This is a genomic window from Amycolatopsis sp. TRM77291 (assembly GCF_054166285.1).
Genome location: NZ_JBSZHF010000001.1, coordinates 6,182,808 through 6,347,353 on the forward strand (window position 1 = coordinate 6,182,808; position 164,546 = coordinate 6,347,353).

Sequence of the window (164,546 nt, forward strand, 5' to 3'; positions counted from 1 at the left end):
CCCGGCGCCTCCGGCCGCCCCACCCCCGGCACAGCAGCCCGTGCCGCCCGCTCAGCAGGCGCCGCCTCCGGCCCAAGCCCCGGCGCCCGCTCCGGCTCCCGCACCCGCACCTTCGCCGACGGACCCGGCGCGTCCGTCGATGTCGGCATCGACCCCGCCCGGTGGGGTCCAGCTCAGGCCCGGTGTGCCGGCCAACCTGCCGATCACCGTGCGCAACGACGGTGGGGCGAAGTCCGAGCCCGTGGCGGTTTCCCTGGATCTGCCGAACGGGGTGCGGGCCGTTCCCGCCGCCGGTGGCGGCGCGGTCGGCGCCGACGGCTTCCGGCGGCAGGCGCCCGCCACGATCGCGGTGAGCTGCCCCGGCGGCACGGGCACGGTGACCTGCCGGACCGGTACCGGCCTCGAACCGGGCCAGTCCGCGGTGCTGACGTTCCGGCTGCTCGCCGACGAAACGGCCAAGGACGGCAGCGTGGTCCGAGGATCGGTGACGGCGGGCGCGCAGATCAACGTCCGGGTCGAGGTGCAGGTCAAGGTGCCGGCACCACCGAAACCCCCGGAGCCGCGGGACGACCTCACCCTGACGGCCAGGAGCGTCGGCCTGTCCGGGTTCCCCTGGAACCGCAACCCGCTGCTGAACATCAGCGTGAAGAACACGGGCGAGACGACGAAGCCGGTGACGATCACGCTCGATCACCGCATTCTCTACTCGTCGAGCTTCTCCGGCATCCGTTGCACACCGACCGGCGAAGGTGCGTCGTGCACTTCGCGAGGCGCGCTGGCTCCGGGGCGCCAGGCGAACCTGATGGTGACGCTGAAGGGCCGTCCGCCGGCGCATGTCCCGGTGACGGTGAACGCCACCCTCGGCGCTGCCAAGGCGAAGCCGGTCGAGGTCTACTTCGACTGCTGGCACCACTGGTGTGACGACGACGCGCTCCTTCCGTCGACCACGGTGCCTTCGCTGCCTTCGGTCACCTCGAAGCCTTCGGGCGCTCCGGACACGACGAAGCCCGGGCGACCGGGGTGGCCCGTTCCGACGAAGAAGCCTCTGACGTCCGTGTCGCCTTCGGCGCCTGCACAGCGGGAGCCGTCCCAGCCGGCGGAGACGACCACGACCACGAGCGCGCCGCCGCAGCCCGGCAAGTCCAAGCCGTCCACGCGGCCCAACGGAGTGGTCGACCGCATTTTCCAGTAGCGTCGCCCGCATGCGGGGGAGCATCGCGAACTGCTGCGGTTCGCACTGGTCGGCGGCGCGAGCTTCGTCATCACGATGACGATCACCTACGGGCTCAAGTTCACCGTGCTCACCGATAAGCCGGTCACCGCGCTGGTCATCGGCGTATTGGTGGCGACCGTGTTCTCGTACGTCGCGAATCGTGAATGGTCCTTTCGCAGCCGCGGCGGGCGTGAGCGAGCCCACGAAGCGGCGCTCTTCTTCCTGCTCAGCGCGATCGCGCTCGGCCTCAACGCGCTTCCACAGCTGGTTTCGCGGTACGTGTTCAAGCTGGAGCAGCCGTATGTCGGGCTGCTGACCCAGGAGATCGCCGACTTCGTCAGCGGCGTGATCGTCGGCACCCTGCTCGGCACGGCTTTCCGCTGGTGGTCGTTCAAGAAGTGGGTCTTCCCTGAGGCGGACGCCCGGCCGCGGCTGCTGCGAGGTGGCGGGCGGGAGATTTCCGACATTCCCGACGATTCCGCCGCCTGATCCGCCCGCCGGGCGGTAGCAAAGGTCCCTTGCTCTCTTTCCGCAGGCGCGGCGTGTCGCGAAAGCCACTTTCGGGACATCAGACGTCGCGAAAGTGGCGTCGCGAAAGCCACTTTCGGGACATCAGACGTCGCGAAAGTGGCTTTCGCGACACGAGCGCAGGGCAAGGGCCGACCCAGGCCAAGAACCGCTGACTCACGACCCCCACCGAACCGCCCAAAGCGTCATATATCGCGCTGTCCATCCCCTGCCGACCCGTTCGGCGGGCGCCGCGAATTAGACTGATCCGGTGACCGTGGTCGAATCCGTCCTCTCCAGGACGCCCGAGCCGCTCCGATCCGTGCTGATCAAGCACCGTGAGCTGTTGAAGTTCGCGATCGTGGGCGGCACGACGTTCCTGGTCGACAACGGCGTCTGGTACCTGCTGAAACTCAGCGTGCTGGAGTCGAAGCCGACCACGGCGAAGGCCATCGCGATCATCGTCGCGACGATCGTGTCCTACATCCTCAACCGCGAGTGGTCCTTCCGGACCCGCGGCGGCCGCGAACGGCATCACGAAGCGGCGCTCTTCTTCGTGATCAGCGGCATCGCCGTGGTGGTCAACCTGATTCCGCTCTACACGTCGCGCTACATCTTCGACCTCGAAGTGCCGCACGTGACGCGGTTGGTCCAGGAGCTGGCGGACTTCACCAGCGGGTCGATCATCGGCATGCTGCTGGCGATGTTCTTCCGCTTCTGGGGATTCAAGAAGTGGGTCTTCCCGGATGAGCTGGGCAAACGCCGCCGGGACAGCGACGAGCCGGACGACGACGTCGTTCCCCTGCGCTAAGTACTTGTCACAAGACATGTGATTGTCTAAGGTCATCCATGTCAACGTTCCTTCACTGATGACGCCGGCCGGGTTCGTACGGTCGAGCGGGACGAATCCGAGGTGATCGCCAAGCGCGAAGAGGACCGCATCCGGTTCGGATGACGGTTGAGCCTTTTCCCGTCTTGGCGGGGATCCGGGGCTGCTTTCGAGCACTGCCCCGCGTCCCTCGCGTTCCCTCGTTTCTTCCAGTGAATGGATCTCTTCCTTGAGCACCGCTCTCGGCGCGCCGCCGCGCGCCCGAAACACCCTTGCCCTCGTCGGGCTCTTCGCCGCCGTCTTCCTGGCGATGCTCGACGCCCAGGTCGTCGCGACCGCGCTGCCGCGCATGGTCGGTGAGCTCGGCGGCGCCGCGTCGTTCGCCTGGGTCACCACCGCCTACCTGCTCGCGGGCAGCGTCAGCGCGCCCGTCCACGGAAAACTCGGCGACCTCTTCGGCCGCAAGCGCGTCGTGCTCGCCGCGATCGCGCTGTTCGTCCTCGGCTCCCTCGCCTGCGCGCTCGCGCCGACGATGCCGCTGCTGATCGCCGCCCGCGTACTTCAGGGCATCGGCTCCGGCGGCCTGTTCGTCGCCGTCGCCGCGATCATCGGCGAACTGTTCCCGGGACGCGAAGGCGCCCGCTACTTCGCCTGGTTCTCGATCTGCTTCGCCGGGTCCTCGCTCGCGGGCCCTGTCGTCGGCGGCGTCCTGACCGACGTCGTGGGCTGGCGGTCGATCTTCGGCCTCAACGTGCCGATCGGGCTGGCCGCGTTCGGTGTCGTCGCGCGCTACCTGCGCCTCGAACGACGCCGGACGACCGCGCCGTTCGACCTCGCGGGCATCGTCGTCCTCTCCGGCGCGATCGTCGGCCTGACCCTGGCGACGCCGCTGTCGGCCTCGATCGGCGCGGTGCTGCTCGTCGCGTTCCTGCTCATCGAACGCCGGGCTGCCGAACCGGTGATCCCGCTGCGGCTGTTCCGCTCCAGGATGTTCAGCCTGAGCGTGCTGGCCAGCGCGGCCGCCGGGTTCGTCTTCCTGGGTTCGGTCAACTATCTGGCGCTTTTCCTGCAGACCGCGGGCGGCGCCGGGCCTTCGGAAGCCGGACTCCTGCTGCTGCCCATGACGCTCGCGGTCGCCGCGTCGTCGATGGTCGCGGGCAGGGTCATCGCCAAGACCGGCGCCTATCGCTGGGCACCGATCCTCAGCATGGTCCTCGGCCTCGCCGCCGCGCTCGCGATGTCCACAATGGACGAAACGACGCCATTGCCGATCGTCGTCGCCTATCTCGTCGTGTTCGGCGCGGCGGCCGGGCTCAACATGCAGGTGCTTTCCATGGCGGCGCAGCAGAACGCCGCCAGGACCGATCTCGGCGCGGTTTCGGCGACCGTCGGTTTCCTGCGATCCCTCGGCACCACGGCCGGGCTGACCGTTTTCGGCGCGGTGTTCACGAACGCCTTCACCGACGACAGTCCCGCCGCTTACTCGTCCGCGCTGAACGGCGTGTTCTGGGTGATGGTCCCCGCCCTGGCCGTCGGCCTCGCCGCATCCCTCTTCCTGCCGCGCGTTTCGTTGCGGCACAACAACTAAGGAGTCTTCCGATGATTCTCGTCCTCGGTTCCACCGGCAAAATCGGCCGCGAGCTCGTCCCCGCGCTGCTGGACAGGGGCGCTCGCGTGCGTGCCCTGACGCGCGACCCCGCCCGCGCCCGGATCGATCCGCGCGCCGAGGTCGCCGCCGGTGATCTCGACGCCTTCGACCCCGCGCTGCTCGACGGTGCCGACCGCGTGTTCGTGCTGACCTCCGGGCACGGCTCGGACCCGCTCGCCCAGGAGCGGGCCGTGCTCGAGGCCGCCACCGGCGTCTCGCACGTCGTCAAGCTCTCCACGACCGGCGTCCACTTCGGACAGACCGACCCCATCTCCCTCGTGCACGCCGAGGCCGAACGAGCCGTCCGCGAAGCCGGGCCGGACTGGACGATCCTGCGTCCCGGCACGTTCATGGACAACCGGTTCGCGTGGCTGCACGCCGTGCGCGATGACGGGGTGGTCCGCGTAACCGAAGGCGATCCTGCGTCCGCGCTGGTGCACGTCCGCGACATCGCCGAAGTCGCCGCGACCGTGTTGACCACCGATGGGCACGCGGGCAGGACGTACCCGATCACCGGCGGCGAAGCGCTCACGACGCGGCGGCAGGTCGAGATCCTCGGCGAGGCGCTCGGGCGGCCGCTGACGTACGTCGAAGAGCCCGAAGCCGCTTCGCGGGCGAGGATGCTCGGGTACGGCTGGCCCGCTTCGGCGGTTGATGGGCTCTTCGAGCTCAAGCGGCAGTCGGCCGGCAACGAGGAGATCGTGTTCGACACCGTTCGCGAGCTGCTGGGGCGGGAGCCGCTGACGTTCGCGGACTGGGCTCGGGAGCACGCCGCCGCGTTCGCCTGACCTGCGTAAAGGGAGCAAGGGACCTTTGCTACCGCCTGGCTCCGGCCGGTCCGTGAAGGCCTCCTTACCTACCTTCAGGGTAGGCAAGGAGGCCTTCACGGACTTGAGACCCGAACTTGCGCCGAAAGGGTTAATGGGTTGGGCGAGCCACCGCGATTACGCGATACTCATCAGGCGTTTAATTTCCGCCGGTCCGCTGTCCGGACCACGCGTTGTCCACCGAGCGGCCCTCTCGCTAACGTGCCGCGTCGGGGAGACAGGGGGGAACCGTATGAACGAACGCCTTCGTGTGCTCGTGGTCGACGACCATCCGCTGTTCCGGTTCGGGGTCTGCACGCTGCTCGCCAACGAACCGCTGGTCGACGTGGTCGGCGAAGCCGCGAGTGGCGCGCACGCGATCAGCGCGGCGAGCGCGCTCCGGCCCGATGTCGTGGTCATGGACCTGCATCTGCCCGATATCAGCGGCGCCGAAGCGACCCGGCACATCGTCGCCGAACGGCCGGACGTCGGTGTGCTCATGCTGACCATGGCGGACGAGAGTGAATCCGTGTTCTCGGCGATGCGGGCCGGAGCCCGCGGATATCTGCTGAAGGACGCGGAGCCCGACGAAATCATCCGCGCCGTTCACGCCGTCGCGAGGCGCGAAGCGATCTTCGGGCCGGACATCGCGACGCGCGTTCTCGGCTTCTTCAACCACGCGCAGCCGAGCACGGACACGGTGTTCCCGGAACTCACCGTCCGCGAGAGAGAGGTCCTCTCCCTCATCGCGGGCGGGCACAGCAACACCGCCATCGCCAGCACTCTCTGTCTCAGCCCGAAAACCGTGCGGAACCATATTTCGAATGTCTTCAGCAAGCTCCACGTCGCGGATCGCGCCGAAGCGATCGTCCGTGCCCGCGAAGCGGGGTTGGGCCGGTGAAAAAGCGACCCCGATAAGGGCGGCTTTTCGGGCAATTCCGGGACCGGAGTCCCATGCGCTCGGGACACCTCGCCCGGCAGGGTGAGTAGCGCGAGGGGTGGGACCCTCGCACCGTTCGAGGGGAATGGGAATCACATGTTCGAACCGAACAGGACACCGGTGGTCGTCCGCGCCACCGATCCGATTTTGCACAACGGCGTCTGCATGACGCTCCGCTCCCGTGACGACGTCTGGCTGGTGGACGGGGAGACCGCCGACCCGACCATGGTGGCCCTCCTGGTCACCGACCGCCTCGACGAGGCCATGACGCAACTGCTGTCCGCGCTGCACCACCAAGGATTCACCCGCATCGTGCTCATCGCGGGTGAAGTCGACGACAACGAGATCCTCAGCGCCATCGAACACGGTGTCTGCGCGGTCGCCCGCCGGTCCGAAGCGGGCGCCGACGTCCTGGTCCGGCTGATCAAGGCGGCCGCGGCCGGGGAAGGCGCGCTGCCGCCCGACCTGCTCGGCAGGCTGCTGCACCGGGTCTCGCGGCTGCAACGCCAGGTGCTGCAGCCGCGCGGCCTGCATTTCGGCGGCATGAGCAGCCGGGAGACCGAGGTGCTCAAGCTGGTCGCGTCGGGGTTCTCGACACAGGAGATCGCGGACCAGCTTTGCTATTCGCAGCGCACGGTGAAGAGCATCCTGCACGACGTGACCAACCGGTTCCAGCTCCGGAACCGCTCGCACGCGGTGGCCTACGCACTGCGTGAGGGATTGATCTGACCCCGTGATCAGCCAGGTCGACGAGGCGCTGTGCCTGCTCATCGCGCCCCATCTGCCGGAGGGGACGGTGGTCCGGCTGGATCCGCCGAAACCCACTTGGCAGACCGAGACGCGGGTGTCGAGCGTCGATCTGTTCCTCTTCGCCCTGCACGGCGCCGGCCCGGAAACCGGCGCCGTGCGGGGGCAGCGGTGCGAACTGTCCTATTTGGTCACCGCGCAGGCGGACAAGGTCCGGGACGAGCACACCCTGCTCGACCGCTCGCTGCGGATCCTGCTCGGGACGGAGTTCCTCATGGTCGGCGACCAGCAGGCGCGGATGGCGCTCGGGCGAACCGATCCGACCGGGCTGTGGGCGGGCCTCGGCCTGCCCGCCCGTGCGGCGTTCGTCGTCACGGTCACGGCGGAGTACCGAGACTGAGCACCGACGACCGCCGCAGGACCACCCCGCCGATGGACGACAGCTGTCCGCCGAAGAGCTCGCACCATTCGGCGGCCGTCTCGGGCAGGCCGCATTCACCGGCCCGCTTCGCCCATCCCGCCCGGACTTCGAGGCGGTAGCCGAGGATGCCGGTCAGGGTCAGCCCGTTCCGGCTGGCTCCGACGCCGCACATGCCCCGGTAGAGCCGGGCGTCCGGCGGCCGGAATTCGGCGCTCTGCTGGACGAACCGGTGTCCCGCCACCCCGGTCACGGTCGCGACCGGAGTGTCGATCCCGCTGACGAACAGCCCTTTCGACAACAGATCCAAGGCTTCCGCCTCCATCCGCTCCACCACACCGGGCGGGCGGCGGCACGCGTACAGCGCACCGTCGAAGGACAACCCCACGGTGACCCTCACCTTGCCGATCTCCAGGGTCGCCGCGGCCACCGGACTCACCGGCGGGTGGTACCGGAACGCCGTCGCACGCACCCCTCGAAGGTAGGTCGGCGCGCTTCCGGGGGCTTGCCCGATCGGGACGTCCTTGGGGAGGTCTTAGCGCGGGACCCGCTCGGCAGGCCAGCGCACCTCGGCCACGTCGCCCGGCCGGGGCACCTTCAGGAAGAGGCTGAACACCGCGGGCTGCTTGCTCGACAGCTCCAGCCTGCCGCCGTCTGCCTCGATGAGCGCGCGGGCGAGCGCGAGCCCGACACCGGTCGACCCGCCGCCGGAGAAACCGCGTTCGAAGATATGCGGCGCGAGCTCGTCGGGCACACCCATTCCGGTGTCGGCGACCTCGATGACGACGGTGCCTTCCGTGTCGCCTCGCCGAGCGGCGAGCGTGACCGTTCCCGCGCCGTGGCGCAGCGCGTTGTCGAGCAGGACGCCGACGACCTCGCGCAACCGGCCCGGCGTCGCCCTGGCCCTCAGCCCGTCTGTGACGCGGATCCGCAGATGCCTTCCTTCGGCGCGAAGCAACTGTCGCCACTCTTCGGAGACTTCGGGAAGCACTTCCTGCAGGTTCACCGGTTCGGCGCCGACCTCGCGTGCCGCCCGTGCGGCGGCCAGCAGTTCGTCGAGGGCCTCGGCGAGCCGGTCGGCCTGTTCCTGCGCGGCCTTCGCCTCATCGACGACGTCCTGATCGGAGTGGATGGTGAGCGGTTCCAGCCGCAGCTGCAACGCGGTCAGCCTGCTCCGCAGCTGGTGGGAAACGTCGCCGACGAGCTGTCGTTCCCGCTGGACGAGCTGCGCGAGCGCCGAACCGGACGCGTCGAGCGCCTCGGCGACCATGTCGAGTTCACCGACGCCGTAGCGTTTGGGATCCGGCCGGAAATCGCCGCCGCCGAGTTTGACCGCGCGATCCGCGACGTGTCTCAGTGGTTTCGCGAGCCTTCGCGCGGTCACCGTCGCGACCACCGTGCCGGTGCCCACCGACAGCACGACCAGCAGCACCACCAGCAGGGTGACCTGGGTCTGGCGCGTGCGCATCGGCCCGGCGGGCACGGCCAGCTCGACCTCGCCGTGCAACGCGATCGGCGCCTTCTCGGACACCACGTCGGAGCCCGGGTCGGAGCCGTACCGTTTTTCGATCTGTCCCTGGGCGCGGACGGTCAGCAGCCCGCCCTGCGGGACGCCCACGCGGACCAGGTCGAGGTTGATCGGCTGGCCGACGGCGATCTCGTTGTCCAGCGTCGCCGCGATCCCGCGTGCCGAAGAGGCCAGATTCTCCCGGTTGAGGTTCTCGACCAGCTGCCACGCGGTGATCCCCAGCGGGATGCCCAGCACCGCCGCGGTGACCGCGACGGCGAGCAGGATCGCCAGGAGGATGCGGCGGCGCATGCTATTCCGCGTTGAAGCGGAAGCCGACGCCGCGGACCGTGGCGATCCGCCGTTCGCCGTCGCCGTTCCCGCCGGGTTTGCCCGACCGGCCCGCGGCTTCGTCGGCCGCGATGGCGAGCTTCCGCCTGAGCCACGACATGTGCATGTCGAGTGTCTTCGAGGTCTTCGATTCGAGGTCGTTCCACACCTCGGCGAGGATCTCGTCGCGGCTGACCACCTGGCCCGCGCGGCTCATCAGTACGCGGAGCAGCTCGAATTCCTTGTTCGCCAGCTGCACCTCGTGCAGGTCCACGGTGACCATCCGGGCGCCGAGGTCCATCCGCACTCCCCCGGCTTCGAGCACGTCGGGCGCCCGGCGGCGGAGCAGGGCCCGGATACGGGCCAGCAGTTCGGCCAGCCGGAACGGCTTGGCGACATAGTCGTCGGCGCCGGCGTCGAGCCCGACCACGAAGTCGACCTCGTCGGTGCGCGCGGTGAGCATCAGCACCGGCACCTCGGTGCCGCTGGCGCGCAGGCGGCGGCACACCTCGAGCCCGTCCATCCCGGGCAGTCCGAGATCGAGGACCAGCAGGTCCACCCGGTCGCTCTCGGTCGCGTCGAGGGCGGCGGGCCCGTCGCCGACGACCCGCACGTCGTACCCCTCCCGCTGGAGTGCGCGGGAAAGCGGATCGGCGATGGCCGGGTCGTCCTCGGCGAGTAGCACCATGCTCACCTGGCCAACTCTACGACTGCCGGGCGTGAAACCATCGTCACCGTGCCTGGCTACGAGAATGATCTGGAACTCGCCACCCGGCTGGCCGACGCCGCCGACGCCATCACCACCGCCCGGTTCCGCGCGCTCGACCTCGCGGTGGAACGCAAACCCGACCGGACACCGGTCACCGACGCGGACACCGCCGTCGAGGACGCCATCCGCGCGATCCTCGCCACGGACCGGCCGGACGACGCGGTGCTCGGCGAGGAACGCGGCGGCACCGCGGCGACCGGCCGCGCCTGGGTGCTCGACCCGATCGACGGGACCAAGAACTTCCTGCGCGGGGTCCCGGTCTGGGCGACGCTGATCGCGCTGGTCGAAGACGGCACGCCCGTGGTGGGCATGATCAGCGCGCCGCTGCTCGGCCGCCGCTGGTGGGCCGCCGACGGCGACGGCGCCTGGATGAGCGACTCCGCCGGGGCACGCCGCATCTCGGTGTCGAAGGTCGCCTCGCTCGAAGACGCGTATCTGTCCACAACGGACCTGAACTCGTGGGTGGAGTACCACTCCCGCGAGAAGTACCTCGATCTCGTCAACGCCTGCTGGGAAAGCCGCGCGTTCGGCGATTTCTGGCACCACTGCCTGGTCGCCGAGGGCGCGCTCGACGTCACCGCGGAATGCATCGTGAACCCGTGGGACGTCGCCGCGGCGCAGGTGCTGATCACCGAAGCCGGTGGCCGGTTCAGCGACCTGAACGGCGAAGCGCGCTACGACAACGGCTCGGCGCTTTCGACGAACGGCCTGCTGCACGACGAGGTCTTGGCGATCCTGAAGCGCTGACCGCTCGGGCGTCGGGGTGTGTCGCGAAAGCCACTTTCGGGACATCAGGCGTCGCGAAAGTGGCTTTCGCGACACGGCCACCATATCACGCCACNGGGGGGGGGGGGGGGGGGCCGGCGGGCGCGGGGGGCCCGGCGCCCCGCCCCCCCCCCCCCCCCCCCCCCCCCCCCCCCCCCCCCCCCCCCCCCCCCCCCCCCCCCCCCCCCACACCGGGGCTGCCGGGCTGGCTGGGAAGGGTGCCAGGGGCAGCGAGTTGCGAAAGTGGCTTTCGCAACTCCCCTAGGGTCAACGGGTCACTGCGCCCCAGGCAGCAGGCCGACGGCACCGCGCGCGACCTGCGACCAGGCCAGACGTCCGAAAAGGTAGTGGCAGGCGACCTGCTCGCTGGTGAACCGGGCCCAGTCGTACCGGTTGCCCTGCTCGCGCCAGAAGACCTCCCAGGCCGCTTCGGCGCCTTCCTCCTCGGTGCGCATGAGGCACCACGCGTTGTCCGCCTCCGCGCCGACCGACACCACCTCGGGCGGCACACCCAACGCGGCCAGCCACCGCAGGATCGTCCCCGTGTTCACCGAACCTCCCCCGTGACGTCCGCCAGGAAGCCCAGCGTGACGAGTTCATCGGCGCCCAGCACCGTGCGGAAGCACACCCCGCCGCCGGGCTGGCCGAACCATCCCGCGGTCACCGAGCGCCAGACCGGCAGTGCCCGCGCGACGCGGTAACGCCGGTACGAGGTGACCTGATCGGGTGGCAGCGAACGCATCGAAAACAAGGTCGCGTCCTCGGCGAACACCCGGCCGTGCTGATCCCCGAAGCGGTCGAGATGGGTGCCCACCTCGAGCATCACCGGCCTCGCCGGAACGGCGTCGTCCGGCCACAGGTAACCCGTCTCAGTCACGAAACGCGCTTTCCAGTCCTCTTCGGACATTCCGCCCCACGGATCGTGGCCCCTGGTCAACTCCGCCGGGGGCGCGACGCCCGGAGCCGTCGGCGAGCGCCGGAAACCGCTGCTGACGTGGGACAACGCGTCCAGGTCGTCGAGCACGTCCGCCTCAGGATGGTCCTGCGGGCCGGAACCGCCGTCGGGGAGCGGCAACTGGCGCGCGGGTTTCGCCATCGCCACCGGCAGATGCCCGATGGGGAACATGTGCACGAGGAACAGCGCGATCACGCTCTCCCGCTCGGTCCGCAAGGCCCCCATCGGAGGTGGAGCGGCGGGCTGGGGCGGAAACGGCACGCGCAGCGGCGCCACCGCGGGCGGCCACGGCGAAGGCGCGTACGGCGCGCGCGCCCCGTGCGGCGGGGTCGGGGCGTCGTACTCGGCAGGCAGCCGGATCGGGCCCGTGCCGGCCTCGCTCGGATCGGTCACCGCACCTCCCCCAAGGAATCGGACCCCACCGGTGATCGGGGGAGGCAGCGGACAGGACGCGTCACGACCTTAGCGCCGACCGTCGTTCTCGTCGGCGAATACCCGCAAGCGCATCAAAGCCCGCGCGGGGCGCGGCCGCCGTCCGCGAGTCCGGCGAACCTCATCCGGCGAGCGCGTTGACCACCCGGGACGGGCTAGGCCTGCCCAGCTTCCCGGCCATCCACTTGCTCGTCGCCACCAGCGCGTCGAGATCGACACCGGTTTCGACGCCGAGACCGTCGAGCATCCACACCAGGTCTTCGGTGGCGAGGTTCCCGGTGGCCGATTCGGCGTACGGGCAACCGCCGAGCCCGCCGGCCGAGGAGTCCACAGTGGACACACCGCAGCGAAGGGCGGCGAGCGTGTTCGCCAGCGCCTGGCCGTAGGTGTCGTGGAAATGGACGGCCAGGGTGCCGACGTCGGCGAACTGCCCGATCAGCGCCTCGACCTGACCCGCGGTGGCGACGCCGATGGTGTCGCCGAGCGAGAGCTGCGAGCAGCCGAGGTCGAGGAGCCGTTTACCCACCCCGGCGACCTGCGCGGCCGGGACGGCACCCTCCCACGGATCACCGAAGCACATCGACACGTATCCGCGGACGTCGAGGCCTTCGGCGCGCGCCCTGGTGACGACCGGCTCGAACATCGCGAACTGGTCGTCCACCGTCGAGTTGAGGTTCTTCTTGGCGAAGGTTTCGGTGGCGCTGGCGAAGATCGCGATATGCGAGACCCCGGCCTCCAGCGCCCTGTCCAGCCCGCGCTCGTTCGGGACGAGCACCGGATACCGGACGCCTTCGCGCTTTTCCAGCCCCGCCAAGAGTTGCTCGGCGTCGGCCAGCTGCGGCACCCACTTCGGGCTCACGAAACTGGTCGCCTCGAGCGTGGTCAGCCCGGCGGCGGCGAGTTTGTCCAGGAACTCCAGTTTGACCTCGACCGGGACGATCGACTTCTCGTTCTGGAGACCGTCACGCGGGCCGACCTCCCAGATCGTCACCCGCTCCGGCAGCGCGGCGGCCGACGGGACGCGGTCGGGCAGCCCCAGCTCTCGCGTGCCCATCAGCGGCGCCGGTTTCCGCGCGGCGGGTGCCCCTGCGGCGGAAGCGGCTCGGTCTGCTGCGGCGCACCCGGCGCGAAGTCGTCGTACGGGTTGTCGTTGACTTCGCGGTAGATGACCGTGTGCACCCGCTCGACCTTGGGGATGTCGTCGAACTTCAGCGGTTCGTCCGAAGCGGACTCGATCACCAGCGTGCCGCAGCCGAACACGCGGTCCAGCAGCCCGTGCTCGAACTGGACGCTGTTGATCCGCGACAGCGGGATGTCGATCCCGGTCCGCTTAAGCACACCTTCACGGGCGATCAGCCGGTCCGTGGTCACGATGAAATGCGTCGTGCGCCAGCGGACGAACGGCGCCAGGAAGAGCCACACGACGAGACCGAGCCCGACCGCGGCGATCGCGATCTCGGAGATCAGGTCCCACGGGGCCGTCGCGTCCTTCGCGACGACGGCCAGCCAAATGCCCACGCCGAGCGTCACGATCAGCGCGAGGAACGGGAAGATCAGCATCTTGAAATGCGGGTGACTGTGCACCACGACGTGCTCGTTTTCGCTGAGCAAATCGTCCGGATAGGCCACGACGGACGCTCCCAAAGTGTGTTCGGCGCTGGTGAGCTCACCGTACCGGCGAACGGTCCCCGCGGAAGAGGAGACGCCGGAAATCGAGACGCACGGATCAGGCCTTGGCGGGCCGCACGTGGACGACGTCGCCGGCGAACACCGTGTACCGCTCACCACCCGGAACGTCGACCTGGAGCTGGCCCGCGGGATCGATGTCGGCGGCGCGCCCGGTCAGCGCCGAGCCGTCGGGCAACTGGACCTCGACGTCCTGGCCCAGCGTGGCGCAGTACCGCCGGTAGTCCCCGAGCAGCCCGGCCTCGGCGAGCGACCCGCCGGCGAGCCGCCAGCGGCGTTCGAGCTCGTCGAAACCGGTGAGCAGCCGCGAGGCGATCTCGGCGCGATCGGTCTCGGTCGCGCCCTGCTCGGCCAGCGAGGTCGCGGGCAAGCCGCCGGGCCCGGCGGGGACGTTCTCGCCGAGCGGCAGCACGTTCAGGCCGATGCCGAGGATCACGGTGGTCTCGTCACCGGCGACGGCCTCGGCCAGGATGCCCGCGCATTTGGCGCGCTCGGGGCCGGCGAGGACGTCGTTCGGCCACTTGAGGACGGCGTCGACGCCGATGCCCGCGGCGACCTCCCGCACCGCGAGGCCCGCGACCACGGAAAGTGAACCCAAATTGGCGAACGGGACGCCGCCGGGACGCAGCAGGACACTGACGTAGAGGCCCGATCCCTTCGGCGAGGCCCACTGCCGCGCGCGGCGGCCGACCCCGGCCGTCTGCTCTTCGGCGATCAGCACGGTGCGGTCTCCGGCGCCCTTCGTGGCGGCTTCCCGCAGGTCGGCGTTGGTGGACCCGGTGCTCTCCACGACCTGGATCGCGGCGTACCGGCCGGACAGCGTGGCACTCAGGCGCCCGGCGTCGAGCGCTCCCGTCTCACTCATTCGTCCAGAATATGAGAGTCCCCCTAACGTGCAAGGCGTTCGCTCGTTACGCAGAGGTGGTCTCCAATAACCTGGACGGCGTGACTGAGCCCGACCCGGCCCCGAGCGCGCCCGAAACCAGCCGGAAGAAGTCGTGGGCGCACGGCGTGGCGATGCGTGGCCTGGTCGCCCTCCCCCTGGTCGCGGGGCTCGCGACGGCGGGCTGGCTGCTCGCGGGCGGCAACGATCCCGTGCCGGCGGACGGGCGCCAGCCGATCGCCGTTCCCGCCGCCAAGCAGGATCCGGCCACCGTCGGCGGCGGTGCCGGTCCATCGGTGCTCGAAGTCAGCGCGCCGGTGAAGGCGCAGGAGACGCCGAAGGGCGCCCGGCCGCTCGAAGAGTGGGCCGGCAAGCTCGCCGGGGCGCTCGACATCCCGGCGAAGTCGCTCATGGGGTACGCCAACGGCGAACTGGCGCTGCGCGGCGAGCAGCCGAACTGTCACCTGTCCTGGGTAACCCTCGCCGGGATCGGCGCGGCGAGCTCGAACCACGGACGCGGCGGCGACAACCCCCTCGGCCTTTCGGCGCAGCAGTGGAAGAAGCACGGCGCGTCGATCCCCGGTATCGCGAAACCCGCGATCACCGATCCCGACTCCGCGTCGGTCGCCGCCGGCCGCGCCCTGTGTGCCTCCGGGGCCGACCTCGGCGGCGGCAACGGCTGGTGGAAGGCCATCGCCGGCTACCAGGGCGGCAAGGGCAACGACGCCGAACTGTTCCGCCAGCGCGTGCTGGGCAACGCCCAGCTGTACGCGACCCTGTCCCTCGACCCGGCCCGTGCCGGCAGCCCCGCCGTGAAGGCGACCCGGTTCGCCCTCGGCCAGCTGGGCCTTCCGTACGTGTGGGGCGGCAACGGCCCCGAGGCGGGCGCGGCGGGCTTCGACTGCTCCGGTCTGACCAAGAAGTCCTACGACGAAGCCGGGATCTCGCTCCCGCGGACCGCGGACAGCCAGTTCCGGGCGCTGCCGCAGGTGTCCGGCGAGCCGAAACTCGGCGACCTCGTGTTCTACGGGAACCCGGCGACGCGGATCCACCATGTCGGGCTGTACCTCGGGAACGGGCTGATGATCAACGCGCCCACCCAGGGCCAGGCGATCCAGATCCACACGTATCACTCGAAGGGCGACGACTACACCGGCGCGGGGCGGCCCGCGAATTAGGCCGCGCCGAACGCCATGTCGGAAAACCGCCAGCCACGCCGGTGATCCTTTCGTAGCGTCCGGACATGCGCATTCGACACCGTGACCGGGAGCCCCGGGTACACGCCGACGCCTACGTGGCACCGACCGCGACCCTCATCGGCGACGTGGAAGTGGCCGCCCACGCACGTGTCCTGTCGGGCGCCGTACTGGACGCCGAAGGCTCACGGGTGACGGTCGGCGAATACAGCATCATCGGCGAGCACGCCGTGCTCCGCGCGTCCGCGGTGGCCGGACCGCAACCGGTCGACGTCGGCGATCACGTACTCGTCGGCCCGCACGCGACCCTGCTGGGGTGCACGGTCGGCCGGTGCTCCTACCTGGCGACAGCGGTGACCGTGCTGCAGACCGCGCGGCTCGGCGAGGGCACCACCGTCGCGGTCGGCGCCCTGGTACACGCGCGCACCAAGACCCCGGCCGAGTACTTCGTGCCACCCTTCACGGTCGCGCTGGGCGACCCGGTCCGGCTGCTCGCCGCCGGCGACCCGGCCTTGCCCGACGCCATCCGCGAAGTGGGCTTCGCCGAAACAGCGTTCGGGGCCACGGCGACATGGACCGACCGGATCCGGCGCGCCGAACACGCCACCGAAACCCGCTCGGCCGAGTTCGGTGCCCACCGGGACGACGTCGTGCTCTGACCTCAACCGGCCAAGCCACCCTTGGGCCCCGGCACCGGCGGTTACCGTGGCGCCCATGCGTTCGATCGAGTTCCGCAGGATCTCCACGAGACCGGCCGAGCGGGAAACGTCGCTTCAGTTCCTGATCGACGGCGTTTCGTTCCTGGAGCTCGTGCGCGAAGCCGAACTTCCCGGCGCGCTCGCGGAACAGAAGGAGAGCATCGAGGAATGCCCGTCGGAGCCCGCACCCCTGCTCGCCGGGGATTACGCTCCCTCGACGAGGCTTTCCGCCGAGCATCTCCTCGGCGGGGCGCCGGATCGCGTTCCGCACGGCGTCGAAGACGACGAGCACCTCCTGCTGGGGTGCACTTGCGGTATCGACGACTGCTGGGCGTTGGTGGCGAAGATCGTGGCCGCCGAGGACACGGTGACCTGGTCGGCTCTGCGTAATACGTACCGCGACTGGGATTACGGCGGCATCGGTGATCTGACGTTCTCGCGACAGGACTACGAGAGGTCGCTTCGCGTCGCGTTCGGCGCCGGGTAGCGCTCGTAAGGCCAGCGCAGCCGGTGGACGGCGGGCATCGGCATGTCCCGGGAGAACGGCCAGCCGATCCCCGGCCGGACCCCGGCCAGCAGGCGGGACACGAAGGTCCCGTGACTGCCCACCAGCACGACACCGCCGTCATGCTCCTCCGCGAGCCGATCGACGGCGGCCATCGCGCGCGCCGTCAGCTGCCGCAGGCTCTCCGCGCCCGGACGCGCGAAATCCGGATCCGCCCAGCATCGCTCGTAGTGCGCGGCGTAGTCCGGTGTCGGCTCCAAGCCCGAGTCCCACTCACGTAGTTCCCAGCGTGTCGCGACTTCGAGCCCGGCCCGCTTGGCCACGGGCTCGACCGTCGCGACCGCTCGCCGGTACGGACTCGACACGACCGCCGTCGGGTTCATCGCGGCGAGTTCGTGCGCGAGCAGTTCCGCGGCGGCGACGCCGGCCGCGGTCAATGGCCGCTCCGGATCGTCGGGCCTCCCCGGTGATGGCGGAACGGACTCGGCGTGCCGGACCAGGACGACCTCGCAGCTCACGCCCGCTCGGCCAGCCACTCGAGCGCGGCCTCCCCGTGACGGAGCACCGAGACGTGCCCGTCCTCGGGAAAGACGCGCGCCTCGGCCGTCGCACACTGCCGGGCCAGCCATTCGCCGTGCGCGGGCGGCACGATCCGATCCGCGCCACCGTGCAGGTGCAGGACCGGCGCCCGGACGTCGGACGGCGCGAACCCCCAAGGGGCGACGTACGCGAGGTCGTCGTCGATCAGCCCGCCGGGCCCGCCCTCGACCGCGGGACCGACCACGTCGAGCACCCACTTCCAGTCGCCCGCCAAGGCCGCGTGATCCGCCGGGGTGAACATCTCGGCGTCGTATTCGGCGGTCGCCTCGTACCGCTCCTTTTCCGCCCGGCCCGCCGCGGCCGCCCTCAACGAGGCGGCTCCCGCCGCGCCCATCCCCGCGAACCAGTCCAGCCCTTCGGCGTCGTACGGAGCCGGACTCGCGACGCAGACCAGCGCCGACACCCGTTCCGGCGCCAGGGCCGCGCAGGCGAGAGCGTGCGGTCCGCCGCCGGAATGCCCGAAGACCGCGAATCGCTCGATCTCCAGGGCGTCGGCGATCTTTTCGGCGTCCGACGCCGCCGACGCGACATCCCGGCCGGGCCGCGGCGAAGAACCGCCGTAACCGGGCCGGTCGTAGGAGACCCACCGCAGCCCGAGCCGCTCGGCGGCCGCGAACAGCGGGACCGGCGGGGCGCCGATGTTCGGGGTGCCGTGGTGCCAGAAGACCACCGGTCCGGCCCCGCCGGTGTCGTACGTGTGAAGCGTGGTCCCGTCCCCCAGGTCCACGTCGGACTCGCTCACCATGGCCCGAGCGTAGGGCACCCTGGAGCCATGTCCCGCTATCACGAGATCAAGCACCGCGTGGCGACGACCTTTCAGCGCCACGTCGGCAACCCGATCCTCGGCCGCCTGCCGTCCCAGCCCGTCCTGGAGACCACCGGCCGCAGCTCCGGGCTGCCGCGGAGCACGCCGATCGGTGGCCGCCGGGTGGGCCGCTCGTTCTGGATCGTCTCGGAGTTCGGCGAGAAGTCGCAGTACGTCCGCAACATCCAGGCCGATCCGCGGGTCCGGCTCCGGCTCAAGGGGCGGTGGCACACCGGCACGGCGCGCCTGCTCCCCGACGACGACGCCCGCGCCCGGCTGAAGACCCTGCCCACGGTCAACAGCGCCGCCGTGCGGGCGATCGGCACGAACCTCCTCACCATCCGGATCGATCTCGACGACTGAACGTTTGCCTTGACGCCAAGGGCAAGGTTTACGCTCGGTTCCATGCGGATCGGCGAACTCGCCGCGCGTACCGGAACCACCACCCGCGCGCTGCGTTTCTATGAGTCACAAGGGCTTCTCGACGCACGGCGCGCGTCGAACGGCTACCGGGAGTACGACGAGGACGACTACCGGCTGGTGAACGAGATCCTGACCCTGCAAGCGGTCGGGCTCAGCCTCGAAGACACCAGGCCGTTCGTCGAGTGCCTGCGCGCCGGGCACGAGACCGGTGACTCGTGCGCCGATTCGATCGAGGTCTACCAACGCAAACTCGCCGAGGTGGACGCCTGTCTGGCCCGGCTCAACGACGTGCGGGAAAGCCTGCTGACGAAGCTGGCGGGTGCGCTGAAAACGCCGCCGGGGCCGTGCGTCGTCGTGCCGCGAAACGAGGAGGCCTGAATGTCCCTTTCCGTCGTCACCGACGCAACCTTCCAAGAGCTCGTCCTGGATCAGGACACGCCCGTCCTGGTGGACTTCTGGGCGCAATGGTGCCCGCCCTGCCACATGATCGCGCCGGTGCTCGAGCAGATCGCCGAAGAGCGGGCGGACGCGCTGCTCATCCGCAAGCTCAACTCCGACGAAAACCCGCTCACGGCACGGAATTATCAGGTCATGTCGCTGCCGACGCTGATCCTTTTCCGTGGCGGGAGTCCAGTGTGGACGACCGTCGGGGCCCGGCCGAAGGCCAAGCTGCTGGCCGACCTGGACGCCGCTCTGCAGCCCGCCCTCTCGTGAGTGGTGAGGGTTAAGGCAGCCGTGTCGGCGTTGCGAAAGCCACTTTCGCAACCTCGGCGCCTCCCGGTGCCCCCGCGGCATGTCGCGAAAGCCACTTTCGCGACGTCTGATGTCCCGAAAGTGGCTTTCGCGACACGAGCACCGGAGCCGACGCACCGCTGAAGTAATTGTGTTGCGCCGCGCCCCGTCCGTTCGCATCCTTCTCCCATGACTTCGACCCGCGCCTTCCTGAACCCGTCCTCCGTCGTCCGACGGGTGCGGGTGCAGCAGCAGGCCGGGTCCTGGCGGAGGCCGACTCCAGTCCGACCGTGAGCGCCGCGCTCGTCGCGGGCCTGCTCGCCGGGTACGGCATCGCCATCCCGGTGGGCGCGGTCGCGACCTATCTCGTGGTGCTGACGGCGAGATCGGGCCTCAAGATCGGCGCGTACGCCGCCCTCGGCGTAGCCACGGCCGACGGGTTGTACGCGCTGGCCGCGGTTCTCGGCGGCGGCGGGCTCATCCCCGTCATCGAACCGATCGCCGTACCGCTGCGCTGGGCGTCGGTGGTGGTCCTGCTCGCGCTGGCCGTCCACATTGGACTCAGCGGGATCCGGAACTTCCGCGACTCCGCGAAAGCCGAGGTGACGCAGCCGGTCACGATCGGGCCGGTGAAGGCCTACGTGAGCCTGCTCGGGATCACGCTGCTGAACCCGACGACGGTGGTCTACTTCGCGGCACTCGTACTCGGCAGCGAGGACATGGCCGCGGCGAGCGGAGCGGAACACGTGGTCTTCGTGGCCGCGGCGTTCGCGGCGTCGGTCAGCTGGCAACTGTTCCTCGCGGGCGGCGGCGCCGTGCTCGGCAAGGCGTTGACCGGACGCCGCGGGCGGCTGGTGACCGCGCTGGCGTCGAGCGCGCTCATCACCGTGCTCGGGCTGCGACTGCTCTGGTGAGAAACGGTCGCGAATCGAGGACCGTGGTTGTCCGCGTCGGCTGCGAGGCTGTGCCCATGACCGAAACCAAGGAACGCCTCGCCGACCTCCACACCTACCTCGCCTACCGCGACGCCCCCAAGGCCCTGCGCTGGCTCGAACGCGCCTTCGGCTTCGAGACCGTCGTGGAATACGCCGACGACAGGGGCCTGATCCTGCACTCCGAACTGCGGCTCGGCGAAGTCAGGATCATCGTGTTCAGCGCGGAGGAGGACTACGACCGCCCAGCACGCAAGGGCGAAACCGTCGGACACGGTCTGTACGTGAGCCTTCCGACCCAGGAAGCCGTGGATGCCGTGTTCGCCTCCGCCCTCGAAGCCGGCGCGACGTCGGTCTGGAAACCGGAAGACACCGAATGGGGCAACTACCGCTGCCGCGTCGACGACCTCGAAGGCTACGAATGGACTTTCGGCACGTACGTCCCCGGCGAACCGCAAAGCTAGAGCAGCCGCGCGAACCACTCGCGGGTGCGGCGGATCAGGTCCAGCTGGTGATCACGGCCGCGGATCGAATGCCCTTCACCGGGATACACGACGAGGTCGTGTTCGACGCCGAAGTGGCGTAGCGCGCGGTGAAAGAATTCCGCCTGGGACAACGGGACGTTCGTGTCGTCCGCACCGTGCACGATCAGTACGGGGGTCTCGATCTTCGACGCATAGGAGATCGGGCTGAGCTGATCGTGCCGGTGCGGGCCAGTCCCTTCCCAGCCGATACTCCCGGAATGCGCGGATTCCACCAGCGGCCCGAGTTCACCGGTCGCGGCGAGCATTCCCCAGTCACAGATCCCGGCCACCATCAGCGCCGCCTTGAACCGGCGGGTCTGCCCGACCGCCCAGGCCGTCATATATCCGCCGTGACTCCCGCCCGCGATCCCGAGCCGCTCCGGATCGGCCACTCCTTCGGCGACGAGGAGATCGATCCCGGTCTCGAGATCACTCCATTCCTCCAGGCCCACCCGTCCCGCGACGGAAGCGGCGAATTCGTGTCCATGACCTTGCCCTCCACGGGGATTCGGCAGGAAGACGGCGTGTCCCGCCGAGGCCAGCCATTGCGCCGACGGGTACCAGCCCAGCATGAAGCCGTCCGCGTGCCGGTCATACGGTCCGCCGTGAACCCGTGTGACCAGCGAGAAAGGTCCGTCTGCCCGAGTCTTTCCCGGCGGCAGAACGAGCAGGCCGTCCAACGCGAGGCCGTCGGACGCCTTGTAGGACAAACGTTCCTGGGAGCCCCACGAAATCCCCGCGAACTGCGGCGCCGTTTCACTCACCTGTTTCAGCGGACCGTCGATGGGGCCACAGTGGACATCCTTGGGCCGATACGCGGTGCTCAGCACGGTGACCACGATTTCGCCGTTCGAGGCCAGCGCATCGGCATGCCCGCGCCAGAACGCCACCTCGCCGTCACCGAGCCGATGGAGGGCCGTGTCGAGGCCGTCGGCCACGAGCACCAGAGGAGCACCGGAATCGACCTGCGCGAGCTTGTCCGGGCAAGCCGATTCCGGTGTCAGGTTGCGATGTTCCCCTGTCTCCACAGGAACGTCGAAGACCGCCCTGCCGCCCACCACTTCCGGATTCCCGAGGTACGCGACGTGCCAGCCGCCCTCGTCCCGCCACCAAACCGGGGAGGTGGCTTCGAACGCCGCCTGGCCTAGCTCACGACGTTCACCCGTTTCCAGGTCCAGCAAGGAAAGCCGGGGTTCGAGACCACCGGAATCGAGTTCGGGCGTCGGCCAGGTGACGACGGCGAGCGCACCGTCGTCCTGACGTCGGGCCACGTCGACCACGTGGTCCTCGACCAGCGTCGTGATCTCACCGGTTCGCGGGTCGAAGCTCCGCAGCCGTGCCGGACGGAGACTCTCGCTCCAGACCCGGATTTCCGCGGCGGGCGTCTCGTCTTCGGCGATGAACACGATCCGCTCGCGCATCGGCAGGAACGCGGTGATCTCACTCCGCCAGGCGAACAGCGGCCCGTCCTCCGTGTGAATCAGCCCGTCGCGGAGGAAGTGGAGAGAATCCGATGACCACCGAGGTGAGGAACCTTCAGCCACCTTTCGCGGCTTCTCGCCGCCGTCCACAGCGGCGACCCAGACCTCGGGGACGCCCTTCGCGATGGTCGAGACCTGGTAGGCGATCCACCGCCCGTCCGGGGAGAGCGCGGGGTTCGACGGGACACGGCTGTCGACGATCAGCTCAGCGGTCAGCATGCGTTCATACTGCCGACAACGCCTTCCCCAGCGCATCGAGCCAGTCGGCCGTGCCCTGTTCCCGCCACGCCGGCTCTTCGTGGCCGTCGAGGAAGGTGCCCTGCTCGGTCAACGTCAGCCGGGTGCCGCCCTCCTCGGCTTCGAGCAGGATCGTCGTGACCGACACCGTCGCCAGGACGTCGTCCGCGGAGAGCCTTCCCGCGTAGACGATCCGCTCGTTTTCCGCGATGTCCTCGTAGCGGGCTTCGAAGACCGGCCGCTTGCCGTCGCCGGGGCCGCTGATGACCTCGCGGCCGCCGACCCGGAAGTCCAGGGAGTGCCCGCCGCCGGGCACGGTGATCCAACCGGCCTTCGCGGCCGGATCCGACCAGGCGGCGAAAACGCGTTCCGGCGGCACGGGGTAGACGCGCTCGAGGGTGAAAGTGGCGTGTTTGACGGTCATGGCCTTTTCCCTTCGTCGGTGTCCAGAAAGCCGCCAAGGCGATCGAGCCGGTGTTCCCAGCCGGTGCGCTGCCCGCCGAGCCAGTCCTCGGCCATCCGCAGCCCCTCCGGTTCGAGGTGGCAGGTGCGGACGCGCCCCGCCTTCTCCGACCGGACGAGCCCGGCGGATTCCAACACCTGGAGGTGCTGCATCACGGCGGGCAGCGACATCGACAACGGCTGTGCGAGCTCCCCCACCGAGGCGGGTCCCCGGGTGAGGCGCTCGATCATTTCGCGGCGCGTCCCGTCGGACAGCGCCTTGAACACCTGGTCCATGCGTTGGTTAGGCACATGCTTAACTATCCGCCCGGGCCGGACGATAGTCAAGTAAGTACTTAACTTTCTAGTCTTCCGCCGTCATGCCTTCGACGAGCAGCCACTGCGACGCGAGATACGAAGTCAGCACGAAGGTTTCGAGGTTGGCCCGCACCCGCTCGCTGGTGACGAAGTTGCGGCGGATCAGGATCGCCAGATCCGACGCGGAGAACAGCAGCGCGCCGGCCGCGATCCAGGTGCGGCGGTCACCCGACGGGACCACCATCCCGCCCGAGACCTTGGCCTTCGGCGCCAGTACCGGGTCGGCCGCGAGGGTCGACGTCGTGCTCAGCAGGCCTCCGTAGACCGAAAGCACCGAAGAGACCGGAGAGGGCTTCGGCAACGCCATCGCGACCGCGGCCGCCGCCCACGCCGCCAGCCTGGGCGGCGCCGTCGCCGCGCGCGGGCGAGCACCGCGGCGCCACAACAGCGCGGAATACAGCACCTGCATGACACCGAACGACGTCGCACCCCTGATCAGCTGGCCGTCCTCGTCGGACCTGCCCATGAAGTGGTCGCCCGCGCCCGCCGCGATCAACGCGGTGACGAGCAGGCCCTTCTCCCCCGGCGCGAGCCCCCGCGCACGCGCGACCCTGGCGGCGAGCACCGGGACCGCGGCCGGTTTGGTCGCGAGTTGCAGCTTCCGATTACCTGTCCGCGCGGAGTACACCGTGCCGATCGCGGCACCGGCGAACAACACCCGTTCGGCGAGTTTGAGGGCCTTCACAACCACCTCCGGAACTTATCTCCGGGTAAGTTACCAGGCGGTCAGCTGATTTCAGACGGCTTCGCGGAAGGTGTTCCGATAAGCGCTCGGCGAGACCCCCAACGCCGCCTGCAGATGCTGGCGCAGCGACGCGGCGGTACCGAAACCCGCTTCGGTGGCGACCTTGTCCACCGGCAGATCGGTCTCTTCGAGCAGTTGACGGGCGCGTTCGATCCGCTGCTGGGTCAGCCACTGCAAGGCCGAAATCCCGACCTCGTCGCGGAACCGACGCGTGAACGTCCTCGTGCTCATCGCCTCTTTCGCCGCGAGCTCGCGCAACGTCAACGGCCGGTCGAGATTCTCGAGCGCCCAAGCCCGCGCGGCCGCCGTCGAGGAGGACTGCGGCTCCGGCACCGGCCGCCGGATGAACTGCGCCTGCCCGCCCTCGCGGTGCGGCGAGACGACCGTTCCGCGCGCGACCTCGTTCGCGATCGCGGCACCGTGGTCGCAGCGGATCATGTGCAGGCAGAGGTCGATGCCGGACGCGACGCCCGCCGCGGTCAGGACGTTCCCGTCGTCGGTGTAGAGCACGTTGGGATCGAGGTCGACCTTCGGGAACTTCGCCTGGAAGTCCAGCGCCGATCGCCAGTGCGTGGTCGCCTTCCGGCCGTCGAGCAGGCCGGCGGCGGCGAGCACGAAGGCACCCGTGCAGATCGACGCGATCCTGGCTTCCGGCCGGATCAGTTCCAGCGCCCGCGCGAGCGGCTCGGTGAGGTCATGCCCCGACGGTTCGTATTCGGTGGACGACGCCGGGATGACCACGGTGTCGGCCTCGGCCAGCACCTCCGGCCCGTGCGCGACCGAGATCGTGACGTCGGCGTCGGTCCGGACCTGGCCCGGCTCCGGCGTGCAGGTGACGACCTCGTAGAGCGGCTCGCCGTCGGCGGATTTGGCCGTGCCGAACAGGCGGGTGACGATGCCGAGCTCCATCACCAGCATTCCGTGGCGGACCAGCACGGCGACCCGATGACGGCCGGGATGCGTGAAAGAGCTCATGGCTCGATTCTTGCACATGTTGTCCATCGGGCCACTCGTCCCGGCCGGGAGAACGCGCGACGGTGGGGCCATGAACGTGCTGTGGATCTCCGCTCATCCGGAACCCCGTTCCCTCAGCGGCTCGCTGCGCGACGAAGGGTTGCGCACCCTCCGGGCGCAGGGCGCCGACGTCCGGGAATCCGATCTGTACGCGATGAAGTGGAAGGCCGTGGTCGACGCCGACGACTTCGGCCGGGCCGCTTCCCCGGACCGGCTCATCGTCGGTTCGACGTCGAAGAACGCCTTCGAGACCGGCGAACTCGGCGAGGACATCCGCGCCGAGCACGGAAAACTGGCGTGGGCGGACACCGTGATCGTCCAGTTCCCGCTGTGGTGGTACGGAATGCCCGCCATCCTCAAGGGCTGGTTCGACCGCGTCTTCGTCAAGGGTTTCGCTTACGGCGTCCAGCGTCCCGACGGCCGGACGGCTCGCTACGGCGAGGGAGCGCTGGCCGGGAAACGTGCCATGGTCGTGCTGACCGCGGGCGCGCCGGAGGCCACGATCGGCCCGCGCGGGGTGAACGGCGAAATCGGCGACCTGCTGTTCCCGTTGCAGCACGGGACGCTCTGGTACGCGGGCATGTCCGTCCTTCCCCCGCTGACGATCTGCGGCGCCGACCGCGTCTCGCCCGAACACTACGAAGCCGCCGCCGAGGCGCTGCGCGAACGGCTGCGGACACTGTCCACTCAGGAACCGATTCCGTTCCGCCACCAGAACGGGGGCGATTACGACGACGATCTGGTCCTGCGTCCGGAACTCGCGCCGGGGCGCGGCGGGATCGGCGTCCATCTGTCCCGCTGATCTCCACCCAGGGGATGACCTCCGCCGGACGGACGCGCACGCACCGTCCGTCCGGTTAAGTTCGCCGTATGAAACAGCCGTCGGCGCTCCCCCAACGGGTGGCGTACACGATCGACGCGCTCCTCGCGCTGGTGCTCGTCGTGGCCGTCGGCGGGAACCTGGCGGCGCGGACCTGGACGTTCCTCGTCGCCATCCCGATGTGGCTCGCCTGGGCGACGGTGGCCGCCAGCGGGATCGCGATCGCGCTGCGGCGCCATCGGCCCCTGGTCGCGTACGGCCTCGGCCTCGGCAGCCTGGTCCCCGCCCTGCTCGCCGGCAACGGGCTGGGCCCGGCCGCGCTCCTGGCCACCGCGTGCGCCCTGTACACGGTGGCGCTGGAACATCCGCGCGCCCGCTCGCTGATCGCGATGGGTCTCGGCCTGGTCGTCGTCATGATCTTCGAGTTCCTGCGGCTCGGGCCGAACACGATCGCGTCGACGGCCTTCGCGGGCGGCGGCGTGGCGGGCTCGTGGGCACTGGGCTGGATGACACGGCAACGGCGCGCGAATCTGGCCCAGCTCGCGGAAACCCAGGCCGATCAGGCGGTTTCCGACGAACGGCTGCGGATCGCGCGCGAGATGCACGACGTCGTCGCGCACAGCATGAGCCTGATCGCGGTCAAGGCTGCCGTCGGCAACCACGTCGCACGGGAACAGCCCGAAGAAGCCCGCGAAGCGTTGCGGGTCATCGAACTCACCAGCCGCGAGACGCTCGTCGAACTCCGGCGGATGCTCGGCGTCCTCCGTTCCGGTGACGGGACGCCCGAGGCCGCGCTCGGCCCCGCGCCGAAACTCGCCGATCTGCGGACCTTGGCCGAACGCGCCGGACAGGCCGGGGTGCGGGTGGAGCTGTCCGGCGAGGCGGTGGACGACCTGCCCGAAGGTGTCGCGCTTTCGGTCTACCGCATCACGCAGGAGGCGGTGACCAACGTCGTGAAGCACGCGGGACCGTCGGCCTGCCGGGTCACGATCACCGAAGGCCCCGGCGAGGTCAGCGTCGAGATCGTCGACGACGGGCGCGGCGAGGTCTCGCCGCCCGCCGCGGGCGGGCACGGCTTGATCGGCATGCGCGAACGCGTCGCCGTCTACGGTGGTGACTTCGAAGCGGGCCCGCTGCCCGCCGGGGGATTCCGGGTGTTCGCGCGGTTGCCGTACGCCGCCAAGGAAGTGGGGACACGATGATCCGCGTACTGATCGCCGACGACCAGGCGTTGCTGCGGGGCAGCTTCCGCGTGCTCGTCGACAGCGCGCCGGACCTCGAAGTCGTCGGGGAGGCGAGCGACGGCGCGGAGGCCGCGGAACTCGCCGAGAAGGAACGCCCCGACGTCGTGCTGATGGACGTCCGCATGCCCGAACTGGACGGGATCGAAGCGACCCGGCGGATCTGCGCGTCGCCCACCACCGAAGGCGTCCACGTGCTGATGCTGACCACGTTCGACCTCGACGCCTACGTCTATTCGGCCCTGCGCGCGGGCGCGAGCGGATTCCTGCTGAAGGACACCCCGCCCGCCGAACTGCTGAGCGCGATCCGGGTCGTCGCGGCGGGCGAAGGACTGCTCGCGCCTTCGATCACGCGAAGGCTCATCGCCGAGTTCGCCCGGCTGCCCGACCCCGGTCAGCGCGTCGCGGCTTCGCTGGACAACATCACCACGCGCGAACGCGAGGTCCTGAGCCTGATCGCGCGCGGCTTGTCGAACGACGAGATCGCCGGGGCCCTGCATCTCGGACTGGCGACCGTGAAGACGCATATCGGCCACCTCCTGCACAAACTCGCGGCGCGGGACCGGGCGCAGCTGGTGATCGCGGCGTACGAATCGGGGCTGGTGCGCGCCTCCGTCCAGTGACGTCCACTCGCTCGCGCCAAGCCCCACGGACGTGTCGCGAAAGCCACTTTCGGGACATCAGACGTCGCGAAAGTGGCTTTCGCGACGCGTCCGGCTGGTGTCGCGCGAGTCGGGTGGGTCGTGAAGGCCTCCTTGCCTACCTTCAAGGTAGGGAAGGAGGCCTTCACGGACATCGACCCGGGCGGCACGNTTCGGGACATCAGACGTCGCGAAAGTGGCTTTCGCGACACCCCACACCGGCCCTGCCCCCAACGGACCGGTCGGTAACGGACGTTGCCTACGCCACACGCGAAGTGACCGTCGAGTAGCTAGGCTGCGCTTTCATGAGCAGTGCGACGGAGCCGCTCGGGACGCCGCCCGAGGACGAACCGGACATCCACACCACGGCCGGCAAGCTGGCCGACCTGTACCGCCGGTATGACGAGGCGGTCCACGCGGGTTCCGCGAGGGCGGTGGAGAGCCAGCACGCCAAGGGCAAGAAGACCGCCCGCGAGCGGATCGACCTGCTCCTGGACGAGGGCTCCTTCGTCGAACTCGACGAGCTCGCGAAGCACCGCTCGGTGAACTTCGGCCAGGAGAAGAACCGGCCCTACGGCGACGGCGTCGTCACCGGCTACGGCACCGTCGACGGACGTCCGGTGTGCGTGTTCAGCCAGGACGTCACGGTCTTCGGCGGTTCACTCGGTGAGGTGTACGGCGAGAAGATCGTCAAGGTGATGGACCTGGCGATCAAGACCGGCCGCCCGATCATCGGCATCAACGAGGGCGGCGGCGCGCGGATCCAGGAAGGCGTCGTCTCGCTCGGGCTGTACGGCGAGATCTTCAACCGCAACGTCAAGGCGTCCGGCGTCATCCCGCAGATCTCGCTGATCATGGGCGCCAACGCGGGCGGGCACGTCTACTCCCCCGCGCTGACCGACTTCGTGGTGATGGTCGACAAGACCTCGCACATGTTCATCACCGGTCCCGACGTCGTGAAGACCGTGACGGGTGAAGAGGTCTCCTTCGAGGAACTCGGCGGCGGGCGCACGCACAACACCCGTTCGGGCAACGCGCACTACCTCGGTTCCGACGACGAGGACGCGATCGCCTACGTCAAGGAACTGCTCTCGTTCCTCCCGGCGAACAACCTGTCCGAGGCGCCGCTCTTCGAGACCGGCTCCGCGCCCGGCGGATTCTTCGACGACGTCACCGAGTCCGACCGCGAACTCGACACGCTGATCCCGGACTCGCCGAACCAGCCGTACGACATGCACGAGGTCATCACCCGCATCGTCGACGACGGCGACTTCCTCGAGGTGCACGAGCTGTTCGCGCCCAACATCCTGGTCGGCTTCGGCCGGGTGGACGGGCGCAGCGTCGGCATCGTGGCGAACCAGCCGACCCAGTTCGCCGGCTGCCTCGACATCGACGCGTCCGAGAAGGCCGCGCGGTTCGTGCGCACCTGCGACGCGTTCAACATCCCGGTGCTGACCTTCGTCGACGTCCCCGGCTTCCTGCCCGGCACCGACCAGGAGTGGAACGGCATCATCCGGCGCGGCGCGAAGCTGATCTACGCCTACGCCGAAGCGACCGTCCCGCTCGTCACCGTCATCACCCGCAAGGCGTACGGCGGCGCGTACGACGTCATGGGTTCGAAGCACCTCGGCGCGGACATCAACCTGGCCTGGCCGACGGCGCAGGTCGCGGTCATGGGCGCGCAGGGCGCGGCGAACATCGTGCACCGCAAGACCCTCGCCGCGGCCGCCGCCGACGGCAAGGACGTCGACGCGCTGCGCGCCGAGCTGATCCAGGAGTACGAGGACACGCTCCTGAACCCGTACGCGGCGGCCGAGCGCGGCTACGTCGACTCGGTGATCGTGCCCGCGCACACCCGCGGCCACATCGCGAAGGCGCTCTCGCTGCTCCAAGGCAAACGGGAGACGCTGCCGCCCAAGAAGCACGGGAACATCCCGCTGTGACCGCGCCCGAAACCCCGCTGCTGCGCGTCGTCCGGGGCAACCCGGACGACGCCGAGCTCGCCGCGCTGACCGCCGTCGTCGCGGCGGCGGCCGGCGCGCGGGCGCCGGAACCGGCCCCGAAACGGGATTCCTGGTGGGCGGACAAGGCCTCGCTCGTACGGGCGCCGCTCGCGCCCGGCGAAGGGGCTTGGCGGGCTTCGGCGCTGCCTCGCTGAAAGCGGCTCCGCGGGCTATCGTGACGGATCCGCCGACCGCGATCGCCCACCGGAAAGCCGTGCGTGACGAACCAGGACCAGCTCTCCACCGAATTGCGCCGTCTGCGCAAAGCCGCCGGGTTGACCGGTACCGAAGCGGCCAGGCTCACCGGCCTCAGTCAGTCGAAGGTCTCGCGGGTCGAAACCGGCGCGTTCATGCCGACCGAGGACCAGGTCGTCGCGCTGTGCCGCGTCTACGGCGCGCCCGCGAAGGTCCGGCGGGCGCTCGTCGCGATCACGCGGGACCTCCGTGAAGAAGCGTCGTCCGCCCGCGTCGTCCTCCAGCGCGGTGCCTGGCGGATGCAGCAGCGCATCGGCAAGATCGAGACGGCGTCCGCCCGCATCCGGAGTTTCCAGCCGACCATCGTGTTCGGCCTGCTCCAGACCCGCGACTACATCACCGCACTGTTCGGTGATTCGCTGCCTGACGGCGAGCGCGACCAGACGGTGGAGGCCAGGCTGGAGCGCCAGCGGATCCTCGACTCGAACCGTGAGTTCCACTTCGTGCTCACCGAAGGCGCCCTGCGCTGGAACATGGGCGGCGCGGCGACGATGCTGGCCCAGCTCGATCACCTCGTCGAGGTGTCCCGGCGCGGCCGGGTGCGCCTGGGCGTGATCCCGTGGACCACCCCGGTTTCGGTCCCGGTCCTCCACGGTTTCGACATCTACGACTCGCGCGCGGTGCTCCTCGGCACCCAGACGGCAACGGCGCTCGTCACGGACGAACGCGAAGTGGCCGACTACGAGGAGAACTTCGCCGAAGTCGAGCACTACGCGACCTACGGCGATGTCGCCTGCTCTCATCTGACGCGGATCGCCGCCGACTACCGACAGCTCGCGGCCGATTCACTTCGGTGACCTAAGACCCTTTGCGTTATGCACTCCGAGAGTGCATCGTGAGTAAAGCAGCTGTCGGTGAAGGCGCCTTTTCGTGCGCCGAACGCGATCACCGAAGCCGTTCACCGACCAGCGGGCGCAGATCACCCGATCTCGCCAACCTTGCTGCCGCGCAACCCGTCTACTTGCCGAAACAGTCACTGGGGAAAGGGACCTCCGATGACCACCTGGCACGAGAACATGACCGGCTGGCACAAGTCGACCTACACGCACTGGGAAGAGAACGCCTGCGTCGAGGTCGGCGCCGCGCCCGGCCTGGTCGGGATCCGGGACACCAAGCAGTGGGCGATGCCGGACGAGATCCGGCCGATCCTGGTGCTCCCGGCCGAGTCCTTCGCCGCGCTCCTCGAGCACCTCGGACGATGAACGACGTCGCCGAGCCGTACATGGTCCACGATCCGCGGGAGATGGCGGGCCAGCTGATCAACGGCAACTGGATCGTCGCGCGGTGGGAGCACCTCGGCGAGGACGAGGACCTCGACCACTGGACGGCCGTCCTGCGGAGCCACTGCGAGGAACTCGACGTCGACCCGTACGTCATCAACATCCCGAGGAAGAGCCTGACGATCGTCTTCAACGGCGCGCTCCCCGCGCCGACGTTCGAACAGCTCGAGAAGTCGATCGCGGCCATCGAGTACCACCGCTTCGTCGAACGCGAAATCGGGCCGAGACCCCTGACCTCGTGAGTGGTAAGGACGGTTAGAACCGTCCTTACCACTCACGAGGCCTACCGGCGGTATCGCAGGCCGTAGCCGTACGGGTACAGCGCCTTCTTGCCGTCACCGACGTTCACCGGTTCCTGCGCCGCGCTGGCCGGCCAGCTGAACGTCAGCTTCCCGGTCGGGTTGTAGTCGCCGTAAAGGACATCGGCGACACCGGCGCCTTCGCTGCCCGGCAGCCAGGCGGCGAGGAGCCCGTCGAACCGCGGCAGCTGCGCGGCGATGTCGAGCGGCCGCCCCGACACGGTCACCACGACGACCGGGACTCCGGACGCCTTCAGTTTGGCGATCGTGGCGAGGTCTTCCGCGTCGAGCCCGAAGCCGTTCGGCCGGTCTCCCTGTCCTTCCGCGTACGGCGTTTCGCCCACCACGGCGAGGGCGACCCGGTAGCTGCCGTCGATTCCGTTACCCGCACGGTCATAGGTCACCGTGGTTCCCTTCCCCGCCCCCGACTTGATGCCGTCGAGGATGGTCGTACCCGGGATCACCGGGCCGCTCTGCCCTTGCCAGGTGAGCGTCCAGCCACCCGCCTGGTTGCCGATGTCGTGCGCGTTCTTGCCCGCGACGAAGATCTTGTTGTTCTTCTTCGCCAGTGGCAGCACACCGTCGTTCTTCAGCAGCACCTGGGATTCGCGGACGGCCTGCCGGGCCAGTTCACGATGTTCCTTGCTGCCGAACGTCTTCTGGAGCGAACGGTCGGTATACGGGTGTTCGAACAGGCCGAGCTTGAACTTCTCCGTCAGGATGCGGCGGTTCGCGTCGTCGATCCGGTCGCGCGAAACACGGCCCGCTTCGACCTCCGCCTTGAGATAGGAGATGAACTGCGGCGCGTCCCACGGGACCATGAACATGTCGATACCCGCGTTGACCGAGAGCCGCACCTCTTCGGGGGTGAAGCCTTCCTTGCCGTCGATCTGGTTGATCGCGTTGTAGTCCGAGATCACCAGGCCGGAGAACCGCAGTTCCCGCTTGAGGACGTCGGTGATGAGGTACTTGTGGGCGTGCATGCGCACACCTTGGAAGCTGGAGAACGAGATCATCACCGAGCCGACGCCGCGGTCGATCGCCTCGCGGAACGGCGGCAGGTGGATCTGGCGCAGTTCTCGTTCGCTGATCTCGACATTCCCCTGGTCGACGCCGTTCGTCGTGCCGCCGTCGCCGACGTAGTGTTTCGCCGTCGCGAGCACCGATCCCGGTTTTTCGCCGAGCCTGCGCCCTTGCAGGCCGGTGATGGCCGACGCGTTCGCGATGGCGTCGCGCGGGGATTCGCCGAAGGATTCGTAGGTCCGGCCCCAGCGATCGTCACGGGCGACGCACAGGCACGGCGAAAAGTCCCACTGCGGACCGGTTCCCGCGACTTCCAGCGCCGTCGCGCGGCCGATCTTCTCGACCAGGCGCGGATTGTTGGCCGCACCGAGGCCGATGTTGTGCGGGAAGATCGTGGCGCCGTAGACGTTGTTGTGCCCGTGCACCGCGTCGACGCCGTAGAGCGTGGGAATGCCGAGCGGCGTCGAGATCGCCGCCTTCTGGTACGAGTCGACCATGTCGGCCCACCCGTTCGGTGTGTTGCTCTCCGGCACCGAACCGCCGCCGGAGAGCAGGGACCCCAGTTTCAGCGCGGCGGCCTGTTCGGGGGTGACCGCGCCGCGTTCGGCCTGGGTCATCTGGCCGATCTTGTCGTCGAGACTCATCCGCTTGAGCAGGTCGTTCACCCGCGCGGACGTCGAAGCGTGGGGATTCTTGTAGATCGGTCCAGGGGCGGCCGATGCCACCGGGGCCAGGGCCGAACCGGCGAGGAGCAGTCCTGCGAGCACTGTGGTTTGCGTCGTGCGAAGTGATCTTCTGACGCGGAGGCGGGACGACATTGGTTCCTCCGTAGCTCGAACAATCCATATGTTGCGCGCCACAACAAACTAGCTCCACGTTCGGGTGTCCCAGGTCACAATTAGGCAACAGCGGGCCGTCGAGTACCTTTCGTCAGGTGCGTTTCGTCCTCGCTTCCCAGTCCCCCGCCCGCCTCGGCGTCCTGCGTTCCGCCGGCTTCGACCCGAGCGTCGTCGTGTCCGGCGTCGACGAGGACGCCGTCGCCGCGTCCCTGACCGATCCGGCTCCCGAAGAGCTGGTCCGCGCGCTCGCCGCCGCCAAGGCCGAAGCGGTTTTCGAGGCGCTCGGCGGCCACGGTGACATGGTCATCGTGGGCTGCGATTCGATGCTGTCGATCAACGGCGAAATGGTCGGGAAACCGATCACGCCGGAGGCCGCGCGCGAACGGTGGGCGGCGATGGCGGGCAAAACCGGAGAACTCCTGACCGGCCACGCGATCATCCGCGTCGAAAACGGCGTGAAAACGAAAGAAACGTCCGGAACCGAAGGCACCACTGTTCGCTTCGGCACACCTTCGCAAGAAGAGATCGAGGCGTACATCGCGTCCGGGGAGCCGCTTCAGGTGGCGGGCGGATTCACCCTCGACGGGCTCGGCGGCTGGTTCATCGAGGGAATCGACGGCGATTTCTCGAGCGTCATCGGGATCAGCCTGCCGCTGACCCGGCGTTTGCTGGCCGAGGTCGGCGTGAGCGTCATCGACCTGTGGACGCGTCCCGCATCCTGAGACGACTCCCACACGAACGGGTGATCCGGAAGAGTCCTGCCTCGCCGAACGTTCTTCACGTTCGGGAAATCAGGAAACCTTCACGCACCGGAGTCGCCCCGTGTCTTTCATTCGGACCTATACAAGGCCAAAGGTCTTCGCGGCGGCGGTCCTCGGCTCGCTCGTCGTGGGCGCCCTGCTCGGCGTGCTCGCCAGGACGACCGAGGCGAGCTGGCTGACCGACCTGCTCGACCAGATCGGCACCATCTTCACGACGCTGCTGCAGATCGCGGTGATCCCGCTGGTCTTCACGGCGATCGTGGTCGGCATCAACAGCCTGCGCAATCTCGGCGGCGGTAAGAAGGCCGCGCGGCTGGGCGGCAAGACCGTCCTGTGGTTCGCGATCACGTCGTTCATCGCGTCGCTGATCGGCATCGCCGTCGCCAAGCTGTTCAACCCGGGCAGCGGCGGTCTCGGCGAGGGCGTGGCCGCGACGGCGAAGAACGCGGACAAGGCCGCCAAGAGCACCGAGAACTGGGGCTCCTGGAGCGCTTTCGTCGAAGGCCTGCTGCCCAAGAACTTCTTCACCGCCTTCACCGAGGGCGAGACGCTGCAGGTGCTGTTCCTCGCCGTGCTCATCGGCGCGGCCGCCTACAGCCTCGGCGACAAGGCCAAGCCGTTCGTCGACTTCACCACCAGCGTCTTCGAGATCATCCAGCGCTACCTCGGCTGGATCGTCCGGCTCGCCCCGATCGGCATCATCGGCCTGATCGGCGCCGCGGTCTCGAACTACGGTGACGCCCTGTTCCGGCCGCTGTTGTCCACCACTCTCGCGGTGTACGTCGGCTGCTTGCTGGTCCTGTTCGTGGTCTACCCGATCCTGCTGCAGTTCGTGGCGAAGGTCAGCCCGCTGAAGTTCTTCTCGAAGGCGGGCACGGCGATCCAGTTCGCGTTCGCTTCGCAGTCTTCGGCCGCGACGCTGCCCCTCACCCGGCAGTCCGCCGTGAACCTGGGCGTCCAGCCCGCGTACGCCGCCTTCGCGACTCCGCTGGGCAGCGCCACGAAGATGGACGGCTGCGCCGCGGTGTTCCCCGCCATCGGCGCCATCTTCATCGCGAACCTTTCCGGTGTCTCGCTGAACTTCTGGCAGTACATCGGGATCGTCGTGGTCGCCGTGCTCGGCGCGCTGGCCACCGCGGGCACCACCGGCTGGCTGACCGCGCTGACCCTGACCACCGCGTTCATCGGGCTCGACGCGCAGCAGGTGGCGCTCGGGATCGCGCTGATCTACTCGGTGAACCCGATCATGGACATGATGCGGACCGCGACCAACGTCGCGGGCCAGATCGTCGTACCGGTGGTCGTCGCCCGGGGCGAAGGCCTGCTGGACGATGACGTGCTCAACTCGCCTACGGACCCTTCGCCTACTGCCGACGGCGAAGCGGCTACTTCCGCGAAGGAGCCTGCCACCGCGGGCGCGTGACGCTTTTGCCGGTCCTCGCAGGTGGGGCGGCGACTGTGTGGAAATAGGGACACTCAACGTCCCTATTTCCACACACCCCCTCCTCCCGCAGAAGTGGTAGCAAAGGTCCCTTGCTCCCCCCTCAGGGGCAGGCCCGCAGATCCGCCCTCGTCAGCCGCACATCCGGCCATCCCCGAAGCTCCGACGGCGCGGTGTACCGGCGCGTGCAGCCCACCGAGCCGCGCGCGACGTCGTAGACCTCCGCGAGCACCGGCGCCGCCTGGCACCGCGCCGAGCCGGACTGCGCGCCCGGGCATTCGTGCCGCACGACGATGACGTCCGCGATCCCGTCGGCGGTCACGTCGTTCAGGGCGACCGTCCCGGCGTCGGAGAAATAGGGCTTCCCGGTGTCCCGCCAGATCCCGCCGCGCGCGACGAACAACTCGCCGGCCGAGCCGCCGCCCACTTCGCCGCGCACCAGGCACACCGGCGTCGCACCGTCGACGCAGCGCAAAGAATCGCCCTTGAGGGTGACCCCCATGTCGTTGAGCATCAGCGGGTACATGGTGTCCGCCCCGATCCGGACCACCCCCTCTTTGCCCGCTTCGTCGGCCAGCAGCACGACGGGCAGCCCGCCGACGGTCATCGCGCTGATCTCCCGGCAGGCCGCGGCACCGCAGTTGACGCCGGGCGCGCTCGGGGCACCGTCGGACACGGGAGGCACGCCGGGGTCGCCGGCGGGCGCCGGAGCGGCGGGCCGGAGCAGGACGACGGTCACGATCACGCCCGCCGTCACCACCACCGCCAGCAGCGCGGTGAGCAGCACGGATCGCGGCGCCCCCGCTTCCTGAGTCCGCATATCCGAGAGCGTAAGTGATCTAGCGCAGAGTGCACGTCTATGTTGTTCCTGTGACGAACCCCGCACTGCCCAGCGCTCTGTTCCTCCCGACGGCGAAAAAGCCGAAGGACTTCACGAGCGCGGAGATCGAACTCCGCGCGACCAAGGACGGCCGGATGGCGCTGATCGCCTTCAGTTCCGTGCAGCGGCTGGTCGAGTGCTGCGGTCCGCATCAGCCGTGGGCGCTGGTCAAATCCGAGCACCTCGGGCGGGTCCACCAGGCCCAGCCGTACGACCTGATCGTGCTCGATTCCGACCTTCCAGAAGAACTGCGGCACCGATCGGCGCTGGTATAAACGAAGGTCACTGGGTGGCCTTGCTCTCACTAATCGGGGCGGGAACTTCCGTAAACTGCTGCGGAGCCGCATCGGGGCGGCCCGACGTGCGAACGCAGGAGGTACGGCGTGACCGAGCAGGCCGGCACAGGTGGTCCGGTGACCAAGATCCTGATCGCGAACCGCGGGGAGATCGCGGTACGGGTGATCAGGGCGGCGAAGGACGCCGGGCTGACCAGCGTGGCCGTCTACGCCGACCCTGATCGCGACGCACCGCACGTCCGTCTCGCGGACGAGGCCTTCGCCCTCGGCGGCACCACCGCGGCCGAGAGCTACCTCGTCTTCGACAAGCTGCTCGACGCCGCCAAGCGGTCGGGCGCGGACTCGGTCCACCCCGGTTACGGGTTCCTCTCCGAGAACGCGGACTTCGCCCAGGCCGTGATCGACGCCGGACTGACCTGGATCGGGCCGAGCCCGCAGGCCATCCGCGACCTCGGCGACAAGGTCACCGCGCGCCACATCGCGCTGCGCGCCGGTGCCCCGCTCGTGCCCGGCACGAAGGACCCCGTCGCGAACGCCGACGAGATCGTCGCTTTCGCCGACGAGCACGGCCTGCCGGTCGCGATCAAGGCGGCGTTCGGCGGCGGCGGCCGCGGGCTGAAGGTCGCCCGCACCCGCGAGGAGATCCCCGAGCTCTTCGAATCCGCGACGCGCGAGGCGGTCTCCGCCTTCGGCCGCGGCGAATGCTTCGTCGAGCGCTACCTGGACAAGCCGCGTCACGTCGAGGCCCAGGTCCTCGCCGACCAGCACGGCAACGCCATCGTGGTCGGCACCCGCGACTGTTCGCTGCAGCGCCGCCACCAGAAGCTGGTCGAGGAGGCGCCCGCGCCGTACCTGACCGACGAGCAGCGCAAGCGCATCCACGAATCCGCGAAGGCGATCTGCAAGGAAGCCGGCTACTACGGCGCCGGGACCGTCGAGTACCTCGTCGCCGTCGACGGCACGATCTCGTTCCTCGAGGTCAACACGCGACTCCAGGTCGAGCACCCGGTGTCCGAGGAGACCACGGGCCTCGACCTCGTGCGCGAGATGTTCCGCATCGCGCGCGGCGAGAAGCTGCGCATCACCGAGGACCCGGAACCCCGCGGCCACTCGATCGAGTTCCGCATCAACGGTGAGGACGCCGGCCGCGGCTTCCTGCCCGCGCCCGGCACCGTGACGAAGTTCGTCGCGCCGAGCGGCCCCGGCGTCCGCGTCGACTCGGGTGTCGAGTCCGGCAGCGTGATCGGCGGCCAGTTCGACTCGATGCTCGCGAAGCTGATCGTCACCGGCTCGGACCGGCAGAACGCGCTCGAGCGCAGCCGCCGCGCGCTGGCCGAGATGGTCGCCGACGGCATGGCGACGGTCCTGCCGTTCCACCGCGTGATCGTGGAAGACCCGGCCTTCGTCGGCGACGAGAACGGGTTCAGCGTGCACACCCGCTGGATCGAGACCGAGTTCGAGAACACCATCGAGCCGTTCGTGGCACCGGAAGCCGCCGAGGCCGAGGAGCCGCCCCGGCAGAACGTCGTCGTCGAGGTCGGCGGCCGCCGTCTCGAAGTGTCGCTTCCCGGCGGTTTCTCGCTCGACGCCGGCGGTGGCGGCGGGACGGCTGTGAAGGCCAAGCCGCGCAAGCGCGCGGGCGGCACCAAGGCGGCGGTGAGCGGCGACGCGGTCACCGCGCCGATGCAGGGCACCATCGTCAAGGTCGCCGTCGAGGAGGGCCAGCAGGTCGAGGCGGGCGAGCTGGTCGTCGTGCTCGAAGCCATGAAGATGGAGAACCCGGTCACCGCGCACAAGGCGGGCACGGTCACCGGCCTTTCGGTCGAGGTCGGTGCCGCGGTGACGCAGGGCACCCAGCTGTTCGAGCTCAAAGACTGACGAATGTCGTGGTTGACGGGACCTCGCCCGGCCTATTCTCGAAAGGGTGAGCGAGGTTCCGTCTCCGCGGCTGCGGATCAGTGATCAGGATCGCGAGTCCGCGCTGACCGCGCTCGGCGAGCACATGAGCGTCGGCAGGATCGACATCGACGAGTTCGGCGAGCGGTCCGCCCGGGTCACCACCGCCAAGACGCGCGGCGAGCTGTCCGAGATCTTCGCGGACCTGCCCGAACCGCATCCACGCTACGACACGCCCGGGACCGCACCGGAGAAACCGGCATCACCGTGGGCGGGTATCTCCCCGCTACAGCGCGTCATGGGCGCGCTCCTGCCGATCCTGTTCATCGCCACCATCGCGGTCATCATCACCACCGGCATCACCTGGTGGTTCATCCTCGTCCCGATCGGGATCAGCGCCGTCGGCGAGGGCATCTGGGGCAAGGGCTGGGAGAACTCCCACAAGAAGCTCGGGAAGCAGCGCCGACGGGAACTCGACGGCTGATCCGGCCGTAGACTCGGGACGTGAGTGCCGAGAGACCGGACATGCGGCTGAGCGACGCCGAACGCCAAGACGCGCTCGAAGCGCTGGAAGAGCACGTCCGCACCGGCAGACTCGACCTCGACGAGTTCGGCTCGCGGTCGGCGAAGGTCAGTGCGGCGAGGATGGTCAGCGACCTCGAACCGCTGTTCACGGACCTGCCCTCGCCCCGGCCGAGCGCGCTGCTCCCCCTGCCTCCGATGCCCGGTGTCGCGCAGGCGTCCGCGAAGAACGAGGTCCAGCCGTCGAAATGGCTGACGGCCAGTGCCGTGCCGATCGCCGCCGCGGTCGCGATCGCGCTGTTCTTCTTCACCCGTGGGACTTTCCTGGTGTTCCTGCTGCCGCTGGCGGTCGCGCTGATCATGAGCCGCCGCCGCTGATCCCGGAGGCCTCACCGCCGAGCGTCGGAGGAGCGTCATGGCCGCCGCTGGTGGCGCGGCCGCCGGAACTCGACGGCACCGCCCGCCGGAGCGGGGGAAGTCTCAACGCCGGTCAGCGCTCAGCGGCCCGTGGCCCGGCGAACCTTGATCTCCGGCCGGGGTGGTTACCCTCGAAGGGTGGAACCGGTGGAGATCAACGCGGGCGAGTACTACCTGCGGCAACTGCGGGCGGACAAGGCCCTCGACGACCGCCCGGCGCTGGTCGCGGCCTTCGCCGACCCGACGCACCGCAAGTACGTGCTGAACTACCGATTGCGGGACCTCGACGAGGCGACCGAGTACGTCGCGCTGCGCGCCGCCCAATGGGCGGGTGACGAGCGCTGTTCCTGGGCGGTGGCCGAGCCGACGACCGGGGATCTGCTGGGCGAGGTCGGCCTCCGGGATCTCGATCTCGACGCCGGATACGCGGAGGCCTCGGTCTGGGTGCGCGCGGCGTCGCGGGGCAAGGGGATCGCGAGCACCGCGCTCAACGCGGCCCTGCGCTTCGGTTTCGGCGGGCTCGGCCTGCGCGAGGTCAGCTACCGCTACGAGGAGACCAACGAGGTGTCCGCATCGGTCGCCCGCAAATGCGGGTTCACCCTGGTCGGGCCCGAACTCGACCCGGCCCCGACCGGGGAACGCCTCATCCGCTGGCGCCGCACCGCCTGACCCCCTTACGCATTTCGTCCTCTGGATGCGGTAGTTCGGATCACCAACTACCGCATCCAGAGGACGAAATGCGGGAAGTCAGAAGGGGTAGGTGGGCGGCGGGTTCCGGACGGTCACCCAGCGGGTCTCGGTGAACGCCTCGATGTTCGCCGCCGCGCCGCCGAAACGGCTTCCGGTGCCCGAAGCGGCGACGCCGCCGAAGGGGCTGTTCGCCTCATCGCTGACCGTCTGGTCGTTGATGTGCACGATGCCGGTCGGGACTCGGTCGGCGAGCTCCAGTCCTTTGAGGACATCGCGCGTGACGATCCCCAGCGAGAGCCCGTACTCGCTCGCCGTCGCGAGGCGGACGGCCTCCTCCGCGTCGGAGAACCGCACGACCGGCGCGACCGGGCCGAAGATCTCCTCGGCGACGGCGGGCGCCGTCGGCGGCACGTCCGCGAGCACCGTCGCGGCGTAGAACAGCCGGTCGTACTCGGCGCCGGCGGCGACCCGCGCCCCCGCCGTGACGCTGGCCGTGACCAGCTCATGGATCTTGTCCCGCTGCCCGGCGTCGATGATCGGCCCGAGCGCGACCTCCTCCCGAGCCGGGTCGCCCACCCGCAACGCGGCCGCTTTCGCCGCCAGCCGCTCGACGAAATCGTCGTAGAGCCGCTCGTGCACCAGGTGCCGCCCGGTGGTCATGCAGATCTGGCCCTGGTGGAAGAAGGAGCCGAACGCGGCGACTCCGGCGGCTTCGTCGACGTCCGCGTCGTCGAGCACGATGAGCGCGGAGTTCCCGCCCAGCTCCAGATGTGCCCGCTTCAGGTGCTTCCCGGCGAGTTCGCCGACCTTGCGCCCGGCGCCGGTCGACCCGGTGAACGAGATGACCCGGACCGCCGGATGCGTCACCAGCGTCTCGCCGACGTCGGCGCCACCCGGCAGCATCTGCAGCACTCCCGGCGGCAGGCCTGCTTCCTCGAAGATCCGCGCGAGGACGACGCCACCGGTGACGGCGGTGCGCGGGTCCGGCTTCAGGATGACCGCGTTCCCCAGCGCGAGCGCCGGGGCGACCGAGCGGATGCCGAGGATGATCGGCATGTTGAACGGCGAGATCACCGTGACCACACCGGCCGGGACGCGGCGCGCCATCGAAAGGCGCGGCTCTTCGCTCGGCAGGAGTTCGCCGTACGGGCGTCCGGGCAGAGCCGCCGCTTCGTAGCATTCCTGCTCCGCGACGTGCAGCGAGAAGCCCGCGACACCCGGCACGGCGCCGACCTCACGGACGTTCCACCAGCTGATCTCGTCGGCGTGCTCGGACCACAGCCGCGCGGCTTCGCGCAGGACCGCGGCCCGCTGGACGTGCGAGGTCGCCGCCCAGGCCCGCTGCGCCTCGGCCGCCGTTTCCGCCGCTTTCGCGGCGTCTTCGGCCGAGGCGATCCCCACGCTTCCCAGCACCGCTCCGGTCGCGGGCTCCGTGACGTCGCGGATGCCACCGGTCCCGGGCACCCAGGAACCTCCGGCGAAGATCCGGTCCGTCCACGTCGCCGAGTCGAGAAACACCACAAGGCCGCCTTCCGTCTCTGGGACGGCCGACGCTATGCCAGATTCACCGGATCAGGCAACGATCCTTGCGCGCGTGGCACACCACGCGGCAGGGACGATCAACTCACCGGTTCGATGATCCCCGACCGCGCTTCCGGCGCGGCCGAGCGCAACGCGTCGGCGGCCTCGTCGCTCGGCTGCGACTGGGACTCCCGTTCCGCGTCGACCCGCGCCTTGTACACCTCGACTTCGCGGTTCTCCTCGTCCTTCGACCAGCCGAGCACCTCGCCCACCAGCGTGGCGACCTGCGCGGCGCAGTCGACGCCGCGGTGCGCGTACTCGATCGAGATCCGCGTCCGGCGCGCGAGCACGTCTTCCAGGTGAAGCGCGCCCTCGTGGCTGGCCGCGTAGACGACCTCGACACCGAGGTAGTCCGGAGCGTGCTCCAGCGGCTTCAGCAACTCTGGCCGTCCTTCGCCGAGCGCGAGGACCTCGTGCACCATCGAGCCGTACCGGTCGAGCAGATGGCGCACGCGGTACGGGTGCAGCCCGTGCTCGCTCGCCAGGTGGTCGGCCTGATTGACCAGCGCGTGGTAGCCGTCGGCGCCCAGCAGCGGCACCTTGTCCGTGATGGACGACTGCGGCCTGCCGGGAAGATCGACGGCCGCGGCGTCGACGGCGTCGGCCGCCATCACCCGGTACGTCGTGTACTTGCCGCCCGCGATCGCGACCAGTCCCGGCGCGACACGCGCGACCGCGTGCTCACGCGAAAGCTTCGACGTCTCTTCGCTTTCCCCCGCGAGCAAAGGCCGGAGACCCGCGTAGACGCCCTCGATGTCGTCGTGCGTCAGCGGTGTCGCGAGCACGGTGTTGACGTGTTCGAGGAGGTAGTCGATGTCGTGCTTCGTCGCGGCGGGATGCGCGAGGTCGAGGTTCCAGTCGGTGTCGGTGGTCCCGACGATCCAGTGGTTGCGCCACGGGATGACGAACAGCACGGACTTCTCGGTGCGCAGGATCATGCCCGATTCCGAGACGATCCGGTCGCGCGGGACGACGATGTGCACGCCCTTGCTCGCCCGCACCCGGAACCGGCCGCGGCCGCCGGAAAGGCGCTGCAGCTCGTCGGTCCACACGCCGGTGCAGTTGACCACCGCGGAGGCGTGGATCTCGGTCTCACGGCCGTCCTCGACGTCACGCACACGGACCCCGGAAATCCGGTCCGCCTCGCGGAGGAAACCGACCACCTGGGTGGAGGTGCGCACCACGGCGCCGTAGTGCGCGGCGGTGCGGGCGACGGTCATCGTGTGGCGCGCGTCGTCGGCTTGCGCGTCGTAGTAACGGATCCCGCCGATCAACGCGGACCGCTTCAGCGCCGGGACCATCCGCAGCGCGCCGGCGCGGCTCAGGTGTTTCTGGCCGGGCACCGACCGCGCCCCGCCCATCGTGTCGTACATCAGCAGGCCGGCCGCGGTGTACGGGCGCTCCCAGACCCGGTGGGTCAGCGGGTAAAGGAAGCTGACCGGCTTCACCAGATGCGGGGCGATCGTCGTCAGCATCAGCTCGCGTTCCCGCAGAGCCTCCCGCACCAGGCCGAACTCCAGCTGTTCGAGGTAACGGAGCCCGCCGTGGAAGAGCTTGCTGGACCGGCTCGACGTGCCCGAGGCGAGGTCGCGCGCTTCGACGAGGGCGACCCGAAGGCCGCGTGTCGCGGCGTCGAGCGCCGTGCCCGCCCCGACCACGCCGCCGCCGATGACGACGAGGTCGAACTTGTCCTCACCCAGCCGCTGCCAAGACTCTTCCCGCTTGAGCGGTCCCAGCCTGGCGGGGCTGTTTTCGGCTTCGCGCTGAGAGCTTGCCACGTGACATTCCTCCTTGGTGCCGCTGTGACTCCAGCATCGCACGATCGGCCGCGACCGGTCCGTTATGCGGGTGACACGTGTGGCGTAACCCTCGTCGATCTTGGAAGGATTGGTTCCCAAGACGCCTGGAAGGAACAAATACGCGACGGTAACGTGCCACGGACGTGGGTCGGCAAGGGCGCCGTAGCACACCGTGTTCGACCCTGCGCGGAATGTCCAAAGTGGAGGTCAAGCGGTGAGTGCAGGAGCCATATTCGTCTGGGAACTGCTGGGAACGGCGGTCCTTATCCTGTTGGGTAACGGCGTGGTCGCCAACCACGTGTTGCGCAAGAACAACGGCCACAACGGCGGCGTCGTGATGATCACCTTCGGGTGGGCGTTCGCGGTCTTCGCCGGTGCCAGCATCGCCGCGCCGAGCGGCGCGCACCTGAACCCCGCGGTGACACTGGGCCTCGCCATCGCGGACAAGACGAAGTGGGCCGACGTCCCGATCTACTTCGCCGGTCAGATGGTCGGCGCGATCCTCGGCGCCGTGCTCTGCTGGGCCGCCTACAAACTGCAGTTCGACGACCACCCGCAGCGCGACGAAACGCTCGGCATCTTCTCGACCGCGCCGCAGATCCCGAACAAGGCGTGGAACCTCGTCACCGAGATCATCGGCACCTTCGTGCTGGTCGCGTGGATCCTGCTCAGCCCGGTCTACGCCAACGCCACGGGTGAGGGCGGCACCCCGAACTTCGGCAACTCCGCGCTCGGCTACGCGGGTGTAGCGTTCGTCGTGCTGGTCATCGGCCAGTCCCTCGGTGGCCCGACCGGTTACGCCATCAACCCGGCCCGAGACCTCGGCCCCCGCATCGCGTACGCGTTCCTGCTGCCCATCAAGAACAAGGCCAACCCGAACTGGGGCTACTCCTGGGTCCCGGTCGCCGGCCCGCTGGTCGGCGGTGCCCTGGCCGCCCTGCTGTTCCTCGCCGTCCACAACCTCACCTGAGACTGGAGTTTTCGATGACTTCGTACGTAGCCGCGATCGACCAGGGCACCACGTCGACCCGCTGCATGATCTTCGACCACTCCGGCCGGGTGGTCGCCGTCGACCAGCGGGAACACGAGCAGATCTTCCCGAAGGCGGGCTGGGTCGAGCACAACGCCGAGGAGATCTGGGAGAACACGCGGGCCGTCGCCGCGGGCGCGCTCGCCAAGGGCGACCTGGTCGCGAGCGACATCGTCGCGGTCGGCATCACCAACCAGCGCGAGACCACGCTGGTCTGGGACCGCACCACCGGCAAGCCGGTGTACAACGCGATCGTCTGGCAGGACACCCGCACCGACAAGATCGTCTCCGACCTGGGCGCGCTCGGCGGCGGGCAGGAGCGCTACCGCGCGAAGGTGGGCCTGCCGCTGGCGACCTACTTCTCCGGCCCGAAGATCAAGTGGATCCTCGACAACGTCGACGGTGCCCGCGCGAAGGCCGAAGCCGGTGACCTGATCTTCGGCAACATGGACACCTGGGTGCTGTGGAACATGACCGGCGGGGTCGACGGCGGCGTGCACGTCACCGACCCGACCAACGCGTCGCGGACCATGCTGATGGACCTCGACACGCTGACCTGGGACAGCGAGATCGCCGAGGAGATGACGATCCCGCTGTCGATGCTCCCGGAGATCCGATCGTCCTCGGAGACCTACGGCAAGGTCCGGGAGAAGGGCGCGCTGGCCGGGGTCCCGATCTCGGGCATCCTCGGCGACCAGCAGGCGGCGACCTTCGGGCAGGCATGCCTCTCGCCGGGTGAAGCCAAGAACACCTACGGCACCGGCAACTTCATGCTGCTCAACACCGGCACCGAGAAGGTCATGTCGGACAACGGGCTGCTCACCACGGTCTGCTACAAGATCGGCTCGAACGACACGGTGTACGCGCTCGAAGGCTCGATCGCGGTCACCGGTTCGCTCGTGCAGTGGCTGCGGGACAACCTGGGCCTGATCGGTTCGGCCGCCGAGGTCGAGCAGCACGCCCGCACCGTCGAGGACAACGGCGGCGCGTACTTCGTGCCGGCGTTCTCGGGTCTTTTCGCGCCGTACTGGCGTTCCGACGCCCGCGGCGCGATCGTCGGCCTCACCCGGTTCGTCAACAAGGGGCACATCGCGCGGGCGGTCCTGGAGGCGACGGCCTTCCAGTCGCGCGAGGTGATCGACGCGATGAACGCCGACTCCGGTGTCCCGCTGAAGTCGCTGAAGGTCGACGGCGGCATGGTCGTCAACGAGCTGCTCATGCAGTTCCAGGCCGACATCCTCGGCGTGCCCGTGATCCGGCCGGTGGTCAACGAAACCACCGCGCTCGGCGCCGCCTACGCGGCCGGTCTCGCGGTGGGGTTCTGGGAGAGCGAAGACGACATCCGCAACAACTGGGCGCAGGACAAGCAGTGGGACCCGTCGATGGACGAGGCTCGCCGCGAGTCCGAGTACCGGAACTGGAAGAAGGCGGTCACGAAGACCTTCGACTGGGTCGACGAAGACTGACCTGACGTCTGTCCGTGAAGGCCTCCTTGAGAGACCCTGCGTCTCTCAAGGAGGACTTCACGGACTTGGCGCATTCAGAGGACTAAACGCGGTCAGCCGAAGGCTCCGCCGCCGGTTTGCGGAGCACCCGCGGGCGTGACCTTCACCTGGGGCGGCTTGCCCGGTGTGCCGCACGGCTTCGTCAACGCGGCCGGGGCGACCCGTGCCGAACTCGACGACGGGGGTTCACTGCTCGACGGCGGCCGGCTGCTCGACGGCGGCTTGGTGGGCGTGGTCGTCTTCGGCGGCGGGCAGGCGATCTCGAACTCGGCGGTCGCCGTCCCACTGGCGCCGGGACGGCCCGGCCGGCCCTCACAACGGAAACTCGCCTTGAACTTGCCGCTCTTCGCCGCGGCTTTCCCGTACCCGGCATGGTTTCCCGAGCCCGGGCGTCCGCCGAGCGTGACCGGACCGGTCAGGCCCGCCGACGTCACGGCGGTGAACGTGCCGAAGCAAGTGGCGCTGAATCGCAGCTCCTCCCCCGGCAGGACCTTCACCGGGCGGACCGACAGTTCCGGCGGCGGCGCGGTAGCCGACGCCGGAGGAGCGAGGAGCACTCCCGCCGTCATCGCGAGCAGACCGGCGCTCGCGACGATTCCCTTCATTCCCATGATCTTTCTCCCTCGATGCGAGCCCTCGCATCGAGAACACCATCGGGAAGGGGAATCGGTTGCCTTCAGCGCGCGAGCAACCGGGCGAAAACGATGATGTTGTCGAGATAATTGCGCGACGCCTTGTCGAAGACCCCGCCGCAGGTGATGAGCCGCAGTTCAGGCTCGGCGGTGTCGCCGTAGACGGCGTCGGTGGGGAACTTGTCCTTCGCCACCCGCTCGACCTTCGTCACCGCGAACTCCGCCGTCGTGCCGTCCTTGCGAGCGACCGAAACCCTGTCGCCGGGCGCCATTTCCTTCAGTCGGAAGAAGATGCCCTTCTGCTGGTTCCCGTCGACGTGCCCGAGGATCACCGACGGCCCGACCTCCCCCGGGGTCGGCCCGTGCACGTACCAGCCCGCCTGCAACGGCTGGGTGATCGGCGGTACCTCGATGGTGTTGTCCGCGTTGAGCCCGAGCGGGATCAGGCTGGACTTCGCCTCGATCTTCGGCACGTCGATCGACACGGGATCGGCCTTCGGCATCCCGGCGGACGTTTCCGGCTCGACACTCGGCCCCACCGAGGCCTGCCCCGCACTCACCGGAGGTGCGGCTGTCTCCCTTGGACCGGACAAGACGATCGCCAGTGTCGCCAGGACGGCCACCAGGACGGCCACGAGCACCAGCGGTGCCCGTCGCCACCATTTCGCTGTCATGTCCACCTCCCGCGGCACGCCACTCCTGACAAACGCCGCGCCCGGCCGGATGGTTGCCCCGGCCGGGTCACGAAGTCAGGACGCCATGCTGCCGTCGCCCGCGTGAGCGGCACCGGAAGGCACCGTGCTCACCTGGCGGGGAGGAACGGTGAACGTTGCCGTATAAGACTTTCCGTTGCAGTCGACGGTCAGCGGATAGCTACCGGGCGCCGTGCCGTCTTTGAGCTCCACCTCGGCACTGACGTTCGCCGGGACCCCGATGAGCGGCCCGTAGTCGTACTTCCCGATGCTCAGCACCGGCGAAGAGAACGTCGTCGACGCCGGCGCCTTCAGCCCGTCGCCGCCGGGGCAGCGCGCCAGCGCCACGTTGGAGTCGCCGTGGACGTACTTGTTGACGAGCCCGAGTTCGTACGCGGTGTCGTCGTTGAGCTGCACCGTGACCCCGGGGTCCGGCTCGGGTTGCTGAGCGAAACCGGCCGACGACCCCGCCAGCACCGTCGCACCGATCGCCACCACTCCGGCGAGCACCCTGCGAATCACGGAAAACCCCTAGCTGTCAACGAAACACCGACACGCGCTAGACGCGGGCGCCCCCGCGCGGGTTGCTTCGCCGGACGCGATCAGTCCAAGTCGTCGTGGCGCATCAACTGGCGGCCCGCCTCGGTGATCGATCCCGACAGCGACGGGTACACCGAAAATGTCAGTGCCAGATGTTCCACTGTGAGCTGGTTCTGGACGGCGAGCGCGATGGGAAGGATGAGCTCGCTCGCCGTCGGCGCCACGACCACCCCACCGACGACCACGCCGGTGGCGGGGCGGCAGAACAGCTTCACGAAACCGCGTCGCAGGCCTTCCATCTTCGCGCGGGCGTTCGTCGCGAGCGGGAGCATGATGGTGCGGGCGGGCACCTCACCCGAGTCGATCGCCTGCTGGCTGATGCCGACGGTCGCGATCTCGGGGTGGGTGAACACGTTGGCGGCGACGGTCTTGAGCTTGATCGGCGCGACACCCTCACCGAGCGCGTGCCACATCGCGATGCGGCCCTGCATGCTGGCCACGGAAGCGAGCATGAGCACCCCGGTGCAGTCGCCGGCGGCGTAGATGCCGGGCGCGCTGGTGCGGGAAACGCGGTCGACGCCGATGAAGCCGCCGGGGCCGGGCTCGATGCCGACCTTCTCCAGGCCGATGTCGGTGGTGTTGGGCACCGAACCGACGGTCATCAGCGCGTGGCTGGCTTCGATCACGCGGCCGTCGGAGAGGTGGATCTCGACGCCCTTTTCGGTGCGCTCGACCTTGTCGGCGCGGGCCTGCTTGACGACCGTGGTGCCGCGCTGCGAGAAGACCTCTTCGAGCACGGCGGCGGCGTCGGCGTCCTCGTGCGGGAGCACGCGGTCGCGGCTGGACACGACGGTGACCTTGACGCCCATCTCGGTGTAGGCCGAGGCGAACTCGGCGCCGGTGACACCCGAACCGATGACGGCCAGGTGCTCGGGCAGCTCGCGCAGGTCGTAGAGCTGGCGCCAGTCGAGGATGCGCTCGCCGTCCGGCACGGCGCCGGGCAGCACGCGCGGGGTGGCGCCGGTCGAGATGAGGACGACGTCGGCGTCGAGCACCTCGGTCGAGCCGTCGGGGGCGGTAACGGCGACCTTGTGCGTGGCGAGCCCGGCCTCTTCGTCGTCGAACCGGGCCTGGCCGATGACGACGCGGACGCCCTCGCGCTGGACGCGGGCGCGGATGTCGGCGGACTGCGCGAGCGCGAGGCCCTTCACCCGGCCGTGGACGGTCGGCAGGTCGACGCTGGTGTCGGCCATGTCGGTGTTGATGCCGAGCTCGCGGAGGTCGTGCATGTTCGCCAGCGCGCCGGAGGAGGCGATGAACGTCTTCGACGGGACACAGTCGTAGAGCACGCACGCGCCGCCCAGGCCGTCGCGCTCGACGATGGTGACGTCGGCTCCGTGCTGGGCCGCGACCAGTGCCGCTTCGTAACCGGCGGGGCCTCCGCCCATGATCACGATCTTGGTCACTGGTCTCCTCCTCGCAGCGGTGTCTGTGACTGCGTTTACCGTACGCGGGCGACCGTTGGGCGGATTGAGTGGCCGGACACGGCATGTACGTCCAGCCGGGTGACCGGTGGGTCGCTAGGCTGTGGCCGTGCCGTTGTATGCCGCGTATGGATCCAATATGGAGCCCTCCCAGATGCTGGAGCGCGCTCCCCACTCGCCCATGGCCGGCACCGGCTGGCTGGAGGGCTGGAGGCTGACCTTCGGGGGCGAAGACCTCGGCTGGGAAGGCGCGCTGGCGACCATCGTCGAAGACCCGGCTTCCCGGGTCTTCGTGGTGCTGTACGACGTCACCTCGCTGGACGAACCCAACCTCGACCGCTGGGAAGGCGGCGAGCTGGGCATCCACTCCAAGATCCGGCTCCGCGTGCAGACCATGGACGGCTCCGTGCTGGCGTGGCTGTACGTCCTGGACGCCTACGAGGGCGGCCTCCCGTCCGCGCGCTACCTCGGCGTGCTGGCCGACGCGGCCGAGGCCGCGGGTGCCCCCGCCGACTACGTCGACGCCCTCCGCACCCGCCCCTGCCAAGGCATCTCCGGCTGACCCGCGAGTTACGCCCCCAATCACGCGAGTTACGCCTCTGATCACGCGAGTCGCGCCGTACGACGCTCGAACGCTCCGCGTAACTCCCCCAGCAACCGCCGCGGATCCCGCAGATCGGCCGCTGTCGCACGGATCGTGATCCACCCGCGCGCCGCCATCCGGGCGTCCCGCTCCGCGTCGTAGTCCTTCCTGCCCTCATGTGCCGCGTAGCCGTCGTACTCCAGGGCGATACGCAACTCAGGCCACGCCAGGTCGAGCACGTACAGCTTTCGCCCATCGATGGTGGCCACCTCGTACTGGGCGACCGGAACCGGCAGTCCGGCCTCCACGACGATCAAGCGAAGAATGCTCTCCGACGGCGATTCGGCCTCGCCCGTCGCGTGCGCGAGGAGCATCTGTGCCCTGTGGATACCTCGCCGGTCCCGGCGGTCGAGGATGCGATCCCGGACGTTGGCGCGCAGGACTCCCCGGTGGTCTGGCGCGAGGTTGCGCAGCGCCTCTTCGAGCGCGGCGAACGCTGTTCGCTTGTCGCCGTCGCAGAGGTGGTCGGCCAGCGCACGGTCCAACGAGAACACGGGGAGCCCGTCCAGTTCGAGCACATCGGCCGGGTGGAATTCCGCCCGGTGCACCACCAGCCCAGGCCTCGATTGGACTCGTCTCGAGTAGGGAACGGTCAGGTGGACGACCGTGCTGTCGGCAGCCGAAATCCCATGCAGGGCAAGAGAAGTAGCGCCGGAAAGCACGGCGGGTGGTCCGACCGCGAGCAGTGCCGCCTGTGCCAGAGTCGGCAACTTGAGCAGATCTGCCGCGTGGACTATCACGCCTCGCCAAGGCTGAGCCAGCACACCACGCTCAAGCCCTTCGACGACGGCACGTCGCCCCAAGATCTTGTCGGCCTCACTACGCAAGACCGCCCCATGTAGTCCTCCCCAATTGGTCACATCTTCGAGAATCGGCGACGGGATCAGTCTTGGGAAGGGCGCGTTTCCCGGGCTGTGGATAACTCGCCCAGGCTGTGGACAACTCTGTGCACGGGTGTTCGGGTCCGACAGGACCGAACACCCGTGCACAGGGACGTAACTCGCGTGATTGGGGCCGTAACTCGCGTGATTGGAGGCGTAACTCAGGCCAGGGTGGCCAGGGCGGTGTGGACCAGCGTGCGGACACCGCACAGCAGCGAACGCTCGTCGAGGGTGAAGGTCGGGCGGTGGATGTCGGCCATCGGGCCTTCACCGGACCAGACGCCGAGGCGCGCGAAGGCGCCCTGGACGTGCTCCAGGTACCACCCGAAGTCCTCGCCACCGGACGACTGCTCGGTCCCGGCCACGGCGGTCTCGCCCAGTGCGGCCTCGACGCCGGCCCGCATCAGCGCGTGCGACTCCGGATCGGAGACGACCGGCGGCACGCCGCGGCGGTAGTCGAGCGAGAACCCGACCCCGGTCGGCGCGAGCAGCGACTCCACCGAAGCCGCGACGAGCGGCTCCAGCATCGTCCAGACCTCGTGGTCCGCGGTGCGGAGCGTGCCGCGGAGCACCCCGTCCTGCGGGACGGCGTTGGCGGCCTGCCCGGCGTGCACCGCGCCCCAGACCAGCACGGTCCCGGATCGCGGGTCGACACGGCGCGAGAGCACCGCGGGCAGCGACGTGATCACGGTGCCCAGCGCGTGCACCAGGTCCGCGGTCAGGTGCGGCCGCGAGGTGTGCCCGCCCGGCGAGGTGAGCCGCAGCTCGATGAGGTCGGCGGCCGAGGTCAACGCGCCTTCGCGCAGGCCGACCTTGCCGACCTCGAGCCGCGGATCGCAGTGCAGCCCGTAGATCCGCTCGACGCCTTCCATCGCGCCCGCGGCGATCATGTCCAGCGCGCCGCCGGGCATGACCTCCTCGGCGGGCTGGAAGATCAGCCGCACACGGCCGGGCAGCTCCGGCGCGCCGGCCAGCGCCCGCGCCGCGCCCAGCAGGATCGCGGTGTGCGCGTCGTGCCCGCACATATGCGCGGCGCCCTCGGTCTTGGAGGCGTACGGGAGCCCCGTGGCCTCGGTCAGCGGCAGGGCGTCCATGTCGGCGCGCAGCGCGACGCAGCGGTCGCCGCTGCCGATGTCGCAGACCACGCCGGTGCCCGTGGGGAGCACCCATGGCTTGAGCCCGACCGAGCGGAGCAGGGACATGACCATTTCGGTCGTGGCGAACTCGTGGCGGGAGAGCTCCGGGTGCGCGTGGATGTGACGGCGCCACGCGACGACGTCGGTGGCGTTCGCACGGAGCCAGTCGTCGAGCCAGAAGGGGCCGCGTCCGGCACCAAGGTCATGCACAGGTGCCATGCTGACGCCGGCCTCGGAAATCAGCGCGGTGGACGCCTCTATAGGGGCAACGACGCGACCCTCGGGGTCGCCTGGAATGTCCGGACGTGAATCGAGCACCGTCACGCCGCACCTCCTCCCGCGACACTGTCACCTTCGTCTACCACCGTACGAGTGGTCGCTGAAGGCACGCTGGGTGCCGTTCGATCTGTGATACGCATTTGCGATAGATCGTGCACCATGCAGATGACAAGCCGCTCGTCGAGTGATCGAGGCGGAGACGGCCGGTAGTGGATCTGCGATGAACGGCTGCGAGAGTTCGGCCCGGGCTAAGCGGAGAGTCCTTCTACTTACCGGTAGCGGTTCAGGACTTCTTCTTCTTGGAACGCGCGCGCCTGCCGAGGATCACCAGACCGAGCAGGATGGCCGCGGCGACGCCCGCGATGATCTTCCGCTTGGTCTCCTGGCTGTTGGCCTTGTCGGTCTCGGCGGGGTCGAGCACCGGCCCCGGAGGCGCCTGAGACGGCACCTCGTGCACGCCCGCGGCCTGCGCGATCACCGGCGCGGATGCCTGGATCTCCGAGAACGGCGCAGCCTGCGCGACAGGCGCGCAGACGACCAGCCCGGCGGCGACGAGCCCGGCAAGCTGCCCGAGACGAGACCTTTTCGGCATGACTCCCTTTCGACGGCGTGGCGCGAACCCGATTCTGCACTCTGCCGGGTTCCGGCGTCAGCCGCCACGCGGAGGACCGGAGAACGCCTCCAGAATCCGTTGCGCGGCCAGCGTCGGCGTCAGCTCACCGTCCCGGACCGCCCGTTCGACGTCCGGAACGACCGCTCGCACGTCCGGATGCGACGCGAGCCGTCCGAGTAGCTGCTCGCGGACCATCGACCAGGTCCACTCCACCTGCTGCCGCCGTCGCCGTTCGTCCAGTTCACCCGAAGCGGTCAAGACGTCGCGGTGGCGGCCGATTTCGGCCCAAACCTCGTCGAGGCCGACGTCGGTGAGCGCGCTGCAGGTCAGCACCGGGGGCGTCCACTCGGCGTCCCGTCCGTAGATCATCCGAAGCGCGCCGGCGAGCTCGCGGGCCGCGCGTTTCGCGTCGCGTTCGTGGTCGCCGTCGGCCTTGTTGACCGCGATGACGTCCGCCAGTTCGAGGACACCCTTCTTGATGCCCTGCAGCTGGTCGCCGGTGCGGGCGAGGGTCAGGAACAGGAAGTGGTCGACCATGTTCGCCACGGTCACCTCGGACTGCCCGACCCCGACGGTCTCGACCAGCACGATGTCGTATCCGGCCGCTTCCATCAGCACGATCGTCTCGCGGGTCGCCCGCGCGACGCCGCCGAGCGTGCCCGAAGTCGGCGAAGGACGGATGAACGCCTTCGGATCCACCGCGAGGCGGGCCATCCGGGTCTTGTCGCCCAGGATCGAGCCGCCGGTCCGCGTCGACGAAGGGTCGACGGCCAGCACGGCGACCTTGTGCCCGGCCCCGGTCAGATCCGTGCCGAGCTGGTCGATGAAGGTCGACTTGCCGACACCGGGGACGCCGGTGATGCCGACGCGCCGCGCGCCGCCCGCGTGCGGGAGCAGTTCGACCAGCAGTTCCTGCGCCTGCGCCCGGTGGTCCTCCCGGTTGGACTCGACGAGCGTGATCGCCCGGGACAGCAGGCCGCGGTCACCCGCGAGGACGCCTTTGGCGAGCGCCCCGACGTCGATCTTGCGCGGCAAGGTTCAGGACTCCTGGGCGGTCAGCTGTCCGATGAGGTCGATCGCCGCTTCGGCGATCACCGTGCCGGGCCCGAAGATCGCCGCCGCGCCCGCCGCGCGCAGTTCTTCGTAGTCCTGCGGCGGGATGACGCCACCGACCACGACGATGATGTCCTCGCGGCCTTGTTCGGCGAGCTCGGCGCGCAGCGCGGGGACCAGCGAAAGGTGCCCGGCCGCCAGCGACGAGACGCCGATGACGTGCACGTCCGCCTCGATCGCCTGCCGCGCGACCTCGCCGGGGGTGGAGAACAGCGGGCCGACGTCGACGTCGAAGCCGATGTCGGCGAAGCCGGTCGCGATCACCTTCTGGCCGCGGTCGTGGCCGTCCTGGCCCATCTTCGCGACCAGGATCCGGGGACGGCGGCCTTCCTCCTCGGCGAACTTCTCGACCAGTTCGCGCGCCTGCTCGACGTTTTCGGCCTTACCGACCTCCTCGCGGTACACACCGGAGATGGTACGAATCTGGCCGGAGTGGCGCCCCCAGATCTTCTCCAGCGAGTCGGAGATCTCGCCGACGGTGGCCTTCGCCCTGGCGGCGTCGATGGCCAGCGCGAGCAGGTTCCCGTCGGATTCGGCGCCCGCCGTGAGCCGCCGCAACGCGTCCTGCGTGGCGTCCTCGTCGCGCTCTTCGCGCAGCCGCCGCAACTTCTCCAGCTGCTGCGCCCGCACGCCGGCGTTGTCCACTTTGAGCACGTCGATCTGCTCGTCGTCGGTGACCTGGTACTTGTTGACGCCGATCACCGGCTGGCGGCCGGAGTCGATCCGCGCCTGCGTCCGCGCCGCCGCCTCTTCGATGCGCAGCTTCGGAATACCGGCGTCGATCGCCTTCGCCATCCCGCCCGCCTGCTCGACCTCGGTGATGTGGCCCCACGCCTTGCGCGCGAGGTCGTAGGTCAGCTTCTCGACGAACGCGCTGCCGCCCCACGGGTCGATCACGCGCGTGGTGCCGGACTCCTGTTGCAGCAGCAGCTGCGTGTTCCGCGCGATGCGCGCGGAGAAGTCGGTCGGCAGCGCCAGCGCCTCGTCGAGGGCGTTGGTGTGCAAGGACTGCGTGTGCCCCTGGGTCGCCGCCATCGCCTCGACACAGGTGCGGACGACGTTGTTGTAGACGTCCTGCGCGGTCAGCGACCAGCCCGACGTCTGCGAGTGGGTCCGCAGGCTCAAAGACTTGGAGCTCTTGGGCTCGAAACCCTTCACCAGCTTCGCCCACAGGAGTCGTGCCGCGCGGAGTTTCGCGACCTCCATGAAGAAGTTCATCCCGATCGCCCAGAAGAAGGACAGCCGGGGCGCGAACTTGTCGACGTCCAGCCCGGCTTCCACTCCGGCGCGGATGTACTCGACGCCGTCCGCGAGCGTGTACGCCAGCTCCAGGTCGGCGGTCGCCCCCGCCTCCTGCATGTGGTAGCCGGAGATGGAGATCGAGTTGTACTTCGGCATGTTCCGCGAGGTGAACGAGAAGATGTCCGAGATGATCCGCATCGACGGCTGCGGCGGGTAGATGTAGGTGTTGCGGACCATGAACTCCTTGAGGATGTCGTTCTGGATGGTCCCGGCCAGTTTGTCCGGCGTGACACCCTGTTCCTCGGCCGCGACGACGTACAGCGCCAGCACCGGCAGGACGGCGCCGTTCATGGTCATCGAAACGCTCATCTTGTCGAGCGGGATGCCGTCGAAGAGCTGGCGCATGTCGTAGATCGAGTCGATCGCGACGCCCGCCATGCCGACGTCACCGGCGACGCGCGGGTGGTCGGAGTCGTAGCCGCGGTGCGTCGCGAGGTCGAAGGCGACCGAAAGGCCCTTCTGCCCGGCGGCGAGATTCCGGCGGTAGAAGGCGTTCGACTCCTCGGCGGTGGAGAAACCCGCGTACTGGCGGATGGTCCACGGCTGGTTGACGTACATCGTCGGGTACGGGCCGCGCAGATACGGCGCGATACCCGGATACGTGCCGAGGAAGTCCACTCCGGACAGATCGTCGGCGGTGTAGACCGGCTTGACGCCGATGCCTTCGGGCGTCTCCCAGGCGAGGGCGTCGGGCCCCTTGCCGGTGGCGGCGTGCAGCGCTTCGGTCCACTGAGGACGGCCGGCGGGCTCAGGGCCGCCCAGCTCGATTCCGGCGAAGTTCGGGATGGTCATCACTGCACTCCGAGCTCGGTCAACGTGCCGGTCAGGATTTCCAGGGCGTCGCAACCCGTGTACAGGTAGCCCGTGACGTCCGGGTGGTCGCCGGGTTTCCCGGCGAGCAGCACTGACGTGGCACCGGCCTCCTTCAGTGCCTTCGCGACGCTGTCGGCTTCCTCCGCGTAAGAGGTGTTGCTTCCGCAGAGGCAGGCGATCTTCGTTCCACTGGCCCGGAATTCCGCGATGACGTCCTCTGGCGCGCCGGGGTTCACGGCCTCGATCCCGCCCGCCTGGAACAGGTTCGCCGCGAAACTCGCCCGCGCGGTGTGCGCCGCGACCGGGCCGAGCGTGGCGAGGAAGACGCGAGGACGGCTCGGCTGTGCATCCGCCCGGTCCCGCAGGGCCTCGAACGCTTCGGCGTACCGATGCCGGGGCAGGCCGCCGCCCGGCAGGTCTTCGACGGCGTCGCGGACGACGGTTTTCTCCGTCAGGTTGGGGAATTCGCTGACGCCGGTGATCGGATCACGCCGGGTCGCGAGGCGCTTCGACCGCTTCTCCCAGGTCTCGGCGAGCCGTGCGGCGAGCGCGCCGGAGGCCAGTTCGGCCTCGATCCCGCCCGCCGCCTCGATGGCGGTGAACTCGCGCCACGCGGCCTTGGCCAGGTCTTCGGTGAGGTTCTCGACGTACCAGGAGCCGCCCGCCGGGTCGATGACACCGGCCAGTTTGGACTCCTCAAGCAGTACCGCGTGCGTGTTGCGCGCGATCCGCGCCGAGAACGCGTCCGGCTGGCCGATCGCGGCGTCGAACGGCAGCACGGTGATCGCGTCCGCGCCGCCGACCCCGGCACCGAAACAGGCGAGCGTGGTCCGCAGCATGTTCACCCACGGATCGCGCTGGGTCAGCATCGCGGGCGAGGTGACCGCGTGCTGCCGCATGCCGGACGCCTTGCCGCCGGAAACCTCGGTGACGCGCGCCCACAGCCGCCGCGCGGCACGGAACTTGGCGATCGTGAGGAACTGGTCGGCCGTTGCAGCGAGCCGGAATTCGATCTGCGCGGCCGCGGTGTCGACGTCCAGCCCCGCTTCGGTGAGCGCCCGCAGGTACGCGACACCCGCGGCGATGGTCGCGCCGAGTTCCTGCGCATCCGAGCCGCCCGCCTCGTGGAACGGCAAGCCGTCGGCGACGATCGTCCGCACCTTCGGGTGACTGACGGCGACCCGCGCCGCCAGTTCCGCGGCGGGGGCGAGCGGACGCGCCGAACCGGTGCGCGCGGCCGACCCGATCGGGTCGGCGCCGAGGGTCGCGGTGACCGCGCTCGCCGGGATCTCGCGTTCGGCGAAAAGGGCGAACAACTCGTTCGCGGCGGCTTCGTACTCGTCACCCGCGTCGAGGACGACGGGCGCGAGGTCGACGTAGACCTCGTTCAGCGCGTCGCCCAGATCGGCGACGGGGACGCCGGTCGCGCCGGCGCGCAGCCAGATGGAGCTGACGCCGCCTTCGAGATCGGCGAGGATCGCGGCGTTCGTGGCCTTGGCGTCACGGCGCGCGTACCGGGCGCGGACGTCCCAGCCGGTCGTCACCGCGCCCTCGGGCCGGGCGCTTCTCACGAACGGCGGAAGACCGGGGAAACCCGTCCCGTCGACGGCGTCTTCGGCGGTGTAGAGCGGCTGGATCTCCAGGCCGTCGTACGTCCGGGTGACGAGCTTGCTTTCGGGCAGGCCGTCGAACGACTCGTCGATGGCGCCGCTCTTGCGCAGCACGCCGGCCACGAGTTCCCGCCACTGGTCCCGGCTCGCTTCCGGGAACTCCGCCGCGAGCTCCAGCTCCTCGGGCGCGTCGGGCTCGCCGCGGGTCGGCACTGACTCCGTCTCGGCCACTTCCGTCATAGCCACCGATGCTAACGGCCCACAAGTGGCGTCACCTGTGACGCTAGTCGCGCCGAGGGGGTGGCCTGTTCACTCCGACAGGGCACGGCGCATGGGTCCGTCACACGGGCATACGACACAATTGGGCCGTGCCGTCCGACACCCCCGAGCCCAGCGAGAGTCCCGGCGACGAGAAGCGAGTGGTCGCCGGCCGATACCGGTTGCGCTCGGTCATCGGATCAGGGTCGATGGGCACGGTCTGGTCGGCCTACGACGAGTTCCTGCACCGTCCCGTCGCGGTCAAGGAGGTCCGCCTCCCGCCCGGCGTCCCGGCCTCGCAGGCCGACGAACTGCGCGAACGGACCCTGCGTGAAGCCCGCGCGATCGCCGTCCTGAGCCACCCGAACGTGATCATCCTGCACGACGTCGCGCGCGAGAACGACGAGCCGTTCGTGGTCATGGAGCTGCTGCCGTCGCGCAGCCTCGCGCATATCCTGCGCGACCACGGGCCGCTGACGGTGGAGCAGGCGGCGGCGGTCGGTATCGCGGTGGCGTCCGCGCTCGAAGCCGCGCACGCCGCCGGCATCACCCACCGTGACGTCAAACCGGGCAACGTCCTCGTCGCGGGTGACGGCCGCATCAAGCTCACCGACTTCGGCATCGCGCGCAACGTCTCCGAAGCCACCATGACCAGGACCGGGATGATGCTGGGCTCGCCCGCCTACATCGCGCCCGAGGTCGCGTCCGGCGGCGCCGTCGTCCCCGCCGCCGACCTGTGGGGTCTCGGCGCGACGCTGTTCGCCGCCATCGAGGGCTCGCCGCCCTACGACGCCGACGGCGACCCGCTCGAAACGGTCGGCAAGGTCGTCAACGGGAAGGTGCCGAAGCCCGGCCCCGGCCCGCTGGCCGACGTGATCGGCGCGCTCATGAAGAAGGAGCCGTCGAAGCGGATCACCCTGCGCGAGGTGCGGCGACGGCTGTATCCGTTGCAGGCCAAGACGCTCATCGACCTCTTCCCCGCCGAGCTGTTCCACACGCCCGACGGCAAGAAGACCACCGCGCACCTCGACGCGACCGACACCCAGGTGATCAAGCCGGTCGCGCCGGAAAAGCCGGGCGAGGGCACGAGTTCCGAACTCGCCGCCGACCCTGGCCCGCTGCCGTTCCTGAACCAGCCCGCGCCGGCGCCTCCCGTCGAACTCGCGCCGATGCCGACCGTCACGCCGACGCCGCCTCGCCCGCCTGGCCGGTCCACCGTGGCCACGGTGGTGCTGGCGCTCGCGTCGGTCGTCCTCTTCCTGCTGGCCGCGGGCGGCGGATTCGTGCTGGCCAGGGCCGTCGGCGGACAGGATCTGCGGCCACCGGAGAAGGTGCAGCAGGGCGACACGATCGTCACTCAGCCGCCGCCGAAACTGATCACGCAGCAGGGTGACGCCAGCACGGTGAACGGCCTCAAGGGCGGCCGGTTCAGCATCGGTGTCCCGGAGGGCTGGCTGAAGTTCGTCGCGCCGCACGTCACGCGAGGGGTGCCGAGCACCGTGGTCCAGTACGTCTCGCCGGACGGCCGCCAGGTCATCCGGGTCGAGCGGCTGACCGGTTTCCTGGCCGACAGCCCGCCGCCCGCCTACTTCAGCTGGCTGAAGAGCCAGCATCCGGAGATCGCCCCGATCGGCGACCCCGTCACCGTGCCCGGCCGGGGCGACGACAGCCAGCGGTACACCTACCGGACGACCGAGCGCGCCGCCGGGAGCCGCGACGCCGTGAACGAGAGCATCACGCGCACGACGTACATGGACCTGTTCGCCGGCGGCACCGATCTGTGGATCCTCTCGGTGACGTCGCCGATCGAGCAGGAGAACTCGGCGAAGACCGGGATCTTCGAGCCGGTGGCGCTGTCGTTCATCGTCGACGGCTGAAGTACGCCTTCGAGGCACGCTGCTGTGCCAGCCTCCGCAACACCGAGAGCAGCCTGTCCCCGAGAAGCGTCTCCACGACGGCGATCTCGATGATCTGCTCCAGCGACTCGAGCCCGGCGATCGCTTCGAAGTCCAGTTCGGCGGTCCGGTCGGCGATCTCGGCGTAGTCGTCGAGGTGGTCGAGGTACCAGCCGTGCCCGACCTCGCGGATCGTGCACAGGACGCCGACCAGGGCCTGGATGACCAGGTCGTCCTCTTTGCAGGGCCAGCCGCGGCGCTCGGTGAGGTCCCGGACCGTCGCGAGCGCCCATTCGCGGGCTTCGTCGTCGGCGACCTGGCGCGGGGGCGTGATGCTCTGCTGGGCGATGCCGAGGATGTGGTGGGGGCTGGCTTCCCCGGCGTCGACCGCGGCGAGCACCTCTCCGACCGTCGCGAGCGACAGGCCGCCGACCTCCATCAGCGCCCTGATCAGCTTGATCCGCTGGACGTGGCCCTCGCCGTACTTCGCCTGGTTGGGGCTGGTCCGCTCCCCCGGCGGGAGCAGCCCTTCCCGCAGGTAGTACTTGATCGTGGCGACCGGGAGCCCGGCTTTTTCGCTCAGTTCGGCCATCCGCACGCGTGCGTTCTCCGATCTCGGGGACGGTTCCAGGGGCATCCCTGAAGATTTCTCAGGGTGGATAGCTTAGGTTCCCATAACGGAGAGTTTGACTATCCATTCTGGGAGGGACCCATGACCATCTTGACCGATCTCCGCGAGAGAACCCGCACCTGGCACCGCGGTTCGTATCGCCTGGCCCAGGCCTTCGCCGTGATCACCGTGCTGTGCGTGCTGGCCATGCTGATCGACCAGCGGACGCTGAACGGCGCGCCGCTCTGGGCGAAACTGTTCAAATTCGCCCTCTCCGCGGCGCTGTACTTCTTCACCTGGAGCTGGCTCGTCTCGCTCCTGCCGAAGTTCCGGCGGACCGCGTACTGGCTGACGAACGTCCTCGTCGTGTGCTTCACCATCGAGTACGCGCTGATGGCGGTCCAGACCGTTCGCGTCCGCGCGAGTCACTTCAACAACGAGACCCCGCTGGACGCCACGATCTTCGCCGTCATGGCCGGGACGATCGCCGTGCTGTGGGTGGTCAACCTCGTGCTGACGATCGCCGTCCTGTTCCTCCGGCTCCCCGATCGGGCGACGGCGTGGGCGGCCAAGATCGGCGCGATCCTCGGCGTGCTCGGGCTCTCGCTGGCCACGCTGATGACCAGCCCGACCCCGGACCAGCAGGCCATGCTCGACGCGACCGGCCAGTCCGCGATGGTCGGCGCGCATACCGTCGGGCTTCCCGACGGCGGCCCCGGCCTGCCGATCCTCGGCTGGAGCACGGTCGGCGGCGACCTGCGGATCCCGCATTTCCTCGGCCTGCACGGGCTTCAGGTCCTCCCCTTGCTCGCGCTCGCCCTCGGCGTCCTGGCGGCGCGCTACCCGCGGCTTCGCGACGACGTCCTCAGGCTGCGGCTGGTGGTGATCTCCGGCGTCGGCTACGCGGGCCTTCTGGCCCTGCTCACGTGGCAGGCGCTGCGCGGCCAGTCGATCGTCGCCCCCGACTCGCGGACACTGACCGCCTTCGCCCTGCTCGTGGCGGGAGTCGCCTTTAGCGGGCTAATCGCGATCGGGCGGCCGGCGCGGGAACTGGAGGCATCGTCGCGATGAGCACCGAGACGCTGTTCACCTGGACCTTCCCGCTGGCGGCGCCGTTCTGGCTGCTGATGATCTTCCTGCCGGGCTGGTCGTGGACCCGCCGGATCATGGCCTCGCCCTGGACGCCGCTGCTGCCGTTGATCCCGTACTTCGTGCTCGCCATCGCGCATCTCGGCGAACTCTGGGCAGCGGTCAGCAGGCCCGACCTCGACGTGCTCAGCGCGTTCACCGGCACGCCGTACGGGGCGGCCACGATCTGGGCCCATCTGATCGCCTTCGACCTGTTCATCGCCCGCTGGATGTACCTCGAATCCCGCGAGCACCGGATCCACCCGCTGGTGACCGGCCCGATCCTGGCGCTCACGATCTTCCTGTCCCCGTTCGGCCTGGTGGCGTTCCTGCTCGTCAGAACCGTCCGGATACGCTCGTCGCATGAGTGAGAACGAGGTCGCGGCGGCCGCCGCCATCGCCGAACGCACCGGCGTCGAGAAGCACGACATCGCCGTCGTGCTGGGTTCGGGCTGGCGCCCGGCGGCGGACGTCATCGGTGAGCCGGAAGCGGAGATCCCGCTGGGCGAACTGCCCGGATTCGTCGCGCCGGGCGCGGTCGGGCACGGGGGCACCGTCCGGTCGGTCCGCGTCGGCGAGAAGCGCGCGCTGATCCTGCTGGGCCGCACGCATTTCTACGAGGGCAAGGGGATCGACCCGGTCGTGCACAACGTGCGCACCGCCGCGGCGGCGGGCGCCAGGACGGTGCTGCTGACCAACGCCGCGGGCGGCCTGCGCGAGGGCTTCCGGGTCGGGCAGCCGGTGCTGATCTCCGACCACCTGAACCTGACCGCGCGCTCGCCGATCGTCGGCGCGAACTTCGTCGACCTGACGGATCTGTACGCGAAGCGGCTGCGCGACCTCGCCCGCGAGATCGACCCTTCGCTGGAAGAAGGGGTCTACGCGGGACTGACCGGGCCGCATTTCGAGACGCCGGCGGAGATCCACATGCTGCGGACGCTCGGCGCCGACCTCGTCGGCATGTCGACGGTGCTGGAGGCCATCGCCGCCCGCGCCGCCGGGGTCGAGGTGTTCGGGCTTTCGCTGGTGACCAACCTGGCGGCCGGGATGACCGGGGAACCGCTGAACCACGAAGAGGTCCTGGAGGCGGGACGCCAGTCCGCCACCCGCATGGGCACCCTGCTCAAGGAACTCGTCGCCCGCGCCTGACAACCCTTTGCGCGTGAAGGCCCCCTTCCCTCGGCTGAGCCGAGGGAAGGGGGCCTTCACGCGCTTCTCAGCCGGCGAACTCGGGAAGCCGCTGGGCGACCTCCGCGGGTGACGGCATCGCGGCGACCTCATCGGAGAGTTTCCGCGCCGCGCCGAGGACCGTTTCGTCGGTNGCCCCCTTCCCTCGGCTGAGCCGAGGGAAGGGGGCCTTCACGCGCTTCTCAGCCGGCGAACTCGGGAAGCCGCTGGGCGACCTCCGCGGGTGACGGCATCGCGGCGACCTCATCGGAGAGTTTCCGCGCCGCGCCGAGGACCGTTTCGTCGGTGAGCAGCTTTCGCGCCTGCTCGAAGATGACGTCCTCGACGGCGTCACCACCGAGCAACCGCGCGCCGACACCGGCCGCGACCACGGCTTCCGCGTTCGTGAACTGGTCCGCGCCCTGCGGCAGCACCAGCTGCGGCAACCCGGCGCCGAAGGCCCCCATCGTCGTCCCGCTGCCGCCGTGGTGGACCACGAGGTCGACGTGCGGCAGGAGGTCGACCTGCGGCACCCACGCCTCGACGCGGACGTTGCCGGGCACTTCACCCAGCTGCTCCGGCTGCACCGTCGGCCCCGCCGCGACGATGACGTCGGCGTCGATCCGCGCCAGCCCGCCGATGGCCCGCTTCAACACGTCCTCGTCACCGAAAGCGGTACCGAGGGTGAGATAGATCAGCGGGCGGCTCGTGTCCCGCCCCGCCACGCCCGCCGGCAGGTCTCCCGGCTCCGCCCAGCCGACGGGACGCAACGGGATCCTGTTCGCTTTCGCCAGGAAATCGGGCGCCTGCACCGATTCCGGGCAGATGTCGACGACCGGGTCGCCGAAGGACGGCAGGGTCACACCCTCGAAACCGACTTCCGCCGCGAATTCCGCGAGACGGCCATTGATGACGTCCATGACCTCGTCCGGCGAGAACCGGCCGAAACCGTGCCCGATCGCGGGGATTCCGGCGAGCCGGGCGGCGATGGCGCCCCCGGCGTTGCCGCTTTCGTAGACGACGAGATCGGGGCGGTGCCGTTCCAGCACCGGCGCGAGATCGGCGACGAACCGCTGCGGCAGCACGTTCCCGAAAACCTGCCCGATGACCGGATAGAAGGACTCGGGTGGGGCGTCCTTGGCACGGGGCTGGGCGTCGGGGCCGAAGAACGAGGCGAACGCCTCGCGCATGCCGAATCCGGCGCTTTCCGCGGCCAGCCCGGCCTTTTCGACCACCGGGAGCATGTCGTCACCCGTGGCGAACAGGACGTCGTGCCCGGCGTCGCGAGCGGCGACGGCGAGCGGTAGTAGGGGATAGAGATGACCATGACTCACCAGAGAAGTGAAGATCAATCGCACCCTCCCCAACGTACCCGTAGGCTGACTCGGTGACGACTTCCTTGACTTCGGAGCTGCGGGATCGGGCGTTCCGCTGGATCGCCGACGACCCGGACGACGATTCCCGCGTCGAGCTGCAGAACATCCTCGCGCGCGCGATGGGCGGCGAAGCCGGTGCGGCGGACGAACTCGCGGACCGGATGGCGGGCCCGCTCGAATTCGGCACCGCCGGGCTGCGCGGCCCGGTGCGCGCGGGCCCCAACGGGATGAACGTCGCGGTCGTCACCCGGACCACGGCCGGGGTCGCGGCCTGGCTGGCCGCGCAAGGACATTCGGGTGGGGTCGTGGTGGTCGGCCGCGACGCGCGGCACGGTTCGGAGGCCTTCGCCAAGGCCGCCGCCGAAGTGCTGACGGCCGCCGGGTTCGCGGTGAAGACGCTGCCCGGCCCGCTGCCCACCCCGGTGCTCGCGTTCGCCGTGCTGGAACTCGGCGCGGTCGCGGGCATCCAGATCACCGCGTCGCACAATCCCCCGGCCGACAACGGTTACAAGCTTTACGACGCGTCCGGCGGACAGATCGTCCCGCCCTCGGACGGTCTCATCGAGCAGGCCATCGAAGCCGCTCCCCCGGCGATCAGCGTGCCCCGCGAGCCGGGCGCCGAGGTGCTGGGCGACGAACTCCTGGACGCGTACCTCGCGAAGGTCGCGCTTCTGCCGCGTGGCCCGGAGCGCGAGGTCAAGATCGCCGCGACGGCGTTGCACGGCGTCGGCGCGGACACCCTGCGCGCCGCTTTCGAACGCGCCGGTTTCGGCGACCTCCACCTGGTGGCCGAGCAGTCCGCACCCGATCCCGACTTCCCGACGGTCGCCTTCCCGAATCCGGAGGAACCGGGCGCGACGGACCTTTTGCTGGCGCTGGCGTCCGAAGTGGACGCGGAGCTGGCGATCGCGCTCGACCCCGACGCCGATCGCTGCGCGCTGGGTGTGCGCGAGCGGGACGGTTCGTGGCGGATGCTGCGCGGCGACGAAACCGGTGTCCTCCTCGGCTGGCATGTCCTGTCCACTGTGGATAGTGCGGATCCGCTGGTGGCCACGACGATCGTGTCGTCGTCGATGCTCGGCGAAATCGCGAAGGAATCCGGGGCGCGCTACGCGGAGACCCTGACCGGGTTCAAATGGCTGGTCCGCGCGGGCGAAGGGCTCGTCTTCGCCTACGAAGAAGCCCTCGGTCTCTGCGTGAACCCCGGCTTCGTACGCGACAAGGACGGCATCGCCGCCGCCGTGTTCGCCGCGTCGTTGACCGCTTCCCTGCGGGCGGCGGGCCGCGGGCCACTGGACGTCCTCGACGAACTGTCCGTGAAGCACGGGGTGCACGTGACGGATCAGGTCTCGTTGCGGGTCACCGATCTGTCGGTGCGGGAGCGGCTGATGGCCGGCCTGCGCGCCACTCCCCCGGGGTCATTGGGCGGCACCGACGTAACGATGGAGGACCTCCTGCCCGACGCCGACGTCCTCCGCCTGACCGGCGAGGGCCTGCGCGTCGTGATCAGGCCGTCCGGGACCGAGCCGAAGCTGAAGGCGTACCTGCAGATCAAGGAGCCGGTCTCCGGTGATCTCGCCGAGGCGCGCGCCGCCGCGGACGCGCGGCTGTCCGCGCTGCGAACCGACATCGAGTCCCGGCTGGCCTGACATGCCGAAGCTGCTGATCGTCCACCACACGCCGTCGCCCTCGACGCAGGCGATGTTCGAAGCCGTGCTTTCCGGCGCGAACCATCCGGACATCGAGGGCGTCGAGGTCGTGCGCCGCGCGGCGCTGGGCGCGACCGTGCCCGACGTCCTGGAGGCCGACGGTTACCTGCTCGGCACCCCGGCGAATCTGGGTTACATGTCCGGCGCGCTGAAGCATTTCTTCGACACGGCCTATTACCCGTGCCTGGATTCCACGCGGGGACGGCCGTTCGGGTTCTTCGTGCACGGCAACAACGACACGTCCGGCACCGTGCGCGGGATCGAGGCCATCACGACCGGACTCGGGTGGGAGAGCGCGGCTTCCCCGGTGCTCGTCACCGGCGAACCGGGCAAAGCGGATTTGGAAGCCTGTTTCGAACTGGGCGGCACCTTGGCCGCCACCCTGATGCCCTGACGCGTTTCGTCCTCTGAATGCGGTAGTTGGCGATACGAACGACCGCATTCAGAGGACGAAATGCGGGGAAAAAGTAAGGGGCCTGTCACCGGAAGCCCTGGGGGTCGACCTCCGGCAACAGGCCTAGACCAAGGGTTCGCCGTGAAGGCGATCGACCTTGGCCGCCTCAGCGTACTACATCCGGCACGATCTTGTGCACCCACCGGGAACAACGGCTCTCACTCCGGCGTCCGTACACCCCCAGGGCACGGATTCCGGAGCGAGAGACCGGACACGGCACGAAACCGCTTGACAACTGTAAACCACTGCATACATGTGCTGTCAACAGCTGCGGACAGGCTGTATCGCGTTACACTCCCACTACGGAACGGGACCAGTGAACGGATGGGGGGTCATGTCGCCGTACCAGACCTTCGCCCAGAAACTGAGCGCGCTGATCGATTCGGCGCGCGCGAACGAAGGCGCCCCGCACAGCTATCGCGAGCTGTCCGCGGCGATCGATCGCGCCGGCGGGCCCACCATGTCGCCCGCGTACCTCCAGCAGCTCGCCACGGGTAAACGCGTCAATCCGAAGATCCACTACGTCGAGGCGCTGGCGAAACTGTTCGGCGTTCCGATCACCTACTTCTTCGAAGACCAGGAAGCTCAGCCCGTCGGAGAGGCGAAGCTCATGGCCATGCGCGCACAGGAGCTTTCCCCGCAGGGCCGTCGCCAGGTGATGGACCTGCTGGAGCTCGTCGAGCGATACGAACGGGCCGAGCGCGACCAGCCGGACGAAAGCCGATGAAGGAACGCGAGCTCCGCAAACGCTGTCGCAAGATGCTGAACAAGCTCGACATCGAGCCGCCGCTCGACGTCGGCGTGCTCTGCGAGCGGCTCGGCGAACAGCGTGGCAGGCCGATCCGGTTGATGCCGTATCCGCTGGAGGTCCCCGGCCCGTTCGGCTGCTGGATCGCCACCGGTTCGGCGGACTACATCTTCTTCCAGCAGGAGACCACGAAGTCCCACCAGGATCACATCATCCTGCACGAACTCGGGCATATGCTCGCCGATCACCATCCCGGCGGCGACGCCGAACCCGCCGACTTCCTGCGCGGCCCCGCCACCGGGCTCGACGGCGACGCGGTACACCGCGCTTTACGCCGCACCTCCTACGATGAGGCGCACGAATGGGAAGCCGAGACCGTGGCGACCATCATCCTCGAATGGGCGTCGGTCTTGAACTACACGATTCCCCGTCGCGCCGACGACGATGACGTCCGCCGTGTCCAAGGCGCGCTGGGCGACCATCAAGGGTGGCTGTGACCTCACTGTTCTCCCCTATCAACGTCGTGGCGATGGTGCTGTTCGCGACCGCGCTCGCCTGGCGGATCTACCAGACGTACCGGGCGCCGCGGCTGCTGCCGAACTGGGCGATCACCATCACGATCGTCTGCGTGGCCGGCTCCTTCCTCGCCCAGCAGAAGGTGATCGTCGGCTGGCTCGACGGCCTGGCCGGCAAGGGCACGGGCCGCCTGGTCAACAACGTCATGCTCGCCATCGGGGTGTGCGCGCTGCTGATCGTCTTCCTCGGGTCCGCGCTGGGCCCGCGCCGCCCGAAGCGCGTCCTGTTCGAACTGATCCCGCTGTCCGGCGCGATCGTGCTGATGCTGGTCGCCATGTCCCTCACCCCGCCGGAGGTGCGCGGGCTCGCGCTGAGCCCGAAGCTCGTGCACATCCCCGGCGTGGCGCTGTTCTACCTGGGCGCCGGGATCTACCTGATCTACGGCCTCTGCGCCTGCGCCTGGTGGATCTTCCGCTACATCCGCACCGCGGACCGGCATCTGAAGACCGGGCTGAAACTCAGCGCCGCCGGGCTGATCTGCCTTTCCGTGGGCAGTGTGTTCCGCGCGCTCTACATCGTGATCGCGTGGGCGTTCGGGCCGTCGATCCCGCTGCTGCTCACCATCGCCGTCCCGCTGGTACTCCTCGGGATCGTGCTCTTCCTGGCCGGGATCACCTACCCCGGCGCCCGCGCGCGGTTCGCCGCGCTGCGGCGCCGCCGTCAGCACCGGCGTCACCACGACGAGCTCACCCCGTTGTGGACCGCGCTGGCCGGGATCTACCCGAACATCGTGCTCCGGACCACGCCACAAGGCAGGTGGGAGCGGTGGCGCCCGCGTACGGTCCACCGCCGGTACTACCGCCGCGTGATCGAGATCCGGGACGGGCTCGTGCAGCTGAGCCCTTATCTGGAAACGGATCTCACCGCGCTCGCCGCCGACGACCCGCGGGCGGCGGCGGAGGCGCTGAAGACGGCGATCGCCAGGCAGACCGCCGGTGAGGAGACCGACGGGCGGGCGAAACTCGTGCTCCCGGGCGGCGCTTCCGACATCGAATCCGACGTCCGGCCGCTGCTGGCCCTGTCCGCCGCCGTTTCCAGGAGCGAGGCATGACCGCGCAACTGCTGCTGACGGCCGGCCGCGTCCTGCCGCGCCCGAGCACGCCGGTCGAAGACGGCGCCGTTCTCGTCGAGGGCGGCCGGATCCTCGCGGCAGGCCCCCGCGCCGAAGTCGTGGCCCGGTCGTCGCCGGACGCCGAACGGCTCGACTTTCCCGGTGCGACTTTGCTGCCCGGCCTGTTCAACGCCCACGTGCACCTGACTTTCGACGCCTCCCGCGAGATGCTGCCGAACTTCCTGGCGAGCGGCGACGACGCCCTCCGCGCGGGCGCCAAGGAGCGGCTGGGACAGCTGCTGCGCAGCGGCGTCACGACGGTGCGGGATCTCGGCGATCGTGACGCGCTGGGCGCTCGGGTCCGAGCGGAACTCGAAGCCGAAGGCGCCGCCGCTCCGCGCCTGCTGACCGCCGGATCGCCCCTGACCGTCCTCAAAGGACACTGCCATTTCTTCGGCGGCGAGGTCGACGGCGACGACGCGATCCGGGCCGTGATCGACGCCAACGCGGCCGCCGGCGCGGACGTGATCAAGGTGATGGCCAGCGGCGGCCAGATCACCGAGGGCGGCGCGGACATGTGGGAATCGCAGTTCGACGTCCGGGCGCTGCGCCTGATCGTCGAGCACGCGGCGCGCCACGGGCTCCCGGTCGCGGCGCACGCCCACGGCTCCGACGCGATCGAGGCGTCGGTCGAGGCGGGTGTCCGCACGATCGAGCACTGCACCTGGATGACCGGGCCCCAGCGCCAGGACCGGCGCGAGGGCGTCGCCAAGCGTATGGCGGCCGAGGGCATCGCGGCGTGTTCGACGAGCAGCCGCAACTGGCGGATGCTGGCCGAGCGCATGGGCGATGAACTCGCGAAGACCGTCTACGGACGGCTGTCCTGGCTGGAGGAACTGGGCGTCCCGCTGCTGGCGGGGACGGACGCCGGGCTGCCCGGGTCGGTCTTCGACGATCCCGTCGGCGCACTCGAACTCTACGAATGGCTCGGTTTCGGCAGGCGCCGGATCCTCGAGATCGCGACCGAGGACTCCGCCGCCGGGCTCGGCCTCTCCGACGTCACCGGGCGGCTCGTCCCCGGCCTGAGCGCTGACGTCCTGGTGGTCGACGGCGATCCGCTCGCCGATCTTTCCGCGCTCCGGAACGTTCGTCTGGTCCTTTCGCGCGGAGTGGTGGCGAGCGGCTCGGCTTGATCGAGTCCGGCCTACTCGGCGCCGACGGGTGGCTCGTGGACAAGACGTGTCGCGAAAGCCACTTTCGCGACGCCTGATGTCCCGAAAGTGGCTTTCGCGACNCGCGGACATCGCCTACGTCCGGGAGCGCGTCGCCTCCGCCTGAGGCCACGACCACCCGGCGGAAGCGGGACTCAGGCGTTGAGCGCGGGCCGCCGCCCAGCGTGTCGCGAAAGCCACTTTCGCGACGCCTGATGTCCCGAAAGTGGCTTTCGCGACACCAGCACCGCGGCCGCGGGGACACAGGGGACCCCCGCGTCCGATGCGGCGAAAGTCCCTTTCACCTCGCCCGGCAGCGTCTTGACGGCAAGAGAACCTGAATCGCCGCTCACGACCAACCCGACCGCTCCCGAAAGTGGGACGACAACTTTGGTGACAGCGTTTTAAAACAGTGTTACCGTTGGCCTCCCCTGCGGCGAAAGGAACAACCATGGAAGGTCCCATCAGGCTCTTCACCGTCATCGCGCTCGTTTCACTGCCCACGGTGATGTATGGCGGCTACGCGCTGATGGGTGTCCTGCGTGACCGGAAACTGACCGAACACCAGCGCGGGATGTTCCGCGCCGGCCACGCGCACGCCGGCGTCCTGCTGGTTCTCGCCCTGGTCGCGCTGCAGATCCTCGGGCAGACCGGGCTCCCGGGCACCGCGCTGTGGATCGTCTGCTTCCTGCTGCTGTTCGGCGTGCTCGCCCAGTCCGGCGGCTTCTTCCTGCACCTGGCACCGGGCAAGGGCAAGCTCGGCGGGCGGGTCACCAGTGCCGGTGCGGTGCTGCTCGGAGCGGCGATCCTGACCACCGCGTACGGCGTCGCCTTCGCTGGTTAAGCTTGTTGACGTGCCTGAATACCTGCCGACAGCCCCCGCCAAGGGGACCCGCGACTTCCTGCCCGCCGAGATGTCCGTCCGGACGCAGGTGTTCGGCCATCTCTACGACGTGCTCGAACTCCGGGGTTTCCTCCGCTACGACGGGCCGATCCTCGAACCCGCCGAGATCTACGAGCGGAAGTCCGGGCAGGAGATCGCGGACCAGCAGCTGTACACGCTGACCACCAAGGGCGGCGAGCGGCTGGCGCTGCGCCCGGAGATGACGCCGTCGGTCGCCAGGATGATCGCGGGCAACGCCAAATCGCTGCAGTTCCCGGTGCGCTGGTACAGCCACCCGAACTGCCACCGCTACGAGCGGCCGCAGCGCGGCCGGGTCCGCGAGCACTGGCAGATCAACGCGGACATCTTCGGTTCGGACAGCGCGAACTGTGAGATCGAGATCTTCGAGCTGATCCACGACATGATGAGCGCGCTCGGCGCGACGCCGGACATGTTCCAGGTGCGCGCCAACGACCGGAACCTGCTCTCTTCGGCGCTCACCGACATCGTCGGCGTGACCGCGGAGCAGCTGCCGCAGGTGTTCACCCTGGTGGACCGCTGGGAGAAGTCGGACCGCACCAAGCTGAGCGACACCGCGACCGAGATCGGGCTGACGGACAAGCAGTTCGAGAAGCTGACCGAGATCCTGACCTCCGGCGCGGCCCTGCTCGACGAGCTGCCGGAGCAGGTCAAGGAGAACTCGAACCTGGTCAAGGTGCTGAACAGCGGCGCCGCGGACCTGATCACGTTCGATCCGATGATCGTGCGCGGGCTGGCGTACTACACGTCGACCGTGTTCGAGGTCTTCGACACCTCTCCGGAGAACCGTCGCGCCCTCTTCGGCGGCGGCCGGTACAGCGACCTGGCGTCGTTGTTCACCTCGCAGCAGATCCCCGGGATCGGCTTCGGCATGGGCGACGTCACGCTGATCGATTTCCTCGACACGCACGGCCTCACCCCGAAGCCGCGCAGCGAGGTCGACGTCGTGGTGATCCCGGTGATCGAAGAGCTCACCGACGCCTCGCGCGAGGTCGCCGGGCGGCTCCGGAAGGCCGGGCTGCGCACGTCCACGCCCGTCGAGCTCCGCAAGCTGGGCAAGGAGCTCACCCGGGCGGACAAGGCCGGGGCGCGTGCCGTGGTGATCGTCGGCCAGGAAGACTGGGACGCCGGAAACGTGACCGTCCGCGGGCTCGCCACCCGCGAACAGCAGACCGTGGCCGTCGACAGTGTCGTCGACGCGGTCACGTCTTTGCTCTGACAACGAAAAAGCCGGCGCCCCGCGAACGGGGCGCCGGCTTTGTCGTGTTCAGCGGGACAGCATGCGCATGGCCGCTTCGGGGTAGCGCTCCCCCGCGACCGCGTCGGCCGGGACCGCCGCTTCGATCGCGGCGATGTCCTCGGCGGTCAGCTTCAGGCCGACAGACGCCACGTTCTCTTCGAGGTACTTGCGGCGCTTGGTGCCCGGGATCGGCACGACGTCGTCACCCTGCGCCTGCACCCAAGCCAGCGCGAGTTGCCCGGCGGTGACGCCCTTCTGCTCGGCCAGCGCGCGCAACACCTCGACGATCGCCATGTTGCGCTCGAAGTTGCCCTCGGCGAAACGCGGCTGGGTCGTCTGACGGAAGTCACCTTCCGCGAAGTCCTCTTTGGACTTGAAGCGGCCGGTGAGGAAGCCGCGGCCCAGCGGGGAATACGGCACCAGCCCGATGCCGAGCTCACGGCAGACCGGGACGACCTCGTTCTCGATGTCGCGCGACCACAGCGACCATTCCGTCTGCACCGCCGTCACCGGATGCACGGCGTGCGCCCGCCGGATGGTGTCCGGACCGGCCTCGGACAGGCCGATGTGCCGGATCTTCCCCTGCTCGACCAGCGAGGACAGGGCGCCCGCGGTCTCCTCGATCGGCACGTCCGGGTCGACGCGGTGCTGGTAGTAGAGGTCGATGTGGTCGACGTTCAACCGGCGAAGCGAAGCCTCGACCTGTTGGCGCACATAGAATTCGTCGCCTCGGATCCCGCGCTTCGATGGATCCGCCTCGTCGCGCACGATGCCGAACTTGGTCGCCAGCACGACCTGGTCCCGCTTGCCCGCCAGCGCGCGGCCGACCAATTCCTCGTTGCGGCCGAAGCCGTACATGTCGGCGGTGTCGATGAGGGTGACGCCCAGTTCGATCGCGCGGTGGATCGTCGCGATCGATTCGGTGTCGTCGCCCTGGCCGTAGAACTCGCTCATGCCCATGCAGCCGAGCCCCTGCGCGCCGACTTCCAGCGTGCCGAGCCTGCGGGTGGGCAGGGTGGAACCCGTCATGATCTCTCTCGCAATTCTGTGGGGGTTTACTTACCGGCGGCGCGGGCGAGCCGCTCCGGGTAACGCTCACCGGCGAACGCCTCGGCGGGCGCGGCCTTTTCGATGGCCTCGATGTCCACTTCGGACAGTTTCAGCTCCGCCGCGGCGGCGTTCTCTTCCAGGTACTTGCGGCGCTTGGTACCCGGGATCGGCACGACGTCGTCACCCTGCGCCTGCACCCAAGCCAGCGCCAGCTGCCCCGCGGTGACGCCCTTCTGCTCGGCCAGCGCCCGCAACGCCTCGACGATCGCCATGTTGCGCTCGAAGTTGCCCTCGGCGAACCGGGGCAGGCCGCGGCGCAGGTCGTCCGCCGGAAGGTCCTTCACCGACGTCACGCCGCCGGTGAGGAAACCGCGGCCCAGCGGCGAAAACGGCACGATGCCGATGCCGAGCTCGCGAACGGTCGAGAGGATCTCGCCTTCGATGCCGCGAGTCCACAGGGACCACTCGCTCTGCAGCGCCGTCACCGGGTGGACGGCGTGGGCGCGCCGGATCGTCTCGGCGCTGGCCTCGGAGATCCCGGCGTAGCGGATCTTGCCCTCTTGGACCAGCTCCGCGAGCGCGCCCCAGGTCTCCTCGACCGGCGTGTCCGGGTCGACCCGGTGCTGGTAGTACAGGTCGATGTGGTCGACGTTCAGCCGCCGAAGGGACTCTTCGCAGCTCTGCTTGACGTACGCCGCGTCGCCGCGCGCGGACATCCCGCCGTCCTGATCCCAGACGATGCCGAACTTGGTCGCAAGGACGACCTGGTCCCGCTTGCCCGCGATCGCGCGGCCGACGAGCTCTTCGTTCGCTCCAGCGCCGTAGATGTTCGCGGTGTCGATCAGGGTCACCCCCAGCTCGAGCGCGCGGTGGACGGTGGCGATCGACTCCGTGTCGTCGTCGCGGACGCCGTAGGCCTGGCTCATCCCCATGCAGCCGAGCCCCTGGGCCCCGACCTCCAGGCCGCCGAGCCTCCTGGTGCTGATCACGCTGAAATTCCCTCCACGGTGGCTCCGGTGCCGAGCACCTTGCGTTCCACCTGGTCGTAGTGGTCGATCTTGTAGTCGAGGATGTCGAGGCAGGTCTGCAGCTCGGCGATCCGGTCGGCGACCGATTTGCGCTGGTCGACGAGGATCGCCTTACGCCTGCCCGCGCTCGCCGCCCCGTGGTGGCGCAGGGAGGCGTACTCCCGCATCCGCTTGATGGGCATGCCGGTCAGGCGGAGCTTGGTCAGGAACGCCAGCCACCCGAGGTCGTCATCGCTGTAGGCGCGGCGCCCGGCCGCGTCCCGCGCCGGGGGCTCGACGAGTTTGATGCGCTCGTAGTACCGGAGAGTGTCGATGGACAGTCCGCTACGTCGCGCGGCTTCCGCTATCGAGTAGCTCATGCGAACGACACTACGACCTGGAGTGCGCTCCAGGTCAACTCCGAATCCGAGCGATCGATAACAGCGTTGCGATACTCTCCGCGCATGCCCCGTCCCAGGACGCACGACGAGAACCTCCGGCTGAAACTGCTGGACCGCGCCGGTGAGCTCATCTCGGCCGACGGCCCCAAGGCGCTGAGCCTCCGCAAACTGGCCGCCGACGTCGGCACGTCCACCACCGCGGTCTATTCACTCTTCGGCGGGAAAACGGACCTCGTCAGCGCCCTGTTCACCGAGGGCTTCCGCCGCTTCGGCCGCCGGATGGCCGGGGTCACGCTGAGCGGCGACCCGGTCGAGGACCTGGTGCGGCTCGGCGTCGCGTACCGGGAAAGCGCGCTGGCCGACCCGCATCTCTACGCGATCATGTTCACGAAGTCGGTGCCGGGTTTCGAACCGGCGGAGGAGATGTCCGAGCGAGCCCGCGCCACGATGGCGCCGCTGGAGGGCACGATCCGCAAGGCCGTCGCCGACGGCGTCTTCCTCGACGTGCCGCCCGAGGTCGTGACGGTGGCCTGCTGGGGATTCGTGCACGGGCTCGTGTCGCTGGAGCTGAACGGGAACCTTCCGGAGCAGTACACCGTGAGCACGGCTTACGAGACCGCGCTGCGGGTGAACGCCTCCGGCTGGCTGCGCCGGTGACCCGCGTTTAGCGGGCTAATCGCGATCTGTGCGCCCTGGGCTGGCGGGCAAGTCCGTGAAGGCCTCCTTGCCTACCTTCAGGGTAGGGAGGGAGGCCTTCACTACGTCGTCACCTCGGCGGCCGGGCGCCGGATCGCGTTTAGCCCGCTAAACGCAGGTCCGCCCGGCCACGCCCAAGTACATGAAGGCCCCCATCCTTGCGCCTAGCTCCGTGAAGGCCCCCTTCATGTACTGCCCGCGCACCCCAAGCAGGCCGGATCGCGTTTAGCCCGCTAAACGCAGGTCAGTAGAGCGGCAGGGTGCCCTCGTGGAGGGTCTTCCCTTCGCCATCGAGGACGACCACGCCCACCTGCCCATTCGGGTCCATCGCCCCGGGGAGCTCCGGTCGCCAGACCGCGAAGGTCCCGTCGGTGACCGTCGCGTCGACCTTCTTGCCCGCACCGAAATCGAGCTTCACCGTGGTCGCGGTCCGCGGCACGATCCCGATGAACGGATTCTTCGCGCTGCCAGCCCCGCCCTGCTCGGAGCCGCCGAGCGTTTCGGTCGAAAGTTTGCGCACCGGCCGCCGCTCGGTGGTCTGGTCGGAGAAGAGGCGGTAGTACTCGCTCGTTCCGTCGCGATACCCGAGCCCGCCCTGGCAGACGGCGAACCTGTCGCCGAGCCGGGCGACGACCACCTTGACGTCATCGCCTTCGAGCAGCGTCCCGGTCTCGTACACATCGACGTCGGGCAGCGGTTCGGTCGCTCCCTCCACGCAGGTCTGGAAGAACTGCCCCGCCGGTGTGCCCCGGTCCGGCACCACGGGCGGGACGCGATCGATCTCCGTCACAGCCGGTTCGGGCGCGGGCCGAAGGGCGTGCGGCGCGACAGTGACACCGTTGCCCGGCTCTCCCGTGTACGGCCCGACCGAGTACGTGGTCCGCGAAGGTTTGGACTGCGAGAGCAGCACGAACAGGTTCCCGTTCCGGAAGATCGATACCTCGGACGAGGCCGTCGAATCGGCGGTCCGGCTGAAGACCTCCATCTTTTCCCAGCCAGGGTCGGCCACCCCGGCGACCGTTCCGGCGCGGCTCGTCAGCAGTGCCGCGGCCTTGGTGCCCGTGGCATAGGACGGGGCGGCGTCCGGATCGGACACCGTCGCCGTGATCGACGTGGTTTCACAGAAGAAGGTCTTGCCGCCCGCGCGCACCGCGACGACCGTCACGGACGTCCAGGAAGGGGCGACGGTGAATTGCGGCACCCACTCGTCACGTGCGGGGAAGCTCGCGGCCCTGCCCCGGGTCTGGAGCGCCGCCCAGCATCGGTTCATCGCCTCCTCCGCCTTCGGCCGGTCGAGGGAGAAGTCAGGGTTCGCGACGACGGGACCCTGCCCGTCCGGTTCCCGGATGAGCACCGTCGTGACCAGGGCGCCGGCCAGGACCAGGACCACGGCGGCCGCGGCGGCGACGATCGGCCATCGCCGCCGTTCGGGTTTTCCCATCCCCTCCCGCAGGGACATCCGCAGGTTGTCCAGCACTTCCGGAGGGAGTTCGCGCCTGCCGGGCAGGCCGAGGTCGTCGGTCATTTCTCCTCCAGGGCGGCCCGCAGCTGCGTACGGGCCCGCGAGATGTGGGCGCGAACGGTCACCTCGGCGACGCCGAGCAGTTCGGCGGCGTCGGCGAAGGAGAGATCGCCGAGCAGGCAGAGTTCGACGGCTTGCCGCTGCGATTTCGGCAGCTTCGCGACCAAGGCGAGCACCTGCCGAAGGCGGTCTTCGCCGTCGAGCTGGTCGACGACGCTGTCGGCGTGGTCGGACACCGACCGCGGCTCCGGCAGGCGCCGGACGAGCCGGAGCCGCCGCCCGGTGCTGCGGTGTTCGCTGCGCGCGAGGTTGCCCACGACGGTGTACAGCCAGGGCAACGCGCTTTCGCGGATGAGGGTGATGTCCGCCCGGCGCCGCCAGGCGGTGAGAAACGTCGTCGACGTCAGGTCTTCGGCCGACGCCCACGACCCGGTGAGCCGGTAGGCGTGGTTCCACACCGGCTGGACATGCCGTTCGAACAGCTCGGTGAACGCCGCGTGGTCACCGCCCGCGGCCGCCCGCCAAAGCTCCGTGTCGCTCCTGTCGGGAGGAGGTTCGCAAGAGTCCACCGGCACCCCCACCGTTCCGGTCACTGTTCTGGTCACATCCGTCAGTGACCGGCAACGGGGGAGTTGTTGCGAACCGGCCGGATCGCGTTTAGCGGGCTAAACGCGATCCGGCGGCGTCAGACGGCCCCGTACTGCCGGTCCCCCGCGTCACCGAGACCCGGCACGATGAACCCGGAGTCGTTCAGCCGCTCGTCGATGCTCGCGGTCACCACCCGCAGCGGCAGGCCGGCCTTCTTCAGATGCTCGATGCCTTCGGGGGCCGCCAGCGCGCAGATCGCGGTGACGTCGGTGGCGCCGCGATCGGTGAGCAGCCGGATCGTGTACTCCATCGACCCGCCGGTCGCCAGCATCGGATCGAGCACCATCACCGGCCGGTCGGCGAGCGATTCGGGCAGCGACTCGAGATACGGCGTCGGCTTGAGCGTCTCCTCGTCGCGCGCGAGGCCGACGAAACCCATTTGGGCGTCCGGGATCAGCTTGTGCGCCTGGTCCGCCATCCCGAGCCCGGCCCGCAGCACCGGCACGAGCAGCGGCGGGCTCGCCAGCGCGTAGCCGTCGGTCCGCGCCACCGGGGTGTGGATCCGCTCGATCCGCACGGGGATGTCGCGGGTGGCTTCGTAAACCAGCATGACGGTCAGTTCGTGCAGCGCCGCGCGGAAGGCGGCGCTGTCGGTGCGCGCGTCGCGCATGGTGGAGAGCCTGGCCTTGGCCAGCGGGTGATCAACGACGTGCACATCCATGCCGGTCAATTTAGCCCGTCACGCCTGCCGCGCGAACCAGCCGACCCAGCGGCGCTGCCAGGGCGTCTCCACCGAACGCTTGTCGTGGTTGGCCCGCGCCCACGCCACCGCCTCGTCCGCGCTCAGCCCCGAAAGGGTGGCGAGACAGGACAGCACCGTCCCGGTCCGCCCCACTCCGCCGTAACAGGCGACCTCGACGCCCTCGCCCGCCGCCGCCCGGGTGTGCAGGTCGACGATCCGGCGCCGCGCGTCCGCCCAGTCCGTCGGCAGGAGGAAGTCGGGCCAGCGGATCCACGCCCGTTCCCAGTCCATTTTGTGATCGTGCTTCCGGCGCAGCTTCGCGCCGCCCAAATACAGTCCGAAATCCGGCGAGGGCCCGTCTGGCCAGGGCCGACCCAGGCCCCGTCCGCGCACCTTGATCCCGTCCGGCAGCTCGACGGCGCCGGGTAGTGAGTTCCCCATCACCGGAGGATGCCACTGTCGACCAGAAGATGGACGCTTGGCCTTCTCCTCGGCGCTAGGCTCCTCCAGGTGAGTGAAGAGCCGGCCCTGCCGGGCCCCGAACAGATGCGCATCTCCGACGCCGACCGCGAGCAGGTCGCGCAGGTGCTGCACGCGGCGATGTCCGAAGGGCGCATCACCATCAACGAGCTGGAAGAACGGCTCACCGTCGTCTACGCGGCCAAGACCGTCGGAGACCTCAAACCGGTCACCGCGGATCTGCCGCAGCATTCGCGGTCGGCGATCGAGCCGGCGACCTCGCGCGCACTGGGCCTGCCCGACGACCGGATCGGCGGGCATCCGGGCTCCGGCGCCTCGATCGCCGTCATGTCGGGCGCGTCGCGCAAGGGCAGCTGGGTGGTCCCGCCGCAGCACAACAGTTTCGCGTTCTGGGGCGGCGCCGAGCTCGATCTGCGGCACGCGCGGTTCGCCGAGAAGCATTCGACGATCACCGCGGTGGCGATCATGGGCGGGATCGACATCATCGTGCCCGACGACATCAACGTGGACGTCACCGGAATCGGCTTCATGGGCGCCTTCGAACTGGAGGATCGTGCCGGGACTCCCCCGGCGCCGCCGACGGCGCCCACCGTGAAGGTCACCGGCCTGGCATTCTGGGGTGGGGTCGTCGTGAAGCGGAAGCCACGCAAGAAGGACGTGCCTGGAATCGAAGGCTGAACACACACTGGGGGGATGGTCCGATGCGCCGAAGTTTCGTCGCGATCGTTTGTGCCGCAACGCTTTCTGTCACCGCCTTCCCGGCGGTGGCCGCCGAGGACGCCGATCCGCGCCAGACCGCGATGGACGCGGCCGTCGCCGCGGGCATCCCCGGCATGGTCGCCGTCTCCGACGGATTCCGCGGCGTGAGCGGCGTCGCGGACATCGACCGGCCGGGCAAGCCCGACGCGTCGGGCCGCTGGCGGATCGCGAGTGTGTCGAAGGTGTTCGTCGCGACGCTGGTCCTGCAGCTCGTGGCGGAAAAGCGCGTCGGGCTGGACGAGCCCGTGCGGCGCTACCTGCCTGGACTGCTGCCGTATCCGGAGCCGATCACCGTCCGCCAGCTGCTGCAGCACACCAGCGGCCTCCCGCGCGACCTGCTCCCCGAGGACACTTGGTCGTCGCCCGCGGAGGTCGACACCGAACGCTTCGAGCACTTCGACAGCGACGACATGATCCGCCTGAGCGTGTCGAAGCAGCCGCTCCAGTTCAAACCCGGAACGGGCTGGGCGTACTCGAACACCGGCTACAACGTCCTCGGCCTGCTGGTCGAGAAGGTCACCCGGAAGCCGCTGGAACGCGCGCTCGCCGAGCGCGTCACCGGGCCGCTGCACCTGCGCGACACCTCGCTCCCCCGCGACTTCCCGTTCCTGCTCCGCCCGGCAGCCCGCGGCTACGAGCAGCTGTACGACGCGCCGCGCGGCCTCACCGACGTCACCACCTACAACTACTCGCGCTACTTCGGCGCGGGCGGCATGGTGTCTTCGGCCAAGGACCTCAACCGCTTCTTCGAGGCGTTGCTCGGCGGGCGCCTGCTGCCCGCCGATCTGGTGGCCGAGATGAGGAAGACGGTCCCGGTGGGCGGTGGCATGGAGTACGGCCTCGGCCTGATGAAGCTGAACCTCAAGGCCGCGGGTGCCTGCGCCGAGGAGATCTCGATCTGGGGCCACGGCGGCGACCTGCCCGGCTTCGCCACCCTCAGCTTCCACGACGACTCCGGCAAGAACATCTCCACGCTGGCCACCGTGGACCTCACCGCGTCGCCGGAAGCCGCGCTCAAGCGTCAGCTGCCGATGATCTCCGAGTTCTGCTCGCCACTGCCCTCGACCAGGGCGGTCGCCCAGGCCCCGGTGCCCAGCCTGTAGGCCGCTTACACTCACCCGTATGACAGCTACGACCAGCTCGTCAGCGGCGACGGCCACCCCGTCGCCGCTGGCGGACGCGACTCGCGACGAGGCGAGCCTGCGCCGGTTCCTGCACGGGCTGCCTGGTGTCGACCAGGTCGGCGTCGAGCAGCGGGCCGCCGGACTCGGCACGCGCAGCATCAAGAAGGCCGCCAAGCTCTGGGCGATCGACACCGCCATATCGATGGTCGACCTGACGACCCTCGAAGGCGCCGACACCCGGGGCAAGGTCCGCGCGCTCGCCGCGAAGGCGATGCGGCCGGATCCGGAGCGCCCGGACACCCCGCGGGTCGCGGCCGTGTGCGTGTACCCGGACATGGTCGAGACGGCTGTCGAGGCGCTTCGCGGCACCGGCATCCACGTCGCGAGTGTGGCCACCGGCTTCCCGGCAGGCCGCACGAGCCGCGAGATCAAGCTGGCCGACACCAAGATCGCCGTCGACGCCGGCGCCGCCGAAATCGACATGGTGATCGACCGCGGCGCGTTCCTGGAAGGCCGGTACCTGGAGGTCTTCGAGGAGATCCAGGCGATCAAGGCCGCCTGTGGCAGCGCTCACCTCAAGGTGATCCTCGAAACCGGTGAGCTCGCCACCTACGACAACGTCCGCCGCGCGTCCTGGCTCGCGCTGCTGGCGGGCGGCGACTTCATCAAGACCTCCACCGGCAAGGTCTCGCCCGCCGCGACGCTGCCGGTCACCCACGTGATGCTGCAGGCCGTCCGCGACTGGTTCGTCCAGACCGGTGAACTGCGCGGCGTCAAACCGGCCGGTGGCATCCGGACGACCAAGGACGCGATCAAGTACCTGGTCGCGGTGCACGAGGTCGCCGGCGAGCAGTGGCTGAACCCGGATCTGTTCCGGTTCGGGGCGTCCAGCCTGCTCAACGACCTCCTGCTGCAGCGCCGCACCCAGGCCGACGGCCACTACAGCGGTCCCGACTACGTGACGGTGGACTGATCCATGGGCATCTTCGAGTACGCGCCCGCGCCCGAATCGCGCGACCTCGCGAACCTCAAACCGCATTACCGGCCGTTCGTGAACGGCGAATTCGTCGACGGCTCGGGTGAGCCGCTCAAGACGATCAACCCGGCCACCGAAGAGGTGCTCGCCGAGGTCGGCACCGCGTCGGTGTCCGATGTGGACAGTGCGGTGAAGGCCGCACGCAAGGCGTACGACAACGTCTGGTCCAAGATGCCGGGCTCCGAACGCGCCAAGTACCTGTTCCGCATCGCGCGCCTGATCCAGGAACGGTCGCGGGAGCTGGCCGTGCTGGAAAGTCTCGACAACGGCAAGCCGATCAAGGAATCGCGTGATTCCGACGTGCCGACGGCCGCCGCGCACTTCTTCTACCACGCCGGCTGGGCCGACAAGCTCGACTACGCCGGCTACGGCCCGAACCCGAAGCCGCTCGGTGTCGCGGGCCAGGTCATCCCGTGGAACTTCCCGCTGCTGATGCTGGCCTGGAAGATCGCGCCCGCGCTGGCCACCGGCAACACCGTGGTGCTCAAGCCCGCGGAGACCACGCCGCTGACCGCGCTCGTGTTCGCGGAGATCTGCCAGCAGGCCGAACTCCCGCCCGGCGTGGTGAACATCCTGCCCGGCGCCGGGGACATCGGCGCCGCGCTCGTGGGCCACGGCGACGTGAACAAGGTCGCCTTCACCGGATCGACCGAGGTCGGCAAGGCCATCCAGCGCCAGATCGCGGGCACCGCGAAGAAGCTGACGCTGGAACTGGGCGGCAAGGCGGCGAATGTCGTCTTCGATGACGCGCCGCTGGACCAGGCCGTCGAGGGGATCGTCAACGGGATCTTCTTCAACCAGGGCCACGTGTGCTGCGCGGGCTCGCGCCTGCTGGTGCAGGAGTCCATCGCCGAAGAGCTGCTCGAGAAGCTGCGTTACCGCGTCTCGACGCTGCGGCTGGGCGACCCGCTGGACAAGAACACCGACATCGGCGCGATCAACTCCGCCGAGCAGCTCGCGAAGATCAAGGGGCTCGTGGAGTCCGGCGACGCCGAGGGCGCTCAGCGCTGGACCAGCCCGTGCCCGGTGCCGGAACGTGGTTTCTTCTTCGCTCCCACCGTGTTCTCCGACGTTCAGCAGTCGATGCGCATCGCCCGCGAGGAGATCTTCGGGCCGGTGCTTTCGGTGCTGACCTTCCGCACTCCGGACGAGGCCGTCACCAAGGCGAACAACACGCCGTACGGGCTTTCGGCCGGAATCTGGACCGAGAAGGGTTCGCGCATTCTCTGGATGGCGAACCAGCTCCGCGCCGGCGTCGTCTGGGCCAACACGTTCAACCGCTTCGATCCCGCCGCGCCGTTCGGCGGTTACCAGGAGTCGGGTTTCGGCCGCGAAGGCGGACGCACCGGACTGGAGGCCTACCTCGATGTCTGACCGTATTTCGGTGGCGAAGACCTACAAGCTCTACATCGGCGGCAAGTTCCCCCGCTCGGAATCCGGCCGCGTGTACCCGGTCACCGACACCAAGGGCAAGTTCCTGGCGAACGCCTCGCACGCGTCCCGCAAGGACGTCCGTGACGCGGTTTCCGCCGCCCGCAAGGCTTTCGGCGGCTGGTCGGCGGCGACCGCGTACAACCGCGGCCAGGTGCTGTACCGGGTGGCGGAGATGCTGGAAGGCCGCCGCGAACAGTTCGTCGCCGAGGTTTCGGCGTCCGAAGGCGTCGCGGCGAAGAAGGCTCAGTCCATTGTGGACGCGTCGATCGACCGCTGGGTCTGGTACGCGGGCTGGACGGACAAGATCGCGACCGTGCTCGGCGGGGCCAACCCGGTCGCGGGCCCGTACTTCTCCTTCACCGTGCCGGAACCGACCGGCGTCGTGGGTGTGCTGGCGCCGCAGCAGTCGTCGCTGCTGGGCCTGGTGAGCGTGCTGGCCCCGGTGCTGGCGACCGGCTCGACCGCGGTGGTCGTCTCCAGCGCGGACCGGCCGCTGCCCGCGATCACGCTTTCGGAGGTCCTGGCGACGTCCGACCTGCCCGGCGGGGTCGCGAACATCCTGACCGGCCGCGCGTCGGAGCTGGGCTCGTGGCTCGCGTCGCACGGGGACGTCAACGCCCTCGACCCGACCGGTGCCGATCCGTCCGCGCGGGCGGACTTGGCGCGGGAAGCCGCGGGGACCGTGAAGCGGGTCCTGACCGTTCCGGACGCCGAGCCGGACTGGACCGCCGACGCCGACATCTCGCGGCTGCGGCGGTACCTGGAGGCGAAGACGGTCTGGCATCCGCTGGGCGTCTGACCCACCCCTTTCGGACAGTTGGACACCTGAAGTCCGTGAAGGCCTCCTTCCCTACTTTGAGGGTAGGGAAGGAGGCCTTCACGGCGTCGGATCGCGCCGGGTCGCGCCGATGTCGCGAAAGCCACTTTCGGGACATCAGACGTCGCGAAAGTGGCTTTCGCGACATGGCTCGACGACCGCCCGGCGTTGCGAAAGTGGCTTTCGCAACCACCTTCGCCGCATCACCGGCCGGCCAAGACCTCACGGATCCAGATCGGCCCCGGTCAGCGCCCGCCCCGGCAGCGGCTCGTTCGTGCCGACGGCCCGCAGGCCGTCGATCATGATCCCGATGCAGCGCCTCGTCGCCATCCGCGCGACCTCCTCGCCCTTGCCCGGCATCTGCCGCAGCAACGTCGCGAACAGGATCGCGACGTCACCAGTGGCGACATCCGGGCGGAGCCTGCCCTCCGCCTGCGCGCCCCGGACGAAAGCGTCCATCACCAGCAGCAACTCGTCACGCAGCGCCTTGATCGCGGGATCACTCTTCAGGATCGCCAGCGCCCGCGGCGACACCATCGCGAGCTGGATGCTCAGCTGCAGCTCCATCGACTGGTGCAGCAGCCGGATCAGCGCCTCCCAGTCAGACGCCTCCTGATCCCTCGCGGCCTTCGCGTCCCTCAGGACCCGGTCGAAGTTGTCGACGGCGACCGCCCGGATCAGCGCGTCGCGGTCCGGGAAGCGCCGGTACAGCGTGCCGACGCCGACACCGGCCGAGCGCGCGATCTCCTCCATCGGGACCTCGGCGCCTTGGGCGGCGAAGATGGCTCTCGCGGCGGCCAGGATCTGATCCCGGTTCCGGCGCGCGTCCGCGCGCAAACGGGTCTCGGGGTCGGCTGTCATGATCCTCGCCTCTCGAAGGGTCCTTCAGGGCCGTGATTCTCGCACGTAAGGGCGTGCCCTTCACGCCTCCCGGGAAACCACCCCTTCGCGAGTGGACGACCCGCCTCCGCTTGAGTACCTTGGTGACATAAGCGGAATAAATCCATCCGCATACGTTTTTGGGGCCCCCTGTCCGATTTCGCCCGAACCCACCCGACATCTGGGGAAGGACAACCCGATGACCGACGTCGAGGAAACCACCGCGACCTTGCCACTGGCCCGGAAATGCCCGTTTTCGCCGCCGCCCGAATACGAACGGCTTCGCCGGGAAAGTCCGGTTTCCCGGGTCGGTCTCCCTTCCGGGCAAACGGCTTGGGCGCTCACCCGGCTCGAAGACATCCGCGAAATGCTGAGCAGCCCGCATTTCAGTTCCGACCGGCAGAGTCCGTCGTTCCCGCTGATGGTCGCGCGGCAGATCCGCCGCGAGGACAAGCCGTTCCGCCCGTCCCTCATCGCGATGGACCCGCCGGAACACAGCAGGGCCAGGCGGGACGTCGTCGGGGAATTCACCGTCAAGCGCATGAAAGCGCTTCAACCGCGAATTCAGCAGATCGTCGACGAACATCTCGACGCCCTGCTCGCCGGACCCAAACCCGCCGATCTCGTCCAGGCGCTTTCCCTGCCGGTTCCGTCCCTGGTGATCTGCGAACTGCTCGGTGTCCCCTATTCGGACCACGAGTTCTTCCAGTCCTGCAGTTCCAGGATGCTCAGCCGGGAGGTCACCGCCGAAGAACGGATGACCGCGTTCGAGTCCCTCGAGAATTATCTCGACGAGCTCGTCACGAAGAAGGAGGCGAACGCCACCGAGGACGACCTCCTCGGCCGTCAGATCCTGAAGCAACAGGAAACGGGCGAGGCCGACCACGGCGAGCTCGTCGGGCTGGCGTTCCTGCTGCTCATCGCCGGCCACGAGACCACGGCGAACATGATCTCGCTCGGCACGGTGACGTTGCTGGAGAACCCCGATCAGCTGGCGAAGATCAAGGCGGATCCGGGCAAGACGCTCGCCGCGATCGAGGAACTCCTGCGGGTCTTCACGATCGCGGAAACGGCGACCTCACGCTTCGCCACGGCGGACGTCGAGATCGGCGGAACGCTCATCCGCGCGGGTGAAGGCGTCGTCGGCCTGAGCAACGCCGGCAACCACGATCCGGACGGCTTCGAGAACCCGGACACCTTCGACATCGAACGCGGCGCGCGCCATCACGTCGCCTTCGGATTCGGGGTGCATCAATGCCTCGGCCAGAACTTGGCGAGGTTGGAACTCCAGATCGTCTTCGATACGTTGTTCCGGCGAGTACCGGGCCTCCGGATCGCCGTTCCGGTCGACGAACTGCCGTTCAAGCACGATTCGACGATCTACGGCCTCCACGCCCTTCCGGTCACCTGGTAGGAGGAGCCATGAAGATCATCGCGGACACCGGGAAGTGTGTGGGCGCGGGCCAGTGCGTGCTCACCGACCCCGACCTGTTCGACCAGAGCGAGGACGACGGGACGGTCATCGTGCTGAACGCCGAGCCCGAAGGCGAAGAGGCGGAAGAGAACGCCCGCACCGCCGTGCATATTTGCCCGGGGCAAGCCTTGTCGCTCGCATGAGAAGTGGGGCTCGTGAGTGGTAAGGACGGTTAGAACCGTCCTTACCACTCACGAGGTTCTACTTGACCGCGCCCATCGACAGACCCCGCACCAGGTGGTTCTGCGCGATCCAGCCGACGATCATCACCGGAAGCGACGCCAGCAGCGCGGCCGCGGAGAGCTGCGCCCAGTACAGGCCCTCGCTGGTGATGAACCCGACCAGGAACACCGGCACCGTCCCGGCCCGCGCGGCGGTGAGGTTGACCGAGTAGAAGAACTCGGTCCACGAGAAGATCACGCAGATCAGCGCGGTCGCGGCCACCCCGGGCGCGACCACCGGCATGATGATCTTCCGCAGCAGGATCGGCAGGGTCGCCCCGTCGATCCGCCCCGCCTCGATCATCTCGTGCGGCACCTCCAGGAAGAACGACCGCATCATCCAGATCGCCAGCGGCAGGTTCATCGAGGTGTACAGGATGATCAGCGCCCACACGTTGTCCAGCAGTTGCGTGTTCTGCGAGATCACGTAGAGCGGGATGATCGCCGCCACGATCGGCAGCATCTTCGTCGACAGGAAGAAGCCGAGCGCGTTGCTCGTCCCCTTCACCGGCGCCAGCGAAAGCGCGTACGCCGCCGGGATTCCCAGCAGCAGCACGAAAACCGTCGAAACAACGGTCACGAACGCCGAGTTCGACAGGTACGGCAGGAAGCCGCGTTCGAGCACGCCCGCGAACTGGTCGAGGGTCGGGGTGAAGAACAGCCGCGGCGGATCGGTGTAGGCGTCGGCCTCCTGTTTGAAGGCCGTGAGGATCATCCACAGCAGCGGGAACACGAACAGGATCGCGATCACCCAGGTCGCGATCGTCAGCGCGCCGGGGCCGAAACGGCTTTTCATTTCGCGCCTCCCTGTACCGAGAACGTGCGGAACATCAGCCGCAGCGCGAAGGTCGCGACGATCATCGTCAGGATCACGACGATCACGCCCATCGCGGACGACTGCCCGATGTCGAAACCCTGGAACGCCCGCTGGTAGATGTAGAACGGCAGGTTCGTGCTGGCCGTCCCCGGGCCGCCTTGCGTCATCAGGAAGATCGCGTCGAAGCTGTTCACGATGTAGATCGCGCCCAGCAGCGTCGCCAGCTGCAGGAACCGGCTCAGATGCGGCAGCGTGATCGCGGTGAACGTCCGCCAGCGGCCGGCGCCGTCGACCGACGCGGCCTCAAGCACGTCCTTCGGCTGGCTCTGCAACCCGGCCAGGATCAGCAGCATCATGAACGGCGTCCACTGCCAGACGACCTGGGCCATCACCGCGGCCAGCGGGAACTCCGAAAGCCAGTCGACATCGGTACCGAACACGAAGTGCAGCAACCCGTAGGTCGGGTCGAACATCGTCGTCTTCCACAGCAGCGCGCCCGCCGCGGGCAGGATCAGGAACGGCGTGATCAGCAGGGTGCGGACCACTCCGCGCCCGAGGAACTTGCGGTCCAGCAGGATCGCCAGCCCCAGGCCGAGCAGTAGCGAGAAGAACACGCACACGACCGTCAGCACCACGGTGTTCAGCAGCGCGGAGAGGAACGTCGAGTCGGCGAAGACGTCGATGTAGTTCTGCAGCCCGACGAAATGCCGCGAACCCGGTCGCACCAGGTTCCACGACTGGAACGAGTAGAACACCGTCAGCACGAAGGGCAACTGCGTCACGGCGACGACGAACAGCAGCGCGGGCAGCAACGGCAGCCGTCGTTTGAACGGCGTATCGGTGCCGCGTTTCGGAGCCGCCTTCTTCGCGTGGGCGGGCTCCGGGCGGGCAGGAGCGGAGATCGTGGCCATCACTGCACCTCCTGATACGACTTGCCGACGGTCTGCGCGTACTCCTGTGACTGTTCGAGTGCTTCGTCCACGGTGATCTGCCCCGCGATCGCCGCCGAGAGCTGCTGGCTCACGCGGGTGCCGAGATCCTGGAACTCGGGGATGCCGACGAACTGGATCCCGGGGTAGGGCACCGGATTCACCATCGCCTTGCGCTGGTCGGCGTCCGCGATCCCGTCCAGTGTCGGCTGCGCGTAGGCCTTGGCGGCCTCGCGGTATTCAGGGATGTCGTACGTCGATTTCCGCACGCCCGGCGGGACGCGGTTCCAGTCGCCGAATTCCTTGGCGACCCGCTGCACGTACGCCTTGTCGGTCATCCAGGACATGAACTTGAAGGCGATGTCCTTGTGCTTCGCGACCTTCGGGATCGCCAACGCCCACGTGTAGAGCCAGCCGCTGGACTGCGTCTTCTCCACCGGCGCCGGGGCGTAGCCGGACTTCCCGACGACCTTGCTGGCCGACGGATCCTCGTTCGTCCCCGCCATGACCGTGGCGTCGTACCACATCGCGGCCTGGCCCTGCGTGTAGCGCGTTCCGCATTCGGAGAAGCCCGCGCTCGACGCGCCGACCTCGCCGTGGTTCCGCACGAGGTTCACGTAGAACTCCGCGGCGGCCTTGAACTCGGGGCTGGTCAGCTTCGCGTTCCAGTCCTTGTCGAACCACTGCGCGCCGAAGGTGTTGGCGACCGTGGTGAACGGCGCGAGGCTCTCACCCCAGCCGGGCTTGCCGCGCAGGCAGATCCCGGCGATACCCTTGGCCTTGTCGTCGAGTTTCGCGGCGTACTCGGCGATCTGCGTCCAGGTCGGCTTGGCGGGCATGGTGATCCCGGCCTGCTCGAACAGATCCTTCCGGTAGGCCAGGAACGACGACTCGCCGTAGAACGGCACCGCGTAGAGCGATCCGTTGTGCGACAAGGATTCCTTGATACTCGGAATGAAGTCGTCCGCGTCGTAGGCGGGGTTCGCCGCGATATGCGGGCCGAGGTTTTCGAGCCAGCCGTTCGCGGCCCACTGCGGCGCCTCGTAGTTGCTGATCATGACGACGTCGAACTCGCCGCCTTCGGTGGCCGTCGACGCGGTGATCTTCGCGCGCGCCTGGTTTTCCGGCAGCGACACGAATTTGAGGCTGACGCCGGGGTTGGCCTTCTCGAACTCGCCGGAAAGCTCGATGGCGTCCTTCATCTGCGGGTTCGCGACGATCGCGACGACGAGCGTCCGGTCACCGGTCCCGAGCGCGCCCGCACCGGCGCATCCGGTGAGGGTCAGCAAGAGGACCGAGAGCAGAGCGGCTGCTTTACGCACCTTCGCCTCCCGGTATGACCTGCACCTTCAGGCCGGCGCCGCTGCGCATGAGGGCGAGAGCGTCGGGGTACTGCTCCAGCGGCAGGGTGTCGGTGAGCAGCGCGGCGGTGTCGACGGCGCCGTCGGCGACCAGGTCGAGCGCGGCACCGAAGCTGTTCATGACGGCCATCGAGCCGACGACGGTGATCTCGTCGTTGTAGATCCGGAACGGCGAAAGCGCGACGCGTGCTTCGGCGGGCGCGACACCGAAGACCAGTAGGCGGCCTCCGCGCTGAAGCGAGTCGAAAGCGGCTTCGATGGCGGGCGCGGCGCCGGTGCAGTCCGCGGCGGCGTCGAACTTCTCGTCGTCGAGGTCCTTCACGTCGCCCGCGACCGCGGCCGCGCCGAGGTCCATCGCCCGGCCGAGGCGGGAAGTGTTGCGGTCAACTACCGTGACGAGGGCGCCCGCGCGCTGCAGCAACTGCTGCATGATCAGCCCCATCGTGCCCGCCCCGACGACGAGGAACCGCTCCCCCGCCTCGACGCCGATGCGGCGCACGCCGTGGACCGCGCAGGAAACCGGCTCGACGAGGGCGCCCTGCTCCCAGGTCATCGTGTCCGGCATGCGGTAACAGTTCGCCGAAGGGACGGCGACGTACTCGGCGAAGGCACCGTTCACGGTGTCGCCGGTCGCGTTCCAGTTCTCGCAGAGGTTGCCGCGGCCGGACCGGCAAGGCTTGCAGTAGCCGCAGAACAGCGACGGGTCGACGGCCACCCGGTCGCCGATCTTCCAGCCACCCGGCACGTCCGCGCCGAGTTCGACGATCTCGCCGGCGAACTCGTGACCGGGGACGATCGGATAGGGCGTCGGCGGGAAGTGCCCGTCAGCGATGTGGAGGTCGGTCCCGCAGATCCCGCAGGCACCCACCTTGACGACGACCTGGCGATCCCCCGGTTTGGGATCGGGCACCTCGCCGACCCTGATCTCCCCGGGCTTGTCCACGATCGCGGCACGCATGCCAGCTCCTCTTCTCTCCGCTCAAATGAGCGGGACAGGCCTATGTTTCGGACTGCATGTCCAGGCATGGTGAACTTTTCCCTGTTGTTACGTCAACCTTTCGGGTTGATTTCGCGGTATAGTGCTCAGATGAGCGGGAAGAAGCAGGGTCTCGGCCTGGTGGAGTCGCTTCGCCTGGCCGCGGTGGCCCGGCGGTTCTACGAGCAGGGCGCGTCGAAGCTCGAGATCGCCGACGAGTTCGGGATCAGCCGGTTCAAGGTCGCGCGAATGCTGGACACGGCCAGGGAAAGCGGCATCGTCCGGGTCGAGTTCCGGCTGCCGGCGCCGGTCGATCTCGTGCTGTCCGAAGAGATCCGCGCGGCGTACCGGCTCGACCGGGTCCTCGTGCTCGAACGAGCGCCCGAACCGGAATCCCGCGAAGTGGCGAGGCGTAAGATCGGCACGCTCGCCGCCCGCCTCCTGACCGAGATCGTCACTCCCGGCGACGTCCTGGGCCTGTCGTGGGCACGTTCGGTGAACGCGATGACCGACGCGATCGAGTCACTGCCGAAATGCCCGATCGTGCAGTTGTGCGGGGTGCAGGCGGGGATGGACATGCGCGACCGTTCGGTGGAGACGGTCAGCCGCGTCGCGTCGGTGTCCGGCGGCGAGCCGTACCCGATCTTCGGCCCGCTCGTCCTCCCCGATCGCCGCACCACCGAAACGCTGCGCAGGCAGCCCGGCATCGCGGAGACCTTCGGGCAGTTCAAGAACTTGACCAAGGCCGTCGTCAGCATCGGCGCGTGGAAGCCCGAGGAGTCGACGGTCTACGACGCGCTCGACGAGGCCGAGCGGAGCGCGATCGCGAAACGCGGTGCCAAGGCCGAGGTGTCCGCGCGCCTGTTCGACGCCGACGGGACCCCGATGTCCACCGGGCTCGCCCACCACGTGCTGGCGATCAGCGCCGAGGACCTGCTGGCCGTCCCCGAAGTGATCGCGCTGGGCTACACGGAACCGAAGGCCGAAGCGATCGACGCCGTCCTGCGCTCGGGCATGGTCTCGACACTGATCACCGACGCCGCCGCGGCCGTCCCGCTGCTCAAGCTGGCCGAGGCTCGCCCGCTCGCCTAACCGCGAGTTACGCCCTCAATCACGCGAGTTACGCCTCCAATCACGCGAGTTCGCGCGACCGGGTCGCCTCGTCCTGCGCCGCCATCACCTCGTCGCCGTGCCGGAACGCCCACTCCCCGAAGGCTTCGATAGGCCCCAGCAGCGTGGCCCCGAGTTCCGTCAGCGAGTACTCGACCTTCGCCGTCCGCCCGCAGTCGCGCCGGTGGACGAGCCCGTTGAACTCCAGCCGCCGGACGGTCTCCGTGAGCACCTTCGTGCTGATCCCGCCGAGCCGTCGCCGCAGTTCGGCCGGGCGCAGCGGCCCTTCGCGCAAAGCCCACAGGACGACCGGGTTCCACGTGTTCGCCATCAGGTCGAAGGCCAGCCGGGCACGGCAATCGGCGAGGAAGACGTCGTTCATCGGACCTCCGGTAACCATTCGGTACCCGCGCGGCTTTCTACGGTCGTGCTGTCCACTCGATCTTAGGGAGCAGCACATGCGTATCGGTATCTTCGGCGCGGGCGGGATGGCGGAGGCGCTCGGCGGCCAGTGGGCCAGGGCCGGGCACGAGGTGATGGTCGCCGCCCGCGACCGGGCCAAGGCCGTCAGGATCTCCCCGCGCGTGGGGACCTGGGAGGAGACCGCCCGGGCCAGTGACGTGATCCTGCTCGCCGTTCCCGCCGCGTCGGTGGCGGAAGTCCTTGCCGCCGCAGGGGATCTCGCCGGGAAGGTGCTGATCGACTGCACCAACGCGGTCGGCCCGGGCGCCACGCTCACGGTCCCCGACCAGGCCGTTCGGATCGCCGCCGCCGCACCGGGCGCGCACGTGGTCAAGGCGTTCAACCTGTGCCACGTGGACGTCTGGCGGATGACTCCGCCGGTGTTCGGCGGCCGTCCGCTGGCGGTGCCCATCTGCGGCGGCAAGGTCGGCGAAGTGAGCGAACTGATCCGCGACATCGGGTGCGTTCCGCTGGTCGCGGGCGGACTCGACCGGGCCGCGCTCATGGAGGCGACGATGGCGTTCACGGTCGGGCTCTGGTTCGACGGCCACGACGCGCAGGCCTGCTTCCCGCCCCTTCCGGTGTGATTTCAGGGTCGTCCCCGATGTGCCGGGCCGGTTGTTCAGGCGACCGTGTCCGGCATGGGGACGAGGACCTGGCGGCAGCTGACCGTATGGCTGCACGTCGTCACTTCGGTCGGCTGGATGGGACAAGCCCTGGCGCTGTTCACCCTCTTGGTGATCGGCCGCACGAGCGAGGACGGCGGGATCCGCGTCGCCGCGACCTCGATGGCGCACGAGATCGACACGTTCCTGCTGGCGCCGCTCGCCAACGCGTCGGCGTTCACCGGTTTCATGCTCGCCGCAGGAACTGCCTGGGGATTCACCCGGCACTGGTGGGTGCTGGCGAAGTTCGCGATCACGCTCGTCCAGCTCTACGCCGGGATCTTCCTGCTGTCGGGCGCTTTACGGGATTCCGTCGGCAGCGAGCCGCCGCCGGTGGCACTGACCGCCGGGACGGCGCTGATGGCGAGCGCTTTGGCGTTCCAGGCGTGGCTTTCGGTGGCGAAACCGTGGGGCAAGGTCCGCTCGGGCGCGAAGCTGCCGACAGCGCCGACGTGGGTTTTCGTCGTCGCCGTCCTCGCGCCGCTCACCGACATCACGGTGGGCTTGCTGCTCGGCTATCCGTTGCCGGCGTTGTCGCTGATCGTGCTGGTCGTTCAGCTGGTCCGGCGCCGGCGGCTGCTGCTCGTCACCCGGCAGAAAGTCCCAGCTGGTCCACCGCTGTGATCCGGATGACCGCCGAGCCCGCCTCGTCCGATGCCGCCAGGTCGACCTCGGCGCTGATGCCCCAGTCGTGGTCACCCGCCGGATCGTCGAAGATCTGCCGCACCCGCCAGATCTCCTTCTCCTGCTCGATGATCAGCAGCTTCGGCCCGCGCGCGTCCGGCCCGATGCCGAGCGTTTCGTGCTCGTCGAAGTAGTCCTCGATGGCGTCTTCCCACGCGTCCGCGTCCCAGCCCGAAGCGGCGTCCAACTCGCCCAGCGTGTCGTAGGCACGCCGCGACGCCAGCTCCACTCGGCGGAACAACTCGTTCCGCACCAGCACGCGGAACGCCCGCTCGTTCCGCGTGACCGCGGGCGGCTCGGACGGCGGCCGCGTCGAAACCGGGCCTTCCTCTTCGGGGTGCCGCAAGGCTTCCCACTCGTCGAGGAGACTGGAGTCGACCTGGCGCACCAGTTCGCCGAGCCATTCGATGAGGTCCTGCAACCCCTCGTTCTTGGCCTCGTCCGGAACCGTGTGCCGCAATGAGTCGTAGGTGTCGGTGAGGTACCGCAGCACCAGCCCTTCCGAGCGGGCCAGCTGGTAGAAACCGATGTACTCCACGAAGTTCATCGCGCGCTCGTACATGTCGCGCACGACGGACTTCGGTTTGAGCTCGTAGTCCTCCACCCACGGATGCCCTTGCCGGTAGCGGGAATACGCCGCCTCCAGCAGCTCCTCCAGCGGCTTCGGGTACGTGACGTTCTCGAGCAGTTCCATCCGCTCGTCGTACTCGATGCCTTCGGCCTTCATCGCCTGCACGGCCTCGCCGCGCGCCTTGAACTGCTGCTGTGACAGCACCGGACGCGGATTGTCCACAGTGGATTCCACAATGGACACGACGTCGAGCGGATAGGACGGCGAATCGACGTCAAGGAGCTCGATCGCCGCCAGCGCGAACGGCGAAAGCGGCTGGTTCAGCGCGAAGTCGAACTGCAGGTCCACGGTGAGCCGGACGATGCGGCCCTGTTCGTCGGGCTCGTCGAGCCGTTCCACGACCCCGGCCGCGAGCAGTGCGCGGTAGATCGCGATCGCGCGCAGGATCAGTTTCCGCTGGGTGGGACGGTCGGAATGGTTGTCCTCCAGCAGATGCCGCATCGAGTCGAACGCGTTGCCCGGCCGGGAGATGACGTTCAGCAGCATCGAGTGGCTGACGTGGAAACTCGACGTCAGCGGCTCCGGCTCGGCGGCGATCAGCCGGTCGAAGGTGCTCTCCGTCCAGTTGACGAACCCTTCGGGCGCCTTCTTGCGGACGATCTTCTTTTTCTTCTTCGGATCGTCGCCCGCCTTCTCCAGCGCCTTGGCGTTTTCGACGACGTGGTCGGGCGCCTGCACGACGACGTAGCCGTCGGTGTCGTACCCGGCGCGGCCCGCGCGGCCGGCGATCTGGTGGAACTCGCGCGCCTTGAGATGCCGCTGCCGCACGCCGTCGTACTTCGTCAGCGCCGAGAAGACCACTGTGCGGATCGGTACGTTGATGCCGACGCCGAGCGTGTCGGTCCCGCAGATCACCTTCAGCAGCCCGGCCTGCGCGAGCTGCTCGACCAGCCGCCGGTACTTCGGCAGCATGCCGGCGTGGTGCACGCCGATCCCGTGCCGGACCAGCCTCGACAGCGTCTTCCCGAACCCGGCCGAGAAGCGGAAGTCGCCGAGCATCTCGGCGATGGCCTCCTTCTCCGCCTTCGAGGTGACGTTGATGCTCATCAGCGTCTGCGCGCGCTCGATCGCCGCGGCCTGCGAGAAGTGCACGACGTACACCGGCGACTGCCCGCCGTTGAGCAGCTCGGACATCGTCTCGTGCAACGGCGTCAGCGCGTAGCGGAAGGTCAGCGGCACCGGCCGCTGCGCCGAGGTGACCACCGCGGTCGGGCGGCCGGTCCGGCGGGTGAGATCTTTTTCGAAGAACGAGACGTCGCCCAGCGTCGCCGACATCAGCACGAACTGCGCTTTCGGCAGTTCCAGCAGCGGCACCTGCCAGGCCCACCCGCGATCCGGCTCCGAGTAGAAGTGGAACTCGTCCGCGACGACCTGGCCGACCGGCGCGTCGGCACCGAACCGCAACGCCATGTTCGCCAGGATCTCCGCCGTGCAGCAGATGATCGGCGCGTCGGCGTTCACCGCCGAGTCACCGGTCATCATGCCGACGTTCTCGGCGCCGAAGATCTCGATGAGCTGGAAGAACTTCTCCGAGACGAGCGCCTTGATCGGGGCCGTGTAGTAGCTGCGGCGGCCGTGCGCGAGCGCGGTGAAGTGCGCTCCGACGGCGACCAGGCTCTTTCCCGAGCCCGTCGGCGTCGACAGGATCACGTTCGCTCCGGAGACCACCTCGATGATGGCCTCTTCCTGCGCGGGGTACAGCTCCAACCCGCGCTCGGCCGTCCAGGTGGAGAAGGCTTCGAACAGCGAGTCGGGGTCGGGATCCGCAGGCAGGAGGTCTGTAAGTGTCATCAGAAGACCTATCGTGCCATCCGTTGGTCGCTTCTTGCCCAGGGGTGATCGCGCCCTCCGCCGGAAACCCGTAGGCTTCGCGGTACCGCGCACCTATCGGGCAGCATCACCCGGTCGCGCGCACACAGGCGGTAATCCGAGAGGGCTTAGGAATGGCACAGGACATCATCCCGATCGAACTCGGCCTGCCTCAGGGTGACGTCGTCACCCTCTGGGCGCCGCGCTGGCGGGAAGACGGCGAGGAGTGGGAAGCCTTCCTCGGCGACGAGGAAGACCTGTACGCCTTCCCGGACGCCGCGCATCTCGCCGCCTTCGTGCGGACCTCCGAGCAGCACGACCTGCTCGACCACCCCGCGTGGGAGGTCGTCCCGGCGCTGAACGTGCCCGAGCTCATCCCGGACGACGACCACACCTACGACCTGGTCGGCGTCCCCGAGCTGGTCGCCGAGAAGCCGGACCAGTGGACGCTCGGCGAGCTGGCCGAGATCATCGGCATCGTGCGTTCGCTCGCGGACGTGTGCGAGCTCGAAGAGGTCCACGAAGTCCTCGACGCGCACGAGAGCTTCTCGCTGCTGGACCAGGGCACGCTGCCCTTCTCCGGCCGTGACGGCGAGCGCCTCTGGGCGGACCTGTCGCAGGCGGTCTCCGAGAAGTGGGACACCGTGCTCGACGCGATCGACGGTCTCGTGACCGTCCCCGACGTCGACGAGAAGGTGCTGGAGCAGACCGCGGAGGAGCTCGCGACCTTCCTCGCGGAGTCCGCCGAGGCCGAAGCGGCCGCCGTCGACGAAGACCTCGTGGACGTCGACGACGAGGACGAGGAAGACGACGAGCCCGTCGGTTTCTGGGGCGAGGTCGGCATCGACCCGATCAAGATCATCACCTCCGGCGCCGAGTACTACACGCTGCGCTGCTACCTCGACGACAAGCCGATCTTCCTCGGCAGCGAAGGCGAGATCGACGTCTTCACCTCCGAGAAGGCCCTCATCCGCGCGATCGCGGACGGCAAGGACCTGGCGGGCAACGATCTCGCCGAAGTGTCCACTTGGGACGAAGTGACCACGAAGGCCACCGCGGGCGAGCTCGAGATCGAGGTCGACACCGAGAACACCTACGTGCTGAACGGGATCGCCGAGGACATCGCCGAGGGCCCGGAGGCGATCGACCCGACGCAGCTGGAGCTGGCCGTCGAGCTGATCACCGACGCCGCCGAGTGGGCCGACGACGACAGCGTCGAAACCGCGCTGGCCGCCAACGAAAGCCTCGGCTGGCTGGTGTCGTTCGTGCTGCGGCCGGACCCGTCGCGCCTCGAGCCGAGCGCTCCGTTCGACGCCGAGCAGTCGGAGTGGCGCAAGCTCGTCGAGACCTTCGAGAACCGGCTCACGGTCGTCTGATCCATCCCGCGAAAGGGCCCCTCAGGTTCGTCCTGAGGGGCTCTTTTCGTGTCTGACGGGCACCAGCGCCACGGCCAGGGCGGGGAAGACCGCGGCCACGCAGAACGCCAGCGCGTACCGCGAATCGCCGATCACCAAGCCCAGCAGCGGCGGCGTCAGTGCCGCGGCGATGTTCTGCCCGGTGTTCTGCGTGCCCATCGCCCGCCCCGCCCAGGCGAGCCCGGCCATCTCCGCCGACGCGGTGAACCCGAGCCCGTTGTCGGACACGGTGATCACCGCGGCCAGGACGAGCGCGAGCAGCACCAGCCACGGCCACGTCGCGTCCCCGAGCGCGACCAGCAGCATCACCGCCGCGCTCGCGACCGCCAGCTGCCGCATCGGCCGCAGCCTGCTGCCCGCGCGGTCGGACCAGTAGCCCGACGCGATCCGGCCCAGCGCGCCGAGGATCTGGACGGCGCCGGCGAACCAGCCCGCGGACGCCGGCGTCCAGCCGTGCACCGTCACCAGGTACACGGGGGTGAACGCGGACACCGCGAACTGCGGGACGACGAGCAGCGCGCTCGCGCCGTGGACCCGCCACAAGGCCGGCTTCCGGTACGGCGACGGCGGTTTCTCCGTCTTGCCCGCCGGGGTCTCCGGTCGCGGCGGATCGACCAGCAGCCAGGCGACCAGGAGTGCGACACCGATCGCGGTCAGCGCGGGCAGCATGAGCGAGACCTGGAAACCCCAGCGGTCCGCGAGCGGCGGGAGCCCGAAGGCCGCGACGCCCACCCCGAGCGGCTGGGCCATCTGGCGGATGCCCATCGCGAGGCCGCGTTCGGCCGGGCCGAACCAGCCGAGGACGGCCCGGCCGCTCGCGGCGTTCACTGACGCGGTGCTCGCGCCGGCGAGCAGGAACACCCCAAAGAGGGTCACGAGCGAGTGGTCACCGATGGCCGCGTACACGAGGAGTAACCCCGAGACGCCGAGCCCGATGGCCATTACCAAACGCTCTCCGTAACGGTCCGCCGCCGCACCCCACAAGATCAAGGTGAACAACAGGCCAAGGCTCGGCGCCGCGACCACGGTGCCCGCTTCGGCCAGCGAGAGCCCCTCCGCACGCTGCATCGACGGCACCAGGAACGGGATCCCGTAAAGGAACGAACAGCTCGCGGTCTGCGCGGCGAGGCCGAGCGCGAGGATGAGCCAGCGTCGTTTGCCGCCGATCCTCACGTCCACGACCTGCGTCATCGTCGCCACCGTTTCACTATATGGGAATCAACTCCTACATAGTGAACAATAGTTGGCTATGCTAACGAACGCAAGGACGCGTAGCCGGGCTTGATGACCGTGTTGATGATGTCGAGCCGCTGGTCGAAATCGAGGAAGGCGGATTTCATCGCATTGATCGTGAACCACTCGAGATCGGCCAGCCCGAAGCCGAAGGCCTCGTTCAGTGCCGCGAATTCGCTGGTCATCGAGCAGCCGCTCATCAGCCGGTTGTCGGTGTTGACGGTGACCCGGAACCGCAGCCTGGCGAGCAGTCCGATGGGATGTTCGCCGATCGAGCGCGCCGCTCCCGTCTGGACATTGGACGTGGGACAGATCTCGAGCGGGATCCGCCGGTCGCGGACGTAGGCGGCCAACCGTCCCAAATGGACCGTGCCGTCGCTGTCGGTCTTGATGTCGTCGACGATGCGCACGCCGTGGCCCAGCCGCTCCGCGCCACAATGCTGAATCGCCTCCCAAATGGACGCGAGCCCGAACGCCTCCCCGGCATGAATCGTGAAATGCGCATTATTCGTCCGCAGGAACTCGAATGCGTCGAGATTTCTGGTAGGCGGAAATCCGTCTTCCGGTCCGGCGATGTCGAACCCGACCACACCGGCGTCGCGGTAGCGGACGGCGAGCCCGGCGATCTCGAGCGCCCTGGCGTGCTGGCGCATCGCGCAGAGCAACGTCCCGACGCGGATCCGGCCACCGCCGGCCGCCACTCTCCGTTCACCTTCGGCGAATCCGGCCTGAACGGCCTCCACCACCGCATCGAGTGACAGACCGCGTTCGACGAAGAGTTCGGGGGCGTAACGCACCTCGGCGTAGACGACGCCGTCGGCCGCGAGGTCTTCCACCGCTTCGGCGGCCACTCTGACCAGCGCTTCCTCGGTCTGCATGACGCCACAGGTGTGCGCGAACGTCTCAAGGTACGAGACGAGGGAGCCGGAATCGGCCGCGTCACGGAACCAGCGGCCCAGTTCGGCGGGATCGCCGGTCGGCAAGGCCTGATACCCGGTCTGCTCGGCGAGCTCGGCGACCGTGGCCGGCCGCAATCCGCCGTCCAGGTGGTCGTGGAGGAGAACCTTGGGAGCGCGGGCCAGTACCGCCTCCGGGACGCGTGGTCTGCTGCTTTCAGAGGACATACGTAACGGTAACCAGCCTGTCATTCCCCTACATGGCGGTAAGTCTCATGCTTGACTTAACCCTCGGCTTTGTGGATCACCGGCTGAATCGGCCATCAGGGCAGAGCTCGGCATTGTCCGATACCCGGGGGCCATACGCAGAGCAATTCCGCAATGGATAAGCTTCACGTCACGTCCCTCCCATTTCCCCGCCCACGAAGGACACCGCAGTGACCACTGACAACCACATTGCAGCCCCGTCCTTCGACCGGATGCGCAACATGCTGGTGCGCGCGGCCGAAGTGCGTGAGAGCGAACAGCAGCAGATCTTCGACGCGCTCGACGACATCTACGCACGCCTGGCCCCGGTCGACTCGCTCGGCGCGGTGCGCAAGCGGCTCTCGGAGATGCCCGACCGCACCGAGACCAGCGTGCTCGCCGAACGTCTCGACGAGACCATGTCGCGGCTCGAAGCGCAGGACACCGCGATCGCCGCGCTGACCCGCGCCGTCGAAAGCATCGTCGACAAGCTGGCCAAGCCGTTCGCTCAGCTCGACGGCCGCCTCGACGGGATGGCCGCGCGCCTCGAAGGCGTCGGGGGCCGGATGGACGGGCTCGAGGACAAGCTCCAGAACATCCACCGCCGTCTCGACGAGCTCGGCGCGCACCTCGACAAGCAGGACGTGAAGACCGACGCGCTGCCGCAGTCGGTGATCGGCCCGGTGCGCGAGCGCGTCGAGCAGGCCGAGTCGACCCTGCGGGACCGCGTCGACACCGTCGACCGCGAGCTGCGCACCCGCGTCGAGAACCTCGACAAGGCGACCAAGGAAAGCCTCACCGCGAACACCGAGGCGCTGAAGACCGCGCTGACCGAGACCGGCGAGATGATCGACGCGTCGGAGCGGCTCGACGGCCTCGGCGACCGCCTCGAGAAGGTCACCTCGCGGCTCGACGATCTGGCCGAGCGGCTCGACAAGGTCGAGGACGGCTTCACCGGGCGCCTCGGCGACCTCGACGGCTCGATCCGCTCCGGTCTGTCCAAGGTCGAGAGCACGCTGCAGAAGCAGCCGGACACCGACTCGGTCGACTCGCTGGTGCGCAAGAGCAACGACGAGTCCGTGCGCCGTATCGGCGGCCAGCTGGACGAGGCCATGGCGACCTTCGCGGAGCTCATGCTCGGCGGTGGCCCGGCCATGCAGCAGATCTCGCCGCCGCCGCCCGCCCCGCGTCAGCCGCGCCGCAGCTCGCGCAACGGCCGGGCGCCCAAGGCGGCCGACGCCAAGGCGAAGGCCGACGGCGCCGACGAGACCACCGACTGACGTCTCTCGCTTCGCGCGTGAAGGCCCCCTTCCCACGGCTTCGCCTGGGACGGGGGCCTTCACGCTTCTCCGGCCCTGCTCGGCGCCGGACCTGCGTTTAGCGGGCTAATCGCGATCCGCAGGGCCCTGACGTTGCGAAAGCCACTTTCGCAACGCTGAAGGTTGCGAAAGTGGCTTTCGCAACGCGTCGGGCCAGAGGGCTGGCACCCCAACGCCCCTCCCGCCGCACAGATCGCGTTTAGCCCGCTAAACGCAGGTCGGCGCCGGGAGCGCTGGGCCGGGCGGGCGGACGGCCGTGGTGAGCGCGCGCGGGATGTCTCAAAGGTGCCCTTCAGGACGCTGGTCGTCTCAAAGGTGCCCTTCGGGGCATCGGGCCGCGCCAGGCGGAGCACACCAGGAGTACATGAAGGCCCCCTTCCTGTACCTAGGCGCAAGGAAGGGGCCTTCATGTACTCCAGGCCCACCAGATCGCGTTTAGCCCGCTAAACGCAGGTCAGGGCCGCACGGTCTCCAGGACGAGCGAAGCGGAGGCCGAAGGCCCAGCGGAGCTGACCGCGTAGGCGTCTTCGAGCGCAGCGAGAGCCGAAGGAACAGCGTCCGGCGTATCCGTGTGCAGCTCCAGCAACGGCTGCCCGGCCGACACGGCATCGCCCGGCTTCGCCAGGCACAGCACGCCGGCCGCGGCCTGCACCGGGTCCTCCTTGCGCGCCCGCCCGGCGCCGAGCCGCCAAGCGGCGACCCCGACCGCATAAGCGTCCAAACGCGACAAAACCCCATCGGCGGGCGCCGGAACCACGTGCACATGGCGAGGCCGCGGCAAAGCGGCCTCCGGATCCCCGCCCTGAGCGGCGATCATCCTGCACCAAGTCTCGTAAGCGCGGCCAGAAGCCAGCACCGACGCCGGGTCCACATCGGACAATCCCGCCAGCGCCAGCATCTCCCGCGCCAAAGCCACGGTCAGCTCGACGACGTCGGAAGGACCGCCGCCGCGCAGCACCTCGACCGATTCGGCGACCTCGATCGCGTTGCCGACGGCATGTCCCAACGGCACGTTCATGTCCGTGATCAGCGCCGTCGTCGCGACACCGTGCGCGGTACCGATCTCCACCAACGTCCGCGCGAGTTCCCGGGCCTGCGGAAGCGTCTTCATGAACGCGCCCGAACCCGTCTTCACGTCGAGCACGAGCCCTGCCGAACCCTCGGCGATCTTCTTGCTCATGATCGAGCTCGCGATCAGCGGGATCGACTCCACCGTCGAAGTCACGTCCCGCAGCGCGTACAGCTTCTTGTCCGCCGGAGCCAGCCCTTCAGTGGCCGCACAGACCACCGCGCCGACCTCGTCGAGCTGCCGGATGATCTCCGATGTCGACAAAGAGGCACGCCAGCCGGGGATCGACTCCAGTTTGTCCAGCGTCCCGCCGGTGTGCCCGAGCCCGCGCCCGGACAGCTGCGGCACGGCCGCGCCACAAGCCGCGACGAGCGGAGCCAGCGGAAGCGTGATCTTGTCGCCGACGCCGCCGGTCGAATGCTTGTCGATCGTCGGACGGCTGACCTTCAGATCCAGCCGCTCCCCCGACGAGATCATCGCGCCGGTCCAGCGCGCGATCTCGCCGGAATCCATCCCCCGCAGGAAGATGGCCATCGCGAGCGCGGCCATCTGTTCCTCGGCGAGGTCGCCGCGCGTGTACGCGTCGATCGTCCAGTCGATCTGCTCGTCGGACAGCCGTCCGCCGTCCCGCTTCGCGCGGATGACGTCGACGGCGGCGAACGCGCTCACGGCAGGTCGTCCGGCCCGAACGCGTCCGGCAGCACCGCCGACATCGGCAGGATGCCGCTCGGGGTGTCCACCAGGCAGTCGGATCCGCCGTGCTCGAACAGGATCTGACGGCAGCGCCCGCACGGCATCAGCAGATCACCGGCGCCGCTGCGGCACGCGACGGCGACGAGCTTGCCGCCGCCGGTCAGCCGCAGCTGCCCCGCCATCGTGCATTCCGCGCACATTCCCAAGCCGTACGAAGCGTTTTCGACGTTGCAGCCGACGACGATCCGGCCGTCGTCCACCACAGCGGCGACGCCCACGTGCAGACCCGAGTACGGCGCGTACGCCGACTTCGCCGCCTCGACGGCTTGAGCCCGCAAGGCTTCCCAGTCGTACTCCGCCATGTCAGTCCTCACCTCGCCGATAGGTGGCGCCGATCGCCTTGGGCGGCCGCAGCCGCTGCGAAGCCACCGCCAGCACGATCAGCGTCACGAAGTGCGCGGTGTACGGGATGAGGTCGCTGGGCAGGTCGTCGTTGGTCCAGTAGATCGCGTACAGCGCGACGGCGCCGACGACACCGAGCGCGGAAGCGATCCACTGACGGCGGAACAACTGCACCGCCACGATCACGGCCAGCAGGATCACCGCGCCGTACAGCAGCGCGAGCACCGCGGTGCCGCCACCGGCGAGCTGGAGGCCGTCCGCGTAACCGAACAGCGCCGCGCCGCCGAGCAGGCCGCCCGGCCGCCAGTTGCCGAAGATCATCGCCGCGAGGCCGATGTAGCCGCGGTTGTTGGTCTGGTTCTCCAGGTAGTCCGCACCGCCGGCGAGCAGCACGAGCGACGCGCCACCCATTCCGGCGAGCCCGCCGGAGATGATCATGGCGATGTACTTGTGCAGGTAGACCTTCACGCCGAGGGATTCGGCCGCGACCGGGTTCTCGCCGCAGGACCGCAGCCGCAGGCCGAACCGCGTCCGCCACAGCACCAGGTAGCTGATCGGGACCAGCGCGATCGCGATCATCGTCAGCGGCGCGACCTCGGTGACCAGGCCGTTGAGGATGCCGGCGAGGTCGGAGATGAAGACGCGCTGCATCTTCTCCAGGTCCGAAAGCCAGTCCGAAAGGAAAGTCGCCGAGTAGGTGTCGAACTTCGGCACCGGCGGCGACTGGCGCGGGTTCCCCGAAAGCGGGGTGAACACCAGGTTCGCCAGGTACTTCGCGACGCCGAGACCGAGCAGGTTGATCGCCACACCGGAGACGATGTGGTTGACGTTGAAGGTCACCGTCGCGACGGCGTGCAGCAGCCCGCCGAGCGCGCCGAACACGACCGCCGCGATCAGCCCGGCCCAGACGCCGCCGTGGTACGCGCCCCAGGCGGCACCCCAGGTGCCGAGGATCATCATGCCTTCGAGGCCGATGTTGATCACGCCCGCGCGTTCGGCCCAGAGGCCGCCGAGCGCGCACAGCAGGATCGGCAGCGCCAGCCGCAGCGCGGTGTGCGCGGTGTTGGTCGAGGTCAGCGTGTTGACGCCGGTGGCGTACGACGCGATCGCGAGCACGCCGACCGCCAGCAGCCCCCAGATGGCGCCCTTGAGCCAGCCGGGGATACGGCGCTTCGGCGGTTTCACCGGCATGGTGGTCCCGCCCGTGTTGGGCGAAAGAACGTCCGCGGTGGTCACACCGCACCTCCCTCGGACACGCTGGAACCCTTGCGGCCGTTGCCTGCCAGCGCGCGACCGACGCGACGCTGTTCGGCGGCCAGGTCCGCGCGGCGCACGATCTCGTACGCGATGACGACCGACAGCACGATCACGCCCTGCATGATCGTGGCGATCTCTTTGGACACGTTGATCTGTTCCAGCGAAACGGCGGACCGGTCGAGGAACGCCCACAGCAGGGCGCCCAGCGCGATCCCGGCCGGGTGGTTACGCCCGAGCAGGGCGACCGCGATCCCGGTGAAGCCGTACATCTGGGTCGAGGTGATGCCGTAGCTGAAGTCGCGGCCGAGCAGTTCCGGCATCGCGACCAGACCGGCGACGCCACCGGAAAGCAGCATCGCGATCAGCGTCATCTTCTTGGCGTTGACCCCACCCGCCGCGGCGGCCGTCGTCGACTCACCGGAGGCCTTGAGCTCGAAGCCGAACCGGGTCCGGTTGAGCATGAACCAGTAGGCCCCGCCGATCAGCGCCGCGATGACCACGAAGCCGAACAGCTCACCGGACCCGATCGGGATTCCGGGGATCCGGCCGGTTTCGGCGATCTCGCGGGTGGCGATGTTGTTGCCGGTCTGCACGCCGAACTGGTCCGCGTTGACCAGGAACGCCACGATGCCGCCGACGATCGCGTTCAGCATGATCGTCGAGATGACCTCGGAAACGCCCCGGGTCACCTTCAGCACGGCCGGGATGGCCGCGTACAGCATGCCGCTGAGCACCGCGACGACCAGGATCGCCAGCACGTGGATCACCGGCGGCAGCTGCAGCGCCCCGCCGATGATGGCGGTGACGATGGCGGCGAACCGGTACTGGCCCTCGACACCGATGTTGAAGAGGTTCATCTGGAAGCCGATGGCCACCGCGAGCCCGGACAGGTAGTAGACCGTCGCGAGGTTCACCGTGTCGACGGCGGTCGAGCCCTTGAAGAGCTGGCCGATCATCGTGCCGTAGGCCTGGAGCGGATCAGCTCCCGAGATGATCAGCGCGATGGCCGTCAGGATGACCGCGAAAACGATCGCGAGCAGAGGCGGCAGCAGCCTCGTACGCCAGGAACTCACGCTGCACCTTCTTCAGTGTCTTCGGAGGCACCCGTCATAGCGGAGCCCAGTTCCTGCGGGGTCACGGTCGCGGGGTCGGCCTCGCCGACCAGTCGTCCGCGCAGCATGACCTGAATGGTGTCGGAAAGCCCGATCAGCTCGTCGAGATCGGCAGACACCAGCAACACGGCCAGCCCAGCCGCCCGCGCCTGGCGGATCTGTTCCCAGATCAGCGCCTGCGCGCCGACGTCGACACCGCGCGTCGGATGCGACGCGATCAGCAGCACCGGGTCGCCGGAAAGTTCGCGCCCGACGATCAGTTTCTGCTGGTTACCACCGGAAAGCGCGGCCGCGGGGACGTCGATACCCGGCGTGCGGACGTCGTACTCCTCGACGATGCGGCGGGTGTCCTCACGCGCGCCGGCGATGTCGAGCAACTGTCCTTTCGCGACCGGCTCGCGGGTCTGGTAGCCGAGGATCCGGTTGACCCACAAGGGTTGCGTGAGCAGGAGGCTGTGCCGCGTGCGGTCTTCGGCGATGTAGCCGATCCCGGCCTCGCGGCGGGCGAGCGTCCCCAGTTTGTGCAGCTCGACGACCTTGCCGTCGACCTCGGTCAGTTCGATCCGGCCGCCGCCCTTGCGCATGCCCATGATCGTCTCGACGAGTTCGGTCTGGCCGTTGCCCTCGACGCCGGCGATCCCGAGCACCTCACCCGCGTGCACGGTGAAGGAGATGTGGTCGAGGACGTTCCGCTCGGACCCCTCGACGCTCAGGCAGACGTCGTCCAGGCGGAGCACGGGCCGATCGGTCACAGTGGACTCGCGGGTCTCCGGGCTGGGCAGCTCCGAGCCGACCATCATCTCGGCCAGCTGGCGCGAGGTGATCGTCTTCGGATCGGCCGTGCCGACGGTGGTGCCGCGCCGGATCACGGTGACCGTGTCGGCGATCGCGCGCACCTCGTCGAGCTTGTGCGAGATGAAGATGAAGGTGAAACCGTCCTTCTGCATGGCGCGGACGGTCTCGAACAGCGCGTCGACCTCCTGCGGCACGAGCACCGCGGTGGGCTCGTCGAGGATGATGATCCGCGCGCCGCGGTAGAGGACCTTGACGATCTCCACGCGCTGGCGGTCGGCGACGCCGAGCTCTTCCAGCAGCGCGTCCGGGCGGGCGCGCAGGCCGACGCGTTCGGCGAGTTCCGCCAGCTTCGCCCGCGCCGCGCGGCCGATGCCGTGCAGGTTCTCCGCGCCGAGGAAGACGTTCTCCCCGACGGTCAGGTTGTCGGCCAGCATGAAGTGCTGGTGGACCATCCCGATGCCGGCCTTGATGGCGTCCTGCGGGTTGCGCAGTTTCACCGGTTCGCCGTTGATCGCGATGTCGCCCTCGTCCGGCTGCTGCATGCCGTAGAGGATCTTCATCAGGGTCGATTTGCCCGCGCCGTTCTCGCCGCAGACGGCGTGCACCTCGCCCTTGGTGACGGTGAGGTTGACGTCGGAGTTGGCCACGACACCGGGGAACCGCTTCGTGATCCCGGTCAGCTGCACGGCCGGTTCACCCCGGTCGGGGGCGTCGGTGACCTCGGCCTGGGGAGCGCTCATGGAAAAGCCATCCAGTTCTGGGGTAAACAGGTTGGGGCTCGGAAGGGGTTACCCTCCCGAGCCCCGCTGCCTGGTGAAGCTTACTTCTGCGGCTTGTCCGAGACGGTGATCGCCCCGGAGACGATCTGCGCCTTGTAGCCGTCGAGGACGTCCTTGATGTCGTCGACCTTGCCACCGGAGGTGGCGTAGCCGATGCCGTCGACCTTGAGGTCGAACCGCTTCGGCAGCGACGTCAGGTCACCCTTCGCCAGCGCGCGCAGGTAGTCGAACACCGCCACGTCGACGCGCTTGAGCATCGAGGTGATGATGACGTCCTTCGACGCCTCGACCGTCTTCTGGTTGTACTGGTCGGAGTCGACGCCGATGGCCATGGCGTTGTTGGACTTCGCGGCCTCGAACACGCCCTTACCGGAGGCGCCGGCGGCGTGGTAGATCACGTCCGCGCCCTTGGCGATCTGCGCGGCGGCCTTCACGTTGCCCTTCGCCGGGTCCTGGAACCCGGAGAAGTCACCGGCCGGGGTGAGGTACTCGTCCTCGATCTTGGCCTTGCTCGAAGCGGCCTTCACGCCCTGGAGGAAGCCGGCCTCGAACTTCTGGATCAGCGGCGTGTTCACCCCGCCGACGAAGCCGACGTGGCACTTCTTCGACTTGTAGGCGGCGGCGACACCGGCCAGGAACGAGCCCTGCTCCTCGGCGAAGACGAGCGAGGTGACGTTCGGGGCCTTGACGGAGTCGTCGTCGACGATCGCGAACTGGGTGTTCGGGTACTTCGGCGCGATGGCGCCGACGGCCTTGGCGTAGGCGAAGCCGACCGCGATGATCGGGCTGAAGCCCTGCGTAGCGAGCTGGTCGAGACGCTGCGACTTCGCGGCCTCGTCCTCGGTCGCGGCGGCGGTGCTTTCGGTGACCGTGGTGACGCCGAGTTCGGCCTTCGCCTTGTCGGTACCGGCGGCGGCGGAGTCGTTGAACGACGCGTCGCCACGACCGCCGACGTCGAAGGCCAGCGCGACCTTGAGCTTGCTGCCGTCGACCTTCTCACCGGCCTGGCTGGAGCTGGTCGAGGCGGCCGCCGCGGCGGGCGGCTTCGGCGCCGTCACGCAGCTGGCGGACTGGTCCCCGGAGCTCGCGTTGTTGTTGTTCCCCCCACCCGAATCCTTCGCGCACCCGGCCAGTACCAGTGCACCGGCCATGGCGGCGGCGGCCAGCGCGGTTCCACGCATGCGACGCAACGTGTGTCTCCCTCCCCGCTGATCCAGCGGATGGTCCGAAGAAAGCGACCCGGCGACGCTGCCGGGTTCGACCGAGAGACGGTACCTAACGGCCGCTTTGCTGCCATAGGAAAGGCACGCTACGTAACACAAACGTTTACTCATGAGTCGCAAGCGCGACGAATGGAGTACTCACGGTGACCACAACGGAGTAATCGCAGGCGGCACTCGGCCCCGTGGCCGGGTGAGACGGCCAAGATCGTCACGCACCGTTCAGGCGGCCCGGCCGGCCGGTCGCGCGTCCACAGTGGACGAACCGGTGAGTTACCGGCCGGCGTCACTCGATCGGGCAACGGTCCCGATGTCTGGTCCATCACACAGAGGAACCCGGAGGTGAGCCCACCGTGAGGTGCGGGTCTAGCATCCTGTTTATCCACGCTCGATGACCATGATCTCGGCACCGTCGCCGGAGCCGTCCCCAGGTGGACGTCCCGGCGGCAGGCGCGGAAACCAGCGGTCAGCGGGCCCAAGCCATGACGTTGGAGGCCGTTCACCGATGTCCACCACGGCTAGCACCGCCACCGAGGCGGCCGCGAGCGATCGGGCGGGTGCCTCACGCCGGCAAGGGACCTTCTACCGGGGCGACCCCGGTATGTGGTCCTGGGTGCTGCACCGCATCACCGGCGTGCTGACATTCTTCTTCCTCTTCGTGCACGTGCTCGACACCGCGCTCGTGCGCGTGTCGCCCGACACGTACAACGAGGTCATCGAGACCTACAAGACCCCGCTGGTCAACCTCCTCGAGGTCGGCCTCGTCGGCGCGGTGCTGTTCCACGCGCTCAACGGCATCCGGGTCATGCTGGTCGACTTCTGGGAGAAGGGACCGAAGTTCCAGAAGCCGATGCTCTGGACCATCCTGGCCATCTGGGTCGTGGTGATGATTCCCGGTGCCTTCTTCATGATGAAGCGCACCGTCGAAGTTATGTTCGGGGGGCACTGACCATGGCAACCGAAGTTCTCGCACTCGACAAGCCGCGTTCGCCGAAGCGCCCGGCCGCCCGCCGCAGCAACTTCGAGCTCTACAGCTGGCTGTTCATGCGCATCTCGGGCCTCGCCCTGATCGTGCTGGTGCTCGGCCACCTGTTCATCATGAACATCCTCGACGGCGGCGTGCACCGCATCAACTGGGGCTTCGTCGCCGGCCGCTGGGCCTCGCCGTTCTGGCAGTTCTGGGACCTGTCGATGCTCTGGCTCGCCGAGATCCACGGCGGCAACGGGCTGCGCACGATCATCGACGACTACGCCCGCAAGGACAGCACCCGGTTCTGGCTGAAGATCGTGCTCTACGTCTCGATGGTGCTGATCCTCGCCGTCGGCACGATGGTGATCTTCACCTTCGATCCCGGTATCTCGGCCAACTGACGCCCACCACACGTTAAGCGGAGTCATCCCTATGCAGTTCCACAAGTACGACGTGGTGATCGTCGGCGCCGGTGGCGCCGGCATGCGCGCGGCCATCGAGTCCGGCCAGCGTGCCCGCACCGCGGTCCTCACCAAGCTCTACCCGACGCGTTCGCACACCGGCGCCGCCCAAGGCGGTATGTGCGCCGCGCTGGCGAACGTCGAAGAGGACAACTGGGAGTGGCACACCTTCGACACGATCAAGGGCGGCGACTACCTGGTCGACCAGGACGCCGCCGAGATCATGGCGAAGGAGGCCATCGACGCGGTCCTCGACCTCGAGAAGATGGGCCTGCCGTTCAACCGGACGCCCGAGGGCAAGATCGACCAGCGCCGCTTCGGCGGGCACACCCGTGACCACGGCAAGGCCGCGGTGCGCCGCGCCTGCTACGCCGCGGACCGCACGGGGCACATGATCCTGCAGACGCTGTATCAAAACTGCGTCAAGCACGGCACCGAGTTCTTCAACGAGTTCTACGTGCTCGACCTGGTGCTGACCCCGGACGAGAACGGCAACCCGGCCGCCTCCGGCGTCGTCGCCTACGAGCTGGCGACCGGCGAGCTGCACGTCTTCCAGGCGAAGTCGATCGTGTTCGCCACCGGCGGCGCGGGCAAGATCTTCAAGACGACGTCGAACGCGCACACCCTCACCGGTGACGGCCTCGGCATCATCTTCCGCAAGGGCCTGCCGCTGGAGGACATGGAGTTCTTCCAGTTCCACCCGACAGGTCTCGCCGGGCTCGGCATCCTCATCTCCGAGGCCGTGCGCGGTGAGGGCGGCATCCTCCGCAACGCCGACGGCGAGCGGTTCATGGAGCGCTACGCCCCCACCATCAAGGACCTCGCGCCGCGTGACATCGTCGCCCGGTCGATGGTGCAGGAAGTGCTGCAGGGCCGCGGTTGCGGGCCGAACAAGGACTACGTCGTCCTCGACGTCACGCACATCCCGGAAGAGACGCTGAACGCCAAGCTCCCGGACATCATGGAGTTCTCGCGGACGTACCTGGGCGTCGACCCGGTCACCGAGCCGGTGCCGGTGTTCCCGACCTGCCACTACGTGATGGGCGGAATCCCGACCAACGTCCACGGCGAAGCGTTGCGGGACAACGAGAACGTCATCCCCGGCCTGTACGCCGCGGGAGAGGTCGCGTGCGTGTCCGTGCACGGCTCGAACCGGCTCGGCACGAACTCGCTGCTCGACATCAACGTGTTCGGCCGTCGCGCCGGCATCGCGGCCGCCGAGTACGCCCTGGCGCACGACCACATCGAGCTGCCGGAGAACCCGACCAAGGTCGTCGAGGACCAGCTCGCGCTGCTGCTCTCGGAGCACGGTGACGAGCGCGTCGCCGACATCCGCACCGAGCTGCAGCGGACGATGGACTCGCACGCTTCGGTGTACCGCACGGAGGACACGCTCAAGCAGGCGCTGACCGACGTGCAGGCGCTGAAGGAGCGGTACAGCCGGATCACCGTGTCGGACAAGGGGAAGCGGTACAACACCGACGTCCTCGAAGCCGTCGAGCTGGGCTTCCTGCTCGAACTGGCCGAAGTCCTCGTCGTCGGCGCCCTGGCGCGCAAGGAATCCCGCGGCGGGCACGCGCGCGAGGACTACCCGAACCGCGACGACACGAACTTCATGCGGCACACCATGGCCTACAAGGAGGGCGAAGGCCTCACCGCCGACGTCCGCCTGGACTACAAGCCGGTGACCTTCACCCGCTACGAACCGATGGAGCGGAAGTACTGATGACCACGGCCACCCCCGAGAAGTCGGAGGCCGTGTCCTCCGACCACACGCCGATCACCGTCACGCTGAAGATCCTCCGGTTCAACCCCGAGATCGACACCGAGCCGCACTGGGAGTCCTACGACGTCCCGGCGCAGCGCACCGACCGGCTGCTGAACCTGCTCTTCTACGTGAAGGACTACATCGACGGGACGTTCTCGTTCCGGCGCTCGTGCGCGCACGGTGTCTGCGGTTCCGACGCGATGCAGATCAACGGTATCAACCGGCTGGCGTGCAAGGTCCTGATGAAGGACCTGCTGGAGACCAACGGCAAGAAGACGACCATCACCATCGCGCCGATCAAGGGTCTGACCACGCTCAAGGACCTTTACGTCGACATGGACCCGTTCTTCGAGGCGTACAAGGCCGTCAAGCCGTACCTCATCGCCTACGGGAACGAGCCCACGCGCGAGCGGATCCAGTCGCAGGCCGACCGCGACCGGTTCGACGACACGACCAAGTGCATCCTGTGCGCCTGCTGCACGTCCTCGTGCCCGGTGTACTGGAACGACGGCTCGTACTTCGGCCCGGCCGCGATCGTCAACGCGCACCGGTTCATCTTCGACTCGCGTGACGAAGGCGCCGAAGAGCGTCTGGACATCCTGAACGACTCCGAGGGTGTCTGGCGCTGCCGGACGACGTTCAACTGCACCGACGCGTGCCCGCGTGGCATCCAGGTCACGAAGGCGATCCAGGAAGTGAAGCGCGCTTTGCTCTTCAAGCGCGTCTAGCCACTTCAGCCCGCGAAGGCCTCCTTCCCCGCCCCAAGGCGGGAAGGAGGCCTTTCCGCTATCCAGGCGGCGGTCGGACTCCCTGAAGGGCACCTTTGGGACGTTGAACGTCTCAAAGGTGCCCTTCAGGACACCGCGGCCCGAGCCGCTACTCCAGGACCCGGGCCAGGGCGGCGGAGTCGGCGGTACCCGGCAGCCGGTCGAAAGCCTCCGGGTCGATGTACCCGACAGCACCCGTGCTCACGTCCCGCAGCATGTTGTACAGCCCCGCCATCACCGCGCGCGTGAAGCGCTCCCGGTGCTGCTGCCCGAGCGTCTGCGTCTGCCCGCGCACCTCGAACAGCACCGTCCCGGTCCCGTTCAGAGCGAACGAACACCGCGCCTGCCCCGGCAGATCCCGGTCCGGCGCGTGCGGATACCGCGCCCCGACGAACCCGCGCGACGTCATCCCGTTGAAGGCGCTGATCGCCAGCTGCCGCGATTCGTCCTTTGTGTACACGTCGCGGTACTTCGCGTACTTCTGACCGGGCTCGAAGAACTTGTCGGGCAGCGGCGGGTAGTCGATGCCGACGTCGAGCAGGCGGTTACTGCCTTCCTGCCGGACGCAGGCGCCTTGGTGGTGCAGATCGACGTAGACGTCGGGCACCTTCCCCCGCGAAGCGGTCAGTTCCAGGTACACCGAACGCAGCGCCCGCGCCTCGGGCGTGATGAACCAGCCCGGCTGATCCGGCGCGCCCGGGACGTCCTCCGCGCGCGGGACGTAGTCCAGCTCGGGATTGAAGTCGCGGTTGACGTCGAATCCCGGCCGCTTGCGATAGTCGTCGCCCTGGAGGACGTCGCTGAGGTAGTTCCAGGTGGGCGGCCGGTCCTTCAGCTGGGGGAACTTCCGCTGCACCTCGGCCCAAGACAGGTCGTTGCCGCGCCGGTCGAGTTCGGCGCCGTCCGGGTTCAGCTTCGGCACCGCGACGAAGGTGATGGTCTTCCGCAGCCGCTCGGCGTCCCGCGACTCCGACGTGCCGAGGTAGTCGAGGATGCGCAGCAGGGCGTCGGTGCCGGTCTTCTCGTTCCCGTGGATCTCGCTGGAGACCACGAACACCTTCGGCCCGGTCCCGACGGTCGCCTGGTGGATCACCCGGCCGCGGTTCGACCGCCCGGCCTCCTTGACCTTGACCCGCCCTTGGCTCACCCGTTCGAGTCGCCCGAGCTCCCGCACCATCTCGCGATAGTCGGTGAACTCGTTGATGGGCAGCTCCCGCGGCTCCTCACTGCAGGGCGCCACCGGCGCCGCCACCGCCGTGGGCGCGCTGACGAGCGGGAGCATCGCCACCCCCACCACCACGGGAACCAACCGACCGGACAACGACATCGTGAACTCCCCACTGTCGAAGGTGCTCATAACGTAGCGAGAAGGACCCCCATCGCGAATCCGGCGAAAGTTCCCGAAAACGAAACCGGGGCCGGCCCACGAACGTGGACCGGCCCCGGCGTACGCGAGGAACTACTTCACCGCGTCCAGGGCGTTGACGCGGCCGTGGCCGTAGTAAGAGTTGTCCTTCGCCGGGCCTTCACAGACCGGCGCCGCGGTGCCGCAGGGGATCGTGTCCGCCTGGTGCTCCAGCAGCCAGGTCAGCACCCGCGGCGAAGCGTGGCGGTAGCGGGACGCCAGCAGCGCGGCGACACCGGCGGCGTGCGGGGACGCCATCGACGTGCCGCACTTGGCGCCGTATCCGCCGTTGAAGATGGTCGACAGCGGGCAGCCCACCCCCTCGCCGGTGGGCGGAAGCTGGGCGCGGTCGCCGCCGGGGGCGGTGACCGAAACGTCGTCACCGTAGTTGCTGTACGACGACTTCGTGCCCGCGTAGCCGATGGCCGAGACGTTGACGACGCCGTCGATGGCCTTGGGCAGGATGCCGCAGCTCGTGTCGACCGGGTGCGGGCGGTTCGGGTCGGTGGTCTGCTTGTCCGGGTCGAAACCGCTGTTGCCGGCGGCGGCGACGTTCAGCACGCCACGGCCGGTCGAGTACGTCACCGCACGGCGGACGGCTTCGAACGCGGCCGCGTCGCCCGGCTCCTTCGAGCAGTAGAACATGCCCGGGTCGATGTAGTAGCTGTTGTTCGTGACCGGGAAGCGGTGCTTCGCCGCCCACATGAACCCGCACACCGCGGCCTCGGGGAGGATCAGGCCGTCGTCGTTCACGACCTTCACCGACGCCAGCTTGACGCCGGGCGCGACACCGGTGAAACCGCGTGCGGCGTCCTTGCCCGCGATCGTGCCGGCGACGTGCGTGCCGTGGTCGGAGTTCGTGGGTGCCCAGGCGGCGGGCGTGGTGTCGGGCGCGCCGCTGTTGCAGCCCGCCGACACCTTCGGGTCGAGGGCCGCCTTCAGCGCGGGGTGGGTGGGCTCGATGCCCGAGTCCAGCACGCCGACGGTCACCGAGCGGCTGCCACCGGAGATCTTGTTCGCCTCGGGAGCCTGGATCGCCCGCATGTCCCACTGCTGGGCCGACAGGTCCTCTTCGACGGCGACGCTGGTGGTCTCTTCGTTCTCCTTGGTGTCGACCACGGCGGAGCGGGTCGAGCGGGTGGTGGCCGCTGGCGGGAACGCGACGTCACGGCCGCCCGAATAGGCGCGGAAGACGCCGATCTTCGCCTGGAAGTCGGCGTTGCGCGAGGTCGCCACCGCGACCCCGATCTCCGGGTAGTACGCGACCTTCTCGCCGCACTTGGCGCGCAGCTCGTTGTCGACCTTGCGCTCCGGGGTGCGCGGGTCGTAGAGCACCACGTAGTTGAACGGGGCGCTCGCGGTGTCGCACTGCGGCGCGGGCGCGGCGCTCGCCGACGGAGCCGAGAACACGCTTCCCGCCGCCGCCGCGACGAGCGCGGGGACGAGCAGGCGTCTGATCCGGGACATTCCACCTCCATGATTCGGTGGAGTGAACGTAAGCGAGCCGGACCCCGCCCAACACCGTCAAAAGGACGACAAAACCCGATCAGGCGTCAGCCTTCTCCGCGTTCCGTGACTTGGCGCCACGCAGCGTGCGCAGACCGATGAGCCCGATGATGGTGCCGAGCACGAACGAGACGACGGTCAGCACCGCGTGCACGATGAAGTAGGCCGTCGGCGAGCCGTCCGCGGCCCAGGCGCGGTCACTGTCCCAGAGGTTCTTGGCGAACGTGATCCAGATGATCCAGGACCACACGCCGAAACCCAGCAGGAACATCGAAGTACCTCGCGAAATGCGCATGCCCCTGAGTATGCAGCGAGCCCGGCGGCGCTACATTGCTCGGGTGCACAGCGCTATCTCCCGGTTGCTCCTGGTCCTCGTTTCCGGTGTGCTCGCCCTCGCGGTGACGCCGGTGGCCACAGCCACCCCGAAGCCACCTGCCCAGGCGCAGCCGTGCGCGAACAAGGTCACGCCTCCCCCGCCCGTCGACACCTCCGAGAAGCCGCGCCCCGGCGAGGCCGCTCCGGCGCCGCTGCCGGTGCCGCCGGTCCCGGTCGGCGGCGACCGGATGGCCGAATGCGGGCTCGTGCTCCCGAAGCGCGCGCTGAACCCGCCCGAGGGGAACACCTCCGCGGCATGGGTGCTGCAGGACCTCGAAACCGGTGACGTCATCGCGGCGAAGGATCCGCACGCCCGCCAGCGTCCGGCGTCGCTGATCAAGGTCCTGCTCGGGCTGGTCGTGGTCACCGAGCTCCCGCCGGGGAAGATCGTCGTGGCGACTAAGGAGGACGCCGAGCAGGAGTGCACCTGCATGGGTATCGGCGCCGGCGGTCAGTACACAGTGGACCAGTTGCTGCACGGACTGCTGATGCACTCGGGCAACGACGCGGCGCACGCGCTCTCCACCGTGCTCGGCGGCCTGGACGCGACGCTGGCGAAGATGAACGCCTTGGCGACCCGCATCGGTGCCACCGACACCCGGGCCGCGACACCGTCCGGGCTCGACGGCCCCGGCATGTCGACCTCCGCCTACGACATGAGCCTGATCTTCCACTACGCGATGAAGAACGCCGAATTCGCCAAGGTGGTCAAGACCAAGAGCTTCGAAGTCCCGGCCACCGGCGGGAAACCGGTCGTCACGATCTACAACGACAACAAGCTCCTCGGCAGCTATCCCGGCTTCACCGGCGGGAAGACCGGCTTCACCGACGACGCGCGCCACACCTACGCCGGCAGCGCGGTCCGGAACGGTCACCGGGTCGGGGTCGTGATGCTGCGCGCCGAGCAGCGCCCGACCCGGGTCACCGAACAGGCCGCGAAGCTGCTCGACTACGGCATGGCGTTGCGCGAGGCCAAGGCCGAATCGGTGGGGCGCATCGAATACCGGTCGCCGGAAGCAGTGAACGTGAACCCGGCCAACGCCTCGCCGAACCCCGACGGCGCGTCGAACAGCGGAGCAGCGGCCGCGGCCGAAGACCCGTTCGGCGTGACGGGGTGGATCATCACGCTGGTGGTCTTCCTGATCATCGTGGCGTCGTTCGTCATCGGCCACCAGCGCAAGAAGGCCATGGCGGGCGAATAACGTCAGGACTTGCGGCGGCCGAACCAGCCCAGCAGCGCGCCGGTCGCGAAAGCCCCGCCGACGGCGCCGAGTCCCGGCCCCTGCTGAACGGTCACCCTCGGATGGATCAGCACCGGGGGCGGCGGCTCGACGACGGTCTTCATGTTCTCCTTCGCCGTCGCCGTCCACGCGGTGACGAACAGCAGGAAGCGCGACACGAGGTTCGCGAACACGAGCAGACCGATCACCGGGCCGAACAACGTGAACGCCGGTGACTTCGTGACGCTGCCGAGGTAAACGGTGGCGGCCTGCTGGAGCACGATGAACCCGACCGCGGCGAAGATCGCGCCCTTGACCGCGCTGCGCAGCGCGACGTGCTCACGAGGCAGCCTCGCGATGACCCACAGGAAGACCAGGGTGTTCGCGAGCAGGCCGAGCAGGATCGTCGCGACCTTCAACAGGAACACGGCCCAGCCCTGGTTCTCGAGACCGACCAGTTCGAGCAGGAACCGCCCGACGCCGCTGCCCGCCGCGGTGAGGCCGAACGAGACCACCAGCGCGAGACCGAGCCCCACGAGGGACAGCAGGTCCTTGATCGTCGTCGACACCAACGGCAGCTGCTGCTTTTCCTGTCCCCACTGGGCGGTCAGCGCGTCACGCAGGTTGGTCATCCAGCCGACGCCCGAGTACAGGGCCAGCAGCAGGCCGAAGACCCCGATGCCGCCGCCGGAGTCCAGCGCCGCCTTGATGATGCTGCCGACGAGATCGCTCAGCCCTTCCGGGACCGACTTCTTGATGCCGTCGACGAGCTGGTTCGTCACCACCTGGTCGCCGGCGAGCACGATCTTGAGGATCGCGAAGGCGACCATCAGGATCGGGATCACCGACAGCACGCTGAAGTAGGTGATGGCGGCGGCATAGTGATTGCCGTAGCGCTCGGTGAAGGCGTCGTTCGCCCGGATGAGGTGATCGAGCCAGCCGTACTTCCGCCTCAGGCGCGGTAACAGCTTGTCCTGTTCCGGCTTCGCGCCGTCATCATTCGCCACCGTCAAACGCTAACCACCCGGCGACGACATCGCAGCGCGAATCAGCCCGCCGGGGGAAGGAACCCGATGTTCTCGTAGACGTTCCGCAACGTCACCGAAGCGACTTCCCTCGCCCGTTGCGCCCCGAGCGCCAAGGCCTTGTCGAGCTCGGCGACGTCATCCAGATAGGACTGGACGCGTTCCTGCACCGGCGTCACCCAGTCGACGAAGGCCTCCGCGACACCCTTCTTCAGGTCGCCGTAACCCTTGCCCTCGTAGGAGTTCTCGAGTTCCGCGACCGGCTGATCGGTCAGCGCGGAGAGGATCGTCAGCAGGTTCGAAACGCCCGGCTTGTTCTCGGCGTCGAAGACGATCTCGCGGCCGGTGTCCGTGACCGCCGAGCGCACCTTCTTCGCCGACTTCTTCGGGTCTTCGAGCAGTTCGATCAGGCCGTTGCCGGTCGACGAGGACTTGCTCATCTTCGCGGTCGGGTCCTGCAGGTCGTAGATCTTCGCCGTGTCCTTGACGATATGCGGCTCCGGCACGGTGAACGTCTTGCCGTAGCGGTTGTTGAATCGCTGCGCGAGGTTGCGCGTCAGCTCCAGGTGCTGCCGCTGGTCCTCGCCGACTGGGACCTCGTTCGCCTGGTACAGCAGGATGTCGGCGGCCTGCAGGACCGGGTACGTGAACAGGCCGACGCTCGCGCGATCGGTGCCCTGCTTCGCGGCCTTGTCCTTGAACTGCGTCATCCGGCTCGCTTCGCCGAACCCCGTCTGGCACTCCAGCACCCAGCCGAGCTGGGCGTGCTCGGGCACGTGGCTCTGGACGAACAGCGCGCTGCGGGCCGGGTCGACGCCGAGCGCGAGCAACTGCGCGGCCGAGCGGCGGGTGCGGTCCAGCAGCACCTTCGGATCCTGCTCGACGGTGATCGCGTGCAGATCGACGACCATGTAGAAGGTGTCGTGGGTGTCCTGCAGCCGCACCCATTGCCGCAGCGCACCCAGGTAGTTGCCGAGGTGGAACGAGTCGGCGGTCGGCTGGATCCCGGAGAGCACGCGCGGGCGCTTCTGTTCGTCGGACACGCCCGGATTCTCTCAGGCCACGCCACGGCGGGTCACTCGGCCTCGCCCCGGCCGAACGGTCTAAACGGTTAAACGCCACATACTTCCGACGGTTCTGGCCAGGGTGCCCGATTCCTAGCGTTCATGGCACCGGATCTTCCGGCCACACCGAAGGAGAACCCAGATGAAGGCACGATCCCTACTGATGGGCTTGGCCATGGCGGCCGCGGCCGTCTTCTCGCTTTCCGGCGTCGCGGCTGCGGCCGAGCCCACCGGAGGCGTCCAGCCGAACATCGTCGGCGGCGGCAACGCGACCCAGGTCTACTCGTTCATGGTGTCCCAGCAGTCGAGCTCCGGCGGCCACCAGTGTGGTGGCTCACTGATCAGCTCGACCTGGGTGGTCACCGCGGCGCACTGTGGCACGCCGTACCAGGTGCGCGTCGGCACCACGAACCGCACCAGCGGCGGCACCGTCGCCCGCGTGGCGCAGCGTATCGCCCACCCGAGCGCCGACCTGGCGCTGCTGCGTCTCTCGACGGCGGTGTCGCAGGCGCCGGTCACGATCGCCGCTTCGTCCGGGGCCGTCGGCACCGCGACGCGGATCATCGGCTGGGGCCAGACCTGCCCCACCCGCGGTGGTTGTGGCGCCCCGATCAACCTCCAGGAGCTGAACACCTCGATCGTCGCCGACAGCCGCTGCCTCGGCATCAACGGTGCCAGCGAGATCTGCACCAACAACCCCAACGGCAACTCGGGTGCCTGCTACGGCGACTCGGGCGGCCCGCAGGTCAAGCAGGTCAGCGGTGTCTGGCAGCTGGTCGGCGCGACGAGCCGCGCCGGGAACAACAGCAGCACCTGCGCGACCGGGCCGTCGATCTACGTGGACGTCCCCTACTTCCGCAGCTGGATCCGCACCAACTCCGGCGTCTGATCCGGTTCCCGCGTCGCCCCACCGCCCCCGGGGGCGACGCGGGCCCAGGCGGTTCAGCAAGGAACCGTGCGGAAGCTCGAAGAGCCGCTCCAGCAGCGCGACCGCCTTCAGGGAGTCGCACCGCTCGGGGCGGCTTCTTCCGGTCCGCCAGTAGCTCAAGGTCGCGACACTGACCCGGACTCCCTCCAGGGCGAGCCGGTGCCGGATCCGGTCGAGGCCGAGGCCGCTGTCCGTGATCGCCCGGTCCAGGGCGCGGGGGAAGGGGTCACCGGGCCGGCTGCGACGCCGTGTCACCGTCATGGACCCGAGCGTGGCGATCAGCGGGCGGCTAAACAATCCGGGCGGGACTAGGTGTACCTACCCAAAAATCCGCCGCCCTGCGTTTAGCGGGCTAAACGCGATCCGGGCGCCCACGGCACCGACCTGCGTTTAGCGGGCTAATCGCGATCCGGGCGCGCGTCGCGTTTCGCGGGCTAAACGCGATTTGAGCCGGGGAGGCGCAGGTCAGGGGCGCTGCTGGCGAGTGAGGGCCTCGTCCGCGAGCACGGCCTCGGCCATCGCGGCGACGTGCGGGGCGGTGGGCTGGGGCGGGGTGGCCGGGACGGCGGCCGCACGGGCCTTCCGACGCTGACGGAACACGCCGAACGCCATCCCGACGACGCCGAGCGCGACGGCGATCAAGCCGACCGGGCCCAGAAGACCGAACGCCATCTCCGACCGCGACGTCATGTCCGCGGCCGACGCCGGTACCGCGCCCGCGAGGAGCAGCGCGACCGGGATCGCGATGACCGCCGCGGCCCTCACCGCGGGCAGGGTCGATCGCATCAGGAGATGAACTGGGTTCCGCACCGGAGTGCCTCCCGTGACGTGACTTTGCCGAACCGGAACGCTAACCCGAACGAGTGAGCATTTCCAGGCTGCTGGTCAAAAAACTACCGAGCGTGTCAAGACCTGTGGGTTCTGATCAACTCGGGGCACGAGACTAGCCCCTCACAGGGGGGATGTTTCGAGCACCCCTCTTCTCAGAGTTGCCGTGCTCGAGATCGGTTTCTGACAAAACCGGACAGGGTTAGGCCATTCGACTGTCGGACGCGGCCGAACAGGCAATATCCGGCTTTCCACGGTTGGTTTCTTGTCCGCAATGGTCTATACCTGTTGGCCATACCCCTTAAAAGGTATAGACCAATCTCCCTGCATGGTCCCCTCGTACGAAGGAGCCACCGATGTCTCTTCGACGTATTCTCGCGGCGGTCGCCGCCACCTTCGCCGCCACCACGGTCGCCGTGGTCGTCCCGGCCCAGTCCGCCTCCGCCGCGGACTGCGTGGCGCCATGGAACGCGAGCTCGGTCTACTGGGGCGGCAACACCGCCTCCTACAACGGGCACAACTGGTCCGCGAAGTGGTGGACACAGAACGAAACCCCCGGATCGGCACAGGTCTGGGCCGACCAGGGCGCCTGCGGCGGCGGCACGACCAACCCGCCGAACCCGTCCGGCTTCGTGGTCAGCGAAGCCCAGTTCAACCAGATGTTCCCGAGCCGGAACCCCTTCTACACCTACAACGGCCTGGTCACCGCCCTGAGCGCGTACCCGGCCTTCGCCGGCACGGGCAACGACACCGTGAAGAAGCAGGAAGCGGCGGCCTTCCTGGCGAACGTCAGCCACGAGAGCGGCGGCCTCGTCCACATCGTCGAACAGAACGAGGCGAACTACCCGCACTACTGCGACACGAGCCAGTCCTACGGCTGCCCGGCGGGCAACGCCGCGTACTACGGCCGCGGCCCGATCCAGCTGAGCTGGAACTTCAACTACAAGGCCGCCGGCGACGCCTTGGGCCTGCCGCTGCTGACCAACCCGTGGCTGGTGCAGAACGACGCGGCGGTCGCCTGGAAGACCGGCATCTGGTACTGGATGACCCAGAACGGCCCCGGCACGATGACCCCGCACAACGCGATGGTCAACAGCCGCGGCTTCGGCGAGACCATCCGCAGCATCAACGGGAGCATCGAGTGCAACGGCGGCAACCCCGCTCAGGTCCAGAGCCGCGTGAACAAGTACCAGCAGTTCACCGGAATCCTCGGCGTGAGCCCGGGCGGCAACCTGTACTGCTGATCCACCCAGAGCACTGAAGGGGCCCTTCGCCGCATGTGACGCGGCGAAGGGCCCCGTCAGGTTTGGTGGGGTGGCCGCAGCCGGCGCCGCGCCGCGTCCANCGGCGTGAGCCCGGGCGGCAACCTGTACTGCTGATCCACCCAGAGCACTGAAGGGGCCCTTCGCCGCATGTGACGCGGCGAAGGGCCCCTTCAGCTTTCGAGGGATGCCAGCAGCCGTCGCAGCGACGCGTCCAGAACGCCGAGGTCCTCGCCGAGTGGCGACAGCAGCTTCGCGACGTTCGCCGTGTGCTCGGTCATCGCGGCGTCGACGATCTCGAACCCGCGCTCGGTCAGCGTGACCCGGAAGCTGCGCCGGTCTTCGGGATCCAGCGCCCGCTCGACCAGCCCCGCCGACTCGAGCCTGTCGATCCTGCTGGTCATCCCGGCCCTGGACATCATCAGCGTCGCGGAAAGCTCGGACGGGATCAGCGTGTACGGCTTCCCGGACCGCCTGAGCGCCGCGAGCACGTCGAACTCCCCCTGCTTCAAGCCGTGCTTCGCGAACACGGCTTCCACCATGGGAGTGGTCAGCATCGCCACGCGGCCGAGGCGCCCGGCGACCCCGATCGCGGTCAAGTCCAGCTCCGGCCGTTCGCGCCGCCACGCACCGACGACCGCGTCGATCGCGTCCGCATTTCGTTCTTCGCTCACGAACGCAGTCTATTCGACGGGAGATAGTTTGACAGCGAACTATCAGTGGTGGAACCATCTCGGGCATGACCCAGCGCGAAGCCCGTGAACCCGTCCTCGTCCGCGCCGCCGAAGCCGAGACCGTCGGCGCGGCCCCCACCCTTGTCACGCTGCTCGCCGACGTCTCGACCACAGGCGGAACCATGAGCAGCGCGCGAACACGGTTAGGCGTCGGCGCCGATGGAGCGGCGCCGCACTATCACACCGGCTCCTCCGAGATGTTCTTCATGCTCGGCGGGAAGCTGGAAGTCCTTGCAGGAGAAGAGATCGTCACTATTTCCGAAGGCGACATGCTGGTCGTCCCGCCGCTGACCACGCACGCCTTCCGCGCGGCGGTCGACTCGGCGGCGGACGTCCTGATCATGTTCGTCCCCGGCGTGGAACGGTTCGGCTACTTCCGCCTGCTGGAGAAGGTCGGGCACGGCGAGGCGACCGTCCAGGATCTCTTGGACAGCCAGGAAGAGTTCGACAACCACTTCGTCGAGAGTCCGGTGTGGACGGAGAGCGCGAAGTCCCGTCAGTAAGCGCGCGGCGGGTACCCCGGCGGCGGATATCCCTGGAGCGGATACCCGGGCTGTGGGTACTGCGGTGGCGGGTACTGCTGTGGCGGATATTGCGGCGGCGGATACCCCTGATGCTGCGGCGGATACGGCTGCTGTCCGTACTGCGGCGGAGGCGGGTACTGCTGCGGATATCCGGGATTCTGTGGCGGATACGGCTGGTGCGGGTACTGGGGTTGCTGCGGAGGTGGCGGCGCGACAGGCTGGCCGCCGAGGTGGAACGGCAACAGCGACACCAACTGCGCGAGACGCCCCAACGTCGAGAGAATGTCATCCGGCTTGGTCCGCCCGAAGGTCGGATTCTCGACGTAGACCAGTTCCGCGCCCACCAGCGACCAGGTGTGCAGTTTCAACGACCGCATGGTGGCGGCGACCTGCGGCGTGAGCACGCCGATCGCGACGTTCGGGTCGGTGTCGATCAGCTTGTACCAGCGGTTGAACTTACGGTCCGCGGTGGCGGGCTCCGGGTACTGCTCGACGTCCCAGGCGGATTCGATGCTCGACACGATCTGGAAGTTCGGCATCGGGGCGGGCAGGGTGACGACCCAGACCGTGTCGATCGAGATCGTGTCGAGCTCGTTGACCTTCTTGTTGGTCCACCGCGTGTGCACGCTCGTGACCGTCGGGCGGCGGTGGTAGTCGAAGACGCTGAACCGCAGCCCTTGATACGCGCCGCTCAGCGCGCCGAACGCCATCCGCTTGTCACCGCGCTGGTTGAACGGCAGCACCATCCACCGTTCCAGCATGTTCGGCGCGTCCGGGCTGAACTCCCACCCGTACTGGCCGGACATCGCGTAGCGCTCGGCGTTCGTCGCCTCGATACGCCTGGCTTCGTTCGTCTCCATGACAACCCCCGGATCTCCTTCGCGCAGGCTATCCGGAGTACATCGCCGTCATCGGCACGTGGTCGATTCAGGCATCCAGCAACCGCCGCAGAACGCCGACCAACCCTGGGAGCCGCTCAGTGAGCACCTGCCATACCAAGGCATCATCGACCGTCGCGTAACCATGGATGAGGATGTTACGAAAGGCGACGATACGCCCGAGGTCAGGCACTTGTGCCGCCAAGTCTCTATCCGCTTTGGACAGCTGGTTCAGTGCCTCACCGATGATTTCGAACTGACGCTCGACCGCCGAGCGCAGCATGGCGTTCGACCGGTATGCATCGAAGTCCTCACCCTCGCTGAACTCACTCAGCAACTCCGCCGCCCTCAACGCATCCCAAAGGTAAGCGCGAGGGTCACGCTGCATAGAGGAGCTCCCGGGTTTCCAGCACCTGCCGCTTGAAGTACGGGTTACGAATGCTGGTCACGCTGACGAGATCGACCGGGCGTCCCAGCAACCGCTCAAGGCCTTCCTTCAGATCGAAGTAAGTACTGAAATAGTCGAACCCTGGTCCCGCGTCGAACTCGACAAGCACGTCGACATCGCTGGACTGCAGGTCGAACCTGTCACTCACGGCGGAGCCGAACAGGTCTAGGCGGCGCACTGAGTGCGTTCGGCAAAGCTCCTCGATCTCACGCTTCTTGAGTTCGATCGACTCGTGCACGACGCCACCTCCTGATCCTGATTGTGCCTGACCGGCTCCCGCTGGTCACGGTGAATTCCATGACCGGCCGGGCTATTCGGAGTACGTCGCCGTCACCGGCGCGTGGTCGGACCAGCGCCGGTCGTAGGACTCGGCGCGCTCGACCACGACGGAGGTGCACCGCTCGGCCAGGCCGGGGGTGGCGATCTGGCAGTCGATGCGCCAGCCGGTGTCGTTGTCGAACGCCTTCCCGCGGTACGACCACCAGGTGTACGGGCCGGGGCCTTCCGGGTCGAGCTTGCGCTGCACGTCGACGTAGCCGGCCTCGCTGAACACGCGGCCGAGCCACTCCCGCTCCTCCGGCAGGAAGCCCGAGCTCTTCTGGTTCCCTCGCCAGTTCTTCAGGTCGATCTTGTCGTAGGCGATGTTCCAGTCGCCCACGACGACGACCTCGCGGCCGCCGGCCTCGGCCTTGGCGCGCAGGTCTACGAGGTATGGCAGGAACGCCGCCATGAAGCGCTCCTTTTCGTCCTGGCGGGGTGTCCCGACGTCACCGCTGGGCAGGTACAGGCTCGCGACCACGACGTTCGGCAGGTGGATCTCGGCGTAGCGGCCGCTGTCCTCGAATTCGGGCTCGCCGAAACCGATGCGGACCTCTTCCGGCTCCGCCCGGCTGAACAGCATGACGCCGTTGCGCCCCTTCTGCGCCGACGGCGCGTGCACCACGTGCCAGCCTTCGGGCGCGGCGGCACCGGCCGGCAGCTCCTTGAGCTCGGCCCGGACCTCCTGGCAGGCGACGACATCGGCTTTCGTCGAGCCCAGCCACTCGACGAAGCCCTTTTTCGCGGCGGCACGAAGGCCGTTGACATTCACAGTGGAGACGGTCAGCACCCTTCGCACGCTACCCGGGGGGTCCGACAGAATCGGCACTGGGAGACTGCGCGCATGAGCGAGCTGACCGTGCTGGGCAGCTGCGGCGCCTGGCCGGAACCCGGCCGGGCCTGCGCCGGCTTCCTACTGGTCCACGAGAGTTTCAAAGTCGTGCTCGACCTCGGCTACGGCGCCGCGTCACGGCTGTTCGAACACTGCCCGGACGGCCGGGCCGACGCGGTGGTGGTGACGCACGAGCATCCCGATCATTGCGCCGATGTGAGCGCGCTCGGCCGGGCTCGCGCCTACGGGCTGCCGGACGAGCCGAGGATCCCGCTGCACTGCACTCCGGGAACGGTGCGCCGGCTCGAAGCGCTCGAGCCGCGGCCGCATCCGACGACGATCTTCGACGTGCGCGAACTCGGTCCGCCGCGTGAGGTCGGGCCGTTCCGGATGACCACGTTCCTGCTTCCGCACCACGTGCCGAACTACGGCGTCCGCCTGACCGCTCCCGGGCTCACCGTCGCGTACACCGGCGACAGCGGGCCCAGCCCGATCCTCGCGGAACTGGCGCGCGACGCCGACCTCCTCATCGCCGACGCCACGCTTCAGGGCCCGTCGCCCGACGAGACGCCGCGTCTGGTGTCGACGGCGGGCGAGGCCGGGTACTGGGCCGAGCGCGGCGGCGCCCGGCGGCTGCTGCTGACCCACTTCTGGCCCGGTTCCGACCGCGCGATCTCGGTGGCCGAAGCGCGGGAGGAGTTCAGCGGCGAGGTGCTGGCGGCCGAGGAGGGCGCCCACCTGCGTTTAGCCCCCTAATCGCGATCCCGCAGGTCAGAGGCCACTTGCGTTTAGCGGGCTAAACGCGATCCCGCAGGTCAAGGGCCGCATTTCGCGCCTTCCACCGGGGGCGCGAACTCGACCGAGACCCACTTGCCCTCCGCGATCTTGCGGAAGCCGTTCTCGACCACCGGCTGCGCGTCGATCTTCGTGTCCTTGACGTACTTGCCGACGATCTTCTGCCCGCCGGGCGCGTCGCGCGCGTTGAGCACGTCGGCCGTCACGACGACCTGGCAACCGGTCGGGCTCGACGCGCTCGACTCCCTGTCCTGTCCCGAGATGGCGACGACGACGATCAGCGCCAGTCCGCCGCCGACGAACAGCATCGGTTTCGAGATGGCCATGGTGGTCACTCCTCGAACAAGGGAATCGTTTTCCGTCCGGTCCAGAGTGGCAGAAGCCGGGGCGGCCGCCCAGATCCCGGATTGCCAACCACCCGGAGGCGCCAACCGGACCGCCGCCGTGCTACCGACCGTCACAACGCGAAAGGCCCCCTTCCACGAGAGGAAGGGGGCCTTCAGGCGCTTGAGCGACTCAGCCCTGGGCGATCTTCTTGGCCAGGTTGGTGTCCAGCGTCGCGAGGAACTCCTCGGTGGTCTGGAACGGCTGGTCCTTGCCGACGAGCAGGGCGAGGTCCTTGGTCATCTTGCCGCTCTCGACGGTCTCGATGACGACCTGCTCCAGCTTGTTCGCGAAGCCGATCAGCTCCGGGTTCGAGTCCAGCTTGCCGCGGTGCTCGAGGCCACGGGTCCACGCGTAGATGGACGCGATCGGGTTGGTCGAGGTCGGCTTGCCCTGCTGGTGCTGGCGGTAGTGCCGGGTCACCGTGCCGTGCGCGGCCTCGGCCTCGACGGTCTTGCCGTCCGGGGTGCGCAGCACCGAGGTCATCAGGCCCAGCGAGCCGAAGCCCTGCGCGACCGTGTCGGACTGCACGTCACCGTCGTAGTTCTTGCAGGCCCAGACGTAGCCGCCCTCCCACTTGAGCGCCGCGGCGACCATGTCGTCGATGAGGCGGTGCTCGTAGGTGATGCCCTTGGCGTCGAAGTCGGTCTTGAACTCCGCGTCGAAGATCTCCTGGAACACGTCCTTGAACATGCCGTCGTAGGCCTTGAGGATCGTGTTCTTGGTCGACAGGTAGACCGGCATCTCGCGGTCCAGGCCGTACTGCAGCGAGGCGCGCGCGAAGTCCTCGATGGACTTGCGGTAGTTGTACATACCGATGGCGACGCCACCGCCCTCGGGGTACTGCGCGACCTCGAACTCCATCGGCTGCGAGCCGTCGGCCGGGGTGTAGGTCAGCGTCAGGGTGCCCGGGCCGGGGACCTTGAAGTCGGTGGCCTTGTACTGGTCACCGTGGGCGTGACGGCCGATGATGATCGGCTTCGTCCAGCCGGGGACCAGCCGCGGGATGTTGTTGATGATGATCGGCTCGCGGAAGACGACGCCGCCGAGGATGTTGCGGATGGTGCCGTTCGGGCTCCGCCACATCTTCTTCAGGCCGAACTCCTCGACCCGCGCCTCGTCCGGCGTGATCGTGGCGCACTTGACGCCGACGCCGTGCTTCTTGATCGCGTTGGCCGAGTCGATGGTGATCTGGTCGTCGGTGCGGTCCCGCTCCTCGATGCCCAGGTCGTAGTACTCGAGGTTGAGGTCCAGGTAGGGGTGGACCAGCTTGTCCTTGATGAACTGCCAAATGATGCGGGTCATCTCATCGCCGTCGAGCTCGACGACGGTGCCCTGGACCTTGATCTTGGCCATGAGCAGCGGTGCTCCTTCCGCGGATCTTCGCGTTCTACTTCAGTCTCTCCGGTAGCGGTACAAGCGTACTGCTTAACGGTGCTGGATGGTTCCAGTAGTGGTCGGTATCAAGTCTCCACGAGGCGGATGTGTCCGACGTCACCCGGTCGCACGACGGCCATCCGGCCGTCACGGGAACGACGGCGGCCGCGTCATCATCGAACAACACTCCTCCGCCGGCCCACCGGAAAGGGCGATCCCATGTCGACCAACCCCTACGCCGTGCCTCCGTACGAGCAGCCTCAGGCACCGGAGCCCTACGCCCAGCCTAGGCAAGACGGGCGCGCGGTGCCCCGGGTGATCAGCGGGCTGGGCGGTGTCCTGCTCACGCCGGTCGCGCTCGGCCTGACCATCTACGGCGGCTCGCTGCTCCAGCGGGGATTCTCGCGCTCCTTGTCCATCACCGAGGACCCGCTCGGCATCGTCCTCCTGCTCCTGGGCGGCCTGCTCCTGCTCGGCGTCGCGTTCCTCGGGGCGCTGTCCGGACTCGGGCCGGTGCTGGGCGGACTGGTGTGGGGTGTGCTGCCAGGCGTGGCGTTCCTCCTGAGCCCGCGCGACATCATGAGCCTCATCTACGACGTCGGCGGCAGCGGCCTCGGCGTCGGCCTGGTGACCTGGCTGGTGATGGGCGCGCTGGCCGGGAGCGGTTTCCTGCTCATCGGGGCCGGTCTGGCCGGCACCCTCTCGCGGCGCCGCTCAAATCGCGTTTAGCGGGCTAAACGCGATCGGCGGAGATCGAAGTGAACCGAAGGGGGCTCGCGTCCGTAGTCCGGTGCAGGGAGGTGACCCGCCCATGTCATCGCACCGGTACGCCGCGGAGTACGACGACGAGGACTACCAGGAGTACGGGGAGTACGAGCAGCCCAACGATCCGAGAAGGCCGTACGAGGACGTCGAGTCGTATGAACCGTACGAGCCCTTCGACGACGACCTGAGCCCCGAAGACACGCGCGCCGGCCGAGGCGTGCGTCGCGTCCTCAGCGGTGCGGGTGGCCTGATCCTGACGCCGGTCGCCCTTGGCCTGCTGGCCTGGGGCGGCTTGCGGCAGCAGATGCTCGTCCAGGCGACGCTCAGCACCCAGCGTGACGTCCTCAGCATCGGCCTCCTCGTGGGCGGCGGGATCCTGTTGCTGTCGGTCGGGCTGCTCGGCGCGCTCTCGGCGACCGGCCCGATCCTCGGCGGCCTGGTCTGGGGTGTCGCCCCCGGCGTGGCGACGATCGCGGTCCCGGAATGGGGCTTCCGGCTGGTGAAGTACCTGCCGCAGAACGACGTCACGTACGGCGTGACGAGCTGGCTGTTCATCGGCGGCCTGCTCGCGACGGGTTTCCTCCTGATCGGTGCGGGCCTCGCGTCGAGACTCGCCCGGCGGCGCCGCTGAGCGTGCTGGGACCATCGGCGCATGGGTCTGTTCACCGTTCCCGAAGCCCGCGCCGAGCTCACACGGCTACGCCCCGTGCTCGAAGAGTTGATCCGCCTCCGCGCCGACGCGGCCGAGCTGGCCGCGTCCCTGCGGCCCGGCGGCCGCGAGACCTCGCTCGGCGGGATGCCGGAATGGAAGGCCGCGCAGGCCCGGCTGGACGACCTAATGACCACCGTCCAGCAGACGGGTGCGGAGCTGAAGGGAATCGCCCCACTCCTGATCGACTTCCCCGCCGAGCTCGACGGCGTCGACGTCCTGCTCTGCTGGCTCGAAGGTGATCCGGAACTGACCTGGTATCACCGCACCGACCTCGGTTTCGCCGGACGCCGCCGCCTCCCGGATAGGGTCGCCGTCGTGAGCGAAGAGATCGCGGCCGGGCTGTTCGACGGCATCGCCGCGCGCTACGACGAAGACACCTTTCACGGCTTGGTCGCCGACGCGCTCGTCGACGGCCTCGGCTGCACGGCGCCCGAGCGCGTTCTCGACGTCGCGACCGGGACCGGGGTGGCCGCGTTCGCCGCACTACGCCTGGACCCGGGCGAAGTGCTCGCGATCGACATCTCGCCGGGCATGATCGCCCAGGCCGAGACGAAGGCGGCGACGCACGATCCCGGCAGGCGCATCACCTGGCAGGTCGCTTCCGCGGTTCCGTCGCCGGTGGAGGACGAGGGCGCGGACGCCGTGCTGTGCGCGTCTTCGCTGCACTTCCTCGGCGCGGCCGCGCTCCGCGACTGGCTGCGGGCGCTGCGCCCGGGCGGCAGGGTGGGCTTCAGCCTGCCGCTCGCGTCGGCGTTCCGGCCGTCGGAGGCGTTCGCCGCCATCGTCCCCACCGACCTGAAGCTGCCGGAGACCGAGGACGACGCGGCGGAACTGGCCTCCGAAGCCGGCTTCACCGACGTGACCGTGAAACGCCTCGACGTCGAGACCGAGGAACGGGTCCGGTCGGTGTTCGTGGTGCACGCGACCAGGCCCTGACCCTTACAGCGGCGCGAAGAACGGCACGCACTTCGGCGCGGGAGCGTTCTCCGGATCGAGCGCCTTGAGGATCAGGCTCGTCACGTTCGGGTCGATCGCCTGGCTCAGATGCCCGGAAACGTCGGCGCCGCAACGGTCCTGCAGCACGATGTCGGTCGCGCCCGGCTCGTCCAGCACACCGCTGGTGTACGGCGTGACCACTCGATCGTGGCGGCTCACGATACTCGTGTAGGTCGGCCCCGGCACGGTCACGCCGCCGCGGGCGAGATCGTCGAGGAACGCCGACGGCGCCAGGTATTCGCGGCACGCCCCGCACACGCCGTCGGCGAGGAGATCGATGCCGGGCAGCGACAGCACGGTCCTGGCCAGCTCGGAGAAGCCGTTGAGCGACGTGCCCTTGAAGTTCGAGCCGAAGCCGACGAAATGCTTCACCTTCTCCGCGCCTCCCTCGAATTTGAGGTAGTACGCGGGCATCGTCGTGCCCTCGGAATGCCCGATGATGTCGACCTTGTCCGCGCCGGTGCTCGCTCGCACGCGGTCGACGAACGCGCCGAGTTCGACGGCGCTCTTCCGCATGGAAGCGAGCCCCCCGAACAACTGTCCACCCAGGACGGTGGCGCCGTAGGTCAGCGAATAGACGCAGTAACCGGCGTCTTTGAGCTTCGGCGCGTGATAGAACCAGTTGGTCGTCGCGTTGCCGCCGAGGCCGTGCACCAGCACGACGGGCTCGGGATGGCTCGCGCTCGGTTCGCACGACCAGTCGTTCCAGCCGCTGGACGGCGCCGCGTTCGCCGCCGCCGGAACGGCGATCGTGAACGTCAAGGCCGCGATCAGCATGGTGAGGATCCGAGCCCGCATACCCGCCTCCGGTTACTCGTCAGTATGTGATGCGAGTCATCATGCGTCACAAACCCCAGGCCGGAGCCAGGAGAACAACCAGACTTACCCATCATTTCTTGTGATGGATCACAAAGGCAGCAGGACTCGGCGTTCGATCGGGCTGGACATGACGATCGACGTCGTCGTCGCGCCCAGCACGGAAAGGTCCTCCAGTAGCTCTTCCAGATGACTGGTGTCGCGCACGGCGATCTTCAGGATCCAGCAGTCCTCGCCCACCACGTGGTGGAGTTCGAGGATCTCCGGCCGATCCATGATCTTCCGCGTCCGCGGATGCCGGACGGTGAACCCGCTGTGCGGCGCCATCCGCACGAACGCGCGCAGCCCCAGGCCGATCCCGGTCGGCGAAACCAGCGCCGCGTAGCCGGTGATCGTGCCGTCGGCTTCGAGCCGCTTGACGCGCTCGCCGACAGCGGCGGGGCTCAGCGAAACACGTCGCCCGAGCTCGCTCAGGGTGATGCGGCCTTCCTCCTGGAGGAGTTCGAGGAGTCGCCGGTCGATCACGTCCAGTGAGCTTTCAGTGAAACTTCGATTCGACCGAGGTTCTTTCAGCGATTCCGCCATTTCACCCATGTTCTCCCCTTCAACCACCCGGATCGCCACCGTAACACTGGTGGACATGAAGAAAGTGCTCGTTCTCGGCGGAAGCCGGTACTTCGGCCGCGGGGTGGTCGAGCGGCTGCGTGACGCCGGCGCGGACGTCACCGTCCTCAACCGCGGGTCCGTCCCTGCTCCGGGCGGCGTCGCCCACCTGATCGCGGACCGCGACGACGAAGCCGGGCTGAAGGCCGCGCTGGGTTCCCACTCCTTCGACGTCGTGCTCGACCAGGTCTGCTACACGCCGGTCCAGGCGGAGATCGCGAGCCGCGTGTTCCGCGCGGACCGCTACGTGATGACGTCCACGATCGAGGTCTACGACCAGGTCCGGACGGAGACGCCGATGACCGAATCGCTGGTGTCCCCCGTGCCGGTCGACCTCGGGGCGGCTTCGTACGACTACGGCGAAGGCAAGCGACAGGCCGAGACGGTCTTCGCGGCGGCGGACACACCTTTCGCTTCGGTGCGCGTCGCGCACGTCCTCGGCGGCGAGGATTTCACCGGGCGGCTACGCCATTACGTGGAACGGCTGGACGCAGGGGACGCCGTGGACGTCCACGCGGAACCGCGGCCGTCGACGTTCATCCACGCGAGTGAGATCGCGGACTTCCTGACCTGGACGACGCTCGCGGACTTCACCGGGCCGGTCAACGCCGGCTCGCACGGCGAACTGTCGGTGCTCGATCTCGCCGCCGCCATCAGCACGAAGCCCCGGTTCCGGGCCGTCGAGCGGGACGCCTCACCGTTCTCCTTCGACCGGTACGCCGTCCTGGACACCTCGCGCGCGACCGGCCTCGGTTTCTCCTTCTCCACCACCACCGATTGGCTCGGCGAAGCCATCGAAGACGTCAGAAAGGCTTGACCCACATGCGTTACCGCAGCATCGGAGACGTCGAAGTGAGCGCGATCGGCCTGGGTGCGATGCCCCTGTCGATCGAGGGCCGCCCGGATCGCGACCGCGCGATCGCCACCATCCACGCCGCGCTCGACGCCGGTGTCACGCTGATAGACACGGCCGACTCCTACCACTGGCACGCGGGCGAAATCGGGCACAACGAGGAATTGATCGCCGAAGCACTATCCGTCCACAGTGGATCGGATGCGGTACTCGTCGCGACCAAGGGCGGCCGTGGCCGTCCTGGTGACGGTTCGTGGACCGTCACCGGAACTCCCGAACACCTCAGGAACGCCTGCGAAGGCTCGCTGAAGCGGCTCGGCGTCGACGCCATCGGGCTCTACCAGCTGCACAAGCCCGACGCGAACGTGCCGTGGGCGGAGTCCGTCGGTGCGATCAAGGAGCTGGCCGATGAAGGCAAGATCCGCCTCGCCGGGATCTCCAACGTCTCCCGCGCGCAGATCCTCGAAGCGCGAGACATCCTCGGCGAGACCCTGGTTTCGGTGCAGAACGAGCACGCGCCCGCGCAGCTCGCGCACGAACCGGAACTGGCCCTGTGCACCGAACTCGGGCTCGCGTACCTGCCGTGGGGCCCCCTTCGCGGCATCGACGGGGAATTCCTTGCCGTGGCCGAAGAACTCGGGGTCAGCCCGCAACGGGTGTGCCTGGCCTGGCTGCTCGCGAAGTCGCCGTCGATGATCGCGATCCCCGGCTCGACGAGGCCCGCGACCATCCGCGATTCGGCGGCCGCGGCCGATCTGGTGCTCCCCGCCGAAATGCTGGCCCGCCTGCCGTGATCAGGCGCCGGCCACCAGCGCCACGCCAAGGCCGATCATCGTCGCGGCGACCAGACCGTCCAGCACCCGCCACGACGACGGCTTGCGGAAGAACCCGCTGAGCAGCCGGGCGCCGAAACCGAGCGCGAGGAACCAGATCACGCTGGCCGACACCGCGCCCACGCCGAACGCCCACCGGTCGCTGCCGTGCCCGGCCGCGATGGCGCCGAGCAGGAGGAGGGTGTCGAGGTAGACGTGCGGATTCAGCCAGGTGATCGCCAGCGTGGTCAGCACGATGCGGCGCAACGATCCGCCGGTCTCCGGGCCGCTGGTCTCCAGCTTCGACGGCTTGAACGCACGGCGGGCCGCGAGGGCGCCGTAGCAAAGCAGGAAGGCGCCGCCGATCAGCGCGACGATGGTCAGCGCTTCGGGTGACGTCCCGACCAGGGCACCGACCCCGCCGACGCCGAGGCCGACCAGGATGGCGTCGGAGAAGATGCAGATCAGCACCACGACGAGCACCGCTTCGCGTCGGATGCCCTGGCGCAGCACGAAGGCGTTCTGCGCGCCGATCGCGACGATGAGGGCCATGGTGGCGCCGAACCCGGCGACCGCGCTGAACAGAACGTCTCCCATACGACTAACACTAGGAAGCCGCTCGTCAACAGTACAGCTAAAGATTCTTACGTAAGATTAGCGCTCGTGATGGCAGACCTGCCCCTCGACCTGGTCCGCACGCTGCTGGTGGTCGCCGACGAAGGCACCTTCGACGCGGCGGCGTCGGCACTGCACGTGACCCCGTCGGCGATCAGCCAGCGCGTCAAGGCGCTCGAACAGCGCACCGGCCGGGTCCTGCTGATCCGCACGAAACCGGTGCGCCTGACCGAATCCGGGCAGGCGGTGGTGCGGTTCGGCCGTCAGCTGGCGCTGCTGGAGGCCGACACCCGGGCCGAACTCGGCCTGACCACCGGCGACGAGCCGGTCCGGCTGACGATCGCGGTGAACGCCGATTCGCTGGCGACCTGGTTCCTGCCCGCCCTCACGAGGGTGCCGCCCGAGCACAAGATCTGCTTCGAACTGCATCGCGAGGACCAGGACCACACCACGACCCTGCTGCGGGAGGGCCTGGTGATGGCCGCCGTGACGTCGTCACCCGATCCGGTCGCCGGGTGTTCGGTCCACCGGCTCGGGCACATGCGCTACCTGGCCGTCGTGAGCCCGGCACTCGGCACGGACCTCGACCTCGCCGAAGCGCCCGTCGTCGTCTTCGATCGCCGCGACGACCTGCAAGACCGATTCGCGCGCGAGCGCGGCACGATCGCGAGCCGGCTGCGGCACTACGTCCCGTCGTCCGAAGGGTTCTTCGACGCCGTCGCGGCCGGGATGGGCTGGGGCATGGTGCCGCTCGCGCAGATCGGCGACCGGCTGCGCGACGGCAGCTTCGTCTGCCTCGACCCCGACCACCCGATCGACGTACCGCTGTTCTGGCAGCAGTGGAAACTCGACTCCCCCGCGCTGGCGGCGGTCTCGGCCACCATCACCACGGCGGCCGCGGACCTGCTGGTCGACCCACAAGGATGAAGACGCGCGGATCGGCCCGGTCGTGAGATCCTGGGCGCATGACGCGCGCATTGCACCTGGTCGGGGACGAGGAAGCGGACCGGCTGCTCACCGAAGACCCGTTCGCGCTGCTCGTCGGGATGCTCCTCGACCAGCAGTTCCCGATGGAACACGCGTTCCGCGGCCCGCAGAAGATCGCGGACCGGATGGACGGGTTCGACATCGGGAAGATCCACGCGATGGACACCGAAACCTTCGTCGAGCTGTGCGTGATCCCGCCCGCGATCCACCGCTACGGCGCCTCGATGGCCCGCCGGGTGAAGGATCTCGCGCAGCACGTCGTCGAGGTCTATGACGGGGACGCCTCCCGGATCTGGACGGCCGGGCGCCCCAAGCCGGACGGCCCCGAAGTCCTCAAACGCCTCAAGGCGCTGCCCGGCTACGGCGACCAGAAGGCCGCGATCTTCCTCGCGTTGCTCGGCAAACAGCTCGGCGTGCAGCCCAAGGGCTGGCGCGCGGCGGCGGGTGCGTACGGCGACCGCGGCTCACGGCGCTCGATCGCCGACGTCACCAACGCGAAGACCCTCGGCGAGGTGCGCGCGTTCAAGAAGGCGGCGAAGGCCGCCGCCAAGACTCCTGCGAAGTAGCTACTTCTTCCCTGCCCCTGGCCACGGTCCCGGTGTCTCGGCGGGCAGTTTCGCCTGCTCGACCTCGGTGCGGAACAGCCGGAAGCCGCGTGCCTGGTAGTTCTTGAGCGCGGCCGGACCGTCCGTGGTGCAGGTGTGGACCGTGACGCGCCGCGTCGGCGTCTTGCCCGGCCAGCGCTCCGCGAGCGCCCACGCCTTCCGCAGCGCGACGGTCAGCAGGTGCCCGCCGACGCCCTTGCCGACGAAGGACGACATCAGGCCGAAGTACGCGAGTTCGACCTCGCCGGCGACAGTGCCGTCGAGTTCGAAGTAGCCGCACGGCGTGCCCTGCGCGTACGCCACCCAGGTCTCGACCCCCGGCCTGTCCAGCCACTCGACCCACTGTGCCCACGTCCAGCCGAGCCGGTCGATCCAGAACCAGTCGCCGCCGACGGCGGTGTAGAGGTAGCGGTTCAGTTCCGGGCTGACCAGCTCGGCGCGGGTGACCGTCACCGGGACGGACGGCGGTTTCGCCGCGCTCAGCTCGTCCGGTGAGGTCTGCTCGAGATGCCAGGTCGTGATCTCCATAAGGCGATCATTTCAGCCAGACCCGCAGCGGACCCAGCGCCGTGTAGCCGTTGCGGAGGGCGGCGTCGAGATCCTCGCCGCGTTCGTAGCCGGTGATCGGCAAACCGGGGAAGCTGGCCGCGACGGCCGAGGTCGCGCCGCGCCAGGCGTCGTCCAGGTCGCCTTGAGTGTACAAATTGGACAGTCCGGCGAAGTCACCGTCCCGGTTGGCCGTCACCCCGGCGGCACCGCTCGACCACACGGCGACGGACGGGTCGTCGAAGGGGTCGGCGACCCGGGACCAGCCCGGTTCGAGTGGTGGTCGCGCCGTACAGGTGATCCAGGTGGCCTCGAAGAGCACCTTGAAACCCAGCGGCGCGAGATCGAGGCAGGCGAAGCTGTCCTTCACCGCGCAGCCCGGCGAGGTGTCGATCCCGTCCAGCACCTCCGCCGCCGTCGCGTCCGGGGTCAGGGTCATCGCGTCCGGATACAACGGCGGCGTCCGGCGGGCCGACTTCCAGACGCGGGCGGTGAAGGTGCCCGTCCGGCACACCGTGTCGCACCAGCGGGCGTTGACCCGCGCGGCGTCCGCTACACCCGCGCGAACCACAGCACGTCCGGTTCCCCTTGCGGCACCGGGATCTTCAGCTCCCGCACCTCACCGAACCGCGCCCGCAACCGTTTCCTGAACGACGGCACCGACTCGGCACTCCACACCCCGAGCACGCCGCCGGGACGCAGCCGTTCGGCGAGCATGTCGAGCCCTTCGTCCCGGTAGAGCTTCGAGTTGCCGTCGGTGACCGTCCATTCAGGACCGTTGTCGATGTCGAGGCACAGCGCGTCGAACCGTTCTTCCGTCCTGCGCAGCCACTTCACCAGATCGGCCTCGACGACGGTGACCCGTTCGTCGGACAGGGCGTCGTCGTGGACGTCCCTGAGCGGCCCCTCGCGGTTCCAGCCGATCACGGCGGGCTCGCGCTCGACGACCACGACCTCGCCGACGCCGGGATGGTCCAGCGCGGCGCGCAGCGAATAGCCGACGCCGAGACCGCCGATCAGCATCCGCGCCTTGCCCGGCACCAGATCCGCAGCCACCGACACGAGCAACCGTTCGGATTCACCGTTCCGGGTGTCCATCAGGAAGACACCGTTGGCGATGACCTCGAAGTCGTCCCCTGCCCGGCGGAGCACCAGTTCGCCGCTTTTCCCGGCGACTTTGTCGAGTACGTCGGTCATCCGGGCAGCTTATCGGCGACGGTCACAGCAGTCCCGCCAATTTGTACAGGACGAGGCTGCCGGCGACGGCGACGTTGAGACTCGCGCCGGTGCCGGCCATGGGAATTTCGACGACGGTGTCGAGAAGATCGAGCGCGTCCGGCGGAATGCCCTGCTGCTCGTGGCCGAGCACGGCGATCGTCCGGCCCCGCGCGGGCGCGAGGTCGGCGAGACGCACGGCCTCGTCGGCGAGTTCGACACCGACGATCGCCGTGCCCGCCGCCTTTTCCCGCGCCAGCCAGCCCGGCGGATCGTGCACCCAGTGCACACAAGCCGGACGGCGCAACGTGTTCCCCCGGCGCAGCGCCTCGGGCACCCACGGAAACCGCGGCACGGCGAGGCAGGCACCCACCGCGTCACAGGTTCGCAGCAGCGTGCCGAGGTTCGCTCCGTGCAATGGCCACAACGGCGCGGCGACGAGATGCCCCCAGCAGGAGTGGGCTTTCCTTCTTCTGGCCGCACGCAGTTCCGACGGCGTGCGGACCCGGATCGACGGGCTCACCGGACGTGAGGCGTCGCGCCTCCAAGGATTTCGAGGATCATGCCGACACTGTAGCGAGATCACCCCGACGCTCCTAACCTTGAAGGCGTCGGAGGTGGTTCTCATGCAGGCGACCGTCGGAGACGAGATCCACGTGCACGGACGCACGGTGGGCTCGGCCGAACAACGCGGCGAGATCCTCGAGGTACGCGGCGAGCACGGTGCCCCGCCGTATCTCGTCCGGTTCGCGGACGGACACGAAGGGCTGGTGTTCCCGGGCCCCGACTGCGAAGTCCAGTCTCGCGCCGAATAGACGTCATTCGGCCAATGCGGGCCGCTTCACGCGGTTCCGCCAGCCCGCCACGACCACGGCCGCACCGAGCGCGGTCAGCACCGCCGCGACTTCGGGCAGCAGAAGCGGCCCGCCGCCGCTCAGCACCGCTCCCCCGACCACGCCGGAGAGGCCGACGCCGAGGTAGATCGCGGACGCGTTGAGCGAGAGGACGAGCCCGGCGTTCTGCTTGGACAGCTCGATCAGCCGGTGCTGGATCGGCGGATTGACCGACCAGGTGGCCAGGCCCCACAGGAAGAGGACGATCGCCGCGCCCGCGACGGTGGTCGCGACCACCGGCAGCAACGCGAGCACAACGGTGATTCCGCCGAACACCACCAGCAGCGGTCCCTTGGCGCCCCAGCGGTCGGCCGCGCGGCCGCCGAGGACGTTGCCGAGCGCGCCGCCCGCGCCGTAGACGAACAGCAGCAGGCTGACCGTCGTGCCGTGGACGCCCGCGGTGGCGGACAGGACCGGCGAGATGAAGGTGTAGACGGAGAACGCGGCGAGGCAGCCGAGCACGGTCGCGCCGAGCATGGCGAGGACGCGCGGGTCCTTGGCGACGGTGAACCGTTCGGCCAGCCGGACCGGAGGCGGCGCCGGGACGGCGGGCAGGACCAGCCGGACCGCGAAGGCGCCGAGGAGCGAGAAGACCGCGACGAGCGCGAAGACGGCCTGGTAGCCGACGCTCTGCGAAAGGACACTGCCGAGCGGGACGCCCAGGATCGTCGCGACGGTGAGCCCGCCGAAGACGAGCGCGACCGCGCGGCCCCGGCGTTCCGGCGAAGTGAGCTCGGCGGCGACGGCGCTCGCGGCCGGGGTGAAGACCGCCGCGCCGATCGCGGTGACGACCCGCGCGAGGAGCAGGGTCACGTAGCCGGGCGCGAGGGCGGCGAGGGCGTTGCCGACGGCGGTGACGACGAGGGCGGCGACCAGGAGCGTGCGCCGCTCCCAGCGGCCGGTGACCGCGGCGAACAGCGGTGAGCCGACCGCGTACGCGATGGCGAAGGCGGTGACCAGCTGGGCGGCGGCCGTCTCGGAGACCGCGAGCTCGCCGGTCAGCGCGGGCAGCAGCCCGGCGACGACGTAGCCGCTGGTGCCGACCGCGAAGGTACCGAGCGCCAGCACCGCGGTCCTGGGTGGTGCGAAGGTCATGACTCCCCAGCTCCAGACCCCACAGATCGCGTTTAGCCCGCTAAACGCAGGTCGGCGCCGGATCGCGTTTAGCCCGCTAAAGGCGACACGGGGGTCGTTGTTCGATGGTTGTCGTAGTTCGATGGAGACCGTACTACGAACTCGCCGGAAGTTCGAGGGGCGTCGTACTATGGACGAATGGCCGCGACGCAGCAGTACGTCTATCCCGATCAGGACGAGATCCGGATCGAGGCGGTCCTCGCCGCGCTCGCGGACCCGGTCCGCCTCGACATGGTCCGCCAGCTGGCCGAGCCCGGCACCGAGATCTCCTGCAGCGGATTCGACGTCACCGTGACCAAGTCCACACTCACCCATCACCTGCGCACGCTGCGCGAAGCGGGCATCATCATGGGCCGCCAGCAGGGCACCGCCCGCTACAACTCGTTGCGCCGCAAGGATCTCGACGAGCTGTTCCCCGGCCTGCTCCAAGGGGTGCTCGCCGCCCGCCGCTGAGGGTGGCCAGCCTCACCCGAAACCGGGATGACAAAGGCACCCTCGATCGGTTGAACTGGACGCAGGACAGCGGGGCCGCACACGCTGTCTTCTTTTGTGTCCGAGACCTAAATCGATTCAGCTCGCCATCCGCGACACTGGGCGAGTAATCGTTTACTCACGTACGACCCTCGAAGGGAGAGCCGTGCCCGTCGCGCTGCTCGCGCTCGCCATCGGTGCCTTCGGCATCGGGACCACCGAATTCGTCATGATGGGCGTGCTGCCCGAAGCCGCCGCGGACTTCGGCGTGTCGATCCCGTCCGCCGGGTACCTCATCTCCGGCTACGCCCTCGGCGTCGTCGTCGGCGCCCCGCTGCTCACCGCCGCCGCCGTCCGCCTGCCGCGCAAGACGATGCTGCTGGCGATGATGGGGCTGTTCACGCTCGGCAACGCCCTCTTCGCGCTCTCGCCGAACCAGGAGTTCGGTGTCGCGTTCCGCTTCCTCGCCGGCCTGCCGCACGGCGCGTTCTTCGGCGCCGGCGCGGTCGTCGCGTCCAGCCTGGCCAAGCCGGGCGAACGCGCGAAGGCCGTCTCGATGATGTTCATGGGCCTGACCCTGGCCAACGTCGTCGGCGTGCCGCTGGGCACGCTGCTCGGCCAGAAGGTCGGCTGGCGCGCGACCTTCGGCGTCGTCGCCGTGATCGGCCTGGTCGCCATGGCCGCGATCGCGAAACTGGTCCCCCACCAGGGCAAACCGGTCGAGCCGTCGCTGCGCGGCGAACTCGGCGCCTTCCGCCGCCCGCAGGTGTGGCTCGCGCTCGCGATCGTCACCTTCGGCCTCGGCGGCGTGTTCGCCTGCCTGTCCTACATCGCGCCGATGCTGACCGATGTCACCGGCTACTCGCCGTCCGACGTCACGCTGCTGCTCTCCCTGGCGGGCGTCGGCATGACGATCGGCAACTACCTCGGCGGCAGGCTCGCCGACAAGGCGCTGATGCCGAGCCTCTACGTCTCGCTGATCGCGCTCGCTTCGGTGTTGGCGATCTTCACCTTCACCGCGAACGGCAAGGTCGGCGCGGCGGTGACGATCTTCTTCGTCGGCCTCGCCGGCTTCATGATCGGCCCGATGATGCAGGCGCGGATCATGGAGAAGGCGGGCGGGACGCCGTCGCTGGTCTCCGCGGCCGTGCAGTCGGCGTTCAACATCGCGAACTCCATCGGCGCCTACCTCGGCGGCCTGGTGATCGCCGGCGGGCTCGGCCTGGTCGCGCCCAACTGGGTCGGCGCGTCGCTGGCCGTCCTGGGGCTCTCGCTGGCCGTGGTGTCCGGCGGTATGGACCGCCGCGAAGCCCGGCTCGCGCCCGCCATGGCTTCCTGAGCCGAATACAGGAAGGCCCCCTTGCCAGAAGGGGGCCTTCCTGTATTTCAGGACAGGGGTCCGCCGGTGATCGTGAGCGCGATGAACAGGATCAAGACGGAAAGCGCGCCATAGGTCAGGACGTCGACCGGTTTGCCCCGGATCGCCAGCAGCCCGGCCTTCGCCTCGGGCAGTACCGCCCGGAGCAGCCCGGCGAGCAGCAGCGCGCCGCCGATCAGCGCGGCCCCCTGCCGCCAGTGGTACTGGCCGATCCGGAGGGCGGCGACCGCCACCACCAGCATCACCAGCAGGAACGGCAGGTGATGGAGCAGTGCCCCACGGTCACGCCGTTGTCCGGCCACCGCCATCAGTCCTCGTCCTTCGGGGTCTCGGGGGCGATTCGGTTCACTCGGTCAGTATCCCGGGTGAGTGATCCGGCACCAGGTCAGGGCGTCTTCCGGCGAGTCAATAGCGGCAAAACCCACATGCGGGGTGCACACGAGCGCGGATACGGTCAAAATGTGACCGTGGCACAACCGACGACTCAGTTGAACGCGACCGAGCAGGACACCCTGGTCAAACAGATCGGCCTCGCCCTGCTGCGGGCCGCTCCGCGTGATTGGCGGAAGGTGACCGCCGAGTACCGAGCCGTCGGCAGGTACCACGAGATGACCGGGGAGATCATCACCGAGGACGGCACCTCACACGAATGGGTCGCGACGCACGACATCGCGACGCTGTTCGGCAGACTCCGTGCCGGGATGTATCGCGACGGCCGCGGCACCTGGTTCAACGCCCGTTACCAGCTCGACCACCCGTCGAGCTACAACCTCGAGTACAACCGCGACGAGCCGCAGTGGCGCCTCGCGCCGCCGCCGCAGGCGCTCTCCGACGAGCTGCGCATGTTCCCCCGCTCCGAGGAGAACGTGCCCGAATGGCTGATCCGGCGCATGTCCGGCCTCGGCCCCGAGCAGCCCGGACCGCATTTCCGCATCGCCCGCATCTTCGACACCATCGGCCCGGCCGGGCGTCCGGTGATCAACCGGCCCGACCTGGAGATCGAGGAGCAGGACAGGCTGCTCGAGTACCTCGACCACGCGCCGCTGGTGGTCACCGAACGCGGCTACGACATCGACCGGCTCGCCCAGACCCCCGAGGCCACCGTCCCGGTCGCCTTCCACAGCGACGGGCAGTGGATCTGGCCTGCCGCCGTGAACTTCTACCTGCGCCAGTACGGCGTCTCGCCGGAGCTCGACCTGATCGAGCACGTCCGGCAGAACGACTTCACGCTGCCCGAGGTCGACGGCCCGACGCTGCAGGCCGCGGCGGGGTACCTCACCCGGGGGAATCAGCCTCCGCAGCAGCGCCCCAACGGCCCGGGTGGCCCCGGCGGGCCTGGGGGGCCCAACAACGGCGTGCCCGCGGGTCCGCCTCCGCAGGGTCCGCCGCAGAACGGCCCGGTGCCGCCCCAGCAGGCCGCACCCGGCCCTGGCCCGAACCAGGCCGCCCAGCCGCCCGTCCCGCCGCCGCACCAGCAGGGTCCGGACCAGGCCGCGGTGGCCGCCGCGGCCGCCGCTCCGGTCGCCGCGGCGGCGGCCGTCCCCTCCGCCGAATCCACCGTCCCGGACCAGGCCGAGCAGGCCCAGCGGTACGAAGACGACTACGACACCCAGGACTACCAGGCGCAGGACTTCCACGAAGCCGCCGCCGAGCAGCAGTACGAAGACGGCTACGAAGACCCGTACGCGTCCGAGCAGGACGCCTTCACCGACGAGGAGCGGCAGGGCACCGAGCCCGAGCCGCAGCTCGCCGACCCGGAGGCGACCACGTACGCGCGGGCCCCGCAGGCCGGCGCCTACGAGCAGCCGCCGATCGAGGAGGAGCAGGACGCGTACGCCCGGCAGGAAGAAGACCAGCCGTACGCGCCCCCTGAAGAGGAGACGACCACCGGCTACACGCCGGTCGAGCAGGCGGACGCCGGTCCCGAGCTGCCTCTCCTCACGCACGACGCGGAGCCGGACGTGGCGCCCCCGCCGTCGGACACCGAGATCACGCAGGTCGACGCCCCGCCGCAGGAGCGGGGGACCTTTGCTACCGCCCCCGTACCCCACCCGGAGCCCGAGCCGCGCCGCGCCGAGCACCCCGAGCCGGTGCTGAACGAGTTGCAGGCGAAGTTCGACGAACTCGACGTGCCCGGCGACGTCTACCGCATCGGCTCGCCCGCCGAGCACGGCTGGAGTGTCGAGCAGGTCGACGGCGGCGGCTGGCGGGTCGGCTGGTACGACGGGAAGCTGACGAATCCGGCGGTGTTCGGCGACGCCGAGGACGCGGCCGCGTTCATGCTCGGCAAGGTTCTGCTGAACCCGAACGGCGCTCCGCCGCCCGCGGAACAGCCCGCCGCCGAAGAGGAACCGGTCGAGGAGCCCGCTCCCGCACCGCCTGTGATGGCGACGCTGTCCCCCGAGATCGCGACCGGTTCGCATCCGGTGCCGCCGCGGGAGTCGATCCCGGCACAGGAACAGACCGCGTTCACGACGGCCGAAGAGCTGCTCGGGGACGACCTGGACGACGAGCCCGCCCCCGCGCCGGTCCCGCCCGCGCCCCCGGCACGGCCGAACCCGGTGCTGGCGACCCCGCCGCCCGCGCCGCCGCGGCGTGAGCCGCCGGTGACGCCGCCTCCGCCGCCGATGCGGCGCGAGGAACCGGCCCGTCCGCCCGCGGCGGCGAGCGCCGGGGCGCCCGACGCCAAGCAGAACTGGCCGATCTCGCCGCTCAACGGTGAGCCGCCGCTGACGCTGTTCCGTGGCAAGGAGCTGCGTGAGCTGCCCGCGGGCAGCGAGCTGGACCGCTTCGGCGGCCCGAACGGCAACCTGACCTACGCGGCCGGGACGCCGTTCGAGGAGCGCTCGCTCGTGCCGGAGTGGGTGAACCGGCCGTACCACGTCTACCGCGTGCAGCGTCCGCTCGAAGCCCTCGCCGGTGTCGCGATCCCGTGGTTCAACCAGCCGGGTGGCGGGTCCGCGTACCTGCTGCCGGCGTCCATCGAGGAACTGCTCGCCGAGGGCGACCTCATCGAGCTGGACCCGGGCGAACCGCCGATCGACTGAGCCACCCAGGCGTTATGAACGGGCCGTTCCTTGCGAAATTCGCCAGGAGCGGCCCGTTTCAGTGGATGACGAGACCGTGCGCGGCGGCGTAGGCGATCGCGGTCTCGGTGTCCACGTGGACCCCGGCGAGGTTCGCCTGCACCAGGCCGTTGGCGTCGAGCCGCGCGCCGCGCAGGTCCGCGCCGTCGAGCTTCGCGCCCGCCAGCCGGGCGCCGGTGAGGTCCGCGCCACGCAGGTCGGCGCCGGTCAGATCCGCGTCGAGCAGGTTCGCCTCACGCAGCCGCAGGCCACCTAAGTCCACTTTGGACAAACGAGCCTTGCTGAGCGACACCAGCGAGAGATCGCATTCGGTGAAGGCGATCTTCTGGAACCGGCAGTCCACAAAGGACGATCCGAGCATCGAGCAGGAGCTCCACCGCGTACTCGCCAGCACACTGCGGTCGAAGGTGCACGAGCGGAACGCGGACGCCTCGTGGCGCGAGCCTTCGAAGTCGACCTTGGTGAAGTCGCACTGATCGAAGGTGCAGCCCTGGGTGCGCAGCCCGCGCAGGTCGGCTTCGGTGAAATCACAGCCGACGAAACTGCGTTTTTCCCACCACTGCTCGGAAAGAACGGCTTCTCGGTAGTCCTCCGCGGTCTCGATCACCCGTCCAGGATCGCATACCCGCTCACGACCAGGTGATGCCGCCGAACAAGTCGCGCAGCTTCGCCGCCCGGCGCTCCGAAGACGCGGCGATCCAGCCGATCCGGCCGAGCAGATGGGCGCGGAAGTCCGGGTGGCCGGCCCGGTTCTGTTCCTCCGGGCCGGTCCGGACGCAGTTGTGGAGCACCGCGCGCAGGGCGTCGTAGTCGGCACGTGTCGCGGCGGGCGCACTGTTGACCACCAGTCCCGCGACCCGTTGCCGCTGGTGCGCGGCGGTGATCGACGTCTTGTCGTCCCGGAGCCGGAAACCCTCGTCGGTCACGATCCGCCGGACCCCGGGCAGCAACCGGTGCAGTGGCAGGGAATCCCCGGAGAACGCCAGATCGTCGGCGTACCGCGTGTAGGCCGCGCCCAGCGCACGGGCGAGGCCGTCGATCCGCCGGTCGAGATGGTGCGTGACGGCGTTCGCGACCGCGGGCGAGGACGGCGCGCCCTGCGGAAGATGCGTAGCCGCCAGGTTGCTCAGCAGCCGCACGCGCGCCGGATCCCGACGGCCATCGGGCACGGTGGCGAGGACATCCGGCGGAACGGCCGTGGTGAGCACACCCGCCAGCGCCTCCGCCACGACGGACGGATAGCCGGCGAGGGCGAGCAACGCCGAGATCCGGCGCGCGGACACCGTCGGAAAGAAGCCTTCGAGATCCATCCGGACCACGGTCTCCCGGCCGGCATGCGGTGCCGCGCACGACATCGGCGACCGGCCGCGCCGGAATCCGTGCGCGGCCTCGTGCACCGGCAGCGCGTCGACGACGTGCCGCACGATCCGGCGTTGCAGTTCGGCGATGCGCGGCTTCGGCCGCTCGATGAGCCGCACCCCGCCCGAAGCCGTCGGGATCCAGCGGTAGGTGTAGTGCCGGATCGGCCCGGCCGCACGCCTGTTCCAGCCCTTCGCGTCGGCGAACCACGACAGTTCGCCGGGGGTCAGGCCGAGACCGGCGGCGCACTCGTCGAAGGTCGCCCAGCGAGCCACCTGGAACCGCCAGACCGGCAGCAGGGGTTCGAGGAGCGACGCGGAGGTGACTCTTTCTCCTGTCATCCGCGCGGACTCGCACGCGGAGCATGCCGCGCTCGCGCGGGGCGCCTTGTCTCGCTGACTTCGTACTCCCCGGGGTTGCCCCGGAGTGGGTGGTGATCCACCGGCTCACCTCCGCGTCGCGATCACCACCCTACCGAAATCAGCGGCTCGGGATGATCTCCGAGCTCGCCACGTAGTTCATGGCTTCGATGAACTTCGGGTCGTTCATCCGGCGCTCCATCTCCGGGTAGTCGAGATCGACCACCCTGGTCTGGATCCACCAGAGGTTGCCGAACGGGTCGAGCACCCGGCCGACACGGTCGCCGAAGAAGAGTTCGGTCTGCTTCGTGACCTCTTTGGCGCCCGCCTCGATCGCCCGGCGCTGCGTCTCGATGCTGTCTTCGACGTAGAGCCGCAGGTACGCCGGAGTGTCGACCCAGTGGTCCCGCGAATCGAACAGCATGACGACCGAATCGCCTATCCGGACCTCCGCGTGCCCGATCTTCCCGCCCTCGACGTACACCGGCTCTCCGATGGGCTCGGCGTCGAAGACACGCTTGAGGAAGTCGATCACGCCCGCGGTGTCACGCGAGATGATCCACGGGGTGACCGAGTGGTAGCCGTCGGGGATCGGGTTGGTCATCGGAGTTCTCCTCAGTCGTCGTAGTGCGATGAGAAGAACGCTAAAGCCCGTATAGGACAGATCATGTCCTAATGGGATTTCAGCAGGAAAGAAGGCTTCGACTCCTGCCACTCCGGCATGTCCAGCGAGTTGAGCGCCTCGACGATCCGCTTCTCCTCGTAGCGGAAATGCGTCTCCATGATCGCCGTGAGCCCGTCCAGTTCCCGTTGGATGTCGAGGATCTCGGCCTGGCTCGACCCGGGGCCGACATCGGCGACCAGTTCTTCGATCCGTTCGATGATCCCGGTCATGACGTCGTGGTCGTGCGCGAGCTCTTCGAGCGACGGCCGCAATTCGGGGAATTCGTCCGCCAGCACAAGAAAAGCGCCACCGTCCTCGCCGGTGTGATGCCTGGTCAGCGCCGAGCAGAAGGTGAGGCAATGAGCCCGGAGATCGCGCAGCCGCTCGGCACGCCCGGCCGCGACCGACTCCAGGTCGTCATCCAGCCTGGCCAGCTCTTTACGCAGCCAGTTGTGAACCTGAACGAGTTGATTTCCGAACGCCGTCAACCGGCCGTTCGTCCGAGAAGGGGTTTCCATGATTTCCCATGGTCCGGCGCCTCCATGCCCGCGACGGTCTCTTTGCCGGGTGCACTGCGACGCTGGAAACACTTCAGCACGGCCTCCCGATGATCGTCAAGAGGGTTCAGCGGAAGTCACGGGACTTGGCGGTGATCCGCAACGGCAGGTGCCGGATCTGTTCGGCGAGGACGTTCACCACCTCGCCGGTGCGCTCGACCACACCCCGGACCAGCAGCGCGGGGCTGCCGCGGGCCACCCGGTGATAGCGCTGCCACACCCCCATCGTGCAGATCACGTTGATCATCCCCGTCTCGTCTTCGAGGTTCATGAAGGTGACGCCGCCCGCCGTCGCCGGCCGCTGGCGATGGGTGACGGCGCCGCCGGTCAGCACGTGTGTGCCGTGCGGGATCTCTCGCAGGCCCGCCGCCGTGACGACGCCGAGTTCGTCGAGGTGCTCCCGGATGAACTGCGTCGGGAAGCTGTCCGGTGACACCCCGGTGGCCCAGACGTCCGCGGCCGCGACGTCGATTTCGTCCATACCCGGCAACATCGGCGCCTTGGCCCCGGTGATGAGTCCCGGCAATTTCTCCGGGCTTTCGCCGGCGACCGCCCCCGCCGCCCAGAGCGCGCTACGCCTGCTCTCGCCGAAACAACCGAAGGCACCGGCCGCGGCCAGCGCCTCGACCTGCGGCCTGGTCAGCCGCACCCGCCGGGCGACCTCGGACAGATCCGCGAACGGGCCGCCGCTTTCCCGCTCCTCGACGATCTTCTTCGCCAGGTTCTCGCCGATCATCCGCACGGTGGACAGACCGCCCCGCACGGCGAGCAACTTTCCCCCTTCCGGCAAGGGTTCCAGCGTCGCGTGCGGAAGACTCGCGTTGATGTCCGGGCCGAGCACCCGCACCCCGTGCCTCCGCGCGTCGGCGACCAGCGACTGCGGCGAGTAGAACCCCATCGGCTGCGCGCGGAGCAAACCCGCCAGGAACGCGTCCGGGTGGTAGTACTTGAAGTACGCGCTCGCGAACACCAGCAGGGCGAAACTCAGCGCGTGACTCTCCGGGAAACCGAAATTCGCGAACGCCTTGAGCTTGCCGAAGATCTTCTCGGCGAGCTCGCCTTCGACGTCGTTCTTCGCGGCGCCTTCGAGGAAACGGCGTTTGAGCCGCTCCATCTTCTGTTCGGACCGTTTCGCCCCCATGGCGTGCCGCAACTGATCCGCCTCCGCCGGCGTGAAATCGGCGATGTCGAGGGCGATCTGCATCATCTGTTCCTGGAACAGCGGGACACCGAGGGTCTTTCCCAGCGCGTTGGCCAGTTTCGGATGGTCGAAATCCCATTTCTCCTGGCCGTTCTTGCGCCGGATGTAGGGATGCACCGAACCGCCCTGGATCGGGCCGGGCCGGATGAGCGCGACCTCGACCGCCAGATCGTAGAACTTCTTGGGGCGCAAGCGGGGCAGCGTGGCCAGCTGCGCCCGGCTCTCCACCTGGAAGACGCCGATCGCGTCGGCCCGGCAGAGCATTTCGTAGATGTTCCGATCCTTGAGATCCAATTCGGAGATGTCGACCTCCTCGCCCTTGTGATCACGGACCAGATCGATCATGTAGTGCAGCGCCGACAACATCCCGAGCCCGAGCAGATCGAATTTGACCAGCCCGGCGGCGGCGCAGTCGTCCTTCTCCCACTGCACGACACTGCGGTTCTCCATACGGGCCCATTCGATCGGGACGACCTCGCTCACCGGCTGACGGCAGATCACCATCCCGCCGGAATGGATGCCCAGATGCCGGGGGAAGTCTTCGAGCGCGCAGGCCAGCTCCACGACCTCTTCCGGGATGTCGTGATCGTGGTCCTTCTCCGTGGCCCGCAACGCGCCCCAGCGGTCGATCTGCTTGCTCCACGCGTCCTGCTGGCCGGGCGTGTACCCCAGCGCCCGCGCCGCGTCCCGGACCGCGGACCGCGCCCGGTAGGTGATCACGTTCGCCACCTGCGCGGTGTTCAGCCGACCGTATTTTTCGTAGACGTACTGGATCGCCTCTTCGCGGCGGTCGGATTCGATGTCGAGGTCGATGTCCGGGTAGCCGTCGCGATCCGGGGCGAGGAACCGTTCGAAGAGCAGGCCGTAACGCACGGCGTCGACCTTGGTGATGCCGAGCGCGTAACAGACCGCCGAGTTCGCGGCCGATCCCCGGCCCTGGCAGAGGATCTTGTTCTCCCGGCAGAAGTTCACGATGTCCCAGACGATCAGGAAGTAGCCGGGGAAACCCAGCTCTTCGATGATGTCCAGCTCGTGGTCGATCAGCTTCCGCGCTTTCTCGCGGTAGTCGGCGTCCTTGTTCTTCTCGTGCTCTTTCGCGCCTTCCTTGGTGAGGTAACGCAAGTAGGCCGCTTCGCTGGCGTGCTCCTTCGGAACGTCGAACGGCGGCAGTTCCGGCTTGATGTGGTGGAGTTCGAACGCGCACTCCCGGCCGAGCAGCGCCGCCCGCCGCACCGCGCCCGGATACCGCGCGAAGATCTCGTCCATCTCCTCCCCCGACCGCAGGAACGCCGTCCCCGCGGCGGGCAGCCAGCCCTCCATGTCCTCCAGGCCCCGCCGGGCACGGATGGCGCTGAGCGCGTCGGCGAGCGGGGCCCGCTCCGGCCGGGCGTAGTGCGCGGCCGTGGTCGCCACCGTCGGCAGGCCGAACTCGGCGGCCATCTCGCTCAGCAGGTCGTTGTGCGTGCTGTCCAGGGGAAGGCTGTGGTCGATGAGTTCAACGTAGACGTTGTCCCGGCCGAAGCAGTCGATGAGTTCCTTCAGCCTCACGACGGCCGCGGCGGGGCCTTCGGTGACGAGCGCCTTGCGCACCGCGCCCTTACGGCACCCGGTGAGCACCACGCATTTCCCGCGTACCTCTTCGGCGACCGCGCGCAGATCGTAGACCGGCCGGCCCTTCTCCGCCCTTTCCTTGGGGGACAACGACTGCCTGTCGAAGCCGTACAGCTGGCCGGCGGTGATCGCCCGGTTCAGGCTCAGGTACCCGTCCTGCTGCTTGGCCAGCAGGAGCAGATGCTCACCCTCGGGATCGGCGAACCCGTTCTGCGGCCCCGAAAGGCCGAAGCTGAGCTCGGTCCCGAAGACGGTGTGCACACCCAGCTCCCTCGCCGCCTCGGCGAAGCGCACCACGCCGTACATGCCGTCGTGATCGGTGAGCGCGATCGCGTCCAGGCCCAGCCGCGCCGCCTCCTCCACCAGCTCCTCTGGGTGGCTCGCCCCGTCGAGGAAACTGAAGTTCGAATGGCAGTGCAGTTCGGCGTACGGCACCCGGCACGCGGTGGCGCCGTCGTCTTCGCCGATCAGCCCGGTCAGATCCGCGGGCCGCTGGTAACCCTGCCGCTTGGCACTCCAGGCGGGGCTGTCACCACCGTCGCCGGGCGAAACCTCGCCCGCGAGCTCGCGGGCGAGATCCTTCCACGGCCGCGGAGGGTTGTTCCAGCCCATGGGTCACCGGTTCTCGGTCGAGCTTCTCGGCGCGGGGACGAACACTTCCGCGCGCGGGACGCAGGCCGCCCAAGCGGTGTCCAGCTCGGCACGCTGTACCGGGATGGCCGGCTCTTCCAGCCAGCGTCGCACCAGCCGCGTGTACTCCTCGTCCATGGTCAGTCGTACTTCCCTTCCAGTGTCCACATCGGATTCTTGTGGTGCTCGAAGCGCAGCAGCACCGCCTCTTCTGCGTCCTGCCCGTCGGCCAGCAGCACCTGCAACCGCATCCGGGTCCCCGACCGGGCGTGCCCCGCCCCGGCCCGGACGCCGACGAACCACGGCCCGGCCCAGGCGACGACCTCGCGCGGCTCACCACCCTCGAAACTCACGAGGAACGGAGCGGCGGTGACCCGGCGCCGCACGGTGATCTCCACGACGCGCCCGTTCTCGTCCAGCACCTGAGCGGGTACCGGGCGGGCGAACACCGTCGCCGGAGAGGGCGACGGGAGCCGCCCCGCCCAGTTCGCGTCCGCCTGCGCCGATTTCTCCCGCCTGTCGCCCCACGGCACCAGCCGGACCCGCTCGGCGGGATCGCGACCGCCGTCGAGCACCGCGGTGAAGACGCTCTCCGGGCCGAGCAGCCCCTGCACCCGCACCAGCGCACGGCCCGCCCGCTCGCCGGACACCCCTTCGTCCTCTGTGGACGGTCGCAGCACACCTGTCGCGCCCGCCTGCCACAACCCGAGCTGCAGCGACCGCCCTTCGACCGTCTCCTCCGGCTCCAGCCGCAACCGCACGACGCCGGAATGGGGGCGGTCCTTGGCTTTCAGCCAGCCTTCGAACTGCCAGCGCACCCTGTCCGCGACGCCGAGCGGGGTCAGCGGTTCGGCGCAGCGCCACACCCGGCCGAGCTGTTCACCGGTCTCGGTGGTGGCGTAGATACCGAGCCGGGTGCAGGCCAGCCCGTGCGCGGCGAGCCCGGCGTGGAAACGTTCGCCGAGCCCTTTCGCCACGAACGCGGCGGCGTCGACCCGGTCGATCGGCGGGTCGAACGCCTTCGCGAGGGAGAGTTCCGGTGGCGGCCGCCGACGCGACGGTGGCCGTTCGGACCGTCCTCGCGCCAGCCTGTGCGCGAGCACTCCCTCCGCCCCGAAACGCGCGGAGACGTCGCTTTCGTCGAGGGCCGCGAAGGCACCCAGCGTGTGCAGGCCGAGCTGTTTGAGCAGGGTGACCAGCTCGGCACGGCCCGCCTCGGGCTGATCGAGCTCGCGGATGGGCAGCGGGGCCAGGAATTCCGCCGTGCCACCGGGTTCGACCAGCGTCGAACGGCGGGCGGCGAGCGTCGCGGCGAACAGCCCGTCGGCGACGCCGACCTGACTTTCCACTCCCGCCGCCACGGACACCTCGTCCACCAGTCTTTCGAGCAGGCCATGTTCACCGCCGAAGTACCCGGCCGCGCCGTCGACCGGGACGGCGACGATCCCCGGGCGTACCACCTCGACACCGACGGCCAGCTCCTCCACCGCCCGTGCGACGGACTCGAAGAGCCGGGCGTCACGGCCGTCGTCCTCGCCGAAGACCGCCAGCTCCGGGCAGCAGGACTGGGCCTCGCGCCGCCGCATCCCGCGGCGGACGCCGTATCCCCTGGCCACCGCGGTGCAGGCGACCACGCGGTTCGCCGAGAAGACCGCGGCGGGGCGGCCGACGGGTTCACCCGCGACGGCCGCGGCGGCGACCGCGGGCCAGTCCGGGCACCACAGCACCAGCATGCGTACAGGCAGGTTCACGCCGTCCCCCACCTGGTCGCGGGGAAGTCCGCCCGCTCGACCTCGCCCTGGCCGGGGAACCGCAGCAAAGCCGACGTCGGCCGGGCGGCCGCACCCCGGCCGCCAGCCCGTACCTCCACTTCACGGCTGCGCAGGTAGCCCGCGCCGCGGCCGGTGAAGCCCGTCCATCGCGTGCGACGACAGCTCAGCTCGACCTCCGCACCGGGCCAGGAGCCCAGCGAAAGCAGCACCGAACCACGGTTGCGCGCGCGAGCGGACAACCTTCTCGCCACCTCGGGCCTGGCGAGCCCCGGACCGACGACCACGAGGTCGAAACCGTCGAGCAGGGCCGCGGTCACCGCCGGGAACTCGGCACCGGGACGGGGGACCAGCGCCAGCCTGCCCACCTCGACCCCGAGTTCCGCGGCGGCGACCACCCCGAGCGTGGGCAGGCCGACCGCGACCGCCCACGCACCGCCGGCGGTCGCGGCGGCCAGCAGGGTGAGCATCAGTGACGTGGACCCCAGCACCGAAACGGTGCTCCCGCGCCGGAGCCCCGCGGCGGGCAGCAGACCGGACAACGCCGGGGACACCGGGAGCACCCTTCCCGTCGTCCTCGCGTGTTCGGCCGCGGAAGCCACGCCACTGGCCGTGCTCACTCCTGGCAAAGCCGCCAGCCTCGCCAACGGCAAGGCCCGCGCCTCGACCACCTCCGCTGTCACCGGACCTCGCCTCCCCACGACACCTAGACCGTCCTTTGTGGACGGAACCGGCGTGCCACGGGGAAGGCGGCACTTCGAACGCGTGTTCGATGACTCCAGTAGACCGGGTGGCGCAGCGGTTGTCAAGCGAGCCGGAACGATCACCGGACCTGTCACGTCCGATATCCGGAATCACCGCGTCAGGAAAGGAAAACCCGCAGTGGACGACGCTTGGCCCGAGACGGTGAACGGCTGGGAACTCGCCAGGGAGGGCCATATCGAGAACTACCGCAAACGGCTGGCCAACCAGGTCACGGTCACCGCGATCTGGGAGAACGGGACCGGGCGGGGCCAGGTCGACGCCCGCACCGAACCGCTGGGCGGCGGACGGACCCTGACCAGCAGCCGCAAGGACTTCCGGGACAAGGAGGCGTTCTGGACCGCCGCGACGTGCGTGCTGGAGATGGCGGCGAACCTGCCGTCACTGGACTGGAGCACGAGCCCGGCGGACTCGGCGCTGGCCGGGACCGTGGCGGGGATGGTCGAGGCGAAGCCCGGCACCAGCGGCCATCCTGAGGCCGAACTGACGTTCACGCTGACCGAGGGGCACACCGTGACGTTGGTCATGACCGACGAGCAGGCCTTCGACCTGAGCAACAGCATTTCGCGGCTCGATCACCACGCCTGGTCCGAAGAACGCGAAGACGACGAAGAAGATGACTACGAGGACTACGACGAACCCGTCGTAGTGGAAGAAGTGCCTGACGTCAGCGGTGTCCGGTCCGGTCCGGACACCGGGCACGACCTGGTCACGGTGCTGGAGGAACGGTTCGGAGTCACCGAGGACAACCTGCTGGCGCACGTCGACTGGTCCGCGCTCATCGTGGTGGGTGAACCCGCGGTGAGCTCCCTCATCGAACGGGGTGGCGAGCTGACCGCCGCGGTGGCTCCGCGGTGGTATCCGGTCGTGGCGGACCGTCCCGGTGAACGCTGGGTCGTCCTGAAGCGCACCGGCCTGCGGTACCACGGGGAATGAAAACCTCGTCTCCGGGAACCGGCCGCGTGCCCGAGGATAGGCACATGTACCCGGAGATCGAGCCCCACGCGTCAGGTCATCTGGACACCGGTGACGGCAACCTCGTGTACTGGGAGGAATGCGGGAATCCCGACGGCAAGCCCGTGGTGTTCCTGCACGGCGGCCCCGGCGGCGGCTGCTCGCCGTCGCACCGCCGGCTGTTCGACCCGTCCGTCTACCGGATCGTCCTGTTCGACCAGCGCGGGTGTGGGCGGTCGCTGCCGCACGCTTCGGCGTCGGGCGATCTTTCGTCGAACACGACCTGGCATCTCGTCGACGACATGGAACGCCTGCGGGAGTCGCTGGGCATCTCGCGATGGCAGGTGTTCGGCGGGTCCTGGGGGTCGACGCTGGCGCTGGCGTACGCCGAGAAGCATCCGGAACGAGAGTCGGAGCTGGTGCTGCGCGGGGTCTTCACGCTGCGCGCGTCCGAAGTGGACTGGTACTACCGGGGTGGCACGGCGAACTTCTTCCCGGACCTGTGGGAGAAGTTCACGGCGCCGATCGCCGGACTCGACGGCGATCCCGTCGAGCTGTACGCGAAGCTGCTCGCCGACCCAGACCCCGCGGTGCACGGGCCCGCCGCCGTCGCGTGGAGTACCTGGGAGGCCGCGACGGGGACGCTGCTCCCCCGTCCCGAACTGGTGGCGGATTTCGCCGTGCCGGAATATGCGCTGGCGTTCGCACGCATCGAGAACCACTATTTCGTGCACAACGGGTGGCTCGAAGAGGGACAGCTGATCCGAAACGCCGCCGTGCTGAAGGACATCCCCGGCGTGATCGTGCAGGGGCGGTACGACCTCGTCACGCCCGCGGTGTCCGCGTGGGACCTGCACAAGGCATGGCCGGAATCGGAGCTGGTGATCGTGCCGGATGCCGGGCACGCGTACGACGAGCCCGGCATCCTGGCCGCGTTGCTGGAGGCGACGGACCGGTTCCGCGATCAGTCCTAGCGAGGAAGCGGGGCCGGGTGGTGCCGCTGGAACGCGGCTGCGGCGGTGCCACCTTCACCGTGCAGCCAGTCGTAGAGGAAGCGGAGTTCCGGGCCGAACCGGTTCGCCTCGGCGTTCAACCGTTCCGGTGACGTCGACGGCCAGCGACCGGTCTCGACGCGGTCCCGCAGCACGCGCAACGCCGTCAGTTCCTCCGCGGCGGTGTGCTGGCAGTGGCCGCCCCGGTTCACGAACAGCTGCCGGATCCGGCCGGATTCGACGCGGTCGCCGTAGGTCCGCTCGTGTTCGGGGGCGACGCCGTCGCCGATGGGGTGCAGCGTAACGACGGGCGGCCGGCCATGTCCTGCCGGCGTCCCGACTCGGGTGAGCCATCGGGCGGCGGCGTTGTCGGCCCCGACCCTGGGCGCGGCGGCGAGCGCGGCCAAGTCGGCGCCGAGGTCCAGCCCGGCCGCACGGTAGGCCTGTTTCACGAGGTCGCGTTCACTGGACCGGGCGAGCACGGCGCGGTAATCCACTCCGGTGTTCCCGACTGGGTTCCCGCCCGCCTGCACCTCCAGGTCGGCCCGGTGCGCACCCCAGGCCAGCTGGTCGTAGACGGCCAGAACGAACTCCGTCTGCTGACGGATCTGCGCGGCGACGTCGGAGGACCGGGGATGGTGCGCCGTCGACCAGCCGGGGACGTCGGCGAACGCGTTGGCGAGGGCGAGCCGCGCCCGTCCATCGGGTGATTCCAGCGCCTTCGCGACCACCTGGCGGGCTTTCGCGAGGTTCGCCGCGGGGTCGGCGATACGGGCGACCTCCAGTTCCGGCGCCAGCAGCGTCCGGACCGCGAACCCCAGGTCGAGCGCCTGATCGAACGACGCGGAACCGCCCGCGACGGGACCGCACATCGCCAGCACACCGTCGATCCGGTGCGGAAGCCGCTCGGACAACAGGACCGCGTTGAGCCCGCCGCCGGAAGCTCCCCAGGCGAGCACCTGCTCCGGACGGCCGACAGTGCGGTCGAACCAGGACAGCAGCGCCGTCTGGTCGTGGACGGCTTCGCGGGCCGAGAAGCCGTTCGGCTTGCTGTAGAGCGACGCGGCCAGCGCGTAACCCTCGCCGAGGAGAACGGGTTTCGCCTCTTCCCGGTTGGCGAGTTCGATCTCCTCGGGCACGTATCCCGGCGGATAGATGCCGTGGTTGTACAGCAGCAATCCGCCATTCCAGTTAGACGGCACCTCGACCCGGTACCGGGCGCCGTCGATCACTCCGGTGTGCACGCGGACGTCGTCCGCCGCGATGGCGGGCGCGCCGGTGACGATCAGCGCGGCGGCCAGGATTCCTGTCAATGTCATGGCGGAAATGCTGGCAGCGCAAGGCTTCGCGGGAATCCGTCGAGACGCGGCTTCCCGTCTACGCCTCCCGGCGTACGAGCTCAGGCACTCTTCCGGCGGATGAGCTCCTCGACGGCGGAAGGCAGCGTGGTCTCGAAGTCGATGAGCTTGACCCAGGTCGGGGTCAGCACGACGCGAACCATGTCGTCGTAGAGCGACCGCACGTTTTCCTCCCACTCGGCCCGCTGTTCCGGCGTCATCTCGTAGGTGCCGCTCCACTGCAGGTACTCGTCGGGGATGTCGTCGACGTGGTCGAGTTCGACGGTGCCGCGGAGGAGCAGGATCTTCGGCGGATGCGATTCGGTGTCGATCGTCAGCGCCACAGCGGGGTTGCGGCGCAGCGCCGGCAGCTTCTGAGCGTTCGTCGGGGTGCACATGACGATCTCCCTGCCGTTCCAGTAAATGCCGATCGGGATCGCCCGCGGCGTGCCGTCGAGCGCGGTGTAGGCCAGGCGGGCCAGGTCGCGTGCCAGGAGCTCCTGGCTGAGCGGGCGGTTCAGGATCTCGTCGATCGTGTTCTGCTTCATGTCTCTCTCCTCGGGTCGCCGTCTTCGCGGACACCCCGGGGACGCCGCTGTCCGGCACACTTCGACACCCCAGAATGTGACCCTCATCACGTCGCCTTTAGCGGGCTAAACGCGATCCGGCTGTCGAAAGCGCCCCTGGCCAGGCGTCGCTCTTGTGAAGGCAGACGAGAGAGGACAAGTCATGGCGAAGGAATCCGAGGTCCGCTTCGAGGGCTTCCTCCCCACCACACCCGCGGACACCTGGGCCGCGATCACCACGGGCAGCGGCGGCTGGCTCTGGCCGATCCAGTACGAACCGCGCGACGGCGGCGCTGAGTCCGGCCTCACCCCCGACGGCGGCATGGTCACCGTCTGGAAGCCGTCACAGCGCTTCGTCACCTACGCGGAAGACGAGAGCGGCTGGTTCAACACGCTGGAATACGTCCTCGAACCGAGGGACGGGGGCACGTACCTGCGCTACGAGCACACCACCGTCCTCGACGACTGGGACGTCGAATACGACGCGTGTGAGCAGCACACGTCGTTCTACTACCACTCGCTGGGCGAGTACCTGACGCACTTCAACCGTCGTCAGGCGAAGTACTTCAAAGCCGACGCACCCGAAGCGTCGACGGCCCCGAAGGCGTTCGAGGCCGTCCGGGCGGCGATAGATGCGAAGGCCGTGGGTGACCGGGTGTATCTCGATGTCCCCGGCGTCGAGGGCGTCGTCGACTACCTGACGCCGGCCTTCATCGGCGTCCGGACCGAAGACGCGCTGTACCGCTTCTACGGCCGGAACGTCTGGGGCTGGCCCGTCGGCATCGGGCACCACCTGTTCGCCGAAGGCGCCGACGCGGACAAGGCCGAGAAGGCGTGGACAGCCTGGCTGAACGACCTGTACGCCTAGCGGGGCAGGTTCTTCACGAGCTCCGCGCCCACGGACTTCGCCACTTCGGCGGACTCCGCGGGCGGGATCGGCGAGTTCGTGAAGAACCCTTTGTCCCAGCCCTTGTAGGTGACGATGACGACGTACACGCCCTGGATGACCCGCAGCTCCGCGCCACTGAAGGCGCTGTCGGTGTCGAGGGAGACGAGGACCGCCTTCTCCCCGATGCCCTGCACCTGCTGCTGACGCTCGGACGGCGCGGCCGACCCGGTGGACGACTCCGACGCGCGCCTCTCGGCGTCCGGCCCCTCGTAGCGGTACACCATGACCTGGAGGGCGCGGTCGTGGACGTTGTCGCTCTCCGGCGGCAGCCAGGAGCAGCCCTGCTGCTTCGTGACGATGTCGCCCGCTTTGATCTCGTTGTCGCGGACGCCCTGGAAGCTGCTGGTGAACGTCTTGTTCAGGATCTCCGGGGAGAGGGCGCACTCGGCGGGCGGCTGCTGCGAGACCGGCGCCTTGCCGACCGACGAGTAGTACTCGGACGCGAAGATGCCGCCGGGGATGCCCAGGCCGAGAAGGACCACGCCGCCCACGATCAGGCCGACGATCAGCCCGGTCTTTTTCTTCTTGGGCGGCGGCCCGTAGCCGGGCGGACCGTAGCCAGGCGGCGGACCGTATCCGGGCTGGGGCGGGCCGTAACCCGGCTGCTGCCCGTAACCCTGCCCAGGTGGCGGGCCGTGACCCGGCCCCTGGCCGTACCCCTGCGGCGGCTGGTGCACCGATCCTCCCCTACCGATTCGCCTACGTCCGCGTCGCGTTTAGCCCGCTAAAGGCGACGCGCGCCCGGACCTGCGTTTCGCGGGCTAAACGCGATCCGCGGCCAGCATGGCACGACCTCCGCGGCCGGGCACCGAAATGCCCGTGGTCCTGTCCACCCCGCCGGATCGCGTTTAGCCCGCTAAACGCAAGTCCGGGCCCGGATCGCGATTAGCCCGCTAAACGCAGGTCGGCGTCAGTGGGCGAAGTGGCGCGTGCCGGTGAGGTACAGGGTGACCCCGGCGGCCTCGGCGGCGGCGATGACCTCGGCGTCGCGGATCGAGCCACCCGGCTGGACGACGGCGCGGACACCGGCCTCCAGCAGGACCTCAAGCCCGTCCGGGAACGGGAAGAAGGCGTCCGAAGCGGCGACGGAGCCCTTCGCCCGGTCGCCCGCACGCGACACCGCGAGCCGCGAGGAGTCGACCCGGTTGACCTGGCCCATGCCCACGCCGACGGTCGCGCCGTCGTTCGCCAGCAGGATCGCGTTCGATTTCACCGCGCGCAGCGAACGCCACGCGAACTCGAGGTCGGCCAGCGTCCGCTCGTCGGCGGGCGCGCCGGTCGCCAGGGTCCAGTTCGCCGGGTCGTCGCCCTCGGCGGCGATCGTGTCGACGGTCTGCACCAGCATGCCGCCGGAGATCGGCCGGAACTCGATCGGATCGGGCGACGTGATCGCGGGCAGCTTCAGCAGCCGCACGTTCTTCTTGCGCTGCAGGATCTCCAGCGCCTCGGCGTCGAAGTCCGGCGCCAGGACGACCTCGGTGAACACCTCGGAGATCTGCTCCGCGGCCTCGCGGCTCACCGGCCGGTTGGTCGCGATCACCCCGCCGTAGGCCGAGACCGGGTCGCAGGCGTGCGCCTTCCGGTGCGCCTCGGCGATGTCCTCGCCGACCGCGATCCCGCATGGGTTGGCGTGCTTGATGATCGCGACGGCCGGGGCCTCGAAGTCGTAGGCGGCACGGCGCGCGGCGTCGGTGTCGACGTAGTTGTTGTACGACATCGCCTTGCCGTGCAGCTGCTCCGCGTGCGCGAGGCCAGGACGCCAGTGCTTGTACAGCGCGGCCTTCTGGTGCGGGTTCTCGCCGTAACGCAGGACATCGCCGCGCTCCCACGAAGCGCCGGTGAAGTCCGGGAAACCGGAGTCGTCCGCGGGCGCGTAGACGTTCGCGAACCACGAGGCGACGGCGGTGTCGTACGCCGCCGTGTGCGCGTAGGCCTGCGCGGCGAGCCGCTTGCGGTCGGCCAGCTCGAAACCACCCGCGGCGACACGCTCCAGCACCCACTCGTAGCGGGAGGGGTCGACCACGACGGCGACGCTGTTGTGGTTCTTCGCCGCGGCACGCACCATCGCCGGGCCGCCGATGTCGATGTTCTCGACACAGTCTTCGGGGCTCGCGCCCGAGGCGACGGTCTGCGTGAACGGGTACAGGTTGACCACGAGCAGGTCGAACGGCGCGATGTCGAGCTGCTTGAGCTGCTCGACGTGCTCCGGGCGGTCGCGGTCGGCGAGCAGGCCCGCGTGCACGCGCGGGTGCAGCGTCTTGACCCGGCCGTCGAGGGACTCGGGGAACCCGGTGACCTCTTCGACCGGCGTCACCGGCACCCCGGCGTTCGCGATGACCTTCGCCGTGCCGCCGGTCGACACGATCTCGACACCCGCCGCGTGCAGCCCGGTGGCGAGTTCGAGCAGGCCGGCCTTGTCGGAGACGCCGATCAGCGCGCGCCGGACGGGACGCTGTCCCTGTGCGGTACTCACGAAAACCTCACCTTTCGTCCCTCGACCGCGCACCCGCTCCGGCCGAGTTTTTCGATCGTTTCCACCAGGAGCCTGCGTTCCACGGCCTTGATCCGCTCGTGCAGGACGTGCTCGTCGTCGTCGGGCTCCACGATCACCGGCTCCTGCGCGATGATCGGCCCGGTGTCGACTCCGGCGTCGACGAAATGGACCGTCGACCCGGTGATCTTGACGGCCATCGCCAGCGCGTCGGCCACGGCGTGCGCGCCGGGGAACGACGGCAGCAACGCCGGATGTGTGTTGATCACGCGGCCGGGGAACCGCGCGAGGAATTCGGCGCCGAGGATCTTCATGAACCCCGCCGAGACGACCAGGTCCGGCTGGTAGGCGGCGACGGCTTCGGTGATCGCCTTGTCCCACGCCGCGCGATCCGGATGATCGGCCATCCGCACGGCGAACGACGGCACGCCGGCGCGTTCGGCGCGGGTGAGCGCCTCGATCCCGGTGCGGTCCGCTCCGACGGCGACCACCTTCGCCGGGAAGTTCGGCTTTTCGACGGCGTCGAGCACGGCTTGCAGCAGCGTGCCGGAACCGGACGCGAGGACGACGAGCTTCACCGGAGTGGGCAGGTCCAACCGACTAGCCAGAACGGGCTCCTTGCCACGGCGGTACGCACTCGGGCGTACGGCGCTTCACCTGGTCGCGACAACCCTAACGGTCGTCACCGGGAGCGCTTTCGTCGCCGGACCCCTCGGTGGATTCGGTCACAGCGTCGTCGGCGGCACCGTTGGGCTCGGGCTCGGGTTCCGGCTCTGCTTCAGGCTCGGATTCCGCCAGGGCCTCGTCCGCGTCCTCAGCCGATTCCTCGGCTTCGGCCTCGGTTTCTTCCTCCGCTGGTTCAGCCTCTTCGGGCTCGACGAGGTCTTCCTCGACTTCGGGTTCGCCCGGCGGTTCGGGGGCCTCGTGCGCACCGGCGAAGAACGCCACGAAGCCGCCGGGAACGACGATCCAGCAGAAGGCGATCACCGACGCGACCCCGACCGGCACGCTGATCGGATCGAACGGGCCGTCGCCGAGCCTGCCGCCGGACAAGGTCCCGAGGATGACGCAGCCGAACGCGACGAGAGCCCCCGCGACGGCGACCGCCCGCATCCGCAGCATCGGGTCCTCGTCGATCGCGCGGATCCGCCAGCCGACCAGCGCGCCGACCAGCGCGGGCAGGAGCAGCAACGCGGGCCACCAGACGGCGTGGTGCGACGGGACTCCCGCCAGCACCGGCACCCCCGGCAGCTGCCCTTCCTGGTAGCCGAACATGCCGACGGTCAGCGAACCGACCGAGAAACCCGGCCCGGTGGTGAACGACAGCGCGGCGACGACCGCGTTCGGCAGGTAGGCGACGGAAAGCACGAACAGGCCGAAGCTCGCACCGAACCCCGGCTCGAACAGGCTGTCCACAGTGGACCAGGAGAGCGCGGTGGCCACGGTGAACACCACGGCACCACACGCGATCAACGCGGCGAGGCCGAGCGCGCCCGCCTTCAGGCCTTGGACGGCCACGGGATCGAACCGGTCCCGCACGGCGGCGGGCAGCCCGCAGACCTTCGCGACCCCCGCGATGGCGGCGAGTCCGGCGAGAAGGCCCGGCACACAGAAGGCGGTCAGCGGGTTCACGTCGACCGGCGATCCGCCCGACAGCAGGGCGACGAGCACACCGAACAGGGCGTGGGCGCCGGCGATCACCGTCACCACCGGAACGGCGTCCGCCGGGGTCCGGCCGCCGCTCCGGCGAGCGGCGCGCGCGGCCGCCCTCGCCACGAGCCAGCCGACGAGGAGGGTCGGCAGCAGCGGCAGCACGCCGAGCGGATGACCGCCGAGGTCGAGTTCCACCTGCCACGAGGCGAGCCAGCCAGGGCCCGCGGCGAGCACGGCGCCGGTGGCCGAAAAGCGGGATCGGTCGGCGGCGAACGAAATCATCGCGAGGACCGCCACGATGGCGGTGAAGGAGAACAGCAGGGGCGAGAAGACCACCGCGAGCAACACACGAACCCGCTTCGCCCTGGAGACCTCCAGCTCGGGGACGAGGTCGCTCACCGGCTCTTCGCCCGGCGGGCGTTCGTCGCGGGTGAGCAGCTTCATGATCCGCACCATTACATCCGGACTGGGCCGTCCGGGTGAGGCACGCCGCCACCGGACAGCGCACGTGGCTCAACCCACCCGGTCGGGTAACCCGGAAAAGAAAACACCCGCCGTGACACGGAGAGTCACAGCGGGTGTTTTTTGGTGCGAGAGCTCAGCTCTGTTTGCCGAAACCACCGGGCGGCGTGCCCGGGTTCTGGCCCGACTCCGATGAGGAGGACGGCGGCTGCTGGAAGAACTGGCCCTGCTGCGGCGCGTACGTCGTGGCCTGCTGGCCCGGCGGCTGGGTGACCGGCGGCTGGAACCCGCCCGGCTGCGAGAACGGACCGGACTGCTCACCCTGCTGCTGGCCCTGCTGGCCCGAGCCGGGGAACGGCTGGACCTGCGTGGCGGCCGGGCCCTGCTGACCCTGCTGGCCGAACGGACCCTGCGGGCCCTGCTGCGGGAACTGCTGGCTGTACGGGGCCTGCGGCGCCTGCTGCTGCGGCTTCGCGGCGGGCAGCTTGATGACGTCGTGCTCGAACAGCAGCGCGGCGACCGCGACCAGCATCTGCAGGATGCCGAGGATCAGCACCACGGTGAGGATGCCGGGGACCGAGATGTCCTCACGGCCGCTTCCGTAGCCGATGACCAGGTCCAGTGCCCCGAACGCGCCGATCACGCTGAACAGCGCGGCGAACGGCAGCGTCTTCGGGCCGCGCGGCAGCGCGTGCAAGGCCGCGAGGAGACCGCTGACCAGGAGGAAGAGTGAGACCTGCCCGGCGGCGTCGGCCTCGTCGGAGAAACCGATGAAGAACTGCACCAGGCCGAGGACGGTGACGGCGAGCGCGAGCAGCAACGCCAGGTTCAGCGGGGCGGCCGGTGACGGCGCCTGCTGCTGAGGAAAGGCTCCCGAGCTGGGGTTGGGGTGTTGCTGGCCGCCACCCTGCTGGGGGTAGCCGGGCCCACCGCTGGGATAGGACATCCGAATGCTCTCCTGTCGTTCGACCGGCACCCCGGGGCGCGCGGGACTCCCGGGACAAACGAGGCGGCTGTGATGCTCGAACGCTAGCGCACACGCGGACACCCCACGCCTCGGGCTCTGAGACGTCTCTACACCCGGTCAGGTTCCCGGCGGAACCCCTCGACGACGACCGGATCGCGATTAGCCCGCTAAACGCGACGCGGCCGCCGGATCGCGATTAGCCCGCTGAACGCAGGTCCGCCCCCGACGTGCGTTTAGCGGGCTAATCGCGATCCGGGGCGAAAAGAGGCGGGGCCGGGCCCCGGGGGGG

At 69.0% G+C, this 164,546-nt stretch carries 173 protein-coding genes; 83 read left to right on the top strand and 90 right to left on the bottom strand.

What is annotated here, in order from left to right; genetic code table 11:
• The first annotated feature begins 139 nt into the window (after positions 1-139).
• From ACXIZN_RS28415 to ACXIZN_RS28450, 8 genes are all read left to right on the top strand, one after another.
• Positions 140-1,192, top strand: coding sequence for a hypothetical protein (locus ACXIZN_RS28415; RefSeq protein WP_457958054.1), 1,053 nt, complete (start codon positions 140-142; stop codon positions 1,190-1,192).
• A 30-nt stretch (positions 1,193-1,222) separates the two neighbouring features.
• The gene (locus ACXIZN_RS28420; RefSeq protein ID WP_457960619.1) at positions 1,223-1,702 is read left to right on the top strand and encodes a GtrA family protein; all 480 of its coding nucleotides are present in this window, start codon (positions 1,223-1,225) and stop codon (positions 1,700-1,702) included.
• Positions 1,703-1,991: 289 nt separating this feature from the next.
• Positions 1,992-2,531: a GtrA family protein gene (locus ACXIZN_RS28425; RefSeq protein WP_457958055.1), complete on the top strand. Its 540-nt coding sequence runs from the start codon at positions 1,992-1,994 to the stop codon at positions 2,529-2,531.
• A 247-nt stretch (positions 2,532-2,778) separates the two neighbouring features.
• On the top strand, positions 2,779-4,137 hold the full coding sequence (locus ACXIZN_RS28430) for an MDR family MFS transporter (RefSeq protein ID WP_457958056.1): 1,359 nt from the start codon (positions 2,779-2,781) through the stop codon (positions 4,135-4,137).
• Positions 4,138-4,148: 11 nt separating this feature from the next.
• Positions 4,149-4,985 (top strand): NAD(P)H-binding protein, encoded by an 837-nt coding sequence (locus ACXIZN_RS28435; protein WP_457958057.1) that lies wholly within the window; start codon positions 4,149-4,151, stop codon positions 4,983-4,985.
• A 271-nt stretch (positions 4,986-5,256) separates the two neighbouring features.
• On the top strand, positions 5,257-5,904 hold the full coding sequence (locus ACXIZN_RS28440) for a response regulator (RefSeq protein WP_192746649.1): 648 nt from the start codon (positions 5,257-5,259) through the stop codon (positions 5,902-5,904).
• Positions 5,905-6,039: 135 nt separating this feature from the next.
• Positions 6,040-6,672, top strand: coding sequence for a helix-turn-helix transcriptional regulator (locus tag ACXIZN_RS28445; RefSeq protein ID WP_034304824.1), 633 nt, complete (start codon positions 6,040-6,042; stop codon positions 6,670-6,672).
• A 4-nt stretch (positions 6,673-6,676) separates the two neighbouring features.
• Positions 6,677-7,090, top strand: a complete 414-nt coding sequence (locus ACXIZN_RS28450) for a hypothetical protein (protein ID WP_126735182.1) — start codon at positions 6,677-6,679, stop codon at positions 7,088-7,090.
• Here the strand turns inward: ACXIZN_RS28450 and ACXIZN_RS28455 are convergent.
• The 3 genes from ACXIZN_RS28455 to ACXIZN_RS28465 form a co-directional block, all read right to left on the bottom strand.
• The gene (locus ACXIZN_RS28455) at positions 7,068-7,580 is read right to left on the bottom strand and encodes a hypothetical protein (RefSeq protein WP_457958059.1); all 513 of its coding nucleotides are present in this window, start codon (positions 7,578-7,580) and stop codon (positions 7,068-7,070) included. The two genes, ACXIZN_RS28450 and ACXIZN_RS28455, sit on opposite strands and share 23 nt — an antisense overlap.
• 63 nt (positions 7,581-7,643) lie before the next feature.
• Positions 7,644-8,927 (bottom strand): ATP-binding protein, encoded by a 1,284-nt coding sequence (locus ACXIZN_RS28460; RefSeq protein WP_457958061.1) that lies wholly within the window; start codon positions 8,925-8,927, stop codon positions 7,644-7,646.
• Between the two features lies 1 nt (position 8,928).
• Complete coding sequence (locus ACXIZN_RS28465) at positions 8,929-9,633, bottom strand: response regulator transcription factor (protein ID WP_457960620.1); 705 nt, start codon at positions 9,631-9,633, stop codon at positions 8,929-8,931.
• 39 nt (positions 9,634-9,672) lie between these two features.
• Between ACXIZN_RS28465 and hisN the strand changes: the two genes are divergently transcribed.
• Positions 9,673-10,461, top strand: a complete 789-nt coding sequence (gene hisN, locus ACXIZN_RS28470; RefSeq protein WP_457960621.1) for a histidinol-phosphatase — start codon at positions 9,673-9,675, stop codon at positions 10,459-10,461.
• 293 nt (positions 10,462-10,754) lie between these two features.
• Here hisN and ACXIZN_RS28475 read toward each other — a convergent pair whose 3' ends face one another.
• From ACXIZN_RS28475 to ACXIZN_RS28495, 5 genes are all read right to left on the bottom strand, one after another.
• Entirely contained in the window at positions 10,755-11,030 is a 276-nt protein-coding gene (locus ACXIZN_RS28475) for a hypothetical protein (RefSeq protein WP_457958062.1), read from the bottom strand.
• Complete coding sequence (locus ACXIZN_RS28480) at positions 11,027-11,827, bottom strand: TNT domain-containing protein (RefSeq protein WP_457958064.1); 801 nt, start codon at positions 11,825-11,827, stop codon at positions 11,027-11,029. The genes ACXIZN_RS28475 and ACXIZN_RS28480 overlap by 4 nt, the downstream gene beginning before the upstream one ends.
• A gap of 160 nt (positions 11,828-11,987) precedes the next feature.
• Entirely contained in the window at positions 11,988-12,920 is a 933-nt protein-coding gene (locus tag ACXIZN_RS28485; RefSeq protein ID WP_378442612.1) for a hydroxymethylglutaryl-CoA lyase, read from the bottom strand.
• Positions 12,920-13,495 carry a PH domain-containing protein gene (locus ACXIZN_RS28490; RefSeq protein WP_126735188.1) on the bottom strand — a complete coding sequence of 192 codons (576 nt, stop codon included), beginning with the start codon at positions 13,493-13,495 and terminating at the stop codon, positions 12,920-12,922. The genes ACXIZN_RS28485 and ACXIZN_RS28490 overlap by 1 nt, the downstream gene beginning before the upstream one ends.
• 97 nt (positions 13,496-13,592) lie before the next feature.
• Positions 13,593-14,417, bottom strand: coding sequence for a biotin--[acetyl-CoA-carboxylase] ligase (locus ACXIZN_RS28495; RefSeq protein WP_457958065.1), 825 nt, complete (start codon positions 14,415-14,417; stop codon positions 13,593-13,595).
• An 80-nt stretch (positions 14,418-14,497) separates the two neighbouring features.
• Between ACXIZN_RS28495 and ACXIZN_RS28500 the strand changes: the two genes are divergently transcribed.
• The 3 genes from ACXIZN_RS28500 (at position 14,498) to ACXIZN_RS28510 (ending at position 16,816) form a co-directional block, all read left to right on the top strand.
• On the top strand, positions 14,498-15,613 hold the full coding sequence (locus ACXIZN_RS28500; protein ID WP_457958067.1) for a C40 family peptidase: 1,116 nt from the start codon (positions 14,498-14,500) through the stop codon (positions 15,611-15,613).
• A 65-nt stretch (positions 15,614-15,678) separates the two neighbouring features.
• Positions 15,679-16,290 carry a gamma carbonic anhydrase family protein gene (locus tag ACXIZN_RS28505; RefSeq protein WP_457958069.1) on the top strand — a complete coding sequence of 204 codons (612 nt, stop codon included), beginning with the start codon at positions 15,679-15,681 and terminating at the stop codon, positions 16,288-16,290.
• A gap of 55 nt (positions 16,291-16,345) precedes the next feature.
• Positions 16,346-16,816 (top strand): hypothetical protein, encoded by a 471-nt coding sequence (locus ACXIZN_RS28510; RefSeq protein WP_457958071.1) that lies wholly within the window; start codon positions 16,346-16,348, stop codon positions 16,814-16,816.
• Here ACXIZN_RS28510 and ACXIZN_RS28515 read toward each other — a convergent pair.
• A complete protein-coding gene (locus tag ACXIZN_RS28515; protein WP_457958072.1) occupies positions 16,777-17,370 on the bottom strand; it encodes a histidine phosphatase family protein in 594 nt (197 codons plus the stop codon). The two genes, ACXIZN_RS28510 and ACXIZN_RS28515, sit on opposite strands and share 40 nt — an antisense overlap.
• Complete coding sequence (locus tag ACXIZN_RS28520; protein ID WP_457958074.1) at positions 17,349-18,179, bottom strand: alpha/beta fold hydrolase; 831 nt, start codon at positions 18,177-18,179, stop codon at positions 17,349-17,351. Before ACXIZN_RS28520 ends, ACXIZN_RS28515 begins: the two co-directional genes overlap by 22 nt.
• Positions 18,180-18,206: 27 nt before the next feature.
• Between ACXIZN_RS28520 and ACXIZN_RS28525 the strand changes: the two genes are divergently transcribed.
• The 5 genes from ACXIZN_RS28525 (at position 18,207) to ACXIZN_RS28545 (ending at position 20,790) form a co-directional block, all read left to right on the top strand.
• Positions 18,207-18,602 (top strand): nitroreductase/quinone reductase family protein, encoded by a 396-nt coding sequence (locus ACXIZN_RS28525; RefSeq protein ID WP_457958075.1) that lies wholly within the window; start codon positions 18,207-18,209, stop codon positions 18,600-18,602.
• A gap of 42 nt (positions 18,603-18,644) precedes the next feature.
• The gene (locus tag ACXIZN_RS28530; RefSeq protein ID WP_192746662.1) at positions 18,645-19,040 is read left to right on the top strand and encodes a MerR family transcriptional regulator; all 396 of its coding nucleotides are present in this window, start codon (positions 18,645-18,647) and stop codon (positions 19,038-19,040) included.
• Positions 19,041-19,376, top strand: a complete 336-nt coding sequence (gene trxA / locus ACXIZN_RS28535; RefSeq protein ID WP_457958077.1) for a thioredoxin — start codon at positions 19,041-19,043, stop codon at positions 19,374-19,376. It abuts the gene before it with no gap.
• Between the two features lie 308 nt (positions 19,377-19,684).
• Positions 19,685-20,308, top strand: coding sequence for a LysE family transporter (locus ACXIZN_RS28540; protein WP_457958078.1), 624 nt, complete (start codon positions 19,685-19,687; stop codon positions 20,306-20,308).
• 56 nt (positions 20,309-20,364) lie between these two features.
• On the top strand, positions 20,365-20,790 hold the full coding sequence (locus ACXIZN_RS28545) for a VOC family protein (protein WP_457958079.1): 426 nt from the start codon (positions 20,365-20,367) through the stop codon (positions 20,788-20,790).
• Here the strand turns inward: ACXIZN_RS28545 and ACXIZN_RS28550 are convergent.
• The 5 genes from ACXIZN_RS28550 to ACXIZN_RS28570 all read right to left on the bottom strand — a co-directional run bounded on the left by ACXIZN_RS28550 (position 20,787) and on the right by ACXIZN_RS28570 (position 25,134).
• The gene (locus ACXIZN_RS28550; protein WP_457958081.1) at positions 20,787-22,550 is read right to left on the bottom strand and encodes a prolyl oligopeptidase family serine peptidase; all 1,764 of its coding nucleotides are present in this window, start codon (positions 22,548-22,550) and stop codon (positions 20,787-20,789) included. The two genes, ACXIZN_RS28545 and ACXIZN_RS28550, sit on opposite strands and share 4 nt — an antisense overlap.
• Before the next feature lie 4 nt (positions 22,551-22,554).
• Positions 22,555-22,992: an SRPBCC family protein gene (locus ACXIZN_RS28555; protein ID WP_457958083.1), complete on the bottom strand. Its 438-nt coding sequence runs from the start codon at positions 22,990-22,992 to the stop codon at positions 22,555-22,557.
• A complete protein-coding gene (locus tag ACXIZN_RS28560; protein ID WP_126735347.1) occupies positions 22,989-23,306 on the bottom strand; it encodes an ArsR/SmtB family transcription factor in 318 nt (105 codons plus the stop codon). The genes ACXIZN_RS28555 and ACXIZN_RS28560 overlap by 4 nt, the downstream gene beginning before the upstream one ends.
• 67 nt (positions 23,307-23,373) lie before the next feature.
• Positions 23,374-24,078, bottom strand: a complete 705-nt coding sequence (locus tag ACXIZN_RS28565) for a lysoplasmalogenase family protein (protein ID WP_457958084.1) — start codon at positions 24,076-24,078, stop codon at positions 23,374-23,376.
• 45 nt (positions 24,079-24,123) lie between these two features.
• Positions 24,124-25,134 carry a GlxA family transcriptional regulator gene (locus ACXIZN_RS28570; protein WP_457958085.1) on the bottom strand — a complete coding sequence of 337 codons (1,011 nt, stop codon included), beginning with the start codon at positions 25,132-25,134 and terminating at the stop codon, positions 24,124-24,126.
• Positions 25,135-25,177: 43 nt separating this feature from the next.
• Between ACXIZN_RS28570 and ACXIZN_RS28575 the strand changes: the two genes are divergently transcribed.
• From ACXIZN_RS28575 to ACXIZN_RS28610, 8 genes are all read left to right on the top strand, one after another.
• A complete protein-coding gene (locus ACXIZN_RS28575; protein ID WP_457958087.1) occupies positions 25,178-25,948 on the top strand; it encodes an NAD(P)H-dependent oxidoreductase in 771 nt (256 codons plus the stop codon).
• Positions 25,949-26,016: 68 nt separating this feature from the next.
• Positions 26,017-27,168, top strand: coding sequence for a sensor histidine kinase (locus ACXIZN_RS28580; protein WP_457958089.1), 1,152 nt, complete (start codon positions 26,017-26,019; stop codon positions 27,166-27,168).
• Positions 27,165-27,830 carry a response regulator gene (locus ACXIZN_RS28585; protein ID WP_457958091.1) on the top strand — a complete coding sequence of 222 codons (666 nt, stop codon included), beginning with the start codon at positions 27,165-27,167 and terminating at the stop codon, positions 27,828-27,830. The genes ACXIZN_RS28580 and ACXIZN_RS28585 overlap by 4 nt, the downstream gene beginning before the upstream one ends.
• A 323-nt stretch (positions 27,831-28,153) precedes the next feature.
• Positions 28,154-29,791 (top strand): acyl-CoA carboxylase subunit beta, encoded by a 1,638-nt coding sequence (locus ACXIZN_RS28590; protein ID WP_457958093.1) that lies wholly within the window; start codon positions 28,154-28,156, stop codon positions 29,789-29,791.
• Positions 29,788-30,006, top strand: coding sequence for an acyl-CoA carboxylase subunit epsilon (locus ACXIZN_RS28595; protein ID WP_016331339.1), 219 nt, complete (start codon positions 29,788-29,790; stop codon positions 30,004-30,006). The genes ACXIZN_RS28590 and ACXIZN_RS28595 overlap by 4 nt, the downstream gene beginning before the upstream one ends.
• Before the next feature lie 63 nt (positions 30,007-30,069).
• Positions 30,070-30,903: a helix-turn-helix domain-containing protein gene (locus ACXIZN_RS28600; protein WP_457958095.1), complete on the top strand. Its 834-nt coding sequence runs from the start codon at positions 30,070-30,072 to the stop codon at positions 30,901-30,903.
• A 198-nt stretch (positions 30,904-31,101) separates the two neighbouring features.
• On the top strand, positions 31,102-31,308 hold the full coding sequence (locus tag ACXIZN_RS28605; RefSeq protein ID WP_126735206.1) for a DUF397 domain-containing protein: 207 nt from the start codon (positions 31,102-31,104) through the stop codon (positions 31,306-31,308).
• Complete coding sequence (locus tag ACXIZN_RS28610) at positions 31,305-31,628, top strand: hypothetical protein (protein ID WP_192746675.1); 324 nt, start codon at positions 31,305-31,307, stop codon at positions 31,626-31,628. The genes ACXIZN_RS28605 and ACXIZN_RS28610 overlap by 4 nt, the downstream gene beginning before the upstream one ends.
• Before the next feature lie 41 nt (positions 31,629-31,669).
• On the opposite strand, the gene ACXIZN_RS28615 is transcribed toward ACXIZN_RS28610, so the two are convergent.
• The gene (locus tag ACXIZN_RS28615; RefSeq protein WP_457958097.1) at positions 31,670-33,475 is read right to left on the bottom strand and encodes a glycoside hydrolase family 3 protein; all 1,806 of its coding nucleotides are present in this window, start codon (positions 33,473-33,475) and stop codon (positions 31,670-31,672) included.
• Between the two features lie 167 nt (positions 33,476-33,642).
• Between ACXIZN_RS28615 and ACXIZN_RS28620 the strand changes: the two genes are divergently transcribed.
• Together ACXIZN_RS28620 and ACXIZN_RS28625 are read left to right on the top strand one after the other, a co-directional pair.
• Positions 33,643-34,269: a Maf family protein gene (locus ACXIZN_RS28620; RefSeq protein ID WP_457958099.1), complete on the top strand. Its 627-nt coding sequence runs from the start codon at positions 33,643-33,645 to the stop codon at positions 34,267-34,269.
• A 100-nt stretch (positions 34,270-34,369) separates the two neighbouring features.
• Positions 34,370-35,731, top strand: coding sequence for a dicarboxylate/amino acid:cation symporter (locus tag ACXIZN_RS28625; RefSeq protein WP_457958101.1), 1,362 nt, complete (start codon positions 34,370-34,372; stop codon positions 35,729-35,731).
• A 121-nt stretch (positions 35,732-35,852) separates the two neighbouring features.
• Here the strand turns inward: ACXIZN_RS28625 and ACXIZN_RS28630 are convergent, their stop codons facing one another.
• Positions 35,853-36,536 carry a hypothetical protein gene (locus ACXIZN_RS28630; RefSeq protein WP_457960622.1) on the bottom strand — a complete coding sequence of 228 codons (684 nt, stop codon included), beginning with the start codon at positions 36,534-36,536 and terminating at the stop codon, positions 35,853-35,855.
• Positions 36,537-36,619: 83 nt separating this feature from the next.
• Between ACXIZN_RS28630 and ACXIZN_RS28635 the strand changes: the two genes are divergently transcribed.
• From ACXIZN_RS28635 to ACXIZN_RS28655, 5 genes are all read left to right on the top strand, one after another.
• Positions 36,620-36,904, top strand: a complete 285-nt coding sequence (locus ACXIZN_RS28635; RefSeq protein WP_126735211.1) for an SAV_915 family protein — start codon at positions 36,620-36,622, stop codon at positions 36,902-36,904.
• 108 nt (positions 36,905-37,012) lie between these two features.
• Positions 37,013-38,803 carry an acetyl/propionyl/methylcrotonyl-CoA carboxylase subunit alpha gene (locus tag ACXIZN_RS28640; RefSeq protein ID WP_457958103.1) on the top strand — a complete coding sequence of 597 codons (1,791 nt, stop codon included), beginning with the start codon at positions 37,013-37,015 and terminating at the stop codon, positions 38,801-38,803.
• A 46-nt stretch (positions 38,804-38,849) separates the two neighbouring features.
• Positions 38,850-39,305 carry a DUF1707 SHOCT-like domain-containing protein gene (locus tag ACXIZN_RS28645; RefSeq protein ID WP_457958105.1) on the top strand — a complete coding sequence of 152 codons (456 nt, stop codon included), beginning with the start codon at positions 38,850-38,852 and terminating at the stop codon, positions 39,303-39,305.
• Positions 39,306-39,346: 41 nt separating this feature from the next.
• On the top strand, positions 39,347-39,721 hold the full coding sequence (locus tag ACXIZN_RS28650; protein ID WP_126735353.1) for a DUF1707 SHOCT-like domain-containing protein: 375 nt from the start codon (positions 39,347-39,349) through the stop codon (positions 39,719-39,721).
• Positions 39,722-39,898: 177 nt separating this feature from the next.
• Positions 39,899-40,429, top strand: a complete 531-nt coding sequence (locus tag ACXIZN_RS28655; protein ID WP_126735215.1) for a GNAT family N-acetyltransferase — start codon at positions 39,899-39,901, stop codon at positions 40,427-40,429.
• A gap of 78 nt (positions 40,430-40,507) precedes the next feature.
• Here ACXIZN_RS28655 and ACXIZN_RS28660 read toward each other — a convergent pair whose 3' ends face one another.
• Positions 40,508-41,971 carry a benzaldehyde dehydrogenase gene (locus ACXIZN_RS28660; RefSeq protein WP_457958107.1) on the bottom strand — a complete coding sequence of 488 codons (1,464 nt, stop codon included), beginning with the start codon at positions 41,969-41,971 and terminating at the stop codon, positions 40,508-40,510.
• Positions 41,972-42,069: 98 nt separating this feature from the next.
• Entirely contained in the window at positions 42,070-43,809 is a 1,740-nt protein-coding gene (locus ACXIZN_RS28665; RefSeq protein WP_457958109.1) for a glycerol-3-phosphate dehydrogenase/oxidase, read from the bottom strand.
• Positions 43,810-44,044: 235 nt separating this feature from the next.
• Here ACXIZN_RS28665 and ACXIZN_RS28670 point away from each other — a divergent pair, with 235 nt between their 5' ends.
• Both ACXIZN_RS28670 and glpK read left to right on the top strand, forming a co-directional pair.
• Positions 44,045-44,800 carry an MIP/aquaporin family protein gene (locus tag ACXIZN_RS28670; protein WP_395877879.1) on the top strand — a complete coding sequence of 252 codons (756 nt, stop codon included), beginning with the start codon at positions 44,045-44,047 and terminating at the stop codon, positions 44,798-44,800.
• A 14-nt stretch (positions 44,801-44,814) separates the two neighbouring features.
• Positions 44,815-46,326 carry a glycerol kinase GlpK gene (gene glpK / locus ACXIZN_RS28675; protein ID WP_457958111.1) on the top strand — a complete coding sequence of 504 codons (1,512 nt, stop codon included), beginning with the start codon at positions 44,815-44,817 and terminating at the stop codon, positions 46,324-46,326.
• Positions 46,327-46,418: 92 nt separating this feature from the next.
• Here glpK and ACXIZN_RS28680 read toward each other — a convergent pair whose 3' ends face one another.
• From ACXIZN_RS28680 to ACXIZN_RS28695, 4 genes are all read right to left on the bottom strand, one after another.
• Positions 46,419-46,976: a hypothetical protein gene (locus ACXIZN_RS28680; RefSeq protein ID WP_457958113.1), complete on the bottom strand. Its 558-nt coding sequence runs from the start codon at positions 46,974-46,976 to the stop codon at positions 46,419-46,421.
• 65 nt (positions 46,977-47,041) lie between these two features.
• The gene (locus ACXIZN_RS28685) at positions 47,042-47,671 is read right to left on the bottom strand and encodes a class F sortase (RefSeq protein WP_457958115.1); all 630 of its coding nucleotides are present in this window, start codon (positions 47,669-47,671) and stop codon (positions 47,042-47,044) included.
• Positions 47,672-47,746: 75 nt separating this feature from the next.
• A complete protein-coding gene (locus ACXIZN_RS28690) occupies positions 47,747-48,187 on the bottom strand; it encodes a hypothetical protein (protein WP_457960623.1) in 441 nt (146 codons plus the stop codon).
• A 104-nt stretch (positions 48,188-48,291) separates the two neighbouring features.
• Positions 48,292-49,695 (bottom strand): NAD(P)H-quinone dehydrogenase, encoded by a 1,404-nt coding sequence (locus tag ACXIZN_RS28695; RefSeq protein ID WP_016331316.1) that lies wholly within the window; start codon positions 49,693-49,695, stop codon positions 48,292-48,294.
• A 127-nt stretch (positions 49,696-49,822) separates the two neighbouring features.
• Between ACXIZN_RS28695 and ACXIZN_RS28700 the strand changes: the two genes are divergently transcribed.
• The gene (locus ACXIZN_RS28700) at positions 49,823-50,275 is read left to right on the top strand and encodes a gamma-glutamylcyclotransferase (protein WP_192746686.1); all 453 of its coding nucleotides are present in this window, start codon (positions 49,823-49,825) and stop codon (positions 50,273-50,275) included.
• 41 nt (positions 50,276-50,316) lie between these two features.
• On the opposite strand, the gene ACXIZN_RS28705 is transcribed toward ACXIZN_RS28700, so the two are convergent.
• From ACXIZN_RS28705 to ACXIZN_RS28730, 6 genes are all read right to left on the bottom strand, one after another.
• The gene (locus ACXIZN_RS28705; protein ID WP_457960624.1) at positions 50,317-51,159 is read right to left on the bottom strand and encodes a DUF559 domain-containing protein; all 843 of its coding nucleotides are present in this window, start codon (positions 51,157-51,159) and stop codon (positions 50,317-50,319) included.
• Between the two features lie 239 nt (positions 51,160-51,398).
• Positions 51,399-52,697: an amidohydrolase gene (locus ACXIZN_RS28710; protein ID WP_457958116.1), complete on the bottom strand. Its 1,299-nt coding sequence runs from the start codon at positions 52,695-52,697 to the stop codon at positions 51,399-51,401.
• 238 nt (positions 52,698-52,935) lie between these two features.
• Positions 52,936-53,244 carry a hypothetical protein gene (locus tag ACXIZN_RS28715; protein ID WP_126735222.1) on the bottom strand — a complete coding sequence of 103 codons (309 nt, stop codon included), beginning with the start codon at positions 53,242-53,244 and terminating at the stop codon, positions 52,936-52,938.
• A gap of 57 nt (positions 53,245-53,301) precedes the next feature.
• Positions 53,302-54,300, bottom strand: coding sequence for a methylmalonyl Co-A mutase-associated GTPase MeaB (meaB, locus tag ACXIZN_RS28720; RefSeq protein WP_192746690.1), 999 nt, complete (start codon positions 54,298-54,300; stop codon positions 53,302-53,304).
• Between the two features lie 3 nt (positions 54,301-54,303).
• Positions 54,304-56,472, bottom strand: a complete 2,169-nt coding sequence (gene scpA / locus ACXIZN_RS28725) for a methylmalonyl-CoA mutase (protein ID WP_126735224.1) — start codon at positions 56,470-56,472, stop codon at positions 54,304-54,306.
• Positions 56,472-58,343 carry a methylmalonyl-CoA mutase family protein gene (locus ACXIZN_RS28730; RefSeq protein ID WP_457958117.1) on the bottom strand — a complete coding sequence of 624 codons (1,872 nt, stop codon included), beginning with the start codon at positions 58,341-58,343 and terminating at the stop codon, positions 56,472-56,474. The genes scpA and ACXIZN_RS28730 overlap by 1 nt, the downstream gene beginning before the upstream one ends.
• A 128-nt stretch (positions 58,344-58,471) precedes the next feature.
• Here ACXIZN_RS28730 and ACXIZN_RS28735 point away from each other — a divergent pair, with 128 nt between their 5' ends.
• Positions 58,472-60,238, top strand: coding sequence for a serine/threonine-protein kinase (locus ACXIZN_RS28735; RefSeq protein WP_457958119.1), 1,767 nt, complete (start codon positions 58,472-58,474; stop codon positions 60,236-60,238).
• Here ACXIZN_RS28735 and ACXIZN_RS28740 read toward each other — a convergent pair.
• Entirely contained in the window at positions 60,222-60,893 is a 672-nt protein-coding gene (locus ACXIZN_RS28740; protein WP_457958121.1) for a MerR family transcriptional regulator, read from the bottom strand. The two genes, ACXIZN_RS28735 and ACXIZN_RS28740, sit on opposite strands and share 17 nt — an antisense overlap.
• A 75-nt stretch (positions 60,894-60,968) precedes the next feature.
• Between ACXIZN_RS28740 and ACXIZN_RS28745 the strand changes: the two genes are divergently transcribed.
• From ACXIZN_RS28745 to ACXIZN_RS28755, 3 genes are read left to right on the top strand one after another with little or no spacing between them, the layout of a single operon-like run.
• Positions 60,969-61,937: a hypothetical protein gene (locus ACXIZN_RS28745; RefSeq protein WP_457958123.1), complete on the top strand. Its 969-nt coding sequence runs from the start codon at positions 60,969-60,971 to the stop codon at positions 61,935-61,937.
• Positions 61,934-62,365 carry an ABA4-like family protein gene (locus ACXIZN_RS28750; RefSeq protein ID WP_457958125.1) on the top strand — a complete coding sequence of 144 codons (432 nt, stop codon included), beginning with the start codon at positions 61,934-61,936 and terminating at the stop codon, positions 62,363-62,365. The genes ACXIZN_RS28745 and ACXIZN_RS28750 overlap by 4 nt, the downstream gene beginning before the upstream one ends.
• Positions 62,358-63,143 carry a purine-nucleoside phosphorylase gene (locus ACXIZN_RS28755; RefSeq protein WP_126735229.1) on the top strand — a complete coding sequence of 262 codons (786 nt, stop codon included), beginning with the start codon at positions 62,358-62,360 and terminating at the stop codon, positions 63,141-63,143. Before ACXIZN_RS28750 ends, ACXIZN_RS28755 begins: the two co-directional genes overlap by 8 nt.
• Positions 63,144-63,364: 221 nt before the next feature.
• Here the strand turns inward: ACXIZN_RS28755 and ACXIZN_RS28760 are convergent, their stop codons facing one another.
• Positions 63,365-64,519 (bottom strand): glycosyltransferase, encoded by a 1,155-nt coding sequence (locus ACXIZN_RS28760; protein WP_457958127.1) that lies wholly within the window; start codon positions 64,517-64,519, stop codon positions 63,365-63,367.
• 29 nt (positions 64,520-64,548) lie between these two features.
• On the opposite strand from ACXIZN_RS28760, the gene ACXIZN_RS28765 reads away from it, so the two are divergent.
• From ACXIZN_RS28765 to hisS, 8 genes are all read left to right on the top strand, one after another.
• Positions 64,549-66,186 carry a phospho-sugar mutase gene (locus ACXIZN_RS28765; protein WP_457958128.1) on the top strand — a complete coding sequence of 546 codons (1,638 nt, stop codon included), beginning with the start codon at positions 64,549-64,551 and terminating at the stop codon, positions 66,184-66,186.
• A gap of 1 nt (position 66,187) precedes the next feature.
• The gene (locus ACXIZN_RS28770; RefSeq protein ID WP_457958130.1) at positions 66,188-66,640 is read left to right on the top strand and encodes a flavodoxin family protein; all 453 of its coding nucleotides are present in this window, start codon (positions 66,188-66,190) and stop codon (positions 66,638-66,640) included.
• A 394-nt stretch (positions 66,641-67,034) separates the two neighbouring features.
• Positions 67,035-67,427 (top strand): helix-turn-helix domain-containing protein, encoded by a 393-nt coding sequence (locus ACXIZN_RS28775; protein WP_126735232.1) that lies wholly within the window; start codon positions 67,035-67,037, stop codon positions 67,425-67,427.
• Positions 67,424-67,945, top strand: a complete 522-nt coding sequence (locus ACXIZN_RS28780; protein ID WP_126735233.1) for a hypothetical protein — start codon at positions 67,424-67,426, stop codon at positions 67,943-67,945. Before ACXIZN_RS28775 ends, ACXIZN_RS28780 begins: the two co-directional genes overlap by 4 nt.
• A complete protein-coding gene (locus ACXIZN_RS28785; RefSeq protein ID WP_457958132.1) occupies positions 67,942-69,075 on the top strand; it encodes an MAB_1171c family putative transporter in 1,134 nt (377 codons plus the stop codon). The genes ACXIZN_RS28780 and ACXIZN_RS28785 overlap by 4 nt, the downstream gene beginning before the upstream one ends.
• Entirely contained in the window at positions 69,072-70,268 is a 1,197-nt protein-coding gene (locus ACXIZN_RS28790; protein WP_457958134.1) for an amidohydrolase family protein, read from the top strand. Before ACXIZN_RS28785 ends, ACXIZN_RS28790 begins: the two co-directional genes overlap by 4 nt.
• Positions 70,269-70,737: 469 nt before the next feature.
• Positions 70,738-71,130: a hypothetical protein gene (locus tag ACXIZN_RS28795; RefSeq protein ID WP_457958135.1), complete on the top strand. Its 393-nt coding sequence runs from the start codon at positions 70,738-70,740 to the stop codon at positions 71,128-71,130.
• 10 nt (positions 71,131-71,140) lie between these two features.
• On the top strand, positions 71,141-72,427 hold the full coding sequence (gene hisS, locus ACXIZN_RS28800) for a histidine--tRNA ligase (protein WP_457958137.1): 1,287 nt from the start codon (positions 71,141-71,143) through the stop codon (positions 72,425-72,427).
• 48 nt (positions 72,428-72,475) lie between these two features.
• Here hisS and ACXIZN_RS28805 read toward each other — a convergent pair whose 3' ends face one another.
• Genes ACXIZN_RS28805 through ACXIZN_RS28815 form a run of 3 tightly spaced genes read right to left on the bottom strand, consistent with a single transcriptional unit; the run spans position 72,476 to position 74,885 of the window.
• Positions 72,476-73,477, bottom strand: a complete 1,002-nt coding sequence (locus ACXIZN_RS28805; protein WP_457958138.1) for an aldo/keto reductase — start codon at positions 73,475-73,477, stop codon at positions 72,476-72,478.
• Positions 73,478-73,503: 26 nt separating this feature from the next.
• Positions 73,504-74,487 carry an aldo/keto reductase gene (locus ACXIZN_RS28810; RefSeq protein ID WP_457958140.1) on the bottom strand — a complete coding sequence of 328 codons (984 nt, stop codon included), beginning with the start codon at positions 74,485-74,487 and terminating at the stop codon, positions 73,504-73,506.
• Positions 74,484-74,885 carry a MerR family transcriptional regulator gene (locus ACXIZN_RS28815; protein ID WP_126735239.1) on the bottom strand — a complete coding sequence of 134 codons (402 nt, stop codon included), beginning with the start codon at positions 74,883-74,885 and terminating at the stop codon, positions 74,484-74,486. The genes ACXIZN_RS28810 and ACXIZN_RS28815 overlap by 4 nt, the downstream gene beginning before the upstream one ends.
• An 84-nt stretch (positions 74,886-74,969) precedes the next feature.
• Between ACXIZN_RS28815 and ACXIZN_RS28820 the strand changes: the two genes are divergently transcribed.
• On the top strand, positions 74,970-75,563 hold the full coding sequence (locus tag ACXIZN_RS28820; protein ID WP_126735240.1) for a TetR/AcrR family transcriptional regulator: 594 nt from the start codon (positions 74,970-74,972) through the stop codon (positions 75,561-75,563).
• Between the two features lie 283 nt (positions 75,564-75,846).
• Here ACXIZN_RS28820 and ACXIZN_RS28825 read toward each other — a convergent pair whose 3' ends face one another.
• From ACXIZN_RS28825 to ACXIZN_RS28840, 4 genes are all read right to left on the bottom strand, one after another.
• A complete protein-coding gene (locus ACXIZN_RS28825; RefSeq protein WP_457958142.1) occupies positions 75,847-77,127 on the bottom strand; it encodes a hypothetical protein in 1,281 nt (426 codons plus the stop codon).
• Complete coding sequence (locus ACXIZN_RS28830) at positions 77,124-77,717, bottom strand: RNA polymerase sigma factor (RefSeq protein WP_457960625.1); 594 nt, start codon at positions 77,715-77,717, stop codon at positions 77,124-77,126. The genes ACXIZN_RS28825 and ACXIZN_RS28830 overlap by 4 nt, the downstream gene beginning before the upstream one ends.
• Before the next feature lie 92 nt (positions 77,718-77,809).
• A complete protein-coding gene (gene upp, locus ACXIZN_RS28835) occupies positions 77,810-78,433 on the bottom strand; it encodes a uracil phosphoribosyltransferase (protein ID WP_457958144.1) in 624 nt (207 codons plus the stop codon).
• A gap of 18 nt (positions 78,434-78,451) precedes the next feature.
• Complete coding sequence (locus tag ACXIZN_RS28840) at positions 78,452-78,895, bottom strand: protein-tyrosine phosphatase family protein (protein ID WP_457958146.1); 444 nt, start codon at positions 78,893-78,895, stop codon at positions 78,452-78,454.
• Positions 78,896-79,000: 105 nt separating this feature from the next.
• On the opposite strand from ACXIZN_RS28840, the gene ACXIZN_RS28845 reads away from it, so the two are divergent.
• From ACXIZN_RS28845 to ACXIZN_RS28865, 5 genes are read left to right on the top strand one after another with little or no spacing between them, the layout of a single operon-like run.
• On the top strand, positions 79,001-79,612 hold the full coding sequence (locus tag ACXIZN_RS28845; RefSeq protein ID WP_126735368.1) for a DUF1707 SHOCT-like domain-containing protein: 612 nt from the start codon (positions 79,001-79,003) through the stop codon (positions 79,610-79,612).
• Positions 79,613-79,635: 23 nt separating this feature from the next.
• The gene (locus ACXIZN_RS28850; protein ID WP_457958147.1) at positions 79,636-80,796 is read left to right on the top strand and encodes a serine hydrolase domain-containing protein; all 1,161 of its coding nucleotides are present in this window, start codon (positions 79,636-79,638) and stop codon (positions 80,794-80,796) included.
• A gap of 19 nt (positions 80,797-80,815) precedes the next feature.
• Entirely contained in the window at positions 80,816-81,790 is a 975-nt protein-coding gene (gene deoC / locus ACXIZN_RS28855; protein WP_192746710.1) for a deoxyribose-phosphate aldolase, read from the top strand.
• Between the two features lie 3 nt (positions 81,791-81,793).
• Positions 81,794-83,227, top strand: coding sequence for an aldehyde dehydrogenase family protein (locus tag ACXIZN_RS28860; protein ID WP_126735245.1), 1,434 nt, complete (start codon positions 81,794-81,796; stop codon positions 83,225-83,227).
• Positions 83,220-84,086 (top strand): aldehyde dehydrogenase family protein, encoded by an 867-nt coding sequence (locus ACXIZN_RS28865; RefSeq protein ID WP_457958149.1) that lies wholly within the window; start codon positions 83,220-83,222, stop codon positions 84,084-84,086. The genes ACXIZN_RS28860 and ACXIZN_RS28865 overlap by 8 nt, the downstream gene beginning before the upstream one ends.
• A gap of 240 nt (positions 84,087-84,326) precedes the next feature.
• Here ACXIZN_RS28865 and ACXIZN_RS28870 read toward each other — a convergent pair whose 3' ends face one another.
• Positions 84,327-84,965: a TetR/AcrR family transcriptional regulator gene (locus ACXIZN_RS28870; protein ID WP_457958150.1), complete on the bottom strand. Its 639-nt coding sequence runs from the start codon at positions 84,963-84,965 to the stop codon at positions 84,327-84,329.
• A gap of 217 nt (positions 84,966-85,182) precedes the next feature.
• Between ACXIZN_RS28870 and ACXIZN_RS28875 the strand changes: the two genes are divergently transcribed.
• Together ACXIZN_RS28875 and ACXIZN_RS28880 are read left to right on the top strand one after the other, a co-directional pair.
• Positions 85,183-86,397, top strand: a complete 1,215-nt coding sequence (locus ACXIZN_RS28875; protein WP_457958151.1) for a cytochrome P450 — start codon at positions 85,183-85,185, stop codon at positions 86,395-86,397.
• Positions 86,398-86,405: 8 nt separating this feature from the next.
• The gene (locus ACXIZN_RS28880; protein ID WP_126735249.1) at positions 86,406-86,600 is read left to right on the top strand and encodes a ferredoxin; all 195 of its coding nucleotides are present in this window, start codon (positions 86,406-86,408) and stop codon (positions 86,598-86,600) included.
• A 58-nt stretch (positions 86,601-86,658) separates the two neighbouring features.
• On the opposite strand, the gene ACXIZN_RS28885 is transcribed toward ACXIZN_RS28880, so the two are convergent.
• From ACXIZN_RS28885 to ACXIZN_RS28900, 4 genes are read right to left on the bottom strand one after another with little or no spacing between them, the layout of a single operon-like run.
• Positions 86,659-87,474, bottom strand: coding sequence for a carbohydrate ABC transporter permease (locus tag ACXIZN_RS28885; protein WP_457958153.1), 816 nt, complete (start codon positions 87,472-87,474; stop codon positions 86,659-86,661).
• Complete coding sequence (locus tag ACXIZN_RS28890; RefSeq protein WP_457958155.1) at positions 87,471-88,406, bottom strand: carbohydrate ABC transporter permease; 936 nt, start codon at positions 88,404-88,406, stop codon at positions 87,471-87,473. Before ACXIZN_RS28890 ends, ACXIZN_RS28885 begins: the two co-directional genes overlap by 4 nt.
• On the bottom strand, positions 88,406-89,746 hold the full coding sequence (locus ACXIZN_RS28895; protein WP_192747950.1) for an ABC transporter substrate-binding protein: 1,341 nt from the start codon (positions 89,744-89,746) through the stop codon (positions 88,406-88,408). The genes ACXIZN_RS28890 and ACXIZN_RS28895 overlap by 1 nt, the downstream gene beginning before the upstream one ends.
• Entirely contained in the window at positions 89,739-90,743 is a 1,005-nt protein-coding gene (locus ACXIZN_RS28900) for a zinc-dependent alcohol dehydrogenase family protein (RefSeq protein WP_457958156.1), read from the bottom strand. The genes ACXIZN_RS28895 and ACXIZN_RS28900 overlap by 8 nt, the downstream gene beginning before the upstream one ends.
• A gap of 129 nt (positions 90,744-90,872) precedes the next feature.
• Between ACXIZN_RS28900 and ACXIZN_RS28905 the strand changes: the two genes are divergently transcribed.
• Positions 90,873-91,853 carry a sugar-binding transcriptional regulator gene (locus ACXIZN_RS28905; RefSeq protein ID WP_457958158.1) on the top strand — a complete coding sequence of 327 codons (981 nt, stop codon included), beginning with the start codon at positions 90,873-90,875 and terminating at the stop codon, positions 91,851-91,853.
• 40 nt (positions 91,854-91,893) lie between these two features.
• Here ACXIZN_RS28905 and ACXIZN_RS28910 read toward each other — a convergent pair whose 3' ends face one another.
• Positions 91,894-92,253 carry a winged helix-turn-helix transcriptional regulator gene (locus tag ACXIZN_RS28910; RefSeq protein WP_457958160.1) on the bottom strand — a complete coding sequence of 120 codons (360 nt, stop codon included), beginning with the start codon at positions 92,251-92,253 and terminating at the stop codon, positions 91,894-91,896.
• On the opposite strand from ACXIZN_RS28910, the gene ACXIZN_RS28915 reads away from it, so the two are divergent.
• A complete protein-coding gene (locus ACXIZN_RS28915) occupies positions 92,192-92,920 on the top strand; it encodes an NADPH-dependent F420 reductase (protein WP_457958162.1) in 729 nt (242 codons plus the stop codon). The genes ACXIZN_RS28910 and ACXIZN_RS28915 overlap by 62 nt on opposite strands.
• Before the next feature lie 54 nt (positions 92,921-92,974).
• Positions 92,975-93,622, top strand: a complete 648-nt coding sequence (locus ACXIZN_RS28920) for a hypothetical protein (protein WP_457958164.1) — start codon at positions 92,975-92,977, stop codon at positions 93,620-93,622.
• Here ACXIZN_RS28920 and ACXIZN_RS28925 read toward each other — a convergent pair.
• A complete protein-coding gene (locus tag ACXIZN_RS28925) occupies positions 93,585-96,104 on the bottom strand; it encodes a DEAD/DEAH box helicase (RefSeq protein WP_126735257.1) in 2,520 nt (839 codons plus the stop codon). The two genes, ACXIZN_RS28920 and ACXIZN_RS28925, sit on opposite strands and share 38 nt — an antisense overlap.
• Positions 96,105-96,256: 152 nt before the next feature.
• Here ACXIZN_RS28925 and ACXIZN_RS28930 point away from each other — a divergent pair, with 152 nt between their 5' ends.
• Complete coding sequence (locus tag ACXIZN_RS28930; RefSeq protein WP_457958165.1) at positions 96,257-97,498, top strand: primosomal protein; 1,242 nt, start codon at positions 96,257-96,259, stop codon at positions 97,496-97,498.
• Between the two features lie 21 nt (positions 97,499-97,519).
• Here ACXIZN_RS28930 and ACXIZN_RS28935 read toward each other — a convergent pair whose 3' ends face one another.
• Both ACXIZN_RS28935 and ACXIZN_RS28940 read right to left on the bottom strand, forming a co-directional pair.
• A complete protein-coding gene (locus tag ACXIZN_RS28935; protein WP_457960626.1) occupies positions 97,520-98,728 on the bottom strand; it encodes an MFS transporter in 1,209 nt (402 codons plus the stop codon).
• A gap of 56 nt (positions 98,729-98,784) precedes the next feature.
• The gene (locus tag ACXIZN_RS28940; RefSeq protein WP_457958167.1) at positions 98,785-99,894 is read right to left on the bottom strand and encodes an adenosine deaminase; all 1,110 of its coding nucleotides are present in this window, start codon (positions 99,892-99,894) and stop codon (positions 98,785-98,787) included.
• A gap of 209 nt (positions 99,895-100,103) precedes the next feature.
• Here ACXIZN_RS28940 and ACXIZN_RS28945 point away from each other — a divergent pair, with 209 nt between their 5' ends.
• The gene (locus ACXIZN_RS28945; protein WP_257489163.1) at positions 100,104-101,192 is read left to right on the top strand and encodes a PA containing protein; all 1,089 of its coding nucleotides are present in this window, start codon (positions 100,104-100,106) and stop codon (positions 101,190-101,192) included.
• 493 nt (positions 101,193-101,685) lie between these two features.
• Here ACXIZN_RS28945 and ACXIZN_RS28950 read toward each other — a convergent pair whose 3' ends face one another.
• From ACXIZN_RS28950 to ACXIZN_RS28975, 6 genes are all read right to left on the bottom strand, one after another.
• Positions 101,686-102,969, bottom strand: coding sequence for a thymidine phosphorylase (locus ACXIZN_RS28950; RefSeq protein WP_457958169.1), 1,284 nt, complete (start codon positions 102,967-102,969; stop codon positions 101,686-101,688).
• Positions 102,966-103,355 (bottom strand): cytidine deaminase, encoded by a 390-nt coding sequence (locus ACXIZN_RS28955; protein ID WP_034304610.1) that lies wholly within the window; start codon positions 103,353-103,355, stop codon positions 102,966-102,968. The genes ACXIZN_RS28950 and ACXIZN_RS28955 overlap by 4 nt, the downstream gene beginning before the upstream one ends.
• A gap of 1 nt (position 103,356) precedes the next feature.
• A complete protein-coding gene (locus ACXIZN_RS28960; RefSeq protein ID WP_185927262.1) occupies positions 103,357-104,631 on the bottom strand; it encodes an ABC transporter permease in 1,275 nt (424 codons plus the stop codon).
• Positions 104,628-105,725, bottom strand: a complete 1,098-nt coding sequence (locus tag ACXIZN_RS28965) for an ABC transporter permease (protein ID WP_126735262.1) — start codon at positions 105,723-105,725, stop codon at positions 104,628-104,630. Before ACXIZN_RS28965 ends, ACXIZN_RS28960 begins: the two co-directional genes overlap by 4 nt.
• On the bottom strand, positions 105,722-107,299 hold the full coding sequence (locus ACXIZN_RS28970; protein ID WP_257489166.1) for an ABC transporter ATP-binding protein: 1,578 nt from the start codon (positions 107,297-107,299) through the stop codon (positions 105,722-105,724). The genes ACXIZN_RS28965 and ACXIZN_RS28970 overlap by 4 nt, the downstream gene beginning before the upstream one ends.
• An 80-nt stretch (positions 107,300-107,379) precedes the next feature.
• On the bottom strand, positions 107,380-108,519 hold the full coding sequence (locus ACXIZN_RS28975; RefSeq protein ID WP_457958170.1) for a BMP family lipoprotein: 1,140 nt from the start codon (positions 108,517-108,519) through the stop codon (positions 107,380-107,382).
• A 544-nt stretch (positions 108,520-109,063) separates the two neighbouring features.
• Here ACXIZN_RS28975 and sdhC point away from each other — a divergent pair.
• The 4 genes from sdhC to ACXIZN_RS28995 are packed head-to-tail and all read left to right on the top strand — an operon-like array spanning position 109,064 to position 112,485.
• Positions 109,064-109,507: a succinate dehydrogenase, cytochrome b556 subunit gene (gene sdhC / locus ACXIZN_RS28980; protein ID WP_081809635.1), complete on the top strand. Its 444-nt coding sequence runs from the start codon at positions 109,064-109,066 to the stop codon at positions 109,505-109,507.
• Between the two features lie 2 nt (positions 109,508-109,509).
• Complete coding sequence (locus ACXIZN_RS28985; RefSeq protein ID WP_034304594.1) at positions 109,510-109,929, top strand: succinate dehydrogenase hydrophobic membrane anchor subunit; 420 nt, start codon at positions 109,510-109,512, stop codon at positions 109,927-109,929.
• A 31-nt stretch (positions 109,930-109,960) separates the two neighbouring features.
• Positions 109,961-111,715, top strand: coding sequence for a succinate dehydrogenase flavoprotein subunit (sdhA, locus tag ACXIZN_RS28990; RefSeq protein WP_125732332.1), 1,755 nt, complete (start codon positions 109,961-109,963; stop codon positions 111,713-111,715).
• Positions 111,715-112,485 (top strand): succinate dehydrogenase iron-sulfur subunit, encoded by a 771-nt coding sequence (locus ACXIZN_RS28995; protein WP_034304588.1) that lies wholly within the window; start codon positions 111,715-111,717, stop codon positions 112,483-112,485. Before sdhA ends, ACXIZN_RS28995 begins: the two co-directional genes overlap by 1 nt.
• Positions 112,486-112,633: 148 nt before the next feature.
• Here the strand turns inward: ACXIZN_RS28995 and ACXIZN_RS29000 are convergent, their stop codons facing one another.
• The 3 genes from ACXIZN_RS29000 to ACXIZN_RS29010 all read right to left on the bottom strand — a co-directional run bounded on the left by ACXIZN_RS29000 (position 112,634) and on the right by ACXIZN_RS29010 (position 115,730).
• Positions 112,634-113,851, bottom strand: a complete 1,218-nt coding sequence (locus ACXIZN_RS29000) for a M14 family zinc carboxypeptidase (RefSeq protein ID WP_457958172.1) — start codon at positions 113,849-113,851, stop codon at positions 112,634-112,636.
• A gap of 132 nt (positions 113,852-113,983) precedes the next feature.
• Positions 113,984-115,396: a S8 family peptidase gene (locus ACXIZN_RS29005; RefSeq protein ID WP_457958174.1), complete on the bottom strand. Its 1,413-nt coding sequence runs from the start codon at positions 115,394-115,396 to the stop codon at positions 113,984-113,986.
• A gap of 79 nt (positions 115,397-115,475) precedes the next feature.
• Positions 115,476-115,730, bottom strand: a complete 255-nt coding sequence (locus ACXIZN_RS29010) for an SCO4848 family membrane protein (protein ID WP_364028737.1) — start codon at positions 115,728-115,730, stop codon at positions 115,476-115,478.
• Positions 115,731-115,773: 43 nt separating this feature from the next.
• On the opposite strand from ACXIZN_RS29010, the gene ACXIZN_RS29015 reads away from it, so the two are divergent.
• Complete coding sequence (locus tag ACXIZN_RS29015) at positions 115,774-117,012, top strand: D-alanyl-D-alanine carboxypeptidase family protein (protein WP_457958176.1); 1,239 nt, start codon at positions 115,774-115,776, stop codon at positions 117,010-117,012.
• A gap of 2 nt (positions 117,013-117,014) precedes the next feature.
• On the opposite strand, the gene ACXIZN_RS29020 is transcribed toward ACXIZN_RS29015, so the two are convergent.
• Together ACXIZN_RS29020 and trpS are read right to left on the bottom strand one after the other, a co-directional pair.
• Complete coding sequence (locus ACXIZN_RS29020) at positions 117,015-118,043, bottom strand: YhjD/YihY/BrkB family envelope integrity protein (RefSeq protein WP_457958177.1); 1,029 nt, start codon at positions 118,041-118,043, stop codon at positions 117,015-117,017.
• A gap of 35 nt (positions 118,044-118,078) precedes the next feature.
• Positions 118,079-119,098 (bottom strand): tryptophan--tRNA ligase, encoded by a 1,020-nt coding sequence (trpS, locus tag ACXIZN_RS29025; RefSeq protein WP_034304577.1) that lies wholly within the window; start codon positions 119,096-119,098, stop codon positions 118,079-118,081.
• Positions 119,099-119,261: 163 nt separating this feature from the next.
• Between trpS and ACXIZN_RS29030 the strand changes: the two genes are divergently transcribed.
• A complete protein-coding gene (locus ACXIZN_RS29030; protein ID WP_072028864.1) occupies positions 119,262-120,008 on the top strand; it encodes a S1 family peptidase in 747 nt (248 codons plus the stop codon).
• Positions 120,009-120,512: 504 nt separating this feature from the next.
• Here the strand turns inward: ACXIZN_RS29030 and ACXIZN_RS29035 are convergent.
• Positions 120,513-120,833, bottom strand: a complete 321-nt coding sequence (locus ACXIZN_RS29035; RefSeq protein ID WP_457958179.1) for a hypothetical protein — start codon at positions 120,831-120,833, stop codon at positions 120,513-120,515.
• 398 nt (positions 120,834-121,231) lie between these two features.
• Between ACXIZN_RS29035 and ACXIZN_RS29040 the strand changes: the two genes are divergently transcribed.
• Positions 121,232-122,119 (top strand): glycoside hydrolase family 19 protein, encoded by an 888-nt coding sequence (locus ACXIZN_RS29040; protein WP_457958181.1) that lies wholly within the window; start codon positions 121,232-121,234, stop codon positions 122,117-122,119.
• A 191-nt stretch (positions 122,120-122,310) separates the two neighbouring features.
• Here the strand turns inward: ACXIZN_RS29040 and ACXIZN_RS29045 are convergent, their stop codons facing one another.
• On the bottom strand, positions 122,311-122,811 hold the full coding sequence (locus ACXIZN_RS29045) for a MarR family winged helix-turn-helix transcriptional regulator (RefSeq protein WP_457958183.1): 501 nt from the start codon (positions 122,809-122,811) through the stop codon (positions 122,311-122,313).
• A gap of 65 nt (positions 122,812-122,876) precedes the next feature.
• On the opposite strand from ACXIZN_RS29045, the gene ACXIZN_RS29050 reads away from it, so the two are divergent.
• Positions 122,877-123,374 carry a cupin domain-containing protein gene (locus tag ACXIZN_RS29050; RefSeq protein WP_457958185.1) on the top strand — a complete coding sequence of 166 codons (498 nt, stop codon included), beginning with the start codon at positions 122,877-122,879 and terminating at the stop codon, positions 123,372-123,374.
• Here the strand turns inward: ACXIZN_RS29050 and ACXIZN_RS29055 are convergent.
• The 4 genes from ACXIZN_RS29055 to ACXIZN_RS29070 form a co-directional block, all read right to left on the bottom strand.
• Positions 123,368-124,255, bottom strand: a complete 888-nt coding sequence (locus ACXIZN_RS29055; protein ID WP_457958187.1) for a hypothetical protein — start codon at positions 124,253-124,255, stop codon at positions 123,368-123,370. The two genes, ACXIZN_RS29050 and ACXIZN_RS29055, sit on opposite strands and share 7 nt — an antisense overlap.
• Positions 124,256-124,322: 67 nt before the next feature.
• On the bottom strand, positions 124,323-124,661 hold the full coding sequence (locus ACXIZN_RS29060; RefSeq protein ID WP_457958189.1) for a HepT-like ribonuclease domain-containing protein: 339 nt from the start codon (positions 124,659-124,661) through the stop codon (positions 124,323-124,325).
• Positions 124,651-124,959 carry a nucleotidyltransferase family protein gene (locus ACXIZN_RS29065; protein WP_126735287.1) on the bottom strand — a complete coding sequence of 103 codons (309 nt, stop codon included), beginning with the start codon at positions 124,957-124,959 and terminating at the stop codon, positions 124,651-124,653. Before ACXIZN_RS29065 ends, ACXIZN_RS29060 begins: the two co-directional genes overlap by 11 nt.
• 72 nt (positions 124,960-125,031) lie before the next feature.
• On the bottom strand, positions 125,032-125,838 hold the full coding sequence (locus ACXIZN_RS29070) for an exodeoxyribonuclease III (RefSeq protein ID WP_126735288.1): 807 nt from the start codon (positions 125,836-125,838) through the stop codon (positions 125,032-125,034).
• A 45-nt stretch (positions 125,839-125,883) separates the two neighbouring features.
• Here ACXIZN_RS29070 and ACXIZN_RS29075 point away from each other — a divergent pair, with 45 nt between their 5' ends.
• Positions 125,884-126,627, top strand: a complete 744-nt coding sequence (locus tag ACXIZN_RS29075) for an MBL fold metallo-hydrolase (RefSeq protein ID WP_457958191.1) — start codon at positions 125,884-125,886, stop codon at positions 126,625-126,627.
• 59 nt (positions 126,628-126,686) lie between these two features.
• Here the strand turns inward: ACXIZN_RS29075 and ACXIZN_RS29080 are convergent, their stop codons facing one another.
• Positions 126,687-126,992 (bottom strand): SH3 domain-containing protein, encoded by a 306-nt coding sequence (locus ACXIZN_RS29080; RefSeq protein ID WP_192747920.1) that lies wholly within the window; start codon positions 126,990-126,992, stop codon positions 126,687-126,689.
• A gap of 190 nt (positions 126,993-127,182) precedes the next feature.
• A complete protein-coding gene (locus tag ACXIZN_RS29085) occupies positions 127,183-128,406 on the bottom strand; it encodes an NADP-dependent isocitrate dehydrogenase (RefSeq protein ID WP_007032065.1) in 1,224 nt (407 codons plus the stop codon).
• 240 nt (positions 128,407-128,646) lie between these two features.
• Here ACXIZN_RS29085 and ACXIZN_RS29090 point away from each other — a divergent pair, with 240 nt between their 5' ends.
• From ACXIZN_RS29090 to ACXIZN_RS29100, 3 genes are all read left to right on the top strand, one after another.
• Complete coding sequence (locus ACXIZN_RS29090) at positions 128,647-129,156, top strand: hypothetical protein (RefSeq protein WP_457958193.1); 510 nt, start codon at positions 128,647-128,649, stop codon at positions 129,154-129,156.
• A gap of 82 nt (positions 129,157-129,238) precedes the next feature.
• Positions 129,239-129,823, top strand: a complete 585-nt coding sequence (locus ACXIZN_RS29095) for a hypothetical protein (protein WP_457958195.1) — start codon at positions 129,239-129,241, stop codon at positions 129,821-129,823.
• A gap of 21 nt (positions 129,824-129,844) precedes the next feature.
• Positions 129,845-130,840 carry a DUF2203 family protein gene (locus ACXIZN_RS29100; protein WP_457958196.1) on the top strand — a complete coding sequence of 332 codons (996 nt, stop codon included), beginning with the start codon at positions 129,845-129,847 and terminating at the stop codon, positions 130,838-130,840.
• Positions 130,841-130,843: 3 nt separating this feature from the next.
• Here the strand turns inward: ACXIZN_RS29100 and ACXIZN_RS29105 are convergent, their stop codons facing one another.
• Both ACXIZN_RS29105 and ACXIZN_RS29110 read right to left on the bottom strand, forming a co-directional pair.
• A complete protein-coding gene (locus tag ACXIZN_RS29105) occupies positions 130,844-131,698 on the bottom strand; it encodes an esterase/lipase family protein (RefSeq protein ID WP_457958198.1) in 855 nt (284 codons plus the stop codon).
• Positions 131,699-131,806: 108 nt separating this feature from the next.
• Positions 131,807-132,241 carry an Lrp/AsnC family transcriptional regulator gene (locus ACXIZN_RS29110; RefSeq protein ID WP_257489182.1) on the bottom strand — a complete coding sequence of 145 codons (435 nt, stop codon included), beginning with the start codon at positions 132,239-132,241 and terminating at the stop codon, positions 131,807-131,809.
• 115 nt (positions 132,242-132,356) lie between these two features.
• On the opposite strand from ACXIZN_RS29110, the gene ACXIZN_RS29115 reads away from it, so the two are divergent.
• Positions 132,357-133,196 carry an NAD-dependent epimerase/dehydratase family protein gene (locus tag ACXIZN_RS29115; RefSeq protein ID WP_457958200.1) on the top strand — a complete coding sequence of 280 codons (840 nt, stop codon included), beginning with the start codon at positions 132,357-132,359 and terminating at the stop codon, positions 133,194-133,196.
• Between the two features lie 5 nt (positions 133,197-133,201).
• Positions 133,202-134,026: an aldo/keto reductase gene (locus ACXIZN_RS29120; RefSeq protein ID WP_457958201.1), complete on the top strand. Its 825-nt coding sequence runs from the start codon at positions 133,202-133,204 to the stop codon at positions 134,024-134,026.
• Here ACXIZN_RS29120 and ACXIZN_RS29125 read toward each other — a convergent pair whose 3' ends face one another.
• A complete protein-coding gene (locus ACXIZN_RS29125) occupies positions 134,027-134,641 on the bottom strand; it encodes a LysE/ArgO family amino acid transporter (protein ID WP_457958203.1) in 615 nt (204 codons plus the stop codon).
• A gap of 66 nt (positions 134,642-134,707) precedes the next feature.
• Between ACXIZN_RS29125 and ACXIZN_RS29130 the strand changes: the two genes are divergently transcribed.
• Both ACXIZN_RS29130 and ACXIZN_RS29135 read left to right on the top strand, forming a co-directional pair.
• Complete coding sequence (locus tag ACXIZN_RS29130; protein WP_457958205.1) at positions 134,708-135,586, top strand: LysR family transcriptional regulator ArgP; 879 nt, start codon at positions 134,708-134,710, stop codon at positions 135,584-135,586.
• Between the two features lie 38 nt (positions 135,587-135,624).
• Positions 135,625-136,212 (top strand): HhH-GPD-type base excision DNA repair protein, encoded by a 588-nt coding sequence (locus tag ACXIZN_RS29135; RefSeq protein WP_457958206.1) that lies wholly within the window; start codon positions 135,625-135,627, stop codon positions 136,210-136,212.
• Here ACXIZN_RS29135 and ACXIZN_RS29140 read toward each other — a convergent pair whose 3' ends face one another.
• From ACXIZN_RS29140 to ACXIZN_RS29155, 4 genes are read right to left on the bottom strand one after another with little or no spacing between them, the layout of a single operon-like run.
• On the bottom strand, positions 136,213-136,779 hold the full coding sequence (locus ACXIZN_RS29140; RefSeq protein ID WP_457958208.1) for a GNAT family N-acetyltransferase: 567 nt from the start codon (positions 136,777-136,779) through the stop codon (positions 136,213-136,215).
• A 7-nt stretch (positions 136,780-136,786) separates the two neighbouring features.
• Positions 136,787-137,368 carry a hypothetical protein gene (locus ACXIZN_RS29145; protein WP_457958210.1) on the bottom strand — a complete coding sequence of 194 codons (582 nt, stop codon included), beginning with the start codon at positions 137,366-137,368 and terminating at the stop codon, positions 136,787-136,789.
• Entirely contained in the window at positions 137,350-137,994 is a 645-nt protein-coding gene (locus ACXIZN_RS29150) for a spermine/spermidine synthase domain-containing protein (RefSeq protein ID WP_192747909.1), read from the bottom strand. The genes ACXIZN_RS29145 and ACXIZN_RS29150 overlap by 19 nt, the downstream gene beginning before the upstream one ends.
• A gap of 22 nt (positions 137,995-138,016) precedes the next feature.
• Positions 138,017-138,535 (bottom strand): TrmH family RNA methyltransferase, encoded by a 519-nt coding sequence (locus tag ACXIZN_RS29155; protein ID WP_457958212.1) that lies wholly within the window; start codon positions 138,533-138,535, stop codon positions 138,017-138,019.
• A 103-nt stretch (positions 138,536-138,638) separates the two neighbouring features.
• Here ACXIZN_RS29155 and ACXIZN_RS29160 point away from each other — a divergent pair, with 103 nt between their 5' ends.
• On the top strand, positions 138,639-138,827 hold the full coding sequence (locus tag ACXIZN_RS29160; RefSeq protein WP_126735321.1) for a DUF1918 domain-containing protein: 189 nt from the start codon (positions 138,639-138,641) through the stop codon (positions 138,825-138,827).
• 3 nt (positions 138,828-138,830) lie between these two features.
• On the opposite strand, the gene ACXIZN_RS29165 is transcribed toward ACXIZN_RS29160, so the two are convergent.
• Positions 138,831-140,000 (bottom strand): MFS transporter, encoded by a 1,170-nt coding sequence (locus ACXIZN_RS29165; RefSeq protein ID WP_457958214.1) that lies wholly within the window; start codon positions 139,998-140,000, stop codon positions 138,831-138,833.
• 177 nt (positions 140,001-140,177) lie between these two features.
• Here ACXIZN_RS29165 and ACXIZN_RS29170 point away from each other — a divergent pair, with 177 nt between their 5' ends.
• Together ACXIZN_RS29170 and ACXIZN_RS29175 are read left to right on the top strand one after the other, a co-directional pair.
• Positions 140,178-140,492 (top strand): ArsR/SmtB family transcription factor, encoded by a 315-nt coding sequence (locus ACXIZN_RS29170; protein WP_457958215.1) that lies wholly within the window; start codon positions 140,178-140,180, stop codon positions 140,490-140,492.
• A 184-nt stretch (positions 140,493-140,676) separates the two neighbouring features.
• On the top strand, positions 140,677-141,849 hold the full coding sequence (locus ACXIZN_RS29175) for an MFS transporter (RefSeq protein ID WP_126735327.1): 1,173 nt from the start codon (positions 140,677-140,679) through the stop codon (positions 141,847-141,849).
• A gap of 47 nt (positions 141,850-141,896) precedes the next feature.
• Here the strand turns inward: ACXIZN_RS29175 and ACXIZN_RS29180 are convergent, their stop codons facing one another.
• The gene (locus tag ACXIZN_RS29180; RefSeq protein ID WP_126735329.1) at positions 141,897-142,196 is read right to left on the bottom strand and encodes a DUF3017 domain-containing protein; all 300 of its coding nucleotides are present in this window, start codon (positions 142,194-142,196) and stop codon (positions 141,897-141,899) included.
• 153 nt (positions 142,197-142,349) lie between these two features.
• On the opposite strand from ACXIZN_RS29180, the gene ACXIZN_RS29185 reads away from it, so the two are divergent.
• A complete protein-coding gene (locus ACXIZN_RS29185; RefSeq protein WP_457958217.1) occupies positions 142,350-144,935 on the top strand; it encodes a glycohydrolase toxin TNT-related protein in 2,586 nt (861 codons plus the stop codon).
• Between the two features lie 58 nt (positions 144,936-144,993).
• Here ACXIZN_RS29185 and ACXIZN_RS29190 read toward each other — a convergent pair whose 3' ends face one another.
• The 8 genes from ACXIZN_RS29190 to ACXIZN_RS29225 all read right to left on the bottom strand — a co-directional run bounded on the left by ACXIZN_RS29190 (position 144,994) and on the right by ACXIZN_RS29225 (position 153,777).
• Positions 144,994-145,581: a pentapeptide repeat-containing protein gene (locus ACXIZN_RS29190; protein ID WP_457958218.1), complete on the bottom strand. Its 588-nt coding sequence runs from the start codon at positions 145,579-145,581 to the stop codon at positions 144,994-144,996.
• Between the two features lie 22 nt (positions 145,582-145,603).
• Positions 145,604-146,674 (bottom strand): reverse transcriptase family protein, encoded by a 1,071-nt coding sequence (locus ACXIZN_RS29195; protein ID WP_457958220.1) that lies wholly within the window; start codon positions 146,672-146,674, stop codon positions 145,604-145,606.
• A 139-nt stretch (positions 146,675-146,813) separates the two neighbouring features.
• The gene (locus ACXIZN_RS29200; RefSeq protein WP_457958222.1) at positions 146,814-147,296 is read right to left on the bottom strand and encodes a VOC family protein; all 483 of its coding nucleotides are present in this window, start codon (positions 147,294-147,296) and stop codon (positions 146,814-146,816) included.
• 68 nt (positions 147,297-147,364) lie between these two features.
• Positions 147,365-147,874, bottom strand: a complete 510-nt coding sequence (locus tag ACXIZN_RS29205) for a hemerythrin domain-containing protein (protein WP_457958224.1) — start codon at positions 147,872-147,874, stop codon at positions 147,365-147,367.
• A 106-nt stretch (positions 147,875-147,980) separates the two neighbouring features.
• Positions 147,981-151,337, bottom strand: a complete 3,357-nt coding sequence (locus ACXIZN_RS29210) for an error-prone DNA polymerase (RefSeq protein WP_457958226.1) — start codon at positions 151,335-151,337, stop codon at positions 147,981-147,983.
• Positions 151,338-151,340: 3 nt separating this feature from the next.
• The gene (locus tag ACXIZN_RS29215) at positions 151,341-151,493 is read right to left on the bottom strand and encodes a hypothetical protein (RefSeq protein ID WP_167373507.1); all 153 of its coding nucleotides are present in this window, start codon (positions 151,491-151,493) and stop codon (positions 151,341-151,343) included.
• A 2-nt stretch (positions 151,494-151,495) separates the two neighbouring features.
• Positions 151,496-153,088: a DNA polymerase Y family protein gene (locus ACXIZN_RS29220; protein WP_457960627.1), complete on the bottom strand. Its 1,593-nt coding sequence runs from the start codon at positions 153,086-153,088 to the stop codon at positions 151,496-151,498.
• A gap of 14 nt (positions 153,089-153,102) precedes the next feature.
• Positions 153,103-153,777, bottom strand: coding sequence for a hypothetical protein (locus tag ACXIZN_RS29225; RefSeq protein ID WP_457960628.1), 675 nt, complete (start codon positions 153,775-153,777; stop codon positions 153,103-153,105).
• Between the two features lie 229 nt (positions 153,778-154,006).
• Here ACXIZN_RS29225 and ACXIZN_RS29230 point away from each other — a divergent pair, with 229 nt between their 5' ends.
• Positions 154,007-154,822, top strand: a complete 816-nt coding sequence (locus tag ACXIZN_RS29230) for a hypothetical protein (RefSeq protein WP_457958228.1) — start codon at positions 154,007-154,009, stop codon at positions 154,820-154,822.
• A 44-nt stretch (positions 154,823-154,866) separates the two neighbouring features.
• Entirely contained in the window at positions 154,867-155,814 is a 948-nt protein-coding gene (gene pip, locus ACXIZN_RS29235; protein WP_457958230.1) for a prolyl aminopeptidase, read from the top strand.
• Here pip and ACXIZN_RS29240 read toward each other — a convergent pair.
• Together ACXIZN_RS29240 and ACXIZN_RS29245 are read right to left on the bottom strand one after the other, a co-directional pair.
• The gene (locus ACXIZN_RS29240; protein ID WP_457958232.1) at positions 155,811-157,151 is read right to left on the bottom strand and encodes a hypothetical protein; all 1,341 of its coding nucleotides are present in this window, start codon (positions 157,149-157,151) and stop codon (positions 155,811-155,813) included. The genes pip and ACXIZN_RS29240 overlap by 4 nt on opposite strands.
• A gap of 80 nt (positions 157,152-157,231) precedes the next feature.
• Entirely contained in the window at positions 157,232-157,717 is a 486-nt protein-coding gene (locus ACXIZN_RS29245; protein WP_457958233.1) for a pyridoxamine 5'-phosphate oxidase family protein, read from the bottom strand.
• 181 nt (positions 157,718-157,898) lie between these two features.
• Between ACXIZN_RS29245 and ACXIZN_RS29250 the strand changes: the two genes are divergently transcribed.
• On the top strand, positions 157,899-158,603 hold the full coding sequence (locus ACXIZN_RS29250) for an SRPBCC domain-containing protein (RefSeq protein ID WP_457958235.1): 705 nt from the start codon (positions 157,899-157,901) through the stop codon (positions 158,601-158,603).
• Here ACXIZN_RS29250 and ACXIZN_RS29255 read toward each other — a convergent pair.
• From ACXIZN_RS29255 to ACXIZN_RS29275, 5 genes are all read right to left on the bottom strand, one after another.
• Positions 158,600-159,361 (bottom strand): hypothetical protein, encoded by a 762-nt coding sequence (locus tag ACXIZN_RS29255; RefSeq protein ID WP_457958237.1) that lies wholly within the window; start codon positions 159,359-159,361, stop codon positions 158,600-158,602. The genes ACXIZN_RS29250 and ACXIZN_RS29255 overlap by 4 nt on opposite strands.
• 233 nt (positions 159,362-159,594) lie before the next feature.
• Positions 159,595-161,157 (bottom strand): bifunctional phosphoribosylaminoimidazolecarboxamide formyltransferase/IMP cyclohydrolase, encoded by a 1,563-nt coding sequence (gene purH / locus ACXIZN_RS29260; RefSeq protein WP_192747891.1) that lies wholly within the window; start codon positions 161,155-161,157, stop codon positions 159,595-159,597.
• Positions 161,154-161,771, bottom strand: a complete 618-nt coding sequence (purN, locus tag ACXIZN_RS29265; protein ID WP_457958238.1) for a phosphoribosylglycinamide formyltransferase — start codon at positions 161,769-161,771, stop codon at positions 161,154-161,156. The genes purH and purN overlap by 4 nt, the downstream gene beginning before the upstream one ends.
• 76 nt (positions 161,772-161,847) lie before the next feature.
• Positions 161,848-163,284: a cell division protein PerM gene (locus ACXIZN_RS29270; protein WP_457958240.1), complete on the bottom strand. Its 1,437-nt coding sequence runs from the start codon at positions 163,282-163,284 to the stop codon at positions 161,848-161,850.
• 142 nt (positions 163,285-163,426) lie between these two features.
• A complete protein-coding gene (locus tag ACXIZN_RS29275) occupies positions 163,427-164,236 on the bottom strand; it encodes a DUF5336 domain-containing protein (protein ID WP_457958242.1) in 810 nt (269 codons plus the stop codon).
• Positions 164,237-164,546: the final 310 nt, after the last annotated feature.

Excerpts from the sequence above, each read along its gene's own strand:
- ACXIZN_RS28415 (WP_457958054.1), top strand. The coding sequence starts at position 140 with ATGTCGGCATCGACCCCGCCCGGTGGGGTCCAGCTCAGGCCCGGTGTG.
- ACXIZN_RS28435 (WP_457958057.1), top strand. The coding sequence starts at position 4,149 with ATGATTCTCGTCCTCGGTTCCACCGGCAAAATCGGCCGCGAGCTCGTC.
- ACXIZN_RS28440 (WP_192746649.1), top strand. The coding sequence starts at position 5,257 with ATGAACGAACGCCTTCGTGTGCTCGTGGTCGACGACCATCCGCTGTTC.
- ACXIZN_RS28445 (WP_034304824.1), top strand. The coding sequence starts at position 6,040 with ATGTTCGAACCGAACAGGACACCGGTGGTCGTCCGCGCCACCGATCCG.
- ACXIZN_RS28460 (WP_457958061.1), bottom strand. The coding sequence starts at position 8,927 with ATGCGCCGCCGCATCCTCCTGGCGATCCTGCTCGCCGTCGCGGTCACC.
- ACXIZN_RS28465 (WP_457960620.1), bottom strand. The coding sequence starts at position 9,633 with ATGGTGCTACTCGCCGAGGACGACCCGGCCATCGCCGATCCGCTTTCC.
- ACXIZN_RS28485 (WP_378442612.1), bottom strand. The coding sequence starts at position 12,920 with ATGGGCACGCGAGAGCTGGGGCTGCCCGACCGCGTCCCGTCGGCCGCC.
- ACXIZN_RS28495 (WP_457958065.1), bottom strand. The coding sequence starts at position 14,417 with ATGAGTGAGACGGGAGCGCTCGACGCCGGGCGCCTGAGTGCCACGCTG.
- ACXIZN_RS28505 (WP_457958069.1), top strand. The coding sequence starts at position 15,679 with ATGCGCATTCGACACCGTGACCGGGAGCCCCGGGTACACGCCGACGCC.
- ACXIZN_RS28510 (WP_457958071.1), top strand. The coding sequence starts at position 16,346 with ATGCGTTCGATCGAGTTCCGCAGGATCTCCACGAGACCGGCCGAGCGG.
- ACXIZN_RS28520 (WP_457958074.1), bottom strand. The coding sequence starts at position 18,179 with ATGGTGAGCGAGTCCGACGTGGACCTGGGGGACGGGACCACGCTTCAC.
- ACXIZN_RS28525 (WP_457958075.1), top strand. The coding sequence starts at position 18,207 with ATGTCCCGCTATCACGAGATCAAGCACCGCGTGGCGACGACCTTTCAG.
- ACXIZN_RS28530 (WP_192746662.1), top strand. The coding sequence starts at position 18,645 with ATGCGGATCGGCGAACTCGCCGCGCGTACCGGAACCACCACCCGCGCG.
- trxA (WP_457958077.1), top strand. The coding sequence starts at position 19,041 with ATGTCCCTTTCCGTCGTCACCGACGCAACCTTCCAAGAGCTCGTCCTG.
- ACXIZN_RS28545 (WP_457958079.1), top strand. The coding sequence starts at position 20,365 with ATGACCGAAACCAAGGAACGCCTCGCCGACCTCCACACCTACCTCGCC.
- ACXIZN_RS28550 (WP_457958081.1), bottom strand. The coding sequence starts at position 22,550 with ATGCTGACCGCTGAGCTGATCGTCGACAGCCGTGTCCCGTCGAACCCC.
- ACXIZN_RS28555 (WP_457958083.1), bottom strand. The coding sequence starts at position 22,992 with ATGACCGTCAAACACGCCACTTTCACCCTCGAGCGCGTCTACCCCGTG.
- ACXIZN_RS28560 (WP_126735347.1), bottom strand. The coding sequence starts at position 23,306 with ATGGACCAGGTGTTCAAGGCGCTGTCCGACGGGACGCGCCGCGAAATG.
- ACXIZN_RS28570 (WP_457958085.1), bottom strand. The coding sequence starts at position 25,134 with ATGGACAACATGTGCAAGAATCGAGCCATGAGCTCTTTCACGCATCCC.
- ACXIZN_RS28575 (WP_457958087.1), top strand. The coding sequence starts at position 25,178 with ATGAACGTGCTGTGGATCTCCGCTCATCCGGAACCCCGTTCCCTCAGC.
- ACXIZN_RS28580 (WP_457958089.1), top strand. The coding sequence starts at position 26,017 with ATGAAACAGCCGTCGGCGCTCCCCCAACGGGTGGCGTACACGATCGAC.
- ACXIZN_RS28585 (WP_457958091.1), top strand. The coding sequence starts at position 27,165 with ATGATCCGCGTACTGATCGCCGACGACCAGGCGTTGCTGCGGGGCAGC.
- ACXIZN_RS28590 (WP_457958093.1), top strand. The coding sequence starts at position 28,154 with ATGAGCAGTGCGACGGAGCCGCTCGGGACGCCGCCCGAGGACGAACCG.
- ACXIZN_RS28605 (WP_126735206.1), top strand. The coding sequence starts at position 31,102 with ATGACCACCTGGCACGAGAACATGACCGGCTGGCACAAGTCGACCTAC.
- ACXIZN_RS28610 (WP_192746675.1), top strand. The coding sequence starts at position 31,305 with ATGAACGACGTCGCCGAGCCGTACATGGTCCACGATCCGCGGGAGATG.
- ACXIZN_RS28650 (WP_126735353.1), top strand. The coding sequence starts at position 39,347 with ATGCGGCTGAGCGACGCCGAACGCCAAGACGCGCTCGAAGCGCTGGAA.
- glpK (WP_457958111.1), top strand. The coding sequence starts at position 44,815 with ATGACTTCGTACGTAGCCGCGATCGACCAGGGCACCACGTCGACCCGC.
- ACXIZN_RS28680 (WP_457958113.1), bottom strand. The coding sequence starts at position 46,976 with ATGGGAATGAAGGGAATCGTCGCGAGCGCCGGTCTGCTCGCGATGACG.
- ACXIZN_RS28685 (WP_457958115.1), bottom strand. The coding sequence starts at position 47,671 with ATGACAGCGAAATGGTGGCGACGGGCACCGCTGGTGCTCGTGGCCGTC.
- ACXIZN_RS28715 (WP_126735222.1), bottom strand. The coding sequence starts at position 53,244 with ATGCCGAAAAGGTCTCGTCTCGGGCAGCTTGCCGGGCTCGTCGCCGCC.
- scpA (WP_126735224.1), bottom strand. The coding sequence starts at position 56,472 with ATGACCATCCCGAACTTCGCCGGAATCGAGCTGGGCGGCCCTGAGCCC.
- ACXIZN_RS28730 (WP_457958117.1), bottom strand. The coding sequence starts at position 58,343 with ATGACGGAAGTGGCCGAGACGGAGTCAGTGCCGACCCGCGGCGAGCCC.
- ACXIZN_RS28740 (WP_457958121.1), bottom strand. The coding sequence starts at position 60,893 with ATGCCCCTGGAACCGTCCCCGAGATCGGAGAACGCACGCGTGCGGATG.
- ACXIZN_RS28745 (WP_457958123.1), top strand. The coding sequence starts at position 60,969 with ATGACCATCTTGACCGATCTCCGCGAGAGAACCCGCACCTGGCACCGC.
- ACXIZN_RS28750 (WP_457958125.1), top strand. The coding sequence starts at position 61,934 with ATGAGCACCGAGACGCTGTTCACCTGGACCTTCCCGCTGGCGGCGCCG.
- ACXIZN_RS28755 (WP_126735229.1), top strand. The coding sequence starts at position 62,358 with ATGAGTGAGAACGAGGTCGCGGCGGCCGCCGCCATCGCCGAACGCACC.
- ACXIZN_RS28770 (WP_457958130.1), top strand. The coding sequence starts at position 66,188 with ATGCCGAAGCTGCTGATCGTCCACCACACGCCGTCGCCCTCGACGCAG.
- ACXIZN_RS28775 (WP_126735232.1), top strand. The coding sequence starts at position 67,035 with ATGTCGCCGTACCAGACCTTCGCCCAGAAACTGAGCGCGCTGATCGAT.
- ACXIZN_RS28780 (WP_126735233.1), top strand. The coding sequence starts at position 67,424 with ATGAAGGAACGCGAGCTCCGCAAACGCTGTCGCAAGATGCTGAACAAG.
- ACXIZN_RS28790 (WP_457958134.1), top strand. The coding sequence starts at position 69,072 with ATGACCGCGCAACTGCTGCTGACGGCCGGCCGCGTCCTGCCGCGCCCG.
- ACXIZN_RS28795 (WP_457958135.1), top strand. The coding sequence starts at position 70,738 with ATGGAAGGTCCCATCAGGCTCTTCACCGTCATCGCGCTCGTTTCACTG.
- ACXIZN_RS28805 (WP_457958138.1), bottom strand. The coding sequence starts at position 73,477 with ATGACGGGTTCCACCCTGCCCACCCGCAGGCTCGGCACGCTGGAAGTC.
- ACXIZN_RS28815 (WP_126735239.1), bottom strand. The coding sequence starts at position 74,885 with ATGAGCTACTCGATAGCGGAAGCCGCGCGACGTAGCGGACTGTCCATC.
- ACXIZN_RS28820 (WP_126735240.1), top strand. The coding sequence starts at position 74,970 with ATGCCCCGTCCCAGGACGCACGACGAGAACCTCCGGCTGAAACTGCTG.
- ACXIZN_RS28825 (WP_457958142.1), bottom strand. The coding sequence starts at position 77,127 with ATGACCGACGACCTCGGCCTGCCCGGCAGGCGCGAACTCCCTCCGGAA.
- upp (WP_457958144.1), bottom strand. The coding sequence starts at position 78,433 with ATGGATGTGCACGTCGTTGATCACCCGCTGGCCAAGGCCAGGCTCTCC.
- ACXIZN_RS28840 (WP_457958146.1), bottom strand. The coding sequence starts at position 78,895 with ATGGGGAACTCACTACCCGGCGCCGTCGAGCTGCCGGACGGGATCAAG.
- ACXIZN_RS28845 (WP_126735368.1), top strand. The coding sequence starts at position 79,001 with ATGCGCATCTCCGACGCCGACCGCGAGCAGGTCGCGCAGGTGCTGCAC.
- ACXIZN_RS28850 (WP_457958147.1), top strand. The coding sequence starts at position 79,636 with ATGCGCCGAAGTTTCGTCGCGATCGTTTGTGCCGCAACGCTTTCTGTC.
- deoC (WP_192746710.1), top strand. The coding sequence starts at position 80,816 with ATGACAGCTACGACCAGCTCGTCAGCGGCGACGGCCACCCCGTCGCCG.
- ACXIZN_RS28860 (WP_126735245.1), top strand. The coding sequence starts at position 81,794 with ATGGGCATCTTCGAGTACGCGCCCGCGCCCGAATCGCGCGACCTCGCG.
- ACXIZN_RS28865 (WP_457958149.1), top strand. The coding sequence starts at position 83,220 with ATGTCTGACCGTATTTCGGTGGCGAAGACCTACAAGCTCTACATCGGC.
- ACXIZN_RS28870 (WP_457958150.1), bottom strand. The coding sequence starts at position 84,965 with ATGACAGCCGACCCCGAGACCCGTTTGCGCGCGGACGCGCGCCGGAAC.
- ACXIZN_RS28875 (WP_457958151.1), top strand. The coding sequence starts at position 85,183 with ATGACCGACGTCGAGGAAACCACCGCGACCTTGCCACTGGCCCGGAAA.
- ACXIZN_RS28880 (WP_126735249.1), top strand. The coding sequence starts at position 86,406 with ATGAAGATCATCGCGGACACCGGGAAGTGTGTGGGCGCGGGCCAGTGC.
- ACXIZN_RS28885 (WP_457958153.1), bottom strand. The coding sequence starts at position 87,474 with ATGAAAAGCCGTTTCGGCCCCGGCGCGCTGACGATCGCGACCTGGGTG.
- ACXIZN_RS28890 (WP_457958155.1), bottom strand. The coding sequence starts at position 88,406 with ATGGCCACGATCTCCGCTCCTGCCCGCCCGGAGCCCGCCCACGCGAAG.
- ACXIZN_RS28900 (WP_457958156.1), bottom strand. The coding sequence starts at position 90,743 with ATGCGTGCCGCGATCGTGGACAAGCCCGGGGAGATCAGGGTCGGCGAG.
- ACXIZN_RS28905 (WP_457958158.1), top strand. The coding sequence starts at position 90,873 with ATGAGCGGGAAGAAGCAGGGTCTCGGCCTGGTGGAGTCGCTTCGCCTG.
- ACXIZN_RS28910 (WP_457958160.1), bottom strand. The coding sequence starts at position 92,253 with ATGAACGACGTCTTCCTCGCCGATTGCCGTGCCCGGCTGGCCTTCGAC.
- ACXIZN_RS28920 (WP_457958164.1), top strand. The coding sequence starts at position 92,975 with ATGGGGACGAGGACCTGGCGGCAGCTGACCGTATGGCTGCACGTCGTC.
- ACXIZN_RS28925 (WP_126735257.1), bottom strand. The coding sequence starts at position 96,104 with ATGACACTTACAGACCTCCTGCCTGCGGATCCCGACCCCGACTCGCTG.
- ACXIZN_RS28930 (WP_457958165.1), top strand. The coding sequence starts at position 96,257 with ATGGCACAGGACATCATCCCGATCGAACTCGGCCTGCCTCAGGGTGAC.
- ACXIZN_RS28935 (WP_457960626.1), bottom strand. The coding sequence starts at position 98,728 with ATGACGCAGGTCGTGGACGTGAGGATCGGCGGCAAACGACGCTGGCTC.
- ACXIZN_RS28940 (WP_457958167.1), bottom strand. The coding sequence starts at position 99,894 with ATGTCCTCTGAAAGCAGCAGACCACGCGTCCCGGAGGCGGTACTGGCC.
- ACXIZN_RS28955 (WP_034304610.1), bottom strand. The coding sequence starts at position 103,355 with ATGGCGGAGTACGACTGGGAAGCCTTGCGGGCTCAAGCCGTCGAGGCG.
- ACXIZN_RS28970 (WP_257489166.1), bottom strand. The coding sequence starts at position 107,299 with ATGAGCGCTCCCCAGGCCGAGGTCACCGACGCCCCCGACCGGGGTGAA.
- ACXIZN_RS28975 (WP_457958170.1), bottom strand. The coding sequence starts at position 108,519 with ATGCGTGGAACCGCGCTGGCCGCCGCCGCCATGGCCGGTGCACTGGTA.
- sdhC (WP_081809635.1), top strand. The coding sequence starts at position 109,064 with ATGTCCACCACGGCTAGCACCGCCACCGAGGCGGCCGCGAGCGATCGG.
- ACXIZN_RS28985 (WP_034304594.1), top strand. The coding sequence starts at position 109,510 with ATGGCAACCGAAGTTCTCGCACTCGACAAGCCGCGTTCGCCGAAGCGC.
- sdhA (WP_125732332.1), top strand. The coding sequence starts at position 109,961 with ATGCAGTTCCACAAGTACGACGTGGTGATCGTCGGCGCCGGTGGCGCC.
- ACXIZN_RS28995 (WP_034304588.1), top strand. The coding sequence starts at position 111,715 with ATGACCACGGCCACCCCCGAGAAGTCGGAGGCCGTGTCCTCCGACCAC.
- ACXIZN_RS29000 (WP_457958172.1), bottom strand. The coding sequence starts at position 113,851 with ATGTCGTTGTCCGGTCGGTTGGTTCCCGTGGTGGTGGGGGTGGCGATG.
- ACXIZN_RS29005 (WP_457958174.1), bottom strand. The coding sequence starts at position 115,396 with ATGTCCCGGATCAGACGCCTGCTCGTCCCCGCGCTCGTCGCGGCGGCG.
- ACXIZN_RS29010 (WP_364028737.1), bottom strand. The coding sequence starts at position 115,730 with ATGCGCATTTCGCGAGGTACTTCGATGTTCCTGCTGGGTTTCGGCGTG.
- ACXIZN_RS29030 (WP_072028864.1), top strand. The coding sequence starts at position 119,262 with ATGAAGGCACGATCCCTACTGATGGGCTTGGCCATGGCGGCCGCGGCC.
- ACXIZN_RS29035 (WP_457958179.1), bottom strand. The coding sequence starts at position 120,833 with ATGCGATCGACCCTGCCCGCGGTGAGGGCCGCGGCGGTCATCGCGATC.
- ACXIZN_RS29040 (WP_457958181.1), top strand. The coding sequence starts at position 121,232 with ATGTCTCTTCGACGTATTCTCGCGGCGGTCGCCGCCACCTTCGCCGCC.
- ACXIZN_RS29050 (WP_457958185.1), top strand. The coding sequence starts at position 122,877 with ATGACCCAGCGCGAAGCCCGTGAACCCGTCCTCGTCCGCGCCGCCGAA.
- ACXIZN_RS29055 (WP_457958187.1), bottom strand. The coding sequence starts at position 124,255 with ATGGAGACGAACGAAGCCAGGCGTATCGAGGCGACGAACGCCGAGCGC.
- ACXIZN_RS29060 (WP_457958189.1), bottom strand. The coding sequence starts at position 124,661 with ATGCAGCGTGACCCTCGCGCTTACCTTTGGGATGCGTTGAGGGCGGCG.
- ACXIZN_RS29075 (WP_457958191.1), top strand. The coding sequence starts at position 125,884 with ATGAGCGAGCTGACCGTGCTGGGCAGCTGCGGCGCCTGGCCGGAACCC.
- ACXIZN_RS29080 (WP_192747920.1), bottom strand. The coding sequence starts at position 126,992 with ATGGCCATCTCGAAACCGATGCTGTTCGTCGGCGGCGGACTGGCGCTG.
- ACXIZN_RS29085 (WP_007032065.1), bottom strand. The coding sequence starts at position 128,406 with ATGGCCAAGATCAAGGTCCAGGGCACCGTCGTCGAGCTCGACGGCGAT.
- ACXIZN_RS29090 (WP_457958193.1), top strand. The coding sequence starts at position 128,647 with ATGTCGACCAACCCCTACGCCGTGCCTCCGTACGAGCAGCCTCAGGCA.
- ACXIZN_RS29095 (WP_457958195.1), top strand. The coding sequence starts at position 129,239 with ATGTCATCGCACCGGTACGCCGCGGAGTACGACGACGAGGACTACCAG.
- ACXIZN_RS29100 (WP_457958196.1), top strand. The coding sequence starts at position 129,845 with ATGGGTCTGTTCACCGTTCCCGAAGCCCGCGCCGAGCTCACACGGCTA.
- ACXIZN_RS29105 (WP_457958198.1), bottom strand. The coding sequence starts at position 131,698 with ATGCGGGCTCGGATCCTCACCATGCTGATCGCGGCCTTGACGTTCACG.
- ACXIZN_RS29115 (WP_457958200.1), top strand. The coding sequence starts at position 132,357 with ATGAAGAAAGTGCTCGTTCTCGGCGGAAGCCGGTACTTCGGCCGCGGG.
- ACXIZN_RS29120 (WP_457958201.1), top strand. The coding sequence starts at position 133,202 with ATGCGTTACCGCAGCATCGGAGACGTCGAAGTGAGCGCGATCGGCCTG.
- ACXIZN_RS29125 (WP_457958203.1), bottom strand. The coding sequence starts at position 134,641 with ATGGGAGACGTTCTGTTCAGCGCGGTCGCCGGGTTCGGCGCCACCATG.
- ACXIZN_RS29135 (WP_457958206.1), top strand. The coding sequence starts at position 135,625 with ATGACGCGCGCATTGCACCTGGTCGGGGACGAGGAAGCGGACCGGCTG.
- ACXIZN_RS29140 (WP_457958208.1), bottom strand. The coding sequence starts at position 136,779 with ATGGAGATCACGACCTGGCATCTCGAGCAGACCTCACCGGACGAGCTG.
- ACXIZN_RS29150 (WP_192747909.1), bottom strand. The coding sequence starts at position 137,994 with ATGACCGACGTACTCGACAAAGTCGCCGGGAAAAGCGGCGAACTGGTG.
- ACXIZN_RS29160 (WP_126735321.1), top strand. The coding sequence starts at position 138,639 with ATGCAGGCGACCGTCGGAGACGAGATCCACGTGCACGGACGCACGGTG.
- ACXIZN_RS29165 (WP_457958214.1), bottom strand. The coding sequence starts at position 140,000 with ATGACCTTCGCACCACCCAGGACCGCGGTGCTGGCGCTCGGTACCTTC.
- ACXIZN_RS29170 (WP_457958215.1), top strand. The coding sequence starts at position 140,178 with ATGGCCGCGACGCAGCAGTACGTCTATCCCGATCAGGACGAGATCCGG.
- ACXIZN_RS29180 (WP_126735329.1), bottom strand. The coding sequence starts at position 142,196 with ATGGCGGTGGCCGGACAACGGCGTGACCGTGGGGCACTGCTCCATCAC.
- ACXIZN_RS29195 (WP_457958220.1), bottom strand. The coding sequence starts at position 146,674 with ATGACAGGAGAAAGAGTCACCTCCGCGTCGCTCCTCGAACCCCTGCTG.
- ACXIZN_RS29200 (WP_457958222.1), bottom strand. The coding sequence starts at position 147,296 with ATGACCAACCCGATCCCCGACGGCTACCACTCGGTCACCCCGTGGATC.
- ACXIZN_RS29205 (WP_457958224.1), bottom strand. The coding sequence starts at position 147,874 with ATGGAAACCCCTTCTCGGACGAACGGCCGGTTGACGGCGTTCGGAAAT.
- ACXIZN_RS29210 (WP_457958226.1), bottom strand. The coding sequence starts at position 151,337 with ATGGGCTGGAACAACCCTCCGCGGCCGTGGAAGGATCTCGCCCGCGAG.
- ACXIZN_RS29215 (WP_167373507.1), bottom strand. The coding sequence starts at position 151,493 with ATGGACGAGGAGTACACGCGGCTGGTGCGACGCTGGCTGGAAGAGCCG.
- ACXIZN_RS29220 (WP_457960627.1), bottom strand. The coding sequence starts at position 153,088 with ATGCTGGTGCTGTGGTGCCCGGACTGGCCCGCGGTCGCCGCCGCGGCC.
- pip (WP_457958230.1), top strand. The coding sequence starts at position 154,867 with ATGTACCCGGAGATCGAGCCCCACGCGTCAGGTCATCTGGACACCGGT.
- ACXIZN_RS29240 (WP_457958232.1), bottom strand. The coding sequence starts at position 157,151 with ATGACATTGACAGGAATCCTGGCCGCCGCGCTGATCGTCACCGGCGCG.
- ACXIZN_RS29245 (WP_457958233.1), bottom strand. The coding sequence starts at position 157,717 with ATGAAGCAGAACACGATCGACGAGATCCTGAACCGCCCGCTCAGCCAG.
- ACXIZN_RS29250 (WP_457958235.1), top strand. The coding sequence starts at position 157,899 with ATGGCGAAGGAATCCGAGGTCCGCTTCGAGGGCTTCCTCCCCACCACA.
- ACXIZN_RS29270 (WP_457958240.1), bottom strand. The coding sequence starts at position 163,284 with ATGGTGCGGATCATGAAGCTGCTCACCCGCGACGAACGCCCGCCGGGC.
- ACXIZN_RS29275 (WP_457958242.1), bottom strand. The coding sequence starts at position 164,236 with ATGTCCTATCCCAGCGGTGGGCCCGGCTACCCCCAGCAGGGTGGCGGC.